This is a genomic window from Actinocatenispora thailandica, from assembly GCF_016865425.1.
Taxonomy (GTDB): Bacteria; Actinomycetota; Actinomycetes; order Mycobacteriales; family Micromonosporaceae; genus Actinocatenispora; species Actinocatenispora thailandica.
The window spans coordinates 1,266,522-1,495,387 of the sequence record NZ_AP023355.1 but is presented as its reverse complement, the minus strand read 5'-3'; the positions used below and the strand labels follow the sequence as shown (position 1 = coordinate 1,495,387).

At 72.6% G+C, this 228,866-nt stretch carries 205 protein-coding genes, 3 tRNA genes, 13 pseudogenes and 1 riboswitch (2 of these 222 cut by a window edge); of the genes and pseudogenes, 92 read left to right on the top strand and 129 right to left on the bottom strand.

All coding sequences use genetic code 11. The features are described from left to right. From Athai_RS06685 to Athai_RS06675, 3 genes are all read right to left on the bottom strand, one after another. A protein-coding gene (locus tag Athai_RS06685; RefSeq protein ID WP_203960677.1) for a non-ribosomal peptide synthetase crosses the window boundary here: on the bottom strand, positions 1-1,411 show its start. Its footprint begins 1,811 nt before the window's first position; the window shows 1,411 of its 3,222 coding nt (coding positions 1-1,411); it begins with the start codon at positions 1,409-1,411; its stop codon lies off the left edge, out of view. Positions 1,412-1,414: 3 nt separating this feature from the next. Then, positions 1,415-2,389: a TauD/TfdA family dioxygenase gene (locus Athai_RS06680; RefSeq protein ID WP_203960676.1), complete on the bottom strand. Its 975-nt coding sequence runs from the start codon at positions 2,387-2,389 to the stop codon at positions 1,415-1,417. A 169-nt stretch (positions 2,390-2,558) separates the two neighbouring features. Continuing rightward, positions 2,559-3,320, bottom strand: a complete 762-nt coding sequence (locus Athai_RS06675; protein WP_203960675.1) for a hypothetical protein — start codon at positions 3,318-3,320, stop codon at positions 2,559-2,561. 1,012 nt (positions 3,321-4,332) lie between these two features. Here Athai_RS06675 and Athai_RS06670 point away from each other — a divergent pair. From Athai_RS06670 to Athai_RS06655, 4 genes and pseudogenes are all read left to right on the top strand, one after another. Further along, positions 4,333-4,770, top strand: a complete 438-nt coding sequence (locus Athai_RS06670) for a reverse transcriptase N-terminal domain-containing protein (protein ID WP_203960674.1) — start codon at positions 4,333-4,335, stop codon at positions 4,768-4,770. Further along, positions 4,685-5,338: pseudogene (locus Athai_RS33965) on the top strand (reverse transcriptase domain-containing protein); the annotation flags it as partial. The gene Athai_RS06670 and the pseudogene Athai_RS33965, both read left to right, overlap by 86 nt. 9 nt (positions 5,339-5,347) lie before the next feature. After that, positions 5,348-6,052 (top strand): group II intron maturase-specific domain-containing protein, encoded by a 705-nt coding sequence (locus Athai_RS33960; protein ID WP_476692256.1) that lies wholly within the window; start codon positions 5,348-5,350, stop codon positions 6,050-6,052. 103 nt (positions 6,053-6,155) lie between these two features. Continuing rightward, positions 6,156-7,355: pseudogene (locus tag Athai_RS06655) on the top strand (IS110 family RNA-guided transposase). A gap of 457 nt (positions 7,356-7,812) precedes the next feature. Here Athai_RS06655 and Athai_RS06650 read toward each other — a convergent pair. Beyond that, positions 7,813-8,364: a hypothetical protein gene (locus Athai_RS06650; protein ID WP_203960671.1), complete on the bottom strand. Its 552-nt coding sequence runs from the start codon at positions 8,362-8,364 to the stop codon at positions 7,813-7,815. Between the two features lie 30 nt (positions 8,365-8,394). Next, positions 8,395-8,529, bottom strand: coding sequence for a transposase family protein (locus Athai_RS06645; RefSeq protein WP_203960670.1), 135 nt, complete (start codon positions 8,527-8,529; stop codon positions 8,395-8,397). A gap of 486 nt (positions 8,530-9,015) precedes the next feature. On the opposite strand from Athai_RS06645, the gene Athai_RS06640 reads away from it, so the two are divergent. Together Athai_RS06640 and Athai_RS06635 are read left to right on the top strand one after the other, a co-directional pair. Next, entirely contained in the window at positions 9,016-11,016 is a 2,001-nt protein-coding gene (locus Athai_RS06640; protein WP_203960669.1) for a carbamoyltransferase C-terminal domain-containing protein, read from the top strand. Between the two features lie 217 nt (positions 11,017-11,233). Further along, positions 11,234-12,405 (top strand): IS3 family transposase gene (locus Athai_RS06635; RefSeq protein ID WP_239156759.1). Its coding sequence is split into 2 segments (ribosomal slippage): positions 11,234-11,504 and positions 11,504-12,405, totalling 1,173 coding nucleotides; the frame shifts between segments, so codons are not numbered across the junction. Between the two features lie 41 nt (positions 12,406-12,446). On the opposite strand, the gene Athai_RS06630 is transcribed toward Athai_RS06635, so the two are convergent. Next, on the bottom strand, positions 12,447-13,523 hold the full coding sequence (locus tag Athai_RS06630; protein ID WP_203960667.1) for an AlbA family DNA-binding domain-containing protein: 1,077 nt from the start codon (positions 13,521-13,523) through the stop codon (positions 12,447-12,449). Positions 13,524-13,617: 94 nt separating this feature from the next. On the opposite strand from Athai_RS06630, the gene Athai_RS06625 reads away from it, so the two are divergent. After that, the gene (locus Athai_RS06625; RefSeq protein WP_203960666.1) at positions 13,618-14,703 is read left to right on the top strand and encodes an IS630 family transposase; all 1,086 of its coding nucleotides are present in this window, start codon (positions 13,618-13,620) and stop codon (positions 14,701-14,703) included. A 723-nt stretch (positions 14,704-15,426) separates the two neighbouring features. Here the strand turns inward: Athai_RS06625 and Athai_RS06620 are convergent. The 3 genes from Athai_RS06620 to Athai_RS06610 form a co-directional block, all read right to left on the bottom strand. Further along, positions 15,427-15,502, bottom strand: a tRNA-Lys gene (locus Athai_RS06620). An 85-nt stretch (positions 15,503-15,587) separates the two neighbouring features. After that, positions 15,588-19,514 (bottom strand): GH92 family glycosyl hydrolase, encoded by a 3,927-nt coding sequence (locus Athai_RS06615; RefSeq protein WP_203960665.1) that lies wholly within the window; start codon positions 19,512-19,514, stop codon positions 15,588-15,590. A gap of 314 nt (positions 19,515-19,828) precedes the next feature. Continuing rightward, positions 19,829-20,788, bottom strand: a complete 960-nt coding sequence (locus Athai_RS06610; RefSeq protein ID WP_203960664.1) for a quinone oxidoreductase family protein — start codon at positions 20,786-20,788, stop codon at positions 19,829-19,831. 346 nt (positions 20,789-21,134) lie between these two features. Here Athai_RS06610 and Athai_RS06605 point away from each other — a divergent pair, with 346 nt between their 5' ends. Further along, positions 21,135-21,758 (top strand): TetR/AcrR family transcriptional regulator C-terminal domain-containing protein, encoded by a 624-nt coding sequence (locus tag Athai_RS06605; RefSeq protein WP_203960663.1) that lies wholly within the window; start codon positions 21,135-21,137, stop codon positions 21,756-21,758. A gap of 30 nt (positions 21,759-21,788) precedes the next feature. On the opposite strand, the gene Athai_RS06600 is transcribed toward Athai_RS06605, so the two are convergent. Together Athai_RS06600 and Athai_RS06595 are read right to left on the bottom strand one after the other, a co-directional pair. Further along, entirely contained in the window at positions 21,789-22,121 is a 333-nt protein-coding gene (locus Athai_RS06600) for a DUF4873 domain-containing protein (protein ID WP_203960662.1), read from the bottom strand. After that, a complete protein-coding gene (locus Athai_RS06595) occupies positions 22,114-22,809 on the bottom strand; it encodes a TetR/AcrR family transcriptional regulator (protein ID WP_203960661.1) in 696 nt (231 codons plus the stop codon). Before Athai_RS06595 ends, Athai_RS06600 begins: the two co-directional genes overlap by 8 nt. 121 nt (positions 22,810-22,930) lie before the next feature. Between Athai_RS06595 and Athai_RS06590 the strand changes: the two genes are divergently transcribed. Together Athai_RS06590 and Athai_RS06585 are read left to right on the top strand one after the other, a co-directional pair. Then, positions 22,931-23,824, top strand: a complete 894-nt coding sequence (locus Athai_RS06590) for an AurF N-oxygenase family protein (RefSeq protein WP_203960660.1) — start codon at positions 22,931-22,933, stop codon at positions 23,822-23,824. A 260-nt stretch (positions 23,825-24,084) separates the two neighbouring features. Next, entirely contained in the window at positions 24,085-25,152 is a 1,068-nt protein-coding gene (locus tag Athai_RS06585) for an IS110 family RNA-guided transposase (protein ID WP_203960659.1), read from the top strand. 76 nt (positions 25,153-25,228) lie between these two features. On the opposite strand, the gene Athai_RS06580 is transcribed toward Athai_RS06585, so the two are convergent. Beyond that, on the bottom strand, positions 25,229-26,176 hold the full coding sequence (locus Athai_RS06580) for an amidohydrolase family protein (protein WP_203960658.1): 948 nt from the start codon (positions 26,174-26,176) through the stop codon (positions 25,229-25,231). A 52-nt stretch (positions 26,177-26,228) separates the two neighbouring features. Between Athai_RS06580 and Athai_RS06575 the strand changes: the two genes are divergently transcribed. Continuing rightward, a complete protein-coding gene (locus tag Athai_RS06575; RefSeq protein WP_203960657.1) occupies positions 26,229-26,672 on the top strand; it encodes a MarR family winged helix-turn-helix transcriptional regulator in 444 nt (147 codons plus the stop codon). A 154-nt stretch (positions 26,673-26,826) separates the two neighbouring features. Here the strand turns inward: Athai_RS06575 and Athai_RS06570 are convergent, their stop codons facing one another. Further along, complete coding sequence (locus Athai_RS06570) at positions 26,827-27,795, bottom strand: NADP-dependent oxidoreductase (RefSeq protein ID WP_203960656.1); 969 nt, start codon at positions 27,793-27,795, stop codon at positions 26,827-26,829. A gap of 92 nt (positions 27,796-27,887) precedes the next feature. Here Athai_RS06570 and Athai_RS06565 point away from each other — a divergent pair, with 92 nt between their 5' ends. Continuing rightward, complete coding sequence (locus Athai_RS06565; protein ID WP_203960655.1) at positions 27,888-28,526, top strand: TetR/AcrR family transcriptional regulator; 639 nt, start codon at positions 27,888-27,890, stop codon at positions 28,524-28,526. A 130-nt stretch (positions 28,527-28,656) separates the two neighbouring features. On the opposite strand, the gene Athai_RS06560 is transcribed toward Athai_RS06565, so the two are convergent. The 4 genes from Athai_RS06560 to recO all read right to left on the bottom strand — a co-directional run bounded on the left by Athai_RS06560 (position 28,657) and on the right by recO (position 33,653). Beyond that, positions 28,657-30,285: a GxGYxYP domain-containing protein gene (locus Athai_RS06560; protein WP_203960654.1), complete on the bottom strand. Its 1,629-nt coding sequence runs from the start codon at positions 30,283-30,285 to the stop codon at positions 28,657-28,659. 176 nt (positions 30,286-30,461) lie between these two features. Continuing rightward, positions 30,462-31,739, bottom strand: coding sequence for a hypothetical protein (locus Athai_RS06555; protein ID WP_203960653.1), 1,278 nt, complete (start codon positions 31,737-31,739; stop codon positions 30,462-30,464). A 173-nt stretch (positions 31,740-31,912) separates the two neighbouring features. Continuing rightward, the gene (locus Athai_RS06550) at positions 31,913-32,734 is read right to left on the bottom strand and encodes an isoprenyl transferase (RefSeq protein WP_203960652.1); all 822 of its coding nucleotides are present in this window, start codon (positions 32,732-32,734) and stop codon (positions 31,913-31,915) included. Between the two features lie 142 nt (positions 32,735-32,876). Then, entirely contained in the window at positions 32,877-33,653 is a 777-nt protein-coding gene (recO, locus tag Athai_RS06545) for a DNA repair protein RecO (RefSeq protein ID WP_203960651.1), read from the bottom strand. An 86-nt stretch (positions 33,654-33,739) separates the two neighbouring features. Between recO and Athai_RS06540 the strand changes: the two genes are divergently transcribed. From Athai_RS06540 to Athai_RS06525, 4 genes are all read left to right on the top strand, one after another. Next, a complete protein-coding gene (locus tag Athai_RS06540) occupies positions 33,740-35,224 on the top strand; it encodes a serine/threonine-protein kinase (RefSeq protein ID WP_203960650.1) in 1,485 nt (494 codons plus the stop codon). Then, positions 35,209-35,622 carry a hypothetical protein gene (locus Athai_RS06535; protein ID WP_203960649.1) on the top strand — a complete coding sequence of 138 codons (414 nt, stop codon included), beginning with the start codon at positions 35,209-35,211 and terminating at the stop codon, positions 35,620-35,622. Before Athai_RS06540 ends, Athai_RS06535 begins: the two co-directional genes overlap by 16 nt. A gap of 192 nt (positions 35,623-35,814) precedes the next feature. Then, on the top strand, positions 35,815-36,765 hold the full coding sequence (locus tag Athai_RS06530; protein ID WP_420829766.1) for an aldo/keto reductase: 951 nt from the start codon (positions 35,815-35,817) through the stop codon (positions 36,763-36,765). A gap of 131 nt (positions 36,766-36,896) precedes the next feature. Further along, positions 36,897-37,679, top strand: a complete 783-nt coding sequence (locus Athai_RS06525; RefSeq protein WP_203960648.1) for a carbon-nitrogen hydrolase family protein — start codon at positions 36,897-36,899, stop codon at positions 37,677-37,679. A 37-nt stretch (positions 37,680-37,716) separates the two neighbouring features. Here the strand turns inward: Athai_RS06525 and Athai_RS06520 are convergent, their stop codons facing one another. From Athai_RS06520 to hrcA, 16 genes and pseudogenes are all read right to left on the bottom strand, one after another. Further along, a complete protein-coding gene (locus Athai_RS06520) occupies positions 37,717-40,044 on the bottom strand; it encodes a transglutaminase TgpA family protein (RefSeq protein ID WP_203960647.1) in 2,328 nt (775 codons plus the stop codon). Beyond that, positions 40,038-41,252: a DUF58 domain-containing protein gene (locus Athai_RS06515; RefSeq protein ID WP_239156757.1), complete on the bottom strand. Its 1,215-nt coding sequence runs from the start codon at positions 41,250-41,252 to the stop codon at positions 40,038-40,040. The genes Athai_RS06520 and Athai_RS06515 overlap by 7 nt, the downstream gene beginning before the upstream one ends. A gap of 365 nt (positions 41,253-41,617) precedes the next feature. Beyond that, positions 41,618-42,610, bottom strand: a pseudogene (locus tag Athai_RS06510) (AAA family ATPase); the annotation flags it as partial. Positions 42,611-42,633: 23 nt separating this feature from the next. Continuing rightward, positions 42,634-45,213 (bottom strand): fibronectin type III domain-containing protein, encoded by a 2,580-nt coding sequence (locus Athai_RS06505; RefSeq protein ID WP_203960646.1) that lies wholly within the window; start codon positions 45,211-45,213, stop codon positions 42,634-42,636. A 180-nt stretch (positions 45,214-45,393) separates the two neighbouring features. Next, positions 45,394-46,296: a GTPase Era gene (era, locus tag Athai_RS06500; protein ID WP_203960645.1), complete on the bottom strand. Its 903-nt coding sequence runs from the start codon at positions 46,294-46,296 to the stop codon at positions 45,394-45,396. Further along, on the bottom strand, positions 46,289-46,651 hold the full coding sequence (locus Athai_RS06495; protein WP_203960644.1) for a cytidine deaminase: 363 nt from the start codon (positions 46,649-46,651) through the stop codon (positions 46,289-46,291). The genes era and Athai_RS06495 overlap by 8 nt, the downstream gene beginning before the upstream one ends. Next, positions 46,644-47,926 (bottom strand): annotated as a pseudogene (locus tag Athai_RS06490) (hemolysin family protein). The gene Athai_RS06495 and the pseudogene Athai_RS06490 overlap by 8 nt, the downstream one beginning before the upstream one ends. Positions 47,927-48,005: 79 nt before the next feature. Further along, positions 48,006-48,506, bottom strand: coding sequence for an rRNA maturation RNase YbeY (gene ybeY, locus Athai_RS06485; protein WP_203960643.1), 501 nt, complete (start codon positions 48,504-48,506; stop codon positions 48,006-48,008). A 23-nt stretch (positions 48,507-48,529) separates the two neighbouring features. Then, positions 48,530-48,856 (bottom strand): annotated as a pseudogene (locus Athai_RS33955) (PhoH family protein); the annotation flags it as partial. Positions 48,857-49,132: 276 nt separating this feature from the next. Next, positions 49,133-49,363: pseudogene (locus tag Athai_RS33950) on the bottom strand (LAGLIDADG family homing endonuclease); the annotation flags it as partial. 564 nt (positions 49,364-49,927) lie between these two features. Further along, positions 49,928-50,626 (bottom strand): annotated as a pseudogene (locus Athai_RS33945) (PhoH family protein); the annotation flags it as partial. 200 nt (positions 50,627-50,826) lie between these two features. Next, a complete protein-coding gene (locus Athai_RS06475; RefSeq protein ID WP_203960641.1) occupies positions 50,827-52,227 on the bottom strand; it encodes a serine hydrolase domain-containing protein in 1,401 nt (466 codons plus the stop codon). Positions 52,228-52,537: 310 nt separating this feature from the next. Beyond that, complete coding sequence (locus Athai_RS06470) at positions 52,538-52,882, bottom strand: histidine triad nucleotide-binding protein (RefSeq protein ID WP_203960640.1); 345 nt, start codon at positions 52,880-52,882, stop codon at positions 52,538-52,540. Between the two features lie 51 nt (positions 52,883-52,933). Then, on the bottom strand, positions 52,934-53,662 hold the full coding sequence (locus Athai_RS06465; RefSeq protein WP_203960639.1) for a 16S rRNA (uracil(1498)-N(3))-methyltransferase: 729 nt from the start codon (positions 53,660-53,662) through the stop codon (positions 52,934-52,936). 37 nt (positions 53,663-53,699) lie between these two features. Continuing rightward, positions 53,700-54,841, bottom strand: a pseudogene (dnaJ, locus tag Athai_RS06460) (molecular chaperone DnaJ). 81 nt (positions 54,842-54,922) lie between these two features. Beyond that, on the bottom strand, positions 54,923-55,948 hold the full coding sequence (gene hrcA, locus Athai_RS06455; RefSeq protein ID WP_203960638.1) for a heat-inducible transcriptional repressor HrcA: 1,026 nt from the start codon (positions 55,946-55,948) through the stop codon (positions 54,923-54,925). A 319-nt stretch (positions 55,949-56,267) separates the two neighbouring features. On the opposite strand from hrcA, the gene Athai_RS06450 reads away from it, so the two are divergent. Then, complete coding sequence (locus Athai_RS06450) at positions 56,268-57,455, top strand: hypothetical protein (protein ID WP_203960637.1); 1,188 nt, start codon at positions 56,268-56,270, stop codon at positions 57,453-57,455. 109 nt (positions 57,456-57,564) lie between these two features. Continuing rightward, positions 57,565-57,957 carry a DUF4870 domain-containing protein gene (locus Athai_RS06445; RefSeq protein ID WP_203960636.1) on the top strand — a complete coding sequence of 131 codons (393 nt, stop codon included), beginning with the start codon at positions 57,565-57,567 and terminating at the stop codon, positions 57,955-57,957. A gap of 53 nt (positions 57,958-58,010) precedes the next feature. Here Athai_RS06445 and Athai_RS06440 read toward each other — a convergent pair whose 3' ends face one another. The 3 genes and pseudogenes from Athai_RS06440 to hemW form a co-directional block, all read right to left on the bottom strand. Beyond that, positions 58,011-58,208 carry a DUF397 domain-containing protein gene (locus tag Athai_RS06440; protein WP_203960635.1) on the bottom strand — a complete coding sequence of 66 codons (198 nt, stop codon included), beginning with the start codon at positions 58,206-58,208 and terminating at the stop codon, positions 58,011-58,013. A gap of 15 nt (positions 58,209-58,223) precedes the next feature. Then, positions 58,224-58,766: a DUF5753 domain-containing protein gene (locus tag Athai_RS06435; RefSeq protein WP_203960634.1), complete on the bottom strand. Its 543-nt coding sequence runs from the start codon at positions 58,764-58,766 to the stop codon at positions 58,224-58,226. 142 nt (positions 58,767-58,908) lie between these two features. Next, positions 58,909-60,140, bottom strand: a pseudogene (gene hemW / locus Athai_RS06430) (radical SAM family heme chaperone HemW). A 17-nt stretch (positions 60,141-60,157) separates the two neighbouring features. On the opposite strand from hemW, the gene Athai_RS06425 reads away from it, so the two are divergent. Beyond that, positions 60,158-60,943 carry an enoyl-CoA hydratase-related protein gene (locus Athai_RS06425; protein ID WP_239156755.1) on the top strand — a complete coding sequence of 262 codons (786 nt, stop codon included), beginning with the start codon at positions 60,158-60,160 and terminating at the stop codon, positions 60,941-60,943. Positions 60,944-61,118: 175 nt separating this feature from the next. Here Athai_RS06425 and Athai_RS06420 read toward each other — a convergent pair whose 3' ends face one another. Then, positions 61,119-61,580 carry an SRPBCC family protein gene (locus tag Athai_RS06420; RefSeq protein ID WP_203960633.1) on the bottom strand — a complete coding sequence of 154 codons (462 nt, stop codon included), beginning with the start codon at positions 61,578-61,580 and terminating at the stop codon, positions 61,119-61,121. On the opposite strand from Athai_RS06420, the gene Athai_RS06415 reads away from it, so the two are divergent. From Athai_RS06415 to Athai_RS06400, 4 genes are all read left to right on the top strand, one after another. Next, entirely contained in the window at positions 61,482-61,718 is a 237-nt protein-coding gene (locus Athai_RS06415; protein WP_203966715.1) for a hypothetical protein, read from the top strand. The genes Athai_RS06420 and Athai_RS06415 overlap by 99 nt on opposite strands. Before the next feature lie 170 nt (positions 61,719-61,888). Next, complete coding sequence (locus Athai_RS06410) at positions 61,889-62,320, top strand: putative quinol monooxygenase (protein WP_203960632.1); 432 nt, start codon at positions 61,889-61,891, stop codon at positions 62,318-62,320. 391 nt (positions 62,321-62,711) lie between these two features. Continuing rightward, positions 62,712-63,572, top strand: a complete 861-nt coding sequence (locus Athai_RS06405) for a hypothetical protein (protein WP_203960631.1) — start codon at positions 62,712-62,714, stop codon at positions 63,570-63,572. Between the two features lie 67 nt (positions 63,573-63,639). Next, on the top strand, positions 63,640-64,050 hold the full coding sequence (locus Athai_RS06400; RefSeq protein ID WP_203960630.1) for a cytidine deaminase family protein: 411 nt from the start codon (positions 63,640-63,642) through the stop codon (positions 64,048-64,050). A gap of 109 nt (positions 64,051-64,159) precedes the next feature. Here the strand turns inward: Athai_RS06400 and Athai_RS06395 are convergent, their stop codons facing one another. Further along, positions 64,160-64,726, bottom strand: coding sequence for a TetR/AcrR family transcriptional regulator (locus Athai_RS06395; RefSeq protein WP_203960629.1), 567 nt, complete (start codon positions 64,724-64,726; stop codon positions 64,160-64,162). A gap of 100 nt (positions 64,727-64,826) precedes the next feature. On the opposite strand from Athai_RS06395, the gene Athai_RS06390 reads away from it, so the two are divergent. Continuing rightward, positions 64,827-65,699, top strand: coding sequence for an NmrA/HSCARG family protein (locus tag Athai_RS06390; RefSeq protein WP_203960628.1), 873 nt, complete (start codon positions 64,827-64,829; stop codon positions 65,697-65,699). Positions 65,700-65,802: 103 nt separating this feature from the next. Here the strand turns inward: Athai_RS06390 and Athai_RS06385 are convergent, their stop codons facing one another. The 5 genes from Athai_RS06385 to lepA all read right to left on the bottom strand — a co-directional run bounded on the left by Athai_RS06385 (position 65,803) and on the right by lepA (position 70,621). Beyond that, positions 65,803-66,462, bottom strand: coding sequence for a class I SAM-dependent methyltransferase (locus Athai_RS06385; RefSeq protein WP_203960627.1), 660 nt, complete (start codon positions 66,460-66,462; stop codon positions 65,803-65,805). Positions 66,463-66,481: 19 nt separating this feature from the next. Continuing rightward, a complete protein-coding gene (locus Athai_RS06380) occupies positions 66,482-67,501 on the bottom strand; it encodes a coiled-coil domain-containing protein (RefSeq protein WP_203960626.1) in 1,020 nt (339 codons plus the stop codon). A gap of 180 nt (positions 67,502-67,681) precedes the next feature. Beyond that, entirely contained in the window at positions 67,682-68,227 is a 546-nt protein-coding gene (locus Athai_RS06375) for a dihydrofolate reductase family protein (protein ID WP_203960625.1), read from the bottom strand. Between the two features lie 92 nt (positions 68,228-68,319). After that, positions 68,320-68,682 carry a hypothetical protein gene (locus Athai_RS06370; RefSeq protein WP_203960624.1) on the bottom strand — a complete coding sequence of 121 codons (363 nt, stop codon included), beginning with the start codon at positions 68,680-68,682 and terminating at the stop codon, positions 68,320-68,322. Positions 68,683-68,764: 82 nt separating this feature from the next. After that, positions 68,765-70,621 (bottom strand): translation elongation factor 4, encoded by a 1,857-nt coding sequence (lepA, locus tag Athai_RS06365; protein WP_203960623.1) that lies wholly within the window; start codon positions 70,619-70,621, stop codon positions 68,765-68,767. A 387-nt stretch (positions 70,622-71,008) separates the two neighbouring features. Between lepA and rpsT the strand changes: the two genes are divergently transcribed. Continuing rightward, positions 71,009-71,275: a 30S ribosomal protein S20 gene (rpsT, locus tag Athai_RS06360; protein ID WP_203960622.1), complete on the top strand. Its 267-nt coding sequence runs from the start codon at positions 71,009-71,011 to the stop codon at positions 71,273-71,275. Between the two features lie 286 nt (positions 71,276-71,561). On the opposite strand, the gene holA is transcribed toward rpsT, so the two are convergent. The 12 genes from holA to Athai_RS06300 form a co-directional block, all read right to left on the bottom strand. After that, positions 71,562-72,518 carry a DNA polymerase III subunit delta gene (gene holA / locus Athai_RS06355; RefSeq protein WP_203960621.1) on the bottom strand — a complete coding sequence of 319 codons (957 nt, stop codon included), beginning with the start codon at positions 72,516-72,518 and terminating at the stop codon, positions 71,562-71,564. Positions 72,519-72,759: 241 nt separating this feature from the next. Beyond that, the gene (locus Athai_RS06350) at positions 72,760-75,522 is read right to left on the bottom strand and encodes a ComEC/Rec2 family competence protein (protein ID WP_203960620.1); all 2,763 of its coding nucleotides are present in this window, start codon (positions 75,520-75,522) and stop codon (positions 72,760-72,762) included. Then, positions 75,522-76,436: a ComEA family DNA-binding protein gene (locus Athai_RS06345; protein WP_239156754.1), complete on the bottom strand. Its 915-nt coding sequence runs from the start codon at positions 76,434-76,436 to the stop codon at positions 75,522-75,524. The genes Athai_RS06350 and Athai_RS06345 overlap by 1 nt, the downstream gene beginning before the upstream one ends. A gap of 1,179 nt (positions 76,437-77,615) precedes the next feature. After that, positions 77,616-78,143, bottom strand: a complete 528-nt coding sequence (locus Athai_RS06340; protein ID WP_203960619.1) for a hypothetical protein — start codon at positions 78,141-78,143, stop codon at positions 77,616-77,618. Positions 78,144-78,258: 115 nt separating this feature from the next. Beyond that, on the bottom strand, positions 78,259-78,855 hold the full coding sequence (locus tag Athai_RS06335) for a histidine phosphatase family protein (protein ID WP_203960618.1): 597 nt from the start codon (positions 78,853-78,855) through the stop codon (positions 78,259-78,261). Beyond that, positions 78,852-79,244: a ribosome silencing factor gene (gene rsfS, locus Athai_RS06330; protein WP_203960617.1), complete on the bottom strand. Its 393-nt coding sequence runs from the start codon at positions 79,242-79,244 to the stop codon at positions 78,852-78,854. Before rsfS ends, Athai_RS06335 begins: the two co-directional genes overlap by 4 nt. Positions 79,245-79,288: 44 nt before the next feature. Further along, on the bottom strand, positions 79,289-79,909 hold the full coding sequence (gene nadD / locus Athai_RS06325; RefSeq protein ID WP_203960616.1) for a nicotinate-nucleotide adenylyltransferase: 621 nt from the start codon (positions 79,907-79,909) through the stop codon (positions 79,289-79,291). Between the two features lie 73 nt (positions 79,910-79,982). Then, positions 79,983-81,290 carry a phenylacetate--CoA ligase family protein gene (locus tag Athai_RS06320; RefSeq protein ID WP_203960615.1) on the bottom strand — a complete coding sequence of 436 codons (1,308 nt, stop codon included), beginning with the start codon at positions 81,288-81,290 and terminating at the stop codon, positions 79,983-79,985. 150 nt (positions 81,291-81,440) lie between these two features. After that, complete coding sequence (pepN, locus tag Athai_RS06315) at positions 81,441-83,909, bottom strand: aminopeptidase N (RefSeq protein WP_203960614.1); 2,469 nt, start codon at positions 83,907-83,909, stop codon at positions 81,441-81,443. 125 nt (positions 83,910-84,034) lie between these two features. After that, positions 84,035-86,548 (bottom strand): aminopeptidase N, encoded by a 2,514-nt coding sequence (gene pepN, locus Athai_RS06310; protein WP_203960613.1) that lies wholly within the window; start codon positions 86,546-86,548, stop codon positions 84,035-84,037. A gap of 87 nt (positions 86,549-86,635) precedes the next feature. Next, positions 86,636-87,271, bottom strand: coding sequence for a hypothetical protein (locus Athai_RS06305; protein WP_203960612.1), 636 nt, complete (start codon positions 87,269-87,271; stop codon positions 86,636-86,638). Positions 87,272-87,274: 3 nt separating this feature from the next. Then, positions 87,275-89,053 carry an FtsK/SpoIIIE domain-containing protein gene (locus tag Athai_RS06300; RefSeq protein ID WP_203960611.1) on the bottom strand — a complete coding sequence of 593 codons (1,779 nt, stop codon included), beginning with the start codon at positions 89,051-89,053 and terminating at the stop codon, positions 87,275-87,277. Positions 89,054-89,420: 367 nt separating this feature from the next. Here Athai_RS06300 and trpS point away from each other — a divergent pair, with 367 nt between their 5' ends. Then, a complete protein-coding gene (gene trpS / locus Athai_RS06295) occupies positions 89,421-90,401 on the top strand; it encodes a tryptophan--tRNA ligase (protein ID WP_203960610.1) in 981 nt (326 codons plus the stop codon). Between the two features lie 341 nt (positions 90,402-90,742). On the opposite strand, the gene Athai_RS06290 is transcribed toward trpS, so the two are convergent. Then, positions 90,743-91,522, bottom strand: coding sequence for an NRDE family protein (locus tag Athai_RS06290; protein ID WP_203960609.1), 780 nt, complete (start codon positions 91,520-91,522; stop codon positions 90,743-90,745). 493 nt (positions 91,523-92,015) lie between these two features. Between Athai_RS06290 and Athai_RS06285 the strand changes: the two genes are divergently transcribed. The 4 genes from Athai_RS06285 (at position 92,016) to Athai_RS06270 (ending at position 96,839) form a co-directional block, all read left to right on the top strand. Continuing rightward, positions 92,016-92,693 (top strand): response regulator transcription factor, encoded by a 678-nt coding sequence (locus Athai_RS06285; protein ID WP_203960608.1) that lies wholly within the window; start codon positions 92,016-92,018, stop codon positions 92,691-92,693. Continuing rightward, entirely contained in the window at positions 92,690-93,676 is a 987-nt protein-coding gene (locus Athai_RS06280) for a HAMP domain-containing sensor histidine kinase (protein ID WP_203960607.1), read from the top strand. Before Athai_RS06285 ends, Athai_RS06280 begins: the two co-directional genes overlap by 4 nt. Positions 93,677-93,881: 205 nt before the next feature. Next, positions 93,882-94,601: a DUF3152 domain-containing protein gene (locus Athai_RS06275; protein ID WP_203960606.1), complete on the top strand. Its 720-nt coding sequence runs from the start codon at positions 93,882-93,884 to the stop codon at positions 94,599-94,601. Between the two features lie 300 nt (positions 94,602-94,901). Next, positions 94,902-96,839, top strand: coding sequence for a putative Ig domain-containing protein (locus Athai_RS06270; RefSeq protein ID WP_203960605.1), 1,938 nt, complete (start codon positions 94,902-94,904; stop codon positions 96,837-96,839). Between the two features lie 398 nt (positions 96,840-97,237). Here the strand turns inward: Athai_RS06270 and Athai_RS06265 are convergent, their stop codons facing one another. Both Athai_RS06265 and Athai_RS06260 read right to left on the bottom strand, forming a co-directional pair. Next, positions 97,238-97,807: a methyltransferase domain-containing protein gene (locus Athai_RS06265; RefSeq protein WP_203960604.1), complete on the bottom strand. Its 570-nt coding sequence runs from the start codon at positions 97,805-97,807 to the stop codon at positions 97,238-97,240. Next, positions 97,711-98,103 carry a class I SAM-dependent methyltransferase gene (locus tag Athai_RS06260; protein ID WP_203960603.1) on the bottom strand — a complete coding sequence of 131 codons (393 nt, stop codon included), beginning with the start codon at positions 98,101-98,103 and terminating at the stop codon, positions 97,711-97,713. Before Athai_RS06260 ends, Athai_RS06265 begins: the two co-directional genes overlap by 97 nt. A gap of 161 nt (positions 98,104-98,264) precedes the next feature. Between Athai_RS06260 and Athai_RS06255 the strand changes: the two genes are divergently transcribed. Continuing rightward, on the top strand, positions 98,265-100,436 hold the full coding sequence (locus tag Athai_RS06255) for an NEW3 domain-containing protein (RefSeq protein ID WP_203960602.1): 2,172 nt from the start codon (positions 98,265-98,267) through the stop codon (positions 100,434-100,436). A gap of 61 nt (positions 100,437-100,497) precedes the next feature. Here Athai_RS06255 and Athai_RS06250 read toward each other — a convergent pair whose 3' ends face one another. Together Athai_RS06250 and Athai_RS06245 are read right to left on the bottom strand one after the other, a co-directional pair. Beyond that, positions 100,498-101,448: a helix-turn-helix transcriptional regulator gene (locus tag Athai_RS06250; protein WP_203960601.1), complete on the bottom strand. Its 951-nt coding sequence runs from the start codon at positions 101,446-101,448 to the stop codon at positions 100,498-100,500. A gap of 124 nt (positions 101,449-101,572) precedes the next feature. Then, positions 101,573-102,445, bottom strand: a complete 873-nt coding sequence (locus tag Athai_RS06245) for a GNAT family N-acetyltransferase (protein ID WP_203960600.1) — start codon at positions 102,443-102,445, stop codon at positions 101,573-101,575. A gap of 93 nt (positions 102,446-102,538) precedes the next feature. On the opposite strand from Athai_RS06245, the gene Athai_RS06240 reads away from it, so the two are divergent. Then, positions 102,539-103,330, top strand: a complete 792-nt coding sequence (locus Athai_RS06240) for a DeoR/GlpR family DNA-binding transcription regulator (RefSeq protein WP_203960599.1) — start codon at positions 102,539-102,541, stop codon at positions 103,328-103,330. A 67-nt stretch (positions 103,331-103,397) separates the two neighbouring features. Here the strand turns inward: Athai_RS06240 and Athai_RS06235 are convergent, their stop codons facing one another. From Athai_RS06235 to Athai_RS06210, 6 genes are read right to left on the bottom strand one after another with little or no spacing between them, the layout of a single operon-like run. Next, a complete protein-coding gene (locus tag Athai_RS06235; protein WP_203960598.1) occupies positions 103,398-104,486 on the bottom strand; it encodes an ABC transporter ATP-binding protein in 1,089 nt (362 codons plus the stop codon). Next, the gene (locus Athai_RS06230; RefSeq protein ID WP_203960597.1) at positions 104,479-105,573 is read right to left on the bottom strand and encodes an ABC transporter ATP-binding protein; all 1,095 of its coding nucleotides are present in this window, start codon (positions 105,571-105,573) and stop codon (positions 104,479-104,481) included. Before Athai_RS06230 ends, Athai_RS06235 begins: the two co-directional genes overlap by 8 nt. Further along, entirely contained in the window at positions 105,573-106,442 is an 870-nt protein-coding gene (locus tag Athai_RS06225) for a carbohydrate ABC transporter permease (protein ID WP_203960596.1), read from the bottom strand. Before Athai_RS06225 ends, Athai_RS06230 begins: the two co-directional genes overlap by 1 nt. Further along, entirely contained in the window at positions 106,442-107,383 is a 942-nt protein-coding gene (locus Athai_RS06220) for a carbohydrate ABC transporter permease (RefSeq protein WP_203960595.1), read from the bottom strand. Before Athai_RS06220 ends, Athai_RS06225 begins: the two co-directional genes overlap by 1 nt. A 13-nt stretch (positions 107,384-107,396) precedes the next feature. Continuing rightward, on the bottom strand, positions 107,397-108,827 hold the full coding sequence (locus tag Athai_RS06215) for an ABC transporter substrate-binding protein (RefSeq protein WP_203960594.1): 1,431 nt from the start codon (positions 108,825-108,827) through the stop codon (positions 107,397-107,399). Further along, positions 108,827-109,489: a histidine phosphatase family protein gene (locus Athai_RS06210; protein WP_203960593.1), complete on the bottom strand. Its 663-nt coding sequence runs from the start codon at positions 109,487-109,489 to the stop codon at positions 108,827-108,829. Before Athai_RS06210 ends, Athai_RS06215 begins: the two co-directional genes overlap by 1 nt. A gap of 223 nt (positions 109,490-109,712) precedes the next feature. On the opposite strand from Athai_RS06210, the gene Athai_RS06205 reads away from it, so the two are divergent. The 3 genes from Athai_RS06205 (at position 109,713) to Athai_RS06195 (ending at position 113,776) form a co-directional block, all read left to right on the top strand. After that, positions 109,713-111,191 carry a xylulokinase gene (locus Athai_RS06205; protein WP_338028175.1) on the top strand — a complete coding sequence of 493 codons (1,479 nt, stop codon included), beginning with the start codon at positions 109,713-109,715 and terminating at the stop codon, positions 111,189-111,191. After that, positions 111,188-111,988, top strand: coding sequence for a class II aldolase/adducin family protein (locus Athai_RS06200; RefSeq protein WP_203960591.1), 801 nt, complete (start codon positions 111,188-111,190; stop codon positions 111,986-111,988). The genes Athai_RS06205 and Athai_RS06200 overlap by 4 nt, the downstream gene beginning before the upstream one ends. Before the next feature lie 159 nt (positions 111,989-112,147). Continuing rightward, on the top strand, positions 112,148-113,776 hold the full coding sequence (locus tag Athai_RS06195; protein WP_203960590.1) for a glycerol-3-phosphate dehydrogenase/oxidase: 1,629 nt from the start codon (positions 112,148-112,150) through the stop codon (positions 113,774-113,776). A gap of 3 nt (positions 113,777-113,779) precedes the next feature. Here the strand turns inward: Athai_RS06195 and Athai_RS06190 are convergent, their stop codons facing one another. Then, a complete protein-coding gene (locus tag Athai_RS06190; RefSeq protein WP_203960589.1) occupies positions 113,780-113,965 on the bottom strand; it encodes a hypothetical protein in 186 nt (61 codons plus the stop codon). A 416-nt stretch (positions 113,966-114,381) separates the two neighbouring features. Here Athai_RS06190 and Athai_RS06185 point away from each other — a divergent pair, with 416 nt between their 5' ends. The 3 genes from Athai_RS06185 (at position 114,382) to Athai_RS06175 (ending at position 115,884) form a co-directional block, all read left to right on the top strand. Beyond that, positions 114,382-115,242: a helix-turn-helix domain-containing protein gene (locus Athai_RS06185; RefSeq protein WP_203960588.1), complete on the top strand. Its 861-nt coding sequence runs from the start codon at positions 114,382-114,384 to the stop codon at positions 115,240-115,242. 15 nt (positions 115,243-115,257) lie between these two features. Continuing rightward, complete coding sequence (locus tag Athai_RS06180; RefSeq protein ID WP_203960587.1) at positions 115,258-115,431, top strand: DUF397 domain-containing protein; 174 nt, start codon at positions 115,258-115,260, stop codon at positions 115,429-115,431. A gap of 132 nt (positions 115,432-115,563) precedes the next feature. After that, positions 115,564-115,884, top strand: a complete 321-nt coding sequence (locus tag Athai_RS06175) for a hypothetical protein (protein ID WP_203960586.1) — start codon at positions 115,564-115,566, stop codon at positions 115,882-115,884. Here the strand turns inward: Athai_RS06175 and Athai_RS06170 are convergent. Then, positions 115,862-117,352, bottom strand: a complete 1,491-nt coding sequence (locus Athai_RS06170) for a peptide deformylase (RefSeq protein ID WP_239156753.1) — start codon at positions 117,350-117,352, stop codon at positions 115,862-115,864. The genes Athai_RS06175 and Athai_RS06170 overlap by 23 nt on opposite strands. A 119-nt stretch (positions 117,353-117,471) precedes the next feature. Between Athai_RS06170 and Athai_RS06165 the strand changes: the two genes are divergently transcribed. Both Athai_RS06165 and Athai_RS06160 read left to right on the top strand, forming a co-directional pair. After that, positions 117,472-117,951, top strand: coding sequence for a glycine-rich domain-containing protein (locus Athai_RS06165; protein WP_203960584.1), 480 nt, complete (start codon positions 117,472-117,474; stop codon positions 117,949-117,951). Between the two features lie 67 nt (positions 117,952-118,018). Further along, complete coding sequence (locus Athai_RS06160; protein ID WP_203960583.1) at positions 118,019-118,921, top strand: phosphotransferase family protein; 903 nt, start codon at positions 118,019-118,021, stop codon at positions 118,919-118,921. A gap of 114 nt (positions 118,922-119,035) precedes the next feature. Here the strand turns inward: Athai_RS06160 and Athai_RS06155 are convergent, their stop codons facing one another. The 4 genes from Athai_RS06155 to Athai_RS06140 all read right to left on the bottom strand — a co-directional run bounded on the left by Athai_RS06155 (position 119,036) and on the right by Athai_RS06140 (position 123,641). Further along, a complete protein-coding gene (locus Athai_RS06155) occupies positions 119,036-120,502 on the bottom strand; it encodes an FGGY-family carbohydrate kinase (RefSeq protein WP_203960582.1) in 1,467 nt (488 codons plus the stop codon). Next, positions 120,493-120,987 carry a ribose-5-phosphate isomerase gene (locus Athai_RS06150; protein ID WP_203960581.1) on the bottom strand — a complete coding sequence of 165 codons (495 nt, stop codon included), beginning with the start codon at positions 120,985-120,987 and terminating at the stop codon, positions 120,493-120,495. Before Athai_RS06150 ends, Athai_RS06155 begins: the two co-directional genes overlap by 10 nt. A gap of 130 nt (positions 120,988-121,117) precedes the next feature. Next, the gene (locus Athai_RS06145; RefSeq protein WP_203960580.1) at positions 121,118-122,983 is read right to left on the bottom strand and encodes a dihydroxyacetone kinase family protein; all 1,866 of its coding nucleotides are present in this window, start codon (positions 122,981-122,983) and stop codon (positions 121,118-121,120) included. A 4-nt stretch (positions 122,984-122,987) separates the two neighbouring features. Next, entirely contained in the window at positions 122,988-123,641 is a 654-nt protein-coding gene (locus Athai_RS06140; RefSeq protein ID WP_203960579.1) for an HAD family hydrolase, read from the bottom strand. A gap of 219 nt (positions 123,642-123,860) precedes the next feature. Between Athai_RS06140 and Athai_RS06135 the strand changes: the two genes are divergently transcribed. Beyond that, positions 123,861-124,295: an RpiB/LacA/LacB family sugar-phosphate isomerase gene (locus tag Athai_RS06135; protein WP_203960578.1), complete on the top strand. Its 435-nt coding sequence runs from the start codon at positions 123,861-123,863 to the stop codon at positions 124,293-124,295. Positions 124,296-124,389: 94 nt separating this feature from the next. Here Athai_RS06135 and Athai_RS06130 read toward each other — a convergent pair whose 3' ends face one another. After that, the gene (locus Athai_RS06130) at positions 124,390-125,304 is read right to left on the bottom strand and encodes a S41 family peptidase (protein ID WP_203960577.1); all 915 of its coding nucleotides are present in this window, start codon (positions 125,302-125,304) and stop codon (positions 124,390-124,392) included. 210 nt (positions 125,305-125,514) lie between these two features. Here Athai_RS06130 and Athai_RS06125 point away from each other — a divergent pair, with 210 nt between their 5' ends. Beyond that, the gene (locus tag Athai_RS06125; RefSeq protein ID WP_239156752.1) at positions 125,515-126,030 is read left to right on the top strand and encodes an ArsR/SmtB family transcription factor; all 516 of its coding nucleotides are present in this window, start codon (positions 125,515-125,517) and stop codon (positions 126,028-126,030) included. Between the two features lie 18 nt (positions 126,031-126,048). Here the strand turns inward: Athai_RS06125 and Athai_RS06120 are convergent, their stop codons facing one another. After that, the gene (locus tag Athai_RS06120) at positions 126,049-127,293 is read right to left on the bottom strand and encodes an MFS transporter (protein WP_203960575.1); all 1,245 of its coding nucleotides are present in this window, start codon (positions 127,291-127,293) and stop codon (positions 126,049-126,051) included. A gap of 159 nt (positions 127,294-127,452) precedes the next feature. Here Athai_RS06120 and Athai_RS06115 point away from each other — a divergent pair, with 159 nt between their 5' ends. The 3 genes from Athai_RS06115 (at position 127,453) to Athai_RS06105 (ending at position 130,349) form a co-directional block, all read left to right on the top strand. Next, the gene (locus Athai_RS06115) at positions 127,453-128,388 is read left to right on the top strand and encodes a LysR family transcriptional regulator (RefSeq protein WP_239156751.1); all 936 of its coding nucleotides are present in this window, start codon (positions 127,453-127,455) and stop codon (positions 128,386-128,388) included. Between the two features lie 135 nt (positions 128,389-128,523). After that, positions 128,524-129,249: a sugar phosphate isomerase/epimerase family protein gene (locus tag Athai_RS06110; protein ID WP_203960574.1), complete on the top strand. Its 726-nt coding sequence runs from the start codon at positions 128,524-128,526 to the stop codon at positions 129,247-129,249. After that, entirely contained in the window at positions 129,246-130,349 is a 1,104-nt protein-coding gene (locus tag Athai_RS06105; protein WP_203960573.1) for a Gfo/Idh/MocA family protein, read from the top strand. Before Athai_RS06110 ends, Athai_RS06105 begins: the two co-directional genes overlap by 4 nt. Before the next feature lie 44 nt (positions 130,350-130,393). Here the strand turns inward: Athai_RS06105 and Athai_RS06100 are convergent, their stop codons facing one another. Then, positions 130,394-130,942: a HEAT repeat domain-containing protein gene (locus Athai_RS06100; RefSeq protein WP_203960572.1), complete on the bottom strand. Its 549-nt coding sequence runs from the start codon at positions 130,940-130,942 to the stop codon at positions 130,394-130,396. 71 nt (positions 130,943-131,013) lie between these two features. Here Athai_RS06100 and Athai_RS06095 point away from each other — a divergent pair, with 71 nt between their 5' ends. Continuing rightward, positions 131,014-131,568, top strand: a complete 555-nt coding sequence (locus Athai_RS06095; RefSeq protein ID WP_203960571.1) for a DUF2087 domain-containing protein — start codon at positions 131,014-131,016, stop codon at positions 131,566-131,568. Positions 131,569-131,707: 139 nt separating this feature from the next. On the opposite strand, the gene Athai_RS06090 is transcribed toward Athai_RS06095, so the two are convergent. The 3 genes from Athai_RS06090 to Athai_RS06080 form a co-directional block, all read right to left on the bottom strand. After that, positions 131,708-132,715 (bottom strand): sugar phosphate isomerase/epimerase family protein, encoded by a 1,008-nt coding sequence (locus tag Athai_RS06090; protein ID WP_203960570.1) that lies wholly within the window; start codon positions 132,713-132,715, stop codon positions 131,708-131,710. Positions 132,716-132,771: 56 nt separating this feature from the next. After that, on the bottom strand, positions 132,772-133,878 hold the full coding sequence (locus tag Athai_RS06085; RefSeq protein WP_203965360.1) for a Gfo/Idh/MocA family protein: 1,107 nt from the start codon (positions 133,876-133,878) through the stop codon (positions 132,772-132,774). Positions 133,879-133,992: 114 nt separating this feature from the next. After that, the gene (locus tag Athai_RS06080) at positions 133,993-135,186 is read right to left on the bottom strand and encodes an ROK family transcriptional regulator (protein ID WP_239156750.1); all 1,194 of its coding nucleotides are present in this window, start codon (positions 135,184-135,186) and stop codon (positions 133,993-133,995) included. Between the two features lie 100 nt (positions 135,187-135,286). Here Athai_RS06080 and Athai_RS06075 point away from each other — a divergent pair, with 100 nt between their 5' ends. Both Athai_RS06075 and Athai_RS06070 read left to right on the top strand, forming a co-directional pair. Next, positions 135,287-135,694, top strand: coding sequence for a hypothetical protein (locus Athai_RS06075; RefSeq protein WP_203960569.1), 408 nt, complete (start codon positions 135,287-135,289; stop codon positions 135,692-135,694). 104 nt (positions 135,695-135,798) lie between these two features. Next, positions 135,799-136,197: a DUF3592 domain-containing protein gene (locus tag Athai_RS06070; protein ID WP_203960568.1), complete on the top strand. Its 399-nt coding sequence runs from the start codon at positions 135,799-135,801 to the stop codon at positions 136,195-136,197. A 28-nt stretch (positions 136,198-136,225) separates the two neighbouring features. Here the strand turns inward: Athai_RS06070 and Athai_RS06065 are convergent, their stop codons facing one another. From Athai_RS06065 to Athai_RS06050, 4 genes are all read right to left on the bottom strand, one after another. Next, on the bottom strand, positions 136,226-136,663 hold the full coding sequence (locus Athai_RS06065; RefSeq protein WP_203960567.1) for a DUF4233 domain-containing protein: 438 nt from the start codon (positions 136,661-136,663) through the stop codon (positions 136,226-136,228). Continuing rightward, the gene (locus Athai_RS06060; RefSeq protein WP_203965358.1) at positions 136,660-137,934 is read right to left on the bottom strand and encodes a bifunctional folylpolyglutamate synthase/dihydrofolate synthase; all 1,275 of its coding nucleotides are present in this window, start codon (positions 137,932-137,934) and stop codon (positions 136,660-136,662) included. The genes Athai_RS06065 and Athai_RS06060 overlap by 4 nt, the downstream gene beginning before the upstream one ends. A gap of 67 nt (positions 137,935-138,001) precedes the next feature. Further along, complete coding sequence (locus Athai_RS06055) at positions 138,002-140,623, bottom strand: valine--tRNA ligase (protein WP_203960566.1); 2,622 nt, start codon at positions 140,621-140,623, stop codon at positions 138,002-138,004. A 122-nt stretch (positions 140,624-140,745) separates the two neighbouring features. Continuing rightward, positions 140,746-141,228: a hypothetical protein gene (locus Athai_RS06050; protein ID WP_203960565.1), complete on the bottom strand. Its 483-nt coding sequence runs from the start codon at positions 141,226-141,228 to the stop codon at positions 140,746-140,748. A gap of 225 nt (positions 141,229-141,453) precedes the next feature. Here Athai_RS06050 and Athai_RS06045 point away from each other — a divergent pair, with 225 nt between their 5' ends. The 3 genes from Athai_RS06045 to Athai_RS06035 all read left to right on the top strand — a co-directional run bounded on the left by Athai_RS06045 (position 141,454) and on the right by Athai_RS06035 (position 144,134). After that, on the top strand, positions 141,454-142,218 hold the full coding sequence (locus Athai_RS06045; protein ID WP_203960564.1) for a hypothetical protein: 765 nt from the start codon (positions 141,454-141,456) through the stop codon (positions 142,216-142,218). Positions 142,219-142,423: 205 nt separating this feature from the next. Further along, positions 142,424-143,023, top strand: coding sequence for a hypothetical protein (locus Athai_RS06040; protein WP_203960563.1), 600 nt, complete (start codon positions 142,424-142,426; stop codon positions 143,021-143,023). A 160-nt stretch (positions 143,024-143,183) separates the two neighbouring features. Further along, positions 143,184-144,134, top strand: a complete 951-nt coding sequence (locus tag Athai_RS06035) for a hypothetical protein (protein ID WP_203966713.1) — start codon at positions 143,184-143,186, stop codon at positions 144,132-144,134. Positions 144,135-144,339: 205 nt separating this feature from the next. Here Athai_RS06035 and clpX read toward each other — a convergent pair whose 3' ends face one another. The 6 genes and pseudogenes from clpX to Athai_RS06005 form a co-directional block, all read right to left on the bottom strand. Beyond that, positions 144,340-145,632 (bottom strand): ATP-dependent Clp protease ATP-binding subunit ClpX, encoded by a 1,293-nt coding sequence (clpX, locus tag Athai_RS06030; protein WP_203960562.1) that lies wholly within the window; start codon positions 145,630-145,632, stop codon positions 144,340-144,342. A gap of 142 nt (positions 145,633-145,774) precedes the next feature. Then, positions 145,775-146,425: an ATP-dependent Clp protease proteolytic subunit gene (locus Athai_RS06025; RefSeq protein ID WP_203965357.1), complete on the bottom strand. Its 651-nt coding sequence runs from the start codon at positions 146,423-146,425 to the stop codon at positions 145,775-145,777. A gap of 77 nt (positions 146,426-146,502) precedes the next feature. Continuing rightward, positions 146,503-147,123: a ClpP family protease gene (locus Athai_RS06020; RefSeq protein ID WP_203960561.1), complete on the bottom strand. Its 621-nt coding sequence runs from the start codon at positions 147,121-147,123 to the stop codon at positions 146,503-146,505. A 362-nt stretch (positions 147,124-147,485) separates the two neighbouring features. Further along, a pseudogene (tig, locus tag Athai_RS06015) lies at positions 147,486-148,793 on the bottom strand (trigger factor); the annotation flags it as partial. 208 nt (positions 148,794-149,001) lie between these two features. Beyond that, complete coding sequence (locus tag Athai_RS06010; protein ID WP_203960559.1) at positions 149,002-149,262, bottom strand: hypothetical protein; 261 nt, start codon at positions 149,260-149,262, stop codon at positions 149,002-149,004. A gap of 446 nt (positions 149,263-149,708) precedes the next feature. Beyond that, positions 149,709-149,785, bottom strand: a tRNA-Pro gene (locus tag Athai_RS06005). Between the two features lie 105 nt (positions 149,786-149,890). Between Athai_RS06005 and Athai_RS06000 the strand changes: the two genes are divergently transcribed. The 4 genes from Athai_RS06000 (at position 149,891) to Athai_RS05985 (ending at position 152,224) form a co-directional block, all read left to right on the top strand. Next, positions 149,891-149,964 (top strand) — tRNA-Gly (locus tag Athai_RS06000). A 145-nt stretch (positions 149,965-150,109) separates the two neighbouring features. After that, positions 150,110-150,547: a DUF6228 family protein gene (locus Athai_RS05995; protein WP_203960558.1), complete on the top strand. Its 438-nt coding sequence runs from the start codon at positions 150,110-150,112 to the stop codon at positions 150,545-150,547. 181 nt (positions 150,548-150,728) lie between these two features. Further along, positions 150,729-151,145 carry a hypothetical protein gene (locus tag Athai_RS05990; protein WP_203960557.1) on the top strand — a complete coding sequence of 139 codons (417 nt, stop codon included), beginning with the start codon at positions 150,729-150,731 and terminating at the stop codon, positions 151,143-151,145. A gap of 215 nt (positions 151,146-151,360) precedes the next feature. Beyond that, positions 151,361-152,224 carry an alpha/beta fold hydrolase gene (locus tag Athai_RS05985; RefSeq protein WP_203960556.1) on the top strand — a complete coding sequence of 288 codons (864 nt, stop codon included), beginning with the start codon at positions 151,361-151,363 and terminating at the stop codon, positions 152,222-152,224. A 166-nt stretch (positions 152,225-152,390) separates the two neighbouring features. On the opposite strand, the gene Athai_RS05980 is transcribed toward Athai_RS05985, so the two are convergent. Beyond that, positions 152,391-153,266, bottom strand: coding sequence for a LysR family transcriptional regulator (locus Athai_RS05980; RefSeq protein WP_239156749.1), 876 nt, complete (start codon positions 153,264-153,266; stop codon positions 152,391-152,393). A gap of 98 nt (positions 153,267-153,364) precedes the next feature. Between Athai_RS05980 and Athai_RS05975 the strand changes: the two genes are divergently transcribed. Continuing rightward, a complete protein-coding gene (locus tag Athai_RS05975) occupies positions 153,365-153,775 on the top strand; it encodes a nuclear transport factor 2 family protein (RefSeq protein ID WP_203960555.1) in 411 nt (136 codons plus the stop codon). Between the two features lie 89 nt (positions 153,776-153,864). Here Athai_RS05975 and Athai_RS05970 read toward each other — a convergent pair whose 3' ends face one another. Further along, positions 153,865-154,854, bottom strand: coding sequence for a winged helix-turn-helix domain-containing protein (locus Athai_RS05970; protein ID WP_203960554.1), 990 nt, complete (start codon positions 154,852-154,854; stop codon positions 153,865-153,867). A 320-nt stretch (positions 154,855-155,174) separates the two neighbouring features. On the opposite strand from Athai_RS05970, the gene Athai_RS05965 reads away from it, so the two are divergent. The 5 genes from Athai_RS05965 (at position 155,175) to Athai_RS05945 (ending at position 160,779) form a co-directional block, all read left to right on the top strand. Further along, on the top strand, positions 155,175-155,381 hold the full coding sequence (locus Athai_RS05965; protein ID WP_203960553.1) for a hypothetical protein: 207 nt from the start codon (positions 155,175-155,177) through the stop codon (positions 155,379-155,381). A 30-nt stretch (positions 155,382-155,411) separates the two neighbouring features. Then, positions 155,412-157,229 carry a DNA helicase RecQ gene (recQ, locus tag Athai_RS05960; RefSeq protein WP_203960552.1) on the top strand — a complete coding sequence of 606 codons (1,818 nt, stop codon included), beginning with the start codon at positions 155,412-155,414 and terminating at the stop codon, positions 157,227-157,229. Between the two features lie 338 nt (positions 157,230-157,567). Further along, complete coding sequence (locus Athai_RS05955) at positions 157,568-158,317, top strand: LPXTG cell wall anchor domain-containing protein (RefSeq protein WP_203960551.1); 750 nt, start codon at positions 157,568-157,570, stop codon at positions 158,315-158,317. 306 nt (positions 158,318-158,623) lie between these two features. Next, complete coding sequence (locus Athai_RS05950; RefSeq protein ID WP_203960550.1) at positions 158,624-159,700, top strand: MBL fold metallo-hydrolase; 1,077 nt, start codon at positions 158,624-158,626, stop codon at positions 159,698-159,700. A gap of 86 nt (positions 159,701-159,786) precedes the next feature. Beyond that, on the top strand, positions 159,787-160,779 hold the full coding sequence (locus tag Athai_RS05945; protein WP_203960549.1) for a helix-turn-helix domain-containing protein: 993 nt from the start codon (positions 159,787-159,789) through the stop codon (positions 160,777-160,779). Here the strand turns inward: Athai_RS05945 and Athai_RS05940 are convergent. After that, on the bottom strand, positions 160,732-163,107 hold the full coding sequence (locus Athai_RS05940; RefSeq protein WP_203960548.1) for a protease-associated domain-containing protein: 2,376 nt from the start codon (positions 163,105-163,107) through the stop codon (positions 160,732-160,734). The two genes, Athai_RS05945 and Athai_RS05940, sit on opposite strands and share 48 nt — an antisense overlap. A 112-nt stretch (positions 163,108-163,219) precedes the next feature. Next, a complete protein-coding gene (locus tag Athai_RS05935) occupies positions 163,220-164,248 on the bottom strand; it encodes a phosphotransferase family protein (RefSeq protein ID WP_203960547.1) in 1,029 nt (342 codons plus the stop codon). A gap of 143 nt (positions 164,249-164,391) precedes the next feature. On the opposite strand from Athai_RS05935, the gene Athai_RS05930 reads away from it, so the two are divergent. Both Athai_RS05930 and Athai_RS05925 read left to right on the top strand, forming a co-directional pair. Next, positions 164,392-165,357, top strand: a complete 966-nt coding sequence (locus Athai_RS05930) for a trypsin-like serine peptidase (protein ID WP_203960546.1) — start codon at positions 164,392-164,394, stop codon at positions 165,355-165,357. Between the two features lie 65 nt (positions 165,358-165,422). Continuing rightward, positions 165,423-165,710 (top strand): hypothetical protein, encoded by a 288-nt coding sequence (locus tag Athai_RS05925; RefSeq protein ID WP_203960545.1) that lies wholly within the window; start codon positions 165,423-165,425, stop codon positions 165,708-165,710. A 32-nt stretch (positions 165,711-165,742) separates the two neighbouring features. Here the strand turns inward: Athai_RS05925 and Athai_RS05920 are convergent, their stop codons facing one another. The 3 genes from Athai_RS05920 to Athai_RS05910 all read right to left on the bottom strand — a co-directional run bounded on the left by Athai_RS05920 (position 165,743) and on the right by Athai_RS05910 (position 168,021). Beyond that, positions 165,743-166,072: a MazG nucleotide pyrophosphohydrolase domain-containing protein gene (locus tag Athai_RS05920; protein WP_203960544.1), complete on the bottom strand. Its 330-nt coding sequence runs from the start codon at positions 166,070-166,072 to the stop codon at positions 165,743-165,745. 12 nt (positions 166,073-166,084) lie between these two features. Next, positions 166,085-167,242 carry an FAD-dependent monooxygenase gene (locus Athai_RS05915; RefSeq protein WP_203960543.1) on the bottom strand — a complete coding sequence of 386 codons (1,158 nt, stop codon included), beginning with the start codon at positions 167,240-167,242 and terminating at the stop codon, positions 166,085-166,087. Between the two features lie 80 nt (positions 167,243-167,322). Then, positions 167,323-168,021, bottom strand: a complete 699-nt coding sequence (locus tag Athai_RS05910; protein ID WP_203960542.1) for an SOS response-associated peptidase — start codon at positions 168,019-168,021, stop codon at positions 167,323-167,325. A 69-nt stretch (positions 168,022-168,090) separates the two neighbouring features. Here Athai_RS05910 and Athai_RS34720 point away from each other — a divergent pair, with 69 nt between their 5' ends. Further along, positions 168,091-168,219 (top strand): hypothetical protein, encoded by a 129-nt coding sequence (locus tag Athai_RS34720; RefSeq protein ID WP_275422364.1) that lies wholly within the window; start codon positions 168,091-168,093, stop codon positions 168,217-168,219. A 15-nt stretch (positions 168,220-168,234) separates the two neighbouring features. Here Athai_RS34720 and Athai_RS05905 read toward each other — a convergent pair. Then, positions 168,235-168,495 (bottom strand): annotated as a pseudogene (locus Athai_RS05905) (ester cyclase); the annotation flags it as partial. Positions 168,496-168,781: 286 nt separating this feature from the next. Between Athai_RS05905 and Athai_RS05900 the strand changes: the two are divergent. Continuing rightward, on the top strand, positions 168,782-169,930 hold the full coding sequence (locus tag Athai_RS05900) for a hypothetical protein (RefSeq protein ID WP_203960541.1): 1,149 nt from the start codon (positions 168,782-168,784) through the stop codon (positions 169,928-169,930). On the opposite strand, the gene Athai_RS05895 is transcribed toward Athai_RS05900, so the two are convergent. Both Athai_RS05895 and Athai_RS05890 read right to left on the bottom strand, forming a co-directional pair. Then, the gene (locus tag Athai_RS05895; RefSeq protein ID WP_203960540.1) at positions 169,838-170,425 is read right to left on the bottom strand and encodes a TMEM165/GDT1 family protein; all 588 of its coding nucleotides are present in this window, start codon (positions 170,423-170,425) and stop codon (positions 169,838-169,840) included. The genes Athai_RS05900 and Athai_RS05895 overlap by 93 nt on opposite strands. A 436-nt stretch (positions 170,426-170,861) precedes the next feature. After that, complete coding sequence (locus tag Athai_RS05890; protein WP_203960539.1) at positions 170,862-171,206, bottom strand: cupin domain-containing protein; 345 nt, start codon at positions 171,204-171,206, stop codon at positions 170,862-170,864. A gap of 98 nt (positions 171,207-171,304) precedes the next feature. Between Athai_RS05890 and Athai_RS05885 the strand changes: the two genes are divergently transcribed. After that, positions 171,305-171,724, top strand: coding sequence for a GNAT family N-acetyltransferase (locus Athai_RS05885; protein WP_239156747.1), 420 nt, complete (start codon positions 171,305-171,307; stop codon positions 171,722-171,724). A gap of 127 nt (positions 171,725-171,851) precedes the next feature. Here the strand turns inward: Athai_RS05885 and pyrE are convergent, their stop codons facing one another. Both pyrE and Athai_RS05875 read right to left on the bottom strand, forming a co-directional pair. Next, positions 171,852-172,379 carry an orotate phosphoribosyltransferase gene (pyrE, locus tag Athai_RS05880; RefSeq protein ID WP_203960537.1) on the bottom strand — a complete coding sequence of 176 codons (528 nt, stop codon included), beginning with the start codon at positions 172,377-172,379 and terminating at the stop codon, positions 171,852-171,854. Positions 172,380-172,539: 160 nt separating this feature from the next. Continuing rightward, the gene (locus tag Athai_RS05875; protein WP_203960536.1) at positions 172,540-174,561 is read right to left on the bottom strand and encodes a protein kinase domain-containing protein; all 2,022 of its coding nucleotides are present in this window, start codon (positions 174,559-174,561) and stop codon (positions 172,540-172,542) included. 168 nt (positions 174,562-174,729) lie between these two features. Between Athai_RS05875 and Athai_RS05870 the strand changes: the two genes are divergently transcribed. Then, positions 174,730-175,956 (top strand): GNAT family N-acetyltransferase, encoded by a 1,227-nt coding sequence (locus tag Athai_RS05870; protein ID WP_203960535.1) that lies wholly within the window; start codon positions 174,730-174,732, stop codon positions 175,954-175,956. A 58-nt stretch (positions 175,957-176,014) separates the two neighbouring features. On the opposite strand, the gene Athai_RS05865 is transcribed toward Athai_RS05870, so the two are convergent. The 3 genes and pseudogenes from Athai_RS05865 to Athai_RS05855 all read right to left on the bottom strand — a co-directional run bounded on the left by Athai_RS05865 (position 176,015) and on the right by Athai_RS05855 (position 178,297). Further along, the gene (locus tag Athai_RS05865; protein ID WP_203960534.1) at positions 176,015-176,155 is read right to left on the bottom strand and encodes a hypothetical protein; all 141 of its coding nucleotides are present in this window, start codon (positions 176,153-176,155) and stop codon (positions 176,015-176,017) included. Between the two features lie 101 nt (positions 176,156-176,256). Continuing rightward, a pseudogene (locus tag Athai_RS35215) lies at positions 176,257-177,261 on the bottom strand (MFS transporter); the annotation flags it as partial. A gap of 163 nt (positions 177,262-177,424) precedes the next feature. Then, positions 177,425-178,297 (bottom strand): phosphotransferase, encoded by an 873-nt coding sequence (locus Athai_RS05855; RefSeq protein ID WP_203960533.1) that lies wholly within the window; start codon positions 178,295-178,297, stop codon positions 177,425-177,427. Positions 178,298-178,417: 120 nt separating this feature from the next. Between Athai_RS05855 and Athai_RS34715 the strand changes: the two genes are divergently transcribed. The 3 genes from Athai_RS34715 to Athai_RS05840 all read left to right on the top strand — a co-directional run bounded on the left by Athai_RS34715 (position 178,418) and on the right by Athai_RS05840 (position 180,609). Then, positions 178,418-179,359, top strand: a complete 942-nt coding sequence (locus tag Athai_RS34715; protein ID WP_203960532.1) for a helix-turn-helix domain-containing protein — start codon at positions 178,418-178,420, stop codon at positions 179,357-179,359. Next, positions 179,356-179,949: a hypothetical protein gene (locus tag Athai_RS34710; RefSeq protein ID WP_203960531.1), complete on the top strand. Its 594-nt coding sequence runs from the start codon at positions 179,356-179,358 to the stop codon at positions 179,947-179,949. Before Athai_RS34715 ends, Athai_RS34710 begins: the two co-directional genes overlap by 4 nt. A 129-nt stretch (positions 179,950-180,078) precedes the next feature. Further along, positions 180,079-180,609 carry an MOSC domain-containing protein gene (locus tag Athai_RS05840; RefSeq protein WP_239156745.1) on the top strand — a complete coding sequence of 177 codons (531 nt, stop codon included), beginning with the start codon at positions 180,079-180,081 and terminating at the stop codon, positions 180,607-180,609. A 57-nt stretch (positions 180,610-180,666) separates the two neighbouring features. Here the strand turns inward: Athai_RS05840 and Athai_RS05835 are convergent, their stop codons facing one another. Further along, positions 180,667-181,497: an AraC family transcriptional regulator gene (locus tag Athai_RS05835; protein ID WP_203960529.1), complete on the bottom strand. Its 831-nt coding sequence runs from the start codon at positions 181,495-181,497 to the stop codon at positions 180,667-180,669. Between the two features lie 80 nt (positions 181,498-181,577). Here Athai_RS05835 and Athai_RS05830 point away from each other — a divergent pair, with 80 nt between their 5' ends. Beyond that, positions 181,578-181,988 (top strand): DUF2000 domain-containing protein, encoded by a 411-nt coding sequence (locus tag Athai_RS05830; RefSeq protein ID WP_203960528.1) that lies wholly within the window; start codon positions 181,578-181,580, stop codon positions 181,986-181,988. Positions 181,989-182,117: 129 nt separating this feature from the next. On the opposite strand, the gene Athai_RS05825 is transcribed toward Athai_RS05830, so the two are convergent. From Athai_RS05825 to ndk, 5 genes are all read right to left on the bottom strand, one after another. After that, entirely contained in the window at positions 182,118-182,939 is an 822-nt protein-coding gene (locus Athai_RS05825; RefSeq protein WP_203960527.1) for an Fpg/Nei family DNA glycosylase, read from the bottom strand. An 80-nt stretch (positions 182,940-183,019) separates the two neighbouring features. After that, a complete protein-coding gene (locus tag Athai_RS05820) occupies positions 183,020-183,907 on the bottom strand; it encodes an SDR family oxidoreductase (protein WP_203960526.1) in 888 nt (295 codons plus the stop codon). Between the two features lie 58 nt (positions 183,908-183,965). Beyond that, the gene (locus Athai_RS05815) at positions 183,966-184,562 is read right to left on the bottom strand and encodes a TetR/AcrR family transcriptional regulator (protein ID WP_203960525.1); all 597 of its coding nucleotides are present in this window, start codon (positions 184,560-184,562) and stop codon (positions 183,966-183,968) included. An 89-nt stretch (positions 184,563-184,651) separates the two neighbouring features. After that, positions 184,652-185,137 carry a pyridoxamine 5'-phosphate oxidase family protein gene (locus Athai_RS05810; protein WP_203960524.1) on the bottom strand — a complete coding sequence of 162 codons (486 nt, stop codon included), beginning with the start codon at positions 185,135-185,137 and terminating at the stop codon, positions 184,652-184,654. Positions 185,138-185,223: 86 nt separating this feature from the next. After that, entirely contained in the window at positions 185,224-185,646 is a 423-nt protein-coding gene (ndk, locus tag Athai_RS05805) for a nucleoside-diphosphate kinase (protein WP_420829822.1), read from the bottom strand. 246 nt (positions 185,647-185,892) lie between these two features. Between ndk and Athai_RS05800 the strand changes: the two genes are divergently transcribed. Beyond that, the gene (locus Athai_RS05800; RefSeq protein WP_203960522.1) at positions 185,893-187,107 is read left to right on the top strand and encodes an acyltransferase family protein; all 1,215 of its coding nucleotides are present in this window, start codon (positions 185,893-185,895) and stop codon (positions 187,105-187,107) included. A gap of 62 nt (positions 187,108-187,169) precedes the next feature. After that, positions 187,170-187,583: a DUF3224 domain-containing protein gene (locus tag Athai_RS05795; protein WP_203960521.1), complete on the top strand. Its 414-nt coding sequence runs from the start codon at positions 187,170-187,172 to the stop codon at positions 187,581-187,583. A gap of 129 nt (positions 187,584-187,712) precedes the next feature. Here the strand turns inward: Athai_RS05795 and Athai_RS05790 are convergent, their stop codons facing one another. Continuing rightward, positions 187,713-190,670 carry a glycine--tRNA ligase gene (locus Athai_RS05790; protein WP_239156744.1) on the bottom strand — a complete coding sequence of 986 codons (2,958 nt, stop codon included), beginning with the start codon at positions 190,668-190,670 and terminating at the stop codon, positions 187,713-187,715. Between the two features lie 216 nt (positions 190,671-190,886). Here Athai_RS05790 and Athai_RS05785 point away from each other — a divergent pair, with 216 nt between their 5' ends. The 3 genes and pseudogenes from Athai_RS05785 (at position 190,887) to Athai_RS35025 (ending at position 193,324) form a co-directional block, all read left to right on the top strand. Next, entirely contained in the window at positions 190,887-191,459 is a 573-nt protein-coding gene (locus Athai_RS05785) for a snapalysin family zinc-dependent metalloprotease (protein ID WP_203960519.1), read from the top strand. A 70-nt stretch (positions 191,460-191,529) separates the two neighbouring features. Next, positions 191,530-192,006, top strand: a complete 477-nt coding sequence (locus Athai_RS05780) for a hypothetical protein (RefSeq protein ID WP_203960518.1) — start codon at positions 191,530-191,532, stop codon at positions 192,004-192,006. Between the two features lie 92 nt (positions 192,007-192,098). Further along, positions 192,099-193,324, top strand: a pseudogene (locus Athai_RS35025) (serpin family protein). 82 nt (positions 193,325-193,406) lie between these two features. On the opposite strand, the gene thrS reads toward Athai_RS35025, so the two are convergent. Next, positions 193,407-194,657 (bottom strand): threonine--tRNA ligase, encoded by a 1,251-nt coding sequence (gene thrS / locus Athai_RS05765; protein WP_203960515.1) that lies wholly within the window; start codon positions 194,655-194,657, stop codon positions 193,407-193,409. Positions 194,658-194,924: 267 nt separating this feature from the next. Between thrS and Athai_RS05760 the strand changes: the two genes are divergently transcribed. Then, positions 194,925-195,095 carry a hypothetical protein gene (locus tag Athai_RS05760; RefSeq protein ID WP_203960514.1) on the top strand — a complete coding sequence of 57 codons (171 nt, stop codon included), beginning with the start codon at positions 194,925-194,927 and terminating at the stop codon, positions 195,093-195,095. Positions 195,096-195,102: 7 nt separating this feature from the next. Here Athai_RS05760 and Athai_RS05755 read toward each other — a convergent pair whose 3' ends face one another. Together Athai_RS05755 and Athai_RS05750 are read right to left on the bottom strand one after the other, a co-directional pair. After that, entirely contained in the window at positions 195,103-196,068 is a 966-nt protein-coding gene (locus Athai_RS05755; RefSeq protein WP_203960513.1) for an FUSC family protein, read from the bottom strand. Continuing rightward, positions 195,951-197,252, bottom strand: a complete 1,302-nt coding sequence (locus Athai_RS05750) for an aromatic acid exporter family protein (RefSeq protein WP_203960512.1) — start codon at positions 197,250-197,252, stop codon at positions 195,951-195,953. The genes Athai_RS05755 and Athai_RS05750 overlap by 118 nt, the downstream gene beginning before the upstream one ends. Positions 197,253-197,604: 352 nt before the next feature. Further along, positions 197,605-197,763: riboswitch (cyclic di-AMP (ydaO/yuaA leader) on the top strand. Positions 197,764-197,765: 2 nt separating this feature from the next. Here Athai_RS05750 and Athai_RS34705 point away from each other — a divergent pair. Continuing rightward, positions 197,766-198,461 carry a LysM peptidoglycan-binding domain-containing protein gene (locus Athai_RS34705; protein WP_203960511.1) on the top strand — a complete coding sequence of 232 codons (696 nt, stop codon included), beginning with the start codon at positions 197,766-197,768 and terminating at the stop codon, positions 198,459-198,461. A gap of 201 nt (positions 198,462-198,662) precedes the next feature. On the opposite strand, the gene Athai_RS05740 is transcribed toward Athai_RS34705, so the two are convergent. The 3 genes from Athai_RS05740 to Athai_RS05730 form a co-directional block, all read right to left on the bottom strand. Further along, positions 198,663-199,199, bottom strand: a complete 537-nt coding sequence (locus Athai_RS05740) for a DinB family protein (RefSeq protein ID WP_203960510.1) — start codon at positions 199,197-199,199, stop codon at positions 198,663-198,665. A gap of 137 nt (positions 199,200-199,336) precedes the next feature. Next, positions 199,337-200,293, bottom strand: a complete 957-nt coding sequence (locus tag Athai_RS05735) for a cytochrome c oxidase assembly protein (RefSeq protein ID WP_239156743.1) — start codon at positions 200,291-200,293, stop codon at positions 199,337-199,339. A 110-nt stretch (positions 200,294-200,403) separates the two neighbouring features. After that, a complete protein-coding gene (locus Athai_RS05730; RefSeq protein WP_203960509.1) occupies positions 200,404-202,569 on the bottom strand; it encodes a transglycosylase domain-containing protein in 2,166 nt (721 codons plus the stop codon). 265 nt (positions 202,570-202,834) lie between these two features. Here Athai_RS05730 and Athai_RS05725 point away from each other — a divergent pair, with 265 nt between their 5' ends. The 3 genes from Athai_RS05725 to Athai_RS05715 all read left to right on the top strand — a co-directional run bounded on the left by Athai_RS05725 (position 202,835) and on the right by Athai_RS05715 (position 205,001). Further along, positions 202,835-204,076, top strand: coding sequence for a glycoside hydrolase domain-containing protein (locus Athai_RS05725; protein WP_203960508.1), 1,242 nt, complete (start codon positions 202,835-202,837; stop codon positions 204,074-204,076). Between the two features lie 150 nt (positions 204,077-204,226). Beyond that, positions 204,227-204,631, top strand: a complete 405-nt coding sequence (locus tag Athai_RS05720; RefSeq protein WP_203960507.1) for a hypothetical protein — start codon at positions 204,227-204,229, stop codon at positions 204,629-204,631. Between the two features lie 19 nt (positions 204,632-204,650). Continuing rightward, entirely contained in the window at positions 204,651-205,001 is a 351-nt protein-coding gene (locus Athai_RS05715) for a DUF3817 domain-containing protein (protein WP_239156742.1), read from the top strand. 36 nt (positions 205,002-205,037) lie between these two features. On the opposite strand, the gene Athai_RS05710 is transcribed toward Athai_RS05715, so the two are convergent. From Athai_RS05710 to Athai_RS05690, 5 genes are all read right to left on the bottom strand, one after another. Beyond that, positions 205,038-206,627, bottom strand: coding sequence for an FAD/NAD(P)-dependent oxidoreductase (locus Athai_RS05710; RefSeq protein WP_203960505.1), 1,590 nt, complete (start codon positions 206,625-206,627; stop codon positions 205,038-205,040). Then, entirely contained in the window at positions 206,624-207,133 is a 510-nt protein-coding gene (locus Athai_RS35210) for a 2Fe-2S iron-sulfur cluster-binding protein (protein WP_203965354.1), read from the bottom strand. Before Athai_RS35210 ends, Athai_RS05710 begins: the two co-directional genes overlap by 4 nt. 84 nt (positions 207,134-207,217) lie before the next feature. After that, positions 207,218-208,384, bottom strand: coding sequence for an NAD(P)/FAD-dependent oxidoreductase (locus Athai_RS05700; RefSeq protein WP_203960504.1), 1,167 nt, complete (start codon positions 208,382-208,384; stop codon positions 207,218-207,220). A gap of 4 nt (positions 208,385-208,388) precedes the next feature. Beyond that, the gene (locus Athai_RS05695) at positions 208,389-209,324 is read right to left on the bottom strand and encodes a dihydrodipicolinate synthase family protein (protein ID WP_203960503.1); all 936 of its coding nucleotides are present in this window, start codon (positions 209,322-209,324) and stop codon (positions 208,389-208,391) included. A 73-nt stretch (positions 209,325-209,397) separates the two neighbouring features. Next, a complete protein-coding gene (locus Athai_RS05690) occupies positions 209,398-209,934 on the bottom strand; it encodes a cupin domain-containing protein (RefSeq protein WP_203960502.1) in 537 nt (178 codons plus the stop codon). 282 nt (positions 209,935-210,216) lie between these two features. Between Athai_RS05690 and Athai_RS05685 the strand changes: the two genes are divergently transcribed. From Athai_RS05685 to Athai_RS05640, 10 genes are all read left to right on the top strand, one after another. Next, positions 210,217-211,818 (top strand): ABC transporter substrate-binding protein, encoded by a 1,602-nt coding sequence (locus tag Athai_RS05685; RefSeq protein ID WP_203960501.1) that lies wholly within the window; start codon positions 210,217-210,219, stop codon positions 211,816-211,818. 7 nt (positions 211,819-211,825) lie between these two features. Then, the gene (locus Athai_RS05680) at positions 211,826-212,908 is read left to right on the top strand and encodes an ABC transporter permease (RefSeq protein ID WP_203960500.1); all 1,083 of its coding nucleotides are present in this window, start codon (positions 211,826-211,828) and stop codon (positions 212,906-212,908) included. Beyond that, positions 212,905-213,861 carry an ABC transporter permease gene (locus Athai_RS05675; RefSeq protein ID WP_203960499.1) on the top strand — a complete coding sequence of 319 codons (957 nt, stop codon included), beginning with the start codon at positions 212,905-212,907 and terminating at the stop codon, positions 213,859-213,861. The genes Athai_RS05680 and Athai_RS05675 overlap by 4 nt, the downstream gene beginning before the upstream one ends. 76 nt (positions 213,862-213,937) lie before the next feature. Continuing rightward, positions 213,938-214,906 (top strand): ABC transporter ATP-binding protein, encoded by a 969-nt coding sequence (locus Athai_RS05670; protein ID WP_203960498.1) that lies wholly within the window; start codon positions 213,938-213,940, stop codon positions 214,904-214,906. After that, the gene (locus Athai_RS05665) at positions 214,903-215,913 is read left to right on the top strand and encodes an ABC transporter ATP-binding protein (protein ID WP_420829765.1); all 1,011 of its coding nucleotides are present in this window, start codon (positions 214,903-214,905) and stop codon (positions 215,911-215,913) included. The genes Athai_RS05670 and Athai_RS05665 overlap by 4 nt, the downstream gene beginning before the upstream one ends. Further along, the gene (locus tag Athai_RS05660; RefSeq protein WP_239156741.1) at positions 215,910-217,163 is read left to right on the top strand and encodes an amidohydrolase family protein; all 1,254 of its coding nucleotides are present in this window, start codon (positions 215,910-215,912) and stop codon (positions 217,161-217,163) included. The genes Athai_RS05665 and Athai_RS05660 overlap by 4 nt, the downstream gene beginning before the upstream one ends. After that, positions 217,160-217,588: a TIGR04076 family protein gene (locus Athai_RS05655; protein WP_203960497.1), complete on the top strand. Its 429-nt coding sequence runs from the start codon at positions 217,160-217,162 to the stop codon at positions 217,586-217,588. Before Athai_RS05660 ends, Athai_RS05655 begins: the two co-directional genes overlap by 4 nt. Then, the gene (locus tag Athai_RS05650; RefSeq protein WP_203960496.1) at positions 217,585-218,592 is read left to right on the top strand and encodes an LLM class flavin-dependent oxidoreductase; all 1,008 of its coding nucleotides are present in this window, start codon (positions 217,585-217,587) and stop codon (positions 218,590-218,592) included. The genes Athai_RS05655 and Athai_RS05650 overlap by 4 nt, the downstream gene beginning before the upstream one ends. Further along, positions 218,589-220,274: a DUF885 domain-containing protein gene (locus Athai_RS05645; protein ID WP_203960495.1), complete on the top strand. Its 1,686-nt coding sequence runs from the start codon at positions 218,589-218,591 to the stop codon at positions 220,272-220,274. Before Athai_RS05650 ends, Athai_RS05645 begins: the two co-directional genes overlap by 4 nt. Positions 220,275-220,323: 49 nt before the next feature. Continuing rightward, positions 220,324-220,704, top strand: coding sequence for a nuclear transport factor 2 family protein (locus tag Athai_RS05640; RefSeq protein WP_203960494.1), 381 nt, complete (start codon positions 220,324-220,326; stop codon positions 220,702-220,704). 111 nt (positions 220,705-220,815) lie between these two features. Here Athai_RS05640 and Athai_RS05635 read toward each other — a convergent pair whose 3' ends face one another. From Athai_RS05635 to eccB, 3 genes are all read right to left on the bottom strand, one after another. After that, positions 220,816-221,244: an FHA domain-containing protein gene (locus Athai_RS05635; RefSeq protein WP_203960493.1), complete on the bottom strand. Its 429-nt coding sequence runs from the start codon at positions 221,242-221,244 to the stop codon at positions 220,816-220,818. A 335-nt stretch (positions 221,245-221,579) separates the two neighbouring features. After that, positions 221,580-222,224, bottom strand: coding sequence for a response regulator (locus Athai_RS05630; protein WP_203960492.1), 645 nt, complete (start codon positions 222,222-222,224; stop codon positions 221,580-221,582). Positions 222,225-222,270: 46 nt separating this feature from the next. Continuing rightward, entirely contained in the window at positions 222,271-223,650 is a 1,380-nt protein-coding gene (gene eccB / locus Athai_RS05625; RefSeq protein WP_203960491.1) for a type VII secretion protein EccB, read from the bottom strand. 237 nt (positions 223,651-223,887) lie between these two features. On the opposite strand from eccB, the gene Athai_RS05620 reads away from it, so the two are divergent. Further along, positions 223,888-224,943 carry a type VII secretion protein EccE gene (locus Athai_RS05620; protein WP_203960490.1) on the top strand — a complete coding sequence of 352 codons (1,056 nt, stop codon included), beginning with the start codon at positions 223,888-223,890 and terminating at the stop codon, positions 224,941-224,943. 170 nt (positions 224,944-225,113) lie between these two features. Here Athai_RS05620 and eccD read toward each other — a convergent pair whose 3' ends face one another. The 5 genes from eccD to Athai_RS05595 form a co-directional block, all read right to left on the bottom strand. Continuing rightward, positions 225,114-226,487, bottom strand: a complete 1,374-nt coding sequence (gene eccD / locus Athai_RS05615; protein WP_203960489.1) for a type VII secretion integral membrane protein EccD — start codon at positions 226,485-226,487, stop codon at positions 225,114-225,116. Positions 226,488-226,600: 113 nt separating this feature from the next. Beyond that, on the bottom strand, positions 226,601-226,909 hold the full coding sequence (locus Athai_RS05610) for a YbaB/EbfC family nucleoid-associated protein (protein WP_203960488.1): 309 nt from the start codon (positions 226,907-226,909) through the stop codon (positions 226,601-226,603). A gap of 16 nt (positions 226,910-226,925) precedes the next feature. Further along, entirely contained in the window at positions 226,926-227,468 is a 543-nt protein-coding gene (locus Athai_RS05605; RefSeq protein ID WP_203960487.1) for a hypothetical protein, read from the bottom strand. Beyond that, complete coding sequence (locus tag Athai_RS05600) at positions 227,465-228,679, bottom strand: WXG100 family type VII secretion target (RefSeq protein ID WP_203960486.1); 1,215 nt, start codon at positions 228,677-228,679, stop codon at positions 227,465-227,467. Before Athai_RS05600 ends, Athai_RS05605 begins: the two co-directional genes overlap by 4 nt. A 29-nt stretch (positions 228,680-228,708) precedes the next feature. After that, positions 228,709-228,866, bottom strand: the final stretch of a protein-coding gene (locus Athai_RS05595) for a WXG100 family type VII secretion target (protein WP_239156740.1). The gene runs 586 nt beyond the window's last position; the window shows 158 of its 744 coding nt (coding positions 587-744); the start codon falls outside the window, past its right edge — the gene reads right to left on this strand; the stop codon is at positions 228,709-228,711.

The window sequence follows — 228,866 nt, the reverse complement described above, 5'->3', positions numbered from 1 at the left end:
GCCGTTCGCGCAGCCAGTCCCCGAGCCCGTCGGGTCGTGCCTCTCCGACGACTGCCGCTACGAGCTCGACTCCGCCGCTGTTGCCACGGCCCGTCGCGGCGGTCCGCGCCAACACGATCGCCTCCGAGACTAGCGGATGGGATCGCAGCACGGCCTGCACCTCCGCTGGCTCCACCCGATGCCCGCGTACCTTGACCTGGTGGTCGACCCGACCCAAGTACACGAGCTGACCGTCCATCGCTGTGCGTACGCGGTCGCCAGTGCGGTACATGCGACCGCCCGGAGGACCGAACGGGTCGGGGAGAAACCGTTGCGCGGTCAGCGCCGGCTGATCGAGGTACCAACCGGTGGCGCAGACGCCTCCCACATACAGCTCACCCACCTCACCGGTCGGCACCGGCTCCAGCCCGGGCCCCAGCACGTAGGCGCCGGCCCGGGCGACCGGCTTGCCGATCGGCACCGGTCCGTGGGCGGCAACCGGACCGGTCGGCGGCACGCGATGAACGACACAACCGACGACTGTCTCGGTGGGACCGTACTCGTTGACGACCGAGCTGTGCGCCCGCTCCAGCCACCGGCGAACCGAGCTCGTGTGGAGCGCGTCTCCACCGACGATGACGCACCGGACGGCCTGATCGACGCGCGAATCGATCAGCTCGACCAGCAGATCGAGATGCTGCGGCGTCAGCTTGATGAAGCTGAAGTCCGGCCCGGCGCACAGGAGTTCGGCGAGGGCCGGCAACGCTTCCGCCTCGGGCACGACGGTCACCGCCCGGCCGGCCAGAAGCGGCCCAAACAGGCTGGTGAGCGTCAGGTCGAAGGCGATCGAAGTGAACAGCGGCGCGCCGGTCCCCGACGCCATGTCGTAGAACTCGACCGCCCAGGCGAGGTAGTTGGTGATGCCGTCGTGGCTGATCGCCACGCCCTTCGGCCGGCCGGTGGAACCGGACGTGTACAGGACGTAGGCGAGGTCCGCCCCCGTCAACTGGCCGGCATCCACGGTCGCGCAATCGGCCGGTGTCCCAAGAAGTTGCGTCACGTCAGTGAACCGGACCCGCTGCACCGCACCCGACCACCGCGCCAGCAGGTCCGGCTCCGTGATGACAACAGGGGCGCCGGCGTCCGTCGCCACCAACTCCAAACGAGGTGTGGGGGTGTCGACGTCGTGAGGGACGAACCCGGCTCCCGTCTTCAGGATCCCGAGCAGCACCGGAACCACGTTGATGCCGCGCCGCATGGCAACCACGACGCGATCCCCGCGACGCACGCCAAGGGTGCGGAGACCGGCCGCGACGGACGCTGCCGCGCCTTCCATCTCGCCGAACGTCAGCTTCTGGGCTCCATCGACAACCGCCGTAGCGTCCGGCTGGCGCCGCGCCGCTTCGGCCACGAGCTTGTGCAGCAAAGGCATTCGCTAGCTCTCCCGCGCCTCGTCGAACCCGCGCATGTCGGCCAGGGCCACCAGCAGCCGACGGGGTCCGCTGTAGGGGTTACGTGCGTGGGCGATCAGCACGTTGTCAATCGCCAGGACGTCACCGACCCGCCACTGGAATGCGTACTCGAGCCCCTCATACACCGCGAGGATCTCGGCCATCACCGAGTCCTCGATCGGGGACCCGTCGCCGTACTGGCAGTCCCGCGGTAGGTCCGCCCGGTCATACAGGGACAGGAGGGCTTCACGTGTCTCCGCGTCAAGGCACGATGGATGCCAGTGCTGCGCCTGGTTGAACCAGGAGAGCTCACCCGTCACTGGATGGCGCACCACCGCCGGCCGCGTCGCGAGAGTGCGCAGCGTCCCGTCCGCCGACCAGGAGCATTCCATCCGTTCCGCCGCGCACCGGCGCTCCACCTCCGCGCGGTCGTCGGTCCCGAAGATCTTGCGCCAGTCCAACCCCACACCGTCGTTGTAGTTGCGGACGTAGCGAACCCCGCGTTCGGTGAATCTGACGACAATAGACTTGTCGAGCTGCCGTAGCACCGACCGACTGTCCGCCACGGGTGTCTCACCACCCTCGTCCGGCGCCGTCACGCAGCAGAACAGCAGACGCAACGGCCAGGTCAGGTTGAACGAGTTTTCGTTGTGCCACAGCAGCTTGCGGTCCGGCGGATAGAACACCGGTGTCTGTACCATGCCGTCCGCGGTTACCGGGTCGTGCTCCTGGTTATGGGCGTAGAGCGGGCCGCCGACGAGGCGCGCGACTGACTTGAGCTCGGTCGGAGAGTCCACTCCGAATCCTCGCAGCAGAGCGGCGCCATGCGTTGTGAGAGCCTTCTCCACGTCCGCCGCGACGTCGCGGGTAGCTATCTCACCGGTCGCGTCGCCGGCGGATCCGGCCGCGTCGAACAACGAGATTGTGGTGGTCCCGTTTCCAAGCAGCAAGCGAGCCACAGCTCTACCTCCATCTTCGATCAACGCCCGCCCGTCGCCCTATGCGCGAGAGATGCCAGGGCAGCCGCGTGTATCGGTCGGAAGAAGATTGGTACACCCAACACGGGTAATCCGTCGAGGCGAACGCACCACAGCCAATGCTGCGCCGAGCACGCTGCCAGTCATAGAATCATGCTCGCTTCAGCGCGGTGGTGAATGCGATTGTCCACTGCTGGATCTGGTTGAACTCGGCCAGTGCTTGCCGGCGTTCAGCGATTTTCAGGTCTGCCGCGAGTGCGCGCGGATCCACCGAGATCAAGGAGGCGAGGTACTGCCGGCTTCGCAGGTATTCACCCCGAGCGGTCGCTCCTCTGTCGGCGCCCAGCTTGTCGACACCGTCGCGCTCGGCGCTCGTGTCGGGGTCGACCGGCCTCGACAACGCGAGCGCCGCCGTCACGGTGAGTTCTCGGCGGAGGTTTCGATATGTGTAGATGAACTCCTCGAACTGCTCGTCCGGGATGCGTGCGATCCGTTGCCAGCGATGTGATTCTTGCACGCTTATCCCTAGCTGCCGGAGCGTGGGAGGTTGATGGTCAACCCTTTCCACGATGGAAGGGGTTGCCGGCCTGCCGCCGCGGTGCTTGGCGCAGGCCATGAGCAATTCGCCGGCGCGGCGCAACGTCCGCAGATGTGACTCGGCCGCGTCCTGGCGGATATTGAACTGATCGTGTTCCAATTCCTTATAGGATTTCAACGTTTCATGAATGGCCTTTTGAGTTACATCGGAGCGTCGGACCACGAACACCGCATCGGCAAGACTGCCAACCTCGTCGAGCATTTCTCGGGTCGACTTCAGCATTCCCCGAATTTGGGCGACGATGCGGCGAGCTCTTTCGTTGCCAGCCGGCTCGACCTGAATTTGGCTATGACCGCGCAACACGTCAGGGGTCACGTTTGAAGCTCCAGTGCAGATTCTGATGCCGAACTGCTGCGGCGCAGTCCCGGATTTGAGGCTGCCACACGCTGTTGTGATGGTCAAGTGTCGATGGCGAGCCCTTCGTAAGGATGTCGCTGTCTTCGGCGGTGGTGCGACCATCAGGGCTGCGTCAAAGTTGTGTTTCAGCACGTCAGGAGCAGTTCGATGGGGCGTTGGAAGTCCCGGGCACGGTGTCGCTTGGGGGCGGCGATGTTGGTGTGGCCGGCGAGGCGGAGCAGGCTGATGGCGGTGTCGCAGATGGCGGCCAGCGGTCCTCGTCGTAGTCGACATCGCGCACCCAGTGCAGCCTGTTTTGTGCGACACGATGTCGCGCATTGCGAGTGAACTTGCAGATTGGAGGCCGACGATGCCGGGTGTGTAGTTCCTGACCAGTGTTCGGGTCAGTCCCCGCCTCGGCGTGCGCCCACAGGTCTTGCCTGGTGGGGGTGCGAAGCCCGGAGAAGAAGCCCAAGGGCCCCTGTTTCGTCCAGGGGAGCAACCGGGCGAGGGGAAGGCCGGACGGGCGAACGTGAGTGAACTCCTGTCGATGCCTCGTCACTACAAGCTCGGGCGACGAGACGAGTACCCGGGTGATAGGGCCCGGCCGTTGGTGGAGGCGGCAAGCGGCGACCGCGAAGAACTACCGGTCGTGGGAACACCGCTGGTCTCGGGTAGAGGGGGCCCTTCCCGGTCGTATCTCGTGTGCGCGGAACGTGGAAACCCCGTCGGGGTCCAGGCTGGCTGATGTGGCTGGCGGTCTGGTAGGCCGATCGTAAGAGGGGCGGAAGCCCTCGGCGGGAGAAGGATGCCCAAGAAGCGGATGCCGGTGGCTGAAAGGCGACGGGACTTGCGATGGATGGCTGCTGCTCTAGGCGGCCGCTGTGGGGAACCGGCCGGATGCTGACCAGACGGTCGGGCTCGAAAGAGCGCTGACGTGGGCAGGTGAGCCTTTGAACACCGAGGCCATGGCCTGGCCGAACCGAGGGGCATGTTGGACACCATCACGGTGAACGGACCCGAAGACACCACCGACCGGGACGCCAACGGCTGGGAAGCCGTGGACTGGCGCGCCCACGAGGACAACGTAGCCAGGCTGCGGCGAAGGATCTTCAAGGCGACGCGGAACAGCGACTGGGCCATGGTCCGGTCATTGCAGAAGATGATGTTGAGGTCCTGGTCGAACACGTTGGTCAGCGTCCGCCAGGTCACTCAACGCAATGTCGGGCGTCGGACGGCGGGGGTCGACGGTGCGGTTGCGCTGTCTGCATCTTGGCGGGCGGACGTGGCGGTGCGGGTGCACCGGACGCGCGGCTCGTGGGAAACTGCTGCCGGTCCGGCGTGTGTTCGTCCCCAAGGCCGACGGCAAGCAGCAGCCACTCGGTATTCCCGCGACCATGGACCGGTGCCATCACGCGCGGGTGCGTAACGCGTTGGAGCCGGAGTGGGAAGCCCGGTTCGAACCCCGCTCATATGGGTTCCGGCCTGGGCGAAGCTGCGCGGACGCGATCGGCCTCCCCTATACGATCCTCAACGGGTCACGAACCCGCAGAGTGTGGATCCTGGACGCTGATCTGTCCGCCGCGTTCGACAACATCGACCATTCCCGACTCCACGAGGCGCTCGGGTCGTTCCCAGCCAGGGGCCTGATCCGGCGGTGACTGAAAGCCGGAGTGGTTGAGGCGGAAGTGTTCACACCGACCGAGGCGGGCTCGCCGAAGGGCGGCGTGATCAGCCCGCTGTTGATGAACGTGGCGCTGCATGGCCTGGAAGAGGCCGCGGGTGTCCGCTACGGGAAGACCGGCGTCAACGCCGGGAAGGCGGACGGCACCCCGATCCTGGCCCGGTATGCCGATGACATGGTCGCTTGCTGCTACTCCAGGCAGCAGGCCGAGCAGGTCAAGGCGCAGCTATCCGGCTGGCTGGCCCTGCGGGGTCTGGTCTTCAACGAGGACAAGACGCGTATCGTCTACCTCGAAGACGGCTTCTACTTCCTCGGGTTCAACCTGCGCCGTTACCAGCGCGGGCGCCAACGCGGCAAGCTGCTGATCAAACCCAGCCGGGACGCGGTCAGGCGTATCCGAAGAAGGCTCGCTGACGAGGTGCGCAGCATGCGCGGCTCGAACTCGGTGGCACTGATTGCCAGGCTGACCCCGATGATCCGGGGCTGGGCCGCCTACTACCGCGGGGTGGTGTCCAGCAAGATCTTCAGCGACTTGGACAACCACATGTGGTGGCTCACCTACCGATGGGCGCGCCGCAGCCATCCCAACAAGCCGAAGAAGTGGATCACACGCCGCTACTTCGGCCGGTTCAACAAGTTCAGGAACGACCGGTGGGTGTTCGGCGCCCGCGACCGGGTCCTCAACGACCACGGCGACGTTCCCTTCCCGGTCAAGTTCTCCTGGACGAACATCGTCCGACACCAACTGGTCGCCGGCGGGGCATCGCCCGATGACCCCGACCTGGCCGGATACTGGGCCGCGCGGCGACGCAAGGTGCCGCCCCCGCTGGACCGCTACAACCTGCGCCTGCTCGCCAAGCAGGACGGCCGCTGCCCACTCCGCGGGGAACACCTACTCACTCCGTTACCTTTCTCGTGTTCCAGCTGGGGACGCTCGGTCGCCCGGCTCGGTGTGACTGATTGCCCCTGTCGGGGCATGATCCGGGGGGCGTTGTCGCCGGGTCGGGTGGCGTCGGCGGATCGCTGATAGGGACACGGCCGCCCGATGGGTTGGTCTCTTCGTAACGTGGCTGCCGACAGTCCGACGCCTGGACACTCGACCGAGCCCGACCGTGACGAGGAGGCGACACGTGCCCGGCGACTACAGCGTGTTCCTAGGCCCGGACGTTGGCAAAAGCGAGCATCACGCGACCGGCCTGGCCCCTGACGGGCGCCAGGTGCATGATGCGCCGCTGCCCAACACCGAGACCCGGCTGCGCGAGGTGTTCGACAAGCTTGCCCGGCACGGCAGTGTCCTGGTCGTGGTCGACCAGCCGGCCTCGATCGGTGCCCTGCCGGTCGCGGTCGCACGCTCGTGTGGGCACCAGGTGGCCTACCTGCCCGGGCTGGCGATACGCCGTATCGCCGACCTGCACCCCGGCAACGCCAAGACCGACGCCCGTGACGCCTTCGTGATCGCTGACGCGGCACGGACTCTGCCGCACACGCTGCGCCGTGTCGACACCGGCGAGGAGACCCTGGCCGAGTTGGAGGTACTGGTCGGCTTCGACGACGACCTGGCCGGCGGGGCCACTCGCTGGCCAACCGGATCCGGGGTCTGCTCACCAGCATCCACCCCGCCCTGGAAACCGTGCTCGGTCCGAAGGTGGCGCATCCGGCCGTGCTGGAGCTGTTGACGCGCTTCGGCGGACCGATCGGGCTGGCCGCGGCCGGCCGCCGCAGACTGACCACCGTCGCCCGCAACACGCCCCACGCATCGGCGACCAACTCGTTGAGCAGATTCTCGCCGCCCTGGCCGCCCAAACCGTCACCGTCCCAGGCGCCAAGGCCGCCGAGACGGTCCTGCCGCGTCTGGCCGTCTCGCTGCGACAGGTACTCGACCAGCGCGCCCAGGTGGCCGTCGAGGTCGAACAGGTACTTGATGCCCACCCTCTTGCCGAGGTCCTGATCTCGATGCCCGGCATCGGGGTCAGGACCTGCGCCCGCATCCTGATCGAAGTCGGTGACGGCGCGGCGTTCGCGACCGCCGCGCACCTGGCCGCCTACGCCGGCCTGGCACCGGTCACCCGCCGCTCCGGCAGCTCCATCCGGGGCGAGCATCCACCCAAGGGCGGCAACAAACACCTCAAACGCGCGTTGTTCCTCGCCGCGTTCGCGTCCCTGTCCGACCCCACCAGCCGCGCCTACTACGACCGCAAGAGAGCGGAAGGCAAAAACACAACGCCGCCCTCATCTGCCTCGCCCGCCGCCGCTGCGACGTGCTGTTCGCCATGCTCCGCGACCGCAAGCCCTACCAACCCCGGCCCGTCCCACAGCCGGCCGCTGTTTGACAAAACCCCATAGGGACACCCCCGACCAACCCCCGCAGTCACCAGACGCGTGGGAACGGTTGTGGCTGAGTATCGCCAAACGAGCGATCGCCGTCGACCATCTCACCCACCACGGGCGAGGCGGCACGCCGGACGAGAACCCAACACGCCTCGTGCACACCATCTGCCACCGCCGCCTACACCGGCGCGCGGCAGGCAGGAACCCGACACCATCGGCCGCGACGCCCTCGGGGCTTGCTTGAGCCGTGTGCGGTGACAAGCCGCACGCACGGTTCTGAGGGGGCCGGGGCACAGCAATGCGCCCCGGCTACCCGACCGATCGTCCAATGCCCACGCAGCCATGCGGCGAGCTGCTCGGGCGAGGCGTCGGCGGCCGACAAGCTGGTGACCGCGTAGACGGTCTCGGTACTGCGTCTGCCGTTGCCCCGCAAGCTGCCGGTTGGATCAGGCGTAGTACCTAGACGGCGCCGGGAAAGCCGATCCCGTGGGCGAGCGCGGTGGCCTTCAGCGTGCGGGTCTCGCGGCGGCCATGCCCGGCCTCGCGGGAGATGGCCAGGCTTGGGATGTCCTTCCAGGGCAACGCTTTGACCCGCCGACGTAGATTCGGCTGGTTGTTTTTGATCGTCAGGATGTAGTGACCGCCACGATCAGTGATCGCCTGCACGGTGGCGCGCTGGCAGTTGCATCGCATCCGCGGTGACCACGGCCCCATCAACATCGAGCAGGTCCAGAAGCTTTGCCAGCATGGGGATCTCGTTCGTCTTCGCGCCAACCGCGACCTGCGCGAGGACGACACCGTGGTCTGGCACAGCCCGGACAGCAGATGCACCAGATTCCCCGCCGCATCGCGCGCCCCGCGTAGTGTCTTGCCGTCGAAGGCGATCACCCGACGGCCAGCGATCGTGCTGACATGCGCCCACATCCACGCGCCGAACACATCAGCGCCCAGCAGGCTCGAAACCCGCCGGATCGTCGCCGCCGATCGCGGCCGCCGCTGTACTCGCAGCACAGCCAACACCTCGGCCGGGGCGTCGGCAGCCTACTCGGCGATCCCGGCAAACGAGCGCGCGCCGGCCACCGTCGCCGCCAACGCCACCGCCAGCACCGCGCCCACCCGATGCCGCACACCGCGACGCTTCCGCGGATCAGCCACCCGCCCCAGCAGCTCCACCACCGAGCTTGGAAGCGGCGACCCACCACCCTTGCCGGTGGCGTCGACAGCGGCACCCGGATCAGGGGACGGGCAGGGCGCAAGCGATGATGACAACGCAGGCACGGCACCAGCTCTCGTGACGATCTTGACTACGCATCTTGATCATCACCACAGCCACGCCGTGCCCGCCCACCAGCCCCAGCGCCCCACCAAAACCTAGGTCACGCCATCACATCACGACTTTGACGCCGCCCTGGGCGCTGCGGTAGCTCCGTGGCGTCTTGACAACCGCTTCCGGTGTGGAAGCGGTTGTTGCGTTCGGTCGAGGTGTCTAGCCTAACCTCGGGCAAGACGGTCGACGGCCGCGTTCAACTGATCTCGACTCCTGAAGCGGGCCCTTTTCAGCACGAGAAGGGAAAGGGAACTCGCCAGCTCGGCTGGTGGTGCGACAGCTGACCCCGAGCGGCCAGCACACTGAGTGGAGGGCGTGTGGGCAGAGTGCGTGCCATGCCAGACGGACACTACTTGTCGACTTATCTTACCGAACCGGGAATGCCTTTTCTCAACAACTCTTGGACTCGCCATGACAACAACATCTCGTTGTGGCGGAAGAGTGGTTCGCAGGTCAGTCTTCTCCACTACTGGGAGCTGGAGCGCTTCTCGGGAATCAAGCACCACGCGTTCGGGGTCGCGGACCGCGAACAAGCGACGCGAATGCTGGACTCCCTTCTCGGCGACGCTGCGGTCCGCATGTCGGACATCGTGGAGGTCTGGGGAACTCCTGATGTCGGGGAGCAATACAGCAATGCGGCCGAATGGTATGCGGATGTGGCGTTGCCATATCACAGCATATGTCACCTGTTCAGTGCGGCACTTCTTGACGGCCAACCCAGCCAGGACCGAATGGTGCTCGGCTTCGCCGTCGACGGCGGGCCGGACACAGTCATTGACGATCCGGACGACGTCCATTGGTATGTTGGCGGCGTTTTTGGCCGGGGAAGTGCAGAATTTTTCCCAGTCGAGTCGCCCGGACCGCTCTACAACATGGCCGCACGGCGCTACAACCTGGAAGAGGGAACGCTCATGGCGCTTGCCGGCGCCTCGCCGGCCCACGTCGAGCTACCTGAGTTGCAGGCCGAAGTCCTGTCCGGTGTGCGCTTCTACGGCCGTACCGCATTTTCGGACTCAGCTGAGATAGTGGAGCTGATTGAATCTACTGTGCAGAGGCGGCTCCGCGTCGCCGATCTTCCACCGCTTGACGGGCTTGAGGATCGAGGACACGTCCTCAGCGCGGTGATGAAACATGTGCAGGCGATCTCCACAGCGGTCATGGAGCGGAATGTCGAGGAAACGCTGGCACGGTGCGATCTGGACCCGCGCGAAACGGATCTCGCAATGGCCGGTGGCTACGCCCTGAATTGCCCCACGAATAGTCACCTGATGCGACGGTATGGCTTTCGCCGACTCCTTGCTCCACCGTGTGCGAACGATAGCGGGCAGTCACTCGGCATTGGCCTGGCGACCTTCCATGCTCGATTGGAGAACTTCGAATTCCGGTTCCCCGGCGCCTATCTTGGAAGTCAGCAGCACAGCCTAGAAGGTGCACTCGACCGGTACGGCGATTATGTGACCGACACCCGACCGATCGATCTCGATGAGGCGGTGCGCGACATCCGGCGCGGGCCGATCCCGTGGGTGAATGGTCGTGCTGAACTCGGGCCGCGTGCGCTAGGCAACAGAAGCCTATTCTGTGATCCAACAAGAACGGTGGCCAAGAACCAAGTCAACCGACTGAAGGGTCGACAGAATTGGCGGCCGGTGGCGCCGGTCGTAATGGCCGACCGGGTAACGGAGTGCTTCGATGACGCGCGGGCCTCGCCATACATGCTCGAGACCTTTGTGGCGACTTCGGAAACGGCGACGCGGGCGCCAGCCATCGTCCATTTGGACGGATCTGCTCGCGTGCAGACGGTTGACGAACAACAGAATCCGCTGCTTTATCAGCTGCTGGCGAGGTTTGACGCCGTGACGGGCGTACCGATATTGGGAAACACCTCGCTAAATGACAAGGGCGAACCGATCGTCCAAGACGTCGGTGACGCGATAAACTTCTGTCTCCGGAAAGGCCTGTCGGTTGCGTACCTGGCCGGCTTTCGGGTGGAGTTTGCGAACGGCAACAGCTTCCCCGAAACGGTTCCGGCTCTGCGTAGATTTAGCGACTTCAGTGCCAGTGCTGAGAAATTGGCGGAACTTACCGCCAAGTACAACCCGTTCTCCTTGGATGGATATCATTTGCTCGTGTGGCTGCGTGTGCCAGAGGTGCGACACGGACTCGATCTGCACGACTCGACGCACTTGCCGACGGCGCGTCGGAGAGTGGACGATTGGCTCGCCCGGTATCCCTCGGATCGCGAATGGTACCTTGCTGCGCCCGATGACCTTGCCCGTTACCTGAAGGATCTGCAGGCGAGAGGATTTCAGTTCGGGCAGACCGACCCCGCCGAGTGACGTGGGCAGGAAAGGGTTCCAGCTAAGGGATGTCTCGCTACTCTGTAGGGCCCTCGGCCGACAGGGCCTTCCGGTTCAACCAGCGATGATGATGTTGTAGAGGTGGCGATGCCGGAAGCGGTGTCGGTCAATGTGGTGGCAGCGCGTCGGGGACTGCCCAGGGTTTGGTTGACACCTGATCTGTGAGGCTGCTGGCCTTGCTGGAAGGATGTTTGCTGTGCCCAAGCCCTATCCCCGTGAGTTTCGGGACAATGTGGTCGCCGTCGCCCGTGCCGGCGGCGCGCCGTTGACGCAGATCGCGAAAGACTTCGGGATCTCCGAGTCGTGCTTGTCCAACTGGCTGCGTGCCGCGGACGTGGAAGACGGCCAACGTCCGGGAGTGACCCGCGAGGAGTCCGAACAGCTGCGTGAGGCGAAGAAGCGGATCCGGCTGTTGGAGCAGGAAAACGAGGTCCTGCGCCGGGCCGCTGCCTATCTGGCCCGGGACATCAACCCAAAATGACCTACCCGCTCGTCCGTGACCTGGCCGCGGCCGACGCCCCTGTCCGGGTGCCGGTCGCGGTGACGTGTCGGGTGCTGGGCTTCTCCCGGCAGGCCTACTACCAGTGGCTGGCCGAGCCGGTGTCCCAGCGCGACGTGCAGGATGCGTATCTGACCAACGCCGCGATCGATGCCCATGCCGACGATCCGGAGTTCGGATACCGGCTGGTTGCCGACGAACTACGTGCCGCCGGCCACCACGCCTCCGACAACCGGGTCTGGCGGCTGTGCCGCGACCAGCGGATCTTCTCGACTCACTCCCGCAAGCGGGAGCTGGGCCGTAGGCCGGGGCCACCGGTGCATGACGATCTGCTCAAGCGTCCTGGAGGTGGCCGGAACTTCACCGCCTCGGCACCGAACAGGGTGTGGTTGACCGACATCACCGAACACCCCACCGCCGAAGGCAAGCTGTATCTGTGCGCGATCAAGGACCTGTGGTCCAACCGGATCGTCGGCTACTCCATCGACTCCCGGATGACCTCTGACCTGGCCGTCGCCGCGCTGCAGCACGCCGTCGCGGTGCGCGAACCAGGTGGCACGATCGTACATTCCGACCGGGGCAGCCAATTCCGGTCCCGGAAATACGTCACCACACTGCACCAGGCCGGGCTGACCGGATCGATGGGACGGGTCGGTGCCTGCGGCGACAACGCCGCCATGGAATCGTTCTTCGCCCTGCTGCAAAAGAACGTCCTCAACCGCCGCCGCTGGACCACCCGCCACCAGCTGAAGCTCGCGATCGTCACCTGGATCGAAGCCACCTATCACCGGCGTCGCCGTCAAACCCGCCTCGGACGACTGACCCCGATCGAGTTTGAGACCATCTACACCACCACACACGCGGCCTGACACCCGCCAACCCCGAGTGTCAAACAAACTCGGGGCAGTCCCTATTGGCGCATCGGCCTGTCGAGTTGTCCTTCAAGACGATCGAGCACTCTGTTGATCGACATTGCAGCGTGCACGGCGGGAGCTGTTGTTGGGATGGTGTCCTCACCGTGCCGGCGCACAATGCTGATGAAGGCCCCTTCGACCCGGTCGTCAACGATCGCGCCATGAACGAGGAACGGTTTGACTGTGTCGAGCTGCGGCGGAACGTGTACCACCAGGAGGGTTCCGCCGTCAGCTGGAACGATCTCGACATCAAGCCCCGTGGGCAGGGGATAGACATGAGCTTCAAGTGCTTGCCGATGCCGACGAACCGTATGCCCGTCCGTAGGCACCGGGTGAATGGACGCGACCACCTCGCCAGAGCCGACTTTCTTGGTGCCCATGCCGAACACGACGACCCCACCCCCGCTGTTGGCGAAACGGGCGACGGCCTGCGCCATCGACACCTTCCCCCTCAGTCGGGTGATGTCGTACAGCTGCGACTTCACATCCAACCAAGCGCCCTCCGGCTGCCCGATCAAGACGGCCCCGTGCCCGGCGCGCAGCAAGTTCAGTGTCGACTCACGCGTCAACTCGCCGCCATCTGACGCGTTGACGAGCGCTTGAATCTCGATGCCCAGTCGGTAGAGGTGGTCCACGGTTTGTGCGCGTGTGGAGGGCCGCAACGTCAACTGGGTGAGGTACGGCCCGGCACCCACCTGGTTCAGGTCGTGCTCGGCTGAGATCAGGGCGCAACGCTTGCGGTCCAGCAGATCGCTCAGCAGTTGCTGCAGGCGATCGTGTAGCACTTTCTCGTCGTCCACCCATTCGGCAACCTCGACGTAAACCAGCATCAGCAGCCCAGCCGTGTCGACCTCGAACTCGACGCCGGAAGATGAGACCACGTCTTCGGTGATGTACTCGACCGGGGTGTCGGACACGATCAATAGCCCTGCGTCGTCGGGTGCACCCACTGCCAACGCGTGCCGCAGATCGGTTGCTGACATGCCGACGAGCTCATCTGGCGTGGCGGCAAACCCGTAGTCCCGACGGATCCGAGACTTCTGACCGACGTGCAGGACGGGTTCGTCGAACATGCTGGTCTCGAGCCAGACCGTTCGAGCCGTTCTCGCCTTCGTCATAGGCTAGTGTGCTGAGTCGTTAGTTCGTGGGTAGCTGTAGGGTGTGGCGATGCCGAGCCCGAAGCTGGAACCGGTGGTGTTGTCCGAGCAGGAACGGTCGGTGTTGACCGGCTGGGCGCGCCGCCGGAAGACGGCGCAGGCGTTGGCGTTGCGGGCGCGGATTGTGTTGCGGTGCGCCGAGGGCGGCTCGATTGGTGAGGTGGCCGCGGAGGTGGGGATCTCGCGGAACACGGTGTCGAAGTGGCGGTCGCGGTTTCTGGCCGGCCGTCTGGATGGGTTGTGCGACGAGCCGCGGCCGGGCCGACCTCGCATGATCACCGACGAACAGGTTGAGCAGGTGATCACCACGACGCTGGAGGACACGCCCGGTCGGGACACGCACTGGTCGACCCGGTCGATGGCTCGGGCTGCGGGCATGTCGCAGTCGTCGGTGTCGCGGATCTGGCGGGCGTTTGGTCTCAAGCCCCACGCGGTCGAGACCTGGAAGTTGTCGACCGATCCGCTGTTTGTCGACAAGGTACGCGACGTGGTCGGGCTCTACCTGGCCCCGCCCGAGGGTGCGCTGGTGCTGGCGGTGGATGAGAAGTCGCAGATGCAGGCGATCGACCGCACCGCGCCGATCCTGCCGATCCTGCCCACCACCCCGGCACGCATGACCCACGACTACGTCCGGCACGGCACCACCAGCCTGTTCGCCGCCTTCGACATCGACAGCGGCTCGGTGATCGCCCACCACTACCGGCGCCACCGCCACCAGGAGTTTCTGCGCTTCCTCAAGCTCATTGACGATGCAGTACCCAAAGACCTTGACCTGCATCTGGTGCTGGACAACTACGCCACCCACAAGACCCCCACGGTCAAGCAGTGGCTGCTGCGCCATCCCCGCTTCCACCTGCACTTCACCCCGACCAGCTCCTCCTGGCTCAACCTGGTCGAACGCTGGTTCGCCGAACTGACCACCCGCAAACTCCGCCGCTCCGCCCACCGCAGCGTGGTCGCACTCGAAGCCGACGTCCGCCGCTGGATCAACGAATGGAACGCCGACCCCAAACCGTTCGTCTGGACCAAGACCGCCGACCAGATCCTCGACACCCTCGCCACATACTGCACACGAATTAACGACTCACGACACTAGATGCTTCCATGCCGGGCGATATACAGAACGTCTCATGGCGTGGGCCCGACGCAACAAGGCCATGTCTCGCGATGCCTGCGTCCACCTGAGCAGGCCGCGCGTCATGCAAAATCTACCCGCCGCCGCGGCGAGCTCACCACTCCTCGCCCAGGCCGCCCAGCAGTAGCCTGCCGCCCCGGATCGGCGGGACGGGCAAGCGCTGACACGGGCGGATTGTTCATGGGCGAGCTGTCGGCTCATCTGGTCTACGGCCTGGTTCTTCGCCTCATCGGCCCGAAGGGTGGGCGTATCCACGAACCCCGATCTGAGCGGGCCTCACGGTGGTAGCGCGCCGCTGCTGCGGCACTGCGCGCCGTTGTCAACGCGGGCCGACTGCTGGGTCGCCGACGGCAGCTATCGGACGGCCGTCGACAGGATTGTGAGGCCGACGGAGTGGGCTGAGCTGGCCTCGTCACCGTCTTCGTGAGTGGGGCTGTGCGTCACGGTGGGCCTGGCTGCCGTTGATGGACAGCGCGTCGCGCCGCCACGTCGTGAGAGCCATCGGCAAGTCAGTTGACCATGTCGGCGCATGCCGCGTGGTGGCGCTCGATACCGCGAAGCATCACCGGCTCTCGGGCACGCCTCGGGCGCTCCATCGAGGATCTTCGAACATCGAGAGCGGCCGAAGATGATCTCCGGGCATGCAAAAACCCAGGTCAGACGAGGTGTCTGGCCTGGGTTTGGTGGTGCGCCGTCAGGGACTCGAACCCCGAACCCGCTGATTAAGAGTCAGCTGCTCTGCCAATTGAGCTAACGGCGCAACGGGTAAGAACTTAGCATGCCCCGGCGGGCGACACGAAACCGATACCCGGGTCCGGGCCGACCCGGGTATCGGTGGTCCGCGTTCAGCCGGAGTTGTCCGGTTTGACCGGCGGGTTGGCGGGCGTGTCGAGCAGTTCCACCTGGGCGAGGGTCAGGGCCGCGTCCCCGGTGGTGCTGGTCACGTCGAGCCGGTACCGGCGGTACGAGCCGGGCTTGGCGACGGTGAACGGGCGGGTCTGCCGCCGCCAGGTGAACGCCTCGTCGCTGCGGGTGTCCAGCACGGTCCAGTCGGTACCGTCGGTCGAGCCGGACAGGGTCCAGGCGACGGGGTCGCCGTGCGCGGCGGAACCGGAGGTCAGCGTGTAGTGGGTGACCTTCGCCGCCGCGTCGAGCCGGTAGTCGATCTTGACGGTCGAGCCGCCGAACGTGACCTGGTCGGCTGAGGTGTCGTTGGCGAGTTTGCCGACGTCGGTGCCGTCGCTGGCGCTGGCGTCGACGCTGCCGGTGACGTCGGTGAGCGGGATCGCGATGTCGGTTCCGGTGGTCAGGGACGGCGGCGCGGCATCGGCGCCGCTGCCCCACCTCGACGGCGTGGTGGACATCGTGAAGTCCAGCCGCGCGCCACGGGCCAGGGTTTCGTGGTCCACATAGGACTTCTCGTACCGCCTGCCGTTGATCCGCAGGCCGCGAACGTACACAGTGGACACCGAGTTGCCGGGAGCGTTCACCACCAGGTCGTGCCCGCTCTCCAGGTGCACGGTCACCTTGCGGAACAGCGGCGAACCGATGGCGTAGCGGGGACTGCCCATCTGCAGCGGGTAGATGCCCAGCGCGGAGAACAGCCACCAGGCGGACATCTCGCCGTTGTCCTCGTCGCCGCAGTAACCCTGGCCGATGTCGGATCCGATGTAGAGCCGTTGCAGCACCTCGCGCACCTTCTGCTGGGTCTTCCACGGCTGCCCGGCGTAGGTGTACATGTAGGTGATGTGGTGCGACGGCTGGTTGCTGTGGCCGTACTGGCCCATCCGGACGTCGCGCGCCTCCAGCATCTCGTGGATGGTCCCGCCGTACGATCCGGGATACTGCGCGGTTTCCGGGGTGCCGAAGAACTCGTCGAGCTTGGCGGCGAGCTTGTCCCGCCCGCCGTACAGGTTGGCCAGGCCGTTGCCGTCGTGCGCGACGTGGAAGGCGAAGTTCCAGCCGTCGGTCTCGGTGTAGTCGTTGCCCCACACCCGCGGGTCGTACTCGTTGGGTTCCAGTCGCGGCTGGTGCTTGGCGTCGAACCCCTGGAAGAAGCCGATCGCGGGGTCGAACAGGTAGACGTAGTTGCGGCACCTGCGCAGGTAGTAGTCGGCTTCCTCGGCGTAGCGGCGGGCCTCGGCGCTGCCGGCCTTGGCGCGCTTGGCGAGCGCGGCCGCCATGTTGCCGATGCCGAAGTCGTTGAGGAACCCTTCCAGCGCCCAGGACACGCTTTCGCCGGTGCTGTCGGCGGTGTAGCCGAGGAAGATCGACGTCTCCAGCCCCTTGCGGCCGATCGCGCTGCTGGTGGGCGCGACCGAGGCGTTGCGTACCGCGGCGTCGTAGGCGTCGGCGGGGTCGAATCCCTTGACACCCTTGAGGAACGCGTCGGCGAACGCGACGTCGGAGCTGGTGCCGGTCATCAGGTCGGCGTAGCCGGGCGAGGACCAGCGCGAGATCCACCCGCCGTCGAGGTACTGCTGCACGAAGCCCTGCACCAGCTTGCCGGCGACGCTCGGGTACAGCAGCGCGTACGCCGGCCACGCGGTGCGGTAGACGTCCCAGAACCCGTGGTTGACGTAGATCGTGCCGTCGACGATCTTCGCGCCGGTCTCGGTGGCGGTGGAGTCCTTGACCGGCTTGGACACCGGGCTGGCGTACCGGTAGGTGGGCTGCCGGTTGGTTCCGACGTTCTCGTACCCGGAGTTCGGGTACAGGTTGAGCCGGTACAGGTTGGAGTAGAGCGTGGTGAGCTGGTCGGGGGTGGCGCCCTCGACCTCGATCACGCCGAGCCGCTGCTCCCAGGCGTGCCGGGCCCGTTCGCGTACCGATTCCAGGCTGTCGTGGGTGGAGATCTCCAGCGCCAGGTTGTGCTTGGCCTGGGCGACGCTCAGCAGTGAGGTGGCGATGCGCATCGTCACCCGGTGCGTTGCGCCGGCGTCGAACCGGAAGTAGCCGGTGACGTCCTTGCCGCCGCCACCGGGCAGCATGCCGGAGTCGGTGACCGGGCGGTCGAACTCGGCGTACACGAACAGCCGGGTCGCGCCGTCGGTACCGACCCGGACGTCGGAGTAGCCGTGCAGGCTGCGGCCGTCGGCGTCGAGGGTGAGCCCGCCGTCGTTGTTGACGTTGTCGAAGATCAGGCTGGCGTCCGTTCCGGGGAACCGGAACCGGAAGATCGCCGCGTGGTCGGTCGGGGCCAGCTCCACGGCGATGCCGTTGCCGAACCTGACCGCGTACCGGTGCGCCTGCGCGGTCTCGTCGTTGTGCGAGAACGCCAGTGCCCGCTTGCCGCGGTCGGCGTCCGGGGTGCCGCTGGCCGCGGACGGCATGATCTGGAAGGTCTGCCGGTCCCCCATCCATGGGCTCGGCTCGTGGCTGACCGAGAACGCCTGCAGCTCGGGCAGGTTGTCGGCGTTGTTGGCCTTCTGGTAGGCGTAGAGCCAGCTGGTCGAGCCGGCGTCGGTGACCGGCACCCAGAAGTTGAACCCGTTGGGTACCGCGGTGGCCGGGATGTTGTTGCCGCGGGAGAAGCTGCCGGAGGCGTTCGTACCGCGGGTGGTCAGCACGTAGTCGGTGGGCCGCGACCTGGTGTCCGGCACCGGGTTGCCCAGCCGGATGTCGTCCAGCCAGCCGCGGAACTGGGCGGGCCCGTGCGGCCGGTCGTAGCCGAACAGGATGCGCTCGACGCGCTTGCCGGCGGCGACCGCGCCGACGTCGACGACCACCGAGTTCCACTGGTTCGGGTACAGGATGTTGCCGGTGCCCTGGCCGCTCGGCGACGCGGCGATGCCGTGCTGGTCGGTCGGGGACAGCTCGGACAGGTAGCTGCCGTCGGAGAACGCGAGGTCCAGCGCGACGTAGGTGCTGGCGTAGGACAGGTCGCCGACGCCCATCACCGGGAACACCTTGTACGCCAGCTGGGTGTGGCGGCCGACGGTGAGCGACACGTCGTAGATCTTGTTGTAGGCGAAGGCGTGGCCGTCGGCGGTGTGCTGCCCGGCGTACTCCAGCGAGGCGACGCCGGTGAAGCCGACCTTGGGCCGGACGTTCGGGCCGCTGGCGGGGCCGGTGCCGACCGCGGTCAGCATGTCCTGCTGCGGCGGCGGCGCATCGTCGCCGTTGGACAGTTGCAGGTCGGCGAGCTGCACGATGCCGCCGCTGCCGTTGGCGGTGACGTCGAGCCGGTAGTAGCTGTACTTCGTGGTGTTGTCGACGCTGAACTGGCGCAGCTGGTAGCGGTGGTCGAAGGTCTCACCGGTCCGGGTGTCCAGATCGGTCCACTGGGTGCCGTCGGTGGATCCCTGCAGGGTCCAGTCCTTCGGGTCGCGCTCGGCGTGGTCGTTGGCCGACGTCAGCGCGTAGGCCACCACCGCGATCGGTTCGGACAGCTGCACCTCGGCCCAGGCGGTCGCGGTGAACGCGAGCCACTTGGTGGTCGGGTCGGCGTCCAGCAGGTTCGCGGCGATCTCGTTCGGCGGGTTCTCCCCGCTGGCCACGCACTTGGTGATCTTGTCGACGATGCTGCCCGGGATGCCGGTCGGCGCGGCGCCGGTGACGCCGGACATCCGCGGTGTGCCGTGCCGGTCGGACTCCACCGTGCTGGTCCAGTCCAGCGGCCGGTCGTCGGCCTCGAACGAGGAGGCGAACAGCGACCCGCGGGCCGGCGCGTACCGGTCGGACACCGGCGACGCGGACGCGGTCGACGGCACCCCCTCGGCCAACGCCACCAGGGATGCCCCGCTACCTGCCAACAACGCTCTGCGTTTCACGCCGCGCCTCCATCGACCCGTACGGTGGGAAGTCCGGCTCGCCTCCCGAACCGGCCTTCGCGACCCCAACGGGATGACGCCCGACAGCAGCCTGCCGCCGTCGTGTATCAGCCCGCAAGCACACAATCGGAATATGACAGCGTTGTCAAGACATGGCGACGGGCCGGTTTCCGACCCGCCCGCGCACGCCCCGCGCGGCAACCGGAACGAAACGCGCGTACCGGAGCTGCCGTCGCCGAACCCGGACCACTGTCCTGGACGGCAGGCCGTCGTCCGGGACAGCGTCGCCGCGCCGGATCCCGCGGGTCGGCAACCTAGGGTCGTACGACGAGGCGTTTCCCGCGCAGATCGGTTCGCTGCCATGCGGCTTCGATGTCGCGCAGCGGAACCGTCGCCAGCTCGAAGGTGAGCTCCCCGGACCGCGTCCACGCCACGATCTGCCCGTACACCGCGCCCATGCGCTCCGCGTCGAGCCCCTTGGCCGCGCCGTAGATCTCGACTCCGGAGGTACGCAGGCTCTCGGCGCCGAGGGTGAGCTCGCGGCCGGCGGCCTGCCCGACCTGGATCAGGCGCGTGGGTCTGCCGAACGCGAAGGTCTCCGGAACCAGGGTGCGTAACAAGATCTCGGTGGGCCGTCCCCACAGATAGTCCAGAACCACGTCGTAGCCGTCACCCTTGGCGTCGGTGAACGCCCGCGCCAGCGCGTCGTCGCCGACGGTGGTGTTGACGACGGCGTCGGCTCCGAGCGCTCGCACCTCGCGGAGCTGATCGTCGTCACGGCCGGTCGCGACGATGCGCCCGGCTCCCAGTAGCCGGGCCACCTGGACCGCGAGCCGCCCGGCGACGCCGGTGGCCCCCTGGATCAGTACCGTCTCGCCAGGCACGAACCCGGCTGCCGTCCGGACGGACATGGCGGTGACAGCCGTGGCCAGGGCGGTGGCGACGGCCGGGTCGATCCCTTCCGGAATCAGGGCGTACGAGGCGGCGCCCACCACGGTCTTCTCGGCGAGCGCACCGTAGGGCGGTCGGGGGTTGGCGAAGCCGACCAGGGTGCCGTCGGGCAGGGTGCCGACGCCGTCGAAGGCGGGGATCGTGGGCAGTTCGGTCAGGAACCGGGCACTGGCGTAGTGCGTTCCGGCCACGATCGCCCGGTCAACGTTCTCGACCGCGACGGCCTGTACGTCGATGATCACCTCCCCCGCTCCGGCCACCGGATCCGGGAAGTCCTCGTATCGGGGGACGCCCCCGATCTCGTGCAGCACCGCGGCCTTCATCGCTGCTTCGGGCCAATGAACGCCGCGATCCGCGCCTGCCACCCCACCAGCACCCGGGGCGGGCGATCGGGTGAGTGGTTCCATCGCCGGTTGCGCGATCGGTGCTGTACGGCGGGGTTTCGCCGGGGCCGGCCGTGGCGGGTGGCGGCCTGGTGGCCGGGCAGCTGCTCGGCATGCGCGACGATGCCGGGAACGCGGTGGGTCGCCTGGTGCAGCACATCTCGCATCGGATGCCGGTGTGTCATCGTCGTCCTCCTGCTTCGGTGTGGTGTGGCAGCGACCCACACCTCTCTATCACTGATAGAGATGACTCTATCAGTGATAGAGTCCGAGCGGGAGGTGTGCATTGGCACTGGACCGACAGCGCATCGTCGCCGAGGCAGTCGCACTGCTGGATGCCGAGGGCCTCGACGGCGTGACCCTGCGCAAGCTCGCCGCACGACTCGGGGTGCGGCAGCCGACCCTGTACTGGCACCTGCCCAACAAGGCGGCCCTGGTCACCGCGCTCGCCGAAGCGATCCTCGATCAGGGGTTCGGCGAGCTGTCCCCGCCGGCACCGCAGCAGCGCTGGCAGGACTGGCTCCGCGGGCTCGCCGAACGGCTGCGGCGCGCCCTGCTGGCTCATCCGGACGGCGCGCGTGTGCTGTCGGCTTCCCAGCTCTCGCTGAAGATGGCCGACATCTCCGAGCTCGCGATGAGCACGCTGGTGGCATCCGGCATGCCGTTGCGCCGTGCTCGGGTCATCGTGCTGACGGTGGAGCGCTTCACCGTCGGCCACGTCCTCGAAGAGCAGGCCCCCCGCCCGACCCCGGACACGGTGAACGAGTTCGACATGGCGGCGTTCACCGAACGGCACCCGACCGTGATCGCCGGCATCACCGAGTACTTCCGGCCGGGCCGCACGGTCGACGACCTATTCAGCGAGTGCCTTCAGGTGGTCATCGAGGGGGCGGTGGCCAGCGCCGGGTAGCCCGCGGCGGCCACACCCGCACCGAGGCGGTCACCCCTGCGGGGTCGTCGAGGCCGGGAACGGGGGTGTCCCGGCGCCACCCACCCGGTACCGGCCCCACGGGTCGACGTCGGTGAGGGTGGTGGTGACCGAACCGTACGGCGTGGTCAGGGTGAGGTTGCGGGCCCGCGAGGTGGCGAGTTCGGTGACCGCCGGGTCCGCGGCGAGCCGCCCGTACCACCGGTAGGAGCCGCTGATCGGCTCCACCGCACCGCGCAGCTCGGCGCCGACCCGCACGCTGCGCTCACCGTCGCCGAGTTCGACCTCGCCGCGGTAACCGTCGTCGTCGAGCTCGTCCGGCCCGGTCGCCGTCTCGTCAGTCATCGTCGCCTCCGGACAGCAGGGGCAGGTCGGGGTCGAGTTCGACGCCGCGGGCGCGCAGGTGCCCGTCGATGACGTACCAGATGGAGTCGCCGAGGGTGTCGACCAGCCGGCGCTGGCCGATCAGCCCGCGCTCGCCGCGTTCGTGGCCGCGCACCCACCAGTCGCCGGCCGCTTCCACCATGCCGATCAGCCCGTACGCCAGGGGTTCCAGCGCGTCGTCGTCGACACCGAGCAGTGTCATGTAGTGCCCGAGCAGGTCGGCGAGCTGGGCGGCGAACAGCTTCTCACCGGCGGTGAACGCCTCCCGGCCGGCCGGCACCGCGGCGGAGCGGGTGGCGATCAACCGGTACAGCTCGGGGTGCTCGTCGAGCCAGCGCACGTGCGCGCGCACCAGCGAGGTGATCAGCGCCCGCGGCGCGGCACCGGAGTGCAGCGGCCGGGTCAGCTTGGCCAGCAGCAGCTCCACCGCCCGCTGCGCGACCGCGACCTGCAACTCGTCCCGCGAGTCGAAGTAGCGGTAGAGCACGGTGCGAGACACCCCGGCCTGCTCGGCGATCGCGTCGAACCCGACGTCGATGCCGGCCGCCTCGATCGCCGCGACGGCCGCGTCGACCAGCTCGGCGCGGCGCTGTTGCCGGTGCGCGGCCCACCGCCGGGCCCGCCCGTCGGTCTGCTGGCTGCCAGTCACCCGGACAGTTTACCTGTGACGAGCCGTCACACAATCCTTGACGCGGTCGCCACCGGGTCGCATAGTGGTTGTGCGTGACATCGCGTCACACACACCTCGGTACCGAAGGAGGTGTCCCGGCATGGCGACGGGCACCGATTCGACCCAGACCCGCAGCCGGCTGCTCACCGCATCGGCCCGGCACAGCTACGATCCCGACCTGGACATCGACTGGTCGGCGCCGGTCCCCGACGGCGTGCCGAGCCTACCCGAGCGCCGCGTCTCGCTGTACGGCACGCAGCTGTGGCAACGGCTCAGCCCCGAGCAGCGCATCACGCTCGGCACCCACGAGTGGTGTTCGATCACCCGGTTCGGCATCTGGTTCGAGACGCTGCTGATGCGCATGCTGCTGCGCGACATCTACCGGCGCGACCCGGGCAGCGACTACGTGCAGTACGCGCTGACCGAGATCGGTGACGAGACCCGGCACAGCATCATGTTCGCCCGCGAGGTCGAGCGGCTCGGCGCGAGCGAGCACGCACCGGGTACCGGCCTGCTGCGGCTCGGCGCACTGTTCGGCGCGCTCGCCCCGCGCGGGCCGGCGATGTTCGCCGCCACCCTGCTCACCGAGGAGACCCTGGACCGGCTGCAGCGCGAGCTGATGGCCGACGAGACCCTGCAACCGCTGGTACGCATGACGTCCCGGATCCACGTGGTCGAGGAGGCGCGGCACGTCAGGTTCGCCCGCGCCGAGCTGGCGCGGCAGGTCACGACCACCTCGCGGCCGGCTTTGCTGCGGCACCGCCAGCTCACCGCGGCGGCCGCCTACGTCGTGTCGGCGAACCTGATCCATCCTGGCGTGTACGCCGCGGTCGGCCTCGACCCGCGACAGGCTCGCGATGCCGCCCGGGCCAACCCGCACCACCGGGAGACGCTGCGCTGGATGGGCAAGCCGGTCACCGACTTCCTCACCGAGGTCGGCATGATCGGCCGCCCCGGCCACGGTCTCTGGCGCCGCTCCGGCTTCCTCGCCTGACTGTGAGGCTTTTCTTCGCAGCCTGATGGTGCTGGGCTGTGGGTCGGCAGCTGCGGGCGTGACCCTTCGCCTGACTGGCTTCGTGCCTTTGCGTGGACTTGTCCGTTCGCGGTTGTCGGCCCCCGGCCCAGTCGGAGTAGGTGGCCTGATCAGGAGCTTGACCGCCGAGCGTTCACGGCGCGCGGCGTGTCTCATCACAGTCCTGCCCGATCTCCGCACCGGACCGGAAACCGCATCCGCTCCAGGCAAGGAGAGAACGCATGACCAGTGTGACTGATCTTCGAGAGATGGTCGATGTCGTCATCGGTGTCGACACCCATGTGCACACCCACTCCGCTGCCGCCGTCGATACCGGCACCGGCGGGGTGGTCGGCCAGATCACCGTGGAGGCCACCGCGGACGGCTATGCCCAGCTGGTGGAGTTCGCCGACCAGCACGCAACACTACGAGCCTGGGCAATCGAAGGCACCGGCGGCCACGGCGCCGGTGCGACCCGGTACCTGCAACACCACGCCGAACTGGTCATCGAACTCGACCGCCCCGAACGAACCAAGCGGCGTAACGGCGCGAAGTCCGACCCGCTGGACGCCATCCGCGCCGCCCGCGAAGCCCTGTCCCGCACCAGGCTAGGCACCCCGCGCAGCGGCGGCGACCGGCAAGCCTTGTCGGTACTGCTGGCCGCCCGTAGATCCGCGATCCACGCCGCGACCGATGCGCAGCGACAGGTGTTCAGCCTGGTGGTCGCGGCCCCGGAACAGATCCGTACCCGTTTTCGTGGTCAGAAACTGCCCGCCATGCTCACCACCGCCTCACACCTGCGCGTTCACCCATCCTGGGACGCAGAAACCACCACCACCGTCACCGTGCTGCGCTGCCTGGCCCGCCGGGCCCACGCCGCGGCCGCAGAAGCCGCCCAACACCAGAAAGCCATCCACGCCATCGTGCGGTCCTGGCGCCCCGACCTACTCCAACGCAAAGGCATCGGACCGATCGTGGCCGCAACCGTGCTCTGCGCCTGGTCCCACCCCGGCCGGATCCATTCCGAGGCAGCCTTCGCCATGCTCGCCGGAGCCGCACCCATCCCCGCCAACAGCGGCCAAACCACCAACCGCTACCGACTCAACCGCCACGGCGACCGACAACTCAACCGCGCTCTGCACACCATCGTGCTATCCCGCATCCGCTACGACCAAGCCACCCGCACCTACGCCGCCCGCCGCACCCGCGAGGGCAAAACCAACCGAGAGATCAAACGCTGCCTCAAACGCTACATCGCCCGAGACCTCTACCGACTCCTCGAATCAGGCAACCCCACCGCCACCCCTTGACAACCCATAGGAGCGTCCACACCCGACACGGCCCGGCGCCCGTCCCGCCGGCGGGTCGTGGGCGGTGCCGGCCCGGTCAGCCGGCCACCCGTGCGACGGCGGCCGGGAAGAGCGTGCCGAAGGTCTCCTCCAGCCCGCGCTGGTCGCCCGGACCCAGACTGCCGCGCAGCTCGGCGATGGTCTGGTCGACCACGTCCACCCCGGCGGGCGGGAAGTCGGTGCCGAAGACGAGATGGTCCGCCCCGGCGACCTCGATGGCTGGCGCCACCGTCACCGCGGTGCCCGCGATCGCGGTGTCGAAGTACAGCGAGGCGAGCTGTGCGGCCAGCTGGTCCCGGGTGACCCCGTGCGGGTTGTCGACCCACTCCTTGGTCCCGAGGGACAGCAGGCGCGCCGACAGCGCGGGCAGCACACCGCCGGCATGCGCGAGTATGAACCGGATGCCCGGATGGCGCAGGAACAGCCCAGCGAACAGCGCGTCGACGACGGTGCGGGCGGTGTCCATCGGGAACTCGATCAGCGGCGCCGGCCGGCCGAGGCCGAGCAGCCCGAACGGCGCCGGCGCCGCCGGGTGCACGAACACGCTCGCCGCGCGGCGGTCCAGCTCGGCGAACACCGGTTCGAACCGCGCGTCGCCGAGGTAGGCACCGCCGTGGTTGGTCATCAGCACGAACCCGTCCGCGCCGAGTGTGTCCGCCGCGTACCGGACTTCCTCGACGGCCCGAACCGGCTCGGCCAGTGGCACCGAGGCGAGCAGCCCGAACCGGCTCGGACGGTCTGCCACGATCCGCGCCGCGTGCTCGTTGGTGGCGCGGGCCTGCTCGGCGGGCAGCCCCATCGGCATCGACAGCAGCTGCATCGCGATCCCGCGTTCGGCCATGAACGCCAGTGCCGACTCCGGGCTCCATCGCATGTCGGGGCCGCCCTGCACGAAACCCTCGCGGCGCATCCGTTCGGCGTACCCGACGGAGGCCGCCGGGGCCGACTCCGGCGCGAAGTGGGCATGCACGTCGAACCTGTTCATCCCCGTCTCCTGTAACAGATGTTAACTATTAACTCCTGCTACATTAGCCGGTATGGCCGAGAACGAACAGGCGCTCGCCGTCATCGAACTGCTGTACCGGCTGACCCGATCGCTCACCGAGGACGTCCGGTCGCACGTCACCGAGGTCGCCGATCTCGATCCGGGCGAGTTCGTCCTGCTGCGTGCCATCGCCGGCGGTACGACCTCACCGGGCGAGCTGTCCCGTGCGGTGAGCAGCCACCCCGCCGCGACCAGCCGTATCCTGACCCGGTTGAGTCGCGCGGGCCTGATCCAGCGCCGGCCCGACCCGGACGACTCCCGCCGCACCGAGATCACCCTGACCGCGCAGGGACGCACGGTGACCCGGCGCATCGCGGCCCGCATCCGTCCCCGGCTGCAGCAACGGCTGGACCGCCTCGGAGCCGGCGAGGCGGCCCGGTTCGTCGACACGCTGCGGCTGTTGCTGCCCGCCGAGCACGCGGCCGACCGGCCCTGACCCCGGCACCGGCACCGGCTTCAACCGCAGCACGGTCGCCGGTCCCGCAGCGGCGGGTGGCGCCGACCCCGCACCGACGGCAGGATGCCCGTCATCCCCGGCCGAGTGCGGTGGCTTCCGCCCTCGCCGGTGCGGCCGGCGCGGCCCACCCGGTTCACATCCGCACCACCAGCTTCCCGGTGGTGTGCCGCCGCGCGAAGTCCACGATCGCCTGTGGCGCTTCGTCGAACCGGTACCGCCGGCCGATCGTGGTGGCCAGTGCGCCGCGCACGGCGTCCTCGGCGACCTCGCGCATGCCGCCGAAGCGGCCGTCCAGGTCCAGCACGAAGTGCAGGTCGATGTCCTCCCGGCCAAGCCATTCGGGCCGGGTGACCGGGAAGGTGATGGTGATCAGCCGGCCACCCGGACGAACGGCCGACGCGAGATCGGTGAGCTTGTCGCCGGGAAGTACGAGATTGACCGCGACGTCCACACCCGACGGGTAGCCGGCCGCACCGTAGCCGATGACCGACGCGGCGCCGAGCCCGCGCACCAGCTCGGCGTCGGCCGGCGTCGCGGTGGCGGTCAGTTGGGCGGCAGCGGCGGCCAGCAGCGGTACGACGGTGGTACCGACACCGCCGGTGGCGCCGACGACAAGCACCGACTCTCGCGGTCGGACCCGGGCGGTGGCCATCAGGGCGCGGGCAGTGAGCCCGACCGTCGGCAACGCGGCGGCCGTCTCGACGTCGAGGTCGTTCGGTCGCCGGGTGATCAGCGGGGTGTCCGCCTCGAACACGGCGTACTCGGCCAGCGCGCCTGTGGTCAGTGAGGGGCGGGTGGCGCCGGTCATGGCCTTCAGCGCGCGCGGGACCGCCTGCCCGAAGACCGGCTCGCCGACGCGGAAGCGGGTCACGCCGGGCCCGACCTCGCTGACGGTACCGGCGAAGTCGTTCCCGGGTACGTGCGGGAAGTCGAGCGGGAGGTCGTGCCGGGACTCGTCGCTGGACACCCGGACGTCGGCCGGGTTGATCGAGGACGCGGCGATGCGCACCTGGATCTGGCCGGGCCCGGGCCGGGGCACCGGGATCTCGGCGATCGCGTTCGCCTCGGGTGGGCCGTAGTCGTGCGCGACGACTGCCTTCATGATGCGCCTCCAGTAAACGGACCATGCGGTCATGTTATTTTGGCGACCCTAGCAGTATCCGGACCGGGCGGTCAACTTGGTAGTCTGGCGACATGACCCCCGCTCGCCCGCTGCGCGCCGACGCCGCCCGCAACCGGGCGCTGCTGCTCGCCGCGGCGGCCGACGAGTTCGCCGAGCACGGCCTGAACGTCTCCGTCGCGGACATCGCGCAGCGCGCAGGCATCGGCAAAGGCACCGTCTTCCGGCACTTCGCCAACAAGGAGGCGCTGATCGCCGCGATCCTGATCGACCGCATGGACGAGCTGAACACGGTCGGTGAACGACTGGGCGACGCCGACGACCCCGGGGCGGCACTGCACGAGTTCCTCACCGTCGCCGCGCAGCAGCGCCAGGAGCGCGACCTGTCCTTCCTCGCCGCCGCGAGCGAATCGATTCCGGAGGTGACGCGGGTGCGCAACCGGATGTTCGTGAACCTCGACCGGCTCGTCGACCGGGCCCGAACGGCCGGCGCGGTGCGCGCCGACGTCACCACCACGGACGTGTTCCTGCTGATGTGCGCGCCGAACTACGTGGCCGGGTACGTGCCGGACGCCGCCCCCGACCTGTGGCGCCGCTACCTCGCGGTGATCTTCGACGGCCTGCGCCCCGAAGGGGCCCACCCGCTCCCGGCGGCCCCACCCGCCGCCGTGGGTGTCGCCGATCCCGACCCGACCGGCGACACCCGAAGCTGACTACCCGCCGCCCTCCGCCGATCCCCGGCCGGCCCGGCAGCTGACCGGCGACACCCCGACCCGAAGCACCGGCGTCACCACGCCAGCAGGCGCCCTCGGGACGATCGCGGGAACGCGGCGGTGAGGTGGCTCAGCGCCGGGGCAGCTGGCGGGCGCGGCGGGCCAGCCGGAAGAACTGATCGCCGCGGACCACCGTGTACGGGTCGGACAGCGACGCGGCGATCGTGGCGACGTCGGTGGGGTTGAGGTTCCAGGACAGGATCCCGATGGACAGGAACAGCGGCGCGTCGCCGGACCAGCCGGCGGCCGAGTCGGCGATCGCGGCCTGCGCCTCGGCGACGCTGCTGGTCAGGTAGCTGACCGCCTGCGGGGTGTCGCGGTGCAGCACGGACAGTTCGGTGCGATCCGTCCAGTCCTTGAACAGTCCCAGCGGCCGCACGTCCCGGATGTAGCGGGCCGCCTCCGCGGCCGACAGCGGAACGTCCGCGCCGTCGATGCGGTTCAGGATCACCGCGGTCTGCATCCCGGTACGCCGCATGTACCGGGCGGTCATGCCGGTGAAGGCGCCGAGCGCGTCGTCCGGCCAGGGCGACGGGTAGGCGTAGCCGGCGCCGGACGGCCCGGCCATCAGGTAGTCGTTGCGCGTGGCGGTGCGCTGGTAGTGGCTCAGGAACGCCGGCGCCGCGTCGATCAGCAGCGGGTTGGTCGACCAGTTCAGCGGGACCGCACCGCGGCCCGGGTCGTCCCACAGCTGCCGCATCTTGTGCTGGTTGTACTGCAGGTTGTCGCCCTCGGTCATGGAGAACGTGACGTAGACCCGGTTGGCCAGCGGCGGCGCCGGCAGGGTGCGCTGGCCGCCGGCGACGGGTGCGGGCGCCCCGCCGAACACGGTGAGGTTCTGCGAGTGGTCGGCGGCGAGCACGATCAGCCCGTGCCGGCTGGTCAGCTCGGTACCGTCGCTCTCCCCGCCGACGCCGGCCGGCCACCAGCCGAGGAACGCCGTGCCGGGCGCCATCTCGCTCATCACCCGGTCGCCGATCGCCCGCGACTCCGGTACGTCCGGGTGGATCCACAGCGTCAGCGCCTTCGTCGCGACCGCGTAGTCGCGCAGGTCGCACAGCGTGTTCTCGGGGTCGAGGCCGATCAGGATGCGGTGTTCGGCGTGCGGCCACAGGGTGTCCACCGCCCAGCGGTACGCGCCGATCTCGTCGGCGAACCGGCCGCGCAGGTCGGCGACCACCGGCAGGTCGGCCAGCCCGGCGAGCTGGTCCGGCGCGGCGATGACCGCGTCGTGCAGCCCGGCCAGCGTGGTGGCGAGGTTGCGGGTGGCCGGCAGGTCCGGGTCGGTGACCACGACGCCGCGCACCACCGACCGGTAGCGCCGCAGCAGGTCGGCGGGCGCGTCGACCGTGCGGTACCGCAGGCCGGCGGTGTGCAGCCAGGTCAGGCCGCCCTCGTCGGCCGGCCGCAGGGTGGCGATCCGCGGCCGGGTCCGGTTCACCAGCCCCTGCAGGCTCGCCACCAGCAGCTGGTCGGCGTCGGTGGCGTCGGTGAGGTCGATCAGGTCCAGCATGTCGGGGGTGGCGAAGTGCGGCAGCACCTGGCCGCGCGGCCAGTCGATGCCGGTACGGCCGGGCGCGGCGGCGGCCGGCCCGGTGGCGGTGGTGGCGCCGAGCGTGGCCGCGCCGGCGGCGGTGCCGGCTCCGATCAGCAGCTGGCGGCGGGTGGGACGCAGGGAACGCACCGAATCCGCGAACATCGACCTTTTCCCCTCGTCGGTGGGTCAGACAACGTTGTCAAAGGCGTCGAATCGCTGTCAAGCAGCGGATGCCGGGCATCGGTGTGCAACCGGACACGGCGGCGCGGCTGCCGACCGATCCGATCGGCAGCCGCGCGCCGGCCGGTGCCGGACAGCACGGTGCCCGGCACGTACGGTCAGGGCAGGGTGGACAGCGGCACCGCGAAGACGGTACGGCCGCAGGTCTGGCCGTGGTCCGCACACACCGCCGGCGACCACTCGGTCACCGACCACACCAGCCCGGTGGCCCAGTCGTATGTCAGGGCCTCGGGATGGATCCCCCAACACGCCGGCGTGCTCGGATCGCCGCAGTGCGACGGGACGCTGGCGCTGGTGGTCTGGTCGTACAGCTGGCCGTTGGTGACCGCCGAGGAGTGCGCGACGTACCAGTGCCCGTCGTGGCCGAGCACGCCCTGCATGTTGCCGACCCCGCTGCGGTACGCCTGGCTCGCGGCCACCGTGCCGCCCGAGCCTGCGGCGAGCAGGAAGTCGCTGCCCATCGGGTACCGGTAGAGGCGGCCGTGCTTGGTCTGGTCGCTGAAGTACTCGGTGGTCACGATCGAGTCCGGCGAGGTGCTGCGGTCCAGCGACATCGAGGAGAAGCACGGCACCCCGGTGTCGGAGCTCATGTCGCAGCTGCCGCCCGCGTAGCTGTAGTAGCCGATCTGCATCATCGCGTACTTGTAGCCGTACGCCGCGTACCCGCCGGAGACCTTGCCGATCGCCGCGGAACTGCTCGACATCTGCAGGATGTGCTTGGTGGCGAAGACCCGGATCGCGGTCGAGGTGTTGCCGACCGCGGTGACGTAGATCTTGTCGCCGTACCAGGCCATCCCGCCGACGTGCGCCTTGGCCGCGGAGAACGTCGACCCGGTGCTGTTCGGTACCGCGAGGTAGACCTGCCGGAACGCCGCGGCCGACGGGGTGTTGTCGTTGATGAACATCAGCCGGGCGTCGTCGTACCGGCTCTTGCCGTCCGACCCGGTGCCGAGCGTCGACTCGCCGTGCCAGCCGGAGATGACGATCTTGTCGGCGCCCCACATCCCGTCGTCGTCGGCGTCGCCGGAGGTGGTGATCGACTGCGGTGTCCACGCGGTACTGCCGGCCCGGTCGGCGTCCCAGCACATCGAGGTGGTGGCCGTCGGCGCGATCGGCAGCGCCGCCGCCTCGGTCGAGCTGCAGCCGGTCATCGCGTGGTTGGCGTCGTGCACGACGGTGTTGGCCGAGACGTTGGGCAGCGCGGCGTCCAGCGCGCTCAACGCCGCGGGCGGCGTGGCGTGCCAGACCAGGTTCTGGGTGGCGGTGGTGGTCAGCGGGTCGCTGTAGGCCGCCGCGGCGGGAGTGGCCCAGGTCAGGAGTGCCGCGACCAGCGTCCCGGTGGCGGCGAGGATGGTGGCGGTCCGGACAGTGCGCATGCAACCTCCGTTCCGCGCCGGCGGCTGCCGGCGCACACCGCGGATCACCCGGGGCCGATGCCGCCGGGTACCGCGGGGCCGCGCCGGCACCGAGGCGCCGGGCGGCCACGCGAACGGAACTAATGTGCGCTCACGGGAACAACCCTGTCAAGAAACACCGAATGGTGCGATCTTCACGAGGAGGGCTCCGGGACGTACGGCGCCGGCTCCGGGTTCGGGATCGCCCCGCCGTACCGCCGGTCCCGGTCGGCGTACTGCTCGCAGGCGTGCCACAGGTGCCGGCGGTCGAAGTCCGGCCACAGCGTCTCCAGGAACACCATCTCCGCGTACGCCGACTGCCAGAGCAGGAAGTTCGACGTGCGCTGCTCGCCCGACGAGCGGATGAACAGGTCCACGTCCGGGATGTCCGGCTGGTAGAGGTAGCGCGCCAGCAGCTTCTCGGTGATCCGGTCGGCGCGCAGCCGCCCGGCGGCCACGTCCCGGGCGATCGCCGCCGTCGCGTCCGCCACCTCGGCCCGGCCACCGTAGTTCACGCAGAACTGCAGCGTCAGCTTGTCGTTGTCGCGCGACATCTGCTCGGCCTGCTCCAGCTCGGTGATCACGCTGCGCCACAGCTTCGGGCGGCGGCCGGCCCAGCGGATGCGTACCCCCATCGCGTTCAGCTCGTCCCGGCGGCGGTGGATCACGTCCCGGTTGAAACCCATCAGCCAGCGGACCTCGTCCGGCGAGCGGCGCCAGTTCTCGGTCGAGAACGCGTAGGCCGACAGGTACTTCACGCCGATCTCCAGCGCACCCTCGATCACGTCGAACAGGGCGGCCTCACCGGCCTCGTGCCCCTTCGTCCGGGGCAGGCCGCGCTGCTTGGCCCAGCGGCCGTTGCCGTCCATGATGATCGCCACGTGCCGCGGCACCTTGTCGGCCGGGATCCGCGGCACCGGGGCACCGGAGGGATGCGGCGTCGGCGGACGGTAGTCCCGGCGCGACCGAGGGCTCATCGCTGGCTCCTTGTCGAGAGGCTGTCGTCGTTGATGCTTCGGGCGCGCCGCGGGCCCGCTCACGGCGCGTGTTCGAGGCTAGCCAGCCTCCCCGCCGTCGGCGGCACCGGCCGGCGCCGGCCCGGCACCGGCGAGTACCGCGTCAGCCGCGGTCGACCAGCGGCAGTGACCGCAGTCCACGCTCCAGATGCCACTGCAACAGGGCGGCAACCAGCCCGCTGCCCTGGCTGCGAACCGCCGAATCGCTGTCGACCGCGGCCCGCCAGTCACCGGCCGCCAGCGCCACCAGCAGCCGGAGCGTCTCCGGGCGGGGTGCCGCGGCGCCCGGCGGCCGGCAGGTCGGGCACACCAGCCCGCCGGACGGCACGCTCACCGCCGGGCGGGAGTCGGCGAACGACTCGGCCGGCCGGCCGCAGACCGCACACTCGGTCAGCGCCGGCGACCAGCCGGTCAGCGTCATCGCCCGCAGCAGGTACGAATCCAGGATCAGCGGTGGCGGCCGGTCGTCCGGCTCCCCCAGCGCGCGCAGCGCACCGAGCGTCAGCAGGTACAGCCGCAGCGACGGTTCCTGCTCCTCCGGGGTGAACCGCTCGGCCGCCTCGGCGACCGCGCTCGCCGCCGTGTAGCGCGGATAGTCCGCACCGATCCGCTTGCCGTACAGCGAGATGCCCTCGACCTGGCTGACCACGTGCAGCGACCTGCCCTCCGCCAGCTGCACGTCCACATGGCCGAACGGCTCCAGCCGGGCACCGAACCGGCTGGTGGTGCGCCGCACCCCCTTGCCGACCGCGCGCACCCGGCCGTGCCGGCGGGTGAACAGGGTCACGATGCGGTCGGCCTCGCCGAGCTTCTGGCAGCGCAACACCACCGCGTCGTCGCGGTACAGCTTCCTCGGATAGGCCCGGCTCACGCCGACCATTGTCCCGCAAGAGGTTGTCGCCGGATCGGCGGCCGAGCGGCTCGCGCGGGTACAGGCCGACGCGACCGGCAGGGCACAATGGCCGGGTGACCGAGCAGACCGGCCAGCGCGTGCCACCGGGCCAATCCGACATCCCGGTCATCCCCGGCTACTCGCAGCTGCAGCTGGTCAGCCGCGGCTCCACCGCGCAGGTCTACCGCGCGGTGCAGGATCGGCTGCACCGGGCGGTCGCGATCAAGCTGTTGCGGGTCGACGACGGGCTGACCACCGCCGAGCAGGTACAGACCGAACTCGCCACCACCGTCGCGCTGTCCGCCCAGCCGCACATCGTCAGCATCATCGACACCGGCAGCACCGACACCGGCCGGCCCTACATCGTGATGGAGTACTGCGAGGGCGGCTCGTACGGGCACATCCTCGCCCGCGGTGGCCCGCTGCCGGTCAGCGAGGTCGTCGACGTCGGCGTCAAGGTCGGCGAGGCGCTGCAGGCCGCGCACGAGGTCGGCATCATCCACCGCGACGTCAAACCGCACAACGTGCTGCGCTCCAAGTACGGGCCGGCGCTGACCGACTTCGGTATCGCCCGCGCCGCGAACGACCTGTCCGGCACCATCACGCTGCACAAGCTGACCCCGCAGCACGCCTCGCCGGAGGCGCTGCGGCGCGAGCAACAGGGCCCCGCCTCGGACGTCTACAGCCTGGCGTCGACGATGTGGAACCTGCTCACCGGGTACCCGCCGTTCGCCGACCCGGGCGACAACTCCCCCGACCCCTTCGAGTACCGCGATCGGGCGCTGCGCGACCCGCTGCCGCCGATGCCCCGCCCGGACGTACCGCCGTGGTTGCACGACGAGCTGCTGCGGGCGATGGCGAAGACACCGGCGGAGCGGCACGCGAGCGCCGGCGAGTTCGCCGCGGCGCTGCGCCGCGGCTGGTTGCGCAGCAGCGGCGAGCTGTCCACCCCCAGCGACGCCTACCCGGCACCGAACGGGGCGGCGCAGGCCGGCCCAGCGCCCGGCATCCCGGGTCCTGGTGGCGCCGGCCCCGGCGCGGCCGGGCCGGGCGCAGTCGGGCCGGGCGCAGTCGGTCCCGGCACTGGTGGGCCGGGCGGAGTCGGCCCCGGCGCGGGCGGGCCGGGCGGGCCCGGTCCTGGGGCCCCGGGCCGGGAGCGAGCGGGCCGGTTGCGGCTGGCGGGGCCCCGGCGCGGCACAGCGGGCCGGATCTGGACAGCCCTTTCCCGCCGTCACCGTTCGACCTGCCACCGGGCGAGCAACTGCCGCCGATGGACCCGTTCACGCCCGCGGAGGCCAACCCGTTCGCCGCCGGTAGACCGGCCGGCACCGACCACCCGGCCCCGGGCTGGCCGACCCCCGCCGCCCCGGCCGGCTGGTCGGCCGCGCCGCCGCCCACCGCGCCGAACCCCGGCACGCAGGTACCGGTACCTGCGCAGCCCACCCCGGTACCGGTCACCGCGCCGCCCACGCCGGTACCGGCCGGGCCGCAGCCGGATCAGCCGCGTCGGCGGATCGGCATCTGGCCGTTCGTCGCCGCCGCGGTGGTCGGCATCCTGATCGGGGTCGGCGCACTGGTGGTGCTGCGGTTGGGCGACAAGCAGAAGACACCGCCGCCGCAGGCCGCGTCACCGACCGCGCCGACCAGCGCACCGGCCGCGAGCCAGGACGCGAAACTGAAGCCGACCGGGGTGCAGCTCGCCGACCACGGCAGCTGGGTGCAGCTGAGCTGGACCGACCACACCAACGGCGCCGCGCTCTACCTGGTCACCGGCGGCGTCGCCGGCACCACGCCGACCAAGCTGGCGCAGCCGGCGCACACCACCACGGCCCGCATCGACGCGCTGCGCACCGACGCCGACTACTGCTTCGTGGTGATCGGGATGACCGACGTCGACCACGTCAGCCCCGGCGACCGGGTCTGCACCCACCGCACCGGCTCGGCCACCCCCCGCTGACCCACCGGTGCGGGCTTGGTCACAGCCGAATCGCAGTGCCGGTGTGGCGGCCGAGGACATCGCCGTCGACGCGAACTTCGGGGTGAATCAGGCCCGCCCCCGCTACGAAGAAACATACCAGCGGCCAGACCTGTCCGGTATCGGCCGGATGAGCGAATGCGCTGGTCGGCACGCCTGCCTAGGTTCTGCACCATGCCTTCGAACACGCCGACACCTGCGGGCACGACGCCGACCCCGCCCGCCGCCCTGCCGACGAACGACCCCAGCGCCGACACGGCCGGTACCTGGCGGCTCGGTGACCGCACCGTGCACCGGATGGGGTTCGGCTCGATGCGGCTCACCGCCGACCCCGACCCGGCCGCCGCGATCCGGGTGCTGCGCCGGGCGGTCGAGCTCGGCGTCGACCACATCGACACCGCCGCGTTCTACGTGTCGCCGGGCGGCACCCTGGGCGTCGGCACCGGACCGGCCCGCTACGCCACCGAGCTGATCCGCACCGCGCTGACGCCGTACCCGCCGGAGCTGGTGATCGCCACCAAGGTCGGCTTCGCGGCCGACGACGGCGGGCAGCTGTCGGAGGCGAACAGCCCGGCGCAACTGCGCGCGCAGGTCGAGGAGAACCTGCGCCGCCTCGGCCGGGACCACCTCGACCTGGTGAACCTGCGGATCGTCAAGCGGCCCGGGCGCGACTCGATCGCCGAGGCCTTCGGTGCGCTCGCCGAACTGCGCGAGGCCGGGTTGATCCGGCACCTCGGCCTGTCCAACGTCCGGATCGACCACCTCGACGAGGCGCAGCGGATCGCGCCGGTCGCCTGCGTGCAGAACAGCTACTCGGTCGACCACAACCGCACCGACGACGAACTGGTACGCGTCTGCGGCGAGCGTGGCATCGGCTACGTGCCGTTCTTCTCCCTCGCCGGTAGCCGCCGGGAGTCCGGCGCCCAGCAGGACCACGGTGACGCCGTCCGGACGATCGCCCGCGCGCACGAAGCCACTCCCCAGCAGATCCGGCTGGCCTGGGCGCTGCACCAGGGCCGGCACGTCCTGGCGATTCCCGGTACCGGCAACGTCGACCACCTGGCGAGCAACATCGCCGCCGGCGCGATCCGCCTCACCGCAGCCGAACTGGCGGCCCTCGGCTGACAGTGCGGACCTCGGAACGGCCGCCCGCCCGGCCTGTCCCGACCACACGCCCGCTCCGCTGCCCGGATCACGATCGCGTCGTGGCGGCCACCCGGCGGAGGCATCCCACCGGCGCGGGAGACGATGGCCGGATGCAGATCTCGGCAGCGGTAGCGCAGTTCCCGATCGGCTGGGACATCGAGGCGAACCTGGCGGCGATCACCGCCGCGCTGGCGCGCACCCAGCCCGGTGACCTCGTCGTACTGCCCGAAGCGGCGGTGTCCGGGTACGGCCCGGACCTCGCCGACCGGCTCGTCTCGCTCGACCCGGCGCGGATCGAGCAGGCCATCGACCTTCTCGGCGCTCTCGCCCGGCGGCACGAGATCGACGTGTGCTGCGGGTCGCTGCGGTACGAGCAGGGCGGCTGGTGGAACGCCGCGGTGTTCCTGGGCGCCGGCGGCGAACGCTGGACGTACCGGAAGATCAACCTGGCCCGGATCGAACGCGGCGTGCTGCGTGCCGGTGCCAGCCTGCCGCCGCGGACCGTACGGCGCGGCGACGCCGAGGTGACGCTCGGCGTTCAGCTGTGCCGGGAGATCCGCTACCCCGAGCAGTGGCAGCAGCTGGCCCGGTCCGGCGCGCAGGTGTTCGGCTACCTGACGAACGCGGCGAACGCCGACGCGCCGGCCGGGGTCTGGCGCAGCCACCTGATCAGCCGCGCCGCCGAGAACCAGCGGTACCTGCTCGCGGCGAACCTCGCCGACCCCGACCAGCACTGCCCCACCATGATCGTCTCGCCGCACGGCGAGGTACTCGCCGAACTCGCCCCTGGCGAGACCGGTGTGCTGCGGGTGTCGCTGGATCTCACCGCGGTCAGCAACTGGAATCTCGACCAGCAGCGCCGCGACGTCGTCGACCTGCGCTACACCGGCTGACCGACAGGGCCGGCGCCTGGACGCACGGTGGGCGCGGTCAGCGCCAGAACAGCGGGCGCGGGTCCAGGCGCCAGCGCAGCCGGGACAGCAGGCCGTGCCGGGACCGCAGACCGCGGTGGTAGTCGAGGGCCAGCTCAGCGGCGCGCGCCGCGTCGGCCGACGCGAACGTCACCTCGGGTGCGAACCCGACCGCGTTGACCGCCTCGGCCAGCGGTCGCAGGTCCGGCAGCGGCGGCGTACCGGGCCGGTCCGGTACCTCGCTCGCGGCCAGCCCGGCGACCTCCGCGGCGCTGGCCGCGGGTTCCGGCCGGTGCCCGGCCAACCGCAGCGCCTCCCGGATCTCCGTCCAGGCGCCGATCACCCGTTGCGCCGGGGTACCGGTGCGCAACCGCCGGCTGCTGCGCCGCGACCGCAGCACCGGTACCGCGGCGATCAGCAGCAGAAGCAGCAGCGCGGCGGCGATCCCGCCGTACGCACCGGGCGGCAGCGCGCCGGCACCGGCCGCCGCGGCCTTCGACGAACCCGACGGCGCCGGTGCCGGCTGGCTCGGCGCGGCGCTCGGCGCGCCCTCGTCGAGCTGCTGGCTCTTCTTGCTCTGCTCGCTCTTGGCCTGCGGGGTGTCCTCGTCCGGTGGGGTGGCGCCCTTCTTCGCCACCGGCGTCGGATCGAACGCGACCCAGCCGTGCCCGGCCAGGTACACCTCCGGCCAGGCGAACGCGTCGCCCGAGGTGACCTGGTAGCGGTGCGCACCCAGCTTCGTGCCGGCGTGGAAGCCGACCACGACCCGGGTCGGCAGCCCGACGACCCGGCCCAGCACCGCGAACGCCGAGGCGAACTGCTCGGACGTGCCGCGCCCGCCGCCGGCCGACTTCTTCGTCAGCAGGAAGTGCTTGAGCGTCACGTAGCCGTTGCCGCTCGGCGCCTTCGACCAGTACTCGTACTTGGTGCGCAGCAACTGCTCGATCAGCAGCGCCTTGCGGTACGGTCCGTTACTGCCGGCGGTGCGCTGCGCCAGCGTGATCAGCTCCGGCGGCGCGCCGGGCGGCACCGTCAGGTACCGCTGGGCGATACCGGGCGGCACGCTCGCCGCGGCCAGCATGTCCGGGTCCTGCCGCGGCACCGCGGACACGGTCTGGTAGGTCAGGCCGGGCTTCAGGCCGTCCGGGGCCAGCACCGCGCCGGCCTCCGTGTCGTACCCGACCCGTACCCCGTGCACCTCCCGGGGCGCCGCCACCACCGGCAGCCAGCTGCCGCCCAGCGTGTCGACGGTGACGTCCTGCCGGACGGTCGTGGTCGGGTCGTCGATGCCGGTCGGCGGCGGCAGCACCGCGCCGGCCGCCCGGTAGGTGCGGTCCGGCTGCCAGTTGATCCCGTCGAAGCCGGACAGCGTCGCCCACTGGATGCGCGCCGGCTTGCTGGTCGTCACGGTCAGCAGCTTCTGGTGCGGGTCCAGCGCCCAGGCACCGAGCATCCCCAGCGGATTGAGCTGATCGAGCTGCTGCTTCGGCGGCACCACGTAGCTGCGCGGATCCACCGGCTGCCGGTGTATCGCCGAGGCCACCACCGGCCCGCCGAACAGCGCCGCCGCGGCCAGCACCGCCAGCACCACGACCGCCGCGACGAGCCGGCGCGCCGCCGCGAACCGGCCCGCAGCCGCGCCCGGCGCCCCGGCCACCGCCGGGTCCGGCGCCACCCGCACCTGCCAGGGCCGGGCCGCCGCGGCCAACAACACCGCCAGCGCCACCGCGAACCCGGCCACCGCCGGGTAGGACACCGCACCGTTCGGCCCCACCAGGATCAGCGCGCCCACCAGCAGCACGGTCGGCGGGATCGCGGCGAGGCCCGGCCGGCGCCGCGCACCGGGAGCCACCCGCAGCGGGCCCAGCAGTACCGTCGCGACCGCCGCGGCCAGCCAGCACGCGGCGATCGGCAGCAGCACCGTGTCCGGCTCGGGCGGTACCGGGATCGCCGAGGTCAGGATCCGGGCGCCGGAGTTGCGCACCGCGTCGAACAGGGCCGAGCCGACCCCCTTGGTCGGGTCCCGCAGCGCCGCCGTCGCGCCGACCAGGCACGCCGCCAACCCGGCCAGCCCACCCAGCAGTGCCAGCAGCGCCGGCGCCCGGACCAGCCGCAGCAGTACGGTCAGCGCCACCGCGCCGAGCGTCGCCCCGGCCAGCAGCACCGGCAACTGGGTACCGGCGAAGATCCGTGCCGCGAGCAGCCCCGCGACCAGGGTCGCCGCGACGATCGCGACCAGCGCCACCACCACCGGCGCCACCCGCAACCGCTCGCCGTCGCGGCCCGGACCGCCGGGCGCGGAAGTGGCCGGTGCAGCGGCCGGCCGGGTCACCGGCGGGCTCACCATGCCGACACCGAGTCCCAGCGAGCCCCGAACTCCTCGGCGTCGTCGGCGGCCAGGGTGATCACGCCGGGCAGCGCCCGGGCCGACAGCCGGTCCACCGCGCCGTCGCCGAGTACCGCCACCACCACCGTCGGGTACACGTCGCGCAGCAGCCCGATCGAGTCCACCGACCCCGCGGCGCCGGCCTGGGCAGCAGAGCCGGCGGAGCCGGCCTGGTTCGCCGAGCCGGCGCCGGTGACCAGCACCAGCGTGTCACCGCGATGCCGCTGCCGCAGCTTCTGCACCGCGGTGGGCAGCGCGCCGTCTCCGGGCGCCACCTCGGCCAGCAGGTCCAGGTACGGCCGGGCCCGGCCGGCGCCGCCACCGGCCTCCGCCCCGGTCAGGCTGCGCCCGCCGACCAGGTGCAGTTCCACGGTCAGGTCCGCGGTCAGCGCCGCGAGCAGCACCGACGCCGCCGCCGACACCGCCTCCTCCAGCGACTGCTCGGTGTGCGCGGACGCCCGGTCGTCGAGCAGGATCACGATCCGCGGCAGGCTGGTGTCCACGTGCTCGCGCACCATCAGCTCACCGACCCGCGCCGAGGTACGCCAGTGCACGTGCCGCAGGTCGTCGCCCGGCACGTACTCGCGCAGCGCGTGGAACGTGATCGAGCCGTACTGCACCGCGTCGACCACGCCGTCCAGGCTGCGCGCCGCGCCCACCGGAACCCGGGACAGCCGGTACGAGCGCGGGTGCACCCACACCCGGGTGGCGCCGCCGAACGTCCTCGCCGCCCGGACCAGGCCGAGCGGGTCCTGCCGGGCAACTTCCAGCGGGCCGACGTCGAGCACGCCGCGCCGCTCGGTCGGCAGCAGGTAGCCGGTCCGGGCCGCGCCCCCGGCCGGCAACCGGACCGCCGGGACCGGCACCTCGGTCTGCTCGCCGCGCTGCGACACCAGCCGCTCGGCACCGGTGAGCCCCTGCGCCCGCCAGCGTGCGGTCGAGGTCATCGCCACCGTCGCCCGGCACGGCTCCCCGGCCACCACCCGGTCGGGTTCGATCTCGCGCTCGACGGTCAACCGGGGCGGCCAGCCGGCCCACACCAGCGCGATGAGCAACGCCAGCACCGCGACCGCGCCGAGCGCCGCAAGCTCCCGGTAGCCGGCCAGGAAGCCGCCCACCGCGAGCACCACACCGACCGCGCCGACCGCGATCCCTCGCCGCGTCGGCATGTTCAGCGACGTCCGAAGCCGGACTGGCCGTAGTCGGACTGGCCGTAGCCGGGTTCGGTGTCGGCCCGGCCGTACTCCGCGCCGTACTCGGTGCGGTTCTGCTCGCGGCCCTGCCCGGCGCGGCCGTAGTCACCCTGGGCGTACTGCGGCGGACCGGACACCGGGCCGCCGCCGGCCGCGGCCGACCCGTACGATCCGGGCACCCCGGCGGACCCGGCCGCGGGCTGGCCGTAGGTGCTAGTCGATGGCGCCATCCCGCCGGACACCGGCGCCGCCCCGGACGTCGGCGCCGACTGAACCGATCCGCCACCGGCCTGTCCGCCACCCGGCTGAGCCATGCTCCCGCCACCGGCAGGCTGGGCCGGACTCGCGCCGCCAGCGGGCTGCGGGACCGGCACGGTGGCGAGCGCCTGCGCCACCACGTCGTCGGCGGAACCGCCGCGCAACTGCGCGTCCGGGGTCAGCACCAGCCGGTGCGCGATCACCGCGGAGGCGAGCGCCTTGAAGTCCTCCGGCAGCACGTACCCGCGTCCCGAGGCCAGCGCGTACGCCTGGGCGGCCCGGGTCAGCGCGATCGCGCCTCGCGGCGACAGGCCGAGCCGCACGTCGTCGTGCCTGCGGGTCGCCGCGGCCAGCTGCACGGCGTACCCGTACAGCGCCTCGTGCAGGTAGACGCGGTGGGTCAGCGCCGACGCCGCCGCCACCGTGTCGGTGTCGGTCACCGGCGACAGGTCGTCCGGCGAGCGGCGGACCGCGCCCCCGCGCAGCACCTCGATCTCGCTCGCCTCGTCCGGGTAGCCCACCGACAGCTTCATCAGGAACCGGTCCAGCTGCGCCTCCGGCAGCCGGTACGTGCCGTCCATCTCGACCGGGTTCTGCGTCGCGACCACCTGGAACGGGTTCGGCACCGGATGCCGCAACCCGTCGACGGTGACGTGCCGCTCCTCCATGACCTCCAGCAGCGCCGACTGCGTCTTCGGCGACGCCCGGTTGATCTCGTCCCCGATCACGATGTTCGCGAACACCGGACCCGGATGGAACTCGAACTCCTTGGACGCCTGGTTGAAGATCGTCACGCCGGTCACGTCGGACGGCAGCAGGTCGGGGGTGAACTGCAGCCGCCGCACCTCGCCGGACAGGCTCGCCGCCATCGCCCGCGCCAGCGTCGTCTTGCCCGTCCCCGGTACGTCCTCGATCAGCACGTGGCCGCCCGCGAACAGCGCCGTCAACGCCAGCCGTACCACCTCGGGTTTGCCCAGCACGACCTGCTCGACGTTGCGCTGCAGCGCGCCGAACACCGACACGAAGCCGGCCACCTCACGCTGCTGCGGCGGCCCGTCCTGCCGCGGGTAACTCACTCACGTGCTCCTGGTCTCGTCGATCAACAGGTCGGCAACGAATCGCGGGTGCCCGTGCTCATGTCCGAGTACGCCCACGGCACGTAGCCGCTGCCCGGAATCTTGAGCCAGATCGTGCTTCGCCGGTTCCCGTTCTGGTTGTACGCGTAGATCTCCTGGCCGCTCGCCTTGCACTCGACGTTGACCGAGGAACCCTGCTTCCACCGTCCCACGCTCGTGCCGCTCTGGTTCGGAGCCGGGTAGATACCGACCGAGCAGTTCGGCTGCGCGTTCTGGCAGGCGTTCCTGGTGCTGATGACCGTCGTGTCGCCGGACGCCGAATCGGATATCGACTGCTGATAGGCATCGTTGACCGTCGCGGAGAAGCTATAGCTCGATGACGGATGCAGACCGGAGAAGGTGTGCGAACTGTTACCGGTCGCACACGACTGGCTTGCACCACCACCGATCGAAACCGTGCACTTGGTCGCAGACTGGCTCGTAGACACCCGCACCGTGATCGAGGTGGTGGTCTTGCCGGTCACCGAGACCGACACGGTGGGCGCCGGCGGCTTGCCGGTCGTGGCCGTGACGCTGGTCTTCTCGCTGGTCCCGGCGGCGTTCTCGGCCCACACCGTGATGGTGTGCTTGGTCGCCGGTTGCAGGTTGCCGAACGTGTGCGAGGTCGTCGATTCCTTCTGGGCCGTGCCGCCGTCGAGCTGGACGTAGTACTGCGTGATCTTGCTGCCGTTGTCGGCGGCCGGTGGCCAGCTCACCGTCACACTGCTCTGGCTCGTACCGCTGACCGACACCTGCGGCGCGCCGGGCACCGTGAACGGGGTGACCGCGTTGCTCGGGGAGCTGGGGTCGCTGGCGCGGCCGTTGGTGCCGCGCGAGGTGACCGTGAACGTGTACGACTGGCCGCCGGTCAACGAGTCGAAGGTGGCCGAGGTGGCGTTCACGATCTGGCTGCCGGCGCCGCCGGAGGGCTGCACCACGTAGTCGCGGGCCTGATCCGCCTTGCCCCAGGTGACCGTGACCTGGCCCTTGTCGGTCACCGTCGCCTTGACGTTCTGCGGCACGTCCGGGGTCGCGCCGCCCGGGGTCACCCGGTCGGACAGCGCCTCCGGCGAGGTGCCGAACTTGTTGGTCGCGGTCACCGCGAACGAGTAGGACTGGCCGTTGTGCAGGCCGGTGATCGTGGTCGACCGGCTGCCGCCGCCGAACGTGCGGTGACCGCCGTCCCAGCTCACCTGGTACTGCTGGATCGGGGCGCCGTTGACCGCCGGCTGCGGCCAGGACAGCGACACCTGGTGGTCGCCGGCCAGCGCGGTCACCGGGATCGGCGGGCTGGGCGGCCCGGTGTGCTGCTGACCGGGACCCTGCGAGCCGTTGCCGCCGCCGCGGCTGTGCCCGCCGTTGCCGCCGTGCTTGCCGTTGTCGCCCGGAGCGGGCGCGGCGATCACCGACAGGTCGCCGTCGCCGCCGGGCACGTCGGTGCGGTACTTGTCCACCACCCGGGTCACCCCGTCCGGATCGACGACCCGCGCCACCGAGGCGTCCGGCGCGTTGATCGTCAGGTGCCCCTCGCGGACCTGCAGGTCCAGCGGGCCCTGCGCGCCGGCCAGGCCGAGAGTGCCGAGGTTCTTGCCGGACTTGTCGAACACCAGCACCTGGTGGTGCTTGACGTCCGGCACGTAGATGCGGCCGGAGAACGGGGTCGCCGGGTCGGGGGTGACCCCGTCCGGCAGGTCGAAGGCGCTCGGCCTGGTCGGCTTGCTCAGCCCGACCGGCAGCACCTGGCCCGACTTCGGCAGCGTCACCACGGCCAGGTCACCGACGGTCCGGGCCGGCACGGTCGCGCCGGTCAGCGGCTGCGGCGCGGTCAGCGTGGTCACCTTGTCGGTGACCACCGCGATGTCGCGACCCGACGTGTCCGCCGCGAGCACCCCGTGGTCGAGCACCGACACCGCCATCGGATGGCCCGGCGGGGTGGCCGACTCGCTCCGCGCCACCGCGGCCTTCTTGGTCGACAGCGACACCGACGCCACCGTGCCCTGGGACGGCACGCCCACCCACAGCTTGCCGGACGCGTCGAAGTCACCGCCGGCCAGCGGCGCCGGCAGGTGCAGCGTCGCCCCGGTGGTGCGCAACGTGGCCGGGTCGAAGCCGCGGATCTCACCGGTGCGCTGGTCGATCAGCGCGGCCTTGTCGCCGGACAACGCGACCCGCACGCCGGAGCCCTTGGTGACCTGGAGCGACCCGGTGAACCCCATCCGGGTCAGGTCGACCGAGGTCACCTTGCCGCTGTCCAGGTCGTGCAGCAGCAGGTACTTGTCGTTCTGGGTGATCTCCACCCGGTGGCCGCGGGAGTCGGTCAGCGGCTGGTTCTGGTCCACCCGGCCGGAGTTGGCGTTGACCCGGCTGACCTGCCCGGGCTTGCTGCTCCACAGCCACACGTTGCCGTCCGCGACGTCCAGCGAACGGCTGGTCGCGCCGACCCCGAGCACGGTGCCGACCAGGCCGACCGACATCGCCAGCACCAGGCCGACCGAGATGAACCCGCCGCTTCGCCTGGCCGGCAGGCGGCCCGCCGACGGCTGGGTTGCTCCGCGACGTCGCATCCGAACGCTCCTCGTTGCCTCGACGGGGCGCCCCGAACGGTCGATCGACGATCACCGATGTCCAGTCGGGGGGCGGGCTGGTCTGGCGACATACCTGCTCGATGATACGAGCAACCGCACCACCGCCCCAGACCGCAAGCAATGCTCACCAATCGTTCGAGCAGCGGCTACCAAAAGTGATCAGAAACCGAGCTTGCGCAGCTGCTTCGGGTCGCGCTGCCACTCCTTCGCCACCCGGATGTGCAGATCCAGGTACACCTTCGTGCCCAGCAGCTGCTCGATCTGGGTCCGGGCGACCGCGCCGACCCGCCGCAGCCGCTCCCCGCCGCGGCCGATCACGATCGCCTTCTGGCTCGGCCGCTCGATGTACAGGTCGGCGTAGATGCGGGTGAGCGGCTCACCGCCGCGGGTGGTCTCCTCGGTCATCTCCTCGACGAGCACCGCGATCGAGTGCGGCAGCTCGTCCCGCACACCCTCCAGGGCCGCCTCCCGGACGAACTCGGCGATCCGCACCCGGGTCGGCTCGTCGGTCGCCACGTCGTCCGGGTAGAGCATCGGGGACTCCGGCAGCCGGCCGATCATCAGTTCCGCCACCAGCTCCACCTGCTCGCCGGCCACCGCGGACACCGGCACCACCTCGGCGAAGTCGGCCAGCTCCGAGACCGCCAGCAGCTGCTGCGCCACCGTCTCCCGGCTGGCCAGGTCGGTCTTGGTGACGATCGCGAGCTTCGTCGCGCGCACCGACTGCAACGCCCGGACGATGAACCGGTCACCGGGGCCGATCGGCTCGTTCGCCGGCACGCACAGCCCGATCACGTCCACATCCGACCAGGTCTCGGCCACCAGGTCGTTGAGCCGCTCACCCAGCAGCGTCCGCGGCCGGTGCAGCCCCGGCGTGTCCACCAGCACCAGCTGCGCGCCCGGCCGGTTCACGATGCCGCGGATCGCCCGCCGGGTGGTCTGCGGCTTCTCGCTGGTGATCGCGACCTTCTCCCCCACCAGGGCGTTGGTCAGCGTCGACTTGCCCGCGTTCGGCCGGCCCACCAGGCAGCCGAACCCGGCCCGGAACTGCGGCTCAGCCACGGTAGGCGCCGAGCACCGTACCGTCGACGCCGGCCAGCAGCACCGGCGCCGCGCCGGCCAGGTCGCGCACCGCGGACAGGCCCGGCTCGTCCACCGCGTCCGCCGCGGTCACCACCGCCGCCGCCTCCAGCCCCGGCGCACCCGCCGACACCGCCTGCGCCACCGCCACCTGCAACGCCGACAGCGCCAGTGACGGCAACGCCACGGTGGCCGCCGCGTACGTCCGGCCGTCGGTGTCGCGCACCGCCGCGCCCTCGGCCGCACCGACCCGGCCGCGGGCCGCCCGGCTCAGCGTGACCAGCTTCGCGTCCTCGGCTTCCAGCTCGGCCGCCGCCGGCCGCAACGTCTCAGGCATCTGCTGTCTGTTCCTCACGATCTTGGTCGGTCGCCGGCGGCTGCACCCGGCGCACCAGCACGGTATCGATGTGGTTGCGGCGCCCCGTGGTGCCCTCCGCGGTCAACCGCAACCCGGCCACCGTCGCGGACGCACCCGCGAGCGGCACCCGGCCCAACTCCTGCGCGAGCAGCCCGGACACGGTCTCCACGTCGTCGCCGACCAGATCCACGTCGAACAGCTCGCCCAGATCCTCCACCGGCAGCCGGGCGCTGACCCGAACCGACCCGTCCGGCAGGTGCTCCACCGGCGGCCGCTCCACGTCGTACTCGTCGGTGATCTCCCCGACGATCTCCTCCAGGATGTCCTCGATCGTCACCAGCCCGGCCGTCCCGCCGTACTCGTCGACCACGATCGCCATGTGGATGCGCTGCACCTGCATCTGGCTGAGCAGGTCGTCCACCGGCTTGGACTCCGGGATGAACTCCGCCGGGCGCATCACCTCCGACACCGGCACCTGCCCGGACTGCCCCTGGGTGCGCCGGACCAGATCCTTCAGGTACGCCACGCCCAGCACGTCGTCGACGCTCTCACCGATCACCGGAATCCGGGAGAAACCCGACCGCAGCGCCAGCGCCAGCGCCTGCCGGGCGGTCTTGCTCGCCTCGATCCACACCATCTCGGTACGCGGCACCATCACCTCCCGCGCGATCCGGTCGCCGAAGGTGAACACCGAGTGCAGCAGCTCGCGCTCGTCGTGCTCCACCACCCGCGCTGCTCGGCCAGATCCACCAGCTCGCGCAGCTCCACCTGGGTGGTGAACGGCCCCTCCCGGAACCCCTTGCCCGGCGTCATCGCGTTACCGACCAGGATCAGCAGCGTCGCGAGCGGCCCCAGCGCCCGGCCCAGCCAGCGCACCACCGGCGCCGCCACCAACCCCACCGGGTACGGGTTCTGCCGGCCCAGCGTGCGCGGCCCCACCCCGACCAGCACGAAACTGACCACCGTCATCGACCCCGCGGTCACCAGCGCCGCGAGCCAGCCGGTACCCCAGGCGTCCACGGTCACGAACGCGACCACCGTGGTCGCCGCCAGCTCGCACACCAGCCGCAGCAACAGCAGCAGGTTCAGGTGCCGGGGCAGGTCGCCGAGGATCGAGACCAGGGCGCGAGCCCCCCGGTCACCCTCCCGGACCAGCTCGCCGGCGCGCGCCTTCGACGCCGAGGTCAGCGCCGCCTCGGTCATCGCGACCAGGCCGGCCAGCACCACCAGCGCCGCGGCCACCAACAGGACCATCGGACTCACCCGACCGGCACCCCGCAGCGGCGGCGCCGCGCCTGCGGTCGCCCCGCCGTACCGCCGTGTCCCGCCGCCATCAGGACTGCTCCGGCACCTCTCGCCCGTCCCGGGCGGCCTGCCAGCGGCTGAGCAGTTTGTTCTGCAGCGCGAACATCTCCCGCTCCTCCTCCGGCTCGGCGTGGTCGTAGCCCAGGATGTGCAGCACGCCGTGCACCGTCAGCAGGTGCATCTCGTCCGCGGCGCTGTGCCCGGCCGCGGACGCCTGCTTGGCCGCCACCTCCGGGCACAGCACGATGTCACCGAGCATCGCCGGCTCGCTGGCCTCGGCGCCCGGTGCGCTCGGGCCACGGTCCGGGCCCGCGCCCACCTCGTCCATCGGGAAGGCCAGCACGTCGGTCGGGCCGTCGCCGCCCATCCAGCGGTGGTTCAGCTCCGTCATGTACGGCACGTCGACGAGCAGGACCGACAGCTCCGCGAGCGGGTTGACCTGCATCTGGTCCAGGGTGTAGCGGGCGACGTCGAGCACCGCGTCGGTGTCGACCTCGACCCCGGACTCGTTACTGATCTCGATGGACACGGGTCCTCTTCTACTGGTGTCGGTCAGCGCCGGCGCCGGGCCGGGCGGTCGTCGTCCTCGTCGTGCTCGGCGTCCCACTTGTCGTACGCGTCGACGATCTGGCTGACCAGCTTGTGCCGCACCACGTCGGCCGAGCCGAGGGTGGAGAAGTGCACGTCGTCGAGCTCGCCCAGAATCTCGCGCACCACCCGCAGCCCGCTGCGGGTGCCACCGGGCAGGTCGACCTGGGTCACGTCGCCGGTCACCACGACCTTCGACCCGAACCCGAGCCGGGTGAGGAACATCTTCATCTGCTCGGGAGTGGTGTTCTGCGCCTCGTCGAGCACGATGAACGCATCATTCAACGTGTTGTGCGTAACCAGAAACTCCTCCGTGACGTACAGCGAGTCGGCCGCCGCCACCTGGATACACACCGCCTCGGCCGCGCCAGCCGGTTCGATGCGATGGATGTATCGCATCGGGCGACCACCGCCCGTCGCCGAGTATTTCACCACCTTCCGGTTGAGCCGGAACGGAACAACACCGGCGGGAAGCCGGATGTCCAACACGAACGAGTCGTTTCGATGCGGGACCGGCCGCCCGTTGGCCCGGCCTGGCGTACGACCGGCCAGTGCACGCACCCGGGTATGCGCGACGCCGCCCAAAGACTGGACCAGGAAGACAACATCATCCCGAAGCTGCGCCGAGGTCGTCGTGTACTGAATCCGGCAGGTGCGGCCCCGCTGGGTCACCGGACCACCATCGGAGTCCAGTAGCCCCTGAAGCACAGCCAAACGGACGGCAGGCGAGTTGAACAGGTACTCCGGCGGGACGAACTTGCTTTCTGAACGCTGACCGAGCAGGCCCAATTCACGCATGATCAGCGTCACCGGGTTCGCCATCGTGATCACATCGCCCGGCTGCCGTTCACGGTTCAGCACGTAGTCGGGTCCGCGCTTGTGGCGCGCCACGATTCCCGGGATGGCGCTTTCAAGGGCTGCAGCAAGCTCCGGATCCATGGTAGAGAAGCTCGGAGTCGTCGAACCGGTCAGGCAGCCGTCGCCGAGAAGCAGGCCGAGCGCATATGGATCCAGCGGAACGCTCACCGGCTCGAACTGTGCTGGCCGCGACAGCAGTGGCAGTTCGTACCGGTGATAGTGCCCGGCCCAGAGGTTGTCCACCATTTCGTGGGTCTGGAGCACCCGCGACTTGCCCCGACGGCGGTCATCACGAGTCATGACCGTCCACAGATGGTCGGCCGACGCAAGGGTGCTTGCCCCATCCGAGGTGAATACCCGATAGATGTCCTTTTCACCTTGTGGGTACACACCAAGGACGGGAGTTGGCTCACCGTTCGAGCCGATGACGAGGTCACCGACCTGCAAGTCACCGATCGGTTGGAAGCCGAGGGGCGTGAGCACCTCGGTGAACACCGGCTGGGCACGGCCACGCATGTATGCCAGGGGGGCCACCTCGATGGTGCCGTTGGTGGTCAGCCGCGGGATGGAGTCGGGGTCGACCATGTCGTGCAGCGCGTCGTACAGCGGGCGCAGGTACGGGTCGATCTTGTCGTACAGGGTGCCGGGCAGGAAGCCGAGCCGCTCACCGGCCTCGACCGCCGGACGGGTCAGGATGATCCGGTTGACCTGCTTGGCCTGCAGCGCCTGCACCGCCTTCGCCATCGCCAGGTAGGTCTTGCCGGTACCGGCGGGGCCGATGCCGAACACGATGGTGTGGCTGTCGATGGCGTCCACGTAGCGCTTCTGGCCCAGCGTCTTGGGCCGGATCGTCCGACCGCGCCGGGAAAGGATGTTGAGGGTCAGCACCTCCGCCGGCCGCTCCTCGGTGCCCTGTTCGAGCATGCCGACAGTGCGCCGGACCGCGTCTTCGGTCAGCGTTTCGCCTTTCTCGATGAGCTCCAGCAGCTCCGCGAAGAGCCGCTCGGCGAGGGCGTTTTCGGCCGGCTCGCCGGTGAGGGTGATCTCGTTGCCCCGGACGTGCACGTCGCTCTTGATCGAGCGCTCCACCAGCTTGAGCAGCTCGTCGCGGGCACCGAGCAGGCTCACCATGGTGTGCGGGTCGGGGACCGTGATCTTGGTCGTTACCCGGGCGTGCCGCAGGTCGGCTGCGCTACTGGTCATGGGTCGGCCGCTGCGGGCCATGCCTCCAGACGTCTCGGTGGCTACCGGTCCCCATCGTATCCGGCGGAGCGCCCGGGCCGCGCCGCGTTTCCGGCGCGTTTTGCCCGGATCCCGGCCCGATCACCGGAAAAGTCCGGGCAATCGGGCCGGAATCACCGGCGCCGTCCGCCCGGCCCCGTCCCCGGGCCGAGCGAGGCCGGTCAGGGCCGGCTCGCCCACACCCCGTCGAACGTCTGCTGCTCGCGGGTGAACCGGTAGGTCGCCCAGTGCAGCCGCACGATCCGGCCGTCCTCGTCCCGGGTCAGCCGCAGCGGCTCGCCGATCTCCCGGCCCGACACCGAACGCAGCAGATCCGGCCCCTCGATCCCGAACACCGCCGGCGGTACGCCCGGCGCATCGTCCGCGCCGCTGGCCTCCACGTGCCCGTCGCGCCAGCGGAACACGTACTCGAAGCCCTCACCCCACCAGTGGCCGAGCAGCCCGGCCCACTCGTCCGGCACCGGGGTACCGATCCGCCACGGCCGGATGTCGGCCGGGTCGCGCTCGACCGCGGCGTCCAGCAGCGTGGTGGACAGGCCGAGCGCGCGGTCACCGTTGCCGGCCGACAGCAGGACGGCGGCGGCGAACGCGCCGGGCACGTCGGCATCGGTGCCCGGTACCCGCCCGTACGCCTCGGCGAGGAAGCCGGGCATGGCGCCACCGTGGCCGACGTCGCTCCCGCGGTCCCGGCCGGGCCGGACGACCAGGCCGAGGCCCCAGCCGGCCTTCCACACCTGCTCGTCGCGCAGCACGCTCGGGTGCCGCATCTCGGCCAGGGTGTCGGGGCTCAGCACCGCACCGTCCGGGTCGATGGCGGCGGGGTCGGCGAGGAACGCGCCCCAGCGCGCCAGTTGTGACGCGGTACCCCACAGCTGCGCGGCCGGCGCGACACCGCCGAGGTCGGTACGCGGCTCCGGGCGGGCGTGGTCGGACCAGGCGTCGACCAGGTAGCCGGTGGCGGCGTTGGGGCCGGGTTGCAGGGTCAGCGGCAGGTCGAGCGGGCTGAGGATGCGCTCGTCGAGCACCTCGGCCCAGGTACCGCCACGCTTGGCCGCGGCGAGGTGGCCGAGCAGCGCGAACGCCAGGTTCGAGTAGTGGAACCGGCGGCCCGGCGGCAGGATCCGTTCGGCCTGCTCCAGCCCGGCGAGCGTCTCGGCCAGGCTCGGCACCGCCAGGGTGTCCCAGATGTCGCCGTAGGGTTCGCGTTGCAGGCCGGCGGTGTGGCTGAGCAGGCGGCGGATGGTCAGGTCACCGTGCGCCGGCACCGACAGGTGCGCCGACACCGGGTCGTCGAGGTCGAGCAGGCCGTCGTCACGGCACTGCAGCACCAGCACGGCGGTGAACGTCTTGGTGATCGAGCCGATCCGGAACTGGGTGTCCGCGTCGAGGGTGACCCCGCCGCCGGCGTCCCCCACCTCGAAGGTCCACAGTGGACGATCAGCGCGGTGCAACGCGACCTGTACCGCGGGCACCCGGGCGGCACGCTGGGCCCGCCGCACCGTTCGCTCGTAGTACCGCGCGACGTCGGCCGGCGTCGTCGGGCGATCCACCCTTGCGCTCATCGCCGTCCCGCCTTCGCCGGCACGGCGACGAGGCACCACGCCCGATGCCCGAGCTTCGCTCGCAGACGCTCACTCACTTGCTGTTGCTCCATCTCGACAAGGGGACGCGACACGGCCGGAGACGCCGTCCGTACCTGCTGCGCTTCGGGTTCGACCAGGGCCCGCTTCGGGTTCGGCCAGGGCCCGCACCGGCGTCGGTGACACGGCCCGCCGCGAGCGGCGGGGGCCGCGACGCCGGCCCGCGGCCAGCGGGGCACGCCGCCCCCGAAGCCGGGGCCGCCGCAGCCGGCACGCGGACGTCGAGACAGGCCTACCCGGGCGGCCAGGTCATGGTGCGGCCGCCGAGCACATGGCAGTGCACGTGCGGCACGGTCTGGTTGGCGTCCGGCCCGGTGTTGAACACCAGCCGGTAGCCGGACTCCGCGACGCCCGCCGCCTGCGCCACCCGGTGCGCGGTCGCGACGATCTCGCCCACCAACGCCGGGTCCGCCGCCGCGGCCTCCGCCGCGCTCGGATGGTGCTCCTTGGTGATCACCAGGAGGTGCGTCGGCGCCTGCGGCTCGATGTCGGCGAACGCCAGGGTGCGCCCGGCGTCGTCGACCACCTTCGCCGGGATCTCACCCGCAACGATCTTGCAGAACAGACAGTCCGTCACACCCGCATCCTAGGCCGCGCCTCGCGCGGGGTCCCGCACCAGGTCACGGGCTCAGTGCCAGCGGCCGGTGACGGCGGCGAGCACGGCGAGGGCGGCGACCCCGGCGGTCGAGGTACGCAGCACCTCGGGGCCGAGCCGGACCGGGGTCGCGCCGGCCGCGGTGAAGGCGGCCAGCTCCTCCGGCGCGACACCACCCTCCGGCCCGACCACCAGCAGCACGGCGCCCGTCGCCGGCACCGGTGCGGTGGCGAGCGGGGTCTCCGCGTCCTCGTGCAGCACATACGACGAGTGCCCGGCGAGGCGCGCGGCGAGCGCCGCAGTACCGACGGGGTCGGCCACGGCGGGCAACCAGGCGCGGCGCGACTGCTTGGCGGCCTCCCGGGCGGTGGCGCGCCAGCGGGCCAGCGCCCGCGCGCCCCGGTCGCCCTGCCAGCGGACCACCGACCGGGCGGCCTGCCACGGCACGATCTCGTCGACGCCGACCTCGGTCATCGTCTGCACGGCCAGCTCGCCCCGGTCGCCCTTGGCGAGCGCCTGCGCCACCACCAGCCGCGGCTCGCGGGCCGGCACCCGACGGTAGCCGGTCACCTCGACGTCGAGCACGCCCTTGGCGACGGCGGACACCACGCAGTCGGCGACCGCGCCGGCGCCGTCCCCGAGCAGCAGCGTCTCGCCGACCCGCAGCCGGACCACGTCGGCGGCGTGATGGCCCTCGGCGCCGTCCAACCGGTACGTCCCGGTTTCCGGCACCGACGGCACCAGGAACAGCGCGTCGGTCACGCGCCGCCCCGGGCCAGCCTCGGGCTGATCACGGCGGTCAGGCGTGCCCGTTGAACGCGTCGCGCATCCGGGAGAAGAAACCGCCGCCCGGCCGGGCCGGTTCGATGGTCTCCTCGCCGCGCAGCTTGGACAGCTCCTTGAGCAGCTTCTCCTGCTCCGCGTCGAGCCGGGTCGGCGTCTTGACGTCGAGGTGGACGAACAGGTCACCGCGGCCGCCGCCACGCAACCGCGGCACGCCCTTGTTCTTGATCTTGATGGTGGCGCCGGGCTGGGTGCCGGGCTTGACCTCGACGTTCTCCTCGCCGTCCAGCGACTTGAGGGTCATCTGGGTGCCCAGCGCCGCCGCGGTCATCGGCAGCACGACGCGGCAGTGCAGGTCCTCGCCCTTGCGGCTGAACACGTCGTGGGCGCGCTCGTGGATCTCCACGTACAGGTCGCCGGGTGGGCCGCCGCCCGGGCCGACCTCACCCTGGCCGGCGAGGCGGATGCGCATCCCGTCCTCGATACCGGCCGGGATCTTGACCGTGACGGTGCGGCGGGTCTGCACCCGGCCGTCACCGCCGCAGGTGGGGCACGGGTTCGGGATGACGGTGCCGAAGCCCTGACAGTTGCCGCACGGGCGGGTGGTCATCACCTGGCCGAGGAAGGTGCGCTGCACGCTCTGCACCTCGCCCGAGCCGCCGCACATGTCGCAGGTGGCCGGGTGGGTACCGGGTGCGGTGCCCTCGCCGTGGCAGGTCTCGCAGACCGCGGCGGTGTCCACGGTCAGCGGCGCCTCGATGCCGAACGCGGTCTCCTCCAGATCGAGGTCGAGCCGGATCAGCGCGTCGGAGCCGGGCCGGGTACGCGGCCGGGGGCCGCGGCCCGCGCCGCCGGCGGCACCGCCGAAGAACGCGTCCATGATGTCCTGGAAGCCGACGAACGGTCCGCCCGGACCGCCGGGGCCGGGCCCGCCGCCGCCGGGGCGAGGGGGTCGGCGCCCATGTCGACCATCTGCCGCTTCTGCGGGTCGGAGAGCACCTCGTAGGCGGCGTTGATCTCCTTGAACCGCTCCTGCGCGTCCGGCTCGGAGTTGACGTCCGGGTGGTACTGGCGCGCAAGCTTCCGGTACGCCCGCTTGATCTCGTCCGGCGTGGCCTCGCGGCCCACGCCGAGGATCGCGTAGTAGTCCTTGGCCACTGCGGTGTCCTGTGTCCTTCGTGTCGTCTCGGTAGGCCGGCCCGATGTGCGGCGGCCTGGTTTCGCGCCAGCGTTCGCCGGCTAGTTCTGCGCCAGCAGTTCGCCGACGTAGCGTGCCACGGCGCGGACCGCCGCGATCGTGCCGGGGTAGTCCATCCGGGTCGGGCCGAGCACGCCCAGACCACCCACGACGATGGCGCCCGGGCCGTAGCCGGTGCTCACCACCGAGGTGGTGCGCAGCCCCTCGAACTCGTTCTCGTCGCCGATCCGGATGCGCAGCGTGGTCGGCGATTCCACCTCGCCGATCAGCTTCAGCAGCACGACCTCCTCCTCCAGCGCCTCCAGCACGCCGCGGAACGAGCCGGGAAAGTCCAGCGCGGTGCCGCGGGCGAGGTTGGCGGTGCCGGCGAGCGAGATGCGCTCCTCCCGCCGCTCGACCAGGGTGTCCAGCAGCACGTTGGACAGCGTGGCCATCGCCGAGCGCATCTCCGGCGGCGCCTCGCCGACCAGCGTCTCGATCAGCACCGGGCTGTCGGACAGCAGGCACCCGGCCAGTTTGTCGTTGATCTTGGCACGGAGGTCGAGCACGTCGTCCTCGCTCAGCGGGCCGGGCAGGTCGACCAGCCGCTGCTCCACCCGACCGGTGTTGGTGATCATCACCAGCATCAACCGGGTCGGGGTGAGCATCACCAGCTCCAGGTGCCGCACGGTGCTGCGGGCCAGGCTCGGGTACTGCACGACGGCGACCTGGCGGGTCAGCTGAGCGAGCAGCCGCACCGTGCGGTGCACGATGTCGTCCAGGTCGACCGCACCGGACAGCAGCCGCTGGATCGCCCGCCGCTCGGCCGGCGACAGCGGCTTGACCGTCGACAGCCGGTCGACGAACAGCCGGTACCCCTTGTCGGTGGGCACCCGGCCGGCGCTGGTGTGCGGCTGGTGGATGTACCCCTCGTCCTCCAGCGCCGCCATGTCATTACGCACCGTGGCGGAAGAGACGCGAAGCTGGTGCCGCTCGACGAGGCTCTTGCTGCCGACCGGCTCCTGAGTGGCGATGTAGTCCTCGACGATGGCGCGAAGAACCTCCAACTTGCGCTCATCGAGACTCACACCGACCACCTCCCTCGCAACCCGGGCCGCACCCCGGCCACTCGACACTGGCACTCCAGAGCAACGAGTGCCAGTCTACGACCCTGAGCCGGCCGCCCGCTCCTACCGGAACGTCACATCCCGGCACGCAAGATCGCCCGACGAAGCTGGCCCGTAGCACCGTGTCCGAAGTCGGGGAGCAGGCAGAGCAGGTAGCGAACGCCCCGGGTGCACTTCGCCCCGGCACACCCGGCATCGGATGAATTCCGCCTTGCGGTGCCATACCACGCTGCTGGCTGCTTCCTTTGCTAACTTCTAACCCTTTGAGTGCTTCGTCAACATGGATTACGAGGTAGACGCGATGGTCGGCTCACCGAAGGTGCGGGCAGTCGTTCTCTCGCTGGCTTTGACGGCCGGCCTTACGGGCTGCTCCTCCGGCCACGGCACGCCTGGGCCGGGGCCGGGCGAAGGCAGTCAGGCCCGGAGCTCCTCGACGGCCAAGGGCCGGGCCGACTTTTCCCAGCGGGACATGGTCGTCACGGCACGCTGCTCGACGGGCGACAGCGGCGGGACGGTCGTCACCGTCGACGGTTGGAATCCACAGAGCCTGACGAAGAAGGCACACGCCGAGTTCCGACTGCCGGACACCGTGCTCACCAAGGTCGACGGGGTCCGGCCCGGCACCGCGTTGGAAGACCTGTGCGCGCCGACGAACCTGACCGACAACGACGACATCCTCGCGGTCAGATCGCTCTTCGACCGGGACTTCACCAAATTGGCCGTGGTCATCCAGGATCCAGAGAGCAAGGCGACACACGTCGGCTACGTCGACCGCTCAGGCAAGCTCACCGACCTGACCGGGCAGGAGGATTTCGGAACCACGCCACACGAGGACAACGCCGCCATGGCACCGGACGGAAGCGCGGTGTGGTTCACCAAGGAGGTCGACGACAAGAACTACGTTGCGCGCCGAGCACTCGCCGGAGACCACAAGGTAGCCGACCAGCAGTCGGTGGAGTTCGTCGGTGAACGCCACGTCTTCGTGGTCGGAACGCCGGACACGGCGGTGTTGGGCAACAGCGCCCGACTCTCGCCGGACGGAAGGCGCCTGCTGACCGAGGGCGGCCTGCTGGACCTCTCCGACCACCGCCGCTTCATCGGACCCGACGCGATCGAGCAGGCACCGCCCCTGTACTGCGACAAGAAGACCAGGAGTGGCGGCGCGATCGGCTGGATCGACAACGACACGGTGCTGTGTACCTCGGGGTTCTCCGGTCAGCGGTTCTCGACGCTCGACCTCACCCCGGACGCCAAGCTCAGCGCGCCCATCCTGCCCAGCAACGATCACAAGAACTTCGTCCTGGGGATCTCACCAGACGGGCAGCGGTTCGCATTCCTCTCCGTCAAGGAAACCGAGCGGCACTACTTCGTCTCCGACCTGAAGCCGGGCTCCACGCCGAAGAAGATCGAGCCGAGCGGGGAGTTTGCGAACATGCTCGACGCCCTCTTCTTCCTCGACTGGCGCTGACGTCCGACCACCGGACTCCGGCCCGGTGGTCGCTCGTGCCCGATCGGTTACCTCGATCGGGACGGCCGGGGCGATACCGCACCACCGGGCAGTTGCGTACCGTGTGCGCATGACCGGACCATCCCCCGCCCCGCCCGGCTACCACGACACCGAAGAACGCAACTGGGCCGTGCTGACCCACGCCCTCGCCGCCGTCGGCATCTTCTTCGGCGGCCTGCTCGGTTGGGTGGCCCCCTTGGTCACCCTGCTGACCAAGGGCGAGACGTCGACGACGCTGCGCGCCCATGCCGTCTCCGCCCTCAACTTCAACATCACCTGGGCGGTGGTCGACCTGGCCGCGATCGTCATCGCCACCTGCGCCGGGTTCGTCCACCTGTGGCCGCTGCCCTGGGTGCTGCGGCTGATCCCGGTGGTGCCGTTCGTGTTCAACATCATCGCCCTGGTCAAGGCCAACAGCGGTGAGTGCTACCGCCACCCGCTGTCCTATCCCTTGATCAAGTAACCGACGAACGACGGCCGGTCCCGTCGGGACCGGCCGTCGTTCGTCGACGCGGCTCAGCCGTCCAGCCGTCCAGCCTTCACCAAGCCAGCGAACGCGAACGCCGCCGGACTCGCCACCAGGACCGGCCCCCGCGGGTCCTTGCTGTCCCGCACGGCGACGATGTCGGCCAGGTTGCCGGCCACCTCGACGCAGTTACCGCCGTTGCCGCCGCTGCGGCTGCTCTTGCGCCACATGGCGTCGGACAGATCCATCTCACATCTCCTTCGCTACGGCGGTGATGAAGGCCCTCGACCGCACCGAGTCGAGTGCTCGTTGCTGCAGATCTCGCATGACGAAGTTGTACTGGTCAGCTCCTTTGGTTTCTCCAGGTAGAGGGCACCAGTTGGAGACTCCAGGTACACGACATCAGGCTCCTGCCGGTGCGGGAATCCCAGTACGACGAACGTACCCATCATGCCGGCGTGCTCCGCTTGCGCGAAGGACAGCACTCGCACATCGACGTTGGATAGGTCGGTGGATTCGAGGAGTCGCGCCAGCTGTTTGACCATCACGTCCCGACCACCGACCGGCCGCCGCAGCACCGCCTCGTTCAGGAAAACGTCGAACTGCGGTGCGGCCGGCTCCTCGCGCACCAAGAGAGCCTGCCGGTCCATCCGGAGCGCCACCTGCTGATCGATCTCGTCGTACGACTTGGTGGACGAGACGCGGTAAACAGCCCGGCAGTAATCCTCGACCTGGAGCAGGCCCGGGACCAGCTCAGCGTTGTAGTGACGGATGTGATCAACCGCCGACTCCAGTCCGACATACATCTCGAACCACTCAGGCAGCGCGTCTCCGTAAGAATGCCACCAACCTCCGTGGTCAGTACACCTTGTCACCGCACTAATCCTGCGGCCCGGCGACCAGTGGTGATCGCGCGACAACGCACGGACATCGAGGGTCGACCTCCGGTCAGTCCGGGAGGAGGGCGCGGACGACGGCGTCGGCGAGCAGGCGGCCGTTCAGGGTGAGGACGGCGCGGCCGGCGGCGAGGTCGGTGTCGGCCAGCAGGCCGTCGGCGGCGGCCCGGCGCGCGGCGGCGCGCGCCGGCTCCGGCAGTACGGACAGGTCCAGGCCGGTGCGCAGCCGGGTGGCGAGCAGCACGTCCTCGGTGTGCCGCTCGGCGGCGGTGAGGATCTCCCGGCCCTGGCCCGGGGACAGCCCGGCGGCCAGCCGCTGCGCGTACCGGCTGGGGTGTTTGACGTTCCACCAGCGCACCCCGCCGACGTGGCTGTGCGCGCCGGGGCCCAGGCCCCACCAGTCGCCGCCGGTCCAGTACAGCAGGTTGTGCCGGCAGCGCGCCGCGTCGTTCGCCGCCCAGTTCGACACCTCGTACCAGCTCAGCCCGGCGTCGGTGAGCCGCCGCTCGGCAGCGAGGTAGCGGTCGGCGGCCACGTCGTCGGACGGTGTGGGCAACTCGCCGCGGGCGATGCGGGCGGCGAGCCGGGTGCCGTCCTCGACGATCAGCGAGTATGCCGAGACGTGGTCGACCGCGCCGCCGGCGACCGCGTCGAGCACCGCGTCGAGGCTGCGCGCCCAGTCGTCGGCGGTCTCCCCCGGCGTGCCGTAGATGAGGTCCAGGTTGACGTGCTCGAAGCCCGCCGCGGCGGCCTCCCGGGCGGCGGCCACCGCGCGGCCGGGCGTGTGCCGCCGGTCGAGTACGGCGAGGACGCGCTCGGCGGCCGACTGCATACCCAGCGAGACGCGGGTGAACCCGGCCCGGCGCAGCGCGGCCAGCGACGCCGGCGTCACCGACTCCGGGTTGGCCTCGGTGGTCACCTCGGCGTCCGGCGCCAGCCCGAACGTGGCGTCGATGCCGGCCAGGATCCGGGCCAGCGCCTCGGGCGGCAGCAGGGTGGGGGTGCCGCCACCGAAGAACACCGTCCGTACCGGGGCTGTTCGGCGCCGAGCACCCGGCGGGCCTGGGCGAGCTCGGCCAGTACCAGATCGGGGTAGTCGTCCCGGCTCGCCCCGGGCAGCTGGTCGGCGGTGTAGGTGTTGAAGTCGCAGTAGCCGCACCTGCTGGCGCAGAACGGTACGTGCACGTAGATGCCGAACGGGCGCTGCCGCCGCCCGGCGAGGGCGGCGTCGGGCAGCGCGCCGTCGTCCGGCATCGGTTCTGCGTCCGGGAGAGCTGCGGCCATCCCACTAGTCTGACGCGGTGACCGACGACACCCGACCGCTGGTGCGGTACGCGGTGGCCGATGGTGTGGCCACCCTCACGCTGGACAGCGACACCAACCGCAACGCGCTGTCCCGCCGGCTGATCCGCGAACTGCTCGCCGGCCTCGACCGCGCCCTCGCCGACGAGACGGTACGGGTGCTGGTCCTCGACCATGTGGGCCGGGTGTTCTGCGCCGGTGCCGACCTGGCCGAGACCGCCGCCGCCCGCGAAGCCGGGCAGGTACCGGCCGGCGACCTGCCGGCGCTGCTCGCGGCGCTCTGGGACGCACCGAAACCGGTGGTGGCCCGGGTCGGCGGGGCGGCCCGGGCCGGCGGGCTGGGGCTGATCGCGGCCTGCGACCTGGCGGTCGCCGCGCAGGATGCGACGTTCGCGTTCACCGAGGTACGACTCGGGGTGATCCCGGCGGTGATCTCGGCGCCGGTGCTGCGCCGGCTGCCGTCCCGGGCCGCGGCCGAGCTGTACCTGACCGGCGACACCTTCGACGGTCGCCGCGCCGCGGCGCTGGGGCTGGTCACCGCGGCGGTGCCGGCCGACGAGCTGGACGCCACGGTGCAGCGGTACGTGTCGTCGCTGGTGCGCGGCGCGCCCGGGGCGCTGGCCGGGACGAAGGCGCTGCTGCACGGCGAGACGCCGATCCGGCCCGAGCTGGACGCGCTGGCCGAGCTGTCCGGCAGCTACTTCCTGTCCGCGGAGGGCCGGGAGGGCGTCGCCGCGTTCCGGGAGAAGCGGGCACCCCGGTGGGTACCGACCGGCCCCGGCTGAGCCGTCGAGCCGACCGGGCGGGCGCCGATCCCGATGCGCACCGTCCGCCGGTTGTCCCGGGCGACGAGCCGGACCTCCGGCAACTGCGAGAACCGACGGCCACCCGAACACCCGGTACGGCCGTCCTGAGCGAGCGTCCAGGCGCAGGCAGCCCGCACGGCCGAACGGATATGGATCAGGCCCGCTCGGCGAGGGCGGCGAGCCGATCCAGCGAGGACCGTAGCGCGTCCTGAGTGGTCGCCCGGGCCCGCGGGAGACGCTTCTCGTCCGACAACTCGGTCCAGTCGTAGGTGTGGGTCACCCGGGTGTGTGCAGCGTCGATCGGTTCGAGCTCCCACCGCCACAGGTGCCCCGGAGGTTTGCGGCCCGGCTCGGCCGGCCGCCAGGCGATGCGCCGGCACTCCTCGAACTCCACGACGTGGTTCTCCCGGACGCTGCCGGAGTGGGTGAGAACCGCGGTGAACATCGTTCCCACCGACCGGACCCGCTGTCCGCTGGGTGCCGAGGCGAGATTGTCGTTGCCGTCCCAGCGGGGCTGTTGGGCCGGATCGGCAATCAGTTCGAAGATCGTCTCCGCCGAAGCGGAGACCTCGCGGCCGACGCTGACCACACGCGAAACCTGATCACCACCGAGCATCCGTCCATCGAAGCACACGGCGGCGCACCGAGCGAACTCCGCACCACTCCTGCCCGGCTCCTGACGCAGCTCGCCGAGCTCTACGCCGAGCACACCGACGTCGTCCACCCGTTCGATCCGGACCGGGCGCCACCGTGACGAACCCGCGCAGAGCTGCGGGAACACTTCACTCCGGACGACGCGGACGCCGCAGTCACCCGGCGCGTGACCGACATCACCGTGCACCACACCATCGACGCCGAGGTGATCGTCGCCGAGTTCGCCTACCAGGACACTGTGCCGGGGCGGACCGAGCCACACGTCGTTCCGTGCGTGTTCGTGCTCCGGTCCGCGACGGGCAGCTCGTCGCGTCCCGCGACCACGTCGACCCGATCGCCGCAGTCCACGACGGCACTGCGCAGTTGCCCGCCACCCTCGCCGGGCGGTCGGGTGTCGTGCCGACGTTCACCGTGCACGCCCGGATGACCGCGCTGCCCGGCCGGCGCGACGAGCTCGCCGACCGGGGCCGGGACGCCGCCCGGGCCTGCGGGTCGGGGCTGCTCGGGTACGGCATCAGCGGTGACCGGGGCGATCCGACCACGCTTCTGGTCACGGCGACCTGGACCGACAAGGCGACACACGACCGGGTCACGACGTCGGAACCGGTACGCGCGGCTTCCACGAAGCTCCAGCCGCTGCTGGCCGCACCACCCGACGGCTGCTACGGCGACATCATCCATCAGGGGCGCGGCGCGCACTGAACGCGCCGCGCTGCGCGACTGCCGCGACAACCACGCGGAGGGGCGTGAGGGCGTCGCCGCCTTCCGGGAGAAGCGGGCGCCCCGGTGGGTGCCGACCGGCCGCGGCCGAGCCGACCGGGCAGGCGCCGATCCCGATGCGCACCTTCGCCCGGCCGCCCGAACGACGAGACGCCCCGGCTCGGGCCCGGCGCCGTACCGTTGCCGGCCGGCGGGTGATTTTCGGTATGCCGACGATATCGGCCGGCTTCTAACATCGGTGGCAGGTGGTGGTGGCGGGTCTTCGGTACCGGACTCGGTGCGCGACGGCACCCGGCACAATGAGTACGGGCGGCGCGAGGCAACGCCACCCACGGCTCGCGGGGTCGGCCCCGCTCGGCTCGAAGGAGACGCTGTGCGAGGTCGACTGGTGCTGGCCGGCGCCGTTGCGGTCGCGACCGGCCTGACGATCGCCGCGTGCAGCGGGAAGACCTATCACCCGCCGCTGCTGTCGACCTGCCAGGTGCACACCAGCGACGGGAAGTTCGAGTTGAACCCGGACCAGACCGCGAACGCGGCCACCATCTCGGCGGTCGGGGTGCGTCGGCGGCTGCCCGACCGGGCGATCGTGGTGGCGCTCGCCACCGCGTTGCAGGAGTCCAAGCTGACCAACCTGGAAAGTGGCGACCGCGACTCGATCGGGCTGTTCCAGCAGCGGCCGAGCCAGGGCTGGGGCGAGCCGAAGCAGCTCAAGGACCCGCGGTACGCGGCGGGAGCGTTCTACGACCACCTGGTCACGGTGCCCGGCTGGCAGGACATGACGGTGACCCAGGCGGCGCAGGCGGTGCAGCGCTCGGCCGCGCCCGACGAGTACCAGAAGTGGGCACCGGAGGCGGAGACGGTGGCCAACGCGCTGGTCGGTTCGGCCGGCGGCGCGTTGTCCTGCAGCCTGCACGACGCACCGGCCAAGCGGGGCAGCGCGGCGCGCGACGCGGTGGTCGCCGCGATGCGACTGGACTGGGGTAGCTCGCTGATCACCCGCACCTCCGGCAGTACCGGGCTGACCGTGCCGACCGACGGGCAGCGCTCCGGTTGGCAGTTCGCGCACTGGCTGGTGGCGTACGCGTCGCAGACCGGCATCGAGCAGGTGCAGTACGGCTCGAAGCGCTGGACGGTCGACTCCGGCGAATGGAAGTCGGTCGGCGCCGGGCAGGCCGCCTCCGACACCCCGCCGCCGGTCCAGGTCCAGGTGTACGGGCCGAAGAAGAAGGGCTGACCCGCCAGGTGTCCGGTCGACGGAGGGCCGACGCGCGCCGGCACCGAGCGAGATCGAGAGCGAGACGATGACGACCCCACCTGCCGTCGATCACGAGCTGGTCGAGGCGGCCACGCAGGTCGCGGCCACCCGCTGCCGGGGCGACAACCACACGGTCGCCGCAGCGGTCCGGGCCCGCGACGGGCGGATCATCACCGCGGTGAACGCGTACCACTTCACCGGCGGACCCTGCGCCGAGCTGGTGGCCATCGGTTCGGCGGCCGCCCAGGGCGCCTACGAACTGGAGGCGATCGTGGCGGTCGGCGACCGCGACCGCGGCGTGATCCCGCCATGCGGCCGGTGCCGGCAGGTGCTGCTGGACTACTTCCCCGACATCGTGGTGATCGTCGGCCGTGGCGCGCAGGTCCGCAGCGTCCGGATCGCCGACCTGCTGCCCGAGACCTACGTCTGGGCCGACCACCAGCTCGACGCGGACTGACCGGTCACCAGCGCCGCGCCGGGCGTCGCCGCATCCCGGCGTCGAGGGACGGCGCGTGTCACGCCCCGCGGAATGGTGGCGTGCGGCCACGGCCGCCCGGGAGCCGTTCTCAGACGTCGCCGACGGCCAGGCCGTGCATGAGGTAGTCGAGCAGCCGTTCGGTCAGCGCGCCCGGATCGGCGGCGTGCTCGCTCGCCCAGGCGATGCCGGTGGCGGCCGCGAGCAGGTCCTCGATGGTCGCGTCCGGGCGCACCGTGCCGGCTCGCTGGGCGGCCCGGAGCAGGTCGCCGCCGGCCGCCCGCATCGCGTCACAGCTGTCGTGCAGCCGCGAGTCGCTGTCTCGCAGCGCGGCGAGCACCGACTCGGGCAGCCCGCGGTAGGTCCCGGAGCCGACTGCGACGCGGGCGATCCACCGCAGCAGCGCGGCGCGGGAGTCGGCGTCGGCGGCCAGTTCGTCGGCGTCTCGCCGCAGCCGGTCGAAGCGGTCCGACAGCAGCGCCTCCAGCAGCGCCTCCCGGGTCGGGAAGTGCCGGTACAGGGTGCCGATCCCGACTCCGGCGCGGCGGGCGACCTCGCGCAGCGAGGTGGCGGTGCCGTGCTCGGCGAACGCCTCGCGCGCCACGGCGAGCAACTGGTCGCGGTTGCGCCGGGCGTCCGCGCGCTTCTGGTCGGTCATGCCGGGCAGCCTCCCACATAGACAATCGGAGCACTGCTCCGATACTATCTGGAGCACTGCTCCGAACGGAGCGGTGCTCCAGATCATCCTGGGAGGACGCATGTCCGACAACCTCGTCCTGGTCACCGGCGCCACCGGCAAGCAGGGCGGCGCGACCGCCCGCCAGTTGCTCGCCGCCGGCTGGCGGGTGCGCGCCTTGGTCCGCGACGCCGACAACCCCGCTGCGGCCCGCCTCGCCGCCGCCGGCGCGCAGCTCGCGGTCGGCGACCTGACCGACCCGGACAGCCTGCACCGCGCCGCCGCCGGGGCGTACGGGGTGTTCAGCGTGCAGCCGGCCGCCACCGAACCGCGCCACGACCCGCTGGAGGTACGGATGGGCCGCACCGTCGCCGACGCCGCGGTCGCCGCCGGCGTCGAGCATTTCGTGTACGCCTCCGTCGGTGGTGCCGACCGGAACACCGGGATCGAGCACTGGGAGACGAAGTGGCAGGTCGAGCAGCACATCCGGCGCCTGCCCCTGCCGTACACGATCCTGCGGCCGGTGATGTTCATGGAGAACCACGCCAGCCGGGGGCCGTTCGGCGTCTTCGGGGAGAACGCGCTGATCCGGATGATCACCCCCACCGACACCGTGCAGGTCATCGCGGTCGACGACATCGGCGCGTTCGCCGCGCTCGCGTTCACCCGGCCCGACGAGTACCGCGGGATCGAGCTGGAGATCGCCGGCGACGAGGTGACCGGCGCGCAGCTCGCCGCCGGGATCGAGGCAGCGATCGGACGTCCGGTCGACACCACGCCGCTCCCGCTGCCAGGGCCGGCGCGGGCCGGCGACACCGGCTCGTTCGGCGGCTGGCAGGCCGACATCCCCGCGCTGCGGCGCCGACACCCCGGGCTGATGACGTTCGACACCTGGCTGGACCGGACCGGCGCCGAGCTGTTCGTCCGGGCCGCCAGCGCACACCGCGGCGCTTGACCACCGCGGCGCACCACGGCGGGTGGCCCGCCACGGCAGCGCCGCGGCGGACACCTGGCGGCAGGGGCCGGGGCGTCAGGCGCCGGCGTGACCGCACCGGCCGCTAGCGTGCGTGGGTGGCGCGGAAGGAGAGGACCGTGGGGACCTCGCCGCCGGACTCCAGGAAGCGCTGCACCCGCAGGCCGGTGTCGTGCACCGCGTTGAGCAGCGTCGGCAGCGGATAGTGCACGGCGCCGACCTTGTCCCGCACCCCCTGATCGGTCCACGACTCGGTGGTCCACCGGCCGTCCAGGTACCCGCGGCGCACCACCACGGCGGCCGGGTCGGACCGGTCGGCGAACCCGCCGCAGAAGCACGGATGCACGCCGACGTGCACGAACGCGCCACCCGGCGCCAGCACCCGGGCGATCTCGGCCAGCACCGCCGGATAGTCCGGGAGGTCGGTGTGCGCCATCACCGACAGCACCACCGGCACCGACCCGGTGGCCACCGGCAACCGGGCGGCGTCGGCGCGGGCGGCGGGCAGCCGGCCGGTCGCGTACCGCAGCATCGCGCCCGACAGGTCCACCCCAACGGGTGTGAAGCCCAGCTCCCGTACCGTGCCGGCGTGCACCCCGGTGCCGCAGCAGACCTCCAGGCAGGTACCGGTGCCGGCGCCGAGCAGCGCGCGCAGCGACGCGTCCACGCCGATCGGGTCACCCGGGCCGAGAAACTCGTGCTCGTACCACTCGGCGATCTCGTCGTACGCGGCGCGGGTGGTCATGCCGCCGACGGTACGCGGATCACTGCACGGACAGGTGCACGTGGTTGGTGTGCTCGACCGACGGCGCGCCGGTCGGGTCGTAGTGCTGCCAGCCGACCCCCGGCATCCAGATCTGCCGGTACCAGATGACGTAGAGCACCGCGAGCCGGCCGGAGTTGGCGATGAACCAGGCGGCCAGGTTGTCGCCGTACGTCTTCGCCTCGCCGGTCGCGGCGCCACCGAACCCACCGGAGGTCACCGAGAAGTCGCAGGCGCGGCCCCGCGGATGCTCGCCACCGTCCTCGTTCGCGCGGTAGCAGGACGTGTAGCGGGTGTAGCCGGCCTTGCGCGCCTCCTGGTACGCGTGCAGCATGCGCGGCGTGATGCACCCGTCGGTGGTGGGATCGTCCACCGAGCACGACTCGGGGGGCCAGCTGCCGTCCGGATTGCGCGGCGCCGGGTCGGCCGAGGCGGACTGGCCGCCGTACCCGCTGGAGGAACCGGAGCTGATCTTGTCCACGGCCTTCTGCGCCGCATCCCGGCTCTTCTTCAGGTCGGCGACCTGACTGCGCTGCTTGGCCGCGGTGTCCGCGAGTTCCTGCTGCTGCTTCTTCTGGTCCCGCCGCGCCGCGACCAGCGCGTCGATCTTCCTGGTGTCCTGCCGGCCCAGGTAGGTCAGGGTGTCGGCCATGGCCAGCAGATCGGTGCTGCCCTGCTGGTCCAGGGCGAGCGTGAGCAGGCTGGTCGGGCCCTGCCGGTACCGCACCGCGGCGATCTTGCCGACCTCGTCGGACAGCGTGTCGACGGTGTGGTTGGTCGACGCGATCTTCTTCGTCAGCTGCTTCTGCTTCTTCTTGGTGGCGTCCAGCTTCGCCTTCGCGTTGTTGTACTTGCGTGCCGCGGCGTCGAGCTTCTTGTACACCGAGGAGCTGCCGCCCTCGTCCGGGGCGGCCGTCGCCGGCCCCGGGACCACCAGCACCGCGCCGACGACGGCGAGCACCACCACCATGACCGGCCACCACGCCCGCACACCGCGCGGGACCTCGCGCCGTACCGTCACCTGCCACACCCCCACCGACCACCGCGGTTCGCACCGGCACCACAGGCTACCGGCAGGTGAGTCAACGGCAAAAAGCGATCACCGAGCGTATCGGGGCGAACACATCGAAGCGACGGGATGATCCACAGTGGACGAGAGGAAACCGTCCACTGTGGACCCAAGCGGGGGCCGGGCAGCCCGTCACGGCGCCGTGTAGGTCAGGTGCACCACGCCACTGTCGTACGACTCGCAGCCGGCCAGGGCGAGCTTCGCCGGCCCGGCAGCCTCCGGGAACAGCCGCAGACCGCCACCCAGCGCGAGCGGGAAGACGAACAGGTGCAGCTCGTCGACCAGCCCGTCGGCGAGCATCGCCCGCACCAACCGGCCGCTACCGCTGACATAGATCCCGCCGGCCACCCGGTCCTTGAGCTGCCGGATCGTCTCCGGCCGGTACGGCCCGAGCACCGTCGAGTTGCGCCAGTCGGCGTGCGTCATGGTGCCCGACACCACGTACTTCGGGGTGTCGTTGAAGAACGGCGCACCCGGGTCGTCGTCCGCGGTCCGGGTCGACCAGGCCGGCGCGAAACCCTCGTAGGTGGTGCGGCCCAGCAGGATCGCCTCGCAGTTGGCCATCATCCCGCCGATCGCCTCGCCCATCTTCGGGTCGAACGGGTAGTCCATCGTCCAGGTCGGCTCGGACATGATGCCGTCGATCGTGATGAACTCGTGTACCCCGATGGTCCCCATCGTCGCCCTCCGCGTAGTGGTTGGTTCTGTACACCCGTGTCGACGGCCTGCGGGGCGCGAACTCATCGGTACCCGCGCCACCGGTGCCGGCGCTACTGCCCGAACGAATACCGCAGGTCCGCGTTGATCAGCTCGTTGAGCCGCTTGCGCAGATGGCCGAGCAGCGCGGAATCCGGCGCCGGGTCGGCGACCAGCAGCGTCCAGCGCACGTCGCTGCCGGCCCCGGAGGCGTCCACGGCGATGTCGAACCGCACCCTGGCGTCCGGGCGCCGGCCCCACAGCGAGGACCAGACCACCAGCCCCGGCGGGTCGGCCTCGACCAGCCGCGGTGCCCGCTCGTCGCCGAGCAGTCGCAGCCACCGCCGGGTTGGATCACGGTCCGGCTCGAGCAGAGCCTCGTACACCACCCTGGGCGGCGCCGGCTGCCCTCGACGCCGACTACCGACCTCCAACATCCGCCCAGTCTACGGGTCGACCCCGGTACCGCTCGTCGCCCCGGCGGCGGCCCTCGTCCCTCCGAAGTGGACAGGCGGCGGGCTACTTCTTCGGCTGCTCCGGGCCATCCGAGGTCGACAACGCGGCGATGAACGCCTCCTGGGGTACCTCGACGCGGCCCACCATCTTCATCCGCTTCTTGCCTTCCTTCTGCTTCTCCAGCAGCTTGCGCTTACGGGTGATGTCACCGCCGTAGCACTTGGCGAGCACGTCCTTGCGCATCGCGCGGATGTTCTCCCGCGCGATGATCTTCGTACCGATCGCGGCCTGGATCGGCACCTCGAACTGCTGCCGCGGGATCAGCTTGCGCAGCTTGGTGGTCAGCTGCACGCCGTACGCGTACGCCTTGTCCCGGTGCACGATCGCGCTGAACGCGTCGACCGGCTCGGAGTTGAGCAGGATGTCGACCTTCACCAGGTCGGCGGACTGCTCGCCGGACGGCTCGTAGTCCAGCGAGGCGTACCCGCGGGTGCGCGACTTGAGCTGGTCGAAGAAGTCGAAAATGATCTCCGCCAGCGGCAGCGTGTAGCGCAGCTCCACCCGGTCGGCGGACAGGTAGTCCATCCCGAGCAGCTTGCCGCGACGGTTCTGGCAGATCTCCATCACGGCACCGACGAAGTCGTTGGGTGTCAGCACGGTGGCGCGCACCACCGGCTCGTGGACCGCGGCGACCTTGCCCGTCGGGTACTCGCTCGGGTTGGTCACCGTGTGCTCGGTGTTGTCCTCCAGCTCGACCCGGTAGACCACGTTGGGTGCGGTGGAGATCAGGTCGAGATTGAACTCGCGCTCCAGCCGCTCCCGGATGATCTCCAGGTGCAGCAGACCGAGGAAGCCGCAGCGGAAACCGAACCCGAGCGCCGCGGAGGTCTCCGGCTCGTACGCCAGGGCGGCGTCGTTGAGCTTCAACTTGTCCAGCGCGTCACGCAGCGCCGGGTAGTCCGAGCCGTCGATCGGATAGAGCCCGGAATAGACCATCGGCTTCGGATCCGAGTAGCCGCCGAGCGGCTCGGCCGCCGGCCGGGCCAGCGCGGTCACCGTGTCACCGACCTTCGACTGCCGGACGTCCTTGACCCCGGTGATCAGGTAGCCCACCTCACCGACCCCCAGCGCCGGCGACTTGGTCGGCTCCGGCGAGATGACGCCGAGTTCCAGCAGCTCGTGGGTGGCGCCGGTGGACATCATCGTCAACCGGTCCCGGGCCTCGATCCGGCCGTCGACCATCCGCACGTAGGTGACCACCCCGCGGTAGATGTCGTACACCGAGTCGAAGATCAACGCCCGCGGCGGCCCGTCCGGGTCGCCGGTCGGCGGGGTGAACTGGCGGACGATCTCGTCCAACAGCTCCGGCACACCCTCGCCGGTCTTGCCGGACACCCGCAGGCAGTCCGCCGGGTCGCCGCCGATCAGGTGCGCGATCTCCTCGGCGTACTTCTCCGGCTGCGCGGCCGGCAGGTCGATCTTGTTCAGCACCGGGATGACGTGCAGGTCGTTCTCCAGCGCCAGGTACAGGTTGGCGAGCGTCTGCGCCTCGATCCCCTGCGCCGCGTCGACCAGCAGCACCGCACCCTCGCAGGCGGCCAGGCTGCGGGACACCTCGTAGGTGAAGTCGACGTGCCCGGGGGTGTCGATCATGTTCAGCACGTACGGCTCGCCGGCCAGGTCGCCCTCGCGCACGGTCCACGGCATCCGGACCGCCTGGGACTTGATCGTGATGCCACGCTCGCGCTCGATGTCCATCCGGTCGAGGTACTGCGCGCGCATCTGTCGCTGGTCGACCACGCCGGTCAGTTGCAGCATCCGGTCGGCCAGGGTGGACTTGCCGTGGTCGATGTGCGCGATGATGCAGAAGTTGCGGATCCGCTGCGGATCCGTGACACCGGGATCGAGCTGGTGTGGCACGCGGAGTCCGTTCTGTTCGAGGCACGTCGTGGGTCTCGGGCACGCCGTGGCCGGTCGGCGGTACCGGCGCCACCGGGGCTGGCGTGCCGGCGCCGTCCATGCTCCCACGGCCGGCGGACCGCGCACCCGGCAGCGGCGCGGTGCCGCCGCGCGGCACCCGACCAACCCGGATCCAGGGCACGAATGCCGCATTCACCGCACAATCGGCCGGGCCACGTCGGCACCACCCCACACCGTACCGACCGGGCGGGCGCACGGCCGCTGCGACCGCGGGCGAAGCGGCTGGTAGCCTGATCCTTCGTGTGTGCCGCCGCGTCATGGACGCGCGCGCACTATCTGCCAGCAGGCAGACCCCGACCCGTACCGACCAAGACTGAAGGCTGTCGCGTGGCGAACATCAAGTCCCAGATCAAGCGCAACCGGCAGAACGAGAAGCGCCGCCAGCGCAACAAGGCGGTCAAGTCGTCGCTGAAGACGGCGATTCGCTCGTTCCATGAGGCGGCCAACGCCGGCGACTCGGCGAAGGCCGAGACCGCCCTGCGTGACGCGTCGCGCAAGCTGGACAAGGCCGTGAGCAAGGGCGTCATCCACAAGAACCAGGCGGCGAACCGCAAGTCGGCCATCGCCAAGCAGTTCCAGCAGATCTCCGCCTGACGGCGGCGAGGCGCCAAGCACGCCCAGCGGGGCCCGCCGACATCGCTCCAATGTTCGGCGACCCCGCTTTTGGCGTACCCGCCCGACGCCGTCGCTGCTCGGCACGTGGGCGCCCTGCTCCTGCCGGTTCGCGTCGCTCGTGCCGCACGGTTCCCGCCGGCGGTACGGCGCCCCGCCGCGCGCCGTCCGAGCGCCGCCAAACCACCAGCGAGGCAGCGAGGCAGCGAGGCAGCGAGGCAGCGAGGCAGCGAGGCAGCGAGGCAGCGAGGCGAGTCTGGCGGGCGGCTCAGCGACCGCGGGCACCGGCCACCGCGAGGATGGCCCGTTCCAGCGCGTACCCCCTGTTGTCCGCACCGCCCTTGACCTCGGCATTGGCCGCGGCGGCGGCGTGCATCGCCGCGGCCAGCCCCTCCGGTGACCAGCCTCGCGCCTGCCGCTGAGCCCGCTCGATCTTCCAGGCCGGCATGCCCAGCTTCGATGCCAACTGGTACGGATTACCGCGCACGCCGGCAACCCGAGACACCGTGCGCACCCCGTCGGCCAGCGCGTCCGCGATCGGCACCGGGTCGACGCCGATCGCGAGCGCCCAGCGCAACGATTCCAGTGCCGCGGCCAAGTCGCCCACCATGGCGGCGTCCGCCACCGTGAACCCGGTCACCTCCGATCGCCCCTGGTAGTAGCGGTTGACGATGTCGACGGTGAGGCGCCCGCCGGTGTCGGCGACCAGCTGCGCGCAGGCGGACGCAAGCTCCCGCAGGTCGTTGCCGACCGCCGAGATCAACGCCTCCGCGGCGTCCTCCGGGCAGCGACCGCCCAGACCTCGCACCTCGTCACGCACGAAGCCGACCCGCTCCCGCGGCCGGGTGATCCGCGCGGCGCGCACCACCTCGACGCCCGCCTTCTGCAGCCCGTCCGCGAGCGCCTTGCCTTTGTTCCCGCCGGCATGCGTCAACACCAGGCAGACGTCGTCGGCCGGCGCGGCCGCGTAGCCGAGCAGCGCCGCGGCCAGGTCCTTCTTGGCGTCCTGGGCACCACGAATCACCACGACCTGTCGCCCCCCGAACAGCGATGGGCTGGTCAACGCCGCCAGCTCACCGGCGGTGAGGGCGTTCGCGTCCCGCTCGGTGGGCTGCGCGTCCGGCTCGATCGCCCGGACCGCGGCGACCACGTCGGACACCGCGCGCGCGGCGAGCAACTCCTCGTCACCGAGGACCAGGCGAATCAGCGGTGGTGTCTGGCTCACGGACCCATCCTGGCACGTCCCCGACCGCCCGGGTCCCGGCAGTCGACCCGCCGGGCGCTGTTCGGCATCCGCGACACCCGGCCACGTGCCGCCCCGAGCAGCCGCCCGTCACGGCACCCGGCCACCCCGCCCGACGTGACGCCGCGCGTAGCCGCTCTTCACGGCGGCACCCGGCCATCCGCCGCCGCGAGCGGCCGCCCTTCACGGCGCCCGGCCAGACGTGACTCCGTGAGTAGCCGGATCAGGCGGCATCCGATGATCCCCGCCAGCCGTGGCGCCGCACGCCGCCGCCCTTCGCGGCGCCCGGCCACGTCGCCCGACGTGGCGCCACGAGCGTCGAGACCGCGCGACACACGGCCACCCCGACCGGCACGACACCGGGTCGGGTCGCCCCCGCGCGCGTCCCCGCCCTGCGCCGTCGAGCCGCTCCGAAGCCACGCAATGCCGCGATCGTTCGATACCCCGTTCCCCGGCGGCAGCCCGGGCCCCGGCGGCGCGGCGAACGGCGTGCAGGCCGAGTCACCGCGGGTGGCAGCGCCCGGGCACTCGGCGGCGCACGGCCCGGGGGCGGTCCCCGCCGGGCCACCGCCAGGCCACGACCGGTATCGACGACCGCCACGTCACCGTCCCGGTCGGTGCGCACCACCCGGATGCCGGCCGCGGTGATCCTCGCCAGCAGGCCAGGGTTCGGGTGCCCGTAGTCGTTGTCGACACCGACCGAGACGACCGCGACCTTCGGCCCCACCGCGGCGACGAAGTCCGGATCCTGGTGGACGCTTCCGTGATGCGGAACCTTCAGCACGTCGGCGTGCAGTGGTGCACCGTCGACCCGCAGCTCCTGCTGGAGTTCCGGGCCGGCGTCGCCGGTCAGCAAGATCGATACCGACCCGGCCACGGCCCGGAGCACCACGCAGTTGTTGTTGGTGTCGGACTCGGTGCCGGTCATCGGCTCCGGCGGGCCGAGCGCGGTCAGCGCCAGGCCACCCGCTCGGTAACGCCAGCCGGGCGGGACCGGGAACGGCCGCAGTCCGTGCGCGCCGGCGGCGCGCTCGACCCGGGCCCTGCCCCCGTTCGTACCGCGGAAACGGGAAACCCCGACCGCGCCGACCTGCCGGCCGTCGAAGACGCCGGCGACGCCGCCGACGTGGTCGGCGTCGTCGTGGGTGAACACCAACAACGGCACGGACCGGATGCCGAGCCGGCGCAGGCACCCGTCGATCGCGGTCGGCTCCGGTCCGGCATCGACGACCACGGCCTGTCCGGGGGCGGCCCGAAGCACCAGCCCGTCACCCTGGCCGACGTCGCAGGCGACGAACACCCACCGATCCGGCGGCCAGCCGCCGGCGAGCCACCGCACCGGCGCGGCGCCCGCCACCACGCAGATCACCACGACCAGCAGCAGCCGGCGCGCCGTGCGATGGCCGGCAACCACGACCGCGGCGACCAGGATCACGGCGAGCAGTACGGCGCCGAGCACACCCACCGGCCACGGCAGGGTGGCGGCGGGTGCGCCCGCGACGCCGTGCGCGACCAGCACCAGCCAGCGGCACGGCCAGTCGGCGAGCCAGGCAAGGGCATGTGCCGCCGTCGGCGACACAGGTGAGGCGATCGCCGCGGCCAGCCCCAGCACGGTGGCCGGTGCGACCGCGGGTTCGGCGAGCACGTTGGCCGGCACGGCGAGAAGGCCGACGGTGCCGGCGAAGCCCGCGATCACCGGCGCGCAGGCCACGTGTGCGGCGGTGGACACCGCGACCACCTCGGCGATGCCGCCTGGCACGCGGCGTCGACGGAGCGCGTCCCGCCAGGCCGGCGCGAACAACAACAGTCCCAGGGTGGCGAGTGCGGAGAGCACGAACCCGAGCTGCACGGCCAGCGCGGGGTCGACGAGGAGCAGCAGGAACACCGACGCCGCCAGGCCGGGAACCGCCGCCCGTGGCCGGTGCAGCGCCAGTGCGAGCAATCCCAGGCCACCCATCAGGGCGGCCCGCAGCACGCTCGGATCCGGCCGGACGAGGACCACGAACCCGACCGTGGCCGCCGCGCCGACCAGCGCGGCGACCCGCGGGCCGGCCCGGGCCCAGCGAGCCGCCAGCAGCACGAACCCGAGCACGATCGCAAGGTTCGAGCCGCTCACGGCGGTCAGGTGCGTCATCCCGGCGGTCGCGAAGTCGGCGTGCACGATCGGGTCGAGGCGGCTGGTGTCCCCGTCGACCAGGCCAGGCAGCAGGCCGCCCGAGGCGGACGGCAACCCGCGGCAGGCTACCTGCAAGCCGGCCCGGAGCCGGGCGGCGACCCGCTGGTACCAGGGTGGATCGCCGAGCCGCTTCGGCGGCTCGGTGATCGACAGGACCGCGGCGGTGCCGTCGGCGCGCTGCGGCGGCGACAACCGGGCGGTGACCGCCACCCGCTGACCGGGAAGCACCGAGCGCCAGCTCGGCTGGCTGCCGAACCCGATGACCCTGACGTGCGCTCGGACGGTGGGCCCGCCCGCCGCCGGTGCGAACCTCGTCAGCGTCGCCGGCACCAGCCAGGTCGTGCCGAAGGCGCTGCCGGCGATGGCGTGCGGATCACCAGCGACCGTCAGGTCGGCATGCACCAGCCGGTGAGCACGGATCGGAGCCGCCAGCGTCTCCAGCTGGGCGGGGTAGGTGTGCGCTGCGGTGCTGAGCGCGCCACACCCGGCGCCGAGCAGCACGGACACCAGCAGCCGGAGCACCACGGCGAGGCGGCCGGGATCGGTTCGGGTGACGGCTTCTCGTCGCGGCTTGCGGTGCACCGCGAACGCCAGCACCCCGGCGGCGGCTACGAAGCCGACCACCGCACCGGCCAGGGCGGCGGACGGCGGCACCCGGATCGCCGCCAGCACGGCGAACCAGCAGCCGGTGGCCACCCCGACCAGGCGCAGATCCGGGCCGCGACGCGGGTGCGACCTGCCGTCCGCCGAGGAGCCCTTGGCACGTGTCGGCTCAGCGGGACCCCGGCCAGCGGCGGACGGCGTGCCCATCAGACCGTCACCAGGTCCTTGAGATCCGCGTAACGGGCGTCACCGATGCCGCTGACCTGCTTGAGCTGCTCGACCGATCGGAAGCCGCCGTGTTCGGTCCGAAAGGCGATGATCCGTTCGGCCAGTGTCGGCCCGACGCCGGGCAGCGTGTCGAGCTGATCGGCGGTGGCGGTGTTGAGGTCGACCTTCCGCCCCGGGTTGGCCGAGCCACCCGGGCCGCCGACGCCACCGGCGTCCGGCGGCGGGGTGACGCCGACCGCGATCTGCTCACCGTCGACGAGCCGCCGGGCCTGGTTGAGCAGGCCGAGGTCGGTGCCCGGCAGCGCACCGCCCGCCGCCCGCACCGCGTCGGCGACCCGTGACCCGGCCGGCACCCGGACAACGCCGGGATGCCGGACCTTGCCCACCACCGAGATCACCAGCTCGCCGGTCGCCGAGGGTGTGGGGTGGCCGGTCGGCTCGGCCGCTGGCACCCGCGGCGGTTCGACCGGATCTGCCACCGGACGCAGCCGCCACGCCACGACACCGGCCACCACGACCGCCACGACCGCGAGCACGACGATCGCGCGCAGGCCGCGCCGCCCCGGATCCAGCAACGCGTGGCGGACGCCGAGCAGCCGCGCCGAGCGGTCGAACCAGCCATCCGGCCGGGCGGATCCGACCATCACGCCGGCCCGCTCGCCGGGGCCCGCCCCGTCGAGATCGACCACCTCCACTCGCTCGGCGCCGGCGCGCGGTGCACCGGCATCGGCAGCTTTCGAACCTGCCCGGTCACGGCTTCCGAGCCGCTCGATCGAGGCGAACTCGGCCGTCTCGGCCAGCTGGAACTCGGCCGTCTCGGCGAGCTGAGGGCCGAACGGCTCGGCCCCCGGCGGCTCGGCCCCGGCGGCTCGGCCCCCGGCGGCTCGGCCCATGCCGGCGTGGTTCCGGCCGGCTCGGTCCCTACCGGCTCGGGCCCCACCGGCTCGGTCCCCAACGGCTCGCCTCCGGCCGGCTCGGCGTCGGCCAGGCGAGACCCGGCCGGGGCTCCGGGCAGTCCGGGCCCAGCCAGCGCATCCCCGGAGCCCGGTACGGAGCCGATGCGAGCGGATGCAGCAGGAAGCGGCCGAGCCGACGCGTCGGTCGTGGCGGCGCGGTCGAAGTGGAGGTGTCGCCGGTACGGGACCGAACCGACGATGGTCCAGCGCCCGGACTCGGCCGTCCGAACCCGGCGTTCCGGCCCCGAACCGGCGATGGCCCGGTCGGAGGTCGCCGCCGCCTCGGCGACGGAACGCCGATCGGGGACCACCGCTTCTGGGTCGGCTGCGTCCGGCTCGGCGGACGCGACCTGCTCGGCGGACGCCACCTGCTCGGCGACGATGCCCTGGCCGGCGACCTGATCGGCACCGCCCCAGCCGGACGCCGGCGCCAGGCCAGCGGCGACCGCCCGATCGTCCTGGGCGGCGGTGCCGACCGCGGTGTGCGGGGACGCGGCCGCGTCCGGGGGAACGACGGGGGCCGGGCTCGATCGCGAAGCGCGGGAGCCGGACCCGGACGACAGCGGGGCGCGAGGCGCCGGTACGAGCGGTCTCGGCAAGGGTTCGATGGGGGCGCCGGGCGGCGGCCCGAGGCGCGCTGCGGGCTGGGCGGGCAGCAGCCGGTGCAACCGGATGCGGGTGGTCTCGGCGAGGATTTCGGCGCGGCGGGAGGCGAACACGCGGCGACCCTAGGCAGCCGGTGGCGCCGGCTGCCGCCGCCGATACGGAATCTGTGGACAACCACCGGCGTTGTGGACAGACTGGCGAATTCGCCCCGCGAGTGTTAGTCACCCCGCATTCCGACCGCCCCGGCCCGACCGTCGCGGCAGCCCGGTGCAGTCCGACGTCGCAAAGCCGAACATCGACGACCGGACACCGCGGCCACCGTCCGACCGATCCGGCCACCCGGAACGGGCCACGCGAGGCCCGGGCAGCGCCATCCAGGCACCAGGCCGGCCGCCACTGGCCACCATGGGCCCGGCCACACCCGGCCACACCCGGCCACCAGCAGCCGGCCCACCACTGGCCACCGTCAGCCGGGGCTCCGGTGCTGCGGCAACGGCGGCCCGGCGGGGGTCAGCGGGCCTTCGCGGAGACCACCTTGAGCATCTGGCCCTGCATGCAGTGGCTCATCAGCCCGTGCTCGATGTAGCCGCGGACCTCGACGGACGCCTGCGGCCGCAACACCTTCTTCGCCGCCGCGTCCGCGCCGACCAGCTCGTACGTGCCGCCCGAGCCGCGCAGGATCGTGCAGCCCGGTTCGACGCCCTGGGTCACGGTCCCGGTGTAGGTACGGACCGTGACGGTGGCGGTCGAGCTCTTCGTCGGTGCCGGCGCGCTGGGGCTCGGTGCGCCGGTCGACGGGGTCGGCACCGCGGATCGGCTGCCGGACGGGCTGGGCGCGGCGGTCCCGCTCGCCGAACCGGAGCTGCTCGGCGAGGGTGATCCGGCGGCCTGCGAGCCGCCCGACTTGCAGCCGGTCAGCAGCATCCCGCCCAGTGCCGCGACCAGCAGCGCCAACCCCGCGGTACGGACAGGTCGGTGGCCGGTCGGCAGGTGTGTCGTCGCCGTGTCCCGGTTCCGGTTCCTCGCGTCAACACTCATGTCGGTTGGACGTGCGAAGGTGCCGGGAGGTTCCGCGCGAATCCCCCGGATTCACCGGGCCGGATGGATCCGGTAGCCGCGCCGCCCGATGCCGACGAGGGACGGACGGCGCGGGTCAGGCGCCGAGGTTGTGCGCGATGAGCCGCCAGCCTGCCCGGCCCCGGCGCAGCTCGCTCCAGTGGCAGTTGGCCAGCGAGCCGAGGGTGGAGGCGACGCCGTCCGGCCAGCCGAGCAGCGCACCGACCCCGCGCCGGGCGGCGCCGCCGTGGGTGACCACCACGACCGTGCCGCCGGGGGCCCGCCCCGCCGCGTCCAGCAGCGCCGCGGACATCCGCCCGGACACCTCGGCGAGTTCCTCGACGCCGTCGACGCGGACCGGTTCGCCGGCCCGCCAGCAGGCGAACTCGGTCGGGTACCGCTGGGCCAGCTCGTCGTCGGTCAGCCCCTCCCAGGGCCCGTAGCCGCGCTCCCGCAGCCGCGGGTCGGTGGTGACGGTCAGGCCGGTGGCCGCGGCGATCGCCGCGGCGGTCTGGGTGGCGCGCTGCAGGTCGCTCGCGACGAGCACGTCGGGGTGCTGGGCGGCCAGCAGGTCGCCGGCCTTCTCCGCCTGGGCGTGCCCGACCTCGGACAGCGCGATGTCGGTCTGGCCCTGGATGCGACCGTCCGCGTTCCAGCCGGTCTGGCCGTGCCGGCAGATCAGCAGCCGGGTCACCGACCAGAATCCCCGGCCTCGGCGACGACGGCGGGGTCGGTGAACGGGATGACCGGGCAGTCGCGCCAGAGCCGGTCGAGCTCGTAGTAGGTGCGCTCCTCGTTGCGCTGGACGTGCACCACGACGTCCGCGTAGTCCAGCAGCACCCAGCGGCCGTCGCGCTGGCCCTCGCGCCGGATCGGCTTCTCGCCGGCGGCGAGCAGCCGTTCCTCGACCGCGTCGACGATCGCCTTGACCTGCCGGTCGCTCGGCGCGGACGCGAGCAGGAACACGTCGGTGATCACCAGCTGCTCGCTGACGTCGATCAGGACGATGTTCTCCGCCTTCTTGTCGGCGGCGGCGGTGGCGGCGGAGAGCGCCAGCTCACGGGCGTGTTCGGTGGCGGCCACGGATCCCCTTCCGTACTGCGGGTGACGCCTTACAGCCTCTCACATCAGCGGGGCGGATCGACCGGCCCATTTCGGTACAATTTCCGCTTCGCGATGTACTGGACCACACCGTCGGGTACCAGGTACCACACGGGTTTGCGGTCGAGGACGCGCCGGCGGCAGGCGCTGGACGAGATCGCCATCGCCGGCACCTCGACCAGCGACACGCTGGCCTTCGGCAGGTGCGCGGCGGACAGTTCGTACCCGGGGCGGGTGACGCCGACGAAGTGCGCCAGCTCGAACATCCGCTCGGCGTCTTTCCAGGACAGGATCGCGGCGAGCGCGTCGGCGCCGGTGATGAAGTAGAACTCGACCCCCGGGCCGTAGCTTTCCCGCAGGTCGTTGAGGGTGTCGACGGTGTAGGTGGGCCCCGGCCGGTCGATGTCGACCCGGCTGACCGCGAACCGCGGGTTGGACGCGGTCGCGACCACCGTCATCAGGTAGCGGTCCTCGGCCGGGCTGACCCGCTCGTGCTCCTTCTGCCAGGGCCGGCCGGTCGGGACGAACACGACCTCGTCGAGCCCGAACCGGTCCTGGACCTCGCTCGCGGCGACCAGGTGCCCGTGGTGGATCGGGTCGAACGTCCCGCCCATGATCCCCACCCGGCGCCGCCTCTGCTGCTGCATCCGCGCATCGTATCCAGCCCCTGACCGGCGCCGAGCCAGCGTCCCGGGACGCCGCCGGGTGCCGGCGACGCGGTCAGGCCAGGTCGGGCAGCGGGGGCTCGCCGGACTCCCAGCGGCGCAGCCGGACCGCCTTGCCGACCTCGGTGCGGGGCAGCGTGCCGGGAGCACCGACGCGCACGTCGCAGCGCAGCCCGAGCCGCTCGTGCAGGGCCGCCGATAGCCGGGCGACGACCGGCGCCGGGTCGGCGTCGGCTGCGAGCTCCCCGCAGACCACCAGCCGGGTCTGCGCGGTGCGGGTGTCGAGCACCAGCAGGTATTGCGCGGCCACCGCCGGGTCGGCGAGCAGCACCGACTCGATCTCGCTCGGGTACACGTTGACGCCGCGCACCACCAGCATGTCGTCGGCGCGGCCGACGATCCGGCTCATCTTCACCGAGGTACGCCCGTCCGGGCTCGGCGCGCGATCGAGCCGGGCCAGGTCACCGGTGCGGTACCGCAGCAGCGGCAGCGCCTGCTTGGTGAACGTGGTGAAGGTCAGCTCGCCGAGCTCGCCGTCGGGTACCGGCGTGTCGCCGTTCGGATCCAGCGCCTCGACGTAGAAGTGGTCCTCCTGCACGTGCAGCCAGCTGCCGGAGTCCAGCGTCTGGCAGGCGACGCCGGGGCCGATGATCTCGGACAGGCCGTAGATGTCCAGCGCGCGGATGCCCAGCAGCGCCTCGATCTTGTCGCGCATCGCGTCGGTCCACGGTTCGGCGCCGTGCACCCCTACGGTCAGGCTGATCTCGTCCGGCCCGACGCCGGCCGCGGCGAACGCCTCGCCCAGATACACCGCGTACGACGGGGTGCAGGTCAGCGCGTCCGGGGCGAGGTCGGTGATGAGCCGCAGTTGCCGGGAGGTCGTCCCGGCGGAGATCGGCAGCACGGCCGCGCCGAGCGTGCGGGCGCCGTGGTGCACGCCGAGGCCGCCGGTGAACAGGCCGTACCCGTACGCGTTGTGGATCAGCGAGTCGGGGGTGATGCCGGCGCCGGCCAGCGACCGGGCCATCACCTGCCCCCACAGCCGCAGGTCGGCCTCGGTGTAGCCGACGATGGTGGGCCGCCCGGAGGTGCCGGAGGAGCCGTGCAGGCCGGCGAGAGCGGTCCGCGGCACCGCGAGCATCCCGTACGGGTAGTGCTCCCACAGGTCGACCTTGCGCACCGTGGGCAGCCCGGGCAGGTCGTCCAGGGTCAGGTCGGCGCCGCCGGCGACGCCGGCCGCGCGCAGCCGGGTGGCCTGCAGCCCGTCGGCCGCGAGCAGCCGGTCCACCAGCGACCGCAGCCGGCGCTGCTGCAGCGCGGCGCGCTCGTCGGTCGACATCCGTTCGGCGCGATCGAAGATCATCGGCGATCCTCCCTGGCGGCGGGACCTCTTCATACCACCAGCGCCGGCCGCCCGGACGGCTCAGACCGCCCGGGCGGCTCGGGCCGAGCGGACTGCTCAGACCGCCCGGGTGGCTCAGACCGCCCGGGTGGCTCAGGCCGAGCGGACTGCTCAGGCCGAGCGGGCGGCCAGCGCGATGCGCAGCTCGTCCCGGCCGGTGGCGAGGGCACGGCGGACGCCCGCGGCCAGGTCGTCGCGGGCCAGCAGCGCCTCGGCGGCGGCGACCGTACCGGCCGAGACCGCGTACCCGGGGAACGACCAGCCGGCGAGCCGGCCGGCGAGCTCGCCGCTGCGGTCGGCGGTCGCGGGCAGGATGTCGGCGAAGTAGCGCTCGACGTACGGCGCGGTCAGCGCCGACTGCTCGGGCTGCCAGAACCCGCGGGCGAGCGCCTCCAGGTGCCGGTTGGTGAGCGTCTCGTCGTGCATCATCGACCGCCAGGCCGCTTGCTTGGCCGCGGCGCCCGGCAGCGCCGCCCGGCAGCCGGTCGCGTGCACCGCGCCCTGCCCGGTGTTGTCCCGGGCCAGCTCGGCGTCGATCTCGGCGGCGCCCGCGGCGCCGAGCACGACCAGCCGCCGCACCAGCCGCCAGCGCAGCTCGGCGTCCAGCACGGCACCGGCCGGCAGGTCGCCGGCCAGCAGCGCGGCCAGCTCGATCGGCTCGGTGAGGCAGGAGACGAGGGTGCGCAGCGCGGCAAGCTGCCGGCCGCTGCCGGGTGCGGCGTCGGCGAGCATGGTGCGGCAGGTGCCGGCAAGGGTGGCGAGCGCCGCCGGCCGCCGCGCCGGATCGAGGTAGCGGTCGGCGACCAGGTTCCGCGCGTTGGCCAGCATCGTGGTGGACAGCGTCGCGGACGCCTCGCCCGGTACGGCGGCGGCGACCAGGTCGACGAAGGCACCCGGCGGCAGGTCCGCGGCCCGGGTGGCGTCCCAGGCGACCGTCCACAGCAGCGCGCGGGTCAGCGGGTCCGCCGCCGCCGGCAGCAGCCGTGGCAGGTCGCGCATCGCCGGTTCGGCCAGCCGTACCGTGGCGAAGGTCAGATCGCCGTCGTTGGGCAGCACCAGGTCGGCGTCGCCGGCCAGTCCCGGTACCTCGGTGTACCCGCCGTCGATCTCGACCTCGACGCGCTGGTCGCGCACCAGCGCGCCGCCGGACAGCCGGTAGGCGCCGATGCCGATCCGGTGCGACCGCAGCGGCGCACCGTGCACGCCCTGCTGCCGCACCCCGACCTGACCATCCACAGTGGACAGCGAGAGGCGGTTGGTACCGGCGGTGCGCAGCCACTGCCGGGCCCAGCCGGCGACGTCCCGGCCGCTCGCCGCGGCCAGCGAGTCGACCAGGTCGGCCAGCGTGGCGTTGCCGTACGAGTGCCGGGCGAAGTGGTCCCGCAGGCCGGCCAGGAACGCCTCGTCGCCCAGCCAGGCGGCGAGCTGGCGCAGCACCGAGGCGCCCTTCGGGTACGAGATCTGGTCGAAGTTGACCAGCGCGCTGTCCGCGTCGGCCACCTCGTCCGGCGCCACCGGATGCGTCCAGCTGGACTGGTCGGCGGCGTAGCCGGCGAGCTTGTTCTGCCCGGCGAAGCCGGCCCACGCGTCGGTGTAGCGGCTCGCCGCCGGCAGCACCCGGTAGGACAGGTAGGTGGCGAACGACTCGTTCAGCCACAGGTCGTCCCACCAGCGCATGGTGACCAGGTCGCCGAACCACATGTGCGCCATCTCGTGCGCCACGATGGCCGCCCGCGTCTCCAGCTCGGCGTCGGTCACCGCGGAGCGGTACAGCAGCTCGTCGCGGTGCGTGACGCAGCCCGGGTTCTCCATCGCGCCGGCGTTGAACTCCGGCACGAACACCTGGTCGTACGTGTCGCCGAAGCCGTACCGCACACCGAACAGCGCGTGGTACGCGTCGAAGCAGCGCGCGGTCAGCTCCAGCAGCTCGTCCGACGCGGCGGCCAGCGGCTCGGCCAGCGAGGCGCGCGCGTGCCAGCCGAGCCGGATCCCGTCGTGCTCCCGGTAGCGCGACACGTACGGCCCGGCGCACACCGTGGTCATGTAGGTGGCGATCGGCCGGGTCTCGGTGAACTCCCAGCGCCTCGCGTCGATCCGCGCGCCGCGCTCGTTCGCCAGCACCGTCCACTCCTCCGGTACCGTCACCGCGAGCGTCACCGGTGCCTTCAGGTCCGGCTGGTCGAAGCAGCAGAAGATGTTCTGCGCGCAGTCCAGGAAACTCATCGCGTACACGTAGGCGCTGCCGTCGGCGGGATCGACGAACCGGTGCAGCCCCTCGCCGGTGTGCGAGTAGTCGCCGTCGGCGACGACCACCAGCTCGTTGTCCGCCGCCAGGTCCGGCAGCGGCAGCCGGTTGCCGACCAGGGTCGGGTCGAGTTCGCGGCCGTTCAGGGTGGCGCGGCGCAGCGTGCCGCGCAGCTCGGCGAAGGTGTCCGTACCGGGTCGCGTGCAGCCGAACCGGATCGTCGAGGTCGACCCGAACCGGTCCGCGCCCCGGGTCAGGTCCAGCTCGACCCGGTAGGAACGGACGGTCAGCAGTTCGGCGCGCGCACGCGCCTCGGCATGGGTCAGGCTCGGCATGCCCGCCATCATGCCCACCCCGAGTTGATCATGGTGTTGTCGGGGTGGAGAGCGCTTGCCCGACGGACGACACCATGATCAACAGCGCCGGGGCGGGACGTGTCGGGTGCCGGGTGCGGCGGGGGTCAGCGGGCGGCGGCGCGGGCGGCGAGCGCGACGTGAATCTCGTGGTCGGCCTCGACGACCTTGCGGCGCAGCATCGGCGCCAGGTCGTCGCGAGCCAGCAGTTCGGCGCCGAGCCGGGCGGTTCGCTCCGACACCGCCGTCGACGGGTAGCCGGAACCGACCGCGACCAGCAGCAGGCCGGGACTGCGCCAGGCCGCGGTACCGGGCAGCTCGGCGAAGTAACGCGGCACGTACTCGTCGGTCAGCACGGCGTGCTCCGGCCGCCAGAACCCCTCCCCGACCGCGGCCAGGTGCCGGTTGGAGATCGACCGGTCGGCCATCAACAGCTGCCAGGCGGCCCGCTTCGCCGCCACGTCGGGCAGCGCGGCCCGGCACCGGGTGGCCGCCACCTCGCCGGCGGCGGTGTGGTCCGCGGTCAGCTCGGCGTCGATCTCGGCCGGCCCGGCCAACCCCAGCGTGGCCAGCCGAAACAGGATCGACCAGCGCAGCTCCGCGTCGACCGGTACCCCTTCGGGTACCCGCTCGCCGCGCCGCCAGTCGGCCAGCAGCTCCAGTTCCTCGTCGGTGACCGCGCACCGCGCCAGCACCGACGCGGCGAGCAGCCGGTGCGGCCCGGCCAGCAGCACCCGGGCCAGCCCGGCCAGCACCCGCAGGGCGGGATCCCGGCGCTCCGCCGGCAGGTACGTGTCCGCGGCCCGCTCGCACAGTCGCAACACCGACGGCGGCAGCCCCGGCGACGGCTCGGCCGGCAGCGCGGTCGCGGCCAGCTCGACGAACCGCTCCGCCGGCCACCGCCCGGCCCGGACCAGTTCCCAGGCGTTGGTCCAGACCACCGCGCGGGACGCCGCGTCCGGCATCGCCGGCAGGACTGCGCCGAGCCGGTCCAGCTCGGCCGGCGTCAGGTCGACCCGGGCGAAGGTCAGATCGGCGTCGTTGAGCAGCAACAGCTCCGCGGCGGGCCGGCCGACCAGCTCCGGCACCGGCACCGGGTCGTCGGTCAGCGGCAGCGTCACCGGGATGCCCTCGCCGGTGCCGGTCGCCGGGTACCAGCCGACCCGGATGCGGTGCGGGCGAACCGGGCCACCGGCCGGGGCGGACCGCGCCACCTCGACCGCCGAGTACCGTCCGGCCGCGTCGACCCGGGTGTGCGCGGTGAGCACGTCGACGCCGGTGGTGCGCAGCCAGCGGTCCGCCCAGCCGGTCAGGTCGACGCCGCCGACCTCCGACAGGGTGCCGATCAGGTCGGCCAGGGTCGCATTGCGGTACGCGTACCGGGAGAAGTACGCGCGCAGGCCGGCGAAGAAGGTGTCCTCGCCGAGCAGCGCCGCGAGCTGGCGCAGCGCCGAGGCGCCCTTCGGGTAGGAGATCGCGTCGATGTTGAGCAGCCCGTGCGCCACGTCCGGTACGTCGGTCGGCGCCACCGGGTGCGTCGCCGGCCCCTGGTCGGCCTGGTAGCCGGGCAGCTTGCGGAAGACGCCGAAGAAACCCCAGGCGTCCGCGTAACGGCTGACCTCGCCGACCACCCGGAACCCGAGGAACTCGGCGAACGACTCGTTCAACCACAGGTCGTCCCACCAGCGGAGGGTGACCAGGTCACCGAACCACATGTGCGCCATCTCGTGCGCGATCACCATCGCCCGCAGTTGCCGCTCCGAGTCCGGCACCGCCGAACGGTACAGCCACTCGTCCCGGACCGTGACACAGCCGATGTTCTCCATCGCCCCGTACAGGAACTCCGGCACGAACACCTGGTCGTACTTGGCGCCGAACGGGTAGCGCATCGCGAACGTGCGCTGGTACCAGTCCATCGCCCGCTCGGTCAGCGTGAACAACTCGTCGGCCTGCTCGTCGAGGTGTTCGGCGAGGCTCGCCCGGCAGTGCCAGCCGTAGCCGATGCCGTCGTGCTCGCGGTACCGCGAGTGGAACGTGCCGGCGCAGACGGTGAACAGGTAGACCGACATCGGCCCGACCGGCTCGAACTCCCACCTCGCCACCGCACCGGCGTCGCTGCCGCTTTCGGTGGCGCCGCGGGTACCGGCACCGTTGCCGAGCACCGTCCACGGCGCCGGCGCGGTGACCGACAGCGTCACCGTCGCCTTCAGGTCCGGCTGGTCGAAGCAGGCGAAGACGCGTTGCGCGTTGTCCGGCGCCGACGAGGCGCACAGGTAGACCTCGCCGTCCGCCGGGTCGACCGCGCGGTGCAGGCCCTCTCCGGACCTGGTGTACTCCCCCTCCGCGATCACCACCAGCTCGTTGTCCGCCGCCAGCGGCGGCAGCGTGACCCGGTTGTCCCGGTGGTCCAGCTCGATCGGCGCGCCGTTCAGGGTGGCCGCCACCGGCCGGCCGGTCAGCTCGACGAAGGTCGACTCGCCCGGCTGGTGGCACCGGAACCGGATCCGGCTCACCGAGCCGAACAGCTGGTCGCCGCGGGTCAGGTCCAGCTCGACGGCGTACGAGTCGACGGCGAGCAGCGCCGCCCGGCGGACGGCCTCGGCCTGGGTCAAAGACGGCATCCGCTCATCATGCCGTGACCCGACCGGGCCCGCTCGGCAGAGCGCGCGGGAGCCACCCGCCGCCACTAGGGCGGGCCGGCGCCGCGTTCAGAACAGCATCCCGGCCGCGGCGGCGACCAGGACGTACACCGGCAGCGAGGCGAGGCAGATCAGGGCGCCGAGCCGCGGGGTGCGCTGCACCGCGCCACCGGCCCGCGGCCGGCACACCAGGCCGACCAGCAGCACCCCGACCAGGAACGCCAGCAGCGGGAAACCGCAACAGGTCCAGCCGTACACCGAGATCTGGCCGAGGATGCCGCGCCGGCTGGCCACCGAGATCAGCACCAGCTGACCGACCAACCCGGCGAACGAGCAGGCCGCGTACACCACCGCGGCGCGCGGCCGCGGTCGCCACGACGGCAGCAGTGGCGGGCTGGCCGCGAGCCGGTCGACCTCCGCGCCGCTCCTCGCTGCGTCCCGCAGCCGCTGCTCGGCCCGCCCCAGCCGGTCCGCCACCGGTACCGGGTCGAGCAGGTCCGGCACCTCGCCCGGACCCGCGGCACTGAAGTCGGGCGCCGGCAGCCGGAGCCGGCCGGCCTGCTCGGCCAGCTCCTCCCGCTGGGTCAGCGCCTGGTCGGACAGCGTGACGATCCGCCGCTGGTGCGCGGCGGCGGCCTCGGCCGGGATCGGCGCGGCGACGCCGAGCCGCCGGGTCGCGTCCAGGTAGTCGTCCCAGTCCGCCACCGCTCACTCCCCCGCCAGGCTGGTGGGCTCGGACGCGTGCGGCACCTCCGGCGGCGCGCTCCCGGGGGTACGGGCCTGCCACAGCGCCTCGCGCAACCGGGCCCGCCGGGCTGCCTCCGCGTACGGGTCGATCAGCCGCACGGTGCGTTCGGCCAGCACCGCGGTACCGTCCACATCGGACACCACGAGCCGGCCGGGTAGCCGGCCGAACACCGCCGCCGCCGGTCGCTCCGCGGACAGCAGCAGGTGCACGCCGACCGGGCCACCGGTCTCCGCCAGCTCGGCCAGCAACGCCTCGACCCGCCCCGCCGAAGCACCGGCGGACCGGGTCCTCGGTACCGGTCCGGACGGTCCGGACCGGGCAGCGGCCGTCACCGCACTGTCGGCACCAGCCAGCGCGAGCACGATCCGCGGCATTGCTCTGTCTACAGTGGACATCGCGGTGGCGAGATCGGCACAGCCGGCGCCGGCCAGCAGCCGGCGCCGGCCGGCGACCTCGCCGACCAGCGTCTCCAGTACCGGCAGCAGCGTGCCGGCGGTGTCCACCGCGCCGACGCAGCGGGCGTGCGGCAGCCAGCTCGGATCCGCCCGGCTCGGCGCGAACTCGGCGAACAGCGCGAGCCCGGTCGCGTCGAGCAGGTACACCGCAAGCTCGTCCGGCGAGTACCGGGCGGCGAGCCCGTACAGCGCGGTCAGCGCGACCGCGCCGGCCGCCCGCGGGGCGCCGGCCAGCAGCCAGTGCGGGGTGGCCCCGGCACAGACCAGCTCCGCGACCCCGTCCACCCCGACACCGATCGGCGTGCGCAGCCCCGGCGCGGACCGCTCGGCCCACCGGGTGCCCGGCACCAGCTGCCCGAAGCCGGGCCGCAGCGACCCGGCCAACCGCCGGCACACCGCGGTGACCAGTTCCGCCGGTGGCGCCGGGTCCAGCCGTACCGCCGGTGCCGTCACCTCGCCGTAGGACACCGTGACCGGCTCCCCCGCGGCGGCGGGACCAGCAGGCCCGCCTTCGCCGGTACCGGCAGGCTCGCCCGCGGCCACCCGGGCAGGCGCGCCCGCCGCGGCGGTGCTCGCCGACCGGACCGAGACGGTGTGCGGCAGCGGCGCCGACTGGCCGGCCAGCAGCAGATGCAGCCGACCCGCCGGCCCCTGCTCGGCGAGCGGCCGCAGCCGGGCCGGCGGCACCGGCTGCGCGACGACCACCAGCAGGTAGGGCAGGCCGGCCGGATCCTGGCCGGCCCGTACTGCGTCGGCGACGTGGCCGAGCTGGCGATCGGCGGCGGCCAGCGCGTTGTCCGGATCGGCCTCGATCAGCATCCCGGCGGCCCGCAACGGCCGGAACGGTGCCGGCAGGCCCGCACCGAGCCAGCACACCCGCAGCAGCCCGGCCGGCGCGGCGGCCACCAACCGCAGCAGTACGCCGGCGAACAGCTCCGGCGTCGCCGCCTCGACCGCGAGGTGCCCGACCCCGAGCAACGGCACCACCGCGGGGTAGGTCAGGTCGTCGGCCGGCACCGCGGTGCCGATCCGCACCGGGACCGGCGCGCCGGCCGACACGTCGCGGCCGACCGGGAGGTCGCCGGCGTCCGACCAGTCCGCGCCGAGCCAGCCCGGCGCGAGGCGGGTCGCGGCCTGCCTGGCCCGCCCGGCGAGCGCGGCACGATCGGCGGCGGTGTCCCCGGACCGCTCGGCATCCAGCGCGGCGCGCGCCGCGCGCAGCTGCGCCACCGCCTCCCGGTGCGCGCCGACCGCCTGCCCGAAAACCGCCCGTACCCTGGCCATGCACCACCTCCAGGCCCCCGCCGTGGCCCGCAGACAGTACCGCACCAGCCGGTGACGGTGGGCAGTCCAACACTCACGACCCGCCGACCGGCGGCCACCTCGCGACGGCGGCCAGCGCGCGGCGGCGGTCGGCTGCGACGGCCGGGGTCACGACCGGTCGGGCCGGGTTGCCGGGGCTCGGAGTGCGTTACGATGGGGCCATGCGGACGAGGTTCGACTGTCTCGGTTGGTGGCGCCCCTGACGGGCGGCACCACACTCCGCGCACTTCCCTGAAAGCACGCGGCCGCCCGGTTCGGGCGGCCGTTTCGCGGGTACGCGCCTCGGCGGCGCCGGCCGGTCGGCCCACACCGACAAGGAGCCCGCACCATGACCCGCCGCATCAGTGGATTCACCCCGTCCGGGGTGCTGCACCTGGGCAACTACCTGGGCGCGATCCGGCCGATCGTCGACGGCACCCCGCACACCGACACCGTCGTGTTCATCTCCGACCTGCACGCGCTGACCCTCGACCACGACCCGGCGCAGGTACGGGAGCGAACGCTGGAGTTCGCCACCCTGCTGCTCGCCGCGGGCGCCGATCCGGACCGGCACCTGTTCCTGGTGCAGTCGCACGTGCCCGAGCACGCCGAGCTGCACTACCTGCTGGAGTGCACCACCGGGTACGGCGAGGCGCAGCGCATGATCCAGTTCAAGGAGAAGTCCGGCCGGCAGCAGCAGATCCGGATGTCGCTGTTGACCTACCCGATCTTGATGGCCGCCGACATCCTGCTCTACGACGCCGACGAGGTACCGGTCGGCGACGACCAGAGTCAGCACGTCGAGCTCGCCCGGGACGTCGCCTACCGGTTCAACACCCGGTACGGCCAGACGTTCACGGTGCCCCGCGCGGTGCATCCGCCGGTCGGCGCGCGCATCATGGACCTGACCGCGCCGACGACGAAGATGAGCAAGTCGGCGTCCTCGGTGGCCGGCTCGCTGCGTCTCGCGGACGAGCCGGACGTGTTGCGGCGCAAGGTGATGCGCGCCGTCACGGACGCCGGCACCGAGGTCGGTTACGACCCGGCCCGGCATCCCGGGGTGGCGAACCTGCTCGACATCCTCGCCGCCTGCACCGGCGACGACCCGGCCACGCTCGCCGCCGGATTCCACTCGTACGGCCAGCTCAAGGGCGCGGTGGCCGACGCGGTGGTGGAGACGCTCGCGCCGCTGCGCAAGCGGTACCGGGAGCTGTCCGAGGATCCGGGGCACGTCCGTGACGTGCTGCGCGCCGGGGCAGCCCGGGCACGCGAGATCGCGCGGCGCAAGGTTCGGGCGGCCAAGCAGGCGATCGGGCTGCTCCCCGAATAGGGGGGAACGGAGCGTTCGTGACTACTTTGCGTATCGATGGGTAACACCAGAGAGTGATTGTTGATCATGGGTCGTGACGCGGGCCACCGAATCGACGTTCACTGAGCGAGTCCGTTACCGCCGCACGGAAACGGGCAACTCCGCGCCGGAACGGCGCGGGCGGCGGTGGCGTCGCGCGACAACTGGGGGGTGTGCCGCGCGGCGCCACAGTGCCGAGCACTTCTTGCGCTCCGGCACGACACCATTCCTTCGATGCCCGCTTGCCACGACCGTCGCCGACACCGGCGGAGGCGCCGCCTACCGCGGCCGGCATGCTCGGCACGGCGGCTCGCCACCATCCGTCAGCCGGTCTCGATCGGCTGCCAGCCCGCCGTGGTCGCCGCGCCGGGGCGAAAGTCGTACCGGAGTTCGCCGGTGGCGGCCAACCCGAGCAGGGTGACCGAACTGGTGCCCCACACGGTGCCGTCGTCCTGGACGGACCGCGGGAGCAGCGCCCGCGGGTCGGCCGGAGCCGGCGCGTCCGGGTCGTCGAGCACCGCCAGCCAGGACGCCCACGCGTCACCGGCCGGCTCGGACAGCGCCGGATCGGGCCGGGCCGCCACCGCGAAGCGGGGCCCGAAGTGCGCCGCCCGCGGCGAGCGCCGGTCCGCCGGCCCGAGCCACCGCCCCTGGTTGACGAACAGGTGGTCGCCGGCGCCGAGCTGGTACCGGTGCGGCTGGTAGCCGTCCCAGGTCGTCACGCACAGCGCGGCGCGGTCGAGCACCAGCAGGTGGCACGGGTCGTACCCGGTGAACTCGGCCGGCCCGGCCGCACCGGCGGCAGCCGACAGCGGCAACTCGCCCCGGGACCGGCGCCCGACCGGCTCGGCCGGCCGGCCGCCGGCGTTCAGTACGCAGGCGATCCGGTTCGTGTCGAGGTCGACGGCGAGCCAGCTGCCGCCGGCCTGTTCGTCCAGGCCGCCGAGCAGCCGGGGCCGGTCCGGCCAGTGCCGCGCCGGCGGGCGCCACGGCCGGCCGAGCAGCTCGTCCCGCACCGCGAGCAGCAGCACCGGCCACGCCGCGGCCGGGCGCAGGCTGACCAGCACGGTGCACATCAGCGCACCGCCCGGGACGTACCGCACCCAGCGGTAACGCAGTGTCCGCGATCTGTCACTAGTCGACACCAATCGTCGGCGATTCGTCCGGTTCCCCGGCCGATGATGTGGGGGTCCGCGACCCTCGTCACCGGAGGCTCCGATGTCCGACCATCCGATCGCGCACCCCACCAGCCTGCACCCCGAGGCGACACCGGCCCGACCGGCCCAGCCGCGCGTGGGGCTGGCCGAACCGCTCGCCGCGACCCGCTGCGGATGCGGCGCCAGCTGCAGCTGCGGTTGCCAGTCGGGAGGCCCGTGCAAGTGCGGCGGGCACTGTCGATGACCGTCGCCGGTGTGCCGGCCCGCGGGTCGGGTCGGCCACCGGGGCGCTGACCGCGCGCGCCGCGGCACCGGGCGGTGGCCACGCCGGACCGGTACCCGGGCCGGGAGGGCCGCCGCGGCCCAGGGCTGCGGCGGGCACAACATCTTCACCGCGCACGTCGCGTACCGCCACGGCGGCGGCATAGATTGCCTCTCCATGAAGCAGCGACGGGTACTCGTCGTCGAGGACGAGCCGACGATCGCCGAGTCCGTCGGCGCCAGGCTGCGCGCCGAGGGGTACGAGGTGGAACTCGCCGGTGACGGCCCCGGCGCGGTGGACGCGGCCCGGCGGCGGCCGCCCGACGCGATCGTGCTCGACGTGATGCTGCCCGGTTTCGACGGGCTGGAGGTGTGCCGGCGGGTCCAGGCCGACCGGCCGGTACCGGTGCTGATGCTCACCGCGCGCGACTCGGAGACCGACCACCTGGTCGGCCTCGGTGTCGGCGCGGACGACTACCTCACCAAGCCGTTCAGCATGCGGGTGCTGTGCGCGCGGGTGCAGGCGCTGCTGCGCCGGGTGGACCGGGCCGCGCAGACCAGCGACGAGATCCTCACCGTCGGGGAGCTGGCGATCAACCGGGCGCAGCGTCGGGTGACCCGGTCGGGCGCCGAGGTGCACCTGACGCCGACCGAGTTCGACCTGCTGACCCGGCTGGCCGAGCGGCCCCGTGCGGTGCTGCGCCGCGAGCAACTGCTCGAGGAGGTGTGGGGCTGGGCGAACGGCTCCGGCACCCGCACCGTGGACAGCCACGTCAAGGCGTTGCGGCGCAAGCTCGGACCGGGGCTGATCCGTACCGTGCACGGGGTCGGCTACGCGCTGGAGCCGGCGCCGTGATCCGCCCGCTGGACCGGATCGGCTCGATCAAGCTGAAGATCGGGGTGCTGGTCACCGCCGCGATCTGCGCCGCGTCCGGGGTGTTCTGGCTGGGCATCGGCACCAACGGGCTCGGCATGCTGCTCGCCGTGCTCGCGGTCGCGGTGGCGCTGACGGTGACGCAGATCCTGGCGCACGGGATGACCTCGCCGCTGCGGGACATGACCGCGGCCGCCGAGGGGATGGCCCGCGGCGACTACACCCGGCGGGTACGGGCGACCTCGTCGGACGAGGTGGGTCAGCTGGGCCGCGCGTTCAACCTGATGGCCGAGGATCTCGCGGTGGCCGACCGGCAGCGACGCGAGCTGATCGCGAACGTCTCGCACGAGCTGCGCACCCCGATCTCGGCCCTGCAGGCGGTGCTGGAGAACGTGGTGGACGGGGTGAGCGAGCCGTCCGAGCTGAAGACCGCGTTGGCCCAGACCGAGCGGCTCGGCCGGCTGGTCTCCGAACTGCTCGACATGTCCCGGCTGGACGCCGGGGTGGTGCCGCTGCGCCGCGAGCAGGTGCCGGCGGCCGACTTCCTCGCCGAAGTGGTGGCGCAGACCTCCGTCGCCGGCCCACCGGTGCGGTTCGCCGTCGACGTGACGCCGCCGGAGCTGACGATGCGGGCCGACCCGCAGCGGCTGCACCAGGTGCTTGCCAACCTGGTCGAGAACGCCTGCCGGCACAGCCCGCCGAACGGGCTGGTGAGCCTGCGGGCCCGGCGCTGCGATCACGAGGTGGTACTGGAGGTGCGGGACGAGGGGCCGGGCATCCGGTCGGAGGACCGGGAGCGCGTGTTCGAGCGGTTCACCCGCGGCGAACCGGCCCGGGACCGGGTCGGCGGTACCGGGCTGGGCCTGGCCATCGCGCGCTGGGCGGTCGACCTGCACGGCGGCACCATCCGGGTGGTCGGCGGCGGCGCCGGCTGCCTGATCCGCGTCACCCTGCCCGCCGACTGACGGCCCGAGGTCCACGGGGACGCGCCGGGTGCCGGACCGCGCGGTCGACGGGGACGGACCGGCGGGTGCGACGCCGGCGGGCGGTCCGCGCGGTAGCGCGTCCCGGCGCGGCGCGATCTTGGGTGCCGTAGCCTGGGCCGGTGCGTACCGTGCGTGGTCTGCTGACCGGATTGCTGCTGATCGCCGCGATCGCGCTGCCCGCCGGATGCGGCGGCGCGGCCAACTCGGCCACCGGCGCCCACTCGCACTCCCCGGCGGCGAGCCCGACCACGCAGTCGCCGACCCCGTCGCCCAGCCCCTCCCGAGTCCGGTCAGTTATCCGCTGCGCGGCACGGGTTCGTACGCGATCGCGCCGGGGCACAGCGCCATCCTGGGCCGGCACGGGCCGCTGCTGCGCTTCCAGGTGGCGGTCGAGCACGGCATCGACCACCTGTCCGTGTCCGGGTTCGCCCGCCAGGTGGTGGACATCGTCGGCGACCCACAGGGCTGGACCGCCGGCGGGGACGTGCGGCTGCGCCGGGTCGGGCCCGGCCAGCAGCACGACTTCGTCATCTACCTGGCGACCCCGGCCACCCGGGACGTGCTGTGCGGCGCGGCGTTCGACCGGTACACGTCGTGCCGCAACGGCGACGCCGTGGTGATCAACGTGTCCCGCTGGCTGCACGGCGTGCCCTACTACCACGACCTGACGGCGTACCGGGAGTACGCGATCAGCCACGAGGTGGGTCACCGGCTGGGCCACGGGCACGAGCTGTGCCCGGGCAAGGGCAAGCCGGCGCCGACGATGGAGCAGCAGACGCTGGGGTTGCACGGCTGCACCCCGAGCCCGTGGCCGTACCCGCACGGGCACCGGTACGCCGGCCCGGCCGGCGAGTACCCACTGGTGGTGCCGACGGATCCGACGACCTGGTACCGGCCGAGCTGACGAACCGCGCGAACCGGGCGCGGTGGCGGCTTTCCGCCGCAGGCCGCAATGACGCCATCGAGTGCGGGTGAACCGACGAAATTACCCCTATCGCGCGGGCGTGTTTTCGTGTAGATCCTTAATGGCGCCTTATGGGTGTCAAGCTCGATCCTTCCCGACCATCTGGGATTGAGGAGGTTTCACCCCGTAAAAGCCGGTGCGTCCCTCCGCACCGGTCGCCGGGGCCCGCCTGGGCGCCGGCACCTGATTCCCACCGCCGATGCCGCTCGGCATCGGCCTGCCCCAGCGAGAGGAAGCACCATGGGTGTTCCCCTGCGCCGAGCCATGGTCGTCTCGGTCGCCGCGTTGTCGGCCGCCGCACTGACCTCACTCGGCCTCGCCCAGTCCGCCTGGGCCGCACCGGCAAGCAGCACGACCACCGGCGTCGAGCGGGTCTGCGCCACGCCGGCCGCACCGCACACCATGTCCTGCATGGCGCTGCGTCGCACCGGCATGCACCCGGACGTGCCGTCCGGGTACGGCCCGTCGGACCTGGACAGCGCCTACAGCCTGCCGGCCAACGGTGGCGCGGGCGCCACCATCGCCATCGTCGACGCGTACGACGACCCGAACGCCGCCAGCGACCTGGCCGCGTACCGGTCGGCGTTCGGGCTGCCGGCGCTGACCTCGGGCCAGTTCCGCAAGGTCAACCAGAACGGGCAGACCAGCCCGCTGCCGACCGCGGACTCCGGCTGGGCGGGCGAGATCTCGCTCGACCTGGACATGGTGTCCGCGGTCGCGCCGAAGGCCAACATCATCCTGGTGGAGGCCGACTCGGCGAGCGACACCGCGCTGTACACCGCGGAGGACGAGGCGGTGGCGCTCGGCGCCAAGTACGTCTCGAACTCGTGGGGTGGTGGCGAGTCGTCCGGCCAGACCTCGGACGACCAGCACTTCAACCACCCCGGGGTGGCGATCACGGTCAGCGCCGGCGACAGCGGCTACGGCGCCGAGTACCCGGCCACGTCGAAGTACGTGACCGCGGTCGGCGGCACCTCGCTGACCCAGACCTCCAGCGGCTGGTCGGAGAAGGTGTGGAACACCAACTCCACCGAGGGCACCGGCTCCGGCTGCTCGGCCTACGACGGCAAGCCCAGCTGGCAGACGGTGTCCACCGGCTGCTCGAACCGGGCCGAGGCGGACGTGTCGGCGGTGGCCGACCCGGCCACCGGCGTCGCGGTGTACCAGACCTACGGCGGCTCGGGCTGGGCGGTCTACGGCGGCACCAGCGCGTCGGCCCCGATCATCGCCAGCGTGTACGCGCTGGCCGGCACGCCGGGCGCCAGCGACTACCCGGCGAGCTACCCCTACTCGCACGCGTCGAACCTGAACGACGTGACGAGCGGCAGCAACGGTTCCTGCTCGACCGCGAAGTGGTGCACCGCCGGTACCGGCTGGGACGGCCCGACGGGTCTCGGCACGCCGAACGGGACCGCCGCGTTCGCCGCCGGTGGCACCACGCCGCCCGGTGACGTGTCGGTGGCCAACCCGGGCAACCAGAGCAACAAGGTCGGCGACTCGGTCAGCCTGCAGCTGTCCGCGTCGGGCGGCACCGCGCCGTACACCTGGTCGGTGACCGGGCTGCCGGCCGGCCTGTCCGCCTCGTCGTCCGGCAAGATCACCGGTAGCCCGACCACGGCCGGTACCTCGACCGTGAAGGCCACCGCGACCGACGCCGCCGGCAAGACCGGCAGCGCGTCGTTCTCCTGGGCGATCACCACCGGCGGTGGCGGCGGCACCTGCGGCAGCCAGCTGCTGGGCAACCCGGGCTTCGAGACCGGCTCGGCGTCGCCGTGGTCGGCCTCGTCCGGCGTGGTGTCGTCCAACGCCGACGGCGGCGTCGCGCACACCGGTAGCTACTACGCCTGGCTGGACGGCTACGGCTCGTCGCACACCGACACGCTGAGCCAGACGGTCCAGGTGCCGTCCGGCTGCAACACGGTGTCGTTCTCCTTCTACGTCTACATCGACACGCAGGAGTCCGGCTCCACGCCGTACGACACGTTGACCGTCAAGGCCAACTCGACCACGGTCGCGACGTACTCGAACGCCAACGCCAGCGGCGGCTACGTGAAGAAGTCGTTCACCCTGACCGGCGCGTCCGGCCAGTCGGTGAAGATCTCGTTCACCGGCACCGAGGACTCGTACCTGGCCACCTCGTTCCTGATCGACGACGTGGCGTTCACCACCGCGTCGTAGGGCTGTCTCGAGGTCCCCGGCCGAGCGAGGCGAGTCCCGTTTGTTCGGTCGCAAGGCGGAGGGCAGTTCGTGTGCCGGGCTTGCACACGGGCTGACCGACAACGCCGCGAGCGGGCGAACGGGGCCGCCGCAGCCGGCACGCGGACTTCGAGACAGGCCTTGGATCCGCTCCCCCGGCGGCGGGGCGTCCGCATCGCGGGCGCCCCGCCGTTTCGTGCCCGGCCAGCGCGGGCGGCTCGGCGACTCAGCGCCGGGCGGCCCGACGCCGCGCAGCTCAGCGGCGGGCAGCTCGAGCGGCCGGCGGCTCGACGCCGGGCGGCTCGACGCCGGGCGGCTGCTCAGCGGCCGGCGGCTCGACGCCGGGCGGCTCGACGCCGGGCGGCTCGACGGCGGGCGGCTCAGCGGCGGGCGACCAGGAACCGGCCGAGCGCCGGCAGGCTGCCGTCGGCGAGCCGGCGCGCCTCGGTGTCCCGGACCCGGCGGGCGACGTCGTTCGCGACCGGGGTGTCGGCGAGCCGCTGCGCGACCATCCGCCACAGCCCGATCGTCGGCTCGTCGGTGACGGTCAGCCCGGCGGCGCGCAGCGCCGCGACGATGTCGGTACCGGTGTGCAGCGGCCGGTGCTCCGCCTCCTCCGCCGACTCCTGCCCGGTCGGTACGAAGTTGCGCTGCCAGCGTTGCCACGGGTCGGCCGGTTGCGGCTCGTCGTCGTCCTCGTCGGCGGTCTCGGCGACCCCGGCGGCGGCAAGCAGGTCGATCGCGTCGTACAGGAACCGCGCTGCCGCCTCGTTCGCCCGCTCCCGGGCGAACTCCTCCAGCACCAGCACGCCGGACGGCGTGAGCAGGCCCAGCGCGTGCTCGATCGCGCCGGTCAGGTCCTCGATGTGGTGCAGCGAGCGGGTGAACAGCACCGCGTCGTAGCGCCCGGGCGCCTGGTGGTCGCCGAGCTGGGTGGTGACCACGTCCACCCCCGCTTCGCCGCGATGGCGGCCGACTCCGGGTCCGGTTCGACCGCGGTGACCTGGTAGCCGGCCTCGACCAGGGCCGCGGACAGCGCACCGAGCCCGGCGCCGACCTCGCAGATCGCCGCCGGTGGCTCGGGAAGTACCGGCCGCAGCAGCGCCATGGTGTCCGGCACCGCGAGTGCGGTCAGGTCGATGTAGGCCGGGATGAACCGATGGTGCCCGCCGCCGTGCCCGTGATGGTGGGGGTGACCGCCGGGTGCGTGCGGGGTGCCGGTACCGCCGTGCTGGTGAGCGTTCATGGCCGCATTCTGCCTGCCGGGCGCGCCCCCGGGCGGGGGGCTTCCCGGCATTGGCCCGAGAGTGGTCGCGGCCTTGACATCGGAGCTTTGTTTGCGCAATTGTGCTCAATCATTGCCTGAAGCAACCAGCTTTGGGCAGTCTGCGTGGCAAGGAGCAACCCATGCGTTCTCTCGCACGCGTCCGGAGACCTCGGCTGTTGGCCATCCTGAGCGCGGTGGTGCTCGCCGCCGGCTCACTGGTCGGCGCCGCCGCACCGGCGTCCGCCGCACCCGCGCCGCAGACCACCCCGCACGCCACCAACGGCGACGACCTCGCACCGACCCCGCCGATGGGCTTCAACGACTGGGCCGGGTTCGAGTGCAACGACGCGATGAACGAGCAGCTGTTCGTCGACACCGCCGACGAGATCGTCCGGCTCGGCCTGGACAAGCTCGGCTACCACTACGTCAACATCGACGACTGCTGGATGCAGCACGACCGGGACGCCGACGGCCACCTGCAGATCGACCGGACCCGGTTCCCGCACGGGCTCAAGTGGCTCGGTGACTACATCCACTCCAAGGGCCTCAAGTTCGGCATCTACGAGGACGCCGGGTACAAGACGTGCCAGGGCGCGGCCGGCAGCTACGGCCACTTCCAGACCGACGCCGACGACTACGCCTCCTGGGGCGTGGACTACCTGAAGCTCGACTACTGCTACCAGCCGACCGACCAGTTCCCCGGCAAGTCGGCCGCCGAGGTGGCGCACCTCGTCTACCACGAGGCCAGCCAGGCGCTCGCGAACACCGGGCGCAAGATCGTGTTCAGCGAGTCGGCCCCGGCGTACGTCTGCTGCTCCGGGCCGAACTTCACCGACGAGCTGGGCTGGCTCGCCGACGAGGGTCAGCTGTGGCGGTACGGCTCCGACATCGCCGACAACTGGGACTCGGTGCTGGAGAACTACGCCGAGGGCAACAGCCCCGGCCTCGCCGCCTACGCCGGGCCCAACCACTGGAACGACGCCGACATGCTGGAGGTCGGCAACGGCGGCATGACCACCAACGAGTACCAGGCGCAGATGTCGGTGTGGTCGGTGATGGCCTCGCCGCTGCTGTTCTCCACCGCGTTGAAGGGCGCCTCGGCCGACACGATCCGGATCCTGTCGAACGCCGACGTCGTGGCCGTCGACCAGGACCGGCTCGGCGTGCAGGGCACCATCGTCAAGTCCACCGGCGACGTGGACATCCTGTCCCGACCGCTGGCCAACGGCGACCGGGCCGTGGTGCTGTTCAACAAGGGGGCGAGCGAGCAGACCGCGTCGGTGACCGCGGCGCAGGCCGGCTTCACCGGGCACGCCCGCAGCTACCGGCTCACCGACCTGTGGTCCAAGCAGATCACCTCGACCGCCGGCACGATCGCCGCCTCGGTACCGGGCCACTCGGCGACCCTGTACCGGGTGCATCGCAACGCTTCCCCGGGCATCCCGCCGGCCACCGTGGTCGGCGTCGACGGGCACGGGTACGCCGCGGGCACCAGCACGCCGACCACCGTGACCCTGACCAACCACGGCACCAGCGCGATCAGCGACGCCACGGTGCGGCTGAAGGTACCGGCCGGCTGGACCGCCACCCGCACCGACCGGCGACCGGCCCGGGCCGTACCGCCGGGCGGGACGCTGACCGCGCACTACGACGTCACGCCGAACACCCCGCCGCCGGGCGCGATGCTGCACCTGACCGGCAGCGCCGGCTACCGCTGGCACGGTACGCGACACGGCGTCTCCGGCGGGCTCGACTACGCTTCGCCGACGCCGTACCCGAGCATCGACGCGGCGGCGAACAACGTCGGCGTCACCGACGAGTCGAACCCGGCGCCCGGCAACTTCGACGGCGGCGGCAACAGCTACTCGGCGCAGGCGCTCGCCGCGGCCGGCCTGACCCCGGGTGCCAGCCTGACGCACGACGGGCTGACGTTCCGGTGGCCGTCCGCCGCGGCCGGGACGCCGGACAACGTGGCCGGCGGCTCCCGCAAGGTGGCCGTGAGCGGGACCGGCACGCTCGGCTTCCTCGGCGCCGAGGCCGGCTTCGACACCGGCACCGTGACGATCACGTTCACCGACGGAACCACCCGGCAGGCCGACCTGTCGTTCCCGAACTGGTGTTGCAGCGACACGACCGGCTACGACATCGTGGCCACCGCCGATCACCGCAACACCCAGTCCGGGCCGGCCAACTTCGGCGTGCAGTACCGGATCTTCTACCTCGGGGTGGCGCTGCCACCGGACAAGACGGTCGCCAGCGTGACGCTGCCGGCGCAGTCCTCGATCCACGTGTTCGCGGTCGCCGCCGGCTGACCGGTCGAGCACTCGCCGGGCAGGGGATCGGTACGGGCCCCCTGCCCGGCCGCTGCACCGTCTACTGTGGACGGTCGGCGGAGTAGGACACCGGGTCACCGAACCCGAGCGCGTCGATGCCGTACTCGTGCAGCGCGCCGACCGCGAGCGTCCGCCGGTACGCGGAGAAGTTCAGCACGTGCGCGATCATCTCCCCGTAGCTGAAGGTACGGGGCGGGTCGCAGGTGACGTCGATGAAGGTGGTGTCCTCCTCACCGCGGGCCCGGATCCCGTTCGCCAGCTCCAGGAACGCCGGCCCGGCCACCGCGTACCGGCGGCGCAGCGCCGGCAGCGTGCGCTCGGAGTCCGGCAACCGGGAGCCGAGCGGGTCACCGCCCGGCGGCCGGCTGCCCTGCACCGCCGCGGTCCACCGCTCCTTCGTCGACACCAGGGTGTGCAGCAGACCGCGCAGCCCGTCGCCGGCGTCCAGCGCGTCGATGCTCATCGTGATCGGCCGGTCCAGCACCTCGTCCGGCAGCCTCTCGGCGTGCCGCAGAATCTCGCCGACCAGCCAGTTGTCGTGGGCCAGGATCGTACTGGTGACGTCCATGCCGGACCTCCTCGGGTCGCCGGGCACCCGCAGGTTGCCCGGAGGATGGAAGTGGATGCCGTTGGGGGCGGGCAGCTGCACCCGGCTGCCGGGGTCGCCGTGCAGCGCCGACGGTGGCCGCCCGTACGCCCGGCCGAACGCCCGGGTGAACGCCTCCGGCGAGCCGTACCCGGCGCGGTAGGCCACGTCGGTGACCGCCGCGCCGTCGCGCAGCTCGCAGGCGGCCCGCTCCAGCAGCAGCCGCCGCCGGAACCCGCCCGGTGGTTCCCCGATCGCGGCCGACACCAACCGGTCGAAGTGGTACCGGGACAGGTACGCGCGGGCCGCGAGCGCCGCGCCGTCCGTCTCGTCCGGTGCCCGGTCCGCGACGCTGTCGACGATCACGTCGAGCAGCTCGCGCAGCCGGTCCCGTTCCGCATCCATGGGTTCATCATCGGCGCCGCCCGGTGCCCGCCGCCTGATCCTGCTTGCGGTTCCGCCGCACGGCCGCCCGGTTCGTACCCGGATCCGCCCGGACCGCCCGACCCCGCCATCGACGGCGGAACCGTCAGGCGGTGAAGCGCCACTGGCCGGCGTCGGCCACCGGGTGGTAGCCGATCCGCTGGTAGATCGCGTTCGAGGTCGGGTTGGCCAGGTCGGTGAACAGCGTGCAGGCCGACGCACCGGCGTCCAGCGCCGCCTGGCTGGTCGCCGCGACCAGCGCGCTGGCGTACCCGCGGCCGCGCCGCTCCGGTGCCGTGTACACGGCGCTGACCCGTACCACGCCCGCCGCGGGCGGGGAGATCCAGTTCATCGCGACGGGCGGCGAACCGGCACCGGGCACCGGGTCGCCGGCCGGACGCTCGTCGTCGGTCCAGACCCATAGCAGTCCGGCCGCGATCCGTTCCGCCAGCCGGGGATCCGGCACCGGGGCACCTGTCTCGGCCGCGAACGCGGACACCCACCCGGACAGCAGCGGAATCTCCGCCGGTACCGCCGGCCGCGCCGCGCCGGGCACCCCGGTCGGCGGGGTCACCGCGTCGAGCCGGTACATCCGTTGCGCCATCCACAGCTGCGACCGTGCCCCGGTGGCCGCCACGTAGCGGGCGACGAACGGGTCACCGGCCGCCCGCGGGCCACCGACACCGGTCAACCGGCCGGGCCGGGCCACGCACCAGTCGGCGACCGCCTCGGCCGCCGCCGCCGGCATCGCGGCGAGCAGCAGCGGGTACGGCGGGGTCCGCAGCGCCACTCCGAGCAGCGTGCCGTCGTCCGCGCAGACCCGCAGCCACCAGGCGTCCGGCTCGACCGGTACGGTGCCGTCGACGCGCTGTGCGAGCAGTGACGCCGGCATCGCGTGCAGCACCGGGTCGGCGCCGAGCCAGCTCGCCACCCGGCGCTGGTAGGCCAGCACGTCCCCGTCCTCGTACACCCGCGTCATGCCACCAGCCTGCCCGGTCCGGCCCGGTGTCGCCACCGCGATACGCAACTCCCCGTCCGGCCCGGTCCGATCCGATCGACGTAGAATTCCGGCGTGACGGACGGGGACAACGGTCGGGTGGCACCGCTGGAGCGGCGTGAGCAGATCCGGCGGCAGATCCTGGCGGACGGGTTCGCGCGGGTCGACGACATGGCCCGGACCTACGGCGTCAGCGTGATGACCGTGCATCGCGATCTGGACGCGCTGGTCACCGAGGGGTGGCTGATCAAGCTGCGCGGCGGCGCCACCGCGAACCCGTCGGCGCTGTTGACGGCCAGCGTGCCGGACCGGACCAAGGCGATGCGCCGGGAGAAGGCGGCGATCGCGGCGGCCGCGGCGGCGGAGATCCATCAGGGCCAGACGATCTTCCTGGACGACAGCACGACGGCGATGGCGTTGGCGCCGCACCTGATCGAGCGTGCGCCGTTGACCGTCGCGACGAACTTCCTGCCGGTCGTGGCGCGGCTCGGCGAAGTGTCCAGTGTGGACCTGATCGTGCTGGGCGGCAAGTACCAACGGATCCAGGACGGCTGCTACGGCGTGCAGACCATCGACGCGATCCGGGAGCTGCACGCCGACGTGCTGTTCATGTCGACCACCGCGGTGCTCGACGGTGCCTGCTACCACCGGTCGGAGGCGACGCTGATGGTGCGCCGGTCGATGATCGAACACGCGGCGCGCACCGTGCTGATGATCGACCACGCCAAGTTCGGCCGTCCGGCGCCGCACCTGCTGGGCCGGTTGGACGACTTCGACCTGCTGGTCACCGACGCCGGGCTGGACGACGACGACCAGGCCGACGTGCGGCAGCACGACATCGAGCTGGTGGTCGCCGACCCCGTCTGATCCGCCGGTCAGCGCAGACGGTGCTGCCTCCCGGGCGTCCCGGGAGGCAGCTCACCGGAGGCGGCGGTCAGCGGACCCGGTCGCCGGACCCCTGGTCGAACAGGTAGACCCGCTCGGGCGGCGCGGCGATCCGCACCGTCTCACCGGTGGCCCACACGGTGTCCGAACCGGTCTGCGCCAGCAGCGGCGCGGCGATGCCCGCCACGTCCAGCGTGCCCAGGCCGTACTCCAGCAGGTTTTCGAACACCCGCACGGTGCAGGTCAGGCCGGAGCCGTCGGCGGCCGTGACGCAGTCCTGCGGGCGCAGGCCGACGGTCACCTTCGCGCCGTCGGTGGCGTGCCGGGCCGAGGTGGCGAGGAAACCGGCCTGGCCCAGGTGCACCACGGTGCCGGCGGACCGCTGTTCGACCACCCCGTCCACCAGGTTCATCGGCGGCTCACCGACGAAGTCGGCGACGAACCGGTTCGCCGGGTCGTCGTAGATCTCGTCCGGGGTGCCGAACTGCTGGATCACGCCCGCGTCCATCACGGCCATCCGGTCGGCCAGGCTCAGCGCCTCCAACTGGTCGTGGGTGACCACGATCGTGGTGTACCCGAACTCGCGTTGCAGGGTGCGCAGCTCGCGCCGCACCCGCTGCCGTGCGGACGCGTCCAGGTGCGACAGCGGCTCGTCCAGCAGCAGTACCGGTGGCTGGCGGATCAGCGCGCGAGCCAGCGCCACCCGCTGCTTCTGCCCGCTGGAGAGCCCGGACGGCCGCATCGGCAGCAGTTCGGTCATCTCCAGCCGGGCGGCGAGCGTGTCGACCTGCGCGTCGGCATCCCGCACCTTGCGTGCCTTCAGCCCGTACGCGAGGTTTTCCCGCACCGTCAACGGCGGGTACAGCGCGTAGCTTTCGAACCCGACGCCCAGGTTCCGCTTGCCCGGTGGCAGGTCCGGTACGGACCGGCCGCCGATGCGGATGTCGCCGGAGGTCACCGTCTCCAGTCCGGCGATCATCCGCAGCGTGGTCGTCTTGCCACAGCCGGACGGCCCGAGCAGGGCGACCAGCTCGCCGGCCGAGACGTCCAGGTCGATGCCGCGCACCGCCTCGAACGGCTCCCGGCCGCGGGTGCGGTAGGTCTTGCGCAACTGGTCGAGCACCAGGCTGTCAGGCATCACGGTCCTCCTTGCCGGCCACGGATCCCCAGCGGGTGTCGTCGACGAACACGTGCACCTCGGCCGGTGGTACGCACAGCGTCACGTCGGCGCCCTCGGCCGGTGCCACGGCACTGGCCACCACCGCCACCAGGTCGGTGTCGTGACTGCGCACGGTCAGCTCGATGACCCGGCCGAGCCGCTCGGCCAGCCGTACGCTGCCGCGCACGGTCACCGCGCCGTCCCGGTCGCCGACGGTCAGCGCCCGCGGCCGGATGCCGAGCAGCACCGGGCCGCGCTCCAGCCCGGCCGGTGCGGCCATGTCCAGGGCACCGTCGGCGGTGCGGATCCGCCCGCCGTCCACGGTCGCCGGCAGCAGCATCATCTCGGGCTGGCCGAGCGCGCGGGCCACGAACGTGTCGCTCGGCCGGGACCAGATCTGTGCCGCGGTACCGACCTGCACCACCTGGCCGGCCCGCAGCACCGCGATCCGGTCGCCGAGCGCCAGCGCCTCCTGGTAGTCGTGCGTGACGTACAGGGTGGTGGTCGAGGACATCGCACCCAGCTGCTTGAGCTCGGCGCGCATCGCCGCGCGCAGTTTGGCGTCCAGGTGCGACAGCGGCTCGTCCAGCAGGTACGCGCCGGCCGGCCGCACCAGCACCCGGCCCAGCGCGACCCGCTGCCGCTGCCCGTTGGACAGCTCCCGGGGGAAGCGCGAGCGCAGGTGCGCGATGCCGAGCGTCTCGGTCACCTCGCGGATCCGCTCGTCCTGCTCGGCCCGCGAGTACGTGCCGGTACGGCCGGACCGCAGCGGCGAGGCGAGGTTGTCGTGCACGGTCTTCTGCGGGTAGAGCGCGTAGCTCTCGAACGCCATCGCGACGTTGCGCCGGTACGGCTCGACGCCGGCCATGTCGGTCCCGCCGATGTGCACGCTGCCGTCGTCGATCGGCTCCAGCCCGGCGACCGACTTCAGCGTGGTCGTCTTGCCGGCGCCGGACGGGCCGAGGATGACGAAGAACTCGCCGTCGCCCACCGACAGGGACAGCTCGGTCAGCGCCCGGGTCTTGCCGTACGACTTGGTGACGCCGTCCAGGGTGAGACTTGCCATCAGGATTTCACCGCCCCGAAGGAGAGCCCGCGGACCAGGTACCGCTGGATGCACAGCGCCAGCACGAGCGGCGGCAGCACACCGAGCAGGGCCGCCGCGGCGGTCAGGTTGTAGTACGCCTGGCCGCCGCCACCGAGGAACTTGGTCACCGCGACGGTGACCGTGGTGGCGTTCGAGTCGGTCAGGATCAACGGGAAGATGTAGTTGTTCCAGGCGAAGATGAAAGCCAGCAGCGCCGCCGCCGCGATGCCGGGCCGCACCAGCGGCAACGCCACCGAGAAGAACGCCCGGATCCGGGTGTAGCCGTCCAGCAGCGCGGCCTGTTCCAGCTCCGGCGCCAGGTCCTGGAAGTACGACCGGAGAATCCACACCACCAGCGGCATCGTGACCAGTTGCAGCACCCAGATCAGCCCGACCGTGGTGTCGAACAGGTGCAGGTAGTGGTAGATGACGAACAGCGGCACGATGACCATCAGCTCCGGCGCGAACCGGAACGACAGCATGTTGAACATCAGCGACTCGGCGCCGCGGAACTTCCACCGCCCGGCCGCGTACGCCGCCGGGATGCCCACCACCAGCGACACCGCGGTCGCCCCGGCGCAGGCCAGCACGCTGGTCAGCACCGCGGACTTGAAGTCGACGCTGGTCAGCTGCTCACCCTTGGATCCCAGTACGGTCAGGTAGTTGGTCCAGGTGGGCGTGAAGCCGAAGTAGGTCGACGTCTGCTGCACGTTGTTCTTCAACGACAGCAGGAACATCCACACGATCGGGAACAACGCGAAGATGAACCACAGTACGGTGACGGTGTCGGCGACGACGCCGCCGGCGCTGACCCGCTTCTGCCCGGGCATGAGCTCGCGTCGGGCCATCATCCCTCCGTTCCGGCGGCGCGCTTCTGCGCCTTCGTCAACACACCGACCAGGAACCGCGCGGCGATGAACACCAGTACCCACAGCAGGAACATGTACGTGCTGCCGCGCGAGTAGTTGAAGTGGGTGATCGAGTCCTCGAACGCGTTGATCTGCAACGTGGTCGTCACGGTGCCGGGGCCGCCGGCGGTCAGCGCGTAGATGATGTCGAAGATCTTCAGGCAGTCCATCAGCCGGAAGATGACCGCGACCAGGATGTACGGATAGATCATCGGCAGCATCAGCCGGCGGAACATGTACCACCAGCTCGCGCCGTCCACATCGGACGCCTCGAACGGTTCGGCCGGCAGCGAGCGGATCCCCGCCAGCACCAGCACCGCGACGAACGGCGTGTACACCCAGACGTCGACGAGGATCGCCGAGTACAGCGCGTGGTCCTTGCTCAACCAGTTGAACGTGTGGCCGAGACCGAGCACGTGGTTGAGGATGCCGAAGTTCGCGTCGAACATCAGCTTCCACATCGTCGCGGCGATGACCGGGGCGATCATCAGCGGCAGGATCAGTACCTTCTCGAAGATCCGGCCGATCAGGGTGGACCGGTTGAGCAGCAGGGCCACGCCGACGCCGAGCACCGTCTCGACCGCGGTGGCGATCAGCGCGTACTCGACCGTCACACCGACCGAGCGCCACAGCCCGCCGTCGCTCAACACGTCGGCGAAGTTGCGGAACCAGACCAGCTTGACGTGTGTGTTGCCGGCCGAGTAGTCCAGCAACGAGTAGTACGCGCCGGACAGGAACGGGTAGAGGATGCCCACCACGACGGCGAGCGCCGGGATGGACAGCAGGTAGGGGCGCGCTCCGCGGCGCCACGCCGGTACGCGCGGTGGCTCCGCGGGTTCGGTGGCCTCGCGCGTCGGCGCCGTCTCGTCAGCCAGAGTCATCGCAGCGCTCCCGTCAGCCCTTGACGGCCTTGTTCGCCGCGGCGGCCACCTTGTCCAGGGTGGACTGCGCGTCGGCCCCGCTGTACATCTGCTGCAGGCCGACCGCCCAGTTCTCGGCCACGTCGAAGAACTGCTTCTCCGGCGTGAACTGGATCTTCGTCGACCCGATGACCTTCTCGAAGGTCTCCAGGTAGCCGGGGAAGCCGCCGAGCGTCTGCTTGAACGTCTGGTCGAACACCGACTGCCGGGTCGGGTCGGCGAACGCGCCCTGCTTGACCGCCTTCGACATCGCCTGCTTGCCGGTCGCCCACTGGATGAACAGCCAGGCGGCCAGCTTGTGCTTGGACGCCGAGTTCATCGCCAGCGACCAGGTCCACAGGTTCGTGGCGTAGCTGCCGTCCTTACCGGCCGGCCCCGGGTGCCAACCGAGGTGGCCGGCCTCCTTGCTGGCGCCGGGCTTGTTCTTCGGGTACGTCGCCGAGTCCGCGTCGTACACCATCGCGGCCACGCCGTTGCCGAGGTCGGTGGTGCACTGTGGATAGTCGTAGGTGGGCCAGGCACTCGGCCCGCTGGCCTTGGCCAGGTCCACCCACTTCTTCGTGAACTCGACCGCGACCGGCGAGTTCATCGTCGCCTTGAGGCGCCCGTCGTGTACCTCGAAGTCCTTGCCGCCCTCCCGGGTGAACTGCGTCATGAACCCGGGATGCACGGTGGCCCAGGACTTCGAGCCGCGGAACGCGATCCCGTACCGGTTGTTCTTCCGGTCGGTCAGGTCGTGCGCCAGGCCGATCAGGTCGTCGAAGGTGTCCGCCGGCTTGATCCCCCGCTTGTCGAACAACGTCTTGTTGTAGGCGATGACGTTGGTCTCGAACCCCCACGGGATCGCCCACTGGCCGCCGAACCCGAGCGGCGAACCGGTCTTGAAGTCCCACCGGGTCGAGGTCCGCAACCCTTCGAAGATGTCCTCGAAGTCGTAGTCGGCGCTGGTCGCGGACGAGTTCTGCACCCACGGGTACAGGTCCTCCATCCAGCCGGGTGGCCCGTACTGCCAGATGAAGTACGCCCCGGTCATGAACACGTCGTGGGTACCGGCACCGCCGGACAGTTCGGTGTTGAGCTTGGTGAAGTAGTCCGCCTCGGCCACCAGCTCCGGCACCACGGTGATGCCGGTCAGCTCGGTGAACTCCTTCAACAGCGGCGCGAAGCTCTTCTGGTACGGATGCGGCGTCTGCAGGATGCGGATCGTGGTGCCCTTGGCGCGCTTCCAGTCGAACGCGCCGGTCACCTCGTTGGCCGCGCTCCCGGCGCCGGTGCCGGTACTGCCGGCGCTCTCCACGACGCAGCCGGTCAGCGCGGGTGCGGCGGCAGCCGCGACGCCGGCCGCGCCTAGGCCGCGCAGCAGCGACCGCCGGCTCACGCCGGCCGTACGGGGTTGTGGTGCCATCAGGTCCTCCTGGTCGTGGGAGTCGCGACCGGCGCCGCATCGGGCCGCCCGGCGGCGGACAGGGGTACGTTCCAGCTTTCGATCGCGGCGACGCCGGCACCGTCGGCGGCCAGCGCGATCGTGCTCAGCGCACCGTTGTCGAGCCGAGGGAAGACCTCGCGGTACCGGCCCGCCGGCAGACCGAGCAGGGTGCACAGGGCCAGCCGCAGCAACGTGTTGTGCGCGACGACGAGCACGCGGCCACCGGGCCGGGCGGCCGCGATCTCGCGCAGCGCGGCGGCGCCGCGGCGGGCCGCGTCCTCCGGCGGCTCCGAGCCCGGGAACGGGTGCGCCGCCGGGTCGGCCCGGAACGCCTCGACCAGTGCCGGGGCCAGCTCGTCGAGCGTCCGCCCCTCCGCGATGCCGAAGTCGACCTCGCGCAGGTCCGGCACGGTGTGTACGGGCAGGCCGGTGGCCACGGCGACCGGTGCGATCGTCTCCCGGGCCCGGCGTACCGGTGAGGCGTACAGGGCGTCCGGCCGGTGTTGCCGGCACCAGTCACCCAGCGCCACCGCCTGGCGGTGGCCGGCGTCGGTGAGATCGACGTCGCTGACCCCCGCATACCGGTTCTCACCGTGCCAGGTGGTCTGGCCGTGCCGGGACAGGATCAGGCGGGTGCGCACGGAGCTCCTTCATGTCGGTCGGATGACGCGGCGGTTACTGGACGGTGCGATGGTCGAATCTCACACACGGCATGTGATGTTGTCCAGCCCCGCAGCCGAAGATCTTGACAATCAACCGCGGTACCCGACCCGCGGTGACCGGCAATCACGCCGCACAGCACCACTTGAGCTCCGAAGCCGCACGGGTTACGGTGCCTGAGAAATCGCACACGAGCTGCGATAAATTTGGAGGTGCCCGCTGACCACGATCGGCATCGACGTCGGTACCACCGGGCTCAAGGCGGTGGCTGTCGACGACGCCGGCGGACTGCTGCGCGACGCGACCGTCCGGTACCCGACCGCGCTGGCCGGGCTCGGCGCCGCCCAGGACGCCGGCGCCTGGTGGGACGCCGCGCGCACCGCGCTGCGCCGGATCGTGACGCCCGGCGAGCCGATCGCCGGCGTCGCGGTCACCAGCCAGGGCCCGACGCTGGTACCGGTCGACGCGGCCGGCGACCCGCTCGGCCCGGCGCTGACCTGGGCCGACCGGCGGGCCACCGCGGAGTCCGCCGCGCTCGCCGCCGCGGTACCGGCCGGCCGCAACGGCACCGACCCGTACTTCGGCACCGCCAAGCTGCTCTGGTGGGCCCGGCACGGCGGCCTCGACGGCGCCCACGCGGTGCTGTGCGCCAACTCGTTCGTGGTCGCGAAGCTGACCGGCGTGTTCAGCTTCGAGGAGAGCACCGCGTCGTTCTTCACCGGTTGGGACGACGACTTCGACCCGGCGGTGGCCGCGCTCGGCGTCCCGGTGGGGCTGCTCGGCGACCCGCTGCGCTGCACCGACATCGTCGGTACCGTCGGCGCGGGCGCGGCGGCGGCCACCGGGCTGCCGGCCGGTACCCCGGTGGCCGCCGGCGCGATCGACGCGGTCGGCGCGGCGCTGGAGGCCGGTCTGCTGCTGCCCGGCGACGGGGTCGCCGAGATGACCGGCTTCTCCACCGTGTCGCTGCGGCCGATGCCGCGCGGCACCCGGGTGGCCGACATGATCCACGTCCGGCACTGCGTACCCGACACCGACCTGCTGCTGACCGCGCAGGTCAGCACCGGCGCACTGGTCGACTGGGTGGCCCGGCTGACCGGGTACGACTCGGCCGCGGTGCTCGACGCCGAGATCCCGGCGGCACGGCCGGGCCGGCTCGCGCTGCTGCCGTCGCTGCTCGGCGAACGTACCCCGGTGTGGGACCCGGCCGCGCGCGGCGCGATCGCCGGGCTCGACCTCGACGTGACCGCCGGCGACCTGCTGCTCGCCGCGTACGAGGGGGCCGCGCTGGCGCTGCGGGCCGACCTGGCGGCGGTCGCCCGGGTACTGCCCGACGACGGGCCGCTGCGCGCGCTCGGCGGCGGTGCCCGCTCCCGGCACTGGCCGCAGGTCAAGGCCGACGTGCTGGGCCGGGACGTGGTCGTACCGGTCGCCGGGCACGGCGCGGCACACGGCGCGGCGCTGCTGGCCGGCGTCGCGGTCGGCGTCTGGCCGGACTTCGCCGCCGTCGCGCCGACCGGGCGCCGGATCGCCGCCACCTTCCACCCCGATCCGGACCGGCACGCCGCCTACACCGAACGGCTACCGGCGGTGCTGGCGCTGCGTGACCATCTCGCCGGACCGGCCGGCCTGACCGCGACCCTGCGCCGGACCGCGGCCGTACCACCGAGGAGGAGCACGTGAGCGCCGACCCGACGCATCGCATCCCGACGGCGTTGCTCGACCTGTCCCACCGGCTGGCCGATCCGGCGGCCGATCTGGTCATTCTGGGCGAGGGCAACACATCGGCCGATCTGGGCGACGGCAGCTTCGCGGTGAAGGCGAGCGGCGTGCCACTGGCCGCCACCACCGCCGACAGCTTCGTCCGGATGGGCACCGACGAGGTGCTGGCGGTCATCGACGACGAGTCGCTCGATCCGCGCGACGGTACCGCCGTCGGGGCGCGGCTGCGGGCGGCCGGCGCGCGGCCACCGGAGCACGGCGAACCGGCCAGGACGCCGTCGATCGAGACGATGCTGCACGCGCTCGGCATCGCGCTGTGCGGCGCGAGCTACGTCGGGCACACCCACCCGACGGCGGTCAACGCGCTGCTGTGCTCCGACGCCGCCGGCGAGTTGGTCGCCGGGCACCTGTTCCCGGACCAGGTTGTGGTGTGCGGCCGGCACGCGCTGCTGGTGCCGTACGCCGAGCCGGGGCTGGCGCTCGGCCGGGCGGTGCGCGACGGGCTGCGCGCCCACCTGGACGCGCACGGCACCGCACCGAAGCTGATCTATCTCGGCAACCACGGCATCGTGGCGCTCGGCGACACCGCCGACGAGGTACACCGGGTGACCGCGATGTCGGTCAAGGCGGCCCGGATCCTCTCCGGCGTGCTCGCCGTCGGCCGCCCCGCGTACCTGCCGGCCGCCTCCGCCGACGACCTGGACGCCCGGCCGGACGAGCACCACCGCCGCCGCGTCCTCGCGAACGGTGCCCCGTGACCGGCACCGTACCGAGTCCTCGCGAACGGCACGCCGTGGCCGGCACGGTACCGACGCGGCCGAGCCCGGGCCCCGGCCACGAACCCCGGCATTCACCTTGCCCCCGGGGATTTCGTTTCCTCCACCGGCGGACGCCGGGGTATCCACGAAAGGACTCCGATGAACGACACCTCGGCGCTGTCCGGGCAACAACGGGACCGGGCGCTCGCCGACGCGACCGGCGGCAGTTACGACGTGGTGGTGATCGGGGCCGGCGCGACCGGCGCCGGTACCGCGCTGGACGCCGCCGCGCGCGGGCTGTCGGTGGTGCTGGTCGACGCCGGTGATCTGGCGGCGGGTACCTCGTCGAGGTCGGGCAAGACGTTCCACGGCGGGCTGCGCTACCTGGAGCAGCTCAACGTCAAGCTGGTCAACCAGGCGCTGCACGAGCGGGACCTGATGGTCAACCGGCTGTGCGGCTACCTGGCCCAGCCGGAGCCGTTCCTGTACCCGCTGACCCGGGCGTACGAGCGGCCCTACATCGGCGCCGGCGTGGCGCTCTACGACGCCATGACGCTGTCCCGCAGCGGGATCCCGCACCACCGGCACTACTCCCGGCGCGGCGCGCTGCGGGTCGCCCCGGCCCTCGATCCGCATCGGGTGCGCGGCGGCATCCAGTACTACGACGTCCGGGTCGACGACGCCCGGCACACCATGGTGCTGGCGCGCACCGCGGCGTCACTCGGCGCGCGGGTGATCACCCGCGCCCGCGTGGTCGAGATTCCCCGAGCGGGCGACCGGGTCGCCGGCGTCGTGGTCGAGGACACCGTCACCGGGGACCGGCACCGCATCACCGCCCGCGCGGTCGTCAACGCGGCCGGGGTGTGGTCGGCCGAGATCCAGCGGCTGGCCGGCGCGGAGACGTTCCGGGTGGCGCCGGCCAAGGGCGTACACGTCGTGCTCGACCCGGCCGCGCTCGACTCGACGACCGGGATCTTCGCCCGCGCCGAGGACTCGGTCATCATCATCCGCAAGTGGTTCGACCGGTGGATGCTCGGCACCACCGACACGCCCTACCACGGCGACCTGAGCACCCCGCGCGCCGAGCCGGCCGAGATCGACTACCTGCTGCGCAACATCAACCGGTACCTGCGGCGGCCGATCGGCCGCGAGCACATCGTCGGCACGTTCGCCGGGCTGCGCCCGCTGCTCGCGCCGGCCGGCGACGCCGGCACGACCTCGGCGCTGTCCCGGGACCACTCGGTGCTGCCCGGACCGGCCGGCATGATCACCATCGTCGGTGGCAAGTACACCACCTACCGGGCGATGGCGGCCGACGCCGTCGACGCGGTCGGCATGGCGCTCGGCGAGCGGCTGCCGGCGTCGGAGACCGCCGACCTGCCGCTGGTCGGTACGACCGGCTGGCGCACCGTCTCGCACCGGGCCGACCGGATCGCCGCCGCACACGGGCTCGCCGCCGCCGACGTGGTCCGCCTCGCCGGCCGGTACGGGTCGCTGACCGAGCAGGTGCTCGACGCCGACCCGGACCTGGTACGGCCGGTGCCGGACACCGGCGGGCATCTCGCCGCCGAGTTCGCGTACGCGGTCACGCACGAGGGCGCGACGACGCTGGAAGACCTGCTCTGGCACCGTACCCACGTGTCGTTCGAGACGCCCGACGGCGGTGCCGCCGCCGCCCCGCACGTCGCCGCCATCGTCGCCCCGCTGCTCGGCTGGGACCCCGCAGAGAGCGACGCCCAGGTCAAGACCTACCGCACCTGGCTCTCCGCCGAACGCGCCGCCCTCTGACCACTAGCTCCTCTTGTTAACCAGCAGGCCGGACGTCCGCGCGTAGAACACCTGCGGGGTTGCCGCCGTGTCCTCGACCGGTACGACCCGGAGGTACACCGCGCCCTTGACCAGCGCCGGCATCGTGGACACCACCAGCGCCCACCAGCAGCCGTGACCGTGGATGCCGGCGGCCGGGCTGATGAACACCGCGTCACCTTGCTTCGGCTCTTGGTCCATGGCCATCACGACCGGCACCGCCGTTCGACTCGTACCGCGTCGTTGAGGACGTACTCACGTCGGATCTCGCGCGGCGATGCCGGGTAGTACCCGATCAGATACGAGTGGTCCGGCAACCAGGCCCGTTCCACCCGGATGACCTCGAACCAGCGTGACCGGTACGTAGCCAGCCCTACGCACCGATTCGTGAGCCACACCCGTCCCCGGGCAACGGCATCGCGCCGAGGATCAACCCACATCCTGGCCGTACCGGGTCCACCGTGTCCAACATCCCGCCCTCCTTGGTGTTCATCCCACTCCGGACAGTACTGTGACCCAAGTCGAAATGCAATGTGCATCTTGGCATGGGTCGAGCAGCCAATGGGCGCATCGACTAGAGTCGGGGCATGGCTGACGACGGGTCCGGGGCCACTGTTCGGCGGATGTGGCTCGCGAGCGAACTCAAGGCATGGCGGATACCGACCGGCGACACGGCCGAGCGTGTGGCGGCCGAACTCGGCTGGTCACACTCGAAGCTGTCCCGGATCGAAGGGGCCAGGGCTGGCGTCTCCGCCACCGATGCAGCGGCGCTGTGCCGGCACTACAACGTGCCGGCTGACCGTGCGGCGGCGATCGATCGGGTAGCCCGAGAGGCACGGCAGCGGACGTGGTACCAGAGGGACTACGCAGACGTCGTACTCGACTGGTTCGGCCAGTACGTGGGATTGGAAGGCTCTGCCGTTGAGCTGCAAACGTTCGAAGGTCTGGTCATCCCAGGGCTGTTGCAGACCAAGGCGTACGCAGAAGCCGTGACCAGGGCATCTCTGGTTGACGCGACCGCCGACGAAGTCTCGCGGAAAGTGTCCTTCCGGATGGATCGCCAAGCAATCCTCGAGCGCGATGACGGCAAACCGCACGTCTGGGCCATCCTCGCCGAGGGGGTCATCCGGCAAGAGGTCGGCGGGCGGAAGGTCATGAAGGAGCAGCTTGACCACCTTGAGCGGCTGGCCACCGGACCAGACGTCACCCTCCAGATCTTGCCCTACGCGGCCGGCGCGCACGCGGCCATGACCGGCCCGTTCGTCCTGATGACATTCCCGGAGCCGTTCCCGCCGGTGGCGTATACGGACCACCTGACCAGCTCCGCCTACCTACAGGAACCACCCGACGTCGCCCGGTACAAGCTCATGTTTCAGCACCTCATCGCGCGTGCACTGGACACCGACCGGTCGCTAAACTTGCTCCGAGAGGTTCGCGCGTCCATGTGAGCGAGGTTGAGAAACATGACTCCCGAGCACGGGTGGAGGAAGTCCAGCCGGTCTGCCGGGAACGGCAACTGCGTTGAGGTCAAGCCAGGATCGATGTACCTGGTCCGGGACACCAAGGACCGCGACGGCGGGACGCTGAGCGTATCGCCCGACGCTTTCAGGGCGTTCGTCAACTCCGTGAAGCGGTGAAGTAGTTCAGAGGTAGCAGCAGTCATAGCCCCCGGGATTCCGGGGGCTATTCCTACGCTGGCTGTAACCAGCCGAATCCTCAACGCCGCCGGCTACGAACTGTCGATCACACCCAAGATCGAGTTCCGGAAAGTGGCCACCCACCGTGGCCTGCCCGTCGATGTTCCGAACGTACTGCCGCGCCTCCCGGCCGAAAGGGCGCTCGCCACGGTCGTACTGCCACTGCGGCTGAACTGGTCCGACACCGGTCGCAGCTTCACCATGCGCAACCGCCGGGACCGGGCCTGGGTGTACGAGATCGTTCTCCGCGAGGGCACCCCGGAAGACGTACTCACCTACATCGACGGAGCGCTACTCGTGGACCTGTGGGACGAACTCGTCCTCCCGGTCGCCATCCGCGAAGCATGGAACCCGCTCGTCGCAGGAGAAGTCACCGATCGGCCGGCCGCGTAGTCGGCTGCTGGTAGCTCCATGCTTGCCCGGTACCGCGGTACTGCTCGACGGGGATGGGCTCGACCCCGGGCGGCATCCGGTCGAGGTACAGGTGTCCGTGGAGGTGGTCGATTTCGTGCGCGACCAGCCGGGCGACCCCGTGTTCGTACTGGGTGATGCGGTGGCGGCCGTCGATGTCGGTGTGTTCGACCTGGATGGTCAGCGGCCGGGGTACCTGCCCGCGTACGTCGAAGAACGACAGGCAGCCCTCGTACTGGGCGTCGGCCTGGTCGCTGCTGTCGATGATGGTCGGGTTGAGCAGGGTGATCTCGTCACCGGCGGCGGTGCGCACGACCGCGGCGGCCCGGCCGACGCCGATCTGAGGTGCGGCGATGCCCATGCCTTTGGCGAACTGGTGGACGGCACCGACTCGGGTCATGACCGATCGCAGCTCGGCGATCAGCCGGCGAGCGTCGTCGGCCTCGGCGGGCAGGTCGAACGGTCGGGCCGGTTGGGACAGCAGCCGGTGGCCCTGCTGCAGCACGCCGAGTGCGGCCATTCGTTCGCTGGGCCGTCGGGCCGGGTCGATGGTGTGGTCGGTGATCGTCCACTCCAGCCGGTACCGGGCGTGCAGCGGCGGGTCGGTGGTCGACCACCGGTACAGGTGGTCGTCGCCCTGGACGGTCTCCTCGATCGGGGTCGATAGCGGGGAAGACTCGGCGGACATCGAGGTGTGCAACCCCCAAACGGTGGGGCCAAGCGCGGCGGGAAAGACCAGCTGCACCGACAGCCGGCGGGTCGGGAGTCGGACCGCGCGTTGAAACCAGTGGCCCCACTGTCGCTCCGGCACGGTGTAGGTGTACTCGATGACGGTGTCATGACCGGGGTAGAGGGGGAACCGGCTGCCGTCGTCGGCGGCCAGCTCCAACCAGATCTCCTTGACCGCGTCGCGGTCGACCTTGACCTGCCAGCGCATTCTCTGTGTACGGCCCTCGCCGTGCCAGGCGTGCAGGTCGATGTCGTCCCAGCGCAGCGGGTCCTCCCGGTACAGCAGGTTGGAGCGTTGCGCGTCGCCCGGGTAGCGGTCGACCGAGATCCGGATCAGGTACCGGGTGATCGGCTCAGCGCCGACGTTGCGGATCCGGCGACGCATCGTGGCCCGGTACCGGCCGGGCTCCAGCTCGTACACCAGCTCGGCGTCGTCATCGAGCACCAGCAGCCCAGCCGCGCCGACGTCCGGTGTCGCACCGGCCGCTGGTGCCCGGCGGTCCGCGAACTCCTCCTGCCACGCGGCGGTCAACGCCCCGGCCGCGCCGAGGGCCTGGCCGGCCTTGTCGGCGAACTCCTTCGACGGCAGCTCCCCGCCGGTCTCCACTTTGGACACGTACGATCGGCCGTAGCCCATCAGTCCCGCCAGCGCGATCTGCGACAGGCCGGCCACGTCCCGGCGACGGCGAAGCTCGGCGACGAACCCGTCCTGTGCTGGCATCCGCATGCGCTCCTTCGGGAGTGATGAGGGAGTGAGTAGGTGGCCACGGTACCGTCACCCTCGGTACAAGCGGTGTCCTATCGGTACGTCCACGAACCCACCCGTACCGGAGGTGCCTGATGACCATCGCAGTACACGAGACAACCCCCGCACGTGACCTGGTCCCCGCCCCGCTGTTCGACCGGCTTGCCCGCCGCATCGTCACCGACCACGGGCTGGACCGGCCGCTGGCCGAGCGGGTCATGACCGAAGCACTCGCGTTCCTGCGGGCCTGCGCGGTCACCGACCGGCCGCTGTCCCCGTCGCTGATGGTCGACATCGGCTGGCACACCTTCATCCTCTACACCCGCGAGTACGCCGCGGTCTGCCAGCAGATCGCGGGACGGTTCCTGCACCACGTACCCGACGACGAGACCGACGCCGACCTGCCGGCCGACGACCGTGGCGGCCACCAGGTGCTGCGCGACACGATCGCCGCACTCACCGCGACCGGGCACCGGGTCGACGTGGAGCTGTGGACACCGGTCGCAGCCCGCTGTAACGGAGGCGGCGGCAAGTGCCACCAGTGCCACGCCGGCTGCCACAACTCGCCCAGGTAGAACACAACCGACCACGCCCCGACCCGCAGCGCCGCGGTCGGGGCGTCGCCCACGGCAGGAGCACACGATGGTCACCTGGGAGCAGCTGCCCGGCACCGTGCGGGCCGCGGTCCAGGCACACACCGGCCCGATCAGCGACGTGCAGGCCGCACCCGATGGGGCCGGTTCCGACCTGACCGTCACCCTGCACACCGGCCACGGTCTCGTGTTCTGCAAGGGCATCCAAGCCGATCATCCGCTGGTGCGGATGCACCGGACCGAAGCGCGGGCAGCGGGCGCGGGCGTCGGTCCGCGGCTGCGGTGGCAGCTCGAAGCCGATGGCTGGCTGCTGCTGGGCCTGGAACACATCGCCGGCCGGCACGCCGCGCTACCGCCCGGCTCGGCCGATCTGCCACTGCTGGCCGACGCACTCGAACGCACGGCGACGCTGCTGACGCCCAGCCCGATGGACCCGGTGCAACCGTTGGCCGCCCGCTGGGCGCCCCCGCTGGGCTGGGCCAAGCTTGCCGGGCAGCCGCCGGCGTGGCTGGACGACTGGACCCGCGACCATGTGGAACAGTTCGCGCACTTGGAGCGTGCCGCGCCTGCGCTGGTCGACGGCGACACCCTGGTTCACACCGACCCGGCCCCGCAGAACTGGCTGATCGACGGCGAGCGGGCCCGGCTGGTGGACTGGGCGTGGCCGGCACGGGGTGCGGCCTGGGTCGACACCGCGCTGCTGACGATTCGGCTGCTTGATGTCGGCCACACGGCAGAGCAGGCCGAACGGTGGGCCCGCACCGTCCCCGTCTACGCCGACGCCCGCGCCGCGGCGGTCACCGTCGCGGCCATCGCGATCGCGGGGCTGTGGACACTACGCGCCGGCGCCACCGGCCGGCAGCACGAGCTTGCCGTGGCCGCCCAGCAGTGGGCCCGGTACCGGCTCACCCACCTGCGGCCCGCGGGCCCCACCGGCACCATCGGTCCGTAGTGGACGCCCATACCGCGTCGGAGTGCAGCGGAACTGCGGCAAGCACCGACCTCACACCCGGCACCGACGACCGTCAGGACAGCCGTGCAGTGTCGCCCACCGCCGCCGAGACGATCACCGGGGCGGGCGGGGCCAGAGGGAACGGGCGGCGGACTGGTGGGCCAGGTAGCGCTGGTAGGCGTACTCGTAGTGGCGGGCGGCGGTCGGGTCCGGGTCGACCACGCGGACCGGCGCGGTCCAGGTCTTGGTGTCCGGCGTCGCCTCGGCGCCACCGACAGCGGCCAGGCCGGCGAGAATGGCGCCGCGGGCGCCGACCTCGGCGCCGGCCACCTCGATCGGCCGGCCCAGCACCGAGGCGAAGATCTCCAGCCACGGCAGCGAGCGGGTACCGCCGCCGCAGACGACCAGGCGACCGTCCAGCCCGGCGGCCGTCAGGCACTGCCGGGCGGCGAACGCCAGCCCCTCGCACAGCGCGCGCACCAGGTCCTCGCGGGTCGTGGTCAGGCTGATGCCGGTGAGCTGGCCGCGGGCGGCCGGGTCGACGAACGGGGCGCGCTCACCGGACGGAGCCAGGTACGGGAGCATCTCGACGCCGTGTGCGCCGGGTTCGGTCGAGCGCAGCACGCCGTCCAGGTCGGCGTGCGAGAGCCCGACGAGGTTGAGCGCCCAGTCCAGCGAGGCGGTGCCGACCATCGCCGGCATCGCCCGCAGCCATCGCCCCGGCGTGCCGGTCGCCAGATGCATCCCGGCCGGCTCGCCGGCGGCGTCCACCGACTCGACGAGTACCTGGCAGGCCAGCGTGGTGCCGAGGGTCAGCAGCCCGTCGCCCGGCTCGCGTACGCCGCCGCCGATCGCGCAGGCCGGCAGGTCGAACGGACCGTTCGTGACCGGTGTGCCGGCCGGTAGGCCGACCGCCGCGGCACCGGCGGGATGCACCGTGCCGACCGGCAGCGGGGTCACCACGGGTGCCAGCAGGTCGGCCCGGTGCGCGAGCCCGCACAGATCCAACGCCTCGGCGGAGTACCCGCCGGCGTGGTCACCGAACGGCAGCGAGGAGTCGGACGGGTCGGTGGCGCGGTCCCCGGTCAGCCGGGTGAACAGCATGTCCTTGCAGTACCCGGCGGTCTCGGCGCGGGCCAGGCTGGCCGGTTCGTGTTCGTCGAGCCAGTACAGCAGCGGTCCGAGCGCGCCCGGGAACATCGTGTTGCCGTTGATCCGGTACACCGCCTCGGCGATCCCGGCCCGGTTCCAGTCGGCGAGGATGCCGGCGGCACGACCGTCCAGCCAGGAGATCGCCGGCCGGACCGGATGCCCGGACCGATCGGTCAGCCAGCACCCGTCGCCCTGCCCGGTGATCGCGACCAGCGCGAGGGCGTCGGGATCGGGGCACAGCTCGCGACCCAGATCGCGGACCGCGTCGACGATCAGGCTCGCGTCCTGCTCGACCCGGCCGGGCGCCGGATGCTCCAACGGTACCGACCTGGCGGCGGTCGCGACCAGGTCACCGCACTCGGTGAACAGCGCCAGCTTCGCGACCGAGGTACCCAGGTCGATGCCGAGGTAACGGCCGGTCAGCCGCACCGGTTTTCCTCGTACGCGTCGATGACGGCGACCTTGTCCGCCGACGCCGAGGCGGGATCGAACACGTGCCCCAGCCACTCCCGGGCCAGCAGCCGGGCCAGTTCGACGCCGACGACGCGCTGGCCGAGCGTGAGCACCTGGCAGTTGTTGGACTTGACGGACCGTTCCACCGAGAAGCTGTCGTGCGCGGTGGTGGCGCGCACGCCGGGCACCTTGTTGGCGCTGATCGCCATCCCGATGCCGGTACCGCACACCAGCAGCGCCCGGTCCGCCTCGCCGGCCGCCACCTTGCGCGCCGCCGCGAGCCCGATGTGCGGGTACGCGGTGTGGTCACCGTCGTGCACGCCGAGATCGTCGACCGCGCCGACCCGGGGGTCGGCGAGCAGATCGGCCTTGATCCGCTCCTTGTACGCAAGCCCCGCGTCGTCGCAGCCGACCACGATCCGCCACCCGCCGGACGGGACACCCGAACCCGGCCCGCTCATGGCCGCTCTCCGCTCCGCTCCGACCGGCCACGAGGCACCACCGCGCAGTACCCGTGATTCGCTCGCTGACGCTCGCTCATGTGCCTTCCTCCTTCGTCTCGACGTGCCGTCGTCCGCTCGCGCGGCCGGCTCACGCGCCCTTCTCGCCGGTACCGAAGATCGCCTCGCCGGCGGCGCGCAGGCAGGCGGCCATCGAGGTGGCCCCGGCGTCCGGGGTGCCCACGCTGCGCGCGGCGAGTGGCCGGGCCCGCCCCACCTTCGGCACCAGGTCGGCGGTCGCGGTCGCGGCACGTTCGGCCGCGGCCACCGCGGTACGCCACGCCGCCGCGCTGTCCGCGCCGGCGTCCAGCGCCGCCTCGAACGCATCCGCGAACGGCAGCAGCACGTCCAGCATCGTCTTGTCCCCGAGCCGTGCGCCGCCGACCGTCGCGACCTCGGTGATCCCGGCCCGCACGCCGGCTCGCAACCGACCGCGATCCGGTGCCACGTCGTCGCCGAAGGCGGCGCCGACCGCGCCGAGCATGACGCCCCACAGCATCCCGCTGGTGCCGCCCGCCTTGTCCCCGAACGCGGCGCCGGCCGCGCCGAGCGTCGAACCGACTCCGCCTTCGTACCCGTCGGCCGCGGCCGAGGCGGCCCGCAGCCCGCGCACCATGCCGGTACCGTGATCGCCGTCGCCGGCGACCGCGTCGATCCGGCCCCAGTCCGCGGCGCTACGTTCGGCCACCGCGAGCATCGCGGCGAGCGCCGACCGGGCGAGGCCGGCCGCCCGCACCGAGTCCGGATCCGGCTCCGCGCAGGTCGGGGCCGATCCGGCACCGGGATCCACAGTGGACAGTTCCGCGGCGGTGGCCGGTATCGCGCCGGTGGCATCACCCGGCACCGCCGGATCCGTGGCCGCGGCACCGCCGCGGCGCGCGCCCGGGATCCTCGCGGCTTCGGCGCCGCTGCCGGCGGTCTCCGGTGCCGTCCCGGCACCGGGCGGCGCGGCGGTGAGCGAGCCGCGGCGAAACGCCGGGGTGTCGGCCGGCGCGGACCACAGCTCGGCGAGTTCGTCGTCGAGCCAGAGCAGGGTGAGCGAGACGCCGCCCATGTCCAGGCTGGTGACCAGCTCACCGACCTCGGGCAGCAGCACCGTGAGCCCCGCGTCGGCCAGGATGGCGTCGAGGTGTCGCCACAGCACGAACAGTTCCTCGTACTTGGTGCCGCCCAGCCCGTTGAGCAGCACCGCGACCCGGTCGCCGGCGCCGGCGGGGCGCTCCGCGAGCAGCGGCGCGGCGAGCGTGGCCGCCAACTCGCCGACGCGTTGTCGCGGCACGGTCTGGATGCCGGGCTCGCCGTGGATGCCGAGCCCCAGCTCCATCTCGGCCGGATCGACGACGAACAGCGGCGCGTCGGCGCCCGGCACGGTGCAGCCGGCGAACGCGACGCCGAAGCTCCGGGTGGACGCATTCGCCTTGCGCGCCAGGCGTTCCACCGTGTCCAGGTCGTCACCTCGCTCGGCCGCGGCGCCGGCGATCTTGAACACGCAGAGGTCGCCGGCGATGCCGCGCCGCTTCGCCGCCTCCGCGGCCGGGGCGGACGCCACGTCGTCGGTGACCAGTACGGTCCGGCAGTCGATGCCGTCGGCCACCAGCCGGCGCTGCGCCGCACCGAAGTTCATCACGTCGCCGGCGTAGTTGCCGAAGCTGAACAGCACGCCGGCGCCGCCGGACAGCGCCCGGCCGGCCCGGTACGCCTGCTCGGCCGACGGCGAGGTGAAGATGTCACCGACCACCGCCGCGTCGGCCAGCCCGGCGCCGACCGTGCCGCAGAACGCCGGGTAGTGCCCGGATCCGCCGCCGATGATGACGCTGACCTTGCCGGCCCGCGGCCCGCCGCGCCGCATCACGACCGAGGTGTCCGGCACCCGCTCGACGTACCGCGAGTAGGCGGCGCAGAAGCCGTCGACCATCTCGTCCGGGAACGCGGCGGGGTCGCCGTAGATGTGCGCCACCGGCTCACTCCTTCTCGGCCAGCAGGGACAATGCGTGGATACGGGCGTCGACATGATCGGTCGCGACGTGCTCGGCCAGCGCCAGCGCGTCGGCGGCCGGCGGGTACCGCGGGTTCGGGATGGCGATGACCCGCAACCCGGCCGCGGCGGCGGCCCGGATCCCGTTGCCGGAGTCCTCGAACGCCAGCCCGTCGCCGGTGAAACCGACCCGCCGCACCGCCGCCGCGTACACGTCCGGGGCCGGCTTGCCGCGGGCGACCTCCTCGCTGGACACCGTCGCGGCGAACAGGTCGGTCAGCCCGTTGTCGGCGAGGATACGGTCGATGACCGGCCGGGCGGCCGAGGACGCGAGCCCGAGCGGTACCCGGCCGGCGAGCGCGGTGACCAGTTCGCGGGCGCCGGGCAGCAGCGGCCCGCGCCCGGCGTCGATCGCGTCCACCACGTAGCCGACGCACCGGGCGCGGACCGCACCGGCGTCGCCGCCGATCCGGTCGGCCAGGTAGCGCGCCCACTCCGGGGCGCTCATCCCCTGCATCGCCCCGGTGTACCCGTGGTCCCAGCGGTCGCCGGCGCAGGCCCGCCAGCTCTCCTCCCACAGGTGTTCGGTGTCGGCCAGGACGCCGTCGAGATCGAGGACAGCACCACCGACACCGCCCACTTACCTCACCTCACATGCGAAACTTAACAAGCCACGTGAGAACTGATTCTGCGCGAGTGCGCCGCGGTGCGCAATACTCCGCCGGCCCGGAAAACGCTCGGTCAGCGCCCCGTAACGATCCATCGAGTCCGGCTCGGCCGCCAGACCAGCGTGGAAGTCGGGTGCGGCGGCTGATCGGCCGAACCGCCACGAGCCACCCAGGGTCCCTAGGATCGGTACATGCGGATTGCGGTGGCGGCCGACTCGACCGACGGGGTGGCGGCGGTGCTCGTCGACGAGCTGGGCCGGCGGGGCCACGAGGTGCTCGTGCACGGCGCCCTTGCCGCCGGTGACCGGGCCGACTGGGCGTGGTCGGCGGAGGCGGCCGCCCGCGAGGTGGCCGCCGGGCGGGCCGAGCAGGCGGTGGTCTGCTGCTGGACCGGTACCGGTGCCTCGATCGCGGCGAACAAGGTGGCCGGGGTGCGCGCCGCGCTGTGCGCCGACGCGTACACCGCGACCGGCGCCCGCCGCTGGAACGACGCGAACGTGCTGGCGTTGAGCCTGCGTACGGTGTCGGAGCCGACCCTGGCCGAGATCCTGGACGCCTGGTTCGCCGGCACCGCGAGCACCGACGAGACCGACCGCGCCAACATCGACCACACCGCCGAGATCTGACCGTCGGCCGGGGCCGGCAGCCGACCGCCGCGGCACCCGGTTGGGCGACGGAGCCGGCCTCGGGGCGGGCGGCCCTCCCGTCCCGACGCCTTGATCAACTATCCGGGTTCTCGGCCAGCCGGGTACGGGCGTGTTCGTGCGCGGTGGCCAGCGCCTCGGCGGCGGAGGTGGCGAGGTGCGGGGGCACGCCGGTGCCCTCCCAGTCGGTACCGGTGATCGGGTTGATGCTGCGGCAGGTGGGGATGCTCGCCTCCAGGTGCGGTCCGAGCCGGACCCCGATGCGCGGGTGCGCCCCACCCCCGGTGGTCTCGCCGACCAGGGTGGCGCGGTCGTTGTGCCGCAGGTCGTACGCCAGCTCCTCGCCGCCGGAGAACGTCCGGCGGCTGGTGAGGACGTAGACGGGCCGCTCGGTGCCGTACCGCGGGCCGGGCACGTGGGGCAGCGTCCAGAACTGTGTCGTGCTGTCGCTGCCCCGGTCGTACACGTCGTTGAGGTGGGTTTCGGGCGGCAGCAGGTAGCTGAGGAAGTACGCGACGGAGCCGGGGTCGCTGCCGAGGCAGCCCCGCAGGTCGAGGATGAGCGCGTCGGTGTGCCGCAGGATCCGCATCGCGGCGGTGATCTCGTCGCCGACCAGGTGCGCGGCGAACAGCGCCGGGGAGATCTCCAGCAGCCCGATGTTGCCGTCGAGCCGTTCGATCCGGCCGATGCCGCTCATGCTGCGCCGGGCACGTCGCTCGTACGTCGCCTCGGCCACCGCGCCGTCCTCGGCCCCGTCGATCGACTCGGTGTGGTGGATCAGCCGCAGATGGCCGTCACCGTTCGCGCGCTGCAGGTCGGCAGTGACCAGCTCGGCGAGGGCGGCCTCGTCCGTGGCGGTCGCGTACCGGCCGGTGGCGGCGGTGGCGGCGAGGTCCGCCGCGATCTGCTCGCCCAGCTCGGCGAAGACGTACCGGGTGGCGACGAGCTTGCCGACCTCGGCCACGATCCGGTCGATGTCCGCGCGTTCCATGGCTTCCTCCGTTGTTCGCGCCGGGTGTCCCGCTGCGCTCCGCGTGCCACCGGCCACGGGGCCAGCCCCGGCTCGGCAGGGGTTGGCCCCGTGGCCGGCGCGGGCCTGCTCCGGGCCGGCATGGGGCCGCTCCGGGCCGGCGTGCTGCCTGGCCGCGGCAAGTAGAGCAGACCCGTTGACAAAGCGTCAAGAGTTCCAGACACTTTAATGGTGATCGAGCCCGAGGACTCCCTGCGGATCGAGACCGCCGCCCAGCACCGGGCGTTGGGCCATCCGCTCCGCCAGCGGCTGCTGTTCTCGCTCGGCCAGCAGCCGGCGACCACCAGCCAGCTCGCCGCCGCGCTCGGCGTCGCCAAGGGCAGCGTCGGCCACCACCTCAAGACGCTGCGCGAGGCGGGCCTGGTCCGGGTGGTCGAGACCCGCCAGGTACGCGGCGGCACCGAGCAGTACTACCAGCGCACCGCCCGTCGGATGGATCTCGACGACCCGAGCCACGCCACCACCTCGGCCATGCTCGGCGGGCTCGCCGAGGAGCTGTCCACCGCCGACGACGATCCGCTGCTGGTGCTCCGGCACCTGCGGCTGAGCGACGCGCAGGCCGAGCGACTGCGCGCGGCACTGACCGAGATCGCGGAGAGCGCCACCGACGACGGCGACGAAGCGCCTCGGCACGGACTGCTCGTCACCATGTACCGGCAGGGCACCACCGGCGCCGGCCCGGCCTGAGCACGCCAGCGGACGCGGTCAGGCCACCACGGCGGGTTCGGCCGCCGCGGGTTCGGTGGCGGACAGTCGGGCGCGGGTGGGCAGCAGCAGCGGGGTGGCGAGCAGCAGCACGCCGGACACGGTGATCGCGGTGCGCGGGCTGGTGAGCGTGGCCAGCAGGCCCCAGCCCGCGGTCAGGCCGGCCTGCACCAGCTTGCCGGCGACGCTCCAGGTGCCGAGCAGTTGAGCGGCCCGGCCGGCCGACACCCGCCGCAGCCGTTCGGTGGCGTGGATCGGGTTGAACACGCCCATGCAGGTGACCAGCAGCGCCTCCACCACCAGCACGGTCAGCAGCCCGGGTACGCCGGGGCCGACGAAGGCCAGCCCGAGCGGGAACAGCGAGCGCAGCCAGCCCGCGACGCGCAGCACCCGGTACCGGCCGAACCGGGCGACCAGCCGGGCGGAGAGCCGGGCACCCAGGAACCCGCCGAGCGCCGGCACACCGAAGGCGAGACCGTACTGCCAGACCGGGAACCGGTACCGGCCGAGGAGCAGCACCGACAGCAGCGGCACGGTGGCCATGATCAACCCGCCGACCAGGACCGAGTTGGCGAACAGCCGCCGCAGCACCGGATCGCCGGCGATCGTGCGCGCGCCGGTGAGCAGGTCGGCCACCCTCACCCGGCCCGCCTGATCGCGCGCTGCCGGTACGTCGCCGCCGCGGAGCCGGGACACCCCCAGCGCGGACAGCAGGTAGCTGAGCGCGTCGGCCGCCAGCGTCGCGACCGGGCCGAGCACCCCGACCAGCGCCCCGCCGAGCGGCGGCCCCACCGCGGTCACGACCCAGCTCGTCGCCTCGAACCGACCGTTCGCCGCCAGCAGGTCCGGGCCGGTGACGAGGTGCTTGAGGTACGCACCGGAGGCGGCGGTGAAGGCGATCCCGGCGGCGCCGGAGATCACCGCCACGGCCAGCAGCTGCGCGTAGGACAGCACGCCGAGCAGCGCGGCGACCGGCACGCTCGCCAGCACGGCGAACCGGACCAGGTCCATCGCGATCAGTACCGGCCGCTTCGTGCGGTGCGCCACCCACGGTCCGAGCGGGAACGCGACGATCGCCGCGACGGCGAGCCCCGCCGCCTCCAGCAGCGACACCGCGAACGCGGGCGCGTGCAGCACCCGGACCGCGACCAGCGGGAAGGCACCGAAGGCGAGCCAGGTCCCGGACGCGCTGACCGCGTAGGCCCGCCACAGCCGATCCAGGTCGCGCCGCACCGCCACTCGCATGCCACTCCCCCGCCCAACCGATCGATGTGACACCGCATCAGATCAGCCGCGACGACGCAGGATCAAACAACCAGCCCGGTGGCGAGCCACAACCTCTGGTTGGAGCAACTCCGGTCGGGCCACAGCGCCGGCCGGCCGGCCGCGCTCTAGTCTGCTGCGATGGACACCGAGGCGATGCGATCGTTCGTCCGGGCGGCCGAGCTCGGCCAGTTGCAGCGGGCCGCCGACGAACTCGGCGTCACCCAGCAGGCGGTGTCGAAGCGGATCGCCGCGCTGGAACGCGAACTCGGCACCCGGCTGTTCACCCGTACCGCCCGCGGGGTCGAGCCGACGCTGGACGGCCAGGCGTTCCTGCCGCACGCGCGCTCCGTCGTCGCCGGCGCCGACCGCGCCGTCGCGGCGATCCGGCCCGGCTCCCGGGCACTGCGCATCGACGTGCTCGGGCTGCGGTCGGCGCAGGCGGTCGTGCTGCACGACTACTGGCGCAGCCATCCGGGGATCGAGCTGGATGTGGTGACGCTGCGGGTCGAGGACCCGCGGCTGGCCGTCGATGCGGTCCGGGCCGGCGACGTCGACGCCTCGTTTCGTAGCGTCACCGACCTGTCCGCGCTGCCGCCCGAGGTGCGGCAGGTGCCCGCGTTCGACTCGCCGCTGGAACTGCTGGTCGGCCCGCGGCACCCGCTCGCCGGCGCGCGGACACTGACCCCGGCCCGGCTGCACGGGTACCGGATCTGGATCCCGGGCATCACGCCGCGCAGCGAGTGGGCGCGGTTCTACGCCGAGCTGGGCGCCGCGTTCGACCTGCACATCGACCCGGCCGGGCCGAACTTCGGCACCGAGGTACTGCTGGACGCGCTGGCCGACTCCGCGGACGTGGCGACGCTGGTGGGCGCGCGGGACCGGTACGTCTGGCCGGCGAGCCACGACCTGCGGCGCATCCCGATCGCCGGCCCGGCGCTGGTGTACCCGCTGTCGCTGCTCGTGCCGGGCACGCATGCGCACCCCGGTTTGCGGCCGGTCCTCGACCACCTGGCGGGGCTGGCACCGCCGCCCGAGCCGGCCTGGCGCCCCTCCTGGGCACCGCACGCTCGGTGACTTCTGTCGAGATCATCAAAAGTTGTTGACCTCAGCGGCAAAAGGCTCCTAGCGTAGGAGGCTGCTGGGGGCCTGCGGCGCGGCCGAACGCGAGGCCCCCACCGTCCGCCGCCGACACCGCCCTACGGAGGCACCATGCTCGGTGTCCAGCTGTACTCAGTCCGCGACCACCTCGCCGCCGACCGCGACGCCACCCTGCGCCGCATCGCCGAGCTCGGCTACCAGGCGGTCGAGTGGTTCAACCCGCACGCCGACCCCGCCGGCCTCCGCACCCTCGCCGACCGGTACGGCCTGACGGTCTGGAGCACTCACGCCCCGCTCCTCGACGACACCGACGCGGTCCTCGACGCCGCGACCGCGGTCGGCACCGACACCGTCGTCGTCCCGTGGCTCGACCCCGACCAGTTCGTCGACCGGGCCGCCGTCGAGCGCACCGCACAGCGACTCAACACCGCCGCGAAGCGCGCCGCGGAGCGTGGCATCGCGGTCGGCTACCACAACCACTGGTTCGAACCGGGACAGCAGGTCGACGGGCGGCCGGCGCTGGAGGTACTGGCCGACGCGCTGGACGACGAGGTGTTCCTGGAGGTCGACGTCTACTGGGCCGCCGTCGGTGGGCTGGACGTACCGGCGCTGCTGACCCGGCTCGGCGAACGGGTCCGCTACCTGCACGTCAAGGACGGCCCGGCCAGCACGCCCGAGGCGGCGATGACCGCGGTCGGCGCCGGCACCCTCGACATCCCGGCGATCCTCGCCGCGGCACCGCACGCGCGCCGCATCGTCGAGCTGGACCGGTGCGACACCGACATGTTCGCCGCACTGTCCGACAGCATCGACTACCTGCGCGGGGTGACCCCGTGACCGCCCGGCCGGTCGGCGTCGCGGTCGTCGGCTGCGGCACGATCTCCACCCAGTACCTGGACAACCTGACCGCGTTCCCCGACATCAGGGTGGTCGCCTGCACCGACCTGGACCCGTCCCGGGCCCGCCAGGCCGCGGAGCGTTACCACATCCCGGTGGTGGGCGACACCGACCAGGTGCTCGGCCACCCGGACGTCGAGATCGTGGTCAACCTGACCATCCCCGCGGTGCACACCGAAGTGGCGCACGCGGCCATCGCGGCCGGCAAGCACGTGTACTCGGAGAAGCCGCTGGCGCTGGAACGCGACGCCGGCGCCGCGCTGCTGGCCGCCGCCTCCACCGCCGGGGTACGGGTGGCGAACGCGCCGGACACGTTCCTCGGCGCCGGCCTGCAAACCGCGTACCGGATGATCGCCGAAGGCGCGATCGGCACCCCGCTGACCGCACTGACGCTGATGCAGAGCCCGGGACCCGAGTCGTGGCACCCGAACCCGGCGTTCCTGTTCCAGTACGGCGCTGGCCCGCTGTTCGACATCGGCCCGTACTACCTGACCACGCTGGTCGGCGCGTTCGGCCCGGCCCGGTCGGTGGCGGCGGTCGGCCGGCGCGCCCGGGACAGCCGGGTGGTCGGCTCCGGCCCGCTCGCCGGCACCGCGTTCGACGTGGAGGTACCGACGCACGTCGCGGCGCTGCTCGACTTCACCGGAGGGCAGGCCGCGACGAGCGTGCTCAGCTTCGACTCGCCGCTGGCCCGGGCCGGCTTCGTCGAGATCACCGGATCCGAGGCGACGATGGCGCTGCCCGACCCGAACACCTTCACCGGCACCATCAGGCTGCGCCGGGCCGGCGACGACGACTGGTCCGCGGTACCGGCGAAGGGCCCGGACACCGGCCGCGGCCTGGGCGTGCTCGACCTCGCCCGCGCGGTGCGGGCCGGCACGCCGCACCGGGCGTCCGGCGAGCTGGCACTGCACGTACTGGAGCTGATGACGGCGATCGCGGCGTCCGCGGAGACCGGCGCGTTCGTACCGATCGGCTCCAGCTGCGCGGCGCCGGCGCTGCTACCGGACGACTTCGACCCCTACACCGCCACGCTGTGACGGCCCGGCCCGGCCCGCCGATCGCGGACCGGGCCGCCGGGCGGTCAGTCGAACAGGTCGCGGTCGAGGCGCTTCGACAGCGTCCGCAGGGCCGCCTCGGCACGGGTCGAGACCTGCGCCTCCTCGTCCGCGGTGGCCTTCCGCAGCGGCGGCGCGTGCTCCGCCTCGCCGACCACGCCGAGGGCGCGGGCCGCCGCGGCCCGCACCCGCGGTACCGGATCGGACAGCAGCGGCACCAGCAGGTCGCCGGCCGCGCCGAGCTGGTGCGCGATGACCACCTTCGCCGCCATCTCCCGCACCCGCCAGGCATCGTCGCCGAGCGCGTCGAGCACGGCCGGGATCGCCGCGTCGTCCCACACGTAGACCAGCGCGCGGGCCGCCCAGACCCGCGGCCAGTAGAGCAGGGACGGGTCGTCCTCGGGGGTGCGCAGCCGCATCTCGCTCGCCGCCGACTCGTCGGCCAGCCAGACCAGGAACTCGACCTCGGCGAACGGATCGCCGTGCCGCAGCAGCGCCACGCAGCGCGCCACCGTCTCGTCCACGCCCAGCCGCCGCGCCGTCGCCCGCGCCAGCTCCGCCGGTGTCTCGCCCATCCACCCAGGTTGCCACACCGGCCCGGAAACCACCTTGAACGCGACGCCGGAGCCGGTTAGCGTCCCAGGCCATGCGCGAGATCAGTACCGCGGCGGCGATGCTCGCCGCCCTCGGCCGCACCGAACGGCTCGGCATCCTCGCCGCGGTCGGGTCCGGCCGCGCCGGGACCGTGACCGAAGCGGCCGCCGAGACCGGCCTGCCGGTCCGCCGGGTGCTCAAGGAGGCGGCCCGGCTCGCCGACTGTGGGCTGCTGCGGCTCGACGGGCAGCGGCTGTCCGCCGACCTCGGCGCGCTCGCCACTGCCGCCGACGCGCTGGACGCGACGCTGCCGACGAGCCGGCCACTCGCCGACGATCCGGTACTGGCGCGGCACTTCCGGCACGGCCGGCTCATCGCCGTACCGGAGGATCTCGCGCTGCGGCACCGGCTCGCCGACCTCGCCGCCACGCTGCTGCCGGCCGACACCACGCTGACCGAGGCCGAGGTCAACGTCGCGCTGCACGAGCTGTACGACGACCACGCCGCGCTGCGCCGGTTGCTCGCCGACTTCGGCCGCGTCACCCGGGACGGCTCGGCCCGCTACCGGGTCGTCCCGCCGGCCGACCGGCCACCGCTGCCGGTCTGACCAGGTACCGGCACGACGCCGGAACCGACCGCCGCCACCGGCCGGGCCGGGTGCCGGCCGGGCCGGGTGCCGGCCGGGCCGGGTGCCGGCCGGCCGGATCACGCGCGACGGCCGGCATGTCGGCGGTGACCGCCGCCGGTCAGTCGTTCGAGCCGAAGGCGGCGTCGAAGGAGGCGGCCGGCGGTTCGATCGCGGCGAGCCTGCGGACGAACGCCAGCGCCTCGGGAGCGCCGGTCAACCGGTCCATCCCGGCGTCCTCCCACTCGATGGAGATCGGCCCGTCGTACGAGATCGCGTTGAGGGTACGGAAGCACGCCTCCCACGGCACGTCGCCGTGCCCGGTGGACACGAAGTCCCAGCCACGCCGCGGGTCACCCCACGGCAGATGCGAGCCGAGCCGGGTGTTGCGCCCGTTGAACTGCTTCTTCGACTCCTTGCAGTCGACGTGGTAGATCCGGTCCTGGTAGTCCCACAGGAACCCGACCGGATCGAGGTCCTGCCAGATGAAGTGGGATGGATCGAAGTTGAGACCGAACGCCGGCCGGTGCCCGATCGCCTCCAGCGTGCGGGCCGTGGTCCAGTAGTCGTAGGCGATCTCGGTGGGATGCACCTCGTGCGCGAAGCGCACCCCCTCGGCGTCGAACACGTCCAGGATCGGGTTCCACCGATCGGCGAAGTCCTGGTAGCCGCGGTCGATCATCGAATCCGGGGTGGGCGGGAACATCGCCAGCGTGTACCAGATCGACGAGCCGGTGAAGCCGACCACTGTGGACACTCCCAGCGCGGCGGCGGCGCGGGCGGTGTCCTTCATCCGTTCCGCGGCCCGCTGCCGGACCCCCTCGGCGTCCCCGTCGCCCCACACCGCCGCCGGCACGATCGCCTGGTGCCGCTCGTCGATCGGGAAGTCGCAGACCGCCTGGCCCACCAGATGATTGGAGATCGCGTACACCGACAGGCCGTGCTCGGCCAGGATCCGCTTCCGATCCTCCACATAGGACGGATCGGCGAGTGCCCTGTCGACCTCGAAGTGATCGCCCCAGCAGGCGATCTCCAGCCCGTCGTAACCCCACTGCGACGCCAGCCGGCACACCTCGACGAACGGCAGGTCCGCCCACTGGCCGGTGAACAGCGTGATCGGTCGCGCCATGGCGCGTGCTCCCTTCGTACGGTCGGTGCACCGGCCACGCCGGCGCCCCGGGCAGGTCAGTGGACGATCGGGCACCAGGCGCGGTCGCGGGCGCTGCGCCCGACCGCGTCCAGTACCCGCTGGGCGGCGAGGCCGTCGTCGAACGACGGCCGCACCGGTTCGCCGCCGCCGATCGCGGCGAGCAGGTCGCGGGCCTGGTGGGTGAACGCATGCTCGTAGCCGAGCAGGTGACCGGGCGGCCACCAGGCCGACAGGTACGGGTGGTCCGGCTCGGTGACCAGGATGCGGCGGAAACCCGCCTCGCCGGACGGCTGGGTGCCGTCGTAGAACTCCAGCTCGTTCAGTCGTTCCAGGTCGAACGCGAGGGTGCCGAGGCTGCCGTTGAGTTCGATCCGCAGCGCGTTCTTGCGCCCCGTCGCGTACCGCGTCGCCTCGAACGTGCCGACGATGCCACCGCCGAGCCGGGCCAGGAACAGCGCGGCGTCGTCCACCGTGACCGGGGCGTTGCCGGTACCGCCGGGCAGCGGTCGCTCGGCCACGAACGTCTCGGTCAGGGCGCTCACCGCCTCGAACTCGGCGCCGGTGAGGAACCGGACGGCGTCCACGACGTGCGCGCCGAGGTCCCCCAGCGCGCCCGAACCGGCCCGGTCCGCCGACAGTCGCCAGGTCCACGGCGCGCTCGGATCGACCAGCCAGTCCTGCAGGTAGCACGCCCGCACCTGGCGGATCCGGCCGATCCGGCCGGCGGCCACCAGCTTCGCCATCAGGCTCACCGCGGGCACCCGCCGGTAGGTGAACCCGCACATCGCGACGGTACCGGCGGCGCGCGCGGCGGCCGCCATCTCCTCGGCCTCGGCGACGGTGTTGGCCAGCGGCTTCTCGCACAACACGTGCTTACCGGCGGCCAGCGCGGCCAGCGCGATCTCGGCGTGCGTGTCGCCCGGCGTGCAGATGTCCAGCAGGTCGACGTCGTCTCGCCCGATCAGCGCGCGCCAGTCGGTTTCGGTCGCGGCCCAGCCGAACCGGGCCGCCGCCGCCTCGGTGCGGGCCGCGTCACGGCCGCAGATCACCGCCATCCGTGCGGTGGCCGGCAGCTCGAAGACCCGGTTGACGGTGCGCCAGGCCTGCGAGTGCGCGGCACCCATGAACGCGGTGCCGACCATCCCGATGCCGACCCGGCCCGCACCAACCGCGCGGGCGCCCTCGCTCGCCGCGGCCAGCCGATCGCCTTCGTCTACAGTGGACACTCGGTGCCACCCTTCCTCGATGCGCTGGGGTCAGGACTGCCGGAAGACCAGGTCACTGGCGAGCTTCGCGGCACCGAGCGCGCCGGCCCGCTCCCCCAGCTCGGACACCACCAGCGGCAGGTTGCCGGTCGCCAGCGGCAGCGACCGCCCGTACACCACGGCGCGAACCTCGGCGAGCAACCGGTGCCCGAGCCCGGCGAGCCCGCCGCCGATCACGATCATCGACGGGTTGACGAAGCTGACCAGGCTGGCCAGTACGCCGCCGAGCGCCGCACCGCCGGCCCGGATCAGCGCCACGCTCGTCGCGTCACCGGCCGCGGCGGCCTGCCCCACGTCGTACGCGGTGAGCGTGCCCGCCGCCGCCAGCCGCCCGGCGAGCGCCTCGGAGCGACCCGCGCGGGCCGCCGCGGTCGCGTCCCGGGCCAGCGCCGCCCCGCCGAACACCGCCTCCAGGCAGCCGGTGTTGCCACAGGCGCACACCGGGCCGTGCGCGACGACCTGCATGTGGCCGATGTCGCCGGCGCAGCCGTCCTTGCCGCGAAACACCTCGCCACCCAGGTGGATGCCGCAGCCGACGCCGGTACCGAGCTTGACGAACAGGAAGTCCTCGACCGACCGGGCGACACCTCCGTAGCCCTCGCCGATCGCCATGATGTTGACGTCGTTGTCGACCACGACCGGGCAGTTGTGTTCGTGCGCCAGCAGCTCGCGCACCGGGAAGCCGTCCCAGCCGGGCATGATCGGCGGCGACACCGGCACCCCGTCGCGGAAGCTGACCGGGCCGGGCAGCCCGACACCGAGCCCGTCCAGCTGGCGGTACGCGCCCTCCGCGCGCAGCTTCTCCAGCAGCTCGGTGACCACCCGCAGCACCGGCCGCGGGCCCGACCGGATGTCCACCGCCTCCTCGACCGCGGCGACCGGGTCCAGGCTGCGGTCGGTGACCTCGATCCGTACCGAGGTGGCGCCCAGGTCGACGGCGCCGAACCGGTGCTTCGGCGACAGCTCGATCAGCGTCGAGCGGCGACCGCCGCGGGACGCCGCCGGTCCGGCCTCCCGTACCCGGTCGGCGTCGGTGAGCCGGGCGAGCTCGGACAGCAGCCGGGCCCGGGGCACCGCCAGCCGGTCGGCGAGTTCCACCCGGGACAGCGGCCCGTGTTCCCGCAGCAGGCACAGCACCTGGTACGCCAGCCCCTCCGCCACCGCGGCCCCTTCGGTCGTACTCAACCCAACTTTTGCTATCTTGAACGAAAGTTGGCCCGAACACAACCGCGCCCCGGCCGCCAGTCGCTCCGGCATTCCCGGAGCGGCTGGCACCATGAAAGGCATGACCGAGGTCGTACGGCTCAGGACGGTCGTGGACGTGGATGCGGCGGGCTCGTCCCACCGGAACCTGTCCGCGACGGCGCGGCACGAAGCGGTGCTGGACGACGGTCGGCGAGTGCTGCTGCTCGACGACCGCGGCTGGGGCGCCTCCGGGCCGCCCGGGATCTGGGCCGCGACCAGCGTGGCAGACATCGAGGACACCGCCCGGATGGTCGTCGGCCCGGACGAACCGTCCGCCGGCCACACCGCGACGGACATGGCCGCCGACCACTGGGCACACCTCGCCGCTCTACTGCACCGGTCCGGCGTCACCGTCGACGCCGACCGGCTGGCCCGGCTCCCGCACGACGTCGTACTCAGCGACCGGCTGCGCGCCCGGCTCCGTGCGGGACCGGCGAACTCCCGGTAGCCGCCACATCCGCGCCGCCGTCGCCACGCGCGCCGCCCGGCCCGACGCGTGGGCGACCGGACTAGCCCCCACCGAGCGGGGCGGCATGGAGTAGCGTCCGCGGCGTGCCGCTGCTGATCATGTTTCTGGCCATCGCGGCGCTCGGCGCCGGGATGCTCGTAGCGAACCTGGTCCCGATGCTGCGCAGCGTCGTGGTGCGGCGCACCGGTACCCGGGTGGCGGGCTCCGTCACCGGCAACGACGTCAAGCGGGTCGGCAACGGCGCGAGCCTGTTGCGCCCGACCGTGCGTTACACCCTCGACGGGCACGAGTACGAGGCACGGCTGGCCAACTACACCTCGAACGCCGGCCTCCCGGAGGGCACCGCGATCGATCTCGCGGTGGCGCCCGGTCGGCCGTACCGGCCCGTCGCGGTCGAGCTGAGCTCCTGGCCGGCGGTGTTCTGGTGGCTGATCCCGCTCGGCGTCGGCGTGCTCGGTGCGATCTGCGTCGGCTCCGGGTAGCGTGCCGGCACCGCCCGCAGGTACCCGGTCAGATGCGGCCGAGGATGGTGCGACGCACGTGCAGCACGTACAGCCAGACGCCGGCGAAGATGCAGCCGATCACGGCGATCGCCCAGTGTGCCAGGCCGGTCGCGATCACCAGCGCCTGCAGCACGATCCCGGCGTACCAGGCCCACCGGTGCCGGAGCAGCCCGATCAGGACGATCCCGAGCGCGGCCAGGATCGCCACCGCAGCCATGCCCCAGCCGGGCGCCTTCAGCATCCGCAGCGGCAACACCGCGAGCAGCAGCACCAGCGCCTCGATGGCCAGCACCCCGGCGCCCACGCCGCGCAACGCGCCTGCCGGGTTCCGCAACCCCGACACCGGCCTCCCCTGCGCATCCGTGCCGGCACCGGACTCCGGATCGTTCCCGGACTCCGGATCCGCGCTGCGGTCGGCGGGCCGGTCGGGGTGCTCGTCGCTCATCGCCGCAGCAGCTTCCGCGCGTCGGCAACGGTGACCACCGACCCGGTGATCAACACCCCGAGACCGCCCAGCGCCGGATCCTCGCCCTGCTCGGACAGGCCGACGGCCTCCTGGATCGCGTCCGGAAGCTCCGGCTCGACGTGTACCCGATCGGCGCCGAAGATCTCCGTGGCCAGCGCCGCGAGCTGCGGCACCGGCATCGCCCGCGACGACGAGTTGCGGCTCACCACGATCTCGTCCGCGACCGGCTCCAGCAGCTCCAGCATCGAGCTGACGTCCTTGTCGGTCAGCGCCGCTACCAGCACCACCAGCCGGCGGAACTCGAACTCCTCGGTCAGCGCGGTGACGGTGGCGGTCATCCCGGCCGGGTTGTGCGCCGCGTCCAGCAGCACGGTCGGCGAGGTGCGTACCCGCTCCAACCGGCCCGGCGAGCTGACCTGCGCGAACCCGTCCCGGACCAGGTCGGCGGACAGGGCCCGGCCGCCGGCTCCGGCGCCGAACAGCGCCTCCACCGCGGCCAGCGCCACCGCGGCGTTCTGCGCCTGGTGCGCGCCGTGCAGCGGCAGGAAGACGTCCGAGTAGACCTCGCCGAGGCCCTGCAGGTTGAGCAGCTGGCCACCGATCGCGACCTGCCGGCGCAGCACCCCGAACTCGCTGCCCTCCCGCGCGAGCGTCGCGTCCACCGCGGCGCACCGCTCGACGATCGGCCGGACGGCCTCCTCGACCTGCGCGGCGGCGATCAGCGTGGCCCCCTCGTACACGATGCCCATCTTCTGGGTGGTGATCTCGGCGATCGTGTCGCCCAGCCACTCCGAATGGTCCAGCCCCACCGGCGTCAGCACGCACACCGGCGCGTGCAGCACGTTGGTGGCGTCGGTGGCGCCGCCCAGGCCGACCTCCACCACCGCGACGTCCACCGGCGCGTCCGCGAACGCGGCGAACGCCATCGCCGTGGTCAGCTCGAAATAGGTCACCGGCTCCGGGTACTCGGCGTCGACCATCGCCACCAGCGGCGCGATCTCCTCGTACACCTCGACGAAGCGGCGCTCGCTGATCGGCTCGCCGTCGATGGAGATGCGCTCCCGGACCGTCTCCAGGTGCGGGCTGGTGTACCGGCCGGTACGCACCCCGTGCGTGGTCAGCAACGAGTCGATCATCCGCGCCGTGGACGTCTTGCCGTTGGTGCCGGTCAGGTGGACGGACCGGAACGCACGCTGCGGGTTGCCGAGCAGATCGAGCAGGGTGACCATGCGCTCCGGCTCGAACACCATCCGGGTGAACCCGCGCTCCAGCAGCTCCGCGTCGACCGCCGCGAAGTCCGCCGACTCGTCGCCGCGATCAGCCACGCCCGGCCAGCCCCTCCAGCGCCGCGGTCAGTCGCGCGATGTCCGCGGTCGCCGCCACCTGCCGATCCCGGATCTTCGCCACCACCTGCTCCGGCGCCTTCGCCAGGAACCCGTCGTTCGCCAGCTTCCGCGTGGTGCCGTCCAGCTCCTTGCGGGCGGCGGCCAGGTCCTTCTCCAGCCGGGCGCGCTCGGCGGCGACGTCGATGCTGCCCCGGGTGTCCAGCTCCACCGTGACCCCGGTGACCGTGACGCTCGCGGTCGGCTCGAAGCCGTCGGCCGGCTCGTTCAACCGGGCCAGCGAACCGATCAACTGGTGGTGCCCACCGATCCCGGCCTCGGCCAGGCCGGCCAGCCGGGCCGCGACCCGCTGCCCCGGCTTGAGCCCCTGGTCGGACCGGAACCGGCGGATCTCGGTGACCACCCGTTGCAGGGTGGCGACCTCCGCCTCGGCCGGTGCGTCCACCAGCGACTCGTCGGCGGCCGGCCAGGCCGCCACCATCACACTGTCCGCGCCGGTCAGCGTCGACCACAGCTCGTCGGTGACGAACGGCATCACCGGATGCAGCAGCCGCAGCAAGGTGTCCAGGACGTGCCCGAGCACCCGGCGGGTCACCCGCGCAGCGTCGCCGTCGGCGGACAGCACCGGCTTGGCGAGCTCCAGGTACCAGTCGCAGACGTCGTCCCAGGCGAAGTGGTAGAGCAGGTCGCAGACCTTGCCGAACTCGTACGCCTCGAACAGCCGGTCGACCTGCGACACCGTGCGCTGCAGCCGGGACAGCACCCAACGGTCCACAGTGGACATCTCGGCCGGCGACGGCAGGTCACCCTCGACGGTGGCACCGGACAGCAGCGCGAACCGGGTCGCGTTCCACAGCTTGTTGCAGAAGTTGCGGGAGCCCTGCGCCCACTCCTCGCTGACCGCCACGTCCGAACCGGGGTTCGCCCCGCGGGCCAGGGTGAACCGGGTGGCGTCCGCGCCGTAGGTGTCCATCCACTCCAGCGGATCGACCACGTTGCCGCGCGACTTCGACATCTTCTTGCCGAACTGGTCACGCACCAGGCCGTGCAGCACCACCTGATCGAACGGCTGCCGCCCGTCCATCGCGTACAGCCCGAACATCATCATCCGGACAACCCAGAAGAACAGGATGTCGTACCCGGTGACCAGCACGCTGGTCGGATAGAACTTCGCCAGCTCCGGGGTCTGTGCCGGCCAGCCCAGCGTGGAGAACGGCCACAGCGCCGAGGAGAACCAGGTGTCCAGCACGTCGGAGTCCTGCACCCAGCCGTCGCCCGTCGGCGGTTCGTCGTCCGGACCGACGCACACCATCTCGCCGTCCGGCCCGTACCAGATCGGGATCCGGTGGCCCCACCACAGCTGGCGCGAGATGCACCAGTCGTGCATGTTGTCCACCCAGTCGAAGTAGCGTTTCTGCTGCTCGACCGGGTGGATGGTGACCCGCCCGTCGCGCACCGCGGCGCCGGCCGCGGCGGCCAGCGGCTCGACCTTGACGAACCACTGCTTGCTCAGCCGCGGCTCGACGGTGGTGTTGCAGCGCGAGCAGTGCCCGACGGCGTGCACGTACGGGCGCTTCTCGGCGACGATGCGGCCCTGCTCGCGCAGCGCCGCGACGATCGCCGGCCGCGCCTCGAACCGGTCCAGCCCCTCGAACGGGCCGTGCACGGTGATCACGCCGTGCTCGTCGAGGACCGTGATCGACGGCAGGTCGTGCCGCTGCCCGATCTCGAAGTCGTTCGGATCGTGCGCCGGGGTCACCTTCACCGCGCCGGTACCGAACTCGGGGTCGACGTGCGCGTCCGCCACCACCGGGATGTGCCGCCCGGTGAACGGCAGCTCCACGGTGCGACCGACCAGGTGCGCGTACCGCGCGTCGTCCGGGTGCACCGCGATCGCGGTGTCACCGAGCATCGTCTCGGCCCGGGTGGTGGCCACCACGATCGCGTCGTCGCCGTCCCCGTACCGGATGGAGACCAGCTCGCCGTCGTCGTCGGAGTGCTCCACCTCGATGTCACTCAGCGCCGTCAGGCAGCGCGGGCACCAGTTGATGATGCGCTCGGCGCGGTAGATCAGGCCCTCGGAGTAGAGCCGCTTGAAGATCGTCAGCACCGCGCGGGACAGCCCGGCGTCCATCGTGAACCGCTCGCGGCTCCAGTCGACCGAGTCACCCAGCCGGCGCATCTGGCCGAGAATCCGGCCGCCGAACTCCTCCTTCCACTGCCAGACCCGCTCGACGAACGCCTCCCGGCCGAGATCGTGCCGGGACTTGCCGTCCTGCTCGGCGAGCTGCCGCTCCACCACGTTCTGGGTGGCGATGCCGGCATGGTCCATGCCGGGCATCCACAGCGCCTCGTACCCCTGCATCCGGCGCCGGCGGATCAGCGAGTCCTGGATCGTGTGGTCCAGCGCGTGGCCCATGTGCAGCGAACCGGTCACGTTCGGCGGCGGGATCACGATCGAGAACGGCGGTCGCTGCGACGTGGCGTCCACCCCGAAATACCCCGCCGATACCCACTGCTCGTAGCGGCGGGCCTCGACCTCGCCGGGCTGGTACTGAGCGGACAGTTCGGACTGGGTCTGCGGTGTCACGGTCACCCCGACGAGTCTACGGAGCCCCCGTCACGCGATGCCACGGGGCGCCCACCGCCGGCCCGGCCACCCGACCCTGACGGCACCCACCCGAAGCCCGCGGTACGCCGCCGGCGCGACGCCGGCCGTTACCGCCAGGGGCCGTACTGCCCCGCGCCGTACTGCCCGTACGGGTCGGGTGGCGGCGGCGCGGCCCCCGAGCGGTACCACGCCATGGTCTCCGCCCGGCGCAGCACGAACAGCGCGTAGATCCCGCACGGGATGCCGGCCAACAGGCAGCATCCGGTCAGCGGCACGATCGCCAGCACCGCACCCACCGTGGTGAGCCGGCGGTTGCGGCGCCGCAGCATCTGCACCCCGCCGATGATCGTCGCCGGCGACAGGAACACCGACAGCACCGGCGAGAACAGGACCACGTACGCGAAGATGTCGCTGCCGCCGAAACCCACCTGCTGCTGCACGTCGTCGTGCACCACCGACAGGCCGGCGGCCATCCAGATCGCCGCGCTGACGAAGCTCGCGGCGCCGGACAGGATCAGCGCGATCGCGGCACCGGTGACACCGGGCGGCCGGGAAGGCATCGGGGCCGCCGTCGCGGGCTGGTACGCCATGATCGCAACATAGTCGCCCGGCTCCACCCGGGCGGTCGGCCTTTCGTACCGAGCGTCCGAATCCACCGAAAGGCCGAGGCCAGCACGACGGAACGGGCGATAACGTGTTTCGGCCCCACGCCAGATCCCCAGCGGCGATGTCGGGCGGCACGACCCTACGCGTACCGCCCTGCGCTCGTTCCGGGACTTCTCCGCGTCCCTGGGGCCGTCCCCTCCCGTAGGAGCATGATGAGTTCGGCAGACGACACCGTCCGCACCGCACCACAGCCCGGCGAGTCGGCCGACGACGGCCCGTCGACAGCACCCACCGCCCCGCCCGCCGCGAGTTCGCCGGCAACGACGACCTCGGTCCGGAAGCCGCAGGCCGCGGCCGGCGACGAGTGGGTGGCCGGGTTCCCGGACGCGCCACCATCGGAGAGGAAGTCGCGCAAGGGGCTCGTCACGCTCATCGTGCTGGCCGTCGTGGTGCTGATCGCCGGCGCCGTCACCGCCGGCTACCTCAACCACCGGGCCGACATCGCGGCCGATGCGCACACCACGGTGCAGACCCCGGCACACGCCGGGGGCCTGACGAAGGTCGACGGCAACGCCACCGCCAGCACGCTGGAGCAGCGGATGTCGGACGCAGGCCTGTTCACGCACAGCATCGGCGCCGCCTACCGCAAGCCCGGCGCCGAGACGCTGGTCCTCGTGTGGGGCGGCGAGCTGGCGGAGTCGGAGCCCGGCACCATCACCGACCAGAGCGACGAGTTCTTCGGCTCCGGCGCGGGCGGCCGGTGGGGCGACCTGCACCGGGTCGACGCACCCGACTCGATCGGCGGCCAGATGAAGTGCGCCGACCAGATGAACGGCGGCGTACAGGGCGGCGCCACCGCGTTCTGCCTGTGGGGCAACCACAAGGCGGCCGTCGCGTTCATGGCCGCGGGCTCCGGCGACCAGCTCGCCGCCACCGCCGCCGGCATGCTCACCGACCTGGTCCACCGTGGCTGACGGGCCCGCGCCGGCACCGGGCGAGGGGACCGCCACCCCGCCGCCGGATTCCGCGCCAGCCGGCGAACCGTCTGTTCCGACCCTGCAGGCCGAAACCCCAGCGGTGCCCGATCCTCCCACCCCACCGGTCGACGCCTCGGCACAGTCATACCCGGGATCGGACCACCCATCCGAGCGCCACGGACCCGAGATCACGGCCGGGCAGGTGCCGGCGGAGAACCCCCGGCGGTATCGGGTAGGCGGCCTGATCGGGGCCCTCGCGTTGATCCTGATCGCGGTTACCAGCGGTTACGTCTGGCGCCACCTCGGCCGGCACCTCGTCGAGTCCGGCACAGCGGCGCGCACCACGCTGTCCACGCCGAACCACATCGGCGATCTGGCCAGGGAACCGCACAACGACGTCGCTGCTCGGATGAGAAACGATGTCTCCGGGTCGTTCCGGTCCCCGATCGGAATCGCCTACCAGGACCCAACCGCCACCGCAGCCGTCTACGTCTGGGGTGGACTGTTCACCCACGGCCTGTCGACCGACGTCGACGACGGCTTCGACAGCTTCTTCGGCAACCTTTCCAACGGCAAGCAGTCCGTCGAACACAAGCAGACTGTCACCCCACCGGCACAGATTGGCGGGCGCATGGCCTGTGCCCAGCTGACTCTTCGGACAGCAACCGGCACCGTCGTGGGAGGTGTGTGCAGCTGGCACAACCGCGATGCGCTGGTCAGCGTGCTCTGCTACGGCCAGTCCGAGGCGGCCCTACAGCAACGCGCGAGCCAGATCCTGCCGGCCGTCGTGCACCAGCGGTGACGTCGAGGACCGTGCTGCCCTCACCCGGCTGATCGCTGGACGGCCGGCGTCTCGGCCCCGTGCACCGGGGCGCCGCCGCCGCGTCCCGGTCATGATCGCGCCGCGAGGCTCCGGCCCCCGCTCGTACCCTGGCGGCACCCGCAACCCGATCGGAGCACCGATGTCCGCGCCGTACCCCCCAGGCACGCCCGACCCGGATCCGCAACGGCAGCCGCCGCAGTACGAGGTGTCGCCGTTCGGCGACCAGCAGCAGGGCGGTGGCGCGCAGCCGGCACCTCCGCCGTACGGCGGAAGCCAGCCCGCGCCCCCGTACGGCGACGTGCCGCCGCCCGGCCCCCAGTACGGCACGGCGCGGCAGTACGGGTCTGGCGGGTACCCGCCAGACCCGTACGGGGTGGAGGCGCCGGGCACCGCGTACGGCGCGCCACCGGCCGCGCCCGGCTACCCGGCACCCGGATACCCGGCGCCCGGATACTCGGCACCGGGGTATCCCGCAGCGGCGCCGCCGGTACCGGCGAAGAAGTCCCGGACCGGGCTGATCATCACGCTGGTGTGCGCGGGCGCGGTGCTGCTGGTGCTGTGCGGCATCGGCGGGTACGCGTTCGTGCAGGGCACCGTCGGCATCGGGCTCGGCGCCAAGAACTCCGCGACCACGCTGTCCACGCCGAACTCGGCCGGTGGGCTGACCAAGAAACCCAACGACACCGTGGCCGCCTCGATGAAGCGCGAACTGGACGGTGAGGACGCGTTCGCCACCACGATCGGCGCCGCCTACACCAACGGCTCCGACACCACCGTCTACGTGTGGGGCGGCACCATGGACACGACGCTGGACAGCGTCGCGAACCACCTCGACGACTTCTTCTCTGGCCTGTCCGGCGACTCGGTGACGGTCAGCGGGAAGCACTCGGTCGACCCGCCGTCCGCGGTCGGCGGCTCGATGAAGTGCGCCAAGGTCTCCCTCGGCTCGTCCGGCTCAAAGGGCGGCGTCTGCGCCTGGGCCGACCGGGTGGCGCTGGTCGGTGTGATGAGCCTGACCGGCGGCGAACCGCCCGTCGAGACCCTCACCGGCAAGCTGCTCCCGGACGTCGTGCACAAGGGCGGCAGCTGACCAGGCCGCTCGGCCGGTACCGACCGACGAAGCCGGGCGGAGCGACCGGGCCCGCAGGGGTCGCCCCGTGGCGGGGACCATGGTCACGGCCGGGAGCGGGCCACGCGCGGGCAGCGGCACGAAACGACACCACGACACCACGACACCACGACACGCGAAACGGCCCCGGCGATCGCCCGCCGGGGCCGTTTCGTCGTCTGGTCGGTCAGGCCGACTTCTCGCGGCGCTCCCGGCTGCGCGACTCGCGCGCCTCCCGCGGCACGATCGTCGGGTTGACGTTCTCCAGGACCACGTCGCGGGTGACCACCACCCGGGCGACGTCGAGCCGGGACGGGATCTCGTACATCACGGGGAGCAGCACCTCCTCCATGATGGCGCGCAGCCCACGGGCGCCGGTGCCGCGCAGGATCGCCTGGTCGGCGATCGCGGCCAACGCCTCCTCGTCGAACACCAGCTCGACGCCGTCCAGCTCGAACAGCCGCACGTACTGCTTGACCAGCGCGTTCTTCGGCTCCTGGAGGATCCGGATGAGCGCGTCGCGGTCGAGGTTGCGCACGCTGGTGACGATCGGCAGCCGGCCGTTGAACTCCGGGATCATGCCGAACTTGAGCAGGTCCTCCGGCATCACGTCGGCGAACACGTCGTCGGTCGAGCGCTCTTCCTTGCTGTGCAGCTGGGCGCCGAAGCCGATGCCCTTGCGACCGACCCGCTGCTCGATGATCTTCTCCAGGCCGGCGAACGCGCCACCGCAGATGAACAGCACGTTGGTGGTGTCGATCTGGATGAACTCCTGGTGCGGGTGCTTGCGGCCGCCCTGCGGCGGGACGCTCGCGGTGGTGCCCTCCAGGATCTTCAGCAACGCCTGCTGCACGCCCTCGCCGGACACGTCCCGAGTGATCGACGGGTTCTCGCTCTTGCGGGCGACCTTGTCGATCTCGTCGATGTAAATGATGCCCGTTTCGGCCCGTTTGACATCGTAGTCGGCCGCCTGGATAAGTTTGAGAAGAATGTTCTCGACGTCCTCACCCACGTAGCCGGCCTCGGTCAACGCGGTCGCGTCCGCCATCGCGAACGGCACGTTGAGCATCCGGGCCAGGGTCTGCGCCAGGTGCGTCTTACCGCACCCGGTGGGCCCGATGAGCAGGATGTTCGACTTGGCCAGCTCGACCGGGTCGGCGCCCGAGGCGCGGTGCCCGGCGGCATCCGCCTGGATGCGCTTGTAGTGGTTGTAGACCGCCACCGACAGGGCGCGCTTCGCCCCGTCCTGGCCCACCACGTACTGGTCGAGGAACTCGCAGATCTCCTTGGGCTTGGGCAGCTCGTCCCACTTGACGTCGCCCGACTCGCTCAGCTCTTCCTCGATGATCTCGTTGCACAGGTCGATGCACTCGTCGCAGATGTAGACCCCAGGGCCCGCGATGAGCTTCTTGACCTGCTTCTGAGACTTCCCGCAGAAGGAACACTTGAGCAGGTCACCGCCGTCGCCGATCCGTGCCACCTACGACTCCCCTGCAACGGCGGCCGGGGCGCCCGGCCGCTCCTGACTGATTCGCGCTGCACCTGCTCCAGCGCCGTACCTGTCGAACAGACTCTTCGACCGTACCCGCTCGGCGGCCCGAAACGGACCCCGAGCGGGGCTTTCAGCCCGCCACCGCCGCGGCCGCGTTCTTCTTCCGGCTCGGCAGCACCTGGTCGACCAGCCCGTACGCCATCGCCTCGTCGGCCGTGAGGATCTTGTCACGGTCGATGTCGCGCTTGACCTGCTCGACATCGCGATCCGAGTGCTTGGAGATCAAGTCTTCCAGCAGCGTGCGCATCCGCATGATCTCCCGTGCCTGGATCTCGATGTCGGACCCCTGACCGTACCCGCCTTCGGTCGCCGGCTGGTGGATGATGATGCGCGAGTTGGGCAGCGCCATCCGCTTGCCGGGCGCGCCGGCCGCCAGCAGCACCGCCGCCGCGGACGCCGCCTGGCCCAGGCAGGCCGTGGAGATGTCACACCGGATGTACTGCATCGTGTCGTAGATCGCGGTCATCGCGGTGAACGAGCCACCCGGCGAGTTGATGTACATGGTGATGTCGCGGTCGGGGTCCATCGACTCCAGCGCGAGCAGCTGCGCCATCACGTCGTTGGCTGACACGTCGTCGATCTGCGCGCCGAGGAAGATGATCCGCTCCTCGAACATCAGGTTGTACGGGTTGGACTCCTTCACCCCGTACGACGTGCGCTCGACGAACGACGGCAGGATGTAGCGGTTCTGCACCGGCGCGAAGCCGGTCGGCATGGCCATCGGGCTGCCGGGTGTGGAAAGGCTCATGGTGGTTTCCTTCGTTGAGGCCGGGCGTTGACTCGCGGACGACTGCTGGCTCAGGACAGCCCGGCGCCACCGGGGACCTGCGAGGCGCCGGTCACCACGTGGTCGATGAAGCCGTAGTCCTTCGCCTCCTCGGCGGTGAACCACCGGTCCCGGTCGGAGTCGGTCTCGATCTGCTCCAGCGTCTGCCCGGTGTGGCGCGCGACGCACTCCTGGAACATCTTCTTCGTGTACACCATCTGCTCGGCCTGGATGGCCACGTCGGCCGCCGTGCCGCCGATGCCGCCGGACGGCTGGTGCATCATGATCCGCGCGTGCGGCAGCGCGTACCGCTTGCCGGTGGTGCCGGCGCACAGCAGCAGCTGCCCCATCGAGGCTGCCATGCCCAGCGCGTAGGTGGCCACGTCGTTCTTGACGAACTGCATGGTGTCGTAGATCGCCATGCCCGCGTAGACCGACCCGCCCGGCGAGTTGATGTAGAGCGAGATGTCGCGCTCCGGGTCCTCCGCGGCCAGCAGCAGCAGCTGGGCGACGACGCGGTTCGCCGACTCGTCGCTGACCTCGCTGCCCAGGAAGATGATCCGCTCCCGCAGCAGCCGGTTGAAGACCAGGTCGTCGAATCCGCCGCTGCCGCTGTCCGCGGAGCGCGCGGAAGGCGTGTACAGGTCAGTCATGTTGCGATCCTCTCGGCCCACACGGCACCGGCGGCGATGCTGCCGACCCGGCGCTGGTTTCGTCATCGACCCTAGCCGGTACGTGCGCCCCACTGCCGCCGACGGGCCGGGTGTTCGCTCTCAGCGCATCGTGCCACGCGGCGCGCCGCAACCGGACGGCAAACACCGACCGGCCCGCACCCGGGACACGGGTGACGGGCCGGTCGGCGCAGAAACGAACCAGCTCACTCGGCCTTCGCCGCGGCCTCCTGCTCGGTGGCCTCGGCGGCCTCGGCGGGCGCCTCCGGCGCGTCACCCTCGGGCGCGTCACCCTCGGGCGCGTCGTCCGCCGCCTCGTCCCGCGGCTCACCGGCCGGGTTGAGCACCGCCGTCAGGTCGACCTCGTTGCCGGCCGAGTCGGTCACCTTGGCGTGCTCAAGCACCATCGACAACGCCTTGCCGCGGCGCACGTCGGCCACCACGCCCGCCAGCTGACCGGAACGAACCAGCTGGTCGGCGAACTGCTGCGGCGGCGCACCGGCCTGCTGCGCCCGGCGCACGACCTCCTCGGTCAGCTCCTGGTCGTTGACGCCGACCTCCTCGGCGTCGGCCAGCGCATCGAGCACCAGCTGGGTCTTCACCGCTTCCTCGGCGTTGCCCTTCAGCTCGGCGTCGAAGTCCTCCGCCGACTTCTCCTCGGCCGCCAGGTACTGGTCGAGGTTGGAGCCCATCTGCTCCAGCTGCTCGGACATGTTCTGCTTGCGGTACTCGACCTCCTCGGTCACCACGCCCTCGGGGATCGGGACGTCGGTGGCCGCGAGCAGCGCCTCCAGCGCCTTGTCCCGCGCCTGGTAGGCCTGGTCGAGCTTCTTCTGCCGCTCGACCCGGCCGCGGCCGTCGGCGCGCAGCTCGTCCAGCGTGTCGAACTCACTCGCCAGCTGCGCGAACTCGTCGTCCAGCTCGGGCAGCTCCTTCTCCCGGACGCTGCGCACGGTGACCTCGATCTGGGCGTCCTCGCCGGCGTTCGGGCCACCGACCAGCTTGCTGGTGAAGGTGGTCGTCTCGTCCTTGCTCAGCCCCACGATCGCGTCGTCGATGCCGTCCAGCAGCTGGCCGGACCCGATCTCGTACGACATGCCGCTGGCCGTGCCGCCCTCGACCTCCTTGCCGTCCACCGTGGCGGCCAGGTCGATGGAGACGAAGTCGCCGGTCTGCGCCGGCCGCTCGACACCCTTGAGGGTGGCGAACCGGTCCCGCAGCTGCGCGATCTGCGCGTCCACGTCCTCGTCGGTCACCGAGTACTCGTCGACCGTGGCGGTGATCGTGGACAGGTCCGGCAGGGTGATCTCCGGGCGGACGTCGACCTCGGCGGTGAAGGTGACCTTGTCACCGTCGTTCAGCTCGGTCACCTCGACCTCGGGGCGGCCGATCGCCTTGACGTCGTGCTCCTTGATCGCCGCCATGTACTGCTCCGGCAGCGCCTCCTGCACCGCCTCCTGCAGCACCGCGCCGCGACCGACCCGCTGGTCGATCAGCCGGGTCGGCACCTTGCCGGGCCGGAAGCCCGGAATGCTCACCTGCTGGGCGATGGTCCGATACGCCTTCTTCACGCTCGGTTCGAGCTCGGAGAAGGGCACCTCGACCGACACCTTCACCCGGGTAGGGCTCAACGTCTCGACGGCGCTCTTCACAGGGGTACTCCTCGGCAGGTGATCGGGTGCTTTACGACGGCGGTCTGGTGGTCGGGACGTGCGCCCACGCGGGCAGACCGGCCGCTGACCGACCGAGTCTAGGCGAGCGCCACGGAACGCAACGACTCGGGCGCCCGACCGGCCGGATGGTGCGACCCGACCAGCGTACGCCGGACCTGCCGCCACCCCGGCGGCGCCTCGTGCCCGGTCAGGCAGCGGGCGTCGGGTACAGGTCGACGAAGGAGAACGGTGGCTCCACGCCCGGCCGGTAGACCACCACGGTCACCGGCGACTCCGGCTCCGTCACTCCGACCCGGTCCAGCACCGACGACAGCGGTTCCTCCGCCAGGGCCAACACCAGGCGACGGCCGGCCCGAAACCCGACCGACCGGGCAAAACACCGAAACATCGGGTCCCGCAGCCGGCTCGCGAACTCCCGCGCGGCCCGCCAGGCGACCACCTCAGACACCCCTGCACCGTTCATCGTGTACCCATCGTGATGCCTCCGGCGGGGCGGCGACACCGGCCGCCCGTCCCACCTGCCGGCGCCGTTGGGTCACCCTTCGCGGACCGAATCGGCGACCCGGTCCGAGCAGCACCGGCCCTCCCCACGCCGCACGGCCCGAGCCGAGCCGCACGGCCCGAGCCGAGCCGCACGGCCCGAGCCGAGCCGGCCCGTACCGCGCGAGCCGAGCCACCGTCCACACCACCCAGCCTGGGCGAACCGATGGGTACACCGCCCTGCTCCGAGCGGGCCGACGCCCGCACATACCCTGCGCCGAGCGAGCCGAGACGGCCGATCCGACCCGCTCACGTCGCCTCGGTTCGGACGGGTGCCACCCGCGATCCGACTCGGTCGGGGCCGGGCGCGACACGACCCCGGCCGCATGGTCGCGGGCCGGGGTCGAGGTCACCTGGTCGGGGTGGCGGGATTTGAACCCACGGCCCCTCGCTCCCAAAGCGAGTGCGCTACCAAACTGCGCCACACCCCGGGTGTCTGCGACAGTGTAGGCCGTCGGTCCGCCGAGCCGCGCACACCGCCCCGCCGCTCCCTATGTACCCTGATGCCGCAGGCTCGGCACCGTCGGGTCGGCGCCGCGGGTGTAGCTCAATGGCAGAGCCCCAGCCTTCCAAGCTGGTCATGCGGGTTCGATTCCCGTCACCCGCTCCACACCCGAAACCCCAGGCCCACTTGTCCGGCTTGGGCGTCTTGCCCCGGGAGCCGCCGGGCACGGTCGCAGCAGCCTGCTCCCCCGCTGAAGCGGCGCCTGCCGGTCGGTTGGCGCTGATCGGCTCGCACCCTAGGCTGTGGGGCCATGGCGGAGCGGTTCGAGCTTCAGCAAGGAACGGCTCGCTGGGTGCTCGGCGCGCCCTACAACCCCTGGGAAGAACCGCACTTCGGATGGCGAGTCGCGACCGAACTCCACGACGGAGCGATGAACGCCGCCACCGACGCCGGTATCGACGGCTGGTCGGACGACTCACGAGGCCTCACGGTGGCGGGCTTCGTCGCCGAACTGGCCGCCAGCTGGCGCGGATGGCACGGCGTCCGGCGTTGGCGGTCACTCGACCACGAGCTGCAACTCGATGCCCGGCACGACGGCCACGGACACGTCGACCTCGGCGTAACCCTTCGAGAGTCAGGCGCCGACTTCGTCGGGAGGCATTGGTGCGCCCGCACAGTCTTCGTACTCGAAGCCGGCGAGGAGACGGGCCGCCTCTCCTCGGACCTGGCGGACGCACTCCGGCACTGACCCGAGCCTGGGGCCGTCAGGGGTGGCCGGCCGGGGTCTCCGGGCCATCCCGGGCCTGCTGGAGGACCATGGAGCACCCGGCACGCTGCTTCGTGAGGTGCTGGGGCCTGTCGTCGCAGCCAAAGGGTGTCCCGATCGATATCGTCGCTGCGACTCGCGCACCTCGCCGGGAGGAGTCGGCATGAAGCGACAGCCGTTCCCGCTCGCCGATCAGGTGCCCGACCAGCTGCGCGGAGTGCTCCTCGACTTCTGGTGGGATGCCGAACGACCGTGGCAGCTGGACCTACCAGTGACGCGGTTTCCCGTCGAGCGGCTGTGCTGGCAGCTCGACCTCCCCATGTGGGCGGTGCACGGCGTTCCCTTCCAGGTATCGCCGGCACAGGTTGCGGCAGCCCCGGACCGGTATCCGGTGCAGCACGCTCGCACCATGGCCGCCGACCTGCGGTACCCGCTGCACATCGCCTGGCTGACCGGGCGCCCCACCGTGCTCGACGGAGTGCACCGGCTGCTCGGCGCGCAGCTGGCCGGGCATCCGACGGTGCTGGTGAAGGTCGTCCCGGACGATCGCTTCGACGACTTCGCCGTCCCCGCTCCCTGACTCGCCGGTCGGGTCCGACGAGCCAGGATGGCGGACGAAGGCCAGCCGACCGCGCGAGCGGTGCGCTCCGGCGATCGGGAAGTTCGGGACGCGATCTCCGAGCTGGCAACGCACGCCGCGGGCACGAGCACCGCCCGCCCACGGCGCCGCGTGTCGACCCGGGCCGAGAAGCGGCGCGCGCCCGAGGGGCTCGCGTTCGCGTCTACGCTCACGTCGTGGCCGCCACGATGATCGAGATGGACGACGGGGCGCGTTTGCGCACGTGGACCACAGGCCCGGCGACGTGCTCGCACCCTCCGGTGGTGCTGATACATGGCGGTCCGGGGATCCCGGACTACCTTGCCCCGGTTGCCGGCATCCTCGATGACCGGTGCGTCGTCCACCGTTACGACCAACGCGGCACCGGTGGATCACCCTGGCAGGGGCAGCACACGATCGCCCGGCACGTTCGAGACCTCGAGTTGCTGCTCGACACCTGGGGGCACCGTCGGGTCACCCTGGTCGGGCACTCCTTCGGTACCAACATGGCCAGTTACTTCCTGCTCGCCCATCCGGACCGCGTGGCCGGCCTGGTCCAGCTCGCGGGCCCGTTCCTGGGGTCGTGGCGGGAGCCCGACCTGGCGGCTCAGCGAGCCCGACGGTCCCGGCGGCAACAGGAGAGGCTCGAACGCCTGGATGCGGTCGCGTCGCGTACCGAGGCCGAAGAGGTCGAGTACCTTGCGCTGTCCTGGTTCACCGACCACGCCGACCGGGCGCGAGCATGGGACTGGGCGCTGGCCGCCGCTCGCACCCTGCGGCCGGTCAATTACGAGATGAATGCGCAGCTCAATGCCGCGAAGGTGACCGACCCGCTCGAAGCGCACGTGGACGAGCTTCGCGAGCTGCTGCCGCCCCACGCGGCCATCATCGGTGGAGCCGACGACACCCGTCCCGCGGACAACCTGCGACGACTCGGTACCCGCCTCGGTTGTCAGGTCACGCTCGTCGCCGACGCCGGCCATCACCCGTGGCTGGAGGCGCCGGACGAGTTCAGCGCGGCGTTTCGGGCAGCGATCCGGAACCAGGCTCCTGCGTCGTGAGCCCAGCGATCGGCAGGTCGGAAACGGCCGCGGCCTCCCGGACACCGCAGGCACGCAGGTACGGCAAGAAGGCGCTGATCCTGGTGGAGCAGCGGACGCCGGTTCGTCGGTGAACTCACGCCGCGGGGACGCCGCGAGGTTCACCGGGGCTCGCTCATCGCGACGCTCACCGTACGGCAGGATCACGGCCGGTGCGGACGGCCGCGGCGGCGCGGGCGAGGGCGGCGAGGCTCGGGGACCTGGTGTGCGCGGGCCAGGCGAGCAGCAGCGTGACCGGCGCCGCGTCGACGACCGGTACTCCGGTCACGTCGTGCCGCAGCGGCATCGCGGCCGCCAGCGAGCGGGGTACCACGGCGATCGCCTGACCCAGCGCGACGAGTTGCAGCAGCTCGGCGACGCTGGCCGGTGCTGGGTTCCCGGGCGCGGCGGCTCGCCGGGGCGTGCGGTCGCCGTCCGGCCCGGGCAGGTACTCGTCGGGGAGGTCCGCGAGGCGAACCTCGCGGCGGGCGGCGAGCGGGTGGGACGCCGGCAGTACCGCCATCCGGGTGTCGGTCCGCAGCGGCTCGACGTCGAACCCGTGCAGGTCGTCCGACGGCTCGAACAGCAGGGCGGCGTCGGCGCGGCCGTCGCGCAGCAACTGCCCGCGGTCGGCTTCGAACACCACCCGGACCGGCCGCGACTCGGGCTGCCGCGCGAAGGCGGCGAGAACGGCGGGCAGCAGGCCGAAGTCGCCACCCGCCTTCAGCGCGAGGACCAGCCCGCGGTCCCGGCTCGCCGCTCGCTCGGTGCGGCGAGCGGCCGCCTGCACCGCGGTGAGAACCCGGCGCGCCTCCCGCGCCAGTACCAGACCGGCCGGCGTGATGGTGACGCCCCGGCTGCCGCGGTCGAACAGCACCACGCCGAGGCGGCGTTCCAGCTTCTGCACCGTCCGGGACAGCGCCGGCTGCGCGATGCCGAGCCGGGCCGCCGCCCGACCGAAGTGGAGTTCGTCGGCCACCGCCAGAAAATGCGCCAGCTCCCGGGTCTCCAGCATCGTCCCCATGCCCGAAGGGTATCGATCGCGGTGCAACGGGCCTTGGACGCGAACCGGTCGCGGCTGCTGGAGTGGGGGCATCGAACCGACGATCGGGAGGCGACGAGATGGCATCGACGGCGGGCCCGCGCGAGGTCCTGGCGCGCTTCCGGGACGCGGCGATCGGGCAGTCCACCGACGGCATGCGGCGGCTGTACGCCGCCGATGCGATCCACGAGTTCCCGTTCCACCGCCCGGGCGTACCGGCACGCCTCACCGGGCGCGACGAGATCGTCGCCTGGACCGCGGCCGGCTGGCGGGCCCGCCGCTTCGAGTACGAGCGGTACCGGACGCTCGCCGTGCACGACACCGGCGATCCGGGGACGATCGTCGTCGAGCAGCAGGCGATCGGACGCAACACCGCCAGCGGCCGGGAGTTCGTCCTGCCGAACATCGTCGTGCTGACCGTCCGGCACGGTCTGATCGGCCACCTGCGCGACTACGTCAACCTCGTCGCGGTCGACGCCGCCCTGTCCTGAACCGTTCCGGCCATCGCCGTACCGGACACCCCGCCGGCAGCCGCACCGTGCCAGTCTCTCCCCGTTGCCGGCGGCGGGCCGGTGCGGTGTCACGTGGCCGGGGCGGCGAGCAGGGAAAGGCCCAGTTGGGTGGGGACGTGCAGGGCGGCGTTGCGGTGCCGGACGGTGCGCACCAGCCCGGCGGCCCGCAGTACCGTCGCGTGCTGGCTGGCGCCGGCCGGGGAGATGTCGGCCAGCCGGGCGAGTTCGGTGGTACTGCACTCCGGATGCTCGGCGATCGCGGTGAGCACGGTGGCTCGGGTACGGCCGAGCAGCGCGGCGACCGCCGGCCCGGCCGCTGCTGCGGGCGTGAGCGCGGTGAGCCAGGGCAGCCCGGCGGCGGCGTCCACCGGGTAGGCGACGACCGGTTGCTGGTCGCCCTCCGCGCTGACGAACGCGCGGCTGGCGAACGCGGACGGGGCCAGCAGCACGCCCTGCCCGGCGAGGTACAGGTCGTGGTCGAGGCCGGTCGGCATCCGGATCTCCAGCACCGGCGAGCGCCAGCGCAGCCATTCCGGGCTCGCCGCGGCCAGCACCGCCGCCACCCCGCCGGCCTGGAACTGGCGCAGCCGGACCGCCCGGTCGGCGGCGTAGGTGTCGGCCAGCCGTGGCCAGTAGGGCGCCAGGAGCCGGTCGAACAGCTGCTCGACCCCGGCGTGCAGGCTGGCGCGCAGCTCGGCGTCGTGCCCGAGGCCGGCGGCCCAGCGCGGGACCGGGTCGTGGCAGGTGATGTCGGCGAGTTCGCGGGCCACCGTGGCGTCCGGGATGGTTCGTGCCTGCTCCAGCAGCTGCTCGGGGGTACCGGGGAGGCCGGGCCAGCAGAACGTGGGCGCGACCGCGTTCGGCGGGCTCAGCGAGAGCGCCATCCGGGCCGGCTCCGGCAGCCGGACGGCGCAGTGCCGGCGCCACGCCGCGAACCGCACCGGCTGGCTGCGGTCCTGCACCGCGCGCACCGCGAGCTGCAATTCCAGCAGTGGCAGCGGCTCGGCCGACACCCGGGTACGCGCGAGGTCGTGTGCGGTGAAGTGGATCCGGTACACCCAACCCTCCGAAACCCGGCGGCCAGTTCTCCCCCGATCATCCCGGAAACGTCCAGCTTCAGCCCACGCTGAATGCTGTCGCGAACCGGACTCATCCGGCCGCACCCTCGGTCCCGCGTCGCCGTCACGGCGTCGGGATGGTGGTCCCGCCGGCATCGAACGGGGGCCGGCGGGACCACGCGGGGCCGGCCAGGACCGGTGACCGTTTCGTGACCCGGACGCCGGGGTAGGAACACCTCAGATCGCCGGGCAGGTGCCGAACACCTCGACGGCGATCGGTTCCGGCGACACGAGGTCGCCGGCCGGACCTTGGAGGCGGCGTGCGCATCGGACGCATCGGCATCGTCGTGGTTCTCGTCTGGCTCGTCATCGGCGCGATCGCCGCGGCCCAGCGTGGCTACTTCAGCAGCTCGACGGCACACTGCGGGACGGTCGGCAGTACGGTCGTGACGATCGTCGCCGGTCCGCTCAACTACCTCGGCGTCAACCCGAAGATCAGCTGCCACGTCCCGCAGCCGTCGAAGTAGCGGCTGGGTGGCGGTGGCTACGATCGGGTGATGTCTTTCCGGGGGCTCGACGCGATCGACGTGCTGCGCAAGGTGTTCGGCTACGACGAGTTCCGCGGCGAACAGCAGCACATCATCGAGCACGTGGTCGGCGGCGGCGACGCCCTGGTGCTGATGCCGACCGGCGGCGGAAAGTCGCTGTGCTACCAGATCCCGGCGCTGGTGCGAGACGGCGTCGGGATCGTGGTGTCGCCGCTGATCGCGCTGATGGCCGACCAGGTCGACGCGCTGACCGCGCTCGGGGTGCGGGCCGGGTTCCTCAACTCGACGCAGGACTTCGAACAGCGCCGGCTGGTGGAGCAGGAGTTCCTGGCCGGTGAGCTCGACCTGCTCTACCTCGCGCCGGAACGGCTCGGCGTGCCGGCCACCCAGCGGCTGCTGGAGCGCGGCACGATCAGCCTGTTCGCCATCGACGAGGCGCACTGCGTGTCGCAGTGGGGCCACGACTTCCGGCCCGACTACCTGGGGCTGTCGATGCTGCACGAGCGGTGGCCGGACGTGCCGCGCATCGCGCTGACCGCGACCGCCACCCCGGCCACCCACACCGAGATCGCGCAGCGGCTCAACCTGACCGGCGCGCGGCACTTCGTGGCGAGCTTCGACCGGCCCAACATCCAGTACCGGATCGTGCCGAAGGGCGAGCCGCGCAAGCAGCTGTTGCAGGTGTTGCGCAGCGAACACGACGGCGACGCGGGCATCGTGTACTGCCTGTCCCGGGCATCGGTGGAGAAGACCGCCGCGTTCCTGACCGACCAGGGCATCGAGGCGCTGCCGTACCACGCGGGGCTGGACGCGCGCACCCGCGCCACCAACCAGTCCCGGTTCCTGCGCGAGGACGGCATCGTGATGGTGGCGACGATCGCGTTCGGGATGGGCATCGACAAGCCCGACGTGCGGTTCGTCGCGCATCTCGACCTGCCGAAGTCGGTCGAGGGCTACTACCAGGAGACCGGCCGGGCCGGCCGGGACGGGCTGCCGTCCACCGCCTGGCTGGCGTACGGGCTGGCCGACGTGGTGCAGCAGCGCAAGATGATCGACGACTCGGACGGCGACGACGCGCACCGCCGGCAGCTGACCGCGCACCTGGACGCGATGCTGGCGCTGTGCGAGACGGTGCAGTGCCGTCGGGTGCGACTGCTCGACTACTTCGGCGAGTCGGCGCAGCCGTGCGGCAACTGCGACACCTGCCTGGACCCGCCGGCCTCCTGGGACGGTACGGTTCCGGCGCAGAAGCTGCTGTCGACGGTGCTGCGGCTGGACCGCGAGCGGGGGCAACGGTTCGGCGTCGGGCAGGCGATCGACATCCTGCTCGGCAAGCAGACCCCGAAGGTCACCCAGCACCGGCACGACCAGCTGTCGGTGTTCGGCGTCGGCAGCGATCTGACCGAGGCCCAGTGGCGCACGGTGACCCGGCAACTGCTCGCGCAGGGACTGCTGAACGTCGAGGGTGACTACGGCACGCTGGTGTTGACCGAGCGCAGCGCGGACGTGCTGCGCGGCCAGCATACGGTCCGGCTGCGCACCGAGCCGGAGCGCCGCAAGGCGGCGAAGACCAAGCGCGCCAGCGCATCCGCCGAGTTGCCGCCGGAGGCCCAGCCGGTCTTCGAGGCGCTGCGCAGCTGGCGCGGCGGCACCGCGAAGGAGCAGGGCGTCCCGGCGTACGTGGTGTTCCACGACGCGACGTTGCGGGAGATCGCCACCCGCCGGCCCACCGACCTGTCCGAACTCGGCGCCGTCTCCGGCGTCGGCGAGAGCAAGCTCGCCAAGTACGGCGAGGGCATCCTGGCGGTCCTCGCCGAGCAGCGCTGACCCGGACCCGGGCGGGCTACCCCAGGCGGCGGGCTACGGCCGGCGGCGGTCTACGCCGGGCGGCGGGCTACGGCCGGCGGCGGGCTACGCCGGGCGGCGGCGACCGGCGCGGTGGTCGCCGCCGGGGTGCGCGGCACGGACCGCAGCCGTGGCGGGCCGCGCGGTGACAGCGGGCCGTCGCGCGATCCGCCGTTCGGCTGATTTCCGGTGCGGATCTGTCCGCACTGTCCGCTCTTGGGGCAGATCCCGGTATTGACCGGCACGAAAGACTGACGATGCTCGCGTCGCATCCCCTACCGACGCGAGTCGGACGCAGACCCCCACCCGAAAGGGTTTCCGTGAAGCTCACCCTGCTCGCCGCCGGGTTCGCCGGCGGCGTCCTCGTGCTGGCCGGTGCGACCACCGCCGCAGCCGACCCGCCCGGGCCCGGCGGGCCCGGCGATCCCGGCGCCCACCACCCGGTGACGGTGTCCGCGGCCTGGTCGCAGCAGCTCGCGTACCAGGGCGACACCATCGTGCTGACCGCGCGGGCGAAGCAGCCCTCGGTGTCGACGCCGTCGATCACGATCAGCGCGACGGTGCCGGCCGACGCGCTGAAGCCGGCCGGCGGCGCCGGCTGCCACACCGACGCCGCCGCGAACACGGTGACCTGTACCAGCACCTCGTACCAGAAGGCGCCGTTCCGGTTCGTGGTGAAGACCGCCGAGTCCCGGAAGGTGGTCGCCGCGGTCACCGCCAAGGCCGCTACCGGGGATGCCGGCCGGACGCAGGCCGTCGTGGCGGTGGACGCCGCGGCGAGCCCGTCGCCGTCGGCGTCCAGCCCGAGCGCGTCGCCCAGCCAGTCGCCGAGCGAGTCGGCCAGCGCCGAGCCGAGCGGCTCGGCCAGCGCGCAGCCGTCGGGTTCGGCGAGTGGGTCCCCGACCACCACGCCCCCGGGGTCGGCGAGCCCGTCGTCGGGCTCCGGCGGGGACCTGCCGGTGACCGGGACCTCGCTGACGATCTTCGCGGTCCTGGCGGCGGTCCTACTGGCGGCCGGCGGCGCCCTGCTGGTCGTGGCCCGCCGCCGGACGGGCCGGCAGAGCCGGTGAGCCTCCGGCCGGCGGACAGCCAGGGCCGCCACGGCCGGCCGGGAAGCCTCTGAGCCGGACCCAAGCTCCGGGCATCCCCGGCTCCGGCCGGCTCCGGCTCCAGGCGGCTCCGGCTCCAGGCGGCTCCGGCTCCGGCCGGCTCCGGACCGTCCGGCTTCCGGCGGGCCCCGGGTCCGGCGGACCCCGGCTCTGCGGCGCTGACCGGCCGACGCGGGTCGGGGCCGGTCACCGCGGTCGCGGCGACGGTTGTGGATCTCACCGTCGCCGCGACCGGCGCCGCCATTACCGGCGGGTAACGTAGCGGCGGTGAGCACATCGCCGACCCCGTCCGGCACGGTCGCCCCGGCCGTCACCGTCACCGGTACCGCGCAGCACGCGGCGTGGCAGCGCCGCGAGCTGCCGCCGGTCGAGCAGGTGCGGCCCGGGCTGTGGTCGGTGCCGGTCCCGATCCCGCACAACCCGCTGCGGTACACGCTCTGCTACCTGTTCGCCGGCAGCGGTGGGGTGGTGGCCGTCGATCCCGGCTGGGACAGTCCGGAGGGCCGCACCGCGCTCGCCGCGGGCCTGGCCGCGGCGGGAGCCGGCACCGGCGACGTGGCCGGGGTCGTCGTCACGCACACCCATCCCGACCACCACGGGCTGAGCGGCTGGCTGCGGGAAGCGGCCGGCGCCTGGATCGCGATGCATCCCGCGGAGGCGGCGAGCATGCCGTCCCGGCTGTGGCAGGGCCTCACGCTCGACGACGACAGGGCGTTCCTGCGCGCCCACGGCGTACCGGCGGGCGAGGTGGACACCATCGCGGTCGACCCGGAGCAGGTCGCGGCGCTGCTCGCGATGGCCGCACCGGACCGGTACCTCGCCGACGGTGCACTGGTGCCGATCCCGGACCGGCAGGTACGGGCGGTACTGACGCCGGGCCACACGCCGGGTCATTTGTGCCTGCACGACGCCGAGGCCGGGGTGCTGCTCACCGGCGACCACCTGCTGCCCCGGATCAGCCCGACGATCGGGGTGCACACCGACCGGGACGGCGATCCGCTCACCGACTACCTGGCCGCGCTGCACCGGATGGACTCGTACGGCGAGGTCGAGGCGCTGCCGGCGCACGAGTACCGGTTCCGCGGCGTCCCGGCCCGCGCCCGGCAGCTCGCCGCGCACCACGACCACCGCGCGGCGGAGATCCTCGCCGTACTCGACGCCGCGGCGCCACCGACGACCTGGCAGCTCGCGGAGCGGATCACCTGGTCGCGGGGTTGGGACCAGCTGGTCGGGGTGCCGCGCCGGTTGGCGCTCGCCGAGACCGTCGCCCACCTGTACCAGCTGCGCGCCGCCGGCACCGTCACCGGCAGCGGCGACACCCCGATCCGCTGGCGCCGCGCCTGAGCCGGGCCGCCGGGAGCACCCGAACGCCGCCGACCAGGCACGACGGCCGTCTGGTGAGCCACCGGCCGACCGGGCAAGATGGGTGGGTGCTTGAGCCGATCGGGGTCAGCGGCGAGGACGAGGCGGTGTACCGCGGGCTGCTGTCCCGGCCGGACACCTCCCCGCACGACCTCGCCGCGGCGCTGGACCGCGGCGCTGCCGAGGTGCGCCGCTCGCTGGCCCGGCTCGAAGAGCTGGGGCTGGTGCACCAGCTGCCGGGCGAGCCCACCAGGATGCGCGCGGCACGACCGGACGTGGCGATCGACGCGCTGGCCGACCGGCGCCGGGAGGAACTGGCGCGCACCCAGCTCGCCGCGCGCACCCTGCTCGCCGAGATGCCCGCCGACCAGCGGTACCGGCCGGAGGAGATCGTGGAGGTGCTGGTCGGCTGGCCGGAGATCGCATCCCGGTTCGAGCAGTTGCTCGGTGCCACCCGGCAGGAGCTGATGGTGATCGACCGCCCGCCGTACGTCGCCGATCCCGGCCGGTCGGACAGCTCGGTACGGCGGCTGCTGCGGGCGAAGGTGCGGGTGCGCGGCCTCTACGCCCCCGAGGCGCTGGACCTGCCGGGCGCGCTGGCGGAGGTGCAGGACGCGGCCGGCGCGGGCGAGCAGTCCCGGGTGCACGCCGGGCTCCCGATGAAGCTGGCGATCGGCGACCGCCGGCTGGCGATCCTGCCGCTCGGCGGGCAGAGCGCCGATGCGGCGGTGTGCATCCGGCCGTCGGCGCTGCTCGACGCGCTGATCCAGCTGTTCGAACTGCTCTGGGAGCAGGCGACGCCGATCGCCGCGCCGGTACCGGAGGGCACCTCCGGCGACCGCCAGCTCGCCGTGCTGCTCGCCTCGGGGGCGAAGGACGACGCGGTCGCCCGCCGGCTGGGCACCAGTACCCGCACGCTCAGCCGGCGGATCGCCGAGCTGCTGGACCACCTGCACGTCCGTACCCGTTTCCAGGCGGGCGTGCAGGCGGTCCGGCTCGGCTGGCTGCCGCCGTCAGCGCACGACGTCGAAGGCCCGGACGACCGTCTGGTCGACCACTGAGCCACCGGTGTCCTGCGCGTGCAGCCGCAACGAGACCGGCCCGCTACCGGCGGGCAGCTCGACGCGCCACCCAGCGGCATCCCGGGTGACGGTGGCCGGGCGCCAGGTCGTGCCGTCGTCGTACGACGCCTCGACGCTCGGCGCGGCGCTCAGCGTCGGGGACACGCCGTCGGCGCGCCGCAGCGCGAGGCCGACGGCGACCCGGCCGTGGCGTCCGGCCCGGACCCGGTTGTGCAGGTCGACGCCGACGTCGTAGCCCGGCAGCAGCAGCGGCTGGGTCTGCACCGAGTCGCTCGTGCTGGACGGGAAACTCCAGCTGCTGTCGGTGTGCGTGGACAGCTCGTTCCACGACTGCGGGTTGTCCGCGGTGAACGAGATCGAGACGCGGGACCCGCCGGCAGGCAACCGGACGGTACCGGAGGGCAGGTTGTCGGTCTCCCCCACCAGGGTGCCGTCGGCGCTGATCCGGAGGTGGGTGTGCACCCCGCTCGCGTCGCTGTACTCGGTGCCGTGGTTCCCGTCCGCGTCGGTGAACCCGTCCACGGCGACCCGCATCAGGTCACCGGAGCGCTGCACTGGTCGGGCCGGGTTGGGCGCGGCGGTGATCGGAGCGCGGCCGAAGGACAACCGGTCCCGCTGGTGCGCCGCGTACGAGTCGCGTCCGGGCCGGGACAGGGTCATCGCCTGGACCGGCGGCTCGGGGAACATCACGTTGTAGGCCGAGCCGGGCGCGAACACGGCGTAGGCCCATGCGGTGTCGGGATCGGGCACCCGGTACTCGGTGCGGGTCCGCGGGCCGCCCTGGAACGGGAACACCGTGGAGACCACGAACGCGTCGCTCGGCTGCCAGGGGTAGGCAGCCTCGGAGAACGTGGACCGGCGCGTCGGCTGCCCGTGCACGGTGCTGACCTGGGTGGCGAGCTGTCCCGGGATGGCGACGTAGCCGGGGTGGGCCGGGATCCGCTGCTTCTCCCGCAGGTACAGGTCGTACACGTACGGGCTGGCCGGCTGGCCCCCGACGGTCACCCGGGCCCAGCGCGGCAGCCGCGCGAGTGCAAGGCCCTCGGCGCGGTTCAGCCGGATCGTCGGTACCCGCAGCTTGACCCCGGTGCCACCCGGGTCGCTGATGTCGCCCGGGCCGTCGTTGCGGATCACGACCACGCCCGCGCCGTGCGCGGCGGCGTTGTTGGACTGCTCGGCGATCGACATCTTGGCCGAGTGGGTCACCAGCGCCAGCGCGCCGTGCAGCTGGCGGCCGGCGAGGTCGGCCTCGGTGGCGTGGCCGACGTCGACCACCCGCAGCCGGGACCGGCCGTCGACGACCGGGAAGTCCGACGCCCGGTCGGAGAACCAGGTCCGGTCCACGTACTCCGGGTGCAGCCGCGGCGCGGTCGGCGCGGACAGGGTGATGTCCGGCGCCTCCAACCGCACCCGGGTGCGCACCTGGAACGTGCCGACCGACACCTTCGCCGTGGGCTGCAGATAGAAGTGCTGGTCGAGCAGGTACGCCGGGTGCATGTCCAGGCTCAGCGGGGAACCGTCCGCGGCGGTGCGGTCGTAGCCGAGGAGCATCGTGCCCTGCGGCGGCACCTTGGTGTCGCGGCCCGGGGTCCGGATCGCGAGCTGTCGGGCGTCCCGGGCGTCGAACGCGAAGGTGCGCTCGCCGCGCACCGTGGTCTCCGGTTCGCCGACCAGCGAGAGGTTCTGGAACGTACGGCTGGCACCGATGCTCGGCCGCTGCGCGGGCAGCGTGCTGACGAAAGCCATCACCGAGTACCGGCCGGGCGGGACGAGCGCGCAGGTGGTCCGGGCGAAGGTGGCCGCGGAGCACTCGTCGCCCGGGGTGGGGTCGGCGGCCAGTTGCCGGGTCCACGCCGCGCCGTGGTCCAGGTCGAACACCGTGATGTAGGCGTCGGCGACCCGGCCGTCCCGGCCCACCGCGGAGAAGTGCAGCGGTACCGCATCGGTGGCGGCGCCGGCACGCAGCCGCGGGGCGTGGCCGTCGATCGCGGTCGGCGTGCTGAGCGGGTCGGTGGTCTGGACGGTGGTGCCGGTCCTGCTCGTCGCGACGACGAGACCCGGAGTCGCCCCGTCGTCGCCGGGCAGCGCGGCGAGCGAGGTGGCGCCGGTGTCGCCCAGCGGGGTCAGGGCGACCTGGGTTCCGTCGCCCACCGAGACGGTGCGGGCCGCCGGCGGCGGGGCGAGCCCGGCGGCGGAGGTCCGCGGTTCCGCCGCGGCAGGTACGGCGGTGAGCAGGCCGGCCACGACGGCGAGCGAGGTGAGGCCGGCGGCGCCCACCCGCTGTGGGATCGAGAGTGGCATGGTCATGGACTCCCAGTGGTCCGGGGGGTGTGTCCGCCTCTTCATAGCCGAGCCGGGCGGGCCCGGAGCGCTCGACCGGTGGCGATTACCAGCCATGGCTGCCGGCCGCCACCGGTCCTTACCGGGATGATCGGTCGCGGCACCCAGCGCGATCGTTTCGGCCGGTCGGAGCGCCGGGTCGGTGCGGGACCGGCAACCGGACCGGGCCGCGGTCGAGTACCTCGGCGAGCCGGGCGGCGGTCGCGGCCAGGTTCGCCCGGTCACCGGTCCACAGGTGCCAGCCGAGGTGGGTGAAGCCGATGTGCAGCTGGTAGCAGTGGTGTCGCACCGCGGCATCGACCAGCGCTGCGGGGTCGGCCCGCACGCTCGGGTCGGTCAGCAGCCCGGGCAGTGGATCCACCGCGGCGATACCGGGATGGAACGGCGCCCAGAAGGCACACCAGGCGGCGTCGTAGAGGAAGTCGCCGCGGACCGAGCACTTCCAGGACAGCACCGCCGCCACCCGGCTCGCGTCCGGCGCCAGCAACACGTTGCCGTGCAGCAGGTCCCCGTGTACCAGGTCGCGGCGCTCCGGGCAGGCCTCGACCAGCGTCGACACCCGGTCGGCGACCGCGGTCGACAGCGTGGCCAGCTCGGGGTCGCCGGCGAGCGCGGCGCCCCAGCCGTTTACCACGTTCGACGGATCGTCGACGAGGCCGGCGAGCAGATGGTCCCGCCAGCTCGCCGGGGAGGTGCCCGGCTGGTGCCAGCCGACCGGCGCGCCGGGGCTGGCGGGCGCCCGGAACAGCGCCACCAGCAGCCGGGTGAGGGTGGGGCCGAGCGCGCCGGCCAGCTCGACCGGGGTGTCCTCCAGGAACCGGCCGTGCCGGCGCACCGAGACGGCGAAGGCCCGGCCTGCCGGGGTGGTGCCGACCGCCCGGACCTCCGGTACCGGCAGGTCCGGCCCGGCGAACCGGCCCGCCGCGCGATCCGCCTGGTACCAGGAGACCTCGGGGCCGAACCGGACCACCAGCTCCTCGCCACCGGACCGGTACGCCCAGGCCGACGACCAGGCGCCACCGGACAGCGGTTCCAGGGTTTCCGCGGCACCGGGCTGATCGGCGAGGAACGCGACCGCCTCGTCCCGGCTCGCCGTCGACTCGTCCATCGCTCCAGTATCCGGGACGCACGATCGTGGCGGTTCTGCGCCAGTGGGCGGATTGATGTCCTATAGGTGTCGCAACTGTTGTGTTGCGTCCTTCGTTGCTGTTTCGCTCGGCGGGGTACGAATCCTCGACGTGGGAGATGCCGATGAACAGACGGGTACCACGCGCCCTGCTCGCGGTCGCTGCCGCGACCGTGCTGGCCACCGGAACGGCCAGCCGGGCGGCCGCCACCGACACCGCGGCCACCCCGACCCACTCCGGCCACACCTCCGCCACCGCGACCAACCACCGCTACTGGACCGCGCAGCGGATGCGCGCGGCGACGCCGGCGGATCCACCGAGCGCCGGCACGTCCGCGCCCGCGCCCGCACCCAGCACCGGCCCAGCCGCCCGCGTCCGCGGGGCGCGCGGCACGGCGGTGCGCGCCGACTCCGGCCTGTTCTCGATGACCGGCCGCATCTTCTTCACCGAGGACGACGGCACCGATCACAGCTGCACCGGCAGCACGGTCAACAGCGACGGCAAGAACCTGGTGTTCACCGCCGGCCACTGCGTGCACGGCCAGGGCAGCGGCCACGCCTGGTGGACCAACTGGGCGTTCGTACCGGGCTACGACAACGGCAGCGCGCCGCACGGCACCTGGTATTCCAGCTGGCTGTGGAGCATGCAGGGGTGGACCACCGACGGCAACCGCTACTACGACGTCGGGGTGGCGATCATGGACACCGACGCGAACGGGAACCACATCGTCGACGCGCTGGGCGGCCAGGGCATCGAGTGGAACTACGGCTACCAGCGTGACGTCCACGACTTCGGTTACCCGGCCGATCCGCCGTACGACGGCTCCACGATGTACTACTGCACCGGTACGACCTATCCCAGCGCGACCTCGCTGGGCACCTTTCCCGGTCTGGACTGCAACATGAACGGCGGGGCCAGCGGCGGGCCGTGGCTGGACGGGTACTCCGACGGCACCTGGAGCGCCTACCTCTACACGGTCAACAGCTGGATGTACTACCACGGCAGCACCGACGACGACGTGTACCGCTGGGAGGCGCCGTACTTCGGCGACGACGTCAAGAATCTCTACGACGACGTGGCGAACCTCTGAGGCTCCCGCCGCGTCCAACCGGTACGGGTGCCGCACCGTGCGGCCCGGGAAGGGGGGCGATCGACGTGCGCAGCCGCATCGTGATCGCCGCGGCGGCGGTGGCGCTGGTCCTGGCCGGCGCCGCCGCGGTCGCGTACCAGCTCCGCGCCGTCGGCCACCGCCCGGGCTGCCCGGCGACCGCCGCCGACCCCGCGACGGCGGTCGCCACCCGGGCCAGCCCGGACCGCAGCTACTGGACCCGGGACCGGATGCGCGACGCGCGCGGCGCCAACCCGCGGACGACGCCGCGCCGCGGCTGCACCGCACCGGAACCGACCGGCCGTCCGAGCCGGCACACCGGCGCCATCGGCTGACGGCCGCCCGACGCGGCGCCGGCGCTGGTGCTTCAGCGCGTTTCGGTGAGTTGGGTGGTGATGGAGTCGGTGAGTTCCCGCATGGTGCGGGTGAACGCCGCCGGCAGATCCACCTCGTACCGGTGCGCCAGGATCAGCACCGACCACAGGCAGTCGGCGAGTTCGTGCTCCAGCGCGGCCCGACCGCCGGGCATCTCCCGGGCCCCCTCGGCGGCCATCACCAGCTTCGCCAGGTCCCCGACGTCACCGACCATGCCCAGCATGAACTCCTCGCGGGTCCAGAGGCGGCCGCGGCGGGCGTTGAGCTCGTCGTACAGGTCGTGTACCCGGACCGCCATCTCGCGCAGCTGTTCGATGTCCATCGCGCGACGGTATCAATCGTCCACAGTGGACGCCACGGTGCCGGGAAGGGCCGGTGGGATCCAGTCGGTGAACCGCGCGGCCTGCCGGCGCCACAGCGGCGGCGGGATGATCCTGGCCAGCCGGGTCACCGCCCGATGGTGCGTCACGTTCAGCTCGGCCTGCCGCGCCGCCGCCCGCGCGACGAGCTGGGTGCGCGGTCGCCGCTGCCGGTCGTACGAACCGATCGCGGTGGCGAGATCGCCGTGCGCCGCGACCGCGGCCGCCAGCACCACACCGTCCTCGATCGCCTGGCAGGCGCCCTGCCCCAGATCCGGCGTCTGCGCGTGCGCCGCGTCGCCGAGCAGCACCGCCCGGCCGCGGGCGAAGCCCGGCACCGGATCCAGCGCGTACAGGTCGTGGTGCAGCACGCTGCCGGGCGTCGTGGCGGCCAGCAACTCGCCGATCGGGGCGTGCCAGCCGGCGACCCGGTCGGCCACCGCGGCCCGCTCGTCGGCGCAGCGCTGGTCGGGCTCGGCGGCCGGCGCGGTGAGGAACCAGTACGCCGCGTCGCCCGGCAGCGGCAGGACACCGAACTGGCGGTCGGCGCCGAGCGTGATGCTCGCTTCGATGCGCGGCGCTCCCCCGGCGACCACCGCTCGCCAGACCGCGCGACCGTCGAACCGCGGTTCGTGCCCCGGCCACATCGCCTGCCGCACCATCGAATGCAGCCCGTCGGCCCCGACGACCAGGTCGGCGCCGCACTGCCGCGTGTCGCCACCCTGCTGGTAGGTGACCGTGCCGGCGGCCAGGTCGACCGAGGTCACCGTGGCACCCGGCCGCAGCGAGCCGGCCGGCAGCGGGGCCCGCATCGCCGCGTGCAGCTCGGCCCGGTGCACCATCAGCACGTGCACGTCGTCGGCGCGGGCATGCCGCAGCCAGGCACCGGACGGCAGCCGCAGCCCGCCACGGGAGACCGCCGAGACGCCGGCCGCCCGGACCGGCGCTCCGACGCCCAGCTCGTCCAGCGCCCGCAGCGCGTTCGGCCACAGCGACAGGCCGGCACCAACCTCGGCGAACCGGGCCGCCCGCTCCAGCACGGTGACCTGCCAGCCGACCCGCCGCAGCCCGAGCGCCGCGGCCAGCCCGCCGATCCCCCCGCCGACCACCAGTGCCGTTCCCGGTGAACCCATTCGCTCATCATCACCGTGCCGACGCCGAACGGGGACCTGCCCGGCAAACGTGACTCCTGGGTCACACTGTCGCGACAGGGTCAGAACAGCGTCGCCGGGGCCGGCTCGGGGACCGGGTCGAGCAGGTGCGGGCCCTCGTTGCGGACCGAGCCGACCGCACCGCCCACCGGTCGGATCTCCAGCCCGGCGACCAGCTCGTCGGACGGCGGCACGGACAGCAGGTCGGCGGCGTCGGCGCCCGGTGCGAGCCAGCCGGCACGGTCCTCGCCGGCCAGCAGCAGCGGCATCCGCTGGTGCACGGTGCGCAGCTCGCCGACCGCCGCGGTGGTGATGATCGTGCAGCTCAGCAGCCGGCCGTCGGGCCCGTCCCACCAGGAGTAGAGGCCGGCGGCGGTGAGCAGCCCGGCGTCGCGCGGGACCAGGTAGCAGGGCTGCTTGCCGGACTCGCCGACCCGCCACTCGAACCAGCCGTCCATCGGCACCAGGGCCCGCATCGACCGCACCGCCGAGCGGTACGCCGGCTTCTCCGTGACGGTCTCCGCCCGCGCGTTGATCATGCGGGAGCCGATCGACGGGTCCTTCGCCCAGAACGGAACCAGCCCCCACCGCGCGGCCTGGATCGTGCGCCGCTCCCGCTCCGGGTCGTACACCACGATGCGGACCGGCTGGGTGGGCGCCGTGTTGTACCGACCCGGCACGGCACCGCCGGTGTCGTCGTCGGCGTCGAAGTAGGCCGACAGGTCGTCGGTGGAGCGATGCGAGTCGTAGCGGCCACACATGGCGTGCAGGCTAACCGTCGGGTACGACACCGGCCGGCGCCGGTTGCCGCCACCGGCTAGGGTGCCGCCATGGCCATCAGACCGTGGGAAGTGCTCAGCGGGTTCTGTTGTCTCGTCGTCGTCGCCGCGGTCGTGGTGCTGGTCGTGGTGCTGGCGACCCGCAAGAACTCCAACGACAGGCAGGGTCCACCGCGGTAGCCGGCCGGCCGCGCCTCAGCGGCCGAACTGGACGGCCGACCACTGTTCGGCGAGACCGGCGTCGTCCACCCGGAAGATCACGATGCCGTCGCTGCGTACCGGCTCGCCGGGCGGCGGCCGGCCCAGGCCCTCGCCGGTGTGCCGACCGGTGCTGGTCCAGCGCGCCACGACCCGGTCGTCGCCGGCACCGAACACGTCGTGCACCGTGAAGTGCAGGTCGCTGATCGCCCCGCGCAACACCGATGCGCTCTGCTCGAGGTAGTCGGGCCCGGTGTCGTCGCCGCCGGGTCCGCCCCGTGCCCGACGAACGTCGGCGAGACCAGGTCGTCGACGACGGCGAGGTCGCCGCGGTTGAAGACCTCGTCGTACAGGCGCCGTACCGCCGCTCGGGGTCCTGGCCTGCGACTTCTACACCGCCGCGATGCCGAGCTGCACGTCGGCCGCCTCGTGGACGCGTTGCTCGACACCGCCGCCCCTGAACCGCCGGGTCTCCCCCTGTCGGGGGAGGACGTCCACCCTGCCGGGCGAGGAGACCACCACCGTCCGACGCGACGCTGATCGCATGAAAAACCGATTCGACCCGTACTGGGCCGCCACCACCTCCGCCTGGGCGCTCGGGTACGGCGGGCTCCGGGTCTGGTGGGCGCTCGGGCACCGTCCCGCGTTCGCCCCGTTCGGCTGGGACCTGCTGCTGCTCTCGCCCTGGCAGCCGGTACTGCTGTGCGCGCTGGCGCTGCTCGCGGTGCCGGCCATGCTGGCGGCACCGCGACGCTGGGGCGCACCGATCGGCTGCGCGGCCATCGCCGCCGCGATCGTGGTGTCCTGCCCGATGACGCTGCTCGATCTGGTCGCCACCGTGCTGCCCGGGCTCGGACTGCCGTACGACCCGGCGGCGATCCTCAGCCGCGCCGGCTACCTGCTGGGCGCGGCGCTGCTCGCCGTCGCGGCGATCCGCCGGATCCGCCAGCTGCGCGGCGGCTGCCCGCGCTGCGGTCGTACCGACCGGGACGGCATCCCCGGCCGGGTGCCCGCCTGGGCCTGGCTCGGCGGCTACCTGGCCGTCGCCGGCTGCCTGACCCGGCTCGGCGCGCAGCTCGTCGCCGGCTTCGGCGCGGTGCCGCTGCGCTCCGGGCCGGCCGAGATCGGCTTCGAATTCGGCTTCCTGCTCGCCGGCACCGTCCTGCCGCTCGCGACGGTGCACCGCTGGGGCCGGGTGTGGCCGCGCTGGCTGCCCGGGCTGCGCGGTCACCGGGTGCCGCGCTGGCTGGTACTCGGTCCGGCCAGCGTGCTCGCCACCGGGCTGCTCGTCTACTTCGGGATGAGCCTGGCACAGCTGATCGTCGACCCGGCGGGATGGACCGCCGACGGCCGCTTCCCGCTCGCGTTCTACTGGGTCGCGATCCCCGCCTACGTGTCGTGGGGCCTCGGCCTCGCGATCGGCGCCGTCTGGTACCGGCGGCGGACCCGGCCGCGGTGCCGTCGCTGTGGCCGCGGCCCGGCGGCGCGACCGGTGGCTGGGCCGGACAGCCGGGCCACCGGCGCAGGGCCCGCCGCCGGCCCGGGCCGCCGGACCACCGGTTCAGGACCCGCCGGCGGCCCGGACCGCCGGCTTGCGGGCTCAGAGCAGGGCGCGGAGCCCCTCGATCAGCAGCCAGACACCGAAGACCGCGAACAGCACGGCGGCGCCGTACCGGATGAAACGCTCCGGTAGGGCCTTGCCGAGCAGCCGACCGACCGCGATCGCCAGCGCGTCGGCGGCGACCATACCGAGCGTCGACCCGATCCAGGTACCGAGCCAGCCGTGGTTGGTGGCCAGCGTGATCGTCGCGAGCATCGTCTTGTCGCCCAGCTCGGCCAGGAAGAACGCCACCGAGGCGGCGACCACCGCCGAGCGGGTCGACCGCCGCGCCTTCTCTCGTTCCTCGTCGGTGAGCTTGTCGCCGCGCAGCGTCCAGGCACCGAAGGCCAGGAACGCCACCCCGGCGACCAGCGAGATCCAGTCCGTCGGGAGGGCCGCACCCAGCCCGTACCCGATGCCCACCGACACCGCGTGCACCACGGCGGTGGACACCGAGATGCCGACCAGTACCGGCAGCGCCCGGTACCGGGTGGCGAACGTCAACGCCATCAACTGCGACTTGTCGCCCAGCTCGGCGACGAAGATCACCGCGAAGCTGAGCGCCAGCGCGCTCCACACAGCGGTCATGTCATCCTCTCGGTCACACCGGACCGAGGCATGCGAGACCCGACCCGGCACAGCTGCCAGATCGAAGGTCTCGCCCGCCCGACGAATCGGGCCGCGCGGCCGGGCTGCCGGTGCGAGACCGGCGGCCAGTCTGTCGACCGCGACATTGGGGGCTACTCCCCTTCGCGCCGCCCAGCGTAGTGCACCGCGCGGCCGGCCCGGACACCGCGTGGCCGAGGTCACCGGCCGTCCCGGACATCCGGCCGGCGCTGGCCGGCCACCGGGACGAACCGACCCAGCGCACGACCCGGACGGGCCGGGTCGACTTCGGGACTGCCACCAGGACGAGCCAGCGGCGGCCCACGTACCGGGAGGTACCGGACCACGGCCCGCGACACCGGGCGGGTCGGCCCCGGACCGTGGAGCAGTCGCCACGGCTCCGCCCGCGAACCGGGCGCTACGGCAGCCGGACCGCGCGCGGGTGCACCGACAGATCGGCCATCTCGAGTACGACCATGGTCAGGTCCTCGATCGCCCGCGTGGTGTGCTGCTCCCCGGACCGCCAGATCGCGGCCTGCCCCGCCTCGATCGGTCGCCAGGCGCCATCGCCACCGGACACCTCACCGCGCCCGGCGACGACGAGCAGGGCCTGGTCGGGGCCGGCCGGATGTCGTGGAATCTCGGCGCCCGCCTCGACCCGCAGCACACCCAGGTGGGCGGCCGCACCGCCGACCACGCCGGCGCCGGTGCAGCCCGGCGCGATCTGCCGGGCCACCTCGGCGGCACAGTCGATCATCTCCATGACAGGCACTCTAGGCAGGCGGCGCACACCGGCCGCGCGGCCGAATCGGGATGCGGGCGGCCAGGGCCGGCCGGCATGATGCGCGGCGGGAGGTGGCCGTGGCAGCGAACGATCCGGAACTGGCGGTGCGCGGTGCGGTGAGCGACGCGGAGCTGCGAACACTGTTCTCGGCGGCCTGGGGCGACGACAGCGGCACCTGCTGGGCACCCATCCTCGCCCGCAGCCTCAGCTGGGTCACCGCCCGGCGCGGCGAGACGCTGGTCGGGTTCGTCAACGTGGCCACCGACGGCGGCCGGCACGCGTTCCTGCTGGACACCACCGTGCACCCGGACGAGCAGCACCGCGGCCTCGGCACCCGGCTGGTACGGGCAGCGGCCGACCAGGCGCGCACGGGCGGCGCGGAGTGGCTGCACGTCGACTACGAACCGCACCTGACCGGCTTCTACGCGGGCTGCGGCTTCCGCCCGACCACCGCCGGACTGCTCCGCGTCGCCCCATCCCCCGGTTCGGCCCGCTGACCGCCCCGGGACGGCACCGCACCGGACCCGCAGCGCACCGGACGGCACCGTACCTGACCCCGCACCGCACCTCGACCCCTGCCGGCGGCACCGGGACCCGACCGCGTACCGGGCCGCACCGGCCGGGTCAGGACGCGGCGGCGACCAGCTGCGACATGGTGAACACCGGGCGCAGGTCGAGCCCGGCGGCGGCCAGATTGCCGGCACCGCCGGCCTCCCGGTCGATCACGCAGACGACGGTGTCCACCTCGGCGCCGAGGGCCCGGAGTTCCGCGGTGGAGGCGAGGATCTGACCGCCGGACGTCACCACGTCCTCGATCACCACCAGGCGCCGGCCCGCCACCTCGCCGCCCTCGGCGAGCCGGGCGGTCCCGTACGGCTTGGCCTTCTTGCGGACGAACAGTGCCGGCAGCCCGCTCACCTGGCTCGCCGCGACCGCCACCGGCACGCCGCCGAGTTCCAGTCCGGCCAGGGCGTCCGCGCCGGCCGGCAGCAGCGCCGCCACCTCGGCGCCGATCTCCGCGAGCAGCACCGGATCGGACTCGAACAGGTACTTGTCGAAGTACTCGTCACTGGTCGCGCCGGAGCGCAGCAGGAACGTGCCGGTCAGGTGCGCGGTGCGGTACACCCGCGCGGCGAGTTCGCTGTTCGTCACGGCTGGAGGATACGACGTGCGGCGCGACGACGACGCCGTCGTGCCCGCCCAGCCGCCGAGCAGCCGGCCATCGGGCAGCCCGCCGTCGGGCCACCGGACTTCGAGCAGCCCGACGGCCAGCGGCCCGCCGTCGAGCGGGCGGCCAGCGGGCGGCCGAGGATCACAGCTGGCCGGCGACCCAGTGGTACGCCTGGCTGACCCAGTCGACCCGGGCGGCGAAGCCGCAGCCGGCCGCGACCAGGTAGGCGGCGACCGCCAGGTGCGACAGCCGGGCGCTGGCCCGGGACCGGTGCATCATGCCCTCGATCACCAGCCGACCGATCAGCCGGCACAGCGCGAACAGGCCGACCGCGATCACCAGGACCAGTACGAACATCATGAAGTTGTTGGCCAGCTTGGCATCCCGGTTGGCGATCGCATACACGCCCCAGCACACGAACGCGAACAACGCGCCGGTGATCGACAGCCCGATGCCGCGGCGCAGCGTGTGCAGCCGCGCGCCGGGCAGCGGTCGAAGCCGGTCGTGTTCCGGCTCGGCCGGCGGTTGCTCCGGCTCCTCCCCGTACGGCCGGTGGGCCGGCTGCGGCACCGACGCGACGCCGCGCCGCTGCTGCTCCGGATGCGCCGGCTGGCCCCCGCCCTGGTACGGCGGCGCCGGCTCGTTCCCGCCCTGGTACGGCGGCGCTCCGCCCGGGTAGGCCCGGGTCGCGGCACCCTGCTGGTACCGGCCGGTCTGGCCCGGCCCGGCCATCACCCGGGTGCCGTTCGCCCCGCCGGCCGCAACCGGCGCGCTGCGTACCGTCGGATCGGCGCCGGTGGGCGCGGTCCCGCGTTGCTGGCGGACCGTGGCACGGGCCGGCCACATCGGCCCGGCATCCGGCGACCCGGCCGACGCACCGGCATCGCCACCCACGGTGGTCCGGTCGGCACCGGCCCGGCCCGGCACCGCGGCGCCGCCGGCGCCCGCCGCGCCGTGGCCGGCAGAACCGAGTGCGGCACCCGCGGCCAGGCCGGCCGCCGCGCCGCCGAGGGCCGCGCCACCCCGGCCGTCGCGGGAGTCGGACAGCGCCGCACGCAGCTCGACGACCTCCTGTTCGAGCCGCTCCACCCGGGACCAGTCGTCGGTCGCGGCGACCGGTCCGGGCTTCACGCCGGCCCGGCCGACCACTCGGGCCGAGCGCGACACGCCCCAGTACAACCCGACGTCCGGGGTACCGGCGCGATCGACCAGGTCGGCCAGCCGCGCCGTCCAGGCGGTCAGCTCCTCGGTACCGGGCCGGTCGGCGGGGTTGTCGGCGAGCGGCGCGAGCAGGTGGTCCCGCAGCGTCGGATGCGCCTCCAACAGCGGATGCCGGCGCAGCACCGCCCACGGCGGCAGCGGTTCGGCGCCCGCCAGCGCCTGCTGCGGCGACTCGGTCCGCGGGAAGGTACCGGTGATCATGTAGTAGGCGACGGCGCCGAAGCCGTGCACGTCGTACGCCGGGCCGACGGTGCCGCTGAACGCCTCCGGCCCGCCCGCCTCGCGGGTGTAGGCGATCGTGGTGATGTGCCCGCTGCGGTGGTAGCGGGCACCGGTGAAGTCGATCAGCCGCGCCTCACCGGACGGCAGCACGATCACGTTCGACGGCTTGATGTCCATGTGCACCACCGGCGAGGCACCCGGCTCGCTCGGATGGTGCAGTGCGAGCAGCACCCGCACCAGCGTGTCCAGCGTGCCGACCGCGTCGAGCCGGCCGCCCCCGACCGCGCCGGGCCCGGCGGCACCGGCGCCGGCCGGGTCGCTGCGCTGCCGCACGTACTCCCGCAGGTTGACGCCCGGCAGGTAGTCGAGCACCTGGTACGGCTCGGGCTCGCCGCGCGGTGAGCTGCCCGGCGGGTGCGGCGGCGGCCCGTAGAAGCCGTCCGCCCGCCGGCAGATGCCGGGCACGCCGCGGCTGTTCAGGTCCATCAGGACCGCGTCGCCCTTGTCCCAGGACATCAACTGCTCGGCGCGCGGCCGGGAGTCGTCCAGCCGGAACACCTTGACGGTCAGCGGCGCCGAGCTGACCCCGTTGGACAGCCGGACCGCGCGGTACACCTCCGCCTGGCCGCCGGAGGCGATGTGCGCGACCAACCGGTAGCGCTGGTGGGTCTCGGGGAGCGGGCTCGCCGGGCCGCAGACCAGATCGAGCAACTCGGCCACCCGCACAACCCCCTCGACTGCCTGCTTCTCGACCGACCCCGGCTCGCCCGCGCGCGAACCCGCACGGCGATGCCGGTCTATCGAGGGTAGCGAGGGCCGGCCACGCGGCACCCTCCCCATGCGGGAAATGGGGGCCGACCCGGGTCCGGCTGGGATAGACAGGGCGCCATGGACAACTACGAACTGCGACCGATCACCGAGGACGAGGTGTTCTCGTTCCAGCGCTGCTTCGGGAAGGCGTTCGGCCACGACCATCACGACGACGAGGCGAAACTCCTCCGCGACCAGTACGAACTGGGACGCACCCTAGCCGCGGTGCACGAACGCGACGGCGTGGTCGGTACCGGGGTGTCGATGCGGCGCGAGCTGGGCATTCCCGGCGGAACGGTACCGGCGGCGCACGTCACCCTGGTCTCGGTGGCCGGGACGCACCGGCGGCGCGGGCTGCTGCGCCGGCTGATGACCCGGCAACTGACCGACCTGGCGGGCACCGACGAGCCGGTCGCGGTGCTGTGGCCGAGCGAGCCCGCCATCTACGGAAGGTACGGGTACGGTCCCGCGACGTACACGTTGGAGTTCGACGCGGACAACCGGGAGCTGGCACTGCCGGCCGCCGCGGAGCCGTACGGCTTCCTGCGCGAGGTGGAGCTGGCGGACTCGCTGAAGGTGATCGAGGAGGTGTTCGACGCGGCACGAGCGGACCGGCCCGGCATGTCCGGCCGTACCCCGGCGGGCTGGCGCGCGGTCGTCGCCGACCCGGAGCACCAGCGGCACGGACGCTCCGCGCTGCGCACGATCGTGCACGAGGGCCCGGACGGCCCGGACGGGTACGCGATGTTCCGGATGGAACGGTCCAGCGACGCCACCGGGCCGCAGGCCGTCGTGCACGTCGAGGAGGCGGTCGCCACCGGGCTGGACGCGTACCGGGAGCTGTGGCGGTTCCTGTTCGACGTGGATCTGACCCGACGGGTGCGGTACGACTACGGCACCCTGGACGAGCCGCTGCGCTTCCTGGTCACCGACCCGCGCCGGCTCGGCGCCCGGCTCACCGACGGGGTCTGGCTGCGCATCCTGGACCTGCCGGTGGCGCTCGCCGCCCGCGCCTACCCGGTCGACGTCGACGCGGTGCTGGACATCACCGACGACCTGCTGCCGGGCAACGCCGGGCGCTGGCACCTGCGCGTCGCCGGCGACGAGCTGACCTGCGAACGTACCGACCGGCCGGCCGACGTCGCGCTGTCGATCGCCGAACTGGGCGCCGCCTACCTCGGCGGCACCTCGCTCGCCGCGCTGGCGGTCGCCGGGCGGGTCACCGAACTGCGCGAGGGTGCGCTGGCGCCGCTGTCGGCCGCGTTCGGCTGGCACCGTGAACCGGCCGCGATCGAGGTTTTCTGACCGACGGCCCCCAGCACCCGGCGGGGCCGCGGGAGTCCGCGGCCCCGCCGGGTACCGGTCAGTTGCGCAGCGCCCGACCGGGCAGGACGCGTTCCAGCCGGGCGAACACGACCGCCGCCCCGACGTCCAGTACCGCGAGGGCCAGCCAGGGCAGCGCGCGGTGCAGCCCGAACAGGGTCGCGAAGAAGGTCGGCGCCACGATCCCGGCCAGCGTGAACGAGTACTGGAAGGTGGCGAGGTAGCGGCCCGGGAGTGCGCCGGCGACACCGCCGAGGCGAGCGCCATCGAGGTCGGCGCGTGCAGCGACTCGGCCACCGTGAACAGCAGGGTGCCGACCGCGAGCAGCGGCACCAGCAGCCACCGGCTGCCCGGGCGCAGCGCGGCGAGCAGCAGCGCCCACGCCGCCCAGATCAGCAGCGCGCCGGCCAGCACCCGGGTGCGCCGCGCCCCGGCGGCCCGCCGTATGAGCGGGGCGGTCGCGAGGGACACCAGCACCGTGTTGCCGGACAGCAGCGCCGCGGTCAGCCAGCCGGGCCCGTGCAGCCCGCTGGCCACGAACGTCGGCAGCGCCAGCCCGAGCATCATCGAGGTCATCGCACAGATGGTGTTGAGGCCGGTCAGCCCGAGGAACGGGCGATCCCGCAGCAACGCACGGTAACCGCCGGTCGCCTCGGTGTGTCCCCGCAGCCGCGGCGCCCGGACGGCGATCCCGATCGCCACCGCGGCGACCAGGAAGCAACCCGCCGTCGCGTACGCCACCAGGTGGTACGCGCCGGTCCGGTCGGCGCCGACCACCAGCCCGGTGACCAGGCCGCCGACGCCGAGCCCGGCGGTACGGGTCATGTTGGCCCAGGCGAACCAGTCGTCCTTGGTCAGCCGGCCGCCGGGCCGGCCGTCGGTGTAGTCGGCGATCGCGGTGAAGATCGCCGACCAGAAGAACCGCACCCCGACCCCGGTCGCCGTCATCGCGAGGAACACCGGTACCGGCGTCCGCACGTAGGCGTAGCCGAGGAACCCGCCGGCCTGCAGCAGCTGCGCGCCGACCACCAGCGGTACCGCGCCGAACCGGTCCACCAGCGCGCCGGCGAACACCGGGATCGGCAGCGTCAGCACGTTGCCGACGCTGATCAGCACGCCCAGCAGCGCCAGCGGAATGTCGGTCAGCCGGGTGAAGTAGACCAGCGACAGCGGCAGGAACAGCCCGTTGCCCAGCGAGTCGACGACCAGCCCGGCGATCAGCACCGGACCGCCCCGGCCGGTACGGGCCCGGTCGACGACGCCGGTGACGGCGCTGCGCTCGCTCATCCTCGTCCCGTCGTCGTGGTCGGCGTCGGCGTCGGCGTCGGCGTCGGCGTCGGCGTCGGCGTCGGCGTCGGCGTCGGCGTCGGCGTCGGCGTCGGCGTCGGCGTCGGCGTCGGACACGCTAACGGCCGCGCCGCCGGCTGGCGAACGCTTTCCGCCGGCCGGCTCAGTCCACCCGGGTCTCGGCGAGGGTCAGCCAACGCTGCACGGTCCGCGCGTCGTGGTGCCGGATCGCCCAGTCGACCTGCCGCAGCGCCATCGACGCCCAGTACGGCCGGAGTTCGTCGGCGGTCAGCCGGGCGGCGAGCTCGGCGTCCAGCCGGGCGGCGAGCGCCGGCCGGTCCGGCGGTACCGCGAAGCGCAGCGTCACCAGGTCGAACCGGTGGTCGCCGCGGGCCGCGCCGTCCCAGTCGACGATCCCGGTCAGCGCGCCGGAGCCGTCGACCAGCACGTTGCCGGGATGGAAGTCCAGGTGCACCAGGTCGTCACCGGCCATCGTCGGCGTGCTCACCGCACCGACCGCCTCGATCCAGGACAGCAGCCGGGCGCTGCGCCGGTCGTGGCCGGCGAGCGGGCCGTGCAGGCAGAACCCCGGCCCGTCGCCGGTCAGGTACAGCGCGGCGGGCGGCACGTCGGACCGGTCGGCGAGCAGCCCGGCGAACCGCTCGTGCGCGGCGAGCATCGCGCCGATCAGCGCCTCGTCGAACCGATCCGGGGGCGCGCCGGGCAACCGCTCCTGCACCACGGCCACCGCCGGCTCGCCGCCCACCGTCAGCGGCACCACCAGCCGGTACGCCGGGGCCGGCACACCCCGCGAGCGGGCCAGCGCGAGCAGCTCGGCGATCGCGCGCTGCCGCCCGAGCAGCGAACCCGGCTGCCAGGTCAGCACGCCGGGGCGCCCGTCCGGCCAGCACACGTACGCGGCACCGACCTCGCCGCCGGGACACCGCCCGCGGTAGCTCAGCGGTACCCCGGTGGCGGCCGAGACGCGGGCGACGAGGTCCGGCCCGTCGAGTCGTCGAGCCCGCTGCCAACTCACGGTAAGGCTCCGGTAAACGTCATGGCACGGATCGTATCTGCCGATTTGACCGGCATCACCGCGATATTTCTCGGCGATCCGCCGCGCGACGTACCTCAGTCATGAGATATGGTCCCGGACATGCCCGACGACCAGTACCTGCAGCGCATCGGCCGGCTCATCCGCGACTCGCGCAAGCACCGCGGCTGGACCCAGACCCAGCTTGCCACCGCGCTCGGCACCAGCCAGAGTGCCGTGCATCGCATCGAGCAGGGCGGCCAGAACCTGAGCCTGGAGATGCTGACCCGCATCTCCGACGCGCTGGACTCGGAGATCGTGTCGCTCGGCCACTCCGGCCCGATGCACCTGCGAGTCCGCGGCGGCGCCAAGCTGTCCGGCAGCATCGACGTCAAGACCAGCAAGAACGCCGGTGTCGGGCTGCTGTGCGCGGCGCTGTTGAACAAGGGCCGCACCACCCTGCGCCGGGTCGCCCGGATCGAGGAGGTCAACCGCATCCTGGAGGTGCTGAACTCGATCGGGGTGCGAACCCGCTGGCTCAACGAGGCCAACGATCTGGAGATCATCCGGCCGGCGCAGCTCGACCTGGCCGCGATGGACGCCGAGGCCGCGCGCCGCACCCGCAGCATCATCATGTTCCTGGCGCCGCTGATGCACGACCACGAGCGGTTCGAGCTGCCCTACGCGGGCGGCTGCGACCTGGGCACCCGCACCGTCGAACCGCACATGACCGCGCTGCGGCCGTTCGGCCTGGAGGTCAAGGCGACGGGCGGCTCCTACCACGCCGAGGTGGACGGCGACGCCGTACCGGACCGGCCGGTGGTGCTGACCGAACGCGGCGACACCGTCACCGAGAACGCGCTGATGGCCGCCGCCCGCCGGGACGGCGTGACGATCATCCGCAACGCCAGCCCGAACTACATGGTGCAGGACGTCTGCTTCTACCTCACCGAACTCGGCGTGCGCATCGACGGCATCGGTACCACCACGCTGACCGTGCACGGCGTGCCGAACATCGAGCGGGACATCGACTACGCCCCAGCGAGGACCCGATCGAGGCGATGAGCCTGATCGCCGCCGCGCTGGTCACCGAATCGGAGGTGACCGTCCAGCGGGTGCCGGTGGAGTTCCTGGAGATCGAGCTGGCGCTGCTGGAGGAGATGGGGCTGGACTACGACCGGTCCGCCGAGTACCACGCCGCGAACGGGCACACCCGGCTGGTCGACCTGACGATCCGCCCGTCGTCGCTGCACGCGCCGCTGGACAAGATCCACCCGATGCCGTTCCCCGGCCTCAACATCGACAACCTGCCGTTCTTCGCGCTGATCGCGGCCACCGCGCAGGGCCAGACCCTGATCCACGACTGGGTGTACGAGAACCGCGCCGTCTACCTCACCGAGCTGACCAAACTCGGCGCCCGGGTCACCCTGCTCGACCCGCACCGGGTGTACGTGGAGGGCCCGACCCGGTGGTCCGGCACCGAGGTGATCTGCCCGCCGGCACTGCGCCCCGCGGTCGTGGTGCTGATCGCGATGCTCGCGGCGAAGGGCACCTCGGTGCTGCGCAACGTGTACGTGATCAACCGCGGGTACGAGCAGCTCGCGGACCGGCTCAACCTGCTCGGCGCCGAGATCGAAACCTTCCGCGACCTGTAGGCGTGCCCTCCCGGCCGGCCACCCGGCGCGCCCGGCAACCCCCGCGGACCGACGCCGCGGGGCCGGCCTGCCCGGCCCCGGGCACCCCCCACCCGAACGACAGCTGGAGCAGCGCGGATGAATGGCATCGTGACAGCGGTCAGCAGCGACCCGGAACACGCGTTCAGCAAACCGAACCGGGACCGGATCACGCTGCTGGCCGGCATCGGGGTGGACGGTGACGCCCATGCCGGCGCGCGGGTCCAGCACCGCTCGCGGGTCGCGCGCGACCCCAGCCAGCCGAACCTGCGCCAGGTCCACCTCATCGGCGAGGAACTGTTCGCCGAACTCGACGCCGCCGGGTTCGCGGTGGCGCCGGGCGAGCTGGGCGAGAACGTCACCACCCGCGGGGTGGACCTGCTCGGCCTACCGGTCGGCGCCGTGCTGCGGCTCGGCCCGGCGGCCGTGCTGGAGGTGACCGGGCTGCGCAACCCGTGCCGGCAGATCGACGACTTCCAGCCCGGGCTGCTCAAGCAGGTGGTGGACCGGGACGCGGCGGGCGACGTGGTGCGCCGGGCCGGGGTGATGAGCATCGTCCGGGTCGGCGGCCCGGTGCGTCCCGGCGACCCGGTCACCGTCGAGCTGCCCGCCGGCCCGCACCGGCCGCTGGAGCGGGTCTGACCGCGCGGCGCCCCGGCCCCGGCGCCGCGGTGCGCAGGGCGGCGCCGGGGCTCCGGCTCAGCCGGTCGAGCCGGCGAAGACGGCCGGGGTGACGGCGTAGCAGCGGCGAAACCAGCGGGTCAGGTGCGCCTGGTCGGCGAACCCGGCGGTACCGGCCGCCACCGCCACCGGGGTGCCCGCGGCGAGCAGCCGCCGCGCGTACCGCAGCCGCAGCTGCCGCTGGTAGTCGCTGGGCGACAGGCCGAAGGCGGCACGGAACGCCCGGTACACGGCGAACCGGCTGGCGCCCGCCGCCGCGGCCAGCTCGGCGGTGTCCAGCCCGGTCAGGTACGTGTCGTCCAGGTACCGGCGGGCCGCCACGGCGACCGACCGGTCCGCGGGCGCCGCCGGGTCCGGACGGCCGGTCGCGCCGCGCGCCACCACCAGCCGTACCGCGGTGTCGACCAGTTCGGCGCGCCGCAGCGGTGTCGCGGTGGGCAGCCCGTCGTCGGGGAGCAGCGCCTGGTGCGCGCGGCGCAGCGCGGCCCCCAGTACCGGGTCGTCGAGGACCGGGTCGACGAACAGCGGCGAGCCAACCGGGCGGCCGGCGAGGTCGGCGAGCGCGCCGCCGATCAGGTCCGGCCCCAGGTGCACCATCCGGTAGGTGAACCCGAGCGTGTCGGCGGCGCGGCCGTCGTGCGGATCCTCCGGGTTGAACGCCATCACCATCCCGGCGGCGCTCACCCGCGACGCACCGCGGCAGGCGAACGCCTGCGCACCCGACTCGGTCACCCCGAACGAGTACGCGTCGTGGCTGTGCCGGTGGTACACGTGCCGTTCGAAATGCGCGTGCATCGCCTCGATGCGCCCGGTGTCGGACCGCCAGTACCGGGACCAGTCCTGCGTCACGTCGCCATCCTGCCTCGCGGCACGGCGCCGGCGCACCAGCGTTCAAGACCGAGCGCCGCGGTCCGCGCGATGCTGCCGGCATGCGTTTCTCCACCAAGATCGGCCTCGTGGTCCGCGACGACCTGGCCGCCTGGAAGCGACTCAACGTCACCGCGTTCCTGTCCGGTGGCATCGCCGGCGCGATCGGCGAGACCGTCGGCCTGCCCTACCGGGACGGCTCGGGAGTCGACTACCTGCCGATGCTCCGCCAGCCGGTACTGGTGTTCACCGCCGACGCCGGCGCCCTGAACCGGGCGCACGGCCGGGCCCTCGGCCGCGGGCTGCGGGTCGGCGTCTACACCGAGGAGCTGTTCGGCACCGACAACGACGCCGACAACCGGGCCGCCGTCGCCGCGGTACCCACCGAGAAGCTCGCGCTGGTCGGCATCGCCGTGTACGGGCCACGGGCCGACGTCGACAAGGCCCTCAAGGGCCTCACCCTGCACCCCTGACATCCCGACCGGTGCCGTCGGGGTTGACGGATCGGCGGGCAGGTGCGCGATGCAGCTACCCGGCGGGCGGCACGGGCCCGGCGAGTGGCGCCGATCCGGAGTTCGGCGCGGACGCAGGGTGCGGCACCGTCATGCCGGTTGGCAGGTCGGGCACCAGAACAGGTTGCGAGCGGCCATCTCGGCGACCCGCACCTCGGTGCGGCAGGCGTGGCACGGCTGGCCGGCCCGGCGGTACACGTAGACCTCGCCGCCGTGCGCGTCGACCCGCGGCGGCCGGCCCATCGCCCGCGGTTCGTGTTCCGGGCGGACCGTGTCGATCCGGCCGGTGCGCACCCCGGCCCGCATCAGCGTGACCAGGTCCGGCCACAGCCGCGCCCAGGTGTCGGCGGACAGCTCGTGGCCCGGCCGGTACGGCGAGATGCGGTGCCGGAACAGGATCTCCGCGCGGTAGATGTTGCCCACCCCGGCCAGCACCGTCTGGTCCATCAGCAGCTGGCCGACGGCCACCCGGGACCGGGCGATCCGGCGGTACGCGGTGTCCGGGTCGGCGTCGGGTCGCAGCGGGTCGGCACCGAGCCGCGCGTACAGCGCCTTCTGGTCGGCCGGGGTGTGCAGCTCGCAGGCGTTGGGGCCGCGCAGATCCAGCCACCCGTCGGCGGTCTCCACCCGCAGCCGGACCGCCCCGGTCGGGGCCGGCGCGGCCCCGCTGCCGGTGAAGAACTTGCCGGCCAGCCCCAGGTGCACGTGCAGCCGCAGCAGCTCGCCACCGCCGGTGCGGTAGCGGTGGTAGAGATGCTTCCCGTACGCGTCGGTGCCGGTCAGGGTGGCCCCGTCGAGCCGAGCGGCGCCGGCCGCGAACCGGCCCTGCGGGCTGGACACCCGCAGGGCGCTGCCGCGCAGCAACCGCCGGTGCTCACGCGCCAGCCGATGAATCGTGTGCCCCTCCGGCACCGCGCCTCCCCCTCGCCCACCCGAAAGCCGCGGCAACTCTAGCGCGCACCGGCGGCGGCGCGGGCAGCCCGGGAACGCGGTCAGCGGCTGCCGGTGTCGGTGCCGGCGGCGAGGGCGGCGAAGTAGTCGACGAGGTGGCGCTGCCCGATGGGGGTGCCGACCATGTCCCGGCCGAGCGACTCGCAGAAGAACCGCAGGAACCCGGACGCGTTGCGGTTGATCGGGCGCAGCGCCGCGGACAGCGCCTCGACCGGCCAGTACGGCAGGTGCCACGGTCGCCGACGACGCCCGAGTACCCGCTGGGCCAGTTCGACGATCTCCGCGGCGGTGTAGGTGTCCGGCCCGCCGAAGCCGAACTCCTGGTCGACCAGCGCCGAGTCCCGGATCGACTCGGCGACCAGGTCCCCGATGTCTCGCGGGTGCACCGGGTTGATCCGGTACCGACCGTCGCCGAACACCATCCCGGCCCCGCGCGCGGCCAGCCGGAAGATCTCGGCCATGTCGTTGAACGCGCCGGTCGGCCGCAGCACCGTCCAGGTCAGCCCGCTGTCGACCAGCCGGTGGGTGAACTCCTCGCGCGGGCGCAGGATCGGCACCCGTTCGGCCAGTTCCGCGGCGTGCAGCACGCTGACGAACAGGAATCGGCCCACCCCGGCCTCGCGCGCCCGGGCGAGGATGTTCAGGTTCGCGCCGAGATCGACCTGCTCCGGCGTCGGTTTGCCGCGCAGCGTGCGCAACCCGACGGACGACACCACCACGTCGACGTCGTCGCAGAGCCCGGCCAGCGTCTCCGGCCGGGTCGCCGCACCCACGAACACCTCGTCGCAGGCCGGCCGGATCGGGTCGAGCCGGCGCGGGTCGCGGGCGAGAGCCCGCACCCGGAAGCCCGCGTCGTGCAGCGCGACGGCGATGTTGCGGCCGAGGTACCCGGTCGCTCCGGCGACCAGTACTCGGGCGTTGCGGTCCATCCCGGCTCCTTCGGTGAACGTGGCGATCAAGGCGGCGCAAGGCCGGCGAGCGGCGCGATCAGCGCGGCGCGAGGCCGGCGAGCAGCAGGTCGGTGGCGGTGCGCGCGGCCGGTTCGGCCGCGACGCCGGCGGGGTCGACGAGCCACTGCAGCAGGACCCCCTCGACCAGGCCGACGAGTACCGCCGGGGTCTGCTCGGGCACGTCGGGGCGCACCGCGCCCTCGGCGGCGGCGTCGTCGAGCAGCACCGCGACCAGCCGGCGGTACTCCGCGTAGATCCGGGCGAAGTCGACGGTGCCGGTGCCGGGGCCGCGGACCGCCCAGAAGTCGAACACGATGCGGGCCAGTTCCGGCTCGGCGGTCGCCCCGGTGACCATGGCGCGCACCAGTGCGTGCAGCCGGTCGAGCGCCGGGCCGTCCGCTTCGACGATGGCCCGGACGCCGTGCAGTGCCTCGTCGGCGAACCGCTCGAACGCGGCGGCCAGGATGTCGTCCCGGCTGGTGAAGTAGAGGTAGATGGTGCCCTTGGCGACCCGCGCCTGCCGGGCGACGTCCTCGATCTTGGTCGGGTGGTAGCCGTCGCGGGCGAACACCCGGATCGCCGCGTCCAGGATCTCGGCACGCTTCTCGTCCTTGTTCACGGGTCGCGGGCTCACCGTCGCCTCCTTGATGACTGACCAGCCAGTCATCAATATACCCACCACTACCCGGCCGCACCAGCGGCGGGTGGTGGTGGAGGTGTCGGTCAGCCCGCGCGGTGTTCGGTGACGACCGGACCGCCGGGCCGCCAGCGCCGGACCACCATGCCCTCGTCGCCACCGAACCGCACCGTGGCGGCATGCTCGACGTCGAGCGCGAACAGGTGGTAGTCCCCGGTCGGGTGCCAGCCGATCCGCGCCTCGATCGCCGCACAGTACCGCTCGCGCGGGTCCGGGTCGGTCACCTCGACGGCCCGCCCGTCCAGCTTGATGTCGCCGCCGGCGTTGTCCTTGTCCGCCGGCAGGCTGTGCACCGTCAGGCGCGGGTCGCGGCGCAGGTCCAGTGCCTTGCGCGAGCGCCACATCATGCCGAGCATCAGGTCACCGGCGGCGAAGTCGACCTCGCACGGGCTGATCCGCGGTGCCCCGTCGGACCGGATCGTGCCGAGCAGCACCAACTGGTCGGCGGCGAACCGGTGCCGCGCCGCCGCGGCGAGCTCCGGGCACCGTACCGAGAATTCCTGCCATCGCATGCCACCGACGCTAGGCCGGCGGCCTGACAGGTGATGTCAGGTTCGCCGGGCCGATCCCGGACCCGCCGGTGCCGACCCGGCGGGCGTCAGAGCTTCGGGAACCAGAGGGCGATCTCGCGCTCGGCCGAGGCGGTCGAGTCCGAGGCGTGGATCAGGTTCTCCCGGTTGGACAGGCCGAAGTCGCCGCGGATCGTGCCCGGAGCCGCCTGCCGCGCGTCGGTCGCGCCGGACAGGGCGCGAACCACCGCGATCGCCTCGTCGCCGGACACCACGAGCGCGAGCAGCGGGCCGGAGGTCATGAACTCCTTCAGCGGCGGGTAGAACGGCTTCGCCACGTGCTCGGCGTAGTGCGCGTCCGCCAGCGCCGCGTCCATGGTGCGCAGCTCGGCGGCGTCGATCCGCAGCCCCTTGCGCTCCAGCCGGCCGAGAACCTCACCGGTCAGGCCGCGCCGGACGGCGTCCGGCTTGATCAGTACGAGCGTGCGCTCGGACACGGATCCTCCCCACAGGATGTGACGGTGCGGCGGTCGCCACACCCGGGGCGGACACGGTGCGTTCCCGCTGCCCCCGGGGCGAGCCTAACGAACGGTCGGCACCGGCCAGGCAAGGCCCGGGTGACCAGGTACTTTTCCGGACAAACCGCTGTGAAAAACCCCACGCACCTACCGACCTGCCGGCACATCGGCGCTGGTCAGCGGCACCATGACCGGACCGCGTTCAGTTTCCTTTCAGGTCTATTGGGTACCAACTACGCAATGAGCTCCAGCACTACTACCAGCGACCGTACCGGCACCGACAGCACACCTGCCGGCGCGACCACCGGCGCCGCGATCCAGGCCAGCGGCGCCGCCGCGGCCCGGGCGACCGGCGGCTTCGGCCAGCGGCGCCGCTACCACGAGGTCGACCTGCTCCGGCTGGTCGCCGCGCTGGGGGTGCTCGGGTTCCACTTCCTGTTCCGGGCCAGCACCACCGATCCGGTGTTCTCGCACACCGGGTTCCACGACCCCGGCGGCATCTTCCACTACGGCAACCTCGGCGTCCCGCTGTTCTTCGTGATCAGCGGCTTCGTCATCCTCAACAGCGCCTGGAACCGCACCCCGATCCGCTACCTGTCGTCCCGGATCGGCCGGCTCTACCCGGCGTTCTGGACCGCCTGCACGTTCACCGCGCTGATCATGGCGTTCGACCCGACCGGCCGGTTCAGCGTCTCGTTCGGCCAGTGGCTGCAGAACCTGTCGATGGCCTCCGAGGCGTACGGCGTGGACTACGTCGACGGCGTGTACTGGACGCTCACCATCGAGCTGGCCTTCTACCTGATCATCCTCGCGTTCGTGCGGATCGGGATCACCACCAACCGGGTCATCGCGTTCGGCCTCGGCTGGCTCGCCATCTCGATGTTCGCCCTGCACCACCCCGCGCCGGACTGGCTGAACCTGATCCTGGTGCCCGCCTGGGCGCCGTACTTCGTCGCCGGCATGTTCTTCGCGCTGGTCGCCCGGGACGGCTGGCGCGCCAAGTACGTGCCGCCGCTGCTCGTCGCCTACGCCGGGTGCGGCCGCTACGCGATCCACTACTTCCACGCCCAGACCGACTACTACCACGTGCTGTTCAGCCCCTGGGTGGTGGCCGCGGTGATCACCGCGATCTTCGGGATCTTCGCCGCCATCGTGTCCGGCGTGCGGGTGCCCGGTGCGGCGAAGGTGGCCTGGCTCGCCGGACTGACCTACCCGCTCTACCTGATCCACGAGAACGTCGGCTTCATCTCGCTGGACTTCCTGCACCACGAGCTGGGCCTCAACCGGTACCTGGTGCTCGGCGTCACCATCGCCGGCGTCTGTGGCATCGCGTGGGCGCTGCACGTCCTGGTGGAGAACCGGTTCTCCCGGCCGCTCGCGGAGCTGATCACCCGGATCTGGCTGCGCATCCGCGGCGCCGTGCTGGCCCGGGTACCGGCGCTGTCCGAACGGTGACGCCGCCGGCGCCCGGTGGCCGGCCGGGCTCCGATGTCGGACCCGGCGGCTAGGGTCGCCGCATGCATGCAGCAGGGACCTTCACCGTCGCCGCGTTCGACCCGACCGACCTGACCCCGACGCCGGCCATCGGGACCGGCCTCGCGGTCGGCGTCTCCACCATGACCAAGCAGTTCACCGGGGAGGTCAGCGGGCGGTCGGCGACGCTGTTCACCGCCGCGTTCGATCAGGCCCGCGGCGTGGGCACCTATCTCGCGATGGAGTCGTTCGAGGGCACGCTGGGCGATCGCGCGGGCACGGTCAACTTCGCGCATTCGGCCACCACGCTCGGCGACGGCGGCCGGGCCGGCGACTACTTCGTCATCGTGCCCGGCAGCGGCACCGGTGACCTGGCCGGCATCACCGGTTCCGGCGGCATCGCCATCGACGCCGACGGCACCCACCGGATCTGGTTCGACTACGAGCTGCCCGGCTGACCCGCACTGGTCCGTGCGCGCGGGCCGGCCGCACCGTCCCACACTCGCGCGGGCCGGCCGCACCGTCCCACACTCGCGCGGGGCGGCGGCTTCGTGCTCCGGCCGGGTGGCGGCCGGAGCACGGATCCGCTACAGCGCCGACCAGTCCAGGATCGGGGCGGCCAGGTCGCGGATGGTGGCGAGCAGGCCGAGCCGGGCGGCGCGCAGCTCGGGTTCCTTCGCCATCACCAGCACGTCGTCGAAGAACGTGTTGATCGGCCCGGTCAGCGCGGCGGCAACCGGGACGAACCCGGCCAGGCCGGGGTCGGCCGGCAGCGCCTCGGTCACCTCGGCGGTCGCCTCGGCCAGCGCGATCTCGGCCGGCTCGACCAGCGCCGCGGCGTCGAAGCCGGCGGCGGTGTCGGCCGGCACGATCCGGCGGACCCGGCCGAGCGCCTGGGCGAGCGCCTCGAACCCCTCGTCCCCGGCGAGCTTGCCCAGTTCGGCGAGCGTCGCGTCGGCGTGCGCCGGCGCGTCGGCCAGCGGCAGCACCGCGTCGACGTGCCGGTGGTCGTGCCCGGCGTCGGCGAGCTGCTGCGCGTACCGCTTGACCAGGAAGTCGTGCAGCTCGGCCAGCACCTCGTCGGTCACCTCGACCGGGGCGTGCGCCGCGGCGGCACGCAGCCCGGCGGTCAGCGTGATCGCCGCCAGCTGTGGGAACGCCCGCAGGATCGACACCACCCCGACCGCGGCCCGGCGCAGCCCGAACGGGTCGGAGCTGCCGGTGGCCTTCTCCCCCACCGCGGACAGCCCGGTCAGCAGGTCGAGCCGGTCGGCCAGCGCCAGCACCGCCCCACTCACCGTGCTCGGCAGCGCGCTCGACCCCCGGGGCAGCTCCATCTCGTACAGGGCGGCGGCGACGGTGTCGGGTTCACCGGCCCGCCGCGCGTACTCCCGGGCCATCGTGCCGGCCAGGCTGGACAGTTCGATGACCATGCTGGAGGCCAGGTCGAACTTGGCCAGCTCGCCGGCCCGCCGCACCGTCGCCGCGGTCCCACCGGTCAGCCCGGCCAGGTCCGCCAGGTCGGCCGCGGTGGCGGCGATCCGCTCGGCCCGGTCGGCCATCGAGCCGAGCTTGTCGGCGAAGGTGAGCTTGTCCAGCCCGCCCTTCAGGTCGGCCGGCGCGACGGCGAGGTCGGCCCGCCAGAAGAACGCGGCGTCCTCGTACCGGGCGCGCAGCACGGCCTCGTTGCCGGCCCGGACCGCGTCGACGTCGATCGGCCCGTTCGCGACCGCGACGAAGTGCGGCAGCAGGGTCCCGTCGGCCGCGCGCACCGGCAGGTAGCGCTGGTGCTTGCGCATCACCGTGGTCAGGATCTCCGGCGGCAGGTCGAGGTACTTGGCGTCGAAGTGGCCGAGAAGCGGGTTCGGCTCCTCGACCAGGTTGGTCACCTCGTCGATCAGCGCCGCCTCACCCTCGACGTCGATGCTGCCGCCGACCTCGGCGGCGAGTTGCTGGGCGCGCCGGACGATCCGCTCCCGCCGGTCGGCCGCGGCGAGCACGATCCCGTGCCCGGCCAGCGTGTCCACATAGGACTGCGCCGAGGGTACGTCGATCACCGGCGTCGGCGCGGTGCGGCGGATCCGAGTGGTCCGGCCGGCGGACAGCGACGAGACGGTCACCGGGATCGGGGTCTCGCCGTAGAGCGCGGTCAGCCACCGCACCGGCCGGGCGAACGACAGGCCCTCGTCGCGCCAGCGCATGTTCTTGTCCGCGCGCAGCTCCGCCACCACGGAGCCGAACAGCTCGGACAGCACCTCGGCGGCCGGCCGGCCGGTGTCGGTGACGGTCACGCCGACGTGCTCGACGCCGTTGACGTCGATGCGCTCCAACGCGGACACGTCGACGCCGCGGCCGCGGGCGAACCCGGCCGCGGCCTTCGTCGGGTTGCCGTCGGCGTCGAACGCCGCCGCCACCTTCGGCCCGCGCATGGTGCGCCGCGCGTCCGGCTCGGTGTCGGCGACCGCCTCGACCAGTACCGCCAGCCGCCGCGGGGTGCCCTCGACCCGGATCTCGCCGTGCGCCAGCCGGGTCGCGGCGAGCTTGTCGGTGACCGCCGCGCGCACCGCCTCGACCTGCTGGGTCACCTCGTGCGGCGGCAGCTCCTCGACGCCGATCTCGAACAGCACGGTGGCCGGGCCGGAGACGGTCGGCAGCTCGCCGCGGACCGCCGGGGCGGGCGGCGCCGCGACACCCAGCGGGTACCCGAGTTCCTCGCGCCGCTCCGCCCACAGCGCCGAGACCTCGCGGGCCAGGCCGCGCATCCGGGCGAACGCGCGGGCCCGCTCGGTGGTGGAGATGGCACCGCGCGAGTCGAGCACGTTGAAGGTGTGCGAGCACTTCAGCACGTAGTTGTGCGCCGGCACCGGCAGCCGGGCGTCCAGCATCCGCCGGGCCTCGGTCGCGTACGCCTCGAACAGCTCCTGGTTGGTCGCCACGTCGGCGTCGTCCAGGTAGTAGCGCGACATCTCGTACTCGGACTGGCCGAAGACCTCGCCGTAGGAGATGCCGTCGGAGTAGGCGATGTCCTTGAAGTGGCCGACGTTCTGCAGTGCCATCAGGATGCGCTCGATGCCGTAGGTGATCTCCACCGAGACCGGCTCGACCGGCTTGCCGCCGGCCTGCTGGAAGTAGGTGAACTGGGTGATCTCCAGCCCGTCCAGCCAGACCTCCCAGCCCAGCCCCCAGGCGCCGAGCGCCGGCGCGGCCCAGTTGTCCTCCACGAACCGCACGTCGTGCGCCCGGACGTCGATGCCCAGCGCCTCCAGCGAGCCGAGGTAGACCTCGACCGGGTCGCCCGGGTCCGGCTTGAGGATCACCTGGAACTGGGTGTGCGTCTGCAGCCGGTTCGGGTTCTCGCCGTACCGCGAGTCGTCCGGCCGCACCGACGGCTCCACGTACGCCACGTGCCACGGCTCGGGACCCAGCACCCGCAGGATCGTCGCCGGGTTCATCGTCCCGGCACCGACCTCGGTGTTGAACGGCTGCATGATCATGCAACCGCGGTCGGTCCAGTACCGCTGCAAGGCCAACAGGGCGTCCTGCATCGTCAACACGAGATCTGTCCCACCTGAATCGGGTCCGTCGAGTCCCGCCGATTCTATGGGCCGAGCCGGCACGCGCCGGCCGCGGGCGGGTGCGCAGCGTGGGCACCAGGGCGTACCGCGCGGGCGCGATCACGCCTAATGACGCATTTACCCTTTTCATCGATCAATCGGCGCAATAACGTTCTGTCCGGATTATTCATTACGAAAGGAGTCGCCATGCTGCGACGACGTCTCGTACCGCTGCTGGCCGCGGCGCTGTTCGCCCTGGTCGGCGCGCCGATCGCGACGGCACCCCAGGCCGCCGCCGCGGTCTCGCCGCACGCCGTCACCACCGTGTACTACGACGCCAGCCAGGCGCCCGATCTCGCCGACAACATCACCGAGGCGGTACAGATCTGGAACGACAGCGTGCAGAACGTCCGGCTGGTGGCCGGCGGCCCGGCCGACGTCACCATCAGCGAGGGGTACGGGGGCGGCTCGTACACGATCCCGGAGGGGCTCGGCGCCGGCGAGGTGTACCTCGACCTGCAACAGGCGCAGGAGTACAACCCGACCCGCATCGTGGCGCACGAACTCGGCCACATCTACGGCCTGCCGGACAACTACGACGGTGACTGCTCGATCCTGATGAGCGGGCACAGCGCCGGGACCGGCTGCCAGACCACGCACCCGAGTGCCGGGGAGGCAGCGCAGGTCGACGCGAACTTCGCCGGCGGGTTCCGCGCCGCGCGGCTGCCGGCCGTCTACCAGGGCTGCTTCGACCGCAGCCCGGCCCGGCAGCGGGCCTGACCGGACCCGGCCAGCTGGCGCGGCTTCTCGGACCTACCGGGCGTTTGGTGCCGGCTCCTACCCTGCCAGCATGATCCACACACCCTCCCGGGTCCGGCGCCGGGTGCTCGGTCTCGCGGTCGTCACGGCGCTGTCCGGCGCGACGCTGCTCGGCGCCACCGGCTGCGACCCGAGCACGGCCGGCGACTGCTACAGCCTCGGCAGCACCGACACGATCACCCTGGCCCGCGGCTCGCACGGCGGCTCGCACGGTGGATCGCACCACGTCAGCGGCGGCGACGAGGGCGGTTCGGGGTCCGGCTACCACGACTACGGCGACGACGACGGATCCGGCTCGGGGTCGGGTTCCCGCTACCGCGGCGGCTACCACCACAGCACCCGGCACGGGTCGTCCTGCCCACCGTCGCCGAGCCCGTCCGCCGACTCGCCGAGCGGCGGCGGGCTGGGCAGCGACCCGAACGGCGATGCCGGCACCGGAACCGGCCTGGACGGCAACGGTCCGACCGCCGGCAGCACCGACGGCGGCGGGCTCGACCCGCTCAACTGAGACCGCCGGCACGACACGGCCGCCGGGGCGCCACGGCACGGTTCCGCTCAGCTGGTAAGGAACCGGCACCGGTCTCGGCGCGTCCAAGACGCATGCACGCCACCCGGATCCTGCGCTGCACGCTGGTCGTCCTGCTGCTCGGCGGTACCGCGGCCGGCGCCGGCCGGCAGAACGTCGCGGCACCGCTGACCATCGGTACCGCCCGTGCGGTCGACGCGACCGGCGCACCGGGCACCGCCGCGCTGGCGGCCGCGGACACCCGCTTCGGGCTCGCCGTCCTCGCCGCGCAGCCCACCGGTCGCACCGTGGTGCTGTCGCCGGAGAGCACCGCGACCGGCCTCGGCATGGCCTACCAGGGCGCGCGCGGGCAGACCGCGGCGGCGATGGCCCGGGTGCTGCGGCTGCCGGCCACCGGCGACCCGCTGCTGGCCGGCCTGCGACGCCGCACCGACACACTGCGCGGCACGCCCGGGCTCCGGATCTCCGACACGGTCTGGGCCGACCGGCGGGAGCGGACCCGACGTGACTACCTGGACCGGCTCGCCACCGCTACCGCGCCGGGGTACGCCGGGTACCGCTGGGTGCCGACCCGGCGACCAGCGCCACATCGATCAACGAGACGGTGTCGGCGCAGACCGGCGGGCGGATCCCGGCCATCGTGTCCGCCGACCAGCTGGCCGGCACCGGCTGGGTGCTGACCGATGCGATGGCGCTGGACGCCCGGTGGGAGCACCCGTTCCAGGCCGACGACACCCGCTCCGGCTCGTTCCGTACCCCCGCCGGCCCGGTGCGCGCCGACTTCCTGCACGGCGAGGGCCGGTACCGGTACGCCGCGGCGGACGGCTGGCAGGCGGTGGCGTTGCCGTACCGGGGCGGGCGGCTGGAGATGCTCGCACTGGTCCCGGACGGCGACCGGGGCGTGCCGACCGCGGCGACGCTGGCCGCGCTGACCAGCGGGCTGCACGACACCCGACTCGGGCTGGCCCTGCCGAAGGTGGAGCTGTCCTGGTCGGCGGACCTGACCGGCACGCTGTCCACGCTCGGCATGGGCATCGCGTTCGGCGGCGGCGCGGACTTCACCGGCATCTCGCCGGACGCGGCGAGGTTGGCGTTCGTCGCCCACCGCGCGACCCTCGCGGTCGCCGAGAAGGGCACCCGGGCCGCGGCAGCGACCGCGGTCGGGGTCACCGTCACCAGCATCAGGGTGCCGCTGCGGCAGCTGCGCTTCGACCACCCGTACCTGATGCTGATCCGGGACCGCCACAGCGGCGAGCCGGTACTGTTCGCCCGGGTCACCGACCCCACCGGCGGCGGCTGAGCGGCCCCGGCAGCACGACGGCCCGGCAGCACACCGGTCCCGGCAGCACGATGGTGCCGGGCATGCTGCCGGGACCTGCGAATCAGTCCCGGGCGTCGAGGTGCGCGCGCAACTCGGCGACCAGCTCGCCGGTGCCGAGCAGCCGGCGGGCACCGTCCCTGGTACGCACGGTCGCCGCGTCGGCCGCCACCTCCCGGGCGCCGAGGACCGCCTGGTAGGGCACCCGGCGCTGGCGGGCCCGCGCCACTCGGGCACCGAGGCTGTCCTGCGGGTCGGCCAGCTCGGCCCGGATACCGTTGTCCCGCAGGACATCGAGCAGCCGCTCGGCGGCCGGCAGGTGGTCGGCGGCGACCGGCAGCACCGCCACCTGCACCGGGGACAGCCAGGTCGGCAGCGCGCCGTCGTGCCGCTCCAGCAGGTAGGCGACCAGCCGTTCCATCGCGCCGACGGTGCCACGGTGGATCATCACCGGCCGGTGCCGGCGACCGTCGTGCCCCACGTACCGCAGGTCGAACCGCTCCGGCTGGTTGAAGTCGAGCTGCACGGTCGCGAGACTCTCCTCCCGACCCGACGCATCCGCGACCTGCACGTCGATCTTCGGACCGTAGAACGCCGCCTCACCAGGTGCGTCCTGATAGGACAGTCCGAGCCGGTCCAGCGCGTCCGCCAGTTGTTCCTCCGCGGCCGACCAGAGCGCGTCGTCGCCGAGGTAGCCACCGCCGGATCCGCGGCGGGACAGCCGGTAGCCGGCGACCTCGACACCGAGCCTGCCATGCACCCGCTGGATCGCCCGCAACGCCAGCACGATCTCGTCGGCGACCTGGTCCGGCGCGCAGAACACGTGGATGTCGTCCAGGTTGATCTGCCGCACCCGGGACAGCCCGGACAGCACGCCGGACAGCTCGCTGCGAAACATCGACGCCAGTTCGCTCAGCCGCAGCGGCAGGTCGCGCACGCTGCGCTGGCGCGACGCGTACACCAGGGCATGATGCGGGCAGTTCGCCGGCCGCAGCACCAGTTCCTCGCCGCCGACGCGCATCGGCGGGAACATGTCCTCGGCGAACTTCGCCCAGTGCCCGGATCGCTCGTACAGCTCGCGCTTCGCCAGCACCGGGGTGTACACCCGGCGGCAGCCGTCGGCCGCGGCGGACTCGGCGGCGAGCTTCTCCAGCTCGTACCGGATGATCGCGCCGTCCGGCAGCCACAGCGGCAGGCCGGAGCCCACCAGCGGGTCGGTCGCGAACAGATCGAGTTCCCGGCCGAGCCGCCGGTGGTCGGGGCTCCCGCCGGCTTCGGCGTCGGCGGCAGCGGGTGCGCAGGATTCGATGGACATCGGGGTTCCCTTCCACCCGGGGCCACCCCGCACCGACACGACGACGGCCCCGGGGCTCGCCCGGGGCCGTGGTCGTTGGCTGAGATCAGCTCAGCATCGAGGGCGCCGGGTCACCGGCGTCGTCGTCTGCTGAGCGAAGTACATGCCGGCACCTTACCTCGCCGCACGGCGGACCGCTACCGGCATCGTGCAGCGGCCTCTTAACCGACGGCCGGCAGCCGCACAGCGAACCCCTAGTGGATTGGGGCAGCGTCGGGCGCCAGCGGCATGATGAACACCGGGTTCGGGGTCGCGGGCATCCTGTCCCCGGCCGCGTTCGGCTTCGTCGAGCAACTGACCGGCAGCTGGCAGATCCCGTTCGTGGCCTCGGTGGTGCTGCTCGCGGCCGCCGCCGTGGTCGCGTTCCGGATGAACCCCCGCCCCGTCACCGGTGGCTGACCGGCGGTCAGTGCGAGCCGTCCGCGATGCGGGCGCCGAGCGGGCGGGCCAGCGCGAGGACAGCCTGGTCCAGCTGGGTGAGGTGGTTCACCGCGCGGCGGGTCCGCTCGTCCAGGCCCGCGGGGGCGTCCCGGCCGATGGCGGCGGCCGGCGTCTCGTCCCGCGCCAACGGCTCCGGGTGCGGTTCGTCCCGCAGTACGGCACGCAGCCGGCGTAGGTTGGCGGCGACCCGGCCGCCCACGGCGGCCAGCGTCCGGTCGGCCGGCAGCGCGGCGACCTCGGCGTTGGCGGCGATGCCCCGGGCATGGTGGGCGCACCGGGTGAGTACCCGGACCAGGTGCCGGGTGTCGCTGCGCCGGGCCCGGCGCGGGCTGATCCGGTGCAGCAGCGGCTCGGCGCTGGTCTGTACCGCGTCGAGGTCGGCATCCACGTCCCGGGAGGCGTCGATCAGGTCGACCAGCTCACCATCGGCCAGCAGCCCCACGGTGGACGTCACGAACCCGGCGAGCCGTTCGAGCAGGCCGTCCACCGAGTCGCGCAGCAGGCTCTTGGTACTGGTGGGCAACACCACCAACGCGGCGAGCGCGCCGGCCGCCGCGCCCGCTGCGGTCTCCTCCAGCCGCAGCACCAGAAGCCCCGGCGTGAACGTACCGAGCAGGCTGTAGAGCAGGCCGAGCATCACGGTGATGAAGAACGTCATCGCGCTGTACGAGATCGCCACCAGGTAGAAGCCGGCGAAGATGCAGACGAACAGCAGCCCCACCACCAGCGGCAGGTCACCGGCCACCAGCAGCGCCACGACCGTACCGGTGACGATGCCGACCAGGGTGCCGACGACCCGGCGGAACCCCTTCATCAGCGTCTGGCCGGCCGAGGTGGTGCCGGCGAACACCACGAACGCGGCGATGACCGCCCAGTACCACCGCTGCGGGGACAGCAGCTCACCGGCGAGGATGGCGAGTCCGCAGCCCACCGTGGCCTGCACCGCCTGCCGGGTGGACGGCAGCATCCGACCGACCAGGCCGCGTACCGGCGGGGCGGCCGGGCCGCGGTCGGTGCGCTCCGGCACGTCCTCGTCGTCGTCCACCGGCGGGCCGACGACCGGCCGGTGATTCGCCGTGCGGGTGACCGCCGCGCCGACCTCGGCGATCGCCCACAGCAGACCGCGCGCCGCGGGACCGGCGCCGGCGGTTCGCTGCTCGCGGTCGCAGACCCAGTCCGGTACCCGGAACTCCCCGAACCGCCGCGCTGCCGGTCGATCCGGATCAGTTCGATGAGCGTCGCCAGCCGGTCCCGTGCGACGGCCCGGTCGGCGTCGCCGGGGCGGTCGGCCGCGGTCATGGCCCGGCGCGCCTCGTGCGCCAGCGACTCCGCGGCGAGTTCCGCGCCGAGGACCCGGCGCTGGTGCAGCGCCGCGTCGTCCGGGGCGAGCGGGGTGTCCAGCTCGGCCTCGACCATCAGCGCGCTCTCGTGCATCCGGTCCACCCGGCGCCGCAGCCGGTCCAGCCGGCTCGGCGTGGCGCCGTCGGCGAGCAGGTCCGCGACGCTGTCGAGTACCTGCGCCAGCCGTGCCTGGAAGCCGCGCCGGACCCGCCGGAAGGTGCGCGCCGAACGCGGCGGCAGCACGACGATCCGGATCAGCCCGGCGCAGACCAGCCCGATCGCGATCGCGAGCAGCAGCATCGGCAGTGCGGCCGGCGAGGCGCCGACGAACGAGGCGAAGAAGAACATCATGAACGCCGGGAAGCCCAGCGGGAACCCGTAGTCGGGGATCCGGCGGATGTACACCGCGACGAAGATGACCGCGAGGAAGACCAGATCCGAGACCACCCGGTGCCCGCCGAGCAGCGCGGACAGCGTCAGCGCGCCCGCCGCCGGCACGATGGTGAGGCCGATCACCGCGGCCTGCCGGCGCACCGTGCGCTGCACCGGTCCGGACGAGGTGACCATCGCGATGCTCGCGCCGAGCAGCACGCCGGTGATCGCGAAGCCGGCGAGGCCGAGTACCAGCACCGCGAGGGCGACGCTGACCAGCACGCCCAGCGCGAGCCGCAGCCTGGCCAGGCCGGGGTCGGAGGCGACGAGCCGGTCGTACCCGCTGGCGATCAGATCGGCCCACCGGCGGCGCAGTGCGAGTGAGGATCCGGCGGCCGACATGGTTCCATTCTTGCCGAACTACCAGATCGGGACCGATCCGCCGTGGCCGGAAGTGAAGGCGGTCATGGTCCGCTCACGAGCACCGTCGATACTGCGCATCGCGCGCGCGCCATCACGCAGTGTCGCGTTTTCGAACGGCCGCGCGGTGTGTTCTGGCTTCGTACAGCAAACGCACGGTTACGCGGTGCGATTCGTCCGGTCCCGGGTGGTGTCGCACCGACTGGACGTGGCCCTCTTCACGATCCCCCCGCCGGACTTTGCGTCCGCGGACCCGGGGCACCTACGGTCAGCCGGTCCGCCGTCGCGGGCAACCACGGCCGGTACGCCGAGTCCATGCCGCCGGCACCGTGGTTCCACGTACTTGCCAGGCATGGAGCGGGGGACCCAGGTTCCTCGGCACCGCGCGGGTCTCCGCGGCCGGTGCCTCGGGGTGAAGCCGCAGCACGCGGCCGGGCCAGTACCCCTCGGCCCGAACCCGACAGCTCACCTCGTAGGCGTCGAGGGAGACAACCCATGGCGAAGCACCGTGCCCTTTCCCCCCGGGCCAGGCTGGGTCGCAAGATCGCCGTCACGGCGGTCGCGGCCGGCGCCGTCACCGCGGTACCGCTGTTCGGCCTGACCGAGACCGCGAGCGCGTCCGGCACCAACTGGGATGCGATCGCGCAGTGCGAGTCCGGCGGCAACTGGGCCATCAACACCGGCAACGGCTACTACGGCGGCCTGCAGTTCTCCCAGAGCACCTGGGACGCCAACGGCGGCGGCCAGTACGCGACACGCGCCGACCAGGCCAGCCGTACCCAGCAGATCGCCGTCGCCGAGCGCGTCAAGGCCAGCCAGGGCATCGGCGCCTGGCCGGTGTGCGGCGCGCACGCGGGCGATGCCGGCAACTACACCGGCAGCAACACCAACGGCTCCGGCGGTGGCTCCTCGACCGGCGGCTCCTCGACCGGCGGCTCCTCGACCGACGGGTCGTCCTCCGGCGGCTCCGCCTCCGGTGGGTCGTCCTCCGGCGGGTCGTCGCAGCTGCCGGCCACCCACGCGCAGAAGAAGGGCCCGAAGTACACCGTCAAGCACGGTGACACGCTGTCGGCCATCGCCGCCAAGCACAAGGTCAAGGGCGGCTGGCAGGAGCTGTACGCCAACAACGGCAAGACGCTCAAGGGCAACCCGAACCTGATCTTCCCCGGCCAGGTCCTGGTACTGGCCTAGTGCTCTCCCGGTGTGCCGGGTCCACCCCCCCCGGCCCGGCGCACCAGCTCCGAAGGAGGTGCGGCGCGTCATCCCCCCGACGCGCGGCACCGGTACGGTGCGGTCCCGCCCGTACCACCGTGGGTCGCGACTCCCCCGCCGCGATCCGCACCGATTCGGCCGGCCATGGTCCGTTCCGGGCGATGGCCGGCCGTCGGTCGCTCAGCCCCAGCCGGTACCGGGCTGCTGCTTGGCCCCGTGGCCGACCGCACCGTCGATCGACTCCCGGACCACGTCGGCGTGCCCGGCATGCCGGGCCAGCTCCTCGATCGAGTGCAGCACCAGCCAGCGCACCGTGTACGCGGTGTCGTTGGGGAGCCACTGCCGGACGTTCGCGGGGATGTCCACGACCCGGTCCAGGTCCGTCTCGGCCAGCAGCACCTGCTCGGTGCGCCGGCCCACCTCGTCCCATTCGGCGAACAGCGCCGGCACCGTGTCTGCGTCGGTCAGCTGCCAACCGGCCTGCCACTTCGCCACCGGATCGGCGGCTTCCGGCGCACCGGCGACCCGGTTGATCATCGTCCGCTCGCCGTCGATGCAGTGCTTGACCAGTACCGCGAGGCTCAGCGCGCTGGCCGACGGCGCCGACCGGGCCTGCTTCTCGTCCAGCCCGGCCACCGCCTGCCGGAACGCCTCGCGCTGGCCGGTGAGAAACCGGACCAGCAGTTCCTGCTCGGACGCCATCTCGTCATGACTCATGGAGCGAGTCTGACCCCGAACGAGGACAACCTCCGTCCGCAACGACCCACCACAACGGGTTGATCATGGCGTGGTCCGGCGCGGAACGCCCTCCCCACCGGACAACGCCATGATCGACAGCGTCGGCGTGGGGGCGGTCAGGTCTGCCGGTTGAGGCGGGCCAGGTAGGCGTTGTACGCGGCGAGCGCGGCGTCGCCGTCCCGGTCCGCGGCGCGGTCGTCCCGGCGGGCCCGCCGCTCGTCGTCGGAGATCCACTGCGCGAACAGCGCGATCACCACCAGCAGCGTGGGCGCCTCGCTGAACGCCCACGCGATGCCGCCACCGGTGTGCTGGTCGGACAGCGCGTTGATGCCCCAGAACAGCGGCGGGTGCGCGAACGTCGTCGTGATCAGCGTCGCCGACTGCATCACCGCGATACCGAAGAACGCGTGGAACGGCATCGCCAGGAACAGCTCGATCATCCGGAAGATGTGCGGCGGGCGGTGCGGCGCCGGGTCGGCACCCATCACCGGCCAGAAGAAGATCCAGCCGACCAGCAGGAAGTGCACCAGCATCCAGTGGTGGCCGAGCCAGCTGCCCATCGCCAGGTCGAACAGCGGGGTGAAGTACAGCCCGTACAGGCTGGCGATGAACAGCGGCAGGGTGAACACCGGCGAGGTCAGCACCCGCGCAACCCGGGACCGCAGCACCGCGACGATGACCTCGCGCGGGCCGGTCCTGCCGCGCCCGGCCGGCCGGATCGCCCGCAATGCCAGCGTGATCGGCGCCGCCAGCAGCAGCAGGATAGGCGAGAACATGCTCAGCACCATGTGCTGGATCATGTGCACCGAGAACAGCGCCATCCCGTAGCTGCCCAGCCCGGTGCAGGTGACGAACAGGATGGAGACGACACCCGACAGCCAGGCCACCGTCCGCAACACCGGCCAGCGGATGCCGCGCCGGCGCAGCCGCAACACGCCGGCCAGGTACAGCCCGGCGGCGGCGAGGCAGCAGAGCAGGAAGAACCAGTCGATCGACGGCCCGAGCAGCCGGCCCAGGGTGGGGGCCAGCACCGGCCCCATGTGACCCATTCCCGGCACGACCCACCCCTGCACGCGTCGGCTCCACGGTACGCGGAGCGCACGGCTCGGCGCCCGGCAGGTGCGCCACGGATGCCGTGCGACCAGCGGCCGGGCCGGGTCCCGGACCCGGCCCGGCGGCGCGGTCAGTGGTGGCGTTTGCGCTTGTGTTCGGCGCTGGAGAGGTGCCCGGCGATCTTCTTCGACGGCCGGCCGAACTGCCGCACCGCCGAACCGGCCAGCGACCGGCGGATGGTGTCGCCCACGGCCCAGTCGACCTTGTTCGCGTACGCCTCGCCGACCGCGTTACGCGGGTTGTCCGGATCGGCGGCGATGGCCGCTGCCGCGAGCTGCGGGGTGAACCCGACGAACGTGGCGGTCTGGGTGTTGTCGGTGGTACCGGTCTTGCCCGCAAACGGCCGCCCGATGGAGGCGCCGAACCCGTTCGGCGCGGTACCGCCGTTGCACCGCTTGTAGTAACCCTGCTGTCCCACCGGGCAGCGGGCCGCGTCGGTGGCGGCGCGAGCCACGTCGGCGGAGATCACCCGGTGGCAGTCGGCGCCCGGGATCGAGACCGCCCTGCCGTCCCGGTTCGACACGGTGAGCACGCTGCGCGGTGCGCAGTAGACGCCCTCCGCGGCGACCGTGGCGTAGGCGTTCGCGAGGTCCAGCGGGGTCACCGCCGACACGCCGAGGGTGAACGCACCCCACTCGTGCGGGTGGGCGGCGAGCTTCGCGTCGGACGGGGCAAGGAACCGGACACCGAGCTTCTTCGCCATCGCGACCGCCTTCTCCGCGCCGATCTGCTGCTCCAGCCAGGCGAAGTAGGTGTTGACCGAGCGGCCGAAGCCGTCCCACATCATCCGCTTGCCGTCCATCCAGGACGGGTTGGCGTTGCTCGGGCACCAGTAGCCACCGCAGCTGGCCGGACCGCCGCCCACCGGGTAGTGGGTCTTCAGCTTCGCCGGCGCCTTGAAGGAGGTGGCGAGTGGCTTGCCGGCGGTCAGCGCCGCCAGCATGGTGAACATCTTGAACGTCGACCCGGCCTGGTAACCGTAGATGTCGCCGCCGCCGGAGATCAGCGGGTTGGTGGTGTTCGGGTAGTTGCCGCGCTGCCCGTCGTGCCGGGTCGATCTGCCGTTGTGGCTGGTGTCCAGGCTGTAGTTGCGGTTGGTGGCCATCGCCTGCACCTTGCCGGTGCGCGGCTGCACCACCGCCATGCTGATCGCGTACGGGTTGTGCGTCGACACCTGGCGCAGCACCTCGTGCTGCGCGATCTGCTGCACCTTCGGATCCAGCGTGGTGACGATCTTGTAGCCGCCCCGGTCGAGCGTGTCCAGCCGGGCCTGCCGGGTGTCACCGAACTGCTGCTGCGCGGTCCACCAGGTCAGGAAGTAGTCGCAGAAGAAGCCCCAGTCGCGGTGCTTGGCCGGCACGTCGACGCAGCCGTTCGGTACCTCGGAGGGGTGCAGCCCGAGCGAGCTGTGCTTGGCGGCGGCCGCCCGCTTCGCATCGACGTAGTGCAGCGCCACCATCTGGTCCAGCACGTAGTTGCGCCGCTGGGTGGCCGGCTTCGGGTCGGCCTGGGTCGGGTCGTACGCGTCGGGCGCCTTGACCAGGCCGGCCAGCAGCGCCGCCTGCGGCAACGTCAGCTTCGACGGCGGCACCGAGAAGTAGCGCTCGCTCGCCGCGTACACCCCGTACGCCTGGTGGCCGAACGCGGCGATGTTGAGGTAGCGGCGCAGGATCTCGGTCTTGGACATCCGCTTCTCCAGCGCCAGCGCGTACCGCATCTCGCGCAGCTTGCGGTCCGCGGTCTGCGCGGTGGCCGCCCGCGCCTGTTCCGGGGTCTTCGCCGAGGTGAACAGAACGTTCCGGACGTACTGCATGGTCAGCGTGGAGGCGCCCTGCTGGACGTCGCCGGCGGTGTTGTTCGCGATCAGCGACCGCAGCACGCCGTGCAGGTCGACGCCGCGGTGCTGGTAGAACCGGGTGTCCTCGGCGGCGACGATCGCGCGCCGCATCACCGGCGGGATTTCGTCGATCCCGACGTCCTTGCGGTTCTCCTCGTAGAACGAGGTGATGACGGTCTTGCCGTCGGCCGCGTACAGGTAGGAGTTCTCCGGCGACGGCGGGATCGTCAGCGCGGTCGGCAGGTCCTCGAAGGTGTCCGAGCCGGACTTCGCGGCGTAGCCGGTGGCACCGATGGCCGGGAACGCGACCGCGGCGACGACGACGCCCGCGAGCACGCTCGCGAACAGCAGGTACACGAGGTTCAGCAGGGGATGCCGGTCGCGGTCGGGGTGGGCCACGCGGCGAGGCTACCGCGAAGCGCACAGTAGGCGCACAAAGGCCGGATGAGCGTGATCGTCGCAGAACGCACGGTGAGCAGCAGGTCGGGCCTCGGTGCCCGGCGCCACCCACGCCACCGGCTGACAAAGCAGGAAAAGCCGACGTGCACCCAAATGCGAGTGATAGGCAGAGGCATGTCCTGCGGTACCCGGCGGGTGCGATGACGCCGTTGGGGACGAGCCGGGTGCCCGTGGACCCGACGGGGGAGGGTGCGCGGTGCGCTCAGTGATCCGAAAAAGGCGCAACACGCAGGGAAAACACCGGAAGGTACCGGCGCTGGCGGGTGTCGCCGCGCTGGCGGCCACGGCGGCGCTCGGCGGCGGCACCGGTGCCGCCGCACCGGCCGGCCAGCTGGTGTCCTACCACGGCGTCAGCCTCCGGGTGCCGGCCGACTGGCCGGTGATCGACCTGGCCCGGCAGCCCGACACCTGCGCCCGCCTCGACCGGCACGCGGTGTACCTCGGTACGCCCAGCGACTCGGCCGCCTGCCCACCCCGCATCTACGGCCGCACCGAGACCATCAGCCTGCGCCCGGCGGCGGCGACCGCGGCACCGGGCAGCACCGTGGTACCGCGCGGGATACCGGAAGCGGCGCCGCGCACCACCGACCACACCGGCCGGTTCGCGCTGGCCGCCGCGGGCGTCGAGCTGACCACCACGTACGGCAGCCGGCCGGAGCTGGTCGACGCCGCCCTGGCCACCGCCCGGGTCACCGAGCGGGCCCGGCCCCGGGCGATCCGGGAACCGGAGGCGGAGCCGGCGGTGAGTACGAAGGTGCCCGGCACCTTCCACGGGTACGGCTTCGACTCCTGCGCGGCGCCGAGTTCGGCGACGATGGACGCGTGGCTGAAGAAGGCCCGGTTCCGCGCGGTCGGCGTGTACATCGGCGGCGGTGACCTCGGCTGCCCGAACCAGCCGAACCTCGACCCCGCCTGGGTGGCCCGGCAGACCGGCAAGGGCTGGCACGTCTTCGCCATGTACGTCGGCCGGCAGGCACCGTGCTCGGGCGAGCCGTACCGGATCAGCAGCGCGGCGAAGGCGTCCAGCCAGGCCAAGGCGGACGCCACCGACGCGGTCGAGCAGGCCAAGCACTACGGCCTCGCCGCCGGGTCGATCATCATCCACGACATGGAGTACTACCCGCGCGGCGGTTCCTGCTCGACCGCCGTGCTGCGGTACCTGTCCACCTGGACCGCGACGATCAACTCGCTGCACTACCGCTCCGGGGTCTACTCCAGCCGCGCCGCGGCGATCGACGAGCTGGTCGCCGCGCGCAAGGCCGGCCGGTACCGGATGCCCGGCACCATCGACTTCGCCCAGTGGGACAAGAAGCCGACCGTCGGCAGCAGCGCCATCCCGAGCAATTACTGGGTGCGGCACCGGATGAAGCAGTACTGGGGTTCGCACACCGAGACGCACGGCGGCATCAAGCTCAACATCGACGCCGACTGGCTGTACGTGCACTGACCCGCCCGCGCGGCCCGGCCCCGCGCTGCCCGCGTCGATCCTGGCGTTGTCCTGGCGAGCACCCGCTTTCACACCGGACAACGCCATGATCAACCCGCCGTGGGGGGTGCGCGTGGCGGGGTGGGGAGGCGGCGCGGGTAACCTCGGGCCATGCGACGGTTCCTGTCGCCCCGATGGCTGGCGCTGCACCTGCTGATGGTGCTGGCGTTCGCCGTCTGCCTGTTCATGTCCTGGTGGCAGCTCACCCGCGCCCAGGGCGGCAACGCGCTGAGCTGGGGTTACACCTTCGAGTGGCCGGTGTTCGGGGTGTTTGCCGTGGTCTTCTGGGCGCGACTGATCCGGGACGAGCGGCGCAAGACCACCAGTGCGGCTCAGCCCGAGCCCGACCGGCTCACCGAGCCGGTGCTGCCCGGCGCGCCCCGGGTGATCCGCCGCACCGAGCGGCAGGTACCGGCCGCCGGAGTCGAGGACGACCCGGAACTCGCCGCCTACAACGCCTACCTGGCCTGGCAGAATGCCAACCCGCACCGCAGCCGCCGGGACTACCCGGGCTGACCGACGAAAGGCAGCACCCGTGGACGCTTCCGTCAGTGGCGCACTCACCCGGTACCGCATCATCGCGATCGTGGTGAGTGTCGGCCTGGTCGTGCTGTTCGGGATCGGCGTGCCGCTCAACCACCTGGCGCACATCTCGATCGTCTCCGCGATCGTCGGCCCGCTGCACGGCTTCCTGTACATGGTGTTCCTGGTGCTCACGTTCGACCTGGCCCGCCGGCTGGACTGGCCGTACGGCCGGATGCTCGTGGTGATGCTGTGCGGCACCATCCCGGTCGTGTCGTTCTTCGCCGAGCACGTCACCACAAAGCGGGTCCGCGCCGACCTCGCCGCCCGCACCGAGGCGCAGCAGCACGCCGCCACCGCCTGACCCGGACCGCCGGCGCGGCCCGTCGCGGTCGCCGGATCAGCCGGGATCGCTCAGCGCGGTCAGCGGGATCGGCTTCACCGGTGGGCGCGCCGTGTAGCTGCCGACCGCCGCCACCTCCTGACCGGTCTCCGCGGCGACCAGCGCGCACAGCCCCGGCTGGCACGACCGGCCCTGGCACATCCCCATTCCGGCCCGGGTGACCAGCTTGACCGCATTGGCGGTACGCAGGTGCGGGTGGCCGCGCAGCGCCGCCCGCACCGCGCCGACCGTCACCTCCTCGCAGCGGCACAGCACCGTGTCGTCGGTGCGTACCGCCGCCAGCGCCGCGTCCGGCGGGGCGAACGTGTCGGCGAGCAGCCCGGCCAGCCGGCGGCGCCGGCGCAGCTCCCGGCGTACCGGCCGAGCCAACCGGTCGGCCGTCGGCGGGCGCACCCGCCCCAGCTCGACGAGCGCGCCGAGACCGGCCAGCCGCCCCTCGGCGGTGGCCTGCTCGGCGCCGGCCACCCCGGTCACCTCGCCGGCCACGTACACCCCGGGCAGGCTGGCTCGCTGCCACCGGTCGTGCTCGATCACCCAGCCGCCGCCGGCCGCGTCGTACCGGGTGGCGCAGCCGGCCTGGCGGGCCAGCTCGGTGGACGGCACGAAGCCGTAGCCGAGGGCGAGCACGTCGGCGCCGACCTCGCGTTCGGTGCCCGGTACCGGAGTGTCGTCGGCGGCCAGGTCGGCCAGCCGTACCGCGCCGAGCGTGCCGTCGGCGCCGGGCAGCGCCGCGGTCACCATGGTGCCGAACCGGACCGGTACCCGGGCCCGGCGCAGCGTGCCGAGCGCGCGGGCGCCCTCGGCGAGCTTGCCGGTGTTGCCGGCCACCGCGGGCAGCGCGCGCCACGCCGCGGCCACCCCCGGCCGGCGTACCGCGAGCGCCACCTCGGCCACCTCGGCACCGGCGGCGATCAGTTGCGCGGCGACGACCAGTACCAGCGGGTGGGCGCCGGCCAGGACGAACCGGCGCCCCGGCACCAGCCGCTGCGCCTTGACGAACACCTGCACCCCACCGGCGGTCAGCACGCCGGGCAGGGTCCAGCCGGGGAACGGTACCGGCAGGTCGTACGCGCCGGCGGTGAGCAGCAGCAGCCGCGGGTGCACCAGCCGGGTACCGGCCGGGCCGTGGGTGGCGAGCCGCAGCCGCCCCGGCGGCGCGTCCGCCGCCGCGAAGTCGTCCAGCCCGGCGCCGGCGCCGAAGACTCCCCAGGCGACGGTGCCCGGCCACCAGCGCACCGGCGCGTCGGCCGCGGCGGACAGCAGCCGGCGGCCGGCCGGGATCGCGGTACCGGCGGGTCCGCCGCGCTCGGTGAAGCTCGCCGGCGGCTGGCGGTAGATCTGGCCACCGGGGCGGAGCTGCTCGTCGACGACGAGGACGTCGGCGCCGTGCTCGGCGAGCACGGTGGCCGCCGCCAGGCCGGCCGGCCCGGCCCCGACCACCGCCACGTCCGGCTCGGCCGCCGATCCGGTACCGGCCGGGGCGGCTTCGCTGCCCGTCGACGGCGCGGCACCGGCCGGCGCCTGACCGGCATCGGTCCGCCCGTCCTCCGGGAACGGCGTCGTCCACTGCGGGCCATCGTGGGTCACCGGTTCGTCTCCACCCGGATGCCGGCCCGCACCGGGAGGGTGCAGGACCGGATCGCCGGCACTCCGTCGACGGTGACCAGGCACTCGAAGCAGACACCCATGTTGCAGTACGGGCCGCGCAACGCACCCGACGCGGTACGCCGGGTGGCCCGGGCGCCGGCCGCGAACAGCGCGGCGGCGAGCGACTCCCCGGGTGCGCCGGAACCGGCCGGCCGTCCACGACGATGCTCACCGGCTCGGGCAGCTCGACCCCGGCCCGGTACCGGGAGGCGCCGGGTCGAGGTGGGGGCGCGTCCGGCCGGACGGCATCGGGCCGCGAAACCCCGGGCCGGGAGACGGCCGGCTGGACGGCATCCGCCGGGGCGGCGGACCGGGTGACGTCGGACAGGCTGGCGTCGGACCGGCTGACGTCGGACCGGCTGACGTCGGACCGGGTGACGTCGGGCCGGGCGGCGGACCGGGTGACGTCGGACAAGGTGACGTCGGACCGGGAGGCGGCCGGCCAGGGGGCGTCGGGCCGGGAGCCGCGGCGCCGGGCGGGATCGGACCGGGGGACCTGGCGCCGGGAGGCGTGGTGCCCGGGGGCGTGGTCAGACAAAGTTGAGGAATCCAAACCGGGCGGGTGAGTACTCGTCGACGGGCAGCGACGGCGCGCCGGACAGCATCGTCTCGGCGAGCAGCCGGGCGTACGTGGGGCCGAGGGTGAACGCCGACCCGCCGGTCGCGGCGAACAGCCCCGGCCGGCGCGGGATCTCGCCCAGGATCGGCAGCTGGTCGGGGGTCAGCGTGGTCGCGCCGGACCAGCAGCGCAGTACCGGCAGTTGCAGCACCGCGGGCACCACCCGGGCCGCGTCGGCGTTGCCGGCGAGCGACTCGTACCGCAGGTCCGGCGCGGTGTCCAGGTCGATCCGGCCGGCACGGGTGCGGAACTTGGCCGGCCAGCCGCCGCCGATCAGCACGTTGCCGTCACCGCTCTGCTTCATCGACAACCGCCGGCCGACGTGCTGGATCAGGTGCGGCAGCAGCGGCGGCGCCGGCGCGGTCACCGTCATCGACAGGGCCACCGGGATCACCGGCAGCCGGATGTCGGCCATCGCGGCAACCTCGGCGGTCCACACGCCGGCCGCGATCACCACCGCGGATGCGGTGAGCAGCCGGCCGTCGTCGAGCGCCAGCCGCCAGCCGCCGGCCGCGTGCGTCAACCCGACCAGCCGGGTACCGGTGTGGATCGTGGCGCCGGCCCGGGTCGCCGACCGCGCGTACGCGAGCGTCACCAGCCGCGGGTTGGCCTTGCCCTCGGCCGGCGCGTACGCGGCGCCGAGCACCGAACCGGACAGGTACGGCGCGAGGTCGCGCAGCTCGGCGCCGGTGCGCACGGTCACGTCCAGCCCGTACCGCCGTTCCAGCGCTGCCTTGCGGCCGAGCCGGTCCAGCTCGTCGGGGGTCTCGGCCAGCATCAGCCCGCCGTGCTGGGCCACCCCGACCGGTTCGGACAGCTCGGCCGCAAGGCCGGCCCAGGCCCGCTGCGCGTCGAGGTGCAGCGGCAGGGCGCGGGCGGCGCGCGCGGCGTCGGTGCCGTCGGCGACCATCCGGTACTCCAGCTGGAAGTGCAGGCTGCCGGCGTTCTGGCCGGACGCGTGCCGGTTCAGCTGGTCCTTCTCCAGCAGGACGACCCGACTGCCGGCCCGGGCGAGGTGGTGCGCGGTGGCGCAGCCGAGCAGCCCGCCGCCGACCACGGCCACGTCGTACCGGTCCACGCCGTCACCCGACCGGGCTGCGGTCGAGCAGGCCGAGCCGGGCCAGGGTGTCGTCGACCCGGCGCTGTTCGGCGTCGGTCAGCGGCAGCAGCGGGGCCCGGACGTGGCCGGCGGGCACCCCGCGGCGGCGCAGCGCGTACTTGAGGATGGCCGGCGCGGAGCCGAACCGGCCGCCGAGGTCGGCGGTGAACCAGTCGCCCATCAGGATCCGGTCGCGCTCTCCCAGCCGCCGCGCCTCGTCGAGGTCGGCGCGCTCCAGCGCGCGGAAGAAGTCCGGGTGGTCGGCGCCGAGCACCGCACCGGCGCCCATCAGCCCGTCACCGCCGATGCCCCGCAGCAGGGCGATCCCGGTGTCGTTGGTGGGGATACCGAAGTAGCGCAGCCGCCCGCGCAGCGCGACCAGGCCGCGGACGAACGCGCCGAAGTCGGGCGTGGAGTTCTTCACCGCGACGACGTGGTCGATCCCGGCGAGTTCGGCGAGCAGCTCGGTGTCCAGCTCGACGTTGGTGCCGCGCGGCCAGTTGTACACGCAGATCGGGATGTCGACCGCCGCGCTGACCGCGGTGTAGAACGCGACGATCTCGCGCCGGTTCGGCACCAGGTACGGCGGCGGGGACAGCAGGATGCCGGCGAGGCCGGCGCCGCGCGCGGCCCGCGCGTGCCGGACCACCTCGGCCGGGGTGTACGCGTTGCAGCCGCCGAGCACCGTCAGCCGGTCACCGACGCGGTCGGCCGCCTGCTCGAACAGGGTCGCCCGCTCGCGTTCGCTCAGGCTGAACCACTCGCCGGTGGTACCGGCCACGATCAGCCCGTGCATCCGTTCGGCGGCGAGCCAGTCGAGCTGCTCGCGCCAGGCGCCGGTGTCCAGCTCGCCGGTGGCGGCGAACGGGGTGGTGACGGCGGGAAGGTAGCCGTGCCAGTCGACACTGTCCCGGTTCACGATGCTGCCTTTCTCCCGGGATCGAACCCGGGGTGAGCCGCCAGCGCACCGGCGGGGCCGGCACGCCGGCGGCTCAGGGGGTGGGTGGGGTGACGGCGATGATGATCCGGGCGGCCGCATCGCTGTCGTTGCGGTAGCGGTGTGGCAGCCGGGAGTCGAAGGTGATCGACTCCCCCTCGGCCAGCCGGTGCCGGTCACCGTTGATCTCGGCGACGATCTCGCCGGCCAGCACGACGGTGCACTCCGTCGACGGGTGCGACCACGGCTCGGGTGACGAGGCGTCGCCCGGTGCGAGGTCGGCCTGCAGGACCTCCAGGTCGCCGCGGCCGGGGGTGAGCCGGTCGTAGGCGATCTGGCCGCGCGGCGCGGCCAGCCGGGTCCGCGAGCCGGGCCTGCTGACGTGCACGGCCGGTGCGTCCGGGTCGGCGAACAGGGTGGCGATCGAGGCGTCGAAGACCCGCGCAAGCTTACGCAAAGTGGCCAGACTCGGGTCGGTCGCGCCGTTCTCGATCTGGCTGAGCAGCGCCGGTGACACGTCTGCCTGCTGGGCCAGCTGACGCAGCGTCAGGCTGTGTTGGGCCCGGAGGTCGCGGAGTCTGTCGCCGAGCATGACACCCCATTCGATCGCTGACGATGAACTTGTTTGACGAGACTACACGGGTGTGTCTAGCATGGTCAAACAGCACCAGGTAAGGTCTGCTAGAACTGAACACCAGCCCGGCGCGCCGCCCACCCTCGCGACGCCGCCGATCCCGCGTACCGGCCGGCCATCGTCACCGACCGTCGCGGGCGACCGACCGGCAGGCAACGCCGCCTGCCCCACCACTCACCGTCACTCCGCGGCCGTGTCCGTACGGCCGCTCCCCCGCCCCTGCCCCGAAGGGAATCCGCCATGTCGGCGACGCCGCGCCTGATGCGCCGCGCCGGGATCGCGCTCACCGCGCTCGCCCTGGCCAGCACCGCTGCCGCCTGCTCCGCGGGCGGTGACGCCGGCTCGGCCGGCGGCAGCACCCTCACCATCGACACGTCCTTCGTGGTCAAGAGCCTCGACCCGGGACACGTGTACGAGGCGACCGGCAACACCGCCGTGCACGCCATGTACGACACGCTGCTGACGTTCCACGGCTCGGACATGACCAAGCCGCAGCCGGACCTCGCCACCTCGTACCAGGCGTCCGCGGACGCCAAGACGTTCACCTTCCACCTGCGCAAGGACGCGACGTTCGGCAACGGCGACAAGCTGACCGCCGACGACGTCGTGTTCAGCCTGAACCGGCTGCGCAACCTCAAGGCGAGCCCGTCGGTGACGGTCGCGAACCTGACCGCGACCAAGACCGACGCGTACACCGTCGTGGTGCACGCCGCGAAGGCCGACCCGAACGTGCCGGTGATCCTGACCCAGCCGTACACCGGGATCGTCAACGCGAAGCTGGTCAAGGAAAAGGGCGGTACCGACGGCGCCGACGCGGCGAAGACCGACAGCGCGCAGAAGTACCTGGACGGCACGTCCGCCGGCTCCGGCCCGTACCTGCTGGACAGCTTCGACGCCTCCTCCCAGCTGGTGCTCAAGGCGAACCCGAAGTACTGGGGCGCCAAGCCGAAGTTCAGCCGGGTGGTGCTGCGCAACATGGACGTGCAGAACCAGAAGCTGACCATGTCCCGGACCAAGGGCGCCGAGCTGGCGCTGGACCTGTCCGGCACGATGCTGGAAGGGCTGCCGAAGACCCTGCAGCAGTCCAGCGCCGACGACACGTTCTACTTCCTCACGTTGAACGCCGACCCGAAGATCTCGAAGACCACCAGCAACCCGGCGTTCGTGCAGGCGGTCCGGGCCGCGATCGACTACACCGGGGTGGCGAAGCTGTTCGGCGGCAACGCGAGCCCGGCAGCCGGAGTCGTCCCGCCGGCCTTCCCGGGGGCGCTGCCCGCGAGCGAGGCGCAGCACCAGGACCTGGCCAAGGCGAAGCAACTGCTCGCCGACGCCGGGCTGCACGACCCGTCGGTGAAGCTGATGTACCCGTCGATCACCTACCGCGGCGTCGATCTCGGCACCATCGCCACCAAGGTGCAGGGCGACGTGAAAAAGGCGGGCATCAAGCTGGTGCTCGACCCGCAGCCGCTCACCTCGTTCCTGAACGCGCAGCAGTCCGGCAAGGTCGCGATGCGGTTCAGCCCGCAGAGCCTCAACTACCCGGTCGCCGCGTCGCTGGTGAACAACCTGGCGCCGGGCCAGGGCACCGCCGCCACCACCGGCTGGACCGTCGCCCGCGCCGACAAAGCGGTGGTCGCCGCCGGCAAGAAGGTGCAGCAGACCCTCGACCCGGCTGCGCAGCAGCGCGCGCTGCAGGACTGGCAGCGGCTGCTCAACCAGCACTCGCCGTACATTCCGATGGCGTACAACTCCGGCGTGGTGGTGGCCTCGCCGGCGCTGAGCGGCGCGGTGTACGCGCCGGCCGGCTGGCAGGTGGACATCGCGGCCGTCGGGACCAAGTGAGTTCCCGATGACGGCGACGACGATCGAGCCCGCGGCGGGCGAGCAGCCCGCCGCGCGGCGGCCCCGGGTACCGACGCTGGTGCGGTTCCTGGCCAAGCGGATCGCCATCACGATCGGCCTGCTGTGGGGCGTCACCGTGGTGACGTTCGCGCTGGTGCACGTGGTGCCCGGGGACGCGGCGACGGCGAACCTGTCCGAGCAGGCGCTCAACGACCCGGCGGTGGTCGCCGCCTACCGCGCCAAGTGGGGGCTGGACCAGCCGATCTGGCTGCAATACCTGCACTACCTGCAGAACCTGCTGCACGGCGACCTCGGCACCTCGCAGCAGACCGGCCGGCCGGTGCTCACCGACCTGGTGCAGTACGTTCCGGCGACGCTGGAACTGGCCGTGCCGAGCATGATCCTCGCGCTGGTGATCGGTACCGCGGTCGGCATGCTCGCCGCGGTCCGGCACGGCCGGGCGAGCGACCAGGTGGTCCGGGTCGGTTCGCTGCTCGGGCTGTCCACCCCGCCGTTCTGGCTCTCGCTGGTCGTGCTGTACCTGTTCTTCTACCTGCTCGGGGTGTCCCCGTCCGGCGGCCGGCTCAGCCCGCAGTTCGCCCCGCCGCCGTCGGTGACCGGGATGTACACAGTGGACGCGGCGCTCGCCGGCCAGTGGGCCGCGGCGTGGGACGCGGTGCAGCACCTGGTGCTGCCGGTACTGGTGCTGACCTGCCTGACGGTGGCGACGCTCATCCGGTTCGTCCGATCGGCGATGCTGGAGGTGCTGCAGCAGGACTACATCCGGGCCGCGTACGCGAAGGGGCTGCCGACCCGCACCGTCCTCGGCCGGCACCTGCTGCGCGCCGGCCTGGTACCGGTGATCACGGTGTCCGGGCTGGCGTTCGCCTCGCTGCTGTCCGGCACCGTACTGGTGGAGAACATCTTCGGCTGGCCCGGCCTCGGCCAGTATGCGTTCCGCAGCGCCACCGGGCTGGACCTGCCGTCCATCCTCGGCGTCAGCCTGTTCGTCGCCCTCGTCTACACCGTCGTCAACCTGCTGGTCGACCTGCTCTACGGGCTGATCGACCCGAGAATCCGGCTGTCATGACCGAGCAAAGCGAGCGCACCGTGACCGAGCCGACCGGTACCGAGGCACCACCGGCCGTGGACCTGACCGACCGCCGGGTGCGCCGGCCACTCGCCCGGCGCAGCTGGCTGCGCCGGCTGCGCGGCAACGGACCGAGCCGCCCACTGTGGCGGCAGCCGCTGACCGTGGTGTCGCTGGCGATCCTCGTCGGCTGGCTGCTCGTCGCCGCGCTGGCGCCGCTGATCGCCCCGTACGACCCGCTCGCGCAGCATCCGGCCACCTACCTGCCGCCGTCGGGCGCGCACCCGTTCGGCACCGACGAGCTGGGCCGGGACATCCTCAGCCGGGTCGTCTACGGCGCCCGGTTGTCGATCCCGCTGGCGCTGATCATCGTGGCGCTGGCACTCGCGGTCGGTGGCGTGCTCGGGCTGATCGCCGGCTACCTCGGCCGGTTCGTCGACGAGGCGCTGATGCGGCTGACCGACCTGGTGTTCGCGTTCCCGCAGATCATCCTCGCGATGGCGGTGTCCGCGGCGTTCGGACCGAGCACCCGCAACGCGGTGCTGGCGCTGGTGATCGTGTCCTGGCCGGTGTACGCCCGGGTCATCCGCAGCGCGGTACTGACGGTCCGCGGCGAGGACTACCTGCACGCGGCACGGCTGCTCGGCGTCGGGCCGGTCCGGGCGCTGCGCCGCGACGTGCTGCCGAACAGTGTCGGCCCGGCCGTCGTGCTGGCCACCCTGGAACTGGGCAACGCGGTACTGATGCTCGCCGCGCTGTCGTTCCTCGGGCTCGGGCCGCGACCGCCGGCCGCCGAGTGGGGCGCGATGATCGCGCTCGGCTCGCACGACCTGTCCAAGTGGTGGGTCAGCGTGTTCCCCGGCCTGGCGATCCTGACCGTCGTCCTCGCGTTCAACATCCTCGGCGACGCGCTGCGCGACCGGATCGATCCCCGCTACGCGAAGGGGCGCTGACGATGAGCGATCGTGCGAACCACGAACACGGGGCGCCCTGGTGCCTCGTCGGCGTTCCGACGAAGGAGGAAGGCCGATGAGCGCGCTGCTGTCCCTCGACCGGCTCGGTGTCACGCTGCCCGGCGACGTACCGGTCATCCACGACGCGACGCTGCACGTCGACGCCGGCGAGATCGTCGGGATCGCCGGGGAGTCCGGTTCGGGCAAGAGCCTCACCGCGGCGGCGCTGCTCAACCTGCTGCCGGCCGGTTCCCGGGTCAGCGGGTCCGCCCGCTTCGCTGGTGAGGACCTGCTCGGGCTGGACAAGGCGGGCTGGCAGCGGGTCCGGGGCGCCGGCATCTCGATGGTGTTCCAGGACCCGACCGCCGCGCTGCACCCGATGCTGCCGATCGGCCGGCAGCTGACCGAACACATGCGCCGGCACCTCGGACTGTCCAAGTCCGACGCCCGGGCCCGCGCGGTGGAACTGCTCGACCAGGTGCGGATCCCGGACCCGGAGCGGACCCTGCGGTCCTACCCGCACCAGTTCTCCGGCGGCATGCGGCAGCGGGTGGCGATCGCGATCGCCCTGGCCTGCCGGCCGAAACTGCTCATCGCCGACGAGCCGACCACCGCGCTGGACGTGACCGTCCAGGCCGGGATCCTGGCTCTGTTGAGCCAACTGCGGGACGAGATCGGGCTGTCGGTACTGTTCATCACGCACGACCTCGGGGTGCTGAGCGCGCTGACCAGCCGGACCTACGTGTTCTACGCCGGCCGGGTGATGGAAACCGGGCCGACCGGGGCGCTGCTGTCCGCCCCGCACCATCCCTACACCGCGGCGCTGCTCGGCGCCCGGCCGCACGGCGCGGCCGGGGTCGGCGCGTTGCGACCGATCCCCGGCAGCCCGGTCGTACCGGGGCAGGCGCCGCCCGGCTGCCCGTTCCAGCCGCGCTGCACCTTCGCCACCGCCGACTGCGCGACGGCACCACCGGAACCGGCGCCGGTCGGCGCCGGCCGGCTGTCGGCCTGCCCGGTCGCGCCCGAACTGGAGGTGCTCGCGTGAGCCCGGAACCCGTGGCCGGCGCGACGGTACCCGGCCCGGACCCGATCGGGTCCCCGTCCGGCCCGCTGCTGGACATCGACGACCTGGCCGTCGAGTACCGGTCCCGCGCGCGCGGCGCGGTGCGGGCGGTCGCCGGGGTCAGCCTGTCCGTCGGCGCCGGCGAGATCGTCGGCCTGGTCGGCGAGTCCGGCTGCGGCAAGTCGTCGCTGGCCCGCGCCGCGGTGGGGCTGACCGCGCCGCACGCCGGTACGGTCCGCTTCGCCGGCCGGCCGGTGACCCCGGTGCAGTGGGCGAAGCGCCCGGCCGCCGAGGTCGGGCTGCAGATGGTCTTCCAGAACCCGTACGCGTCGCTCAACCCGCGCCGGCGCATCGGGGACCAGATCGCGGACGGGCTCCCGGCCGGGCTGTCCGGCGAGCGGCGCCGGCAACGGATCAGCGAACTGCTCGACCGGGTCGGGATGGGTGCCGACACGGCAGCCAAGTACCCGCACCAGTTCTCCGGTGGGCAGCGGCAGCGGCTCGCGATCGCCCGCGCGCTGGCCGGCGAGCCGTCGATGATCATCGCGGACGAACCGGTCACCGCGCTGGACGCATCGTCCCAGGCGCAGGTGGTCAACCTGCTGGTGCGGCTGGTGCGCGAGCTGGGCATGGGGATGCTGTTCATCTCGCACGACCTGGCGCTGGTGCGCCAGATCGCGGACCGCACCGCGGTGATGTACCTCGGGAAGGTCGTCGAGGTCGCGCCCACCGAACGGCTCTGGTCCGCGCCGAACCACCCGTACACCCGGGCGCTGATCGACGCGGTACCGACGATCTCGGCGCGGCCGGAGCTGCCGGCGGTGCTCGCCGGCGAGGTACCGGATCCGGCGAACGCACCGTCCGGTTGCCGGTTCCGGCCGCGCTGCCCGGCGGCGTTCGAGTCCTGCGGGCACGAACCCCCGCTGGTACCGATCGGGGACCGCGCCTCGGTCGCCTGCTGGCTGTCGACGAACGGAGAGACCGGATGATCCCGACCGCGACCGAACGCGTCCTGGTCAACTGTGCCCTGTACGACGGGGTCGGCAGCAGCAGCGTGACCGACCGGGGCGTGTGGATCGGCGCCGACGGGACGATCCGCGCCGTCGGCGGCTCCGACGACGTGCTCACCGAGGCGAAGTCGGTCCGCCCGCAGATCGTCGACCTCGGCGGTCGGTACCTGCTGCCCGGCCTGGTCAACATGCACGTGCACCTGGGGCTCGGGCTGCCCGGCGGGATGGCCGAGGCGGTACACCGGGCCAACCTGGCCGAACTCGTGCTGCTGATGGCCGACTCGGCCCGCCAGACGCTGCACAGCGGGATCACCACGGTCCGGCTGGTCGGCGAGACCCGGTACGCGGACTTCGCGCTGCGCAAGGCGATCGAGGCCGGCGCGGTGGACGGGCCGCGGATCTTCACCGCCGGGCACGCGCTGTGCTGCACCGGCGGGCACGGCTGGGACGCGGACGGTCTGGAGGCCGACGGCGCGGACGGCTTCCGCCGGGCGGTACGCGAGCAGCTGCGCGCCGGCGCCGACCTGATCAAGGTGTGCGTCTCCGGCGGGATCGCCGGCGAGCACGAGCAGATCGACACCCCACAGCTGACCGACGACGAGATGGCCGCGGTACTGGGCATCGCGCACGACTGGGGTCGCAAGGTGACCGCGCACGCCGGGCCCGCCGACACCATCGAACGCGCGGTCGAGCTGGGACTCGACTGCGTCGAGCACGGGTACCAGCTGACCGACGAGCTGACCCGGACGATGGCCGCGCGCGGCGTCTGGTACGTCCCGACGATCACCGTGAGCCGGTGCGAGCAGTTCTTCGTCGACTCCGGCGTACCGACCTGGATGATGGACCGGGCGCTGTCCGCCGGACCGCGGCACTGGGAGAGCCTGCAGTACGCGCTGCGCAACGGCGTGCCGATCGCGCTCGGCTCGGACATGCCGCCGCACGCCCGGTACGACGAGACCACCGCGACGGTGCGCGAGCTGGAGTTCATGGTCGAGGCCGGGATGCCGACCCTGGACGCGTTGCGGGCGGCGACGATCCGGCCGGCCGAGTGGCTCGGCGTGGCCGGGACGCAGGGCACCGTCGAGGTCGGCAAGCGCGCCGACCTGATCGCGCTGACCGCCGACCCGACCCGCGACATCGCCGCGCTGCGCACCCTGCACCTGGTGCTCAAGGACGGCGCGGTGTACCGCGACGACCTCGGCCTGACCGCACCGCGGGACGCCCGATGACCCACCAGCCGCGTTCCGCGACCGCCGGGGCCGGCACGCCGGATCCGACCGGCCGCCCGGCCACGCCCCCGACCGGCGCCGGGACGACCGGGGGTACGGTGCCCGGCGGCGGCGCGGTGACCGAGGTGGCCGACCTGCGGGTGGTGGTGGACCGGATCGAGGGGCGCTCGGTGTGCGGCCTCGCCCCCGGCGACTTCTTCACCGTCACCGACTCCAGCCGGCTCGCGACCGCACCGGGTCGGCACTTCTGCCTGTACGCGCTGGCCGCGGTGCTGCCGCTGCTGCCGGCCAAGCAACGCACCCTCGACCCGGCCGACTGGCTCGCCGCCGACACCGAGGTTGCCTGCCCGGACCCGGAGGAGCGCCTGGTGATGCGGATCGAGACCGTCGGGACCAGCCGGATCGCCACCGAGGAGCTGACGTGAAGGTCAGCATCGCGCTGCAGACCGACAAGACCACCGCCGAGTACGCGGCTCTCGGCGCCGCGGCCGAGTCGTACGGCTTCGACGGGGTCAGCGTGTTCGCCGATCTCGGCTACCAGCCGCCGCTCGGCGCGCTGCTGACGATCGCCGCGCACACCAGCCGGGTACGGATCGGGGCCGCCTGCCTCAACCCGTACCTGACGCACCCGGTGGAGCTGGCCGGGCAGCTCGCCGTGCTGGACACCGCCTCGGGCGGCCGCGCGTACCTGGGGCTCGCCCGGGGCAGTTGGCTGTCCCGGGTCGGCGTGGCGCAGGACCGCCCGCTGCGCACCCTGCAGGAGGCGGCCGAGGTGGTCCGCTACCTGCTGGCCGGCAAGACCGACGGCTACCACGGCGAGGTGTTCGCGATCGAGCCGGACACCGCGCTGCGCTACCCGGTCCGGCGCTCCACGGTCGACCTGCTGCTCGGGGTGTGGGGGCCGCGCGGCGCGGCGCTCGCCGGCCGGATCGCCGACGAGGTCAAGCTCGGCGGCTGCGCCAACCCCGACATGGTCGCCACGATGCGCGGTTGGCTGCGCGACTCGGCGACCGCCGCGGGCCGCACCGCCGACGCGGTCGGGGTGGTCGCCGGCGCCGTCACCGTCGTCGACGACGACCGCGCCGCCGCCCGCCGGCTGGCCCGCGCCGAGGTCGCCATGTACCTCGACGTGGTGGCTCGGCTCGACCCCACCGTCGAGGTCGATCCCGAGCTGCTGCGCCGGCTGGGCGAGCTGGTCGCGGCCGGCGCGCACGCCGAGGCCGGTGCGCTGATCGGCGACGCGCTGCTGGACCGGTTCTGCTTCGCCGGCACCCCGGACGAGGTCGCCGAGCATGCCGCCGCGCTGCTCGACGCCGGCGCCGACCGGATCGAGTTCGGTACCCCGCACGGCCGCACCGACCGGCACGGCGTCGACCTGCTCGGCGCCAAGGTACTTCCCCGCATCCGCGACCTGGCAGGTGAACGATGACCGTCCCGACCAACCACCCCGGCGGTGCCGCCTCGGACGTCCGTACCGTCGCCGACGGCTACCTCGACGCGCTCGCGGACTGGGAGCCCAAGGCGGCGCAGACGATCGGCCGCGCCGCGCCGGTCATCCCGGACCTGTCGCCGGACGCGTACGACGCCCGCGCCGCACTCGCCGGGCGCACCGCGACCGCGCTGGCCGCCAGTGCCCCGACCGGGAGCGCCGACCGGATGCTGGCCGGCGCGCTCGCCGACCGGCTCGCCGCCGAGACCGACCTGCACGACAGCGGCTTCACCACCCGGTTGCTCGCACCGCTCGCCACCCCGGTACACCTGGCCCGGTCGGCGTTCGACGACCTGGCCACCGACACCGAGGCCGACTGGGCGCTCGTCGCCGACACCCTCGCCGCGCTGCCCACCGCGCTCGCGCAGTACCGCCAGACGCTGGCCCGTTCGGCCGGCCGCGGGCAGCGGGTCGCCCGCCGGCAGGTGCTCGCCGTCGCGGACCAGTGCGCCGCCTGGATCGACCCGCGCCGGGACGACTTCTATCCCCGCCTCGTCGCCCGCTACCCCGGCGGGCGCAGCGCCGCCCGGCTCGCCGCCGGCGCCGCCGCCGCGACCACCGCCACCGCCGAGTTCGAGGCGTACCTGCGTACCGAGCTGGCGCCGGCCGCACCCGAGGCGGACGGTGTCGGGCGCGAGCTGTACGCGATCACCGCCCGCAGCTTCCTCGGCGCCACGATCGACCTGGACGAGGTCTACGCGTACGGCTGGGCCGAACTGGACCGGCTGGCCGCGCGGATGCGCGCCGTCGCCGACGAGATCGTGCCCGGCGGTACGGTCGCCGACGCGATGGCGGCGCTGGACGCCGACCCGCGCCGGCGGCTCGTCGGGCTGCCCGCGCTCACCGACTGGCTCAACGAGCGGGTCGCCCACGTCACCGCGGCGCTGGACGGTACCCACTTCGACATCCCCGCCGCGACCCGCCGGGTCGAGTGCCGGATCACCCCGGCCGCGTCCGGCGTCATGTACTACACGGCGCCCGATCCCGGCCTCACCCGGCCGGGCCGCGTCTGGTGGTGCCTGCCGCCCGGCACCGACGAGGCGAGCACCTGGCGCGAGATCAGCACCCTGCACCACGAGTCGCTGCCCGGCCACCATCTCCAGCACGCCATCACGCTGACCCTGCCCGACCTGCACCCGTGGCAGCGCACCCTGTGCGAGGTGCACGGGTACGCCGAGGGCTGGGCGCACTACGCGGAGGGGCTGGCCGACGAGATCGGGCTGATCGCCGACCCCGGCGAGCGGCTCGGCATGCTCTGCGGCCAGATCTGGCGCGCCTGCCGCATCGTCATCGACGCCGGGCTGCACCTGGACCTGCCGATCCCGGCCGGCAACGGCTTCACCACCGCGACCCGATGGACCCCGGAGCTCGGCGTGTCGTTCCTGGCCCGGATCGCCGGCATGGACCGGGCGACCGCCCGGTTCGAGGTGGACCGGTACCTCGGCTGGCCCGGCCAGGCGCTCGCGTTCAAGGTCGGTGCGCGGCTGTGGCAGCAGGCGCGCGACCGCGCCACCCGTACCGGCCTGGCCACCCGCGAGTTCCACGCCCGGGCGCTGCGGCTGGGCCCGGCCGGGCTGGACGTGCTGGCCGGTGCGCTGGCCGAGGAGGGCACCCCGCGATGAGCGAACCGATCACCGGCGGCCCCGCCGGTACGACGAAGGAGAACGGTCGATGAGCGACACGATCGCCGCGCACATCCGGCAGCTGTACCGGTGCCTGGGCGACCGCGACGGGTTCGACGCGCACCTGGACCGGGCCGTCACCATCTGGGAATCCGACGCCGACCGGCTGCTCGTCGGGCTGGCCGAACTCGACGCGCTGCGCGACGGCCGGCAGCCCGCCACCGGCGAGGCGCCGCCGCGCGTGGCGCCGGAGCAGCTGCGGGTCGACGACTGGGGCGACACCGGGCTGGCCCGCTACCTGCTGCGGGCGAGCTATCCGGACCGGGATCGGCCGGACGAGTGCTTCCGCGTGTCGGACGTGCTGCGCCGCGGCGCCGGAGGCTGGGTCATCGTGCACCACCACGCGGAGGCCACCACGCACCAAGGCTGACCCGGGGCGCCACGGGTCGTGCCGAAGCATGGCGGCGAGCCGGTGCGTGCCGCGCCGCGGCGCGCGGGCCGTCCCGGAGGCCGCCGCGGCGCGCTGGCCTCACGCCGGCCGCTACCCGGCCGAGGGGGCGATGAACACCAGGCGAAACTTGCCGATGCGGATCTCGTCGCCGTGCGACAGCACCGCCGACTCGACCCGTTCGTCGTTGAGATGGGTGCCGTTCAGGCTGCCGAGGTCGCGCACCGAGAACCTGGTGCCGTCCCGGAGGAACTCGGCGTGCCGGCGGGACACCGTCACGTCGTCCAGGAAGATGTCGCCGTCCGGGTGCCGGCCGGCCGTGACGACCTCCCGGTCGAGCAGGAACTGGGCGCCGGTCTGCGGGCCGCCGCGCACCAGCAGCACCGCAAGGTAGGGCGGCAGGGCGTCGGCGACAGCGGCGTTGTGATCGACCCGGGAATCGCCGAGCATCTCGGCCAGGGTGTCCAGGTTGAGCACCGAGGTGGCGTCCATCAGCGGATGCGTCTGGTCGGCAGTGGTCATTGGGCCACCCTACCGCCGCAGCCGGACAATAACCGCACAGCCCGACGCCCGGTGACACAGCCGCCCAGGTCACCGGCCGTTAATCGCCCGTCCCGGGCAGAACCACGCAGCTGCCCGGCCAGCCCGCCGGCACCCCGCCGCCATCGCCCATTCACCCCGGAGCTGCCGGCGGTCGTCGATGCCGAACCGACCCGGCTCGGCCCCGCCCGGCTCGGCCCCGCCCGGCTCAGCCCCGCCCGGCTCAGCTCGACCCGGTCCGGCTCGGTCCGGCTCGGTCCGGCTCGGCTCAGCTCGGCTCGGCTCGGCGGGTCGATGGCCCCGGTGCTCCCCGCCGGTCAGCTCGGCGGCACGATGCCGCGGCGGTACGCCTCGCCGGTCAGCTCGGCCCGGCGCCGGGCGCCGGTCTTCTCCCGGATCCGGTCCAGGTGCGAACGTACCGTCCGGACGCTGATGTTCAGCGCCTCGGCGATGTCCTGGTCCCGCTCCCCGGCCGCGACCAGGCCGAGCACCTCGCGTTCCCGGTCGGACAGCTCCAGCCGCACCCCGGCCTGCCGCTCCCGGGACGATTCGAGCAGGAACGAGGCGAGCGTCGGCGAGACGTAGCTGTTGCCGGCGGCGACCTCGCGCACCGCGCGCAGGATCTCGTCCGCGTCGGAGTTCTTCGTCAGGTAGCCGCGGGCGCCGGCGGCCATCGCGGCGAGCACGTCGCGCTGGTCGCCGTGCGCCGACACCACCAGTACCCGGTGACCGCGCCCCACCACCTCGACCACCGCGGCCGCGTCGCGTACCCCGGGCAGCCGCAGGTCGAGGATGACCACGCCGCCGGGATCCGGCCGGTACGCGGAGAACTCCTCCAGCGAGCCGGCGGTGACGCCGACCGTCACGTCCGGCGCCTCGGACAGCGCGCGCACCAGCGCGGCGCGGTAGAGCGGGTGGTCCTCCACCACGCAGACCGCGATCTGCCGAACCGTCGTGTCCATCGGCCCTCCCCAGGAAGCCGTAACGCCCGTCGGGTGGTACGGCTGCTCAGCCGGTGCTCGCCGCCGCGGCGGTCGACAGCGTCGGCCCGGACGGGAACAGTGCGAGCAGCCCGGCCGGCACCGGCGTCGGCCGGACCGACCCGTAGCCGAGCGCGGCGAGCGACGCGGCGTCCGCCACCCGGAACCGTTCGCCCTGGTCGGTGATCAGGTAGACGCTACCGGCGGAGACCAGGGCGGCCCGCCCCGGCGGCAGGTAGATCTCGTTCGCGACCCGTTCGGTACGGCCGGACACCGGCACCGGCTTCGCCCCGTCCGGCGCCGGCCGGGCGGCCAGCAGCAGCGTGCTGGGGGTGCCGTCCGGCGCGGTGGCGCACACCGAGAGACGATCGGCGCCGGTCACCGGGTGCGGCAGCCGGGCCGGGAAGTCGGCCGGGTCGGTGCGCGCGCGTTTGGCGTCCGCGACGTCCGCGCCGGCCACGTCGACCAGCCTCGGCGCCGCCCCGCCGTACGCGGCGCGCTCCCCCGGGGCGCCCAGCAGCAACGCCGCCTGCGTCTCGGTCACCGCGACCAGCCCGTCGGACCGCACCACGTAGTAGCGGTAGGACTGCGAGCCGACCGTCGCCGCCCGCAGCACCTGGCCGACCAGCCGGTCCTTGCCGCCGACCGGTACCCCCGTGGCACCGGTGTGCGGCACGGTGTCCGCGACCAGATCCGGTCCGACCGGCAGCGCGTCGACGAACGACGCCGGCACCGGCACCGGATCGACCGAGTCGAAGCCGATCGCGACCAGCGCCCGGTCGCTCGCCACCCGGTAGCGGGTGGCGGCGACGACCAGGTAGCGGGTGCCGTTCGGGTCCGCGACCACCAGGCCGCGGTTCGCCGGCACCGTGCTGCCGGCGGCGCGGGCGCCGACCAGCACCGTCGTGGTCGGGGTCGCCGCGGCCGGGCCGCCGGACGGGCGCTGCGCGCACACCGTCCACGGGCCGGTCAGCAACTGCTTGGCGGCCGGCAACGCCTCGGGCGCGCCGGCGATGCCGAGGGTGGCGCCGCGCGGCGCGTCGTGCAGCGCGCTGGAGGGGACGCTGACCGTCGCGGATCCGTTGCCGCCGGCCAGCAGCCGCGCCGAGGCGTAGTTGCGCATCGGATGCAACCGGCCGTCCGCACCGAGCACGTAGCTCGCCCCGGTGTCGGTGGCCAGCACCACCTGGCCGGTCTTCCGCCAGTCCGCGCCGGCACCGGGCTTGAGCAGCCCGTACACCCCGAAGCCGCCGGCGACGAGCACCACCGCGGCCAGGCCGAGGATGCTGGACAGGATCAGCCGGCGGCTCGGCGAGACCGGATGGTTCGCGTCCGCGGCGACCAGCGCGGACACCAGCCGGCGGCGCAGGAACTGGTACGCCTGCACCTGGTCGCGCTGGGTCCACATGCCTCTGTCCTCGCTGTGCCACCGTCCTCGCGGCGGCACGGTCCTCGTCATGCAGGGTCGTTACGGCACCGTCGCCGTGGCACCGCTGCGCGCGCCACCGCGGTCGCGGTGCCGTCGTCGTCGCGGTGCCACCGTCCCGGTTCCGGCCTCGACGGGCGGCCGGTACCCGGTGCACTATATGTGGGCCCGCCGAACGGCCGACACCGTAGAAATACCGACACCGAATGTGGGGCATCCGTGGCGATCGCGACCCTGCCCACCGCGCCGGCACCGGCCCGGCTGGCGCACCGCCGGCGCTTCCCGGTGCGGCCCGGCCAGATCGCCACCTGGCAGCTCGCCGCCGCCGGCACCGCGCTGGCCGGCGCGCCCTGGCAGCTGCCGGGGATCGCCGTCGCCGCAACCGGTCTGGCCGCGGTGGCGGTGACCGCGCCGCGCTGGCGGGGCCGGTTCGGTTACCAGTGGCTCGGTTCGCTGCTGCGCTACCGGGCGCGCCGCGGTGCGCCGGCCGCGAGCGAGGCGATCGACACCGTGCTGCCCGGCCTCGCCGTGTCCACGTGCGCCGACCGGGCCGGCAACCGGACCGGCGTCGCCGCGTACGGCCGGTTCTTCTCGGCGGTGCTGCGGATCGGTTCCGGCGTCGAGCCGGACGAGCTGATCGGGCCGCTGCTCGCCGGGTACCGGCGGGCCGAACTGCCGCCGGCCGCGGTGCAGCTGGTGACCTGGCGGGTCCCGGTCGGCGACGAGCAGGTGCGCACCAGCTGGCTCGCGGTGCGGTTCTCGCCGGCCGCCTGCCCGGCCGCGGTCGAGGCGCGGGGCGGCGGGACCGCGGGGGCGTTGCGGGCCACCGCGAACTGCGCGCTCGCGCTCGGCCTGCAGCTGGCCGAGGCCGGCATCGAGGCACACGTGCTGGACGGCGCCGCGCTGCGCGAGGAGCTGGCCGCGGCGCTGGGCGCCACCCCCGGCTCGCCGACCGCGATCGCCGAACACTGGCGCGGCCAGCAGGTCGGCGGCGGAGCGCAGGCGGTGTACCGGCTGCCCAGCCGGGTCGACGTGGCCGACGCGCTGGGCCGGCCGGCACCGGCGGACGCCGCGTTCACCGCGGTCTCGTTGACCCTGACCCGGCCGGACACCGGGACCGAGCCGGACGTGTCGTTGCTGCTGCGGGTCGGCGCACCGGCCGCGCAGGGCCGGATCACCCCGGACACCGTGGTCGACGACCTCGGCCTGCGCGCACACCGGCTGGACGGCGAGCACGCCCCCGCCACCCGCCGCACCCTCCCCCTCGCCCTCTGACCACGCGCCCCGGCCCAGCCCGCCAACGGCCACCGCCACCGCCACGGCCACGGCCACGGCCACGGCCACGGCCACGGCCACGGCCACGGCGATCAGGGTGTAGTCCGTCCTGGCAAGCGCACACCGTCAAGACGGCACCACTGTCAACCGGGGGTGTGCGGCCGGCGGGGTCAGCCGGTGAGGTCGCGGACCCGCTGGTAGATCTCCAGAACCGCGGCGGCGAGCGGAAGCACACCGACCAGGGACAGGAACTCCAGCACGTCGAACAGCCGGGACCAGTACGGCGACGGATCGCGCGCCCCCGCCCGCAGCGCCACCAGCGTCGAACCGACCACCACCAGCAGCGCGACCAGCAGCAGTACCAGCCGGAGCGAGTCACCGCCCTCGACGGCGAGCCGGGCGCCGACCGCGATCAGCGCCACCGCCCCGCCGACCAGCAGCGCGATCCGCTGCCCGGTACCGGCATAGGACCGGGACCGCAGCAGCAGCGCCAGCCCGGCGACGCCGGCCACCGCCCACCCCCAGCGGGAGCCGCCGAGTACCAGGACACCGGCGGCACCGGCGACCACCGCGGCCAGCGCCGCGAGCAGCCCGGTCAGCGCGGACTGCGCGGCGGCGGTCTCGTCCACCACGTCGCGGCCGGCGACCGGGCTCTCCTCGGCCCGGAACGCGGCCACGTCGGACGGGATCCGCGGCAGCGGCAACCGGCCCAGCCGCAGCGCCAGCATCGGCAGCGCCGGGCAGCACACCACCGCGACCGCGGCGGCGACCGCCGCGCCCCGTACCGGGGTGGAGTGCGCGAGGACCGCGATCGAACCGGCCAGGCAGCCGCCGGCGCCCGCGACGCCGACCGCGACGAACCAGGCGATCCGGTCCGCGACGGCGAGCGCGGCGAGTGCCGCGTACACGGTGACCGCGGCGAGCCCCAGCGCGAACCGGGCGGTACCGGTGACGTCCGGGATCGCGGTGGCGCCGGCGAGCAGCGCGGCCGGCACCCCCGCGGCGGCGAGCACCGCACCGGCGGTGGCGTCCGCGTACGCCCGGGACAGCGCGCCGCCGGAGACGACCAGCAGCAGCGCGAGCAGCCCCGTCCCGGCCGGGGCGAGGGGCCAATCGGGCCCGGCGAAGGTGAGCAGCGCGACCGCGCAGGCCGCGGCGAGAGCGGCGGCGAGCAGCGCCGCCCGCCGGGCCAGCCGCGGCCGCCAGCCGCCCGGCCCGTCCGCCGCGCTCGCGATCGCGTCCACCACGTCGTCGAACAGCAGCGGGGTGATCCTGGTCCGCCGCGGGTTGAGGTAGAGCACGTCGCCGTCGTGCACCCCGGCCCGGGCGACCGTCAGCCCGGCCTCGAACGGTTCGGCACCGAGCCGCGCCAGCGACCAACCGGTGACCGCGCCGGTCGGCGCCGGCTCCGGCAGCTGCGCCCCGGTCATCGCGACCAGCTGCGGCAACAGTTCGGCGAGGGTACTTTCCACCGGCAGCGCGACGTCGACCCGCGCCCGCGGACTGACCACCGTGACCCGACGGGGCGTCGAGGACACCGACATGGCGTTGTGCTCCCTTCAGCGGTCCGCCGAGAACGGACCGTCGGCGACGCCGTCCCACGCGCACCTCTGCACGCCCGGATGCACCGTGCGGTCGGCGCGGTGCGGCGGAACGCTCAGATGTCGGTACCGGCGGCGTCGATGACCGGCTGGAACTTCGCGGTACTGGCCTCGCCGAGCCGCCGCAGCCCGTCGTTGACGGCCTCCAGCACCACATCGCCGAGCGCCTCCGCGTCGAGCCGCCGGGCCACGTCCGGGTCGATCGAGATCTCGGTGAACCGGCCGGTGCCGCGCAGCGTCACCTTCACCTCGTTGTTGCGCGAGTAGCCGGTGATGGCGAGGTCGGTCACCGACTTCTGGATCCGCTCGACCTCCTCCTGCTGCTTGCGCACCCGGTCGAGCAGGTCGTCGATCTCGGCGTTCATGTCACCATCCCTGTGGTCACTGGTGGATCGCGGCCGGTGCGGCACTGCCCAGGTCGGCGAGGCGGGACCGCAGCGCGGTGGTCACGCTACCGGCGGCGGTCAGGTATGTCTCCCCCACCGAGCGGGCCACGGCGAGCACCGCGGCGCACTGCCCGGCCGGCACCGCACCGCATCGCGCGATCAGCGCGCCGAAGTCCCGCTCGAAGCCGGCGCCGAGCGCGTCGATGCCGGCCGCTGCCCGGATCAGCGCGTCCGCGGCGCCGTCGAGCACGTCGCGCTGCGAGCGCAGCAGCGTCGCGGTGTCGCCGAGCCGGTCCGCCGAGACGCCACCCGCCCGCCGGTACGCATCGGCCGCCGGTCCGGTCCAGTCGTCGACCAGTGCGGTGTCGCGGACCGCGTCGGCGACCTGCCCGAGCCGGTCGGCGCGGGTGGCGTGGCCGGACCCGGCCGCCCGCAGCGCCGCCGGGTCACCGGTCGCCGCCCGCCGGTACGCGGCCAGCACCGACCGGTACCGCTCGCGCAGCGCGGCCAGCACCCCGGACAGGTCGACGGTGCTCACGACACGCTCACCGCACCGTTCGCGTCGATGTCGACGTGCTCGGCGATCGACTCCGAGCCGGACGAGACGTTCAGGTCGATGCCGGTGGCGTGGCCCTGCTCGACCGGTACCTCGACGGTCACCGACAGGTCGCCCTTGGTCGCGGTGATCGTGGTGTCGTGCACGTCGCCGGAGCCGGTCGTGGTCGTCCCGCCGTCGCCGCTCCCGCCGTCGGAGCTGCCGGAGTCACCGCTCCCGGCATCACCGCTGCCGGCATCGCCGGCGGAGCCGGTGTCGGTGCCACCGGCGTCGCCGTTGCCGTCGACCGGGATCCAGCTGTCGTCCGCGCCGCCGGTGCCGGCGAGCGCGGTCGGGTTGTACCCGGTCAGCCAGGACGGCACCCCGCTCGTGCCCAGGCCGGTCGCGCCGAGTCCGAGGCCGGCGGTGACGCCGCTGGTGACCTGGCCGGGCACGTTGAGCAGCCCCTGCAGCCCGGTCGCCGCGGTGGTCCCGGTGACCGGGGTCATCGTCGGCAGCCCGGCGGTGCCGACGCCGCCGGCGATCGCCTGCTGGCCGGTACCGGAGGCGACCGTGGTCACCGTGCCCGGCGCGGTGACCGGCGAGGCGGAGACGCCGGAGCCGGACACCGCGCCGCCGGTGGCTGCCGAACCGCCGCCGAACAGCTGCTGCAGCGCGCCGATCACGGTGCCGAGGTCGGTCAGTACGGTGCCGAGCTTGGTCACCCCGAGGGCGTTCAGCAGCTGCCCGATGGCCTGGATGAACGAGCGCAGGGTGCCGGAGGTCGCGGTGGACAGGGCGCGCGCGGCGGCGTGCGTCCACGGGTTCGACATCAGCGCGGCGACCGTCGGGTTGACCGCGGAGACGATCGACCGGTACGCGGTCTGCACCGTCTGCACCAGCTGCGCGGCCTCCTGGAGCAGCTTGGCGCCGTCCTGGATCGCCTTGATGATCTTCTCGAACTGCTGCAGCGACTCGGCGATCTTGGTCAGCGCGCTCTCCGAGGCGTGCCCGGACCAGATCTCACCCAGCTGCTTGCGGGCCTTGTCCAGGTCCTCCAACAGCGAGACGAACTGGGTCGCCTTGCCCAGCACCTCGGTCACGTGCTGCAGGATCTGCGCGGGTTGGCCGGTGACGATCAGCGGCAGCATCGTGATGGGGCCGCCGCCGGCCGCGGTGGCATCCATCGCGCTGGAGTTCGGAAACGCGGTCACGACGCACCTCTCAAAGTCGTCGAGCCTGGTCAGGCAAGTGGTCGGTACACGCGGACCAGGCTTTCGTCCGGAAGGTCCGGGCCGACCGGACCGTGGTTGTAGAGCTGGCCGTCGCCACCGGCGACGCCGATGATCGACGGGCCGGTGGCGCCGCCGGCGGGGGCGGCGATCACCACGTCGCCGCGGG

Bases quoted from the DNA above. Each gene is read 5' to 3' on its own strand.
- Athai_RS05720 (WP_203960507.1), top strand. From the start codon at position 204,227: ATGCGACGGTTCCTGTCGCCCCGATGGCTGGCGCTGCACCTGCTGATG.
- Athai_RS34715 (WP_203960532.1), top strand. From the start codon at position 178,418: ATGCCCGACGACCAGTACCTGCAGCGCATCGGCCGGCTCATCCGCGAC.
- Athai_RS05750 (WP_203960512.1), bottom strand. From the start codon at position 197,252: ATGTCGGCCGCCGGATCCTCACTCGCACTGCGCCGCCGGTGGGCCGAT.
- Athai_RS05940 (WP_203960548.1), bottom strand. From the start codon at position 163,107: ATGACCATGCCACTCTCGATCCCACAGCGGGTGGGCGCCGCCGGCCTC.
- Athai_RS06610 (WP_203960664.1), bottom strand. From the start codon at position 20,788: ATGAAGGCCGCGGTGCTGCACGAGATCGGGGGCGTCCCCCGATACGAG.
- Athai_RS05800 (WP_203960522.1), top strand. From the start codon at position 185,893: ATGAGCTCCAGCACTACTACCAGCGACCGTACCGGCACCGACAGCACA.
- thrS (WP_203960515.1), bottom strand. From the start codon at position 194,657: ATGTCCATCGAATCCTGCGCACCCGCTGCCGCCGACGCCGAAGCCGGC.
- Athai_RS05795 (WP_203960521.1), top strand. From the start codon at position 187,170: ATGCATGCAGCAGGGACCTTCACCGTCGCCGCGTTCGACCCGACCGAC.
- Athai_RS06495 (WP_203960644.1), bottom strand. From the start codon at position 46,651: ATGCCTGAGACGTTGCGGCCGGCGGCGGCCGAGCTGGAAGCCGAGGAC.
- Athai_RS05610 (WP_203960488.1), bottom strand. From the start codon at position 226,909: ATGAACGCCGAGATCGACGACCTGCTCGACCGGGTGCGCAAGCAGCAG.
- Athai_RS06445 (WP_203960636.1), top strand. From the start codon at position 57,565: ATGACCGGACCATCCCCCGCCCCGCCCGGCTACCACGACACCGAAGAA.
- Athai_RS06370 (WP_203960624.1), bottom strand. From the start codon at position 68,682: ATGTTGGAGGTCGGTAGTCGGCGTCGAGGGCAGCCGGCGCCGCCCAGG.
- Athai_RS06180 (WP_203960587.1), top strand. From the start codon at position 115,258: ATGACTCCCGAGCACGGGTGGAGGAAGTCCAGCCGGTCTGCCGGGAAC.
- Athai_RS05910 (WP_203960542.1), bottom strand. From the start codon at position 168,021: ATGTGTGGCCGCTACGACTCGCATCGCTCCACCGACGACCTGTCGGCC.
- Athai_RS06275 (WP_203960606.1), top strand. From the start codon at position 93,882: ATGCGGCGGCGCGGCCAACTCGGCCACCGGCGCCCACTCGCACTCCCC.
- Athai_RS06395 (WP_203960629.1), bottom strand. From the start codon at position 64,726: ATGACCGACCAGAAGCGCGCGGACGCCCGGCGCAACCGCGACCAGTTG.
- Athai_RS05785 (WP_203960519.1), top strand. From the start codon at position 190,887: ATGCTGCGACGACGTCTCGTACCGCTGCTGGCCGCGGCGCTGTTCGCC.
- Athai_RS06575 (WP_203960657.1), top strand. From the start codon at position 26,229: ATGGCCGAGAACGAACAGGCGCTCGCCGTCATCGAACTGCTGTACCGG.
- Athai_RS06530 (WP_420829766.1), top strand. From the start codon at position 35,815: ATGCCTTCGAACACGCCGACACCTGCGGGCACGACGCCGACCCCGCCC.
- Athai_RS06255 (WP_203960602.1), top strand. From the start codon at position 98,265: ATGCGTTCTCTCGCACGCGTCCGGAGACCTCGGCTGTTGGCCATCCTG.
- Athai_RS06045 (WP_203960564.1), top strand. From the start codon at position 141,454: ATGATGAGTTCGGCAGACGACACCGTCCGCACCGCACCACAGCCCGGC.
- Athai_RS06585 (WP_203960659.1), top strand. From the start codon at position 24,085: ATGACCAGTGTGACTGATCTTCGAGAGATGGTCGATGTCGTCATCGGT.
- Athai_RS06120 (WP_203960575.1), bottom strand. From the start codon at position 127,293: ATGCGAGTGGCGGTGCGGCGCGACCTGGATCGGCTGTGGCGGGCCTAC.
- Athai_RS06195 (WP_203960590.1), top strand. From the start codon at position 112,148: ATGAACGACACCTCGGCGCTGTCCGGGCAACAACGGGACCGGGCGCTC.
- Athai_RS06420 (WP_203960633.1), bottom strand. From the start codon at position 61,580: ATGCTCGGTGGTGATCAGGTTTCGCGTGTGGTCAGCGTCGGCCGCGAG.
- Athai_RS06450 (WP_203960637.1), top strand. From the start codon at position 56,268: ATGGATTACGAGGTAGACGCGATGGTCGGCTCACCGAAGGTGCGGGCA.
- Athai_RS06225 (WP_203960596.1), bottom strand. From the start codon at position 106,442: ATGGCCCGACGCGAGCTCATGCCCGGGCAGAAGCGGGTCAGCGCCGGC.
- Athai_RS06230 (WP_203960597.1), bottom strand. From the start codon at position 105,573: ATGGCAAGTCTCACCCTGGACGGCGTCACCAAGTCGTACGGCAAGACC.
- Athai_RS06050 (WP_203960565.1), bottom strand. From the start codon at position 141,228: ATGGCGTACCAGCCCGCGACGGCGGCCCCGATGCCTTCCCGGCCGCCC.
- Athai_RS06590 (WP_203960660.1), top strand. From the start codon at position 22,931: ATGGCGACGGGCACCGATTCGACCCAGACCCGCAGCCGGCTGCTCACC.
- Athai_RS06550 (WP_203960652.1), bottom strand. From the start codon at position 32,734: ATGAGCCCTCGGTCGCGCCGGGACTACCGTCCGCCGACGCCGCATCCC.
- trpS (WP_203960610.1), top strand. From the start codon at position 89,421: ATGACCCGCCGCATCAGTGGATTCACCCCGTCCGGGGTGCTGCACCTG.
- Athai_RS06515 (WP_239156757.1), bottom strand. From the start codon at position 41,252: ATGCCGACGCGGCGAGGGATCGCGGTCGGCGCGGTCGGTGTGGTGCTC.
- pepN (WP_203960613.1), bottom strand. From the start codon at position 86,548: ATGCCGTCTTTGACCCAGGCCGAGGCCGTCCGCCGGGCGGCGCTGCTC.
- Athai_RS06115 (WP_239156751.1), top strand. From the start codon at position 127,453: ATGGACACCGAGGCGATGCGATCGTTCGTCCGGGCGGCCGAGCTCGGC.
- Athai_RS06085 (WP_203965360.1), bottom strand. From the start codon at position 133,878: ATGGTCGGCACCGCGTTCATGGGTGCCGCGCACTCGCAGGCCTGGCGC.
- Athai_RS05645 (WP_203960495.1), top strand. From the start codon at position 218,589: ATGACCGTCCCGACCAACCACCCCGGCGGTGCCGCCTCGGACGTCCGT.
- Athai_RS06300 (WP_203960611.1), bottom strand. From the start codon at position 89,053: ATGGCCAGGGTACGGGCGGTTTTCGGGCAGGCGGTCGGCGCGCACCGG.
- Athai_RS06340 (WP_203960619.1), bottom strand. From the start codon at position 78,143: ATGAGTGTTGACGCGAGGAACCGGAACCGGGACACGGCGACGACACAC.
- Athai_RS06065 (WP_203960567.1), bottom strand. From the start codon at position 136,663: ATGAGCGACGAGCACCCCGACCGGCCCGCCGACCGCAGCGCGGATCCG.
- Athai_RS06345 (WP_239156754.1), bottom strand. From the start codon at position 76,436: ATGGGCCGAGCCGCCGGGGGCCGAGCCGCCGGGGCCGAGCCGCCGGGG.
- Athai_RS06100 (WP_203960572.1), bottom strand. From the start codon at position 130,942: ATGGGCGAGACACCGGCGGAGCTGGCGCGGGCGACGGCGCGGCGGCTG.
- Athai_RS06475 (WP_203960641.1), bottom strand. From the start codon at position 52,227: ATGAGCGCAAGGGTGGATCGCCCGACGACGCCGGCCGACGTCGCGCGG.
- Athai_RS06185 (WP_203960588.1), top strand. From the start codon at position 114,382: ATGGCTGACGACGGGTCCGGGGCCACTGTTCGGCGGATGTGGCTCGCG.
- Athai_RS06565 (WP_203960655.1), top strand. From the start codon at position 27,888: ATGACCCCCGCTCGCCCGCTGCGCGCCGACGCCGCCCGCAACCGGGCG.
- Athai_RS06505 (WP_203960646.1), bottom strand. From the start codon at position 45,213: ATGCGACGTCGCGGAGCAACCCAGCCGTCGGCGGGCCGCCTGCCGGCC.
- Athai_RS05685 (WP_203960501.1), top strand. From the start codon at position 210,217: ATGTCGGCGACGCCGCGCCTGATGCGCCGCGCCGGGATCGCGCTCACC.
- eccB (WP_203960491.1), bottom strand. From the start codon at position 223,650: ATGTGGACCCAGCGCGACCAGGTGCAGGCGTACCAGTTCCTGCGCCGC.
- Athai_RS05660 (WP_239156741.1), top strand. From the start codon at position 215,910: ATGATCCCGACCGCGACCGAACGCGTCCTGGTCAACTGTGCCCTGTAC.
- Athai_RS06320 (WP_203960615.1), bottom strand. From the start codon at position 81,290: ATGATCTTCGATCGCGCCGAACGGATGTCGACCGACGAGCGCGCCGCG.
- Athai_RS06150 (WP_203960581.1), bottom strand. From the start codon at position 120,987: ATGAGCGGGCCGGGTTCGGGTGTCCCGTCCGGCGGGTGGCGGATCGTG.
- Athai_RS06135 (WP_203960578.1), top strand. From the start codon at position 123,861: ATGCGGATTGCGGTGGCGGCCGACTCGACCGACGGGGTGGCGGCGGTG.
- Athai_RS06570 (WP_203960656.1), bottom strand. From the start codon at position 27,795: ATGAAGGCAGTCGTCGCGCACGACTACGGCCCACCCGAGGCGAACGCG.
- Athai_RS05630 (WP_203960492.1), bottom strand. From the start codon at position 222,224: ATGGACACGACGGTTCGGCAGATCGCGGTCTGCGTGGTGGAGGACCAC.
- eccD (WP_203960489.1), bottom strand. From the start codon at position 226,487: ATGTCGGTGTCCTCGACGCCCCGTCGGGTCACGGTGGTCAGTCCGCGG.
- Athai_RS06285 (WP_203960608.1), top strand. From the start codon at position 92,016: ATGAAGCAGCGACGGGTACTCGTCGTCGAGGACGAGCCGACGATCGCC.
- Athai_RS06270 (WP_203960605.1), top strand. From the start codon at position 94,902: ATGGGTGTTCCCCTGCGCCGAGCCATGGTCGTCTCGGTCGCCGCGTTG.
- Athai_RS05780 (WP_203960518.1), top strand. From the start codon at position 191,530: ATGATCCACACACCCTCCCGGGTCCGGCGCCGGGTGCTCGGTCTCGCG.
- Athai_RS06160 (WP_203960583.1), top strand. From the start codon at position 118,019: ATGGTCACCTGGGAGCAGCTGCCCGGCACCGTGCGGGCCGCGGTCCAG.
- Athai_RS06260 (WP_203960603.1), bottom strand. From the start codon at position 98,103: ATGAACGCTCACCAGCACGGCGGTACCGGCACCCCGCACGCACCCGGC.
- recO (WP_203960651.1), bottom strand. From the start codon at position 33,653: ATGGTCGGCGTGAGCCGGGCCTATCCGAGGAAGCTGTACCGCGACGAC.
- Athai_RS06390 (WP_203960628.1), top strand. From the start codon at position 64,827: ATGTCCGACAACCTCGTCCTGGTCACCGGCGCCACCGGCAAGCAGGGC.
- Athai_RS06670 (WP_203960674.1), top strand. From the start codon at position 4,333: ATGTTGGACACCATCACGGTGAACGGACCCGAAGACACCACCGACCGG.
- Athai_RS05690 (WP_203960502.1), bottom strand. From the start codon at position 209,934: ATGCTCGGCGACAGACTCCGCGACCTCCGGGCCCAACACAGCCTGACG.
- Athai_RS06170 (WP_239156753.1), bottom strand. From the start codon at position 117,352: ATGCCAGCACAGGACGGGTTCGTCGCCGAGCTTCGCCGTCGCCGGGAC.
- Athai_RS06525 (WP_203960648.1), top strand. From the start codon at position 36,897: ATGCAGATCTCGGCAGCGGTAGCGCAGTTCCCGATCGGCTGGGACATC.
- Athai_RS06245 (WP_203960600.1), bottom strand. From the start codon at position 102,445: ATGACGCGGGTGTACGAGGACGGGGACGTGCTGGCCTACCAGCGCCGG.
- Athai_RS05675 (WP_203960499.1), top strand. From the start codon at position 212,905: ATGACCGAGCAAAGCGAGCGCACCGTGACCGAGCCGACCGGTACCGAG.
- Athai_RS06600 (WP_203960662.1), bottom strand. From the start codon at position 22,121: ATGACTGACGAGACGGCGACCGGGCCGGACGAGCTCGACGACGACGGT.
- Athai_RS05635 (WP_203960493.1), bottom strand. From the start codon at position 221,244: ATGACCACTGCCGACCAGACGCATCCGCTGATGGACGCCACCTCGGTG.
- Athai_RS06165 (WP_203960584.1), top strand. From the start codon at position 117,472: ATGACCATCGCAGTACACGAGACAACCCCCGCACGTGACCTGGTCCCC.
- Athai_RS06130 (WP_203960577.1), bottom strand. From the start codon at position 125,304: ATGGAACGCGCGGACATCGACCGGATCGTGGCCGAGGTCGGCAAGCTC.
- Athai_RS06035 (WP_203966713.1), top strand. From the start codon at position 143,184: ATGTCCGCGCCGTACCCCCCAGGCACGCCCGACCCGGATCCGCAACGG.
- recQ (WP_203960552.1), top strand. From the start codon at position 155,412: ATGTCTTTCCGGGGGCTCGACGCGATCGACGTGCTGCGCAAGGTGTTC.
- Athai_RS34710 (WP_203960531.1), top strand. From the start codon at position 179,356: ATGAGCCTGATCGCCGCCGCGCTGGTCACCGAATCGGAGGTGACCGTC.
- Athai_RS05930 (WP_203960546.1), top strand. From the start codon at position 164,392: ATGAACAGACGGGTACCACGCGCCCTGCTCGCGGTCGCTGCCGCGACC.
- Athai_RS05740 (WP_203960510.1), bottom strand. From the start codon at position 199,199: ATGAGTCATGACGAGATGGCGTCCGAGCAGGAACTGCTGGTCCGGTTT.
- Athai_RS06580 (WP_203960658.1), bottom strand. From the start codon at position 26,176: ATGAACAGGTTCGACGTGCATGCCCACTTCGCGCCGGAGTCGGCCCCG.
- Athai_RS06025 (WP_203965357.1), bottom strand. From the start codon at position 146,425: ATGGCCATGCCGACCGGCTTCGCGCCGGTGCAGAACCGCTACATCCTG.
- pepN (WP_203960614.1), bottom strand. From the start codon at position 83,909: ATGCCGAGCCTGACCCATGCCGAGGCGCGTGCGCGCGCCGAACTGCTG.
- Athai_RS06075 (WP_203960569.1), top strand. From the start codon at position 135,287: ATGACCGAGGTCGTACGGCTCAGGACGGTCGTGGACGTGGATGCGGCG.
- Athai_RS05975 (WP_203960555.1), top strand. From the start codon at position 153,365: ATGGCATCGACGGCGGGCCCGCGCGAGGTCCTGGCGCGCTTCCGGGAC.
- Athai_RS05890 (WP_203960539.1), bottom strand. From the start codon at position 171,206: ATGGAGATGATCGACTGTGCCGCCGAGGTGGCCCGGCAGATCGCGCCG.
- Athai_RS05670 (WP_203960498.1), top strand. From the start codon at position 213,938: ATGAGCGCGCTGCTGTCCCTCGACCGGCTCGGTGTCACGCTGCCCGGC.
- Athai_RS05830 (WP_203960528.1), top strand. From the start codon at position 181,578: ATGCGTTTCTCCACCAAGATCGGCCTCGTGGTCCGCGACGACCTGGCC.
- Athai_RS06385 (WP_203960627.1), bottom strand. From the start codon at position 66,462: ATGACCACCCGCGCCGCGTACGACGAGATCGCCGAGTGGTACGAGCAC.
- Athai_RS06060 (WP_203965358.1), bottom strand. From the start codon at position 137,934: ATGGTGTTCGAGCCGGAGCGCATGGTCACCCTGCTCGATCTGCTCGGC.
- Athai_RS06090 (WP_203960570.1), bottom strand. From the start codon at position 132,715: ATGGCGCGACCGATCACGCTGTTCACCGGCCAGTGGGCGGACCTGCCG.
- Athai_RS34705 (WP_203960511.1), top strand. From the start codon at position 197,766: ATGGCGAAGCACCGTGCCCTTTCCCCCCGGGCCAGGCTGGGTCGCAAG.
- Athai_RS06520 (WP_203960647.1), bottom strand. From the start codon at position 40,044: ATGGTGAGCCCGCCGGTGACCCGGCCGGCCGCTGCACCGGCCACTTCC.
- Athai_RS05935 (WP_203960547.1), bottom strand. From the start codon at position 164,248: ATGGACGAGTCGACGGCGAGCCGGGACGAGGCGGTCGCGTTCCTCGCC.
- Athai_RS06640 (WP_203960669.1), top strand. From the start codon at position 9,016: ATGCCAGACGGACACTACTTGTCGACTTATCTTACCGAACCGGGAATG.
- Athai_RS05900 (WP_203960541.1), top strand. From the start codon at position 168,782: ATGAAAAACCGATTCGACCCGTACTGGGCCGCCACCACCTCCGCCTGG.
- Athai_RS05640 (WP_203960494.1), top strand. From the start codon at position 220,324: ATGAGCGACACGATCGCCGCGCACATCCGGCAGCTGTACCGGTGCCTG.
- Athai_RS06215 (WP_203960594.1), bottom strand. From the start codon at position 108,827: ATGGCACCACAACCCCGTACGGCCGGCGTGAGCCGGCGGTCGCTGCTG.
- Athai_RS05655 (WP_203960497.1), top strand. From the start codon at position 217,160: ATGACCCACCAGCCGCGTTCCGCGACCGCCGGGGCCGGCACGCCGGAT.
- Athai_RS06440 (WP_203960635.1), bottom strand. From the start codon at position 58,208: ATGGATCTGTCCGACGCCATGTGGCGCAAGAGCAGCCGCAGCGGCGGC.
- Athai_RS06250 (WP_203960601.1), bottom strand. From the start codon at position 101,448: ATGGATGCGGAACGGGACCGGCTGCGCGAGCTGCTCGACGTGATCGTC.
- Athai_RS06435 (WP_203960634.1), bottom strand. From the start codon at position 58,766: ATGTATGTCGGACTGGAGTCGGCGGTTGATCACATCCGTCACTACAAC.
- Athai_RS05895 (WP_203960540.1), bottom strand. From the start codon at position 170,425: ATGACCGCTGTGTGGAGCGCGCTGGCGCTCAGCTTCGCGGTGATCTTC.
- Athai_RS06400 (WP_203960630.1), top strand. From the start codon at position 63,640: ATGACGACCCCACCTGCCGTCGATCACGAGCTGGTCGAGGCGGCCACG.
- Athai_RS05680 (WP_203960500.1), top strand. From the start codon at position 211,826: ATGACGGCGACGACGATCGAGCCCGCGGCGGGCGAGCAGCCCGCCGCG.
- nadD (WP_203960616.1), bottom strand. From the start codon at position 79,909: ATGCAGCAGCAGAGGCGGCGCCGGGTGGGGATCATGGGCGGGACGTTC.
- Athai_RS05995 (WP_203960558.1), top strand. From the start codon at position 150,110: ATGGCGGAGCGGTTCGAGCTTCAGCAAGGAACGGCTCGCTGGGTGCTC.
- Athai_RS05760 (WP_203960514.1), top strand. From the start codon at position 194,925: ATGATGAACACCGGGTTCGGGGTCGCGGGCATCCTGTCCCCGGCCGCG.
- Athai_RS05870 (WP_203960535.1), top strand. From the start codon at position 174,730: ATGGACAACTACGAACTGCGACCGATCACCGAGGACGAGGTGTTCTCG.
- Athai_RS05980 (WP_239156749.1), bottom strand. From the start codon at position 153,266: ATGGGGACGATGCTGGAGACCCGGGAGCTGGCGCATTTTCTGGCGGTG.
- Athai_RS06095 (WP_203960571.1), top strand. From the start codon at position 131,014: ATGCGCGAGATCAGTACCGCGGCGGCGATGCTCGCCGCCCTCGGCCGC.
- Athai_RS06020 (WP_203960561.1), bottom strand. From the start codon at position 147,123: ATGACTGACCTGTACACGCCTTCCGCGCGCTCCGCGGACAGCGGCAGC.
- Athai_RS06220 (WP_203960595.1), bottom strand. From the start codon at position 107,383: ATGACTCTGGCTGACGAGACGGCGCCGACGCGCGAGGCCACCGAACCC.
- Athai_RS06235 (WP_203960598.1), bottom strand. From the start codon at position 104,486: ATGCCTGACAGCCTGGTGCTCGACCAGTTGCGCAAGACCTACCGCACC.
- Athai_RS06630 (WP_203960667.1), bottom strand. From the start codon at position 13,523: ATGTTCGACGAACCCGTCCTGCACGTCGGTCAGAAGTCTCGGATCCGT.
- Athai_RS05810 (WP_203960524.1), bottom strand. From the start codon at position 185,137: ATGCGATGGCAGGAATTCTCGGTACGGTGCCCGGAGCTCGCCGCGGCG.
- Athai_RS06350 (WP_203960620.1), bottom strand. From the start codon at position 75,522: ATGGGCACGCCGTCCGCCGCTGGCCGGGGTCCCGCTGAGCCGACACGT.
- Athai_RS06560 (WP_203960654.1), bottom strand. From the start codon at position 30,285: ATGTTCGCGGATTCGGTGCGTTCCCTGCGTCCCACCCGCCGCCAGCTG.
- Athai_RS06625 (WP_203960666.1), top strand. From the start codon at position 13,618: ATGCCGAGCCCGAAGCTGGAACCGGTGGTGTTGTCCGAGCAGGAACGG.
- Athai_RS06555 (WP_203960653.1), bottom strand. From the start codon at position 31,739: ATGCGCACTGTCCGGACCGCCACCATCCTCGCCGCCACCGGGACGCTG.
- Athai_RS05990 (WP_203960557.1), top strand. From the start codon at position 150,729: ATGAAGCGACAGCCGTTCCCGCTCGCCGATCAGGTGCCCGACCAGCTG.
- Athai_RS05790 (WP_239156744.1), bottom strand. From the start codon at position 190,670: ATGCAGGACGCCCTGTTGGCCTTGCAGCGGTACTGGACCGACCGCGGT.
- Athai_RS34720 (WP_275422364.1), top strand. From the start codon at position 168,091: ATGGCCATCAGACCGTGGGAAGTGCTCAGCGGGTTCTGTTGTCTCGTC.
- Athai_RS05915 (WP_203960543.1), bottom strand. From the start codon at position 167,242: ATGGGTTCACCGGGAACGGCACTGGTGGTCGGCGGGGGGATCGGCGGG.
- Athai_RS06110 (WP_203960574.1), top strand. From the start codon at position 128,524: ATGCTCGGTGTCCAGCTGTACTCAGTCCGCGACCACCTCGCCGCCGAC.
- Athai_RS05820 (WP_203960526.1), bottom strand. From the start codon at position 183,907: ATGGACCGCAACGCCCGAGTACTGGTCGCCGGAGCGACCGGGTACCTC.
- Athai_RS05920 (WP_203960544.1), bottom strand. From the start codon at position 166,072: ATGGACATCGAACAGCTGCGCGAGATGGCGGTCCGGGTACACGACCTG.
- Athai_RS06375 (WP_203960625.1), bottom strand. From the start codon at position 68,227: ATGGGGACCATCGGGGTACACGAGTTCATCACGATCGACGGCATCATG.